The following is a 169588-nucleotide window of genomic DNA, read 5'->3' as shown; positions in this document are numbered from 1 at the left end:
CAAGTGATGGAAGAAGGTCAAAAACTTGCCGTGCGGCTGGTCGGTCGGAATGGGAGACGCCGTTTCGATCAAAGTTCGAAAGACCGCCTTATTGCTGCCTGCCTTGAACCTGGCGCATCGGTATCGAAACTCGCGCGCGAACACGGGGTCAACGCGAACCTCGTTTGGAAGTGGATACGGAAACATACCCAGCCCCTTGCGTCGCCGCCGTCTTCGACATCGTCTTTTATTCCGGTGCAAATCAGCGCGGCCAGCGACGAGTTTGAGTTTGGTGAAGAGCGGCCTCGAAAAGCAGAGAGGAACCGGCCGCTGCCTTCTCCAGCGAAGGTGAGCGCGTCACTGCCGAACGGCGTGAAGCTGACGCTGGAATGCGGTGACGTAGATGCATTGACGACAATCATCGGAGCGCTGGGTCATGTTCAGACTTGGCGCTGATCTCAAGGTTTACCTGCATCGCGAGCCGATCGACTTTCGGGCCGGCATCAACAGCCTTGCTGTCCTGGTCCAGGAGACGATGGCGCTGGATCCCTTTGCTCCTGCGGTTTTTGCCTTTTGCAATCGCCGTCGTGACCGGGTGAAGCTTTTGTTCTTCGACCGATCCGGCTTTGTGCTGATCCTGAAGCGGTTGACCGAGGACAAGTTCAGATGGCCCCGCCGCGAGGTGCCGGTCGTTGTGCTGACGACAGAACAGCTCCACTGGATTCTCGACGGCATCGATATCGATGCGATGATCCGCCATCCGGTGCGGCAGTATCAGATCGCCGGCTGAGGATGGCGAATAGCGATTGACGCGCAGGGGCGGTTCAGATTCAAGAATCTGATGACTCGCACCGGCGAACCGAGCATTGCAGAACTGATGGCGCAATTGGCAGCCAATGCTGCCGAAATCGCTGCGCTCAAAGCCGAAAAGGAAGCGCTCTCGCAGCGGGTCGTCAAGCTTGAGGAGGAGCTGGCGCTTGCAAAGCTGCATCGCTTTGCACCCCGCAGCGAAAAGCACGTTGATCGCCTCTTCAACGAAGCCGAAGAGGCTGCCGACGAAGATGACAGCGGCGACGGTGATGACGTTGTCGATCTCCCGGACACGGGCCTGCCGGCGGTCGAGAGCGCCGTGGGAAAAAAGCGCGGCCGCAGACCTCTGCCGGAAGACCTGCCGCGTGAGCGTGTCGGATATGACCTTCCTGACGATCAGAAGGCTTGTCCATGCTGCGATAGTCAAATGCATCGCATGGGCGAGGCCGTTACCGAGCAGCTCCATATCGAGGTCAAGGCAAAGGTCCTGCAGAACGTCCGGTTCAAGTACGCTTGCCGCCATTGCGACCGCACCGGGATCAACACACCAGTCGTGATCGCACCGATGCCGACGCAGCCCCTGCCGGGCAGCATCGCTACCGCTTCGACGCTAGCCTTCGCGCTCGTCCACAAATACGTTGATGGCACACCGCTCTACCGCGTGGCGCAGACATTTGAGCGGGCCGGCGTGCCGATCAGCCGCGGCGCTCTCGCTCACTGGGTCATCGGTTCAAGCGAGAAGCATCTGCATCGCATCTATGACGCTCTGAAACTGCGGCTGCGATCGCAGCCTCTCATTCATGGCGATGAGACGACAGTCCAGGTCCTGAAGGAAAAGGACAAGGAGGCCACCAGCACCTCGTATATGTGGGCCTATCGCAGCAGCGAGGACAGTGACCAGCCGATCGTGCTGCTCGACTATCAGCCGGGGCGCGGCCAGGTCCACCCGCAGACCTTCCTTGGTGATTACCGCGGCATATTGGTGAGCGATGGCTACACCGCGTGGCGCACATTGCATGGCGCAACCCATGTCGGATGCATGGCTCATTCACGACGGCGCTTCGTGGAGGCTCTCAAAACCCGGAAGAATGGAGGCGGACCGCCGGAACAGGCACTCCGGTTCTTCGAGCAGCTCTACCGGATCGAAAAGCAGGCAAGAGACAAAACCCCAGATGCCGGTGAGACGACGGCTGATTGCATTCGCCGTTTCCGCCAACAGCACAGCTTGCCTGTCCTGAACGCCCTAAAGGCGTGGCTCGACGCCATCGCGCCGAAGGTCGTGCCGGATACCAAGCTCGGCGACGCCGTCTCCTACACCCTGAACCAATGGGATTACCTGACACGCTACACCAGCGACGGCAGGATCCCGATCGATAACAACATTCTGGAACGCGAAATCAGAGTTTTTGCCACCGGAAGAAAATCGTGGCTGTTCAGCGACACCGCCGACGGAGCCAAGGCCAGCGCAGTGGTCTACAGTTTGATGCTGACTTGCCGCGCCTGTGGCGTCGACCCACTCGCCTGGCTGCGCTACGTGCTCACTGAGTTGCCGCAGCGGGACGAAAGGGCCGACATCGTCGACCTGCTGCCGTTCAACTTCGCCAGAACCGAAGCCGCCTGACACAATACGGTTCCAAACGTTGATCCGATGCCAATCAACGGGTTGGCGTCAACGTGCAGCGAAAATCGCGCTTACGTCTTGATCATCTTAGCCTTTGCGCCCTCAGCAGTGAGACGCAATCCCGCAAAACCTCGTATTCCGAACGGGCTGGGTGCAGATATTACTTCGTCGCCATTGCACGCGATCCTGACCTATTGGGTGCGCTACCTCTAGCTCTCTGCTTTTAGGGCATGCTTGACGCGGAGAATGGTAATCACAACAGATCCAACAACCACCGGAACAGCGACAAGCATGATCATCGGATCGAAATGGAAGCCTGCGTGGTCTGCTGTTTCATATATAAATTTCAGCAAGCTCAGCAAGTAATAGCTAATTGCGATCATCGAAAAGCCTTCGACCGCGCGCTGGATCTTAACCTGCGTCGCAGCGCGATCAGCCATCGCCTGAATCTGTGTGGCGTTTTGGAACTCAATCTCGACCTGGATTCGCGTTTGGAGCAGGTCGAGCAAGTGCATCGCAGCTCTTGACAGGTGCTCAAGCCTCAACGCGGTTGCTTCGCAGGTACGCACCGCAGGCTTGAACCGTCTCTCTACGAAGGTACCGAAACGTTGAAAGCCGGGGACATGGGTTTCTCGTAAAAGAACAATCCTCTCTTCAACGATTTTGGCGTAGGCAGCGGTTGCTCCAAACCTGCTTCTGGTCTCCGCGGTGGCTGAAATGATATGCGAGGAGAGAACAGTAATCTCCTCGAGCAATTGTTTGTGCTGATGTGCAGGCGTACTCAAGTTTCGATTGGTCAGCCGAACGAGTTCCGCGTCATATCCGCCCAGAAGCGGGGCAAGACGACGCGCTTGCGGCAATCCGAGCAGCGCCATTGACCTATAGGTTTCGATCTCAAAGATCCGCCGTACCATGCGCCCCAGGCGATGTGCATTCAGGTCCTTGTTGAACAGGATGATTCTGCTGGAATTGTCCCCCCGAACGCGAAAATCGGAGCAAACCTGTGCCGCCCCGCCGCCGATTGATGACGCGGCGGTATCGCCGAAGTCGAGGGTTCTGAGAACCGTTCCCAGCTGGTCAGGAGGGCTCCCGAGGACAAGGATACTCACGTGGCAAACGAGCAGAGGAGAGCTCAACCCTGCTAGCCGCGCAAAATCACCTTCACAAAGGTCGGTTTCCGGCCAACCCTCGGGCTCGCTGTCTAATTTTCGGACCCGCGTCACCGTCACGAACTCAGTGTGCCGTTCAACTCTGACTGAAATTCCACCGTCGGCTTCGAGACTATCGTGGAACTCCTTGATCACGCCATCCAATGGCATGAAAGCAACGTGCTCGACGATTGCCGGACCGGTAAAATAGATCGACGGTCGAGCGTGAAGCTCCGAGTTGAAGTCTGCGGCCCTCTGTTCAAAAGCAGCTGGACTAGAGACCTGTGGTGCGGAAGCAGACACCGTTTCCTCTGCGCCCTTTGAAATCATGTTTCTTTCCCATTCCCGAAAGCACACCGGCCGGCGAACCTATATGAAGCGAATGCAATCGATTTGAAAAGCCCGCCTGAGTGGCGAACTTTCCGACCTCGCCGAGGCCGAGCGATTACGGTCGATTTGTACGGCAAGTCAGGGTGTTGCTTCCCTGTTGCCCGAACTATCGACACTCGGTTGGCAACCGTCAACGCGGAGCGGGCCGCCAATGCACACCTCTCACCAGGAGAAAGGACATACGGGAGGTAAAGCCGATATCACCTAGGTCGGCTGCGACGATGCGCGTTCTTTGACGGCTCCACGCTTGGCCGCAGGCCCTACCGTTTTTTTCAAGAAGCTCGCGGAGTGCGACCGCATCCAGCATCTGCTCGGTCTCGTCCTTTAAGCGTCCTCAGCCGCTTCGCCTCGGAGACTTCCATGCCGCCGTATTTGGCCTTCCAGTTATTTGCTTCTGAAATCCCGTGCTTGCGGCAGAGGTCGGTCGCTTTCCCGCCAGCCTCCTGCTCCTTGAGCACACTATGCTCTTCCGTAAATCTCTGCTTCTTCATTCGTCCGTCTCTTAACAGACCGGACTCAAATCCATTCTGGAGGAAATTCTCAGTGGGAGGTCAAATGAGACACACTGAGTTCGTTGCACATCGCCAAGCAGCAGTCCATCGAAGGACGCGACCGGACCATAACGTCAACAACGTCGACCTTTACTGCTGAATGAAGGGATTCACCGGCGCACTCGCCGCGGTAGAGAGAATGATGCCCTTCGTTTCGAGAAATTGATTGATCGCCTCCATGCCGCTTTCCCGGCCAAGCCCGGATCGTTTCATACCACCGGAAGGCAGCATATAACTGTAGGCACGATAGGTGTTTACCCATACGGTGCCGGCCTTGATCGCCTTAGAAACCCGGACCGCCCGGCCGATGTTCGCAGTCCAGACACCCGCGGCTAGTCCATAAATCACGTCGTTTCCTATTTCGATCGCTTGCTGCTCTGTATCGAACCCCAAAATCGAAAGAATGGGTCCAAAAACTTCCTCTTGTGCAATCCGCATGTCGTTCGTGACGTCTGTGAAAATGGTTGGCTGGATGAATTGACCACCGATTAATCCTGGCCCCGTCGCCGGTCCCCCGCCCAAGATACAACGGGCCCCATCGCTGTTCGCGGTCGCCAAGTAATCGAGCACTTTCTGATATTGAGGCGGTGTGGCGATGGGTCCGACATTGGTCTCAGGCGCCATCGGATCGCCGAGGCGAATCTGCTGAGCAAGCGAGATTAGCTTTTTGGTAAAAGCGTCCTTTATCGTATTTTGAACCAGCAGTCTGGAGCCGGCTGTGCACATTTGTCCCGCAGCGCCGAAAATGCCTGAAATGACACCGATGGCTGCAGCGTCCAGGTCGGCGTCATCGAAAACAATGTTGGGCGACTTTCCGCCAAGCTCCATCGTCACGCGTTTCATGCTGCGCGCGGCGATCTCGTAGATCCGCGCGCCGGTGACGTCGGAGCCAGTAAAGGAGATTTTGGAGACGTCTGGATGTTCGATGAGTGCTGCACCGGCTTCAGTTCCAAGGCCCGTTACCACGTTAAGAACACCATCCGGGAGCCCTGCTTTTTTGGTGAGCGCTGCGAATTCAAGCGTGCTTACTGACGCAAATTCAGACGGTTTGAGAACAACGGCACAGCCCGCCGCAAGCGCTGGGGCACACTTCATTGCACAAAACATGAGAGGAGAATTCCAGGCCGTGAGCGCCGCGACGACCCCAACCGGTTCGCGAAGGGTCAAGGCCAAGCTGTCCGCCTTTTCGATGGGAACCACGGTACCCTCGATTTTGTCCGCCAGACCAGCGTAATAGTACCAGTACTCGGAAATCATAGCCAGCTGTCCCCGCATCTCGGTTAGCAACTTGCCGTTGTCACGCACTTCGATCTCCGCCAGACGGTCCGCATTTTCAACGACGGCATCGCCAATATTGCGAAGGATTTTACCTCGTTGCGTCGCCGACATCTCCGCCCAAGTACCGGTCATGGCAAGCTTGGCGGCGGCGACTGCCCGAGACGCATCGTCCTTGTTTCCTCGTGCAATCCGCGCCCAGGGTGTACCCTTATAAGGGTCGATCGTCTCGAGCCATTCACCACTTGATGGATCAACGTTTTGACCACCGATATATAACTTATACTGTTGCACTTCGTTCTCCTCTTTGCAGCTAAGGCCCAACAAATGTCAGGCGTCTTCCAAAAGAAAGGACGCCGCCCGTTCACCGATCATAATCGCGGTTGCATTTGTTGGCCCGGAAACAATGGACGGCATGATCGAGGCGTCGGCAACGACCAGACCTTCTAGCCCCCTCAGTCGAAGCCTCGAGTCGACGACTGCATCGAGGCCGGATCCCATCTTACAGGTCCCACATGCGTGATAGACCGAGCTGGCGCTGGATCGAATGTAACTCAACAGCTCGTCGTCGCTGGTTATGTCGATGCCCGGCCGTTCCTCACGCTCGATTTCACGTCGGAGCGGATCTGTCGCGGCAATGGCGCGAGCAATGCGTAAGCCCGTCAACACGGCCTGCTGATCGCTCTCAGCAACCAAATAATTCGGTTGGATTACAGGCGGTCCCATTCTGTTGTCGGAGCGCAGCCGGACCGAACCCCGACTTTGAGGACGGAGTTGGAAAGCGGAAATAGAAAATCCGGAAAATCCGTCGAGCCCTTTGCGATAGTCGGTGCTACTGAACGGCATGAACATCACCAGGATATCGGGCCTTTCAAGATCAGGTCGGGTCCGAAGGAACCCGCCAACCTGCGCTCCGGATGATGTCAGGGGACCTCGCCGGAAGAGTAAGTATTCGACCCCCATTCGCATTTTCGCGAGTGGACTCTTCACCTTGTCGTTAAGGGTTTGATAGCGGCGGCTCTTGAGCACAAGGCGTGCCTGGACATGATCATGCAGATTGGCGCCAACCCCCCTCAGCTCATGCTGAACCTGCACGCCTGCATCCTGCAACCACTGTCCCCGCCCAATACCGGATCGTTGAAGGATCACGGGTGAATTAATGGCACCCGCCGACAGGATCACAGCCTGGCGGGCCGCCACTGTCTGTGCATGACCGTCGGTCGTGTAGCTTACGCCTATCACTCTCCCATTCTCCAGCAGCAGTTTCTCAACCTCGACATCGATCTTCAGCGTGAAGTTTCGTCGGCGCTTCGCGCTTGCCAGGAATGCCCCGGCGCTGCTCGCGCGCTTGCCTGCGCGGGCTGTCATCTGGAAATCCCCGACGCCTTCCTGTGAGGAGCCGTTGAAATCATCGTTCGATGGGAAGCCTGCATTCAAAGTACTTTGCGTGAAAGCTCTACTGAGTGGATTCCGGTCAATCAGATTTGAGACGGAAAGCGGGCCACCGCTGCCGTGAAAATCGTCTGGCCCATTCTCTTGGTCCTCCGACTTTCGGAAGAAGGGCAGAACCTCATCGTAGCTCCAGCCAAGATTGCCATCCTGCTGCCAACTGTCAAAATCCTCCCGCTGCCCCCTGGTGTAAACGAGTCCATTTATCGAACTTGATCCGCCAAGGACCTTGCCAGATGGCGTGAAGATCGTCCGTCCGCCGAGACCGGGCGAAGGTGCCGTCGAGTAGTTCCAAGTCAACTTCTTGTTTACTATTGTTTTGCCGAAGCCCATCGGGATATGGATCCAGGGGTTCCGATCGGGTCCCCCAGCCTCGAGCAAGAGTACGCTACTGCGGCCGGACTCGCTTAGCCGGTTTGCGACAGCGCAGCCTGCCGAGCCAGCTCCAACAACGATGTAATCAAAAGTACTCATTTCCATTCGTAACAATGCTCCAGTAGTGCGCAATTGTTTTGGTTAGACCAGAGAACACGCCGGAACGGGCGCCGCTACGAGAATGAAACTTCCGGCTGGGATCCAGCCTTTGGGGACTTTGCCGACGAACGGAGGCGAGCGATCGCTTCCCCCACCACGCCACGCCGAAACAGCAGCACACAGCTAACGAAAACGACGCCTTGTGCGACAAGGACCCACTCGCCGAGGGACGCAAAGTAATAGGTCAACCCGAACACGATGACAGCGCCGACGATGGGACCATAAAGTGTTCCCATTCCACCGATCAGCACCATCAACAAGGCCTGACCGGACATGGACCAGTGCATGTCTGACAGGTTGGCGCTTTGTGAAACGACTGACTTCAGGCCTCCAGCCAATCCGGCCAGGGCCCCTGAAATCACAAAGGCGATCAGCTTGTAACGATCAGCGCGATATCCAAGCGATATAGCTCTTGCTTCGTTGTCGCGAACTGCTTTCAGGACTTCGCCAAACGGTGAATTGACGATCCGCCCCAGACCTAAAATGATCCCGATAAACAAAATGGAGACAACGATGTAGAGGATGGTCGGATCAGACAGGGGCAATAGACCAAAAAGCGCTGTCTGAGGGACATTCTGAATTCCATCCTCACCATGTGTGAATTCGGCTTTAAGCGCGATAAAATACATCATCTGCCCGATACCCAGCGTAATCATGGCGAAGTAGATGCCCTGGCGCCGGAGAGCCACCAGACCGACCACAAACGCGAGCGCTGCGGAGGCTAGAACCCCGATCAGGACCGACAATTCGCTGGGGACGCCCCACACCGCCCCAAGCTGCGCCACAGCATAGGATCCAGCACCGAAGAACATAGCGTGTCCGAACGACAGCAATCCCACGTAGGAAATGAGAAATCCAACGGAAAGTGCATAGATTGCGAAGCATACGGCCTGAATGACCGTGTATTTGTACACGAAAAAGAATGCGACGATCAGAGCAAGAACTACCAGAATGGCGGTGATCTTAACGCCCTTTGCGGAAACATCGAAGATCTCGTCATTCTCGGCCGCGTTCTTTGGTGCATTGACGGTCCATCCAAACAAGCCCGCCGGCCTAACAATCAATATGACAACCATGAGAATGAATATCGCCAAGGAAGATGCTTGCGGATATACATACCCGACGAGGCCCTCGATCAATCCCGCGAGGAAACCGGTGACGATACTCCCTCCGATCGAGCCCATGCCTCCGATTACGACGATCGCAAAAACGACGATCATCAAATCATGCCCCATGAAAGCCTGCGGCTGGTAGATTGGTGCCGCCAACACGCCAGCCAGGCCCGCTAGGCCAACGCTGACGGAGTAAGTCACTGTCACGAGCAGCGGAACATTCACGCCAAACGTTTGGACAATTTGCGGGTTCTCCGTGGACGCACGGAGATAAGCACCGAGCCGGGTCTTTTGAATACAGAACCAGGTCACGCCACAGATGACGATGGAAAAGACAGGCACCCATAGACGGTAATAGGGCACCAAAAGGAAGGGCAGTTTGACGGCGCCGGTCAATTCCCGTGGCGGGGAATACGGCAGGGGTGTGAGACCATATATGGCTTGGACAAGCCCTTGGATGACGAGCGCAAGGCCAAAGCAAAGCAGCATGCCATAAAGGGCATTGAGGTGGGCAATGCGGGCAAGGAAAAGTTTCTCGGTCAATAACCCCGTAAAGCCGACGCACAGGGGAACGATTGCCAGGGCCCACCAATAGCCTAGGCCGAAGGTCTGCAACAACAGTGCCGTGCCCAACGCGCCTAGCATGTACTGCACGCCATGCATGAAATTCACAACATGAAGCATGCCAAAAATGACGGCAAGCCCCAAGGCCAGCAAGGCGTAGAAGGCGCCATTGATGAGGCCGAGGAAAAGATATCCAAAGAGCAAGTCCCAAGAAACGGTAGCCAAAAGCGTTGCCCTCCCTGGCACGATTGGTTATTTCAGATGCGATCGCTAGCCCGTATATAGTCAGGTCGCGATGTCAGACAGAAAGCCATGCTTCCAATTCTCCTCGCTTGGATACAACCTCATCCCGGTCCATCATCCGAACCGTGCGACCTTGTTCCACGAGGTAGACTCGGTCCATAACTTTAGTTGCAAAAGACAGATTCTGTTCAACCAGCAGGATTGTGAATCCTTTGCGCTTGAGCAGCGCGATTGTGTTGGCGATCTGGTCTACAATTACCGGGGCGAGGCCTTCCGTGGGCTCGTCAAGCAGGAGCAGCCGCGATCCGGTTCGTAGAATCCGCGCTATCGCTAACATCTGTTGCTCACCGCCCGAGAGCTTCGTTCCCTGGGTCGAAAGCCTTTCACGAAGATTGGGGAAAAGCTGGAAAATTTCATCCAATGTCATACCATTGGGAGCGATTGTCGGCGGCAGTAAAAGATTTTCCTCCACCGTCAGGCTTGAGAAAATCGCCCGCTCCTCGGGGCAATAGGCCAGTCCCATTCTGGCAATTGCGTCGGGGGTCTTGCCCAGGACTTGGTTGGAGAACAAAGTTATGGAGCCGGTTGCCCGAGGAGCAATTCCCATGATGCTACGTAGAGTCGTTGTCTTTCCCGCTCCGTTCTTCCCGATCAGGACGACCAATTCGCCTTCGTTGAGGACGAGATCGACTCCATGCAAGATATGGCTCTCGCCGTACCATGCATTTAGATTCTTGACTTCGAGAAGCGCCTTGGCATTTGGTTGGCTCTGAAAGACCACGGAAGCCGTTTTAGTCATGGGATGATCCAAGGTAAGCTGCTTTGACATTGGGATCGCTCGAAACAGTTTTGTAGTCTCCCTCGGCGACGACGCGCCCGCGCACCATTACGCTGATTGTGTCGGCAAGGGACGACACGACCTTGAGATTGTGCTCAACGATAATGATGGTCCTCGCACCTGAGAGCGATCTAATGAGCGTGGTGATGGTTTCGATGTCCTCCTGGCCCATCCCTGCCATAGGCTCGTCCAAAAGCAGTACTTTCGGCTCCAGCGCGAGAGTCGTGGCAAGTTCGAGGGCGCGTTTGCGGCCATAGGGCATTGACGCTGCCTGAGTGTGAGCCCAGGTTTCGAGGCCAACTGCCGATAAAAGTCCGAGGGCACGTTCATTGTACCGATCCATATCTCGATGCGTGGCCCAGAAACGAAAGGTTCCACCTCCAGGTCTCATCAACGCAATGCGCACATTTTGAAGGGCCGTGAGCCTGCCGAACGTGGATGAAATCTGGAACGATCTCACCATGCCATGGGAGGCAACGTCCGCGGGACCCGAATGAGTGATATCAGCTCCGTCCAAGATAATTTGCCCGGCACTGGGGGGCAGAAACTTGGTCAGCAGGTTAAACATGGTAGTCTTACCGGCCCCGTTGGGGCCGATAATGGCGTGGATCTGCCCGGCTTTGACATCGAGGTTGACATCGTCAACCGCACGGAAACCTCCAAAATCTCGGCATATGCCTCGGGCCTGAAGAATGATTTGGTCCATTGACAAATTTCTCCGAGTTCAGATGAGCAGCGTTAGCTTTTTATCAACGCGCACTCGCTTTCGCTCGGAGAACGAACCGTACTTGGACCGGCAACGGTCGACACATAATCGTACATATCGAAATCGTATTTGGACGCCTCCGGCGCCTTCACCTTAAAAAGGTGAAAGTCACGGACGCACATTCCGTCTTCGCGCACGGTAAGATTATTACTCATCATATCGTTGACGGGAATGCTCCTCATCGCTTTGGCAACCTGTGTGGCGTCAACGACACCCGCCTGAGCAACGGCCTTTAAATAATGCATGACGGCGCTATAGCCACAGGCCCGCTCACCATTGGGTGGACTGCCCATCTTCTTCATGTAGCGCTTCGACCAATCCCGCGTCTTGTCGTTCTGATCCCAGTAGAAAACCTCGTTGGCGTACAGGCCATGCATGCTCTCTAGACCGAGTACCTGCACATCCACAATGCTCATGCTCGTCGTGGCCAAAGTGACAACCGAGTCAAGGCCAAATTGGCGTGCGGTTTTGATGAAATTCAGCAAGTCGGTTCCGAACAGGCCAACTTGCACGACATCGGCACCAGAATTTGCAGCGGCCAGAACGGCTGTACTAAAATCCGGTGACCCAAGAGGGACTCGAAGCGAGCCGGTAACGGTCGCGCCTCGCCCTTCAAGCGATTTCTTGAAGTCGTTTTCCAGTGAGATCCCGAACGCGTAGTCGGGATTAAGGAGGAACCACCGTTTCTTACCCATTTTCACGAATACTTCGGGCTGAACGGTCGACAGCCCATATGTATCGTAGGTCCAATGGAAAGATGTCGGATTACAGGATTTTCCCGTAATTTGAGAGGAGTGTGCGTTCGAGACAACGGCAATTTTGTTTTTATTTGCAGCGAGCGCCATCACCGCCAGGGCGCATGATGAGATCTGAAGATCGAAAAACGCCTCGACGCCTTTCGTGTCCATCCATTCACGCGCGATACCTGTTGCGATCTCCGCCTTACCCTGATGGTCGGCTGAAACGATTTCGATTTGACGACCGAGGGCTTGGCCGCCAAAATCTTCGACAGCAAGTTCTACCGCAGCTACCGAGCCCTTTCCGCCGGACGTGGACGCAACGGAAGAAAAGTCGCAGAGGACTCCTATCCGCAGCGGGCCTTCCGATTGCGCGAAGACACGCGTACCGGCGGATGCAATTCCCCCCGCAGCTACAATTTTCAGCAAGTCACGCCGCTTCAAGTTCATCATATCCTCCTTATGATGCGTCTCCCAAATGCCCAACGGCTCTCCGAATTCCCTTGCCGTCCGCACTTTAATAAATACCCATAATTCGAGATTTCATAATCGTCAATATTTTTTAAATATCCGATTATCTGGTGGATGAGCAGTTTTGCTCCAATGGATCATTGCCTCACCGAGTTTCAGCGTTGCCATCCAAGCCAACCGGTCTCTGCATTTCCTGAGCCGCTTTGCAGTCTGTTGGTGATTGATCCTTGCGAAAGCAAGCAGAGAAATGCGGGCGGCGGATCACCTTTCATACAATCCCATCTAATAGGACTGATGATCGCCAACATTGGTTCGTGTTCACATTCGGCGAGGCGGTGGTATTCAATTGATCAACCGTTCGTCTACGGAGAGATAGAAGTCGCAACACACATAACCAACCGGATGTATTTAGCGGTGGCGCGACTTTTTGCTTCTCTTACAAGCGCGCTGATTTTTGATGTCTGCGAGGGATTGGCACGACAGAATGTCTGTCCCGCCTGGAAACTCTTGGTCAAGGTGCCTTAGTCATTCATGAGCCCGACTAATAACTGCAATAATTCATGGATAGCTAATCAACGTCGGATTTCTCCGCTAATTGAAGAATGGAGCAGTCGAAGCTGACGTTACGCCTCGTAACCTGGTGAAGGTACTCAGGAGCCGCGTGCATCTGATATTCAGCGCATTTCGCAAGCAAATTCGCTTCAGCAAAGACGAAAGGAATTCGCTTCGGATGTAGACGCAGGAAAGGTTGGGAGGCCCCATGGGTAGCGAAATTGATGTCGTCATTGTCGGCGCCGGTGCCGCGGGGATTGCAGCGTCGCGACAGCTGGCGAAAGGTAGATGTTCTGCCGTTATCGTTGAGGCGCTGCCGCGTCCAGGGGGGAGGGCATGGACGACAGTTGCTGGAGGATACCGTCTCGATCTTGGTTGTGGCTGGCTGCATTCGGCCGACCGCAATCCCTGGTCACGCATAGCTGAAGAAAACGGCTTTGCTGTCGATCGCAGAGAAGCAGCTTGGGGTAAGCAATTCGGTGATCTCGGTTTTCCACCAGAAGAGCAGCGGGCGGCAAGGCAAGCGCTACAGGACTGGGAAAAGCGCCTACCGGCTGTTGTCGAAGACAGCGATTGTGCCGGGGATGCACTCACACCGGAGAACAAATGGAATCCTTATGTGCAGGCGATCTGTGGGTTTTCGAATGGTGTTGCTCCCGATTTGATGTCGGCGAGCGACTACCTGGCTTACGACGCGGCATGCACCTATCGAAATTGGCGTGTGCCAGACGGATACGGCACGATGATTACGGCGAGTATACCATCGCAAATTCCGGTTTGGCTTGATACGCCCATACATAGCCTCATCGATAACGGCCGCCGGCTGAAGATTGAAACATCAAGAGGGAGCATCTCTGCGCGCGCCGCCATCATGACGGTCTCGACAAATGTCCTTGCGGGCGACGCCATCAAGTTGCCAGGGGTTTTGGACCCTTGGCGGCATGCTGCGGGGCGTTTGCCTTTGGGTAACGATGAAAAGCTGTTCCTCAATATCCATGATCCGGATGCCTTTTTGCCGGAAACGCATTTGATCGGAAATCCCTATGATAGCGCGACGTGCGATTTCTATATTCGCCCTTTCGGGCGGCCAATCGTCGAGTGTTATCTTGGTGGGGACAGCGCGCTTATCGTTGCACGGCATGGTCTTGAGGCCGGCTATCGATTGGCGATCGATCAACTTGCGCATCTGCTCGGATCGGATATCCGGTCCAAACTATCGCCGCTGGTCGGATCCAGCTGGTGCTCCACCGACCGGATCGGAGGCGCCTATAGCTGTGCACTTCCGGGCCAAGCAACAGCGCGTCGCAGTTTGGCCAGATCTTGGGATCAACGCATCTTTTTCGCGGGGGAGGCCACACACAGCTACGATTTCTCCACCGCACACGGTGCTTATGAAAGTGGCTTGCGCGCCGCCGATGAAGCCCTTGCCGCGCTCAACCTGTCAAGGGTTGTGTTCCAACCCCTAATGACGCCGACAGCAAAAATTCATGAAGCCGTTTCATGACGGCGAGCAAACAACGGCGCTGATACGATTGGCGTAAAAGGCGTTGCTGAGGTATTTCCCAAGTAGCCTCGTTCATGAAGATAAACTGGTCTTTCCCTCAATTTTTCATGTGAATCGGCGCCAACGCTAAAATGCTGCCGCCTTTTATAGTCCAGAGCGCATAAACCCATTCAGCGGCTTCGCGGGTGACGGCCCGCAACATAACTGCGCTAAGATGCGGTCGTCGAGCGAGCAACCGAGCGACCTGTTGGTCATAACTCGCAATATGCGGGATTTACGTGTTGCCAGAGTTGACCCTGATGTCACTTTGGCATAAAGCGGCCGGTTGGCGAGAATTGCGGCTTTTTGTGGTTAGAATGCGCGGGTTGGCCAGGAATCTGTGCACTAAAGCGTCATCGGCCGAAGGTGATAGCATCAGCAAATCTCATACTTTGGGATCTTCATTGACACGGCGACGCGGGTGAAGATACCGTCATCAGCGGCGGCCAAGCAAAGTACCTTTTCTGGCGACTGCAGGTTCGAAGGCTTGCACGCACATATAACTGACACGTCGGATCTATCGACAGAACGCGTAAATGACGCGCAGGGAACCTCCCTGATCGCCTGGATTTGTCCGACGTGAAGAAAGACTCGCTAAGACGGACCCTTTGAGAGGAATTCGCAACCGGGGAGGGGCGAAAACCCGAGGGAAAACGATGGGCCCGTCATTCGTTCATGAGCTCGATGACGACCGTCATCGCAATCGTCGCGTACAACTTCAAGGGAGGAGAAGTCATGAAAGTCGCATTACACGAACATTTTTTGCATATTAACCGACGCGCACTGCTTAAGAGTGCCGCAGCGGCGACTTTGCTGGGGGCGACAGCAAAGTATACACCTGCGCTCGCGCAGAACAATCTTCGCGCGGAGATCCTAAAAATCCCTGGCGTTGGCAGCGGACAGCCTGGCGATGCGGAATGGCAGAAGGTTGGCGAGTTGTGTCTGGGGGCAACTAAACAGAGCGTTAAGCAGGGTGAGTTTAAAGGAGTGGAGCTGACGTTTCTTGGTACAAATGCCAGCAACGTTCACAACGTGCTGTCGCGAGGGCTCCTAAAACCTTGGGAGGCTTACACGGGCGCCAAAATTACCTGGATCGACCTTAGTGTCCCAGACTTCAACGCGCGTTTGCAACAGTCAATCGCTTTGAATGCTATCGACTTTGACATCATTGAGATGGGCGCCGCCTTCGAGGGCGACACGTGTAGCAGGGGTCTCATGTCGGAGGTTCCTGATTGGGTCAAAAAGCAAGTCGACATGGATGATTATGTCAACTATTTGAAAGCCCCGGTTGGAACCTGGGACGGCAAGACTTATCGCGTTTCCGTTGACGGCGATTGCCATAACTTCAACTATCGAACCGACGTGTTTTCCGATGCAGACCTTGCCCAGAGCTGGGACAAAGAGGTCAGCGAAAAAGCAGGGCTAGTCCACTGGGGGCTTCCGCAGACTTGGCAACAAGTCCAAGCTGCAACTAAGTTCCTTAAGGGCAAGCAGGTTGGAGGGATGGACGCCTTTGGCTACCTGGATGCTTGCAAGCCATGGGGGGGTTTCGGCTTCTACTATCTTGCATCGCGCGCGTCTGCCTACGCCAAGCATCCAAGCGACAAGGCGTGGATATTCGACGTCGATACGATGAAGCCTAGAATCAATAACGCTGCATGGGTTCGCGCAATACAGGACGTCGTGGATGCGCTGCCGTTCGAGCCCGCCGATCAGCTTGGTATGGATCCGCTCGGCACCGGCTTCACTCAGTTTTTGGGCGGCACGGGGTCCATGCTCGCCTGGTGGGGTGACATTGGCTCCAATGTTAAAACCAACGACAATTCAGTGATTGGAGATTTGACAGGATTTTCAATTTTACCGGGTTCATCTGACGTTTACAACTCAACGACAGGTCTCTGGGAGACGCTTTCCTCCGGCCCCAACCGTGCCCCGAATATGGCATTCATTGGCTACGGATTGTATGTCATGGCGAGAGTTGACGGTGACTCTTTGAAGCATAGAGCGGCCTGGTCGGCTGTGGCCCACCTTGGTGGAAAGGATCTGTCCCTCTGGACCGCGGCCTATCCGTCGGGTCTGCAACCTTATCGTAACAGTCAATTCAACGTCTCGGAATGGGTTGGGGCAGGTTACGACGAGACTTTCGTTACTTCATATCTTCGATCGCAGGCGGATTCTTATAATCACCCGAACGCAGCGATTGAGCCACGTCTTCCGGGTATTTATCAATATTACAGCATCGCGGAAGACGAGCTGTCGAAGATTTATTCCGGCCAAGTCAAACCGCAAGAGGGGGCAGACGCGATTGCTTCCGCCTGGGAAAAGATCACGGATCAATTGGGCCGGGATAAGCAAATAGCGCTCTACAAGGCATCACTAGGGGTACAATAAATTTGATCGGCGCCGGCCACCGTGGCCGACGCCCCAACGGCGGATTTGAGCGTGATAGCCATAGAAAATACTGGTCAGAAGACTTCCTTTACCCCCGAAAGCAAGCAAGACATCCGCCTTTTGGGGCATTTTATAGTCGCTGCGGCGTCAGGACTGTTGGTGGCAGTGCTCACAGTGCAGGTTCTTTACAAGACCGGCACGATCTCAATTGGTTTTGAGACATGGCGACCGGCCCTCTACGCATATGTTTTATGGGCAATTGCCTTAGGAATCGTGCAGGTTTTGGTTCGAGGGGAAGCGGGTCAACGTGCGTTGTTTATACTGCCAGCGGTTCTTTTTACCGTTGCTGTTGTGGTCTTCCCGACCGTGTTCGGGCTCTTTGTCGCGTTTACAGACTGGAATCTCTCGGGAGCAGCCGGGCCGCGGTTCAACGGTCTTGCGAACTTCAAGGAGATGCTCGGTGATGCGTATTTTTGGAATGCTCTTTGCAACATGGTGTTCTACGTTGCCGCCGTTCTCGTACAATATTGCTTGGCCTTTGGACTCGCGCTTCTTTTAAATCTCGAGATCCGAGCCCGAAAATTTTTTCGCGTAGCCTTTCTACTTCCCTTTATGTTGAGTCCAGTTGCGGTAAGTTGGATGATTGGAAAGTCAATCATGGACTTCCGATCGGGCCCATTGACGCACCTCGCGCGAGCGATCGGATGGGACAATCCAAGCTTCTTTACCTCGCCAATGATTGCTAGGATCAGCATCGCGGTGCTAGACGCCTGGGTTTGGATCCCGTTCACGGTAATCCTGCTGTTAGCGGGACTGCAAGCGATTTCAAAGGAGGTGCAGGAGGCCGCAAGGGTCGACGGCGCCACGCCGTGGGCAGCGTTCTGGCACATCACGTTTCCCCTGATGCTACCTGTTTCGATAACAGCAATCATCGTTCGGGTCATCTTTCAGCTGAAGCTCGCCGATATGGTCATTAACACGACATATGGTGGGCCAGGTGGTGCAACCGACACCGTCTCAAGCTTTATTTTCCGAGAGTATCGGGATCGTTCGAACGTTGGCTATGGCACGATGCTAGCGATGGTGTACCTCGTGCTGATCATCGGTTTTCTCCTCATATTTTTATCCGTGCTGAAACGTTTTACGCGCTGGAACGAGGGAACAAATGAATAGTCGTGCGAGCCATCTGATAAGCAAAACACTCACCTACAGCGCATTGTGCCTTTGGGCTTTCGTCTGCCTCTTTCCAATTTATTGGACGTTTACAACGGCTTTCAAGAGAGCTCCGGATATTCTGCAAGGCCATCTCGTCCCGTGGATTGACTTTATTCCGGATTGGATCGGCTGGAGGTCAATTGGCCTATCGCCGGACAGAATCGGAGTAACGTCCACGGTGCGAGACGAGTTTCTGCTTCGGTTCGAAAATAGCGTCATCATATCGCTCAGCGCGGCGTCTTTGGCCATTGTGCTTGGTGCACCCGCCGCCTACGGCCTTTCTCGCTTTCGCTACAAGTTCGGGGTGATGGGGAACAGCGACATATCGTTTTTCTTTCTGTCCCAGATGATCCTACCGCCTGTCGTCCTGGCTTTGCCCGTCCTCGTGCTCTATCAGGGACTTGACATGCTTGATACCCGATTTGGGCTGATTGTCATTTATACACTTTCGGTGCTTCCCATTGTTATATGGATTATGCAAGACCAGTTCGGGTCAATACCGAACGAACTAGAACAAGCGGCGTTGGTCGATGGCTGTACGGTTTGGGGCGCCTTTTTCCGCATTGTCGTGCCCCTCGCGCTGCCTGGCATGGTCGCCGCCTTCATTTTGTCGATCGTTCTGTGCTGGAACGAGTATTTCTTCGCAGCACTGCTGACGAGCACCAACGCAACCACACTGCCGGTCATGGTCGCAAGCCAAACAAGTTCTCAGGGCGTCTCCTGGTGGACAATGGCAGCTTTGGCGTTCGCAGCGATTTTGCCTCTTATTCTGGTCGGCATTTTCCTCGAAAAATATATCGTCAAGGGGCTGACGGCTGGCGCCGTAAAGTAAAGCACGTGGTCATCGTAGGTCGAGAAACGGGAGGCGAGATGTCTTTATCAAATAGAATGAATCTTGCGGGAAAAGTCGCCCTGATCACAGGGGGCGCAGGCGGTATCGGTGCGGCTATAGCTAACGGGTTAATCGAAGCTGGCGCCAAAGTCGTACTGGGTGATAATGTCGAATCCCTGGGGGATATCGCCAGCCAAATGTCCCGAAATAGTAGCGTGGACTGGGTGAGCATGGACGTCACCAAAAGCGGGTCCGTGGATGAGGCTGTGGCGCATGTGGTCAACGGGCACGGTAAGTTGGATATTCTTGTTGCAGCTGCCGGGGTTACCTATGAAGAACCAACCCTCGATCACACTGATGAAAACTGGCGGCGCGTTATGGCAGTAAACCTCGACGGCGCGTTTTATTGCATGAGAGCAGCGGGACGGCAAATGGCCAAGTCCGGCGGTGGCTCCATCATAGCAATTTCTTCTATCTGCAGCCGTGTTCGCGTACGGCCGGAACTTCACGTTGGATATGACGCTACAAAGGCCGCTGTCGCTCTGCTATGCCGCAACATCGCGGTTGAATGGGCCGATCACGATATCCGCGTGAATGCCGTTGCGCCTGGCTATTGCGACACAACCTTGCTTGGCGCGGTCGGCCGAGCCCGCCCAGACGTGTTAAAGCAATGGCTCGAGGACATCCCCCAGCACCGGCTGATCGCTCCACGCGAGATCGCAGATGCGGTTTCATTTCTTGCGTCAGATGCGGCAAGCGGCATCACAGGCCAAGAGCTGGTGGTTGATGGCGGTTATTCGGTGGCATAAAGGCGAAATGATGTGCGATCAAAGCAAGACAGGTTCTGCGGGGCAGAACGCGGTGTTGGGGCCCTCCGTACAACCCTCTTGCCTGCCCCCATCTAAAGGTCGCAGCGGGGTAGCGTTGGTCTCGTTGTTGGAGGTTGTTCTTCGTATTAATCGCGGCGACCATCGACTTTCAATCGACCCGCGAGCCACTTTGTTGGACGTACTGCGTGAAAAGCTGAATTTGACCGGATCCAAGAAGGGCTGCGGCCTTGGTCAGTGTGGGGCCTGCACGATCTTGATGGATGGAAATCGATTCAAATCATGCTTGTTGCTTGCTGCCCTTGTTGAACGCCGCGACATCATTACCATCGAAGGACTGGCTGACGGAGATCGACTTCATCCGCTTCAGTCAGCGTTCATCGAGCGAGACGCATTTCAGTGTGGTTACTGCACCTCTGGGCAGATCATGTCCGGTATCGCTTGCATCGCCGAAGGACACGCCGGTTCCGCAGAAGAAATTCGCGTGTGGATGAGCGGAAACCTCTGCCGATGCGGTGCGTATGACAATATCGTTGCCGCTATTCAGGATGCGGCCGGCAAGAAAGAAGCGGGTGACGATGGGGCCTTTTGATCTACATCGTCCGACTGACCTCAATGAAGCCATATCGTTGAATGCGCATTCGGGCCGAACAGACGTGCTCAGCGCGTTTATCGCTGGGGGCACCGACATGGTGCAGCTTCTACAGGAGAATGTTCTCCAACCCCGAAGACTAGTCAGCCTGTGTGGACTACTTGATGAGGGTATCCACATGGAAGCGCATGAGTTGCGATTGGGCGCTGCAGCGACAATGGCAAAGGTCGCTGCCCATCCCGACGTCCTTTTGCATTATTCCCTGATTGCCGAGGCGATCTTGAACTCCGCGAGCCCACAGGTGCGCAATCAAGCAACGATCGCAGGCAATCTCTTGCAGCGGACCCGTTGTCCCTATTTTCGCGACGTGGGGTACGAAGCGTGCAACAAGCGTAATCCCGGCTCCGGATGCGCTGCAATCGGAGGCGAAAATCGGTGGCATGCCATTTTAGGTGCCAGCGAAAGCTGTATGGCAGTCCATGCTTCGGACCTAGCGGTAGCCCTTGTCGCACTCGATGCATCCGTCTCACTTTTGGGGCCAAAAGGGCAGCGGCATGTAAACCTAGGTGAGATGTATCAGCTTCCCGGAGATACGCCGCATATCGAGGCAGACCTCAAGCCAGGCGAAATCATCACTGCAATTACCGTCCCGCGGTACGCAGCAGGAGTTCAATGTTCCTACATCAAGGTCCGCGACAGGGCTTCGTTTGAGTTCGCCGTCGTGTCGGCAGCGGTTGCGCTGGACATAAAGGGACGCCAGATACGTGATGCCCGCATTGCAGTTGGCGGGGTCGCTACACGTCCTTGGCGCCTTCCCCAGGTAGAAGCCAAACTCAAAGCTGCGCACCTTGACATCAACGCGTTAGATGCTGCTGCAGAAGCGGCGACGCAGGGCGCGCGCGGCCAGGGTCACAACGAATACAAGATTGAACTGATGAAAAGAGCCGTGCGACGTGCGCTTGAGACGGCAGGAGGTTTTCGATGATCAATTTCATCGGCAAGCCCGTAAGCAGGGTTGACGGTCGTCTCAAGGTTACTGGGGGTGCCGCTTTTTCCGCTGAATTCAATTGTCCGGGCCTTGCCCATGCGGTGGTGGTGCGAAGCACAATAGCCAGCGGTCGGATTACGGCAATTGCCGTAGACGAGGCAGATCGTGCGCCTGGAGTGATCGCGGTCCTGACGCATCAGAACTGCCCGAGGCTGCCCTATCACCCGCACAAGAGCCTACCCGACGCCGTCGTGGGCGAACGCCTGCATGTCCTTCAAGACGACCACATCAGTCATCAGGGTCAGCCAGTCGCGCTGATTATCGCTGAGACCCTTGAGGAAGCGGCCCATGCGGTAAGCCTCGTGCGTGTTAGCTACGCGCCCGATGCAGGTACCACGGATTATCTCAGCGTAATGCCCGTTGATCCGACTGATGAAAAAGCCGCTGTCACCGGGCTCAGACGGGAAGAGTCGCAACGCGGTAATCCGGCTGAGGTTTTCGCCACAGCAGAGGTTAGTTTTGACGGCAACTATTCAATTCCGAGAGAATATCATAATCCGATCGAAACGCATGCGACTATCGCGTCCTGGGATGGCGACCAGCTGACCTTGTGGGATAAAACGCAGTGGGTTCACAACGTAGCTGACGAAATTGCAGCCATTTTCGGAATGCCCGCGCGACACATCCACGTCATATCACCTTTTGTGGGTGGGGCTTTCGGCTCAGCGGCAAGGGTCTGGGCGCATGTAACCCTTGCCGCGCTGGGGGCCAGAATTGTTGGGCGGCCGGTTAAGCTCGTTCTGACCCGGCGCGATATGTACTATGGAACTGGCTACCGTCCAAGATCGACGCAGCGAGTGGCGATCGGCGCATCGCTTGAAGGGCGGCTGCAGTCCATAAGCCACGAGGTAAGCCATGAAACTTCGACCTATGAGGAGTACATGGAATCCCTTTTATTCGCGACACGGTTTCTGCACTCTTGTCCAAACGTCTATACTCGCTATCACCTTGCTCCGATGAACATTCACACGCCCACATATATGCGAGGTCCGGGTGAAGCGAGCGGATTGTTTGCGCTGGAATCCGCCCTTGACGAGTTGGCTGCAAACCTCAAGATCGATCCTGTTGAACTCCGTTTGCGAAACGAGCCGGCCATTGACGAATCCACGAACCTGCCGTTCTCGAGCCGCTCGACGCGAGAATGTTATCTGCTGGCGACGGAGCGCTTTGGTTGGAGTAAGCGTAATCCGGAACCACGGTCAATGCGCGACGGCCGATTGTTGGTCGGCTGGGGTATGGCTACCGGCGTATATCCGGTCTACGTCGCGACGGCTTCAGCGAGGGTACGCATCTTTCCGAATGGCACGGCGGAAGTCGTGAGCGCAGCCAGTGACATGGGTCCGGGCACATATACGTCAATGACTCAAGTTGCAGCAGAAACACTCGGACTCTCTCTCGATCAGATTACTTTCAAACTTGGTGATACAAACCTGCCGAGGGCGGCGATCCATGCCGGATCGATGACGATGAGCAGCGTCGGGAGTGCCATTCAGGCGGCATGCGATATGGCGCGCGCAGAGGCGCTATTGCAGACAGGTGCGTCCAACCTCAAAGAGGCTTTGCGACATTTGAAGGGGCCTATAGAGAAGTTGGCAGATTTTTCTCCTGAAGGCGGAGAACAAAAATTCTCCATGAACGCGTTCTCAGCAGTGTTCGCCGAGGTTACCGTCGATCCGGAGCTCGGCGAAACGCGTGTGCGCCGGATGGTAGGGGCTTATGGAGCTGGACGCATCGTCAATCCGAAGATTGCCCGCAGCCAATGTGTTGGAGGTATGATCGGCGGTATTGGAATGGCACTAATGGAGCACGCGATCGTCGATCCGAGGTCTGGGCGGGTGGTAAACGCGAATTTGGCGGAATATGCAGTTCCGGTTCACGCCGATGCGCCCCCGTTGATAGACGTGATTTTCGTGGATGAAAAAGACCCCTATGTGCCTATGGGTGTTAAGGGTATTGGCGAATTGGCAATGGCCGGCATTGCTCCCGCCATTTCAAATGCTGTCTTCCATGCAACAGGGAGACGAGTACGCAGTCTGCCAATCACGCCGGACAAGTTGCTTTAACGGAGACGCCCTGGCAGACTTCACATCGCTTTATGAAGTTTGCGCAATGATCTACTTGATAACCGCGGCTGATATTGCCCTCGCCAACTTATCCCCTTGCGAGGTGATCGCCCCGATCGTGTGCCCCCCATCCACCACCAGGGCGTGACCGATGGTAAATCCGGCTGTGCTTGAACACAGCCAGAGAACAGCCGACGCAATCTCTTCCGGCCGACCCAAGCGGCCGATCGGTTCCTCCGCTGCCATCCGCGCCAGGCCCTCTGCAGTGCCACCGGAGACTTCAACGGCCATGCTTGTGTGTACGATCCCGGGACAAACGGCGTTGATTCGGACGCCAGTCTCGGCATAGTCTAGCGCCGCAGAACGGGTCAAACCAATCACTGCATGTTTCGCTGCAGAATAGGCCGCGGCACCTTTGATGCCCATAATTCCTGCACCTGAAGATGTGTTTACAATCGCACCTCCGCCTCGCTTTTGCATGAGTGGAATCTGACTACGCATGCAAAGAAATGTGCCTGTGACATTGATATCAATAATCCGACGCCATTCCTGATCGCTGATATCGGCAGCCGCTGCAACGTTTTGATATTTCCCTGCGTTGTTGAAGGCGAAATCGAGACCACCAAAGGTGTTCACCGTCTGAGCTAGGGCATTCTCGACCTCGCTTTCAACTGTGAGATCACAGCGCAAGGGCAGCGCTCTTCCACCCGCATCCTGAACGGCTTTCGCGGACTTTTCACAGCCAGCTTGATCGATGTCGACCAAAGCGACATACGCGCCGGCCTGCGCAAATGCGATAGCCGTCGCGCGTCCGATACCACCAGCCGCCCCCGTGACAAACGCAACTTTCCCAATGAAATCGTGGTTCGTACTCATCCGTTCCTCCTTGGATGCAACCTCGAAGGTGGGTTAGATCATGGCATACTACAGACATGTCAATATAAGGGATTTCTTCTGCCACGGTAGTGCGAAGCTCATGTTGTCACCCCACCTGAGTAAATTCGAATCATCAGCCCACAGCAAATCGCGCATGATATAGGTGCTTTGGATTTCGCCATGCACGACCTATGGCAATCCCGTGATTCGAGATTTAATATGGAGGCTGAAATGGGAACTGGCAAAGTGCCGAATGCGTTGAAAACCGACCACCGGAATGCCTCAGCCCGCAGGGTTGTCACGGGGGTGGACAGCGAAGGACGCTCCACCATTGTAAGCGACGGCGACGTTCCTACCAGATTTGTTGGTGAGGCCTATACGGTTAACCAGGTCTGGCAAGCCGGCACCCTGCCAACCCCGGCATTGGCAGAAAATACGCTGCGCGAAGGCGCAGGGTTCGTATCGCCCGCAGCCGGTTACACTTATGTGATCACAACCTTCCCACCTGATAGCTCGTGGGACTACGAGGGACAATATACGAAATCATTGATGGACTGGGGAGCAGGTGACGCGCTTCAACCGGGCGATGCTCCCGGGATGCACACCACTGATTCCGTCGACATCGTCACGGTGATTTCCGGTGAAATATGGGCAGTGCTGGAGACTGGCGAAACGTTGTTGAAGCCCGGCGACACACTGATTCAGCGCGGCACGAAGCACGCTTGGAAAAACCGGAGCGATGCCGATTGCACGATCTCCGCGGTTCATGTGACCGCTATTCGGCCTTCCATCGCCTGAAGTGATCGATGGCGTAGTGTGAACGTGGCGCGGAGTGATCGGCGGAGCAAGAATCGGTATGCCCCGCGCGCGGAAGCGCAAGCACAGATCAAATGAGGAAACACTGGATGGCTTCTGTTGAAATTGTCGATTTGCGTAAGGCTTACGGATCACTGGAGATTATGCACGGTGTTTCGATCAACATTGAGAACGGCGAGTTTGTGGCGCTCGTGGGTCCCTCTGGATGTGGAAAGTCGACATTGCTGCGGATGATCGCGGGTCTGGAGACGACAACATCAGGTCAGATAAAAATCGGCGATCGCGTTGTGAACGATTTGCCGCCGCGCGACCGCGACATCGCCATGGTTTTTCAAAGCTATGCGCTTTATCCCCACAAGACCGTTGCTCAGAACATGGGGTTTGCGCTTAAATTGCGCAGGACTCGCGCGGACGAGGTTGCAACGAGGGTACGCCGCGCCGCAGACATTCTGGATCTTGTTCCGTATCTTGAGCGATTTCCACGACAGCTGTCGGGAGGACAGCGACAGCGGGTGGCAATGGGACGAGCGATCGTCCGCGATCCGGCTGTGTTCCTGTTTGATGAACCGCTTTCAAACCTCGACGCCAAGCTGCGCGTTCAGATGCGCGCGGAGATAAAAGAGCTGCATCAAAGGCTGAAGACTACGACAGTCTATGTGACACACGACCAGGTGGAAGCCATGACGATGGCGGATCGCGTCGTGGTTCTTCGGGATGGGAGGGTCGAGCAAATAGGGACTCCGCTTGAACTTTATGATCGACCGACAAACCTGTTCGTTGCCGGCTTCATTGGCTCTCCTTCAATGAATCTACTTCGCGGAACTTTGGTGAAAAAAGATGACGCAGTATCGTTCAGAACAGTGTCAGGAGTGACCTTGCCCATTAACCATGCTCCCGAGCAGGCCTTGGGTCGAGATCTCTATTACGGGATCAGGCCTGAACACTTTACGCTTGACGGTAAAGGTGTAGAAGTCCAGATTTCTGTTATCGAGCCTACCGGTGCTGAATCGCAAGTATTCGCAAAACTCGGAAACGACAAGATTATGGCGGTCTTCCGTGAAAGAATGACGCTGAAATCTGGAGCAAAACTGCGGATCAATCCAGTACGTCCATCAGTTCATCTCTTCGAGGCAGAGACAGGCGCGCGCATTAACTGACATGATTACGCTGACCAGCATGGCGGCGGATGATCCTCGATCGTCCGCCTGTCTTTTGTTGCGCGAAGTATCAAACACCAGACACATTCGGATCGCGAGACGACGTTTGGGAGGGTAGATAGTGAGCCTTCTCGGGCCGGGCTGTCAGCGAAGTGTGCTTCACTGCTATGTTTAAAAACTGTGCGCAGGGGGAGCGCTGCTTGATCTTCGAGAGAAAAGTGTATGCCCTTGCTTTAGCAGCCGCGACGGAATGCAAGTGGCGGATCATACGACTGGCGAGCAACGGGCTTATCGAGCCGCATGAGTATCAGATGGAGGCCAGTCTCAATCGCCACGGGATCCAGGCCGGCACGGGGAGATCAATCCCAATTCGGCCGTCACAATGCTTGCATGTGGTTGCATACCCTCATCGTTCACGCAGCTTCTCAGGTTGTCAGTTCGCCATCGAACCTACTTCCACTTGCTGCAGCACACCACGGATGAAAACTAGTTAGCTACCGAACGCTGTCGGGCGCAATGGCGAGGCGCGTTGGGCGATAAGCTGGGGGTATCGCCGCCTTGGACGCAAGCTTGCGCGATGCCGTTACCTCTGTCATCGAGCAAAATTGACGGCGCAAACTCGCTTGCGCCACGTGCCCGAGAGGAGAACCAATGCAAGGCATTGTCTTTACCGGTGATTGTGGAATCCGCCTGGCAACATTTCCTGACCCGACCCCAGGGCCTGGGGAAGTAGTCCTTGAGATCAAGGCGTCGGGAATGTGCGGGAGCGATCTGCATATGTACCGCTCCGCTCCAGCAGCGATCTCTTCAGAATTGATAAGAGGTCACGAACCCTGCGGCGTGGTCGTTGCAGTCGGGCCGGGAACCATTGCACCCCATGCGCGGGTCGGCGCGCGTGTTATGGTTCACCATTACACCGGCTGCGCCGGCTGCGCGCAGTGCGATTCCGGTTGGCCTCAGATGTGTGAAGAAGTTCCCGTCACAGTGTATGGCATCGATGGCCACGGCGCCCATGCGCCTTACATGAAGGTGCGTGCAGACACGCTGGTGCCTCTGGACGAGCGTCTAAGCTTCATTGCTGGTGCCGCCATCTCCTGTGGGACTGGAACCGCTTGGGGGGCGTTCGAGCGAATGGGCTTGACCGGCCGTGATACAGTCGCGGTATTTGGGCAGGGGCCTGTTGGACTGTCTGCTACGCTTATTGCAACCGCGCAAGGCGCCAAGGTCATCGCCATTGATGTCGATGACAAACGGCTTGGCATCGCTAAGGCTTTCGGCGCGGAATTCACGGTCAACCCCGCCCGCGACGACGTGGCGGAGGTAATACGGGAGTATACCCGCGGCAAGGGGGCAAGCAAGGTTCTAGAAACGTCTGGCGCAGCTTCTGCGGCGCTCGATTCAGTAAGGGTTGCACGGGCCTGGGGTACCATCGGCTTGGTCGGTCTTGGCGCCGAATTCAGACTGACGCTGTCTCAGGTGCTGCGCCGGCAGCTCAATATCGTGACGTCTTGGACAATGTCACTTCAGGGCCAACGCGCATGCGCCGATTTCGTCATCGAGAACAATCTCGAGCTCGACCGGCTCTTCACAAAACACTGGCGCCTTGATCAGGCCGAGGAGGCCTACCGGCTGTTCAACGAGCAAAGCAGCGGAAAAGCCGTCTTTATCCCCTGAACAATAACCTAAAGCCTTATCTACGTGCTGGCGATCAATTCGGAATGACATCAATGACCCCAACAGCGTCTCGCATCCCACTTTCCGCAGCAACAGAAAGCTTACTAGCTCGGGACCAGTTCCTTCACCTGATCGACGGCAAAGATGTACCGTCGATATCCGGAAAGACGTTCGATACCTTCGATCCGTCGTCCGGCAATGTTCTTGCAAGGCTTTCTGAAGGAGATGCCGCTGACATCGACGCTGCCGTCAAAGCGGCACGCGGGGCTTTTGAAGGTCCCTGGCGGCTGTGGACGCCTTATGAACGCCAAAGGTTACTCCATCGGGTTCACGATATCATCGAAACGAATTTCGAAGAGCTTGCGCAAGTCGAAACCATGGACATGGGCGCACCGATTTCGCGAACGATGGGATTCAAAACCTTCGTTCTCAAGGTTATCGCGTTCTTTGCATCGCAATGCGGCTCCGTCTCCGGCGAAACGCTCCTGAACAGTTTGCCAGGAAGTGTCCACACGATGAGTTTGAAGGCTCCGGTTGGGGTCATCGGCGGCATTATTCCCTGGAACGGACCCCTGGGCAGCCAATGGTGGATTCTCGGAGCTGTATTGGCAAGTGGATGCACAGCAGTCCTGAAGCCCGCAGAAGATGCGTCGCTGTCGGTATTGCGGACCGTGGCTTTGCTGCATGAGGCAGGGATGCCGGCGGGTGTCATCAATGTCGTGACCGGTCAGGGCAGTGTTGCTGGTGCAGCGCTTGCAAGCCATCCAGGGGTCGATCGGATAGCTTTCACTGGCTCAACAGCAACTGGGCGCAAAATTATCGAAGCGTCTGCGATCAACATCAAAAAACTACAACTTGAGTTAGGAGGAAAATCGCCTGACATTGTGTTCGCCGACGCGGAACTCGAAAAGGCTGTTCCTAGCGCTGCGATGGCGGTTTTCGCAAACACCGGCCAGGTTTGCTACGCAGGTAGCCGCGTTTTTGTGCAGCGCCCTATCTTGAGAGAGTTTTGCGATCGCCTTGCGGAGTTTACAAAGACGATCCGCATTGGACACGGACTGGACCCCGATGCCCAGCTTGGACCGCTTATTTCGAAAAAGCAGCTTGATAGCGTCATGTCGTACATCAAGCTGGGTTCGAATGAAGGCGCAGAATTGATCTACGGCGGCCTGAGATTGAAGGGTCCCCTGGGCGACGGTTTTTTTGTAAGCCCAACGATCTTTGCAAATGTCGAAAATAACATGAGGATTGCGCAAGAAGAAATCTTTGGGCCGGTCCTCTCCGTGATACCATTCGATACGGAAGCAGAGGCGATTGCTCTTGGAAACGCTTCGGAATACGGACTGGGCGGAGCGGTCTGGAGCCGCAATATCTCGACAGCCCTGAATGTCGTGCGGCAGATTCACACTGGAGTCATGTGGGTAAACTGCTATGGACTGATCGACCCGCTCGTCGGCTTTGGCGGTACCAAGTTGAGCGGCTATGGCGCAAAAGGCGGTCGCGCCCATCTTGATACCTATCTTTATACAAAAACGGTCTACATCGACACGTGAGCTGGGCCCGAATGGCCGAGAAGCAAAAGGAGCCGATCACGCCCCAGATGAGAGCCCGCTGTCAGTACCGGAGCAATAGTCCCCAATAGTGCCGTTTGAATCTTCCCCAGGTGCTGCGGCCGCTGGTCATCGGCGATACTCCTTCCGATGATCGGAAGGGGATGTTGGTGATCAAGCTGAGGGAGACGATCATGATCCTGGATCTGCATCAGCAGGGCCTGACAGTGTCAGCTATTTCCAGAGAAACAGGCATCGGCCGCAAGAGGGTGCGCAAATGTATTGAACGGGGCCTTGATGTTCCAGCCTATGGTCCCAGGAAGCCGCGGGCGACGGTCCTTGATCCGTTTTGCTTCTTATCCTTCGGGATCGGGTGAAGACCTATCCCGGCCTGACCGGCAGCCGATTGCTCCGAGAACTCAGGGAGCGAGGTTATACGGGCGCTACACGGCACTGACGGATTTTCTTCGCGACGTGCGTCCTCCGGCAAACCCGGGTTTCGAGGTTCGTTTGGAGACGCCGCCTGGAGAGCAGGCCCAGGTGGATTTCGCCCAGTTGCACGTCGTCTTCACCGACGAGACCGATGACGCCGAGGATTGTCTGGCTATTCTCGATGGTGCAGCCACCTCATCTGGGCTCGCTTCGTTATGCATCAGAACCTGCCGAGCGTCCTGCGTTGCCGCATAGCAGCTTTCGAGGCCATTGGTGGTGCCCCGCGAGAGGTGCTTTACGACTGGATGAAGACCGCCGTGATCGGCGAAGGTCAGACCGAGGGCATCGTCTATAACCGTGCCTCCTTGACCTGGCTCGTCACATGGATTCCATCCCAAAGCATGCAAGCCTTATCGGGCCAAGACAAAAGGCAAGGTCGAGCGGCTGTTCCGTTATATTCGGACTTCTTCCTGGCCCGATCATTCCGCAATCTCGATGATCTGAACGCCCAGCTTCGGCACTGGTTGGATATCGTCGCCAATGCGAGGAAGCATGACACGAGTCGGCATCAACGAACAATCATCTTCTCTTAAAAAGGCGAGCATGCCGCCCACTAGTGCCTCACCGCTCTCGCTGCCCTATCAAGTCGAGCACCGGCTTCTGCGACACAATCAATGAAGCTGCGACGAGGCGCATCGAGTAACGACCTCTCACGGAAGAACACGGCTATATCTCGACTTAAAATTCGCGATGTGATCGGAAGAGCGACAAGCCTTCCTTCAAGGAGTTCCGTCGCGACAGCATGTTCAGGAAGCATGCCGAGATTGTCGGAATTTTCAATCATCGTTATCATAAAGCTCACGGAATTGCATTCGCTAAGCTGATTTGGAACGCTCACACCTTCATCAAAGGTAACCTGTTCCACCGGCGAGCTGTTACGACCGACGAGGTGGGTCACCCACGGATACTTGATCAACTCGGGCCAAGCAATAAGCCCTTTTAGGGCAGGATGGCTCGGTCTGCAGAGGACAACGAGGCGATCCCTGAACAAGACGCGTTGCTTGATGCCTTCGACGTTTTCGAAACAGCCCGTTTGTGCGATGATAAAATCAAGTTCCGTACGCTGCAGTCCGACCAACAGCTCGGGATGCGCGTTTTCGAAAATTCTGAGTGGAACTGAAGGATACTGGGCGCGCCACTTGCAGACGGCGCGGGGAACGACGTTGGCGACAAGGCTGACGATTGCACCAACAGTGAGACGTCGTGGGATCCCACATCGATCTTCGAGGATCTGCTTTTCTGCCACATCCATCTCGTCTTGGATAAACCAGGCTCGCGAATAAAGCAGCTCACCGGCGGACGTCGGAATCACACCCATCGGACCTCGTTCGAGGAGCTTAACACCAAGCGAAGCTTCCAACCTGTCCATTGAAGAACAGAGTGCCGGTTGGGATAATTGCAGCTCCTTGGCTGCTTTTCTGAAACTGCCGTGCTCAACAACGGACTTCATATATAGAAGCTTTTTGGGATCCATTGTGTTTCTCCTCCATACACAATGAGCTCTGTCAAACTGCACTTCCTTATTTTGTTTGTTATCCCACAATATGGGACTAATCATATTCCTCGTACGGGCTCCTCGCAGTGGGTCACAACATCAGTGTTGGTGACGCTCCATTTGAATGGAGCGTCACGTCTGTCATTCCCCAAGATGCGGACGGATCAGAGACAGGTCTGCTTCGCTGAGACGGTCACGCGCATTTAGCTGGTGCCAGTAAGGATAGATCAGTGGTTGCTGACTGATGAGATCCAGTCTGGCGCGTTCTTCAACGGAAAGTTTAAAGTCAGCCGCCGCGAGGTTGTCGGCAAACTGGGCTTCAGTTCGCCCGCCCGCGATCACCGAGGTGACGCCAGGTCGTCCAAGCGTCCAAGCGAGGGCCACCTGAGCGGCCGAGACGCCTCGACTTTCACCAATGTTGACCAGTTCATCGACGATATTCCAGAGGCGATTTTCGTCGCGGATCGGCGGTTCTGTCCAGCCGGCAAATTGCCGCGTGCCCGCCGGCGTTTCCTGATCTCGCCGATGCTTACCTGAAAGCAAGCCTCCGGCAATCGGCGCCCACACAAGGACACCTAGACCTTGATCGATACTAATCGGGAGAAGCTCATATTCCGCATCGCGGGACTCAAGAGTGTAGTGGATTTGCTGGCTGGCAAATCGGGCTCGCCTATCGCGCTCACTGATACCAAGAGCCTTCATGATATGCCAGCCGGAGAAGTTGGAGCAGCCGATATAGCGCACCTTGCCCTGGCGAACGAGTGTATCCAGAGCCTCCATCGTTTCTTCCAGAGGCGTCAATCCGTCCCGTTCGTGCAACTGGTAGAGATCGATAACATCCGTTTTCAGGCGCTTCAGACTGGCTTCGCACGCGTTAATAAGGTGATATCGAGAAGCCCCAGCGTCGTTCGGACTTGCTCCCATTTGGAAGCGCGCCTTTGTTGCAATCAACACGCCGTTCTTGCGGGGGCCGCCAATAATTTCACCCAGGATCTCTTCGCACGTCCCATCGGAGTAGATATCGGCGGTGTCAATTAAGTTCACACCCGCATCCAAGCACATATCGACCAGACGGCGCGCCTCGTTGACACCAAGATCGCCCGTCATTTTGGCCCAGTTCTTCCCGCCGATAGTCATCGTGCCCATTGTAATGGTCGAGACCTTGAGACCTGTTTGTCCAAGTAATCGGTATTCCATAAGAACCTCCCCTTCTTCCCACCTATTTATAACGCGTTACTGCGCAGTTACACTCTCATTAGATCAACACCCTTTATTGGATGTATGCCAAGAGCACTGATGGCACTTGTCACACAGCCTTTACCGAGATGGATCCTCCCAAATTCACTTTGAGCTTCCGACGGTTCCTTCGGCGCGCGGCCGCTCTTCGCTTGTCTGGAAAGCATGAACGCTAAAAGTCGCCCGTACGGGTCCTGCAGTTAATCTCTTATTATGGGATATAATGTTAAGTCAAGTCGCGGTTGAGACAAACGAGCATTTTCATCACGCCTAGTGCAAGCCACACTCGGCTATTAGCGGATGAGGCTGTTACTGCACATGTTCTATGAAAAATCTAATGGCGGGCCGATTATGAGGGATGAGATGAAGGTACCGGGCTACAAGTCGATCAGAACAAAGATCGTAATTGCGATGAGTCTTTTGCTTGCCGTGACCCTGGTTCCGGCTGGCAGTTTTGTATGGCTCAGCTCCAAATCTAACTTGGAAAGCATGTCCGGCGAAATAATGAGGCAGGAGGCTGCGCAAGCGTCCAATCAGGTCAAAGCGCTTATCGCTGAATATAAAGGCCTTACCGCCGCTACGGTTGCGTTGCTCGGCATGCAATACGAACAAGGAATTCTTGATCCAGTTTCAATAAGAAACGCCATGCAAGCACAGATGGAAACCTTCCCCGAGCGATACAATGCCTGGTTCCTGTCCTTGCCGGGCTCGAAGTTTGCTCAAAGCCCGGGCAATACTACGGAGCATGCGCCCATTAACAAAGAAGGCCTGGTTTCTATCGCTATAAGCCGTGAAGAAAGCGGCTCTTTAACTTATACTGTATTCGAGCGCGTAGAGAGCGCGGACTGGTATCGGATCCCAGTTGAGACGCCGCAGAAATGGATTCTGACCGAGCCGTGGATTTCTCCAATTGCAAGCCATCCGGTCATCATCACGTCGGGGCGGGTGATTGTCGCTAACGATCGCAAAGTAGCACTGCAGGGCTACGATTTAAATTTGGCGCAACTGTCCAGCAACATCGCACAAATGGCCCCAATGGGAACCGGCAGAATTTCCCTCCTGTCGCAAACAGGCAATTGGGTGGTTAATTCTGATAATGGTCTCCTAGCGAAACCGTACGAAGAGGCGCAGGGACGCGCTCAACTGGACGCCGCTTTGGCCACGGGCTCTCCACAATTTGTGGAGGATTACATGTGGAAAGACGGGACGGCAGTACGGCGCATGTTCTTCCCATTTAAAATACCAGATTTCAACACCAGTTGGGTTGCTGTCGTGGATGTACCGGTAGCGACGATCAATGCACCACTCCATCGGCAGCTTGTTGCCATAGGCATAGCCTTCCTAGCAGTCCTCGTTCTTGTTCTTCTTCTCGGATGGCTCATTAACAGGATAGTGGTGAAGCCCATTCAGAGACTTTCATCCACAATGGGAAGTTTGGCAAATGGAGTTTTGAATGAAGATTTCGATGCGAATACGAGAAGAGACGAGATTGGAGATATGGTGAAAGCCGTCCAAGTCTTTCGCTCCAATGCGATCGAACGCCAAACGTTGCAGGAGGGAGCGGATGCCAGCCGTAAGCTGGCCGATAAACAGCGGGTAGATCGTGAGGAGCAAAAGGCGAAAGAAGCATCCGAACTGCAATTCGCCGTTGAGAACCTCGCCGTTGGACTTTTGCAATTGTCGGAAGGCAATCTAGCATATCGGATAAGCGACTCCTTCGTAGAGAGCCTAGTCTCGGCCCGTGACAACTTCAATATCACCGCCGAAAAACTGGAGGCAGCTCTCTCACAGGTCGTGCAAAGCACCATGAACATTGATGGGGAGGCGAAGGATATTCGATCCGCAGCTGATAATCTTGCTAGGCGCACGGAACAGCAAGCCGCCGCTGTTGAACAAACCGCAGCCGCGCTCGAAGAAGTCACGGCGACCGTAAAGACATCAGCGGCAAGCGCACAGGGCGCCGGTCGCCTTGTTTTACGCACGAAGAATAACGCTGAGAATTCTGGAGAAATCGTGCGCCACGCTGTCACCGCGATGGAGCGAATTGAGAAATCCTCTTCAGAGATTTCAAATATCATTGGCGTGATCGATGAGATTGCGTTTCAAACGAACCTTTTGGCGTTGAATGCTGGGGTCGAAGCTGCGCGCGCCGGAGATGCGGGTAAAGGGTTTGCCGTCGTTGCACAGGAGGTGCGGGAGCTGGCACAGAGATCGGCCAATGCAGCCAAAGAAATCAAGATCTTGATCAATACATCAAATGAGCAAGTCGGGCAGGGGGTGCACCTTGTGCGCGAAACGGGGCATGCACTCGAGAATATCGTGTCTGAGGTACAGGAAATTAGTTTTCATGTTGCCGCGATCGTAGAAACTGCTCAGGAGCAGTCCTCTGGCCTTCAGCAAATAAACATCGCTGTGAACCAGATGGATCAAGATACTCAGCAAAACGCCGCAATGGTTGAAGAGACTACGGCGGCCACCCATGGCCTGGCTCAGGAAGTGGCTGCTTTGCACGAACTGGTGTCCCAGTTCCGGTTGTCCCACCGCCGCACCGAGGGGCCTACGATCTCGCAAAGCCTCGGTAGAGAGGGAGCCAAGCGTCGGTACGGATGACGTCACGCTCGCGCCAATCGAGAAGCTGTTGGTGGGCCTTCTTGCTCATCAACTATAATGGCTTATCCCGTTCGCACAGGTGGCCACAATTAGTTGTGCCGGTGTGCCTGTCGAAGAAATCGACAGCGAAAATGAATTTGCTGTCTTTGATCCGAACTCTTGAAGCACTAACGAGCCGATTCTCTCCAAAGAGTCTCTGTTGGCGTTCCGCAGAATATTTGCATTCACAGGTGGTTCGGTAGTCCTCCCCGTTTTAGCGGGGTTCAGCGGTAGAATTCACGCGGCCATTTTCAGTTTCTGAGCGGGTGTGATGCCGCCAATGCCCATGTTGGGCCGTTCGTGGTTATACGTCCAAAGCCACTCCGTGGCGATCTCCTGCACCTCCGTAAGCGATGTCCGCATCACACAGCCCAGAACGTTCATCCATTGCAAAGATCGAACCAACCCTCCATAGTTGCGCTCAATGTAGGGTTGGGTTGTGATGCTTAGACAAACTTACGATCCAAAGGTGACGCGAGAACTCGCGGTGATGAAGGTTATATTCCCTTTGATTGGATTGGTGATCTGCGTCGCCATTCTTGGCCTTTATCTATGGCGACTTCATCATTTTGAGCGTTCCGTTGCGACAATAGAGGCCGTTTGGGAAGAGGAAGTCAGTCGTCGTGGCGTGACGGTCATAACGATGGCGGACCTATCTTTTTCAAGGACTACCCCCACCGGGGAGTCCTTGCCGTGTAGATACCAGTTTGAGATCGGGACGCCTCGTGATGGCTTCAAGGTCGGGGACAAGCTCGACATCGTGCCAGCGACCGGTACTTGCCAACGGGCTGATATCATTGGGCGAAGCGAGCAAAACCCCTAGTGTTTCGGAGTTTCCACGGCAGCAGCTCATCGAGCTTGCTCTGCTTGTGGCCGTTGACGATGGCGGTCAGCGTGGCGCTCAGATAGGCCAGCGGCTCGACGGCATTGAGCTTGCAGGTTTCGATGAGCGAGGCGAGGGTCGCCCAGTTTTCTGCTCCGGCATCGTGTCCGGCGAAGAGAGCATTTTTGCGGTTGAGGGCTATCGGCCGGATAGTTCTCTCGACGCTGTTGTTGTCGATCTCGATGCGACCGTCGATCAGGAAGCAGCAAAGGCCATCCCAATATTTGGCCATGTAGGCGAGCGCTTCGCCGAGAGGCGACTTGCCCGCGACACGGGCACGATGAAGCGTGAGCCAGGTCCACATGTCTGCGATCAAAGGCGCGGACCGTGCTTGCCTTCCGGCCAATCGACCTTCTGCGGAAAGACCACGCAGCTCTGCCTCGATCAGATAGAGTTCGCCAATGCGCTTAACACCTTCCTCGGCAATCGGCGCAGGCCCAGTGCGGGTGATCTCGACCAGCTTGCGACGAGCATGCGCCCAACAATAGGCAAGTTGGATGTTCGGCCCTACGCGATCCGGCGCGATCAGCCGATTATATCCGGCGTAGCCATCCACCTGAAGGATGCCCGTGAATCCTTGCAATATCCGCTCGGCATGGAGCCCGCCGCGACCGGGTGCATAGGTGAAGGCTACCCCCGGCGGCGCACCTCCGTCCCACGGTCGGTCATCACGGGCCAGCGCCCAGAAGTATCCGGTCTTGGTTCTGCGGGAGCCGGGATCGAGGACCGGTGCACGGGTCTCGTCCATGAACAGCTTCGTTGACCGTTTCAGGTCGGCAATCAAGGCGTCGAAGACCGGACGCAGTTCGAAAGCAGCCCGACCAACCCAGTCGGCGAGTGTTGAGCGGTCGAGATCAATCCCCTGACGGCTCATGATCTGGGCCTGCCGGTATAGAGGTAAATGATCGGCATATTTGGACACCAGCACATGCGCGATGGTCGCCTCGGTCGGCAATCCTGCATGGATCAGTCGTGCAGGTGCTGCAGCCTGCGATACGCCGTCGGTGCAGGCACGGCAGGCGTATTTGGGACGACGGGTGACGATGACGCGGAACTGAGCCGGGACGACATCCAGCCGCTCGGACACGTCCTCCCCGATGCAATGCAGGCCGCCGCCACACGGGCAGATCAAGCTCTCCGGCTCGATAACCTCTTCGACACGAGGAAGGTGTGCGGGAAGAGAGCCACGATTGGCGGCGCGAGATTTGGGGCTCGGTTTGCCCGAGGGGCTATCGGCTTCATCTTCGGCATGGATGGCCGCTATGGCTGTCTCCAGGTCCTCCAATGCGAGATCGAATTGCTCGGGATCGGCCTTCTCTGACTTGCGGCCGAAGGCAGCCTGCTTGAAAGCGGCGACCAGCTTCTCCAGCCGTTCGATCCGATCATCCTTGCGGACTTCACGCGCTTGCGCCGCGATCAGCATCGCCTTCAAGGCAACAATATCGTCCGGCAAATCGGCGGCGTCCAACATGCCGGAAGTTTATCAAATTGTGCCTCGTCTCGCCGCTCGGATTTGTGGCCCGAGTCATCGTGTCGCACCTATTCGATTGCGGTCGGGGCTCTTGCCTCAACAGAACGGACCCGACGCCAGTCGAGCCCCGCAAACAGCGCCTCGAACTGGGCATGCCCCAGGGTCATCAGACCGTCCCGGATATCTGGCCAAGTGAACGTGTGCTCCTCCAGCCGCTTGTAGGCCATCACCAGACCGCTGCCATCCCAATAGATCAGCTTCAACCGGTCGGCCTTGCGTGACCGGAATATGAAGACTGTCCCCGTGAACGGGTCCTTATGCAGCTCGTTCTTTACCAGCGCCGCCAATCCATCGTGGCCTTTGCGGAAGTCGACGGGCTTGGTTGCCACCATGATCCGCACGCGGTTCGATGGAAAGATCATGCCGGAACCGCGCAAGCACGCGCGACAGCGGCGATCCTGGCGTCCTCGGGTGCAGGCAGTACAAGCTTGCCCTGCCGCGCCATCGTTCGCCAAGTCGAGAGATGGTTCGGCTTTAATCCATACCGCTCTGCGACCTCGTTCACTATCGCGCCGGGCCGAAGACTCTCCGAAACGATCTGCGCCTTCACCTCGTCCGGCCAGTGCCGGTGAACCTCACGCCCAGACTTCCTGGTCGTGAGAACCTCCAATGTACTCTCCATGGAGAAACTCCCGTTGCTCGTCCATGGAATAGGCGATCACAGATCAGGGCGGCGAGGACAACGTGGGAGCGGAACACCGGTTACGCACCTCCGTTATGCTGTCAAAAATATACAGATCGAGCCATTCATGCCGAACAGTTCGGTTATAGCGCTCGACATAGGCGTTCTGCTGAGGCTTGCCGGGCTGGATGTAGTTCAATGCGATGCCTTGGGTCTCTGCCCATTCGACCAGTTTCGAACTGACATATTCAGGGCCATTATCAACCCTGATTGCCAGCGGCTTGCCCCGCCATTCGATGATCTGGTTGAGGCTGCGCACGACCCGCTCGGCAGGAAGTGAGAAGTCAACCTCGATCCCCAGTCCCTCTCGGTTGAAGTCGTCCAACACGTTCAGAAGCCTGAACTGGCGACCCTCCGCCAAGCGATCCGCCATGAAGTCCATCGACCAGATCATGTTCGGCGCTTCGGGCACCGCCAGTTCCTCTGGCTTCTCGCGCTTCAGCCGCCGCCGGGGCTTGATCCTGAGGTTCAGCTCAAGCTCCCGGTAGATGCGGTAGACGCGTTTGTGGTTCCAGCGATGGCCCTGGACATTGCGCATATACAGGAAGCAGAGACCGAATCCCCAGGTCTTCTTCACCTTCACAAGCCCAAGCAGCAGATCGGCTGATCGTTGTCGAAATTACGTTGGGGACCATACCGATAACACGTCTCGCTGACGCCAAATGTCCTGCATGCCAGCGCGATACTTACACCGCGTTGCGCCACTACTTTCTCGGCCAGCTCTCGGCGCTGAGATGGCCGCGTCATTTTTTTCCGAGAGCCTCCTTCAGCAGATCGGCTTGCATGCTCAAGTCGGCATACATCCGCTTCAATCGACGGTTCTCGTCCTCAAGAGCCTTCATCTGGCTCATCATCGAGGCGTCCATGCCCCCATACTTTGCCCGCCACTTGTAAAAACTGGCACTGCTGATGCCATGCTCCCGGCAAAGCTCAGGTACGGGGACACCGCCTTCCGCCTGGCGCAACACAGCCATGATTTGGGCTTCGGTAAATCGGCTCTTCTTCATCAAAATCTCCTCGAGCATCTTGCCGAGAAAATTCTACTTTTGAAGCCCCTTATTCGCGGGGAGGACTACCGTTCAGCTTGATGTGGCGCTTAACGTGCCGTTGCCGATTCAGCGCATGCAGTGGTTGAAATTTTACATGCACTACGAAGACACCCCTGCAGGAGGAGTGTTAGATGCATCAGGTTGCGGACTATCGGCACCATCAAAATTTCGGTCCAATTATAGCTGTTCGGATATGGAATGCGTGGTGGAAAGACGCGGGTCTTCATCTTTCCGACATTACACATCATCTGACCGAAATGGTCGGTGATCGCTCTTCCGACGGCGCTCGTTGCTCATGACGAAAGCGGCTATCTCGGATCAGCCTTCCTCATCGATTGCGATTTGGAGGAGCGGCAACAATACAAGCCATGGATAGCGGCCGTTTGGGTGGAGGAGAATTAACGCAAACGTGGGGGAGGAAAATCACTCGTCGATGCAGCGGCAAAAGCTGCTGCCGATCTCGGATATCGGGTCTCGTACATATGCTGCCATCAAGAGTTGGAAACCTTTTACACCGCTTTTGGCTGGAGCGTTTTGGAACGTGATGTCGGCCCGCATAAGTTAAGCGTATTGTCCTCTGAGGCCTAAAGCATAGTGTCGGCCGTGTGCGGTGAGGCGGTCCGACCACCCGTGATCTTCGAGCCAACGGGAATATGGCGGAGATAGCCTTTCGCGATCTCCGTTGGTGCTAGGCGTGGTGGGTGGACGTACCGCCTCGTGTTCCTCTCCTCGCCCATCCGCCTCGGCGGGAACGCGGAGCGCTTCGGTTTCCTTCGTCCGTACCGCCAACGCTTCTCCTGCCGTCTGACCTCGTCGAGGGCGTCTAAATACCGCAACCGTGTTCCACGGCGTAGTCCTTGGCGCGGTCGAGCCTCTCGGGCCGGACCATGTCGAGAATCTGGTCCTCGTGTGCGGTCTTCCATTCCCGCGTGTCGCCGACGATATCGCGCCAGGTTGATCGGCCGATTCGCTGTCCGAGACCAAGGCTGGTATCGACGTTGGTCTGGAAATGCCGTCGGCGATTCCGACGTAAGACGAACTCGTTGGCGTAGATGTCGAAGTGCTTATCGCGGACGCCATGGTAGGTTCCGTAGCTCCATCTCTTGAAGTTGGAGAAGAGCCGATGCACCCAGGGTAGGACTTTATGCGCATGTGGTGCATCCACTGCGCTCAGGTTGATCGCTTGATGACCCCGATCTTCCGTACACGGTGGGGAGCGCGGACAATGGCACACTGATCATCAATCCGGTCGTCTACCCTAAAATCCAATACGACCCTGACCGAGATTTCCGCCCGGTCGGAATGTACGCCGGCATCAATCTCTTGCTTTGCGTTCCAAACAACTCGCCGATTAAAACAGCCGCCGAATATCTGGATAAAGCTAGGGGTGCGCCAGAACCGATCCTTCACGCAAGCCCCGGGATCGGCACGCCACTCCACCTCGCGATGGAGCGTCTCGCCCGCGACGCAAACGCGCATCTCAAGCACGTGGCATACAAGGGCATGGCTCCCGCGTTGAATGACGTCCTGGCCGGTATTGTTGACAGTATCGTGATCGACTACACGACGGCCAATTCGCAAATCAAGGATGGCAAAATTCGAGCGATCGCGGTCTTCTCGGAAAAGCGCCTGACGGTGCTTCCTGACGTTCCGACGATGGCGGAGCAGGGCGTGCCCGGCTTCAGGCTGGGGCTTGGCACTCGCTGATTGTGCCCAAGGCTACGCCGGACGACGTGGTCGCAACCCTGTCTCAGGCACTCGGCAAGGCTTTGCAGGACCCGTTGGTGAAGACCCGCTATGCCGAGCTTGGTCTCGACATGCCTCCAGAAACCATGGCTCAGCGATGGGCAAGCGATAAAGCCACCTGGCAGCCTCTGATCCGTTCGCTGAACATCAAGCTCGACGGCTGAATTCAAATGGTGTGTCCGGGCATCTGGCCCGGGCACACGCTCACGCCACACGAACTCAGAACGGGCGTTAATCGATCTCGTGCGTTGCCGATCAGCCAACTCAGGAACACCATGAACGCTGAATCGCGCCGGCAGGCAGGATGGCTAAAGCCTCCGAAATTGCGAGCGTCGCGCTCGGCCCCGCAGGTTGTGAGGCGAGCTTCGTCCATTGGTTGGTCTATACCGCTGACGGGGGCGCTCATCCGATGAGCATGCCGGGCACGTGGTCAGCGAATCTATGCCGTCGCCGGTTGCTCGTTATCGCGTCCGATTGATGAGCGTGTTCGATAACCGTTAGCAAGATATCGTACCTAATCATCTTTTTCAGCTGCCCTACGTTGGGAGACGGCGTTTCTCGGAATGCGCCAGGCCATCAGCAACGAATGGAGCTGGAGATGAGAGATCACTCACATTTGGAACTTTCACGTCGAGACTTGCTTGTCTCTTCGGCGGCGGCACTCGCCGTTACTGGAGTTGCTGCAAAAGGGGCAGCGGCACAATCCTCGGGGAAAGAAGTGAACTTCAACACAAGCGTTTCCTTCAAGGTGAACGGCGAGGTGCGCGATCTCGAGGTCGACAATCGTACGACCTTGCTCGATGCCTTACGCGAGCACCTTCATCTGACAGGCACGAAGAAGGGCTGCGATCACGGCCAGTGCGGCGCATGCACCGTGATGGTGGACGGACGTCGGATCAATTCCTGCCTGACGTTGGCTGTCATGCACGAGGGTGACGAGGTCACAACCATCGAAGGCCTCGGACAACCCGGCGACCTTCACCCGATGCAAGCCGCATTCGTCAAACACGACGGCTTCCAGTGTGGTTACTGCACCCCCGGACAGATCTGTTCCTCCGTGGCGGTGTTGGAAGAAATCAAATCGAATATCCCTAGCCACGTGACTCAAGACATCTCGGCAAAGGTTGAACTTACCGCTGGGGAAGTCAGGGAGCGAATGAGCGGAAACATCTGTCGATGCGGCGCATATTCCAACATTCTCGACGCAATCTTTGAAGTTGGGGGGATCAAAGCATGAGACCCTTCACCTATGAGCGAGCCACGACGGTACAGGCCGCAGCGAAAGCGGCAGCAGCCAATCCGGAAGCGAAATTCATCGCTGGCGGGACCAATCTTCTGGACTTGATGAAGCTCGAAATCGAGCAGCCCCCGCACCTCATTGACGTAAACGGCATTGGCCTCGATAAAATTGAACCGACGTCCGAAGGGGGCCTGCGCATCGGCGCTTTGGTCCGCAACACCGATCTGGCAAGTGACCCAACCGTCCGCCGGGATTACGGTTTGCTTACGCGCGCTCTGGTCGCCGGCGCGTCCGGCCAGCTGCGAAACAAAGCAACCACGGCCGGCAATCTCCTACAACGCACACGCTGTCCGTATTTCTACGACACCAATCAACCCTGCAACAAAAGGCAGCCGGGCAGTGGATGTTCTGCAATCGGTGGGTTCTCCCGCCAGCATGCAGTCGTTGGAAGCAGCCAATCTTGTATTGCCACCCATCCCAGCGACATGGCGGTCGCAATGCGGGCGCTCGACGCGACGGTCGAAACAGTCAAAGGAGACGGCGGTAGCCGATCGATCCCAATCGCAGACTTCCACAGGCTTCCGGGCGATACGCCCCACATCGAGACAGTGCTTGAGCCCGGCGAGTTCATAACTGCAGTAACGCTTCCCAAGCCGATTGGCGGCAAGCATATCTATCGCAAGGTGCGCGATCGCGCCTCTTATGCGTTTGCGCTCGTGTCCGTCGCCGCAGTGATCGAACCGGATGGAACCGGCCGCGTTGCTGTCGGCGGCATCGCTCACAAGCCATGGCGGACAGAGTCAGGGGACCAGCAGCTGAAGAGCGGGGCAAAAGCCGCGAGCGCGGCACTGCTCGCCGACGCACGCCCAACGGAGCAAAATCGCTTCAAGGTGACGCTCGTGGAACGAACGATCGGCTCGGTGATCGCAGAGGCAAGGGGATAACGACCATGAAATTCGACACACCAGCAGTCAACAATCCCATCGATCAAATGAAGGTCGTCGGACAGCCCATCCCCCGCATTGACGGGCAACTGAAGACGACCGGCCGAGCGATGTATGCCTATGAGTGGCATGATCCGAAGGTCCCCTATGCCTACGGTTATCCAGTCGGTTCCTCGATCGCTAAGGGCCGTATCCGGTCAATGAACACCGATGCCGCAAAGCGGTCCCCCGGCGTTCTGGCGGTTGTGACCACTTTGGACGTGGGAAAGCGCGAAAAGGGCAAGTTCAACACGGCCAATCTCTTCGGAGGCGATGAAGTCCAGCACTATCACCAGGCGGTGGCGGTGGTGGTCGCCGAAACCTTTGAGCAAGCGCGCTTTGCCGCTTCGCTCATCAAGATCGATTACGAAACCGCGATGGGGAGTTTCGACCTGGCGAAGGCCAAGGACAGCGCCGTCAAGCCCGACGAGAAGCAGCAGCCCGACACAGCCGTCGGCGATTTCGAGGGGGTCTTCAAGAACGCCTCCGTGACCTTGGACCAGTCCTACACGACCCCCGACCAGTCCCACTCGATGATGGAGCCGCACGCTTCGATCGCCGCTTGGGACGGCGAGAAGGTGACCGTGTGGACTTCCAGCCAGATGATTGATTGGTGGCGATCCGATCTGGCGACCACTCTTGGCATAGACAAGGACAATATTCATCTGATGTCGCCGTTCATCGGCGGCGGGTTCGGGGGCAAGCTGTTTCTGCGAGCCGATGCCGTGCTGGCCGCCTTCGGAGCAAAGGCCGCAGGCAGACCGGTCAAGGTCGCGCTGCCGCGTCCTTTCATGCCGAACAACACGACCCATCGGCCAGCGACCATCCAGCGTATCCGCATCGGCACGTCCCGGGCTGGAAAGATCACCGCGATTGCCCATGAAAGCTGGTCTGGCGACCAGAAGGGAGGCCAGCTGGAAACGGCAGTCAATCAAACCCGGCTGCTTTACGCCGGCGAGAATCGCATGACGGCGATGAGGTTGGCCACACTTGACCTGCCGGAAGGCAATGCGATGCGAGCGCCGGGCGAAGCACCCGGATTGATGGCGCTCGAGATCGCAATCGACGAGATCGCCGAAAAAGTGGGCGTCGATCCTGTCGAATTCCGCATTCTCAACGATACTCAGGTCGATCCTGAGAAGCCCGAACGACCATTCACACAGCGGAACCTGGTCGGATGTCTCAAGCTCGGCGCGGAACGCTTCGGTTGGAGCCAACGCGGGAAGCCAGGTTCGCGTCGGGAAGGAAATTGGCTCATCGGCTTGGGTGTCGCAGCGGCTTTCCGGAACAATCTTCTACTCCCGTCTGCGGCCCGGGTTCGGCTCGGCGCGGACGGGATAGCAACGGTCGAAACCGATATGACGGATATAGGTACAGGCAGTTACACCATCATCGCGCAGACGGCGGCTGAGATGCTGGGTCTCCCGGTGGATCGGGTGGCCGTTCAGCTCGGCGACTCGCGGTTTCCGGTTTCAGCGGGTTCCGGCGGGCAGTTCGGGGCGAACTGTTCCACGTCGGGCGTCTATGCCGCGTGCGTGAAGCTCCGTGAGGCGGTAGCACAGAAACTCGGCTTCAACACGGATGACGCGGTGTTCGAGAATGGACAGGTACGATCGGGCGACCGTTCGGTCGCACTCGCCGAAGCAGCCGGTCCCGACGGGCTGATTGGCGAAGACAATATGGAATGGGGTGATCTGGCTGACACGCATCAACAGTCGACCTTTGGTGCCCACTTCGTGGAAGTCGGCGTCGACGTCGCCACGGGTGAAACGCGCATTCGGCGTATGCTGGCAGTCTGCGCCGCCGGCCGAATCCTCAACCCCATAACTGCTCGCAGCCAGGTCATCGGTGCCATGACGATGGGGGTAGGGGGAGCCCTGTCCGAGGAACTAGCGGTCGATACCAAGCAGGGTTTCTTCGTCAACCACGATCTTGCGGGCTATGAAGTTCCTGTCCATGCCGACATTCCCCACCAGGAAGTGGTGTTCATGGATGAGGCAGATCCGATGTCGTCGCCGATGAAGGCCAAGGGCGTTGGCGAACTCGGACTTTGTGGTGTTTCGGCCGCCGTCGCGAACGCGATATATAACGCTACCGGGGTGAGAGTGCGTCACTATCCTATGACCCTCGACAAAATCATAGGCGGGTTGCCGGATGTTGCATGAGGATATCACCGCACTCCCGGATATCCATCCGCACGAGGTCAGCGAAGCTGTAGTAAGGCCGACGCCGGTCCGATCGTTGCTCACTGATGATGTGGAAGAGATATTTCGCTTTGCGATCAGGGAGCTTGCTCGGGGCAGGGTGGCGCTTGCCACCCTGGTCGAAATCCGGGGAGGAGCCGCGCGCGCACTCGGATCCCACGTCGTCATTGCGGCTGATGGCCGTTTCTGTGGCTATGTGTCCGGTGGCTGCATAGAAGCGGCGGTTGCTGCCGAGGCGCTCGACGCGCTCAGTGAAAACAAAGACCGGGAGGTTAAGTACGGAGAAGGCTCTCCCTTTTTCGATATTGTCCTGCCGTGTGGTGGCGGGATCACGGTGTCGATTCACGTGCTGCACGGCACTAAGGTGCTGAGCCAGGTCCTTGCAGAGCTTGACCAACGCCGGAGTGCGGGCCTGCGCTACACGAGATCACGAGAACAGCTTGAGATTATTGAACCGCCGGAAAGGGCCGGCTGTGTCGATGACGGCTTCGAAACAATTTATCGGCCCCGCACGCGTGTTTTGATCTCCGGTCAGAGCGTCGAGGCCGAGCGGGTCGCTTCTATCGCCAATTCATCCGGGCATGAGGTCGTCGCATACACGACAAGGGAAAGTGGCCTGCCCGATATCGATCAGTACACCGCCGTAGTTCTTCTCCACCACGACCTCGATGCGGAGCAGAGGGTTCTCCACGCAGCACTGCGCTCGAACGCGTTTTACATCGGTGCATTGGGAAGCACCCGCACCCACCGCAAAAGGGTCGATAGGCTCGACAGTTCCGGGTTCCCGAAGGCGCAAATTCATCGGATAAAAGCGCCGATCGGTATGTTCGGACCAACTCGTGACGCCAACTCACTTGCCCTGTCCATTTTGGCCGATGTTGCAGCTACCCGTTTGTCCATCTACGCGTGAGGCACCATGGCACCGCTCCAGAATGCGCTGATTTCGGTTGCGGTCGTTGTCCTAGCGGCAGGGAGATCGAGCAGAATGGAGCGCTCCGGACACAAGCTCCTGGCGCGATTTCGTGGCGTGACCCTAGTTCGCTTGGCTGCTTTGGCCGCGACCGGTTGCGAGAGTGGCTCGGTCGTGATGGTGACCGGATATCGAGGTACTGACATCGAGGCCGAAATTGCGGGGCTCGAATTGAGCGTTGTAAGAAATTTCCACTACGCTGATGGCATGGCAAGTTCGATCGTGCTCGGCGTCAGGCGCGCCGCCGATTTCGATCCCGATGGCATCATGATCATGCTTGCAGACATGCCGCTACTCAAAACAAAGGACCTCGTCACGCTCATTGGTGCTTTTCGGACGAGCAGTGCCAAGGCCATCGTCCGAGCGGCATGCGACGGGGTCCCGGGCAATCCTGTTATTTTCCCACGCTCGGCCTTTGCGGCACTCCAAGGTCTTCGTGGTGACAACGGCGCTCGTGCGATAATTTCGCAGTCTGCTCTCGACGTAATCGACGTTGAGATCGGCGTGAGCGCAAAGATGGACATCGACACCACAGAGCAACTATTTGCTTTTGGCGCGCAGCCGGAAGCCGACTGATGGACTAGATTTCTTCTCGTCCGAGCGCTTCTGCGTATTCTCTGCCGATTGATGAAATACCCTCATAACGTCAAACGGTTGTGGGCTCTAATCCCAGCCTGTTGTCTTTGCTATTTGTTGTCTGGCCGCCTCCTGATCGCAGATCTTCCAAGCGCCTGTAAGCAGTGTTTCCATCCGTAACGAGCAGGCTGCCGACAACGGTGTTGTCCCGGATGAAGGCGTGTAGGCTCTCGCGATTGATGTTGACGATTCGCTGCAGACGGCATCGTGCTGGATATTTTCCAGCCTCAACCTCAACCGCACCAATCATGAAAATCTTGCCGATGGACTGCGTCCCTGACCACCGCCTTCTGGCTCATCCTTACGGCGGAACGGAACATTCGTCTCGTCGATCTCGATCATGCCGCGAAGTGGACGCCTGTCCGGATCGATCATCGCCCTGCGGAGCTTGTTCTACGTCCATGGAAAAGAGCGAGAAGCGAACTGCCATCTTCGATGGTCGCGCGCGGCGGAGTTATCGATGGCAAGCCGGCTGGAACCTGGGAGGCGATGATCAGGGAGCATCACGAAGGTTACATCACCTGGGACGACTGCGAGCGCAACCCAACAGCAACTCGCGCTCAATAATTATGGCCCGCGCCGGCGGGGTCAAATCGGGCCGCGGCGGCAAAGCGCTGCTATCGGGATGCCGCGACTCGGGACTGTTCTGGAAATAAGATACGGCACCATGCATATCGATCGCAGAAGCGACTAGCTCTGCGATCGATTTTACAGGTGGCCAAGAGCGCCGACGTAGCGTAGTGCGGTAGACGCAAGTGGCCTGCTTACGCCACCCCTATCCCGCCGTAGCTATGCCGCGCCTCAGCTTCCTTACTTGGCAAGTCGTTGGCTGAAACGCCGATCGAATATGAACTCTGCCATTCGATTCTTCATCATCTCAACCGAACCGCCCGCGATCATCCACCCCTTTGTGCGCAGCATGCAGTATTCGGCGAGAGTCTCTCGGCTATACCCCATCCCACCCATGATCTGGACTGCCTCACAGGCGACCTCGAAGCCGACCTGATTGCACGCCAATTTTGCAAGCGTCGTGTCATATGCCGACGGTAATCCCGTATCTGCCCCGACCGCTGCCTTATATAAGAGTAACTGTGCGGACTCGAGCTTCATAGCCATATCGGCGAATTTCCATTGCATACCCTGGAATTCGCACAGTGGGCGGCCAAATTGCTTTCGTTCGATGGCATAATCCCGCGCAAGATTGTAGGCATGGCGGCCAATCGCGAGCGAGCGCGCGGTGTTGCCAATCCGCTCTACATTGAATGCCGCAATCTGCTGTTTGAAGCCGCCGGGCCCAAGAAGAAGGTTCTTCTTTGGCACCCTAGCATTCTCGAAATAGAGTGGGCACCATTCTTCCCCGCTCATGAACTGCGACGGCTCACCGACAGTGAACCCGGGCGCGTCGCGCTCTACGATAATTGAGCCGATACCATCAAGCCCGGGCGCAAAACGGCAGTAGACGAGAAACAAGGACGCATCTCGGCTGTGCGTGCCAAAAACCTTCTGACCATTGATGAGATAATCGTCGCCATCTTCTTTCACTGATGTCCGAAGGTCAGTGGCGGCCGAACCGGCCTCGGGCTCACTCATGCCGAGTGAAATGACCATTTCCCCCGACAACAGCTTCCCCAGCCATTTCTTCTTTTGATCATTATTCGCATATTCGGCGAAGGTACGGATTGCCCCGAAGTTGCCGGCCTGAATGATGTCGGCGCTTTTCGGGCATATGAGCGCCATCTGCTCAATAGCAATAACAGCATCCATCAGCGTTCCGCCCATTCCGCCGTCTTCGGGCTTAATGGTAATGCCGAGAAGTCCCTGGTTGGCGATCATTTTCGCCTCCTCCCAAGGATATTCGTTTGAATGAGCGCGCTTAAGAGCGCCCTCTTTGAATTTGTCGGTCGCAAACCGTCTTACACTATCTGCAAAAAGCTGCTGCTCATCCGTCAGGGCGAAATCCATCGTTCCTCCAATTCGCTACATCCTGATGTTGCATCAGGATTTAAGGAAAAATTAAACAGGGTCCGCATTAATCTAATACAAACTTATCCCAGATGATAGGACATGTTTACAAAACTCCGAACATTTTTATTGTAAAGGATTGAAACCAGTCCCTGTCCTACCTCCCCACGCATCGTGGCAAAGTTCCGCAGAGCCCCATAACTCCCTCAAAACACGCTTCGAAACGCAATCAACGGCGCCGATCATCCTACGACCGCCGCCGAATATCAGACTTTTCAATTTGACAAAAATCCAGAATGGTGGGAACTCTTTACTGCATATGGGATTCGTCGGCGTGCTGGTTGATGTTGTCGCAAAGAAAAGTCATTTGAAGCCTGACATGTCGTGGCCACCGAGGCAAAGCTTGAAGCGAATGGACAGGATACAAAGGCTACCACCGCAAAACATCAGACGCGGTGTCGGAGAAGATGGACGCCAATAGAATAAGCGTCGGTTATGATTGGGAGTGTCAGATGGATCTGGGAATAGCAGGCAAGCGAGCGGTCGTGATAGGCGGGAGTTCAGGGCTGGGCTACGCGGTTTGCGAGAGATTGGCCGCGGAAGGAGTCGAGCTAGTCATATTCGCACGTAATGCGGAAAAGCTGCACAAGGCTCGTGAAGAGCTGCTCCAGATCCCGGGCGCGAAAGTAGAAACGGTTGAAGGCGACATTACAAACTCCGACGACGTCGAACGGCTTAGGAATGAACTCGTAAAAGGTGGTGGGATGCAAATCCTGGTGCTCAATACGCCGCCTCCGCCGCGACCGATGTTTGATTTCCTGGCAGAGCAAGACGACCAGCGTTGGGAGGATGCCTATCAGGGACAGCTAAAAGGTGCCCTGCTGATACTGCGTAAACTCGCTCCATTGCTTATTGGTCCGGGGTGGGGGCGAATTGTGGCCATCACATCAGCATCTATCAAACAACCTCTACCAAATCACGCTCTTTCAACTGTCTATCGTGCCGGAGTGCTGGCCGCTCTGAAACATCTGTCCATGGAAATGGCCGAACATGGCGTAACCGTCAATTCGGTTGCGCCGGCTGTGGTAGTGACATCTACCTACCACACTGTCCATAATATCGAAGAAAGAGTTAGCCGAATTCCTCTAAAAAGGGCCGGCAAACCCGAGGAGCTAGCCGCCACCGTTGCGTTTTTTGCGTCCGATCTCGCTGGTTTTATTACAGGCGAGAATGTGCAGGTGGACGGTGGCTTCACTAGGTCACTTTACTAACCAGGGATCCGAAGCCTGGGCAGGTCTAATTGATTTTTCGATGGGACCTGACCAACGAGATTCTAAAAGCCGCGGCGACGTCGCGTGCGCACTAGCAAGTCCAATACGAACGCATCCTTGTAGGATCCTTGGATAATTTATGCCGCGCGCCCAATCCCCATTCGCGCTACTCAGGAGACGCCCGTTTCTTGTCTATTGGCTCGCGGGGTTGTCAGCGAATTTCGGATGGCAAATCCAATTGGTTGCGGCTTCCTGGCTTATGACTACCCTCGATGGCTCGCCCGAGCTTGTCGCTTCGGTTCAAGCATCCGTTGCCCTTCCCGTCATGTTGCTATCGCTCCCGGGAGGAGCCATTTCTGACATGATTGGCGAGCGCAAGCTGGTTCTTTGGTCGCAATCTTTCCTGATGTCGGTATGTATTGTTCTTGCGACATGCGCTTACCTGGAAATGCTCACACCGCTGCTCCTCTTAACCTGTACTTTTCTTATCGGCAGCGGGAGGGCGCTGTATTACCCAGGGTGGCAAGCGATGATCTTTGAGTTCGTCTCGAAGACTGACGCTGTTCCGGCAATCGCCTTGAATTCGAGCAGCCTTAATATTGCGCGTAGTCTTGGGCCGGCCATAGGCGGTGCTCTAGTTACGATAGCTGGTGCCTTTGTGGCTTTCGTCATCAGTGCCCTGAGCAATCTGAGCGTGGTAGACGTCGCCAGGCGATGGCCCGCCCATAGAAAATCAGGCACGCTGCCGCCCGAGCCGTTCGCCAGCGCCATGTTGGCGGGGATACGATATGTCGCGCTTTCGCCGATGCTAGTGGTGATCATGCTGCGCTCGGCGGTCTTCAACGTAGCCGCGATAGCAGTCCTCGCCCTGTTGCCGCTCGTCGCAAAGGATTTGTTGCACGGAGGGCCTGAGTCATTCGGCATTCTATTGGGTGCCTTCGGGGCCGGTGCGGTAGCAGGTGCAGTCGTGATCGACGACTTGAGGCAAAAGGTATCGATTGAGCCATTCATAGCAATCGGTTTCTTGGGTTTTGCCGTCTCGGCTGCAACTTTGGCCTGGAGCCACTTCCTTCCTTTGTCGATGGCCGGCGCCGCGATTGGGGGCCTATCCTGGGTCCTCGTGCAGGTAACGCTATACTCCACGGCTCAGGTTTCCTCACCGCGGTGGGTACTCAGCCGTAGCATAGCTATATATCAGATGTTCGTTTTCGGCGGAAATGCCCTCGGCAGCGTAATTTGGGGACTTGTCGCAGGGCAGTCCGGAACCAGTGTTGCCTTGCTGGCTTCGGCGGTCGTGATGGCAATTGGCTCCAGTTTCGGCCTAGCTTTCCGAATTCGAGAACCTGACAGCGATAAACTCGATCAAGATTCGGAGTGGTCAGCACCACAACCGAAGCTCGATATGGTACTAACGAGCGGGCCGATCATGACGACCGTTACATACCGGATTAGGGAGGAGGATGCTTCTCAGTTCGTCGACGCGATGCGAGAAAAGCGACGAAACCGGATCCGGGATGGTGCCTTTCGATGGACTCTATCAAGAGATATACAAGATCCTACCGTCTGGTTTGAGCGGTTTAAGGTCGCAACTTGGGCAGAGGCGCAGCGTCTTCACGCCCGCCGCACTGTCGCCGGTGCACAAGTTATCGCGTACCTGCGCAACTTGCATCAGGGTCCCGGACTGCCCGAGGTGCATTATGAACTCATCCGTGATCCAAGCGCCGGCACCTGGCGAAGTTCTTTTCCTCCGCGAATGGATCATTAGAGAACATGTCCAAAGCCGCTTCGTTGCGCTGAGCAGCGCCGGTTAGGCGATTTTGCTAGTGCGACATAAAAGTGCTGGGATACTAGCCTACTGCACGCGCCGGCCGGTCGGTTCCAACCGCGATGACACCAACGCGATCAGTGACTTGCCGACCAGCGTCCTTTACGATCGCGACAACGCGTTCGACATCGTCCCGGTTAAACTTCGATTCGGCTCCAGCAACGCCGATACTACCCAAAATTTGCCCCGCTTTATTGAAAATTGGCGCTGCAATACCAATCACATCAGGATTAAACTCGCCAACCGACTTGGCAAAGCCGGCTCGTCTAATCTCCGCCAGGTTCTCTCGAAAAGAGTCCCAATCTGCTCCAAGTCCCGAGGTGGCGATTGTTGCTTTGTGCTTGGCGTAGATGCTGCGCAGTTGATGAGGACCCAAATGCGCCAGAATGATTTTCGACGCGGCGCCTCGAAAGAGCGGCCGCCGCTGGCCCCTTGAAAACAGGTGCGCAGGGCTATCTGGAGCAAGTTCCTCCCTCACGCAGAGCACCGAGCCACTGAACAAGGCACACAAAATCGCCGAAAGTGCTGATTCACTCGCAATTTTCTTAAGCACCGGACCAGCGGCCTTATAGAGAGGATCACAATGTCGGATCTGAAGATCCAGCTCAATAATTCGAGGTCCTAGCGTGTAGTAACCATTTGCTACAGGCGCCAGCATTCCGATATCAGCCAACGCCTTAATGTAGCGATAGCCCGTGGATCGCGATGTTCCCAACGCAAGGATTAGAGCATCGCTGGACCAAGCTGGTGCAGCAGCCGTGAAAAGATCTAGAAGGCTGAGCATTCGCACGAGACTGTTCGATCCCATGTCGTCGGTGGCAGCCTTGGCGCTCTGTTTCGATGGAACTGCTGAAGGGCGGTTCGCGAGGGGATTAGATGGAGTTTTCGCCATTGCACTCGGATCTTAGGGAAACGGTTCTCGCGGCTTCTGCCGAAAGCTTTCTGCTTGTATAAAGAGTGTCACATTATTAGAAAATCCACGGGCCTGTCCAGAACCCCAGACGCGCGAACTGGCAAATCTCTGTACTTTTCCATTGTCTTTCCGCACCTTGAGGCCGCGCACAACTAGGCGTGCGCCAGGAAAAGATATTCCATATCATCCACCGACAATCTCCGACCAGCTTCCAAAACGCTAGGACAATTCCGGGGTAAATCGTAGCAAACGCGTTAAAGACGAGATCGGTGTTTCTGGGTCAAGGAGATCGATAAGATCAAAAAGCTCAGACGCACGCCCTGCGCCCATGACGTCTTGAGTCAGTTCGTCTAGCTTCGCGCGATGTTCTTTTTCGGTAAAGGGATTATTTGGCATCCCCTTCGCGCCCTCCATGAAGATACTCTGCTTGGAGCCATCCTTGTAGGTCACAGTGACTTCTCCGACGAAATTAAAAGGATAGCGCTCATCGAGTTCTGGCGAGTGAATGACGCGAACGCGTCGCGCGAAAGCCACGACGTCTGTATCGCCGCGGAGTTCGAATGCACCATCAAGAAAGGCCCGGTGCGTTGCGTAACCGTTGCCTTTTCCCAACGCGGCAAGTGCCATCTGCAGGGCAAGACTGAACTGCAGTTCTTCAATGTTGGTCGTACCATTCTCTTGCGCTTGCGGATTGTCACCAAGGGTGCGGGTCATTGCCTGGACAATAGCGTCAACAGATTCGATCTCACTAGCGCGGTGACGAAGACTGGTCATCGCGTCAATATAGGCATGGTGAGCGCCACAGCAGCAATAGGCCTTGAGCCAGATGTCCTTTAGTCGTTGATTCCTCACGGACTGGAATGCTTCAACCGCAGCGGATTCGACTACCGGCCGACGAATGAAGTTTAGAAAAAAACCTTTCGGTCCCGTCAGATACCGTCGTGGTCCAGTTATACCCACACGCGCAAGATTGACGGCTTCGATGCCGTTGCGTACCGCGATGCCAGCATGCACACGTTTGATAGACCCACCACTTTTCGTGTACTCGGTGGTTCCAGACGCATGGCTGAGCGCAATGGCCATCGCGTGCCGGACCTCCTCCGCTTTGAGTCGATGCAGTTTTGCTGCAACTGCCGCGGCTCCGAAATTCGCCAGCACTGAATGTGCGTGCCAACCCGCATTGACGAGGTCCGGAGCAGCGAGGCGGCCCAGCCGCGCGTACACCTCATAGCCCGTCACGATGGCCTCGACGACCTCGCCGAGCGTCGCTCCCACCTCCTCACCCACCGCAATCGCGGTGGGAATAACGCAACATCCTGGATGACCATTGCTCGCTACGTCGTCGTATTCGAAGCCATGGCCATATGTAGCATTGATATAGGCAGCATCTGCTGCATCGATTGTCTGTTCTTCAGAAACAACCGTCGAGGTTCCCGAGCGAGGTTTGCTCAAAAAGCGTCTGGCATCGCGAGACCACGGCAAGTCTACCGCCCCGACCTGTAGCGCGAGCTGGTCCTTCAGGAGTGCCTTTACAGCGGACTGGGACGATGGCTCGATATCCGACCATTTAAAGTCGACTACGAACTTCGCAACTGCCATTTCGAGGTCACTGCTGGTCTCGGGTTGTTGATGGGGCATTTCGTTCCTCTAGATTGGGCTGCTGGCACGCCTCTTCGCCGGGCGCGTGAAAGGCTTAACCGCAGTCGTAAACGGACAGTCACAGCTGCGGCGCGCGGTTTTGTGACAAAATATCCTGTCATACGGGATTGCGCAATACCTGCAGAACGGAATGCTGATAGCATTTCTGCGGTGTCACGTTTTGTCCACACAGGTCACTTTCTTTAACTTGAGCGGAAACTCATTTGCCGACTCCAGCGTTTGGGGAGTGAGACGTGCTCGCCCACATTGACAATTATCTCACAATGTCGGACTAGTTTACGTGGTCATGTTGGGTGGCCCCTCGGTAACACGACTGACCGCTCGCATAATTGCTCATCCGATTTGCCATGACGGTGCGCGCGCCACATAACGCAAAGGAAAACTCCATGACTGAGATTGGAAACGACGTTGTGCTTATTAAAGAAACGGCGAGCGGTGTGTTTCTCGTCACAATTAATCGGCCAGACCGTCGAAACGCATTGAATTTCGAAATCAAAACTAGGCTCGCGGAAATATTGGAGACCCTGGATCACGATCCCGCGGTGCGCGTCATTGTACTGACCGGTGCAAATAAATGTTTCGTGGCAGGGACAGATCTGGGCGAAATGGCCTCGATGACACCTACGGACCATACAATTCTTGTCACTGATCGCGTTTTCACGGTGATGCGCCGTTGCTCAAAGCCGCTAATCGCTGCTGTTGAAGGTTTTGCGCTTGGAGGCGGCTGCGAGCTTGCACTGGCGTGCGATATGATCGTGGCAGGAGAGGGGGCCAAGTTTGCCTTGCCGGAAGTTCGTGTGGGTGTCATGCCTGGAGCTGGTGGCACACAGCGTCTACTGAGAACTATTGGTAAGTACCTCACCATGCGCATGGTTCTGACAGGAGAGCATATTGGTGCACGCGAAGCCTTTTCCATGGGCTTTCTGTCACTCGTTACAAGTGACGGTAGCGCGCTGCGGGGCGCGCTCGACCTCGCCGACAAAATTGTCGCCATGCCGCCGCTTGCGATAAAGGCGATCAAGGAGGTTATGCAAATCGGGGGCGATGCGTCGCTGGAGACCGCGTTGCTTCTCGAGCGCAAGGCATTTCAGGTTCTCTTTGATTCGCAGGACCAATCCGAAGGTATGCGCGCGTTTATGGAAAAGCGGACTCCGGAGTTTTCAGGCCACTGAATTGTCAAACTTGTTCATGCTCGGAATGTTGAGACCTAGCAACCGGTAGGGCTACGCGTCCAAGCACCTGAATCTGGGCAGATCCGTGTCAGTTTTTAAAGCTCCCTTCGCCACATACGGTGCTCGAAGTCAACTTGCGCGCGTCGGTATGAAACCCCTCCCAAATTTCGACCAGTTGCACCCTTGCGACGCTCAACTTTGTCACGCTTGGCACACGATTGGGTTTCTTTTACCGCGAAAGCGCTTGACAAACATCGCCCGATACCAATTAATGTCAATATATGGGATTAACTTACGCCGTCGAAACGATGGATGAGTTAGTTTGCCGAGCCTTCCAACGGAAGTCCAGAATCCACGGAGAATGGCGCGTTCGCGCTGGCATAGGGCAAGCCGTTTCCGGCTTGTATTTGACTGAGGACAACACGGGGCCGGGCTTGGATCGTCGTGTGAAAGAGAGAATCCGAGATGGTAGAACTTACTGCAGACGTGGGCCGCTTCCTCGCAAATATCAGGTTTGAGCACCTGCCCCCCGATACGATACAAGTCGTAAGGGACGCGTTTGCAGATACGGTCGGCGTTGTTATGGCCGGCGTTGATCAGCGGCTATCTGTCATCCTGCGCAAGACGTTGGTAGAACCCTCAGGCCGGCAAGAATCCCGCGCCTGTCTTTCGACAAGGCTGGTGGCCGGCCCCGACGCGGCACTTTTGGCTGGAGCTATCGCGCACGCACTGGACTATGGGTGCCAGACGATGTCGGGCCATCCCGGAGGCGTGATCATCCCGGCAATTCTTGCCGAGGCTGAAGTCCTCGGATCCACGGGCGAGGAGATGGTCACAGCGTTCGTTGCCGGCTACGAAGTGTGGTGCGAAGTTTGGCGGCGCAACAAATCCTATCACCAAGCCGGTTGGCATCCGACCGCTCTGCTCGGTCCCCTAGCCACGGCTTCAGCCTGTGCGGTTTTGCGAAAACTATCGGCCGAAAAGGCGCAGATGGCTGTCGCTATAGCCGCCAGCCACTCTGGCGGCCTATTTTCGAACTTTGGCTCCATGACCAAGGGCTATCATTCAGGCATGGCATCGAGGAGCGGCGTCATCGCAGCGCGCCTTGCAGAAGCCGGCATGACGGGTGGAGCAGATGCGCTCGAAAATGAGCAAGGCTTTCTAACCGCCTTTTCGTCGGGCGGAACGCCTGATCGGGACTCTCCCTCGCAGCTGGGAAAAGAATGGTACCTGCCGCGCTACAAGCTGCAGTTCAAGATGCATCCAAGCTGTTTTTTTATGCATCGCTCGTTCGAAGGCACTCTAAAGATGCTCGGAGACCGAAAAATTGATCCCGATGAGGTTGAATCGGTCGAAGTCGAAATGGGACGCGGTCAAGTGACCGTACTTGTTCATAATCAACCAAAGAATCAGTACCAAGCTCAGTTCAGCGGGCAGTTTGGTATCGCTGCGGCCGTCATCCTCGGCAAATTTGGTGTTCCGGAAATCGCCGACGAGGTTGTGCAGCGACCGGATATGCAAGCCTTCTACCCGAAAGTGAGGCTGAAAGCGGTCGAAGCATTCGATCCGCGGGATCCGGTTTTTTCACCAACGGAATCGGTGGTCATGAAGCTGAAGAGCGGAGAGATCATCGAGAGTGGCCCGATCGCCACGATCCCGGGCTATGCCGCCGAGCCACTCACGCACGATGAGCTGTGGGGCAAGTTTCGCGAATGCACGCAACAGACACACACTAATGCGCAAGCGTTCGAGCTGTTCGATCTTCTTCAACAGATAGAGAAGCTACCTTCGGCACACGCACTCCCGACCTGCACCACCATATTCCAAGATTAAATACCCAGTTACCGCGCCGCGCGGGACAAAACGAACACATGAGGAGGACATATCCATGGAAAAGAAGATGATCACCGTCTCACAGGCGATCGCGAAATTGCTCGAACAAATGGGCACGGAATTCGTCTACGGGTTGAATGGCCATGGAAACTGGGGGCTGCTCGATGCCCTGGTCTATGACACCAAGATTAACTGCATCGGCGCCCGCATGGAAGATCAGGCAGTGGAGTTGGCAGACGGCTATTGGCGCTACAAGCGCGGCGGCCCACTGCCAATTGTGACCACCAGTGTCGGTCCCGGCAATGCCAACATCATGCCGGCTGTCGCCACCGCCTACTACGAATCTATCGCTATGCTGGTCCTGGTCGGTGTAGGTGCAACACATTGGTTCGACCGCGGCGGAATCGAGGAGGCTTATCGACAAGGCCCTGAGGATTTTTCCGGCGCCATCAGGCCGATGTGCAAAAGATCAGTCATGGCGACGCGACCCGACACCTGCATCGATATGTTCCTGCGCGCCTATAAAACTGCACTCACGGGGCGTCCGGGTCCAGTTGTCATGGCCATTCCTTTCGATATCCAGCATGCATTGATTCCAGAAGATAGCCTTCCTGACCCCCGCCCTTACATGCGTGTACGCCGCCCAGGCCCAGATCCAGAGGGTGTGACCGTTGCAGTCGAGCTTCTGAAGTCCGCCGAGCGACCACTCGTCGTTTTCGGTAGCGGTATCGCTAACAGCGGCGCGCATCAGGCGCTCCTGGATTTCGCCGAGGCGACTGGCACCCCGGTCGTCGCGACTTCGGCCGGGAAGGCTGCCTTCCCTGAGACACATAGATTATCGGCTGGTACAGTCGGACGAGCTGGGACATTGCATGGGAATCACCTTGCAAGGCGTTCTGACCTTATCATTGGGGTCGGCACACACTTTACGGACATTGACTCGGGCGGCTGGACCTTATTCGACATTCCCGGAAACGCAAAGCTGATCCACATCGATATCGATGAAAATGAGCTAGGGCGCGCTTATCCGACCGAGGTCGCTCTTAACTCGGACGCACGACTAGCTCTGGAGGCGTTGACCAAGGAAGCGAAAGCCTCAGGGGTCGCGGAGAAGGCCGCCTGGACGGCCGAACTCGGTCGCGAACGTATCGCGTTCAATGAAGCGGTAAAGCCCCTTCGCACGTCGAACATCTCTCCTCTCCATTATGCACGGGTGTGCGAGGATGTCAGCCAAGTCGTCGAAGAGAGGTGCCCTGACGCTATCCTCACTTTCGATACGGGCCACATGCTCAGCTTTGGTCCTGGGTTCTTGCGGGCTTCTTCGCGCAACATCTACCACAGCAGTTTCATGCACCGCATGGGGTGGAGCGCGTCAGCCGCCATCGGCGCCAGCATGGCAAGTGGGGGCAAGCCAGCGATTGCACTATTGGGCGATGGCGCTTTCATTATGCGCGCCACTGTCATGCTCACGGCAGTTGAGCAAAAATTGCCCGTTATTGCCATCGTCTTCGACAACAAATCCTTGCAGATTGAACGCGAGGCGATGTTGAAAATCTACGGCCGTGAATCCCTTTGCGACTATCGAAAGAAGGATGAGGAAGAGCTGTGGGGACCGGATTTCGTCAAAATGGCTGAAGGAATGGGCTGCGTCGGCGTGCGAGTCGATAAAGCTGAGGACTTCAAGCAGGCATTCGAGGCCGCCTTGGCGAGTAGACAGCCCACGGTAATCAGTGTTGCGACTGAAATCGAAACCCCACAATACCGTTCTGCCTGGTATCCATACCCGAAGAATTGGAACGAAACTTGGACCCCAGGTCCGGTTACTGGCCCAGAAGCAGCCAAAGGCTTTGTCATGCCGACATTCGAAAAGAACGAAAGCTAGTGAGGTTTTGACTATGGACGGCTTAAATCTCAAAGATCCACAGTTGCTCCGCTCCCAAGCGTTTGTGAATGGAGAATGGATCGACGCAGACAGCGGTGACACCATTACCGTGACTAATCCTGCGACAGGACAACCTGTCGGAACCGTACCGATGATGGGTGCCGCCGAGGCGCGTAGGGCGATCGAAGGTGCAGACATAGCGCTGTCCACCTGGCGAAAGACGCTTGCAAAGGAACGCGGGCGTTTGCTTCGCAAGTGGTTCGACTTGATTATCGACAACGCCGATGATCTGGCCCTAATTTTGACCTCCGAGCAGGGAAAAACTCTTGCGGAGGCGAAAAGCGAAGTCGTTGGGGGTGCCGCATTTATTGAATGGTTTGCCGAAGAAGCGCGGCGAACCTATGGTGAAACGATCCCAACGCCGGCCCAGGACCGGCGAGTCGTCGTAATCAAACAGCCTATCGGTGTTTGCGTCGCGATCACTCCATGGAACTTTCCAAATACGATTATCACTCGCAAGGCCGGCGCGGCTCTTGCTGCGGGCTGCACCATCGTCGTAAGGCCCGCAAGCACGACACCATTTACTGCCCTTGCCCTGGCCCATTTGGCAGCGCGCGCTGGAATTCCGCCGGGTGTATTCAGCGTCGTGACAGGAGGATCACGAGACATAGGAGCGGAATTTACATCCAACCCGATTGTGCGAAAGATCTCCTTCACCGGCTCGACGCAAGTCGGCCGTGCCTTGATGGCCCAGTCCGCAGGAACGATCAAGAAGCTCGCCCTCGAACTTGGGGGTAATGCTCCGTTCATTGTGTTCGAAGATGCGGACATCGACGCAGCTGTAACAGGCGCGATGGGTTCCAAATTCCGCAACTCGGGCCAAGCCTGCGTCGGCACAAACAGGTTCTATATTCACGATAGCGTTTACGACGCCTTCGTGTCGAAGTTTCTCGCCGAAGTCGCAAAGTTGAAGGTTGGAAACGGCGTCGAGCCGGATGTCACGTTCGGGCCGGTCCATGACATTGGCGGAGTACGCAAAACAGAGGACCATATCGCCGACGCGCTAGCGAAGGGTGCTCAACTTCTTGCAGGGGGGAAGCGACACGCCCTTGGAGGAACATTCTTCGAGCCGACAGTGATTGGCGAAGCCAATGCTTCTATGAAAGTAGCAAGCGAAGAGACTTTTGGTCCCCTCGCATCCATCTTCCGCTTTCACGACGAAGACGAGTTGATCAAAGCCGCAAACGACACGGAACTTGGGCTTGCATCATACTTTTACAGCCGGGACATTGGACGGATCTGGCGTGTTGCGGAGGCACTGGAAACTGGAATGGTCGGCGTGAATATAGGGCTGATGGCCAACGAGGCGGTCCCCTTTGGCGGTATCAAGGAATCGGGAGTCGGACGGGAAGGGTCCCACTATGGCATCGAAGACTATATGGAAGTGAAATACATCTGTATGGCCGGTATCTGATCGAAGCGATGAGCCGCCATGCGCCCCTAACCGGGCGCATTGGCTGATCTATGCCTTTGGGACGCCTCAAGTCTCCATGACCTGTGTCGGCCGCGCGACGACAGTCGGGATCTAATAGAATCCCACAGTTTGACATATTTTTACCACTTGAGAGATGCTTGCGCGTGTTGTTTTCACGCTCGCCGGGCAACGAGGACATAGAGGAGGAGCCACTGTGAACCCCCACGACAAGCGGCAGTTCGAAGCACTGTTCGCACCAACCACCATTGCGCTAATCGGTGCCTCCGGGGACCAATCCAAACATACGTCGCGTCCGCAAAGGACATTGCGCAAGCACGGCTACCAGGGCACGATCATCCCTATCAACCCAAATCGTGATGAAGTCGGTGGGGACAAGGCATACCCGTCCGTATTGGACGTGCCAGGTAAAGTTGACCATGCGTTCATAATGGTGCCACGCAACGCGGTCGCAGACGCTATTGCACAGTGTGCCGAAAAAGGGGTTGCGGTCGCGACCATTTTTACAGACGGATTCGCCGAAACCGGCGATGAAGGGCGTCGGCTCCAAGAGCAAATTGTGACCACAGCGCGAAGAGGTGGTGTGCGGTTACTCGGACCAAACTGTAGCGGTATTTACAGTAGTAAGCCGTCCGTTGCTTTGTCTATCAACGCCGCTGTTGAGAAACTCGATATCGTCCCTGGTCCCTTGGCAATAATTTCGCAATCGGGAAGTATGACCGGCGGGCTAATGTCCCGTGGCCTTGGCCGCGGCGTCGGTTTCTCGAGAATTGTATCGATAGGCAATGAGTGCGATCTCTCGGTCGGGGAAATTTCAGAATGGCTTGTCGATGACCCTGAGACAGGCGCAATTCTTCTATTTCTAGAAACATTTCGCATGGCCCCGCGCTTGGCACAGGCTGCCCGACGCGCCGTCGAGGCCGGTAAGCCCATTATCGCCTACAAACTCGGGCGTTCCGATGTAGGAAGAGACCTGGCTGCCTCGCATACCGGCGCCATGGCAGGCGGTGACGAAGTCGCAAACGCATTCTTCCGCGACAACGGCATTCTCCGTGTCGACTGCCTCGAAACGTTGTTCGAGCTACCAATCATGCTGCGTGGCCAACGCCCCTCCAAACAACACCGAGTGGCCGTGATGACCACCACGGGGGGAGGCGCCGCGACTGTCGTCGATCGCCTAGGAACACTCGGCGTCGACGTTGTCCCCCCAAGCGAGACGGTAGTGGAAAAGCTCGCTCTAAAAGGAATAAACATCCCCACAGGTCGCCTGACCGATCTGACTCTGGCTGGAACCAAGACCGAAGTTTACAGCGCGGTTGCAGGCGCGCTGCTGGGCTCGGATCATTGCGATTTGCTTGTCGCGATTGCTGGGAGCTCGGCGCAGTTTCAACCGGAGATCACCGTCGGACCACTAGTCGAAGCCGACAAAAACGGTAAGCCACTTGCAGTCTTTATAGCACCGCATGCAAGGGTTGGGCTCGATCAGCTGGCCGAAGCCGGTATTGCCGGATTTCGCACGCCTGAAACCTGCGCCGACGCCGTTAATGCCTGGTCTAAATGGTCTACACCCATCGTTCGGCCGGTCCCTGATCAAAAGATAGTCGCGGCCGTGCAACGTACGATCGATGCCTTGGAAGGCCGCAGTCCAAATGAGCTTGACGCGGGAAAGGTATTCAAGGAGATCGGCGTCGCGACCGCCCCCACGCAGGTAATTCACTCGGTAGACGACACGGTCGGGCTGAAATTTCCCGTTGTCGCCAAGATCCTGTCCGCAGACGTCCCTCATAAGACCGATGCGGGTGGAGTGGTACTCGGCATCAAAGACGCGGCCGCACTTCCAGAAGCCGCCAAGGCAATCCTGAAAGGTGTTGGTTCAAAGCACCCGAAGGCTAAGATCGACGGGATCTTGGTCCAACAGATGGAACGTGGGGGTTTGGCCGAAGTCATTCTGGGTTTCCGGCGCGACCCGGAGGTCGGGCCAATTGTTGTTTTAGGCATCGGCGGCATTCTTGCGGAGGTTTATAAGGACGCCGCGATCAGGATGGCCCCAACAACGCTCGAGGAGGCCCGATCGATGATCGACGAGGTCAAGGGCCTTGCTGTTATCCGCGGTTATAGGGGGCTGCCCCGTGGGGACTGTGATGCGCTTGCTCAAGCAGTTGTGTCGATGTCCCATCTCGCGTCGATCGCAAGCATCGCTGACGCAGAAATCAACCCTCTTTTCGTAAAGCCTGAGGGTGAAGGTGTCGTCGCCGTCGATGGCTTGATTGTACTAACCAACACAGAAACGAACGGTGGGCCGCGTTCGCCGCACGCACACTAGAGGAGATTGAAATGGAAACTGGTTTGGCCAGAAAGACAGCAATCGTCACAGGGGCCGGCAGCGGAATTGGCGCGGCCATTGCTTCCCGGCTGATTGCTGAAGGCGCAAACGTTGTTGTTGCGGATATTAATTTTGAAGCCGCCGAAGCTCAGGTCGAGGCGCTTCGAAGCGAGGGCGGCAACGCTCTGGCGGTTCGGGCCAACGTGGTTGACGAGGCGGAAGTTGTGGCGATGGTGGAGCAGACCGTCTCTACATTCGGGGCGGTGCACATTCTCGTCAACAATGCTGGACTGACGCGCGACATGCGCATTACGAAGATGACGGATGCCGACTGGGACATCGTTGTCGACGTGATCTTGAAAGGGTCATTTCACTGCACCAAAGCGGTCCTGCCGTACATGAACGAGCAAAAATGGGGGCGTATCATCAATATATCGTCGCGGGCCCATTTGGGAAATCCGGGCCAGGCGAACTACTCAGCCGCAAAAGCCGGCATCATCGGCTTCACGAGGGCAATGTCGCTAGAGGCGGGTCGCAATTTCGTTACGGTGAATGCTGTAGCACCGGGCATCATCAATACGGAAATGATCCGCTCACTACCTCACTGGGACAAAATTCGAGAAAACGCCGAGAAAACCACACCCATCCCACGTGTCGGCGAAGCCGAGGACGTTGCAGACGCAGTCGCTTTCCTGGCATCCGAACGGGCGAGCTACATCAGCGGCGACGTACTTCACGTTACCGGCGGGCGCTACTAACAGGATAGAGAAAATGACAGAAGCTTATATTGTCGGTATTGGTATGACGCCGCTTGGCAAGCACTGGGATCAAAGCGTCAAGCAGCTTTCCGCGCGAGCTATCGACACGGCGCTTGCCGATGCTGGAGTTGAACTTGGAGCCATTGAGGGTGCGTGGTTTTGCAACACGCGGCTCGGCGTCTTGCAGGGCCAGCACAACATTCGCGGGCAGACTGTACTGCGCTCCTACGGTTTCGAGAATATTCCGATCTTCAACACCGACAATGCGTGTGCCAGCTCGAGCTCCGGCCTTGCTCAAGCATGGGCGGCCGTTCGGGCTGGAATTCACGATGTCGTTCTCGTGGTGGGCGCGGAGAAAATGAATTTCCGCGACAAGGAACAGCAGATGTTCGAAGCCTTCAAAGGCAGTTCGGACATCGAACTCTTTGATAGCCAGATGGAGGCGCTTCTGGCGCTGGGCGAGGAACTGCCTCTACCAGAAAAAGCTCTAGCGCAGGCCGGCCAGCGTTCTGTTTTTATGGATATCTATTCAGCGATGGCGCGCTATCACATGCACCGATTTGGTACCACAGAAGATCAGATAGCCGAGGTCGCGGCAAAGAACCATTGGCATTCCCAATGGAACGAGCTTGCGCAGTATCGGACGCCGATGACCCGAGGAGAGGTATTAGCGGATAAGTTGATTTCCTATCCGATGACGCGAGCAATGTGTGCACCGATGAGTGATGGTGCAGCCGCTTTGGTCATCGCGTCGGATCGAGTATTGGACCGTTTCGATCGCAGGCGCGCCGTGGGAATTCGGGCTGTCGCCGTTAGCAGTGGCAGCAACCGAAAGCCAGAAGAGATAGACAAACACTTGACCCGTACCGCCGCAAATCGCGCTTACCAAATTGCTGGGCTGGGACCTGAGGACGTTTCTGTTGCCGAACTGCATGATGCGACGGCGTTCGCCGAAATTATGCAAAGTGAACATTGCGGCTTTGCCGCCTACGGCGAAGGTGGGCCACTCGCTGAGAGTGGCGCCACTCGCCTTGGAGGGCGTTTGCCTATAAATGTGTCGGGGGGACTGCTTTCAAAAGGTCACCCCATCGGGGCCACGGGTGCGATCCAAGTCAACGAAATCGTTACCCAACTTCGAGGCGAGGCAGGTAAGCGTCAAGTGGAAGGTGCCCGTATCGGCCTTTGCGAAAACGGAGGCGGCTTCTACGGGTTCGAAGAAGCGGCGTGCGTGGTGTCGCTCTTTGAGGCCCCGGCGGGGGGCTGATCATGAGCATCGATGCAAAGCAACTTCTCGCCTACACTGTCGAGGATATTCATCAGACCTATACTCCAAAGGATTGCGCGTTCTACGCGCTTTCCGTCGGCTTGGGATTGGATCCCCTCGACGAGCGTCGCCTGGCATTCGTAGACCCGAATAGGGGCGCCGGGCAGCTCGTACTGCCGTCAATGGCGCTCGTACTTGGTTACCCGGGGTTTTGGCTTGTGCGTCCGGATACTACCATTGACCCAACCCGCATCCTTCATGGCACTCAATCGGTGGTGTGGCATCGGCCGCTGCCGACAAAGGGCGACGTTACCGGAAAGACGCGTATTACCCAGCTTATAGACCGGGGCGAGGGCAAGCATGGTATGATCGTGTCCGAGCGCGACATCATTGATACAGCCACGGGCGAGCTCTACGCGACCCTCAAGCAGATCCATGTCTTGCGAGGACAAGGGGGCTTCGGCGGTGATACCGACCCACTTCCACCGCCCCATCAATTGCCGAGCATTGAGCCGGCGTGGTTCATTGATGTTCCAACAGGTCCAGACCAAGCACTGCTATACCGGCTCAACGGCGATCTCTTTGCGCTGCATGCCGATCCTGAAATGGCGCGCAAGTCCGGCTTCCAACGACCTATTCTTCATGGCATGTGCGTTGCTGGTATAGCCACCCAGGTGTTAATGCGCCTTCTTGCAAAGGATGATCCGTCACGTCTCAAATCCATCGAGATGAGGTTTTCGGCGCCCATTTATCCGGGCGAGACAGTTCGGATCGAGGCCTGGGCCGATGGTTCATTTCGCGCTCGCTGTGTCGAGCGCGACGAGATCATTCTCGACAACGGTCTGATGCGATGCAACTGACGAGTGGGCGAGCGAGGCGGGTACTCGCTCACCCATGCCATGTTTGCGCAAAGAATTTCCCCACATCAAACTTGCCAACATATGCGAGGGTCGCTGGCTAAAAGAATATGTGGGGCATCGGCCGCTCGCGTGAGGGAGGAATCGAAATGAGATCTAAACTTGTCGTGGTAAGTATGGCATTGCTTTCCGCAATGGTCGCGCGGGCTCCCGTCTGGGCAGAGGATTATCCATCGCGGTCCGTGCAGGTGATCGTTCCTCAATCACCCGGCGGTCTCGGAGATATCGCAGTTCGAGTGTTGGCGCCAGAATTGAGTGCTTCGCTAGGCGTGCCGGTTGTTATCGAGAACAAACCAGGCGCTGGTGGAACCGTTGGAATGGCAGAGGCTAGGAGAGCAGCCGCAGACGGCTCCACGCTAGCGCTCGCCGCTGCAGGATCGTTTTCCATCAACCCGCACCTGCAAAAGAATCTTCCATACGATCCTTTGACAAATTTCGAGCCAGTCTGTCGAATTGGAGGAGCACCCAGCGTCTTGGTAGTGAACCCATCGCTGAATGCTAATTCACTGCCTGAACTACTCGCCAAAGCTAAGACAGATCCGGTTTCTTTTGCCTCAGGTGGCAATGGCACACCGTCACACTTAGCACAGGAGCTCCTGAAAGCCCGCGTGAAAGTACAGTTTCTACACGTTCCTTATCGCGGCACGTCCCAGGCTGTTACTGATACGATCGGAGGCCACTCACAAGCGCTGTTCGAAACGGCAGGTCCCCTACTCGGCGCCATCCGCACCGGACAACTTATCGCATTAGGCGTCACAAGCCCCAATCGACTCCCCGCGTTGCCAGATGTACCCACATTTAAAGAATTGGGCATTCCTGACCTGGATTTGCTTGGTTGGAACGGACTGGTTGTGCCGGCCGGCACGCCTGAAACGATCATTGCGCGGTTATCCAAGGCATGCGAGCACGCGGTGTCGGCACCGGAATTTCTAACTTTCGCTAAGGCTAACGGTTATGTCATATCCTATGCGCCAGCTGCAGAGTTCCGTGATCACATCATCAGCCAGCTGAAAAAATGGGGAGAGCTCGTTCGTATGTCTGGCGTCAAACCACAGTAGATCCAACCTTCAACAATCAAAAACTTGGCTGGTCGTTGCCGTTGGCAACGGCCAGATGGCTGCGAAATGCGACATCCGAGCATTCACACTGGATGCGGATGAATTCAGATATATGCAAATCACCAAAGCGCAAGTCGGACTTGAGAATGCGCAGGTCCATATCCGCCAGTCTGAGCTGAGCCGCTATGGGGCTGCGGATTCCGAGGCGAAGCCGGCCGGCAGTCCGATCAGAGACTGACCGGTTTTCGGCTCTGAAGATTACCTCCTGGGTCAGCAACTTGGCATCGAACCCGTGATGAACGAGGAGGTTTTGATTCGCAAAGAGAAGGCTGATCGTGAGACAGTTGAGACAAGTTCTTCGGCTTGCCGGAAGCGGGAAGAGTATTGGGAATGGCGTGCAGACTGTCGGAACTCGGCCTTTATAGTGTCGCCGCAGCCTTCCAGGAGCTCAACGAACAATCCAGAGCGGGCGGCCTCGAGCATGGAGACGGCCCTATCGTGCTGCTTCGAACGAAAAACTACAATGCGCCGCCAGAAGCGCTTAGAGGCCCGCGCGAGGGCTGCCGAGCTGCTTCATGAAGCACAGATCGAGAATCCCGACTTTCGTGCAGCACGCGGTCTCGGCTACATTCTGTTCATTTCGTTTGCCGGTCGCGACCTTCTTGTCACCGGGCCAGCCGGGGTTGAGCTTTTTGAAGTCGCTTGCGATGGCGCGTTACCGATTCCACGAAGTGCACGGAAGAACTTTTGCCTGTACCAGCACTGAGATTAGTGCCCACAGCAGACTTATTTTTAGGGCGAGAATGCAGAAAAAAGCGTCCGCCGAGGATTGGCGATCCTCGGCGGACATCACCAGCTAGTTCATTCAGGCTTTAATCCCGAACGTTGAACCAACTCGCCCCACTTATTCAGTTCGCTCGCGATATGCTTGCGGAATTCCTCGCGCGGCGCGTAGGCCACCAAAAGGCCTTGCTCGTCGGCGAGCTTTTGAAAGTCGGGCGAGGAAACAGCATCGTGGCAGGCTTTTTCGAGCTTATCGATGACTTCTGTGGGCGTGCCGGCGGGAACGACCAGTCCAATCCAACCAATGAGCTCCATGCCCTCGAAACCGAGCTCTTCAAAGGTTGGAACATCGGGCAAAGCGGGCAAGCGCTTCGGGCTCAAAATACCTAGACCAATGAGCTCTTTAGTGCGAACAGCGCCCGAAATGGCCCCTGGCGATTCAAACAGCAACTGAACATGACCGCCGATGGCATCTGTTACGGATTGCGAAGTACCGCGGTAAGGTACATGCAGGAATTGAACGTTCGTGCGGGCCTTCAACAACTCCTGAGCCAAATGGCTCGGCGTGCCTGGCCCCGACGATGCGAATGACAAATTGCCCTCTTTTGCCTTCTCAATGAGTTCCTGGACACTTTTCACCCCCAGGGAAGGATGAGCTACTAAGACACTGGGGGAGCCTCCGATACGGCACACTGGCTCGAAGCTTTTGACCGGATCATAAGGTAGATTCTTGCGAAGATGCGGGTTTATTGAGAAAGACGACGCTGCGGCAAGGGCCACCGTGTACCCGTCTGGTGTGGCTTTTGCAGCAGCACCCGTACCGAGTGTCGCGCCGGCACCGGGTTGATTTTCGATTACAACAGGCGCTCCCAAGGTTTTGCTCATGGAGGGTGCGAGCTTGCGCACCGCTATGTCGCTTACCCCCCCGGCCGACAACGGCACAATAATTTCGATTGCTCTATTAGGAAACTCCTGAGCGGAAACCGGGGCCTGTGCGGCGGCTATTAGGCCCAACATCGCCAGAGATGATGCAATGATTCTTGTTCTTGGTGGAATTCTCATTTGTGCGTCCTCCGATTTGGCTCGGCTCCTCCCTGGAACACGACGGCCAATGTTGCAAATTTATCCCGTATTATGAGATCGGTCAATGACTGCGATCAACCGGCTCAGGCTCTCAGCCAGATATGTCTCTCTTAAACCTCAAGCCCCTGCCAGCCGACAGGCCCATCACAGAGTGGCCTTCGCGATTATTCCTCCTCGAAAGCCACATCACGGGTTTTCCGCATTGCCGGGACGGCGATCAAGAGTACCGAGCCAAGTGCCAGGGCCAGTAAGGTCGCACTAATCGGTCGTTCGACAAATACCATCGGATCACCGTGGGCCAGCAACATTGCGCGGCGCAAATTCTCTTCCATCATGGGTCCGAGCATGAACCCTAAAATCAGCGGCGCGGGTTCGCAATCAAGCTTTGCGAACAGGTAACCGACCAACCCAAAGAGCGCCAATGTGCCAATATCGAAGCTCGAATTTCCAAGACTGTAGACGCCGATTCCGCAAAACACCAAGACGGCCGGAAAGAGCAAGTGGTAGGGCACGGTAAGCAGCCGCACCCAAATTCCAATGAGCGGAAGGTTAAGCACCACGAGAAACATATTACCGATCCACATCGACACGATGACGCCCCAAAACAACTCGGGTTGCTCAACCATCACAGCGGGACCCGGCTGAATTCCTTGAATGATAAGCGCACCCATCATGAGTGCCATGAGAGGGTTAGACGGAATGCCCAAAGTCAACATAGGAATAAACGAGGTCTGCGCGCCGGCATTATTGGCACTTTCAGGGCCTGCAACGCCCTCAATTGCGCCATGGCCAAATTCTTCCGGATGTTTTGACATTTTCTTTTCAAGCGCATAGGAGGCGAAAGACGACAACATAGCCCCGCCGCCCGGCAGCACACCCAACAATGAACCCAAGGCAGTTCCCCGAATCACGGGCATGATGATGCGCTTCAAGTCTTTGCGGCCTAGTCTTAACCCCTCCACCTTCGTTACCAACGTTTCGCGTGTCGCTTCGTGCTCAAGGTTCCGGATAATTTCACTCAAGCCGAACATCCCCATCGCAACGATGACAAGATCGATACCATCTTCCAGATCGGGAAGTCCCAAGGTATAGCGAAGCGCGCCCGACGAAACGTCGGTCCCTACCAGGCCAAGGAGCAAACCAACCACGATCATCGCGATTGCCTTGACCAGCGACCCGCGAGCCAGAACGCAAGATGCAATAAGGCCGAGAACCATCATCGAAAAATATTCGGTCGGGCCGAATTTCAAAGCCATATGCGCTAGAGGCGTTGCAACGAGTACGAGGATGAAAGTCGCGACAGTGCCTGCAAAGAAGGATCCGAGTGCTGCTGTCGCGAGCGCGGTTCCAGCTCGCCCCTTTCGTGCCATTTGGTATCCGTCCAACGCCGTGACAACAGACGAAGACTCTCCGGGAAGGTTGATCAATATCGCGGTGGTCGAGCCACCATACTGCGCGCCGTAATATATTCCGGAAAGCATGATCAGCGCGGTGACAGGCGAGAGTGCAAAGGTGACCGGCAACAGCATTGCAATTGTTGGCATCGGGCCCAAGCCTGGGAGTACGCCGATCAGAGTGCCGAGAAAAACACCCAAAAAACAGTAGAGCAAGTTCGCGGGCGTAAGAACCGCTTCGAACCCGATGGAAAGGTTGGTTAAAAGTTCCAAGGTCTCTTCCTCCTACTGCAGCCAATAGCCGAGGACCGGAAAGGGCATTCCCAGCCCCCAGTTGAAGATCACCAGGCAAAACACTGTAAGACCGACTGCCAGAAGTACCGCATTTCTGGCGCGAAATTGCATACTTGCGAATGCACCTAGCGCCGTCAAAACGAATACCGCGATCAACATTCCAGCCGGTCGGATCAAAATGCCGAAAAGTGCGGTCGCACCTATTACGAAAACGATGCCACGAAGGTTGAGACTTTCTAAGCTCTCTCGAACGCCAGTGAGCGATTTTAGAGCGACGACTGCGCCAAGGGCGATCAGTAAGATCGCAAGCGACACGGGAAAGAAGCCTGGCCCCATCTCGCTAACTGTCCCGACTCGATAATCAAGGCCACCCCACAAGAACCCTAGCCCGATCGTGACGAACACCAAACCGGCTACTAGGTCCTTCGATAAGACGCGCGAGAATTCCACTGTTCAGTCCTCCCATTTGTCTGTCGCCAACAGCTCTTCGGCGCCAGACGACTCTGTAGATCTAGAAGTCGGCAGCCCAGAGGAGCTCGAACACCAGATATCGATGGCGACTACCCCCCTCTGTTACGTCGACCTCTCGTGGGCGCTATTCGACGACGATCATCTTTGCTCATCGAATCTTCGCCGCCCGCCGCGTGAGCCGTCGTGTAATTTATCCCACAGTGTGACACTTTCGCAGGAGCAACGCAAGTAACCTGCGGATCATTGGTCAACTTCGAGCATCTCCCGGCCCGCTCTATAGCTCGGGAGCAAGTCGATACTCACGGCTTGCACGGACCAATCTGTGTTTGCCAGCGTCGACGGTTAGGAAGCGAGTAGCAAGCACCCGACATTCCTAGCGCCGAGACATGGACGTCGGGCTTTGTGCCAACTGAGTGATATCAAGACGTACCGGCGGAATTGCCGCTGCCCCCATTGAGCCCCAATGGCCGCGGTAGCCCTGCACTATCAAGGGCGACAAACGTGAACGTCGCGTGCGTGACCTGTTCGCGTTCATCGGCGTATCGATCACGACGCCAAGCCTCCACAAAAATTCGCATCGAGGTCCGACCTGTCGAAAGAAGGCGGGCGTACAAGGATACCTCGTCTCCGACCCTCACAGGCCTAATGAATGACATCGCCTCCACCGCGACAGTTGCAGTGCGACCGCGCGCCACACGAGCAGCCATATTGCCAGCTGCCAGATCCATCTGAGCCATCAACCATCCGCCAAAGATGTCACCCGCTGGATTGGTATCAGCAGGCATTGCAATGGCGCGGATCACCGCTTCGCTACTCTTGTTCTCGTCGGTCATGAAGAACCCTTACTTTATGGCGTCTAACTGCGGCCTGTTTCGGCACCCCCTAAGGCACCTTGCAGTCATCCGAGGCCAAGTAGTCTTCGCGTGTTTTGTATCGCCGCACCGGGCGGCTACCATCCCAAGCCGTCGCGAGGTGCTTGATCCCTTCGAAATACCGATTACGCGCATATGAGTTTGGAGCGAGTTCGATGGCGACGCCGAAATGGGACGGTCCACTGAAATACTGGGAGCTAATCAAACCTGCCGTAGTCTCAATGGTACATTCCTGGCTGAACCCCATTTCCTCAAGGCAAACGCACGATTTCTCGTAATCGTCTGGCCAAAATCCCAGGTGGTGCAAACCTTCGCGGCCACTATGGAGAAAATCCGTCCACGGCGACGCATCTAAGCAAGTTGCCGCTATCAGTTCGATCTGGACGGCTCCAACATATGTAAAGGCAATCGACATTTTTACGGATGTCTTGTGGCCGCGATAGTTGATTATCCTATCGTCCGCCGCGTTTTCGATTACGACGAACGGCCCCGCACCTAGCTGTTCCGTCCAAAAGCGGAGACTTGCGTCTAAATCGGCAACCACATAGGAGATCTGCATATTTCTGCCAAGTACCTGACTAAGCAATGAAATCTCGGAGGTTGGGATCATGGGTCTCTCCTGTTCGGCGGATGCAAATTGCCAAGCCGTTGTCAGAAATGCTGTTCCGACCATACCGCTTGCTCTAGCCCGGTCAGGGCGCCTCGAAAGGGCCTGACAAACTGACAGGTCTGGGAGGAGCCCTGCCAACTTGCCAGGCTCTACGAGTAATGAATGCTCAATCCACCATCCACTACGACCGTCTCGCCCGTGATGTAACTTGCAAGATTTGATAGCAAGAACACCGCGACATTGGCGATTTCTTCGGGCTCGCCAACTCGCTTGATAGCGGCTCGCGCAGCCAAAGCCTCAACAAAGCCCGGCTCGGTCGAGGCGGCCTGAGCCTGTTGGATCGACGTTTTGACGAGACCAGGCGCAACACAGTTGACACGAATGTTGAGTTGGGCGAAGTCGAGCGCGAAAGCGCGCGTCATCTGAACAATCGCTGCTTTGGATGTCGTGTAGGCGGCGCGCTCTGGTTTAGAAAGAATGCCGCCGATCGAGGCCATCGTTACGATCGCTCCGCCACCATTATCCGTCATTTGACGAGCGGCGGCGCGGCAAATATGCAGGACACCGTTCACGTTGACATCCAAAACACGCTTCCACTTGTCCTCCGGCATATCGAGAACGTTCCCGCGCCAGACAATTCCAGCGTTGGCAACGGCATGCGTTACTATGCCGTGGTCGCGGCGAATTTTCTCGAATGCCGCATCAACCGCAAGGGAATCGCTGACATCGACGAGATAGCCGAACTTTGCGCAATTCTCGTCGGGATAGAGCGTCGTGAGGGCTTTTTCGAGTTGACCCGCGTCAAAGTCGAGCGGCAAGGGGCGTGCGCCCTCTGATCGCAGCTGCCTGCAAATCGCCAACCCGATTCCGGATGCGCCACCGGACACCGGGACGATAGCCGATTTCAAATCGGTCATGATCATAAAGCGTTCCTAATTTCAGTTCGAGAACTTGACATGGCAACCGGCGACACTTCTGCGAGCGGTATCAAACGTTATAAGTGGTTTGCACTCACCAACGCCTCAACCGATACCAGCGCTCTGGCCACCATCGATGTTCAAAGCCGCACCGGTAATGAACGCGCCGTCGTCTGAGCACAGCCACATTGTCGCCCGTGCCATCTCTTCCGGACGGGCAAAGCGTCCTACTGGTTCCTGCCCGATGAGCCGTGTGCGACCTTCCTCTGTTCCGCCCGATACTCGCTCAATCATCGGCGTGTCAGTGATGCCCGGGCACAGTGCGTTAATGCGAATCTTTGCGGCGGCGACCTCAAGCGCGGTCGATTTGGTAAGAGCAACCACTGCATATTTTGTCGCGCAGTATGAGCCCTGGTTGCGGATCGAAAGGACACCGGCCGTTGAAGCGGTGTTGATGATCACCCCACCGCCCGATTTATCCATGACCGGAATTTGGTGTTTCATGCAGAGATATACACCCTTGACATTGATCGCAAACAGCCTGTCAAAGAGTTCCTCACTTACTTCAGTTAGCGGGACGACACCCTGTTCGATCCCGGCATTGTTGAAGGCGAAATTCAGTGCTCCAAACGCTTGTACGCAACGATCAACGGCAGCCTTCACCTGATCGCTGTTCGTTACATCGCATGCGATAGCGGTCGCTTTTCCACCAGACTCTTCTATCCGCTTCACTGTCTCCGCTGCTGCAGTGGGGTTGATGTCGACCACAGCCACATTTGCACCAGCATCCGCAAAGGCGAAGGCGGTTGCGCGACCGATGCCGCTCCCGGCTCCCGTTATAAAAGCTGTTTTACCAGCAAATTTATAGTTCTGTGCGTTACTCACCCTAGATCCTCCTCGATCTTATAGACGGTCGCTCTGAGTTAATCGTTGTCTCTGGACCGCCAAGTCATCAAGCCGACATGCAACAGGCTTGGCTGATGCCAAGCCCTACTCCGAGGGAGCAGGGACATCGACCACAACGGTATGAATTAGTCCCAGGCGCTTGTGTTGCATTTGATCCGGGTATGTCCCGCTGTAAGTGGTACAAAACAGCGTGTGGCCATCCGGTCCGCCCAGTTCGCAGGCGATGGCGCTCCCTTCGAATTCGATTCTATCGGTGATTTCGCCGCCGTCCAGAACACGCAAGACTTCACCGGTGTTGAACGAAGACACCCAAATCGCTCCCTCCGCATCAGCGCAGATACCGTCAGGATGACGTCCAGACAAATCCGCAAACTGCCTGCGATTGGATAGGGCTCCAGTTACCAAGTCACGATCAAATGACGAAATCCTCCCGCACCAAGTTTCCGACACAATCAACGTTCTGCCGCTATTGATGAGGACCGTCCCATTTGGAAATTCCATGTCAGTGGCCGCAACGCTTACACGTCCGTCCGGTTCTACCGTATGAATCGAAGTCAGCTTGATTGGTTCGCCAGCAAATATGTCGTAGCCGAAGTTTCCGACGTACAGCCGACCACTGTCGTCAATCCCGAAGTCATTTAGATCGCCAGTCGCGAAATTCGACAGATCAACATAAAGCTCAAGCTTCCCGTCAACAATTTTGTTAATGTGCCGAGCAACCGATGATACAATGATCGGCGTCCCGTCCGGTAAAAAATTAAAACTATTGGGGCGCGGCGGAAGATCGCGGAGAACGACCTCCTTTTTCCCCTGCATGTCGACCCGATAAAGGATGCTGTCAAAGACGTCGGGCGCCCAAACGGCGCCGTCCTTCCAGCGCGGGGCTTCCAGAAAGATAAAGTCGGACGCCAGTAGTTTGGCCTCACGTATTCGCATTGTCACTTCCTCCCAATGATCGCTTTGCGCATGATTTTAGTGCGAAATGCCTAGATCTGAGGCGCCGTTTCGCTAATGTGCCTGCAAACGTCTGTATGGCTCCGCTACGCGAGGCACCTGACGGTCCTCCTCCTCGACCGCCGACCAGCCTTGGTAAAAGTATCAGTCAGATAATAACATGTCAATTGGCGGGATTTTTTATCTGTCGGCAACGCAGTCTTCCGATTAAGTATGAGGGTCCAGCCTCAGCGACCGCTACCGGAGACGACCTTTGCACAATTTTTCCATCGAAAATAAATTGGTTGCATAATGTGGGATTGTTTGACAGCTTCTGCATACCGCGCTACTTAGCTGTTGGGATAAAGGCTGGCGGCGTTTAACCCTACGAGCCTACAGTTTGCGGTGAGCCGCATCGGGCGGCTGCACTCCAGCCGTACTGCCAGCTCGCCTTCGTTAGCAGGAAGGCCACGAAGGCCACGAAGGCCAGCGGTAATGTCGACGCGGCTCACAGTCGAGCGGGATTGGCAACTGCCGCTCGTCTAAAGGTTGGACCATGGAAGTTTACGACTATATCATTGTTGGCGCGGGATCGAGCGGAAACCCCGTCGCGCGTGCGTTGTCCGAAGATTCGTCGGTCAAGGTACTTCTTCTCGAGGCAGGTCCACATGCGGACCGCTTCTGGGTCAATACGCCGGCTGGCATGGCAAAACTTTATTTTGATAAGCTGCTGAACTGGAACTACCATACGGAGCCCATGGCAAAGCTTGAGGGCCGGCGCATGTATTGGCCACGGGGAAAGGCACTGGGCGGGTCAAGCTCCATCAATGGCATGGTTTTTATCCGGGGACACCGTAACGATTTCGACAGTTGGCGCGACCTCGGTAACCCAGGATGGGGATATGAAGACGTGCTACCGTACTTTCGAGACATGGAGCATTTCGAGCGTCGCAGCGACAAGTGGCGCGGGCAAGGCGGCCCCCTTTGGGTCAGCGACCCGGTCGTCAAGTTGAAATCCAGTTTTGATTTTATTGAGGCCGCAACGCGTCTGGAAATTCCCGAAAGAGAAGATATGAACGGCGCCGAGCACGACGGCGTTGGTTTCATGCAGCACACTATCAAGAATGGCCGCCGCTTTTCAGCTTATTCGGCCTTCACCAGACCAGTCACCGGCCGACCAAACTTGACTATCCGCACCGCGGTCGAGGTCCAGCGGGTGCTATTTGAGGGACATACCGCAACAGGGGTCGAGGTTCTGGAAAATGGCAGTCTTCGAAAGATCGAGGCCGCAAGAGAGATTATACTGTCTTGCGGGGCGATAAACACTCCGAAGCTTCTCATGCTATCTGGTGTCGGACCCGCGAGCGAAATCATCCCGCACAGAATTCCACTCGTCCTCGAGCGCCCGGGAGTCGGACGAAATCTTCAAGATCATTTCTACATTCACACCGGATGGCGCTCTACCGCCGACAGCTCTTATAACGCCAGCCTTGTCGGCCTTTGGAAATATTGGGAGGGCTTCAAGTACCTGATGACGCACAAGGGCTACCTGGCCCTCGGATCGTCACAAGTGGCGGCATTCGTCAAAAGCCGCCCGGAAGAGCCTTACGCTGACCTGCAAATCAGTTTTCGCCCAATGACATTTCAGTTCCTACCAAGCGGAGAGGCCCGGGTGGAAAAAGAGCCTGGTTTGGGCGTATCGGTTTACCAACTTCGTCCGCGCACCACGGGCACCGTTACGCTTCGATCTGCGCATGCATCCGACAAGGCGGTTTGTACGCCAAATTTCTTAAACCACGGCGACGACGTTGAGGCGATGATTAGCGGCATCAGGAAAATCAGGGAAATTATGAACACGGAACCCATCCGTTCTCGTGTTCTTGGCGAGGATGTTCCTGGCTCAAACGTCAAAACAGACGAGGACATCTATCGGTTCATGGAAAAGACCGGCAATTCCGCGCATCATCAAGTCGGCACTTGCAAGATGGGCAGCGACGCGATGTCCGTGGTTGATGAGCGTCTACGTTTCCGAGGTTTGGAGCGATTACGCGTCGTAGACGCTTCGGTCATGCCGCACCTCACGTCCGGAAACACCAACGCTCCCTCGATCATGATCGGCGTAAAAGGCGCCCACATGATCAAGGCTGATGCCGTTTGTCGTCGAACGAGTCACGGCTGAACGCCTCAGGCGAGATTACCGCAGCCGCCTTAAGTTCTGGCTGACGTTTAGATCAACGAGCATGGGCAAAACTGCGATGCGTATCGCATTATTTATGCAAATCAGACCGAAAGGACCCGGCACATGAGAGAAATAAACTCGCGCCCATCTGAGGGTTTTGAGTCAACCCTTTACCCTAGAATTGGCCTTTATATCGACGGCAAGTGGATTTACGATCGCGACCGTTGGATCGATGTCCGCAATCCAAGTACCGGTAACGCTCTGGGGCCCGTGCCGAACGCGACGCCCGCCGACTTGCACAACGCGCTGGAGGCGGCAGAAGCCGGATTTCGAATTTGGCGCGATACCCAACCTCTCGAACGCTCACGGATTATCATGAAAGCAGTTGCGCTGATCCGGGAGCGTGCGCGCGATATCGCGAAAGTACTTACCCTGGAGCACGGCAAAACGCTTGCCGCGGCCGAAGGAGAAATCATACGCAGCTGCCGTTTCTACGACTGGGAGGCAGGGCAAGCGCTTCGCAGCTATGGCTGGGTCTTGCCAGCCGCCGATCAAATGCAGAAGCGCATTTTGCGCCTGCCCATTGGACCAGTTGTCGCATTCACGCCCTGGAACGTACCAATGAGTGCGTTTGCGCGCAAAACGTCGGCCGCCCTTGCTGCAGGATGCTCGATTATCGTGAAAGCCGCGAACGAAACACCCGGCACAGCCGTGGAATTGGTCAAATGTTTTGAAGAGGCGGGCCTACCGCCAGGCGTTCTCAATCTCGTCCTCGGGGATCCGGCAGTCATATCATCTACATTGATCGGTTCACCGATCTCAAGGCTAGTGACCTTCACGGGCTCTACCGGTGTGGGCAAGCATCTGACGGAGCTAGCAGCCCGCGCCATGAAGCCCGCTCTGATGGAACTTGGGGGTCATGCTCCCGTTATCGTCGGCCGCGATGTGGACGCCAAGGCAATCGGCCTTTTGGCTGCTGAAGCCAAGACACGCGCCTCGGGCCAAATCTGCGCATCGGCTTCGCGGTTTATCGTTGATGAAAGCGTCTACAAACCTTTCGTCGATTCATTTGCCGGCGCCCTCAACGACCTCCGCATCGGCGACGGTTTCGATCCGCAAGCTCAAATGGGTCCGCTGGCCAACGACCGCCGTCTTGGTGCAGCGGAGACAATGGTTCAAAATGCTATCGCGAGGGGGGCTCGCGTGGCGGCCGGTGGAAACCGCATTGGCAACAGAGGTTTCTATTTCGAGCCCACTCTTTTGGTCGACGTACCTCTGGACGCCGATTCGATGACCGTTGAGCCATTTAACCCGATCGGCTCGTGTGTTTCGGTCCCTAACCTGGATGCAGCCCTCAAGATCGCCAACAGCCTTCATGTAGGATTGGCTGGATATGCATTTACCAACAATCTGACAGATGCGGAGCGAATTCAGCGCGAGTTGGAGGTTGGTGCATTGTCGATCAACCACTTCGACACCCCAGACTCAGATACGCCCTTCGGCGGGGTGAAAGACAGCGGTATAGGTCGGGAGGGTGGCCCTACGTCACTGGACGCTTACATGGTGCAGAAGACAGTGTTACAGTTTTCCGGTACAATCTAGGCGGGAAAGAGGCCGAGCCCAATTGGTAGGTCTCTCTTCAGTCGGATGCAACAACGCGCGATGGAACGCTGCGTATAGCTCTTCGACAGTGGCTCAATGGTAAGATTTTGCGATTCTAATTGCGCCGAAGATATTACCAGCCGCCATCGCAACTGATGTTCTGTCCGGATATGAGGTCAGCCTGAGGCGAAGACAAAAAAACTGCAAGATTAGCGACGTCGACAGCCTCGATCCGGCGTTTGAGGCATTGATGGTCAAGTATCCACTGATGGTAGGCTTCACGCCTGTCACCAAACAGCTTCCATTCCGCATCGGATAGCACCGCGCCCGGTGAGATACCGTTTACATTAACGCCGTGCCTTCCCAATTCGCGTGCCAATGACTTGACCAAGCCATACATGGCCCCCTTTGACGCTACGTATGGTACGAATCCGTCCCACTGACCGTTCAGTGTTAGCGACGTCAGGCAAATGATTTTGCCAGATTTGACTTCCTTCATATGAGCGCTGCAAACTCGCGATACAACGAAAGCAGCCGAGGAGTTGATGCGGATCTCCTTTTCATATTCGGCGATGGTGTAGTCTTCGTGCGGTCGGTTCGTGATAAAGGCTGCGTTATTTATCAGGATGTCGATGCCACCTACGTCCTGTGCGAGCTTGCCGACCGTCTGCTCCGTTTCGACAAGGTCACCTAAATCGCAACCACAATAACGTACATTGCCTGATGCATCAGAAAGGACCGCCTCGCCATCCAAACCGGGAAGATCAAGTGCAATGACGCTTGCTCCCTCCTGTTGAAAGCGGGCGACCAAGGCTCGGCCAATCGTGCCGAGTGCACCGGTGATCAAAGCGGTTTTACCGGAAAGGGACGCCATCGTTACTCCACAATCCAAGGCTTCGCGCAACTTGGCGCAAGTCAATGGCGCGCGCCAGCGTTGCGTCGCTGGCGCGCGCCTTTTCTATAGGAATCTCACCATTGTGGCTTGCAGCTATCGGCATTCTCAGCCGTATAGATCGGCGGCGGAATGCTAACCAGCGCGCCCTTCGGGGTTTTCGCATCCGTTGCAGCCTTGTAAAGCGTGTCGGCTCCGGCAGCTCCATATTCTCGCCAGAGCTCACAAACCGACGCGGTGATCTGTCCGGATTTGACATACGGCATACCAGCGGCCAGGCCACCAGCCGCTGTCACGACTTTCGCTTTTGAACCGGCGTCGCTGATAGCATCGGCGCAGCCGACAGCCATCGTTTCCGCGTGTGCATAAAACACGTCGATATCCGGGTTAGCGACAAGAGCATTCTGGCAGACTTCTTGACCCTTTGCTTGTGTCCAATCGGTGGGCTGCGACGAAACGATTTCATACTTTGCGCCAGCCTTTTCCAGCCCGGCCTTGAAACCATTCGTCAGGTTGACGACAGTTGAATACCCAGCCATGCCTTCTACGATGCCGATTTTGGCAGTTCGATCCGTAGGCAACTGTTTTGCAGCAAAGCCGGCGAGGTCCTCGCCCGTCTGGAAATCGTCACGCCCGACGAGCGAGGCAAGTCCAGGATATACATCTGTCCACTTGGCAGTCGGTTCGCCAACTTGGACCAGCACGGCTGTGAACGGTATTCCAGCCGCGTTTGCCTTGTCCACCCATGTCTTTGCCACTGCACTGTCGAGAACGATCGCGGCGATACCGTCGACCTTTTGAGCAATTGCGTCGTCGATCGCATTTGATTGCTTTTCAACGCTGCCCTTTGAGTCCATCAGGACGACTTTAGCACCCAGCTTTTCACCTTCTGCCTTAAAGCCATCCGCCTGGCTGACTTCGGCAACATTCTGAAAATTTGTAACGACAAAAGCGAGAGTGACGTCCTTCGCGTACGCGCCGGGCCCCACGCTCGTCAGCGCGGTCGAAAGCCCCAGTACTGTTAGGAAACCAGTTCTATTTCGCATTCTGCACTCCTCCCATAAACATTTGGCAGCGTCATAGCGACTGCGGCCGGCTTCTACTTTTCCAATTCCTCCCTGCGCAATCGCCCAGGCATACGTGAACGGCTTCCCGCAAAACGCAACGGTTGGCGGGACGGCCAACAGATATGCGGAGCGACTGACGTGATCAAACACCGCTACTCGTAGCGAGTGGAGCTCTGATCGACGTTCGTAAATAATCTTATATTACGAGACATTGTCAAGCGAATGCTTTGGGAGACTATCAATTGCGTCGAGGGCCGGCCCTCCATATGGGTAAAAATAGGCGCATCAATGAGGCGATGAAATCATAAGTAGCTCTATAAACGGCCAGTAAGATCCGGCGAGTTGGTCGAGCGCGCAAAGCGGGATTGACATAATCCCATATGCGGGGATATTTATATTCTTGGGAGTAGGATGCGTATTGTGCAGGATCGCCGGCGGCGGTCCGCGTGGAGGAAAAAGTGTTGCAGCATCGCCACCATTTTCGAAACCGAACAGCTCGGCAAATTGCGTTGGAGCAGGAAGCGCGTGACCCCACGCAATTCGAAGCGATGAAGTTGAGTATGCACCGTTCTGTCGGAGATTCCAACCGATGACCGATCGCTCACTGCTAATGCGTTTGGAGAACGTGACGAAGAAGTTTGGTGGGCTGATTGCGCTGAGGGGCGTTGATCTTCAGATCACAAGCGGCCGCGTCCACGGACTTCTAGGGGCCAATGGCGCCGGCAAGTCGACGTTGATCAAGATTATTTCCGGCGCCTATGCGGCAACATCTGGGCAAATTTACTGGAGGGGCGGAGCAGTCTCTTGGTCGAGTCCGAGAGACGCCAATGACAGCGGGGTGGCAACGATTCATCAGCATATTCCGTTGGTCTCGACGCTCTCCGTCCTCGAAAATGTCTTTCTCGCAGCGCCCGGCTTTTGGCGCCAGAGCCTCGAAATGCGTGAGCGCTTCGATGTTATTTGTGAGCGCGTCGGGTATTCCTTGAATCCGGACGCGCTTGTGGGCGACTTGCGGATCGGTGCGCGTCAGATGGTAGCAATCTTCCAGGCGCTCGGCTCAGGAGCCGATCTGATCGTCATGGATGAGCCTACCGCTTCCTTGGCGATTGAGGAGCGGGAACTTGTCTATCGCGCTGTTCGACGCCTCACTCAAGGCGAAAACAAAGCCATTCTCTTTGTATCGCATTTCCTCGATGAAATCATAGCGTTGACCGACGAGGTGACGGTGCTACGTGATGGCCAGGCCGTGCTGCGAGCGGAAACAAAAGACCTCGATGAATCCAAGATTGCTGAGGCGATCGTTGGGCGCAGGCTGGCTGCGATGGAAACAACATCGCAAGGGCGCAGCCTAGAGCAGTTAAAGGTCCTACCAGAGCTGCTAGAGCTTCGGGAATTGGGGTCCCCGGGCAAGCTTCAGCCTATTTCGCTAAAATTGCGTGCCGGTGAGGTACTGGGCATCGCCGGGTTGCTTGGTTCAGGTCGCAGTGAGCTGCTTCATGCAATCTTCGGAGCAGATGCCGATGCGACCGGCGATGTGGTCTTGCGGGGAAAAACGCTTCGCCGCAGCACCTCTGCAGCCGTAAAGGCCGGCATCGCCTTGGTACCAGAGGACAGAATGCGTCAAGGCTTGGTCCCCGGGTTTGAAATATGGCGAAATACGACGCTGCCCGCCCTGAAAGGGGTTTCAGCGGGAGGTGTGATCCCCATCGAGCTCAAGGAGCGCGAACGGGCCCTCGACGCTATCCAGCGGCTTTCTATCAAGGCGCAGTCGCCGGACGTGCCGGTGACGGAACTCAGCGGTGGAAACGCGCAAAAAGTGACTATCGCCAAGTGGTTGTACAGCAACGTCGACGTTTTTCTTCTCGATGAACCAACCGCGGGGATCGACGTCGGTGCAAAAGCGGACATCCTTATGCTGGTGCGTAAGCTCGCATCTGAAGGCAAAGCCGTTATCGTCGTTTCGTCGGAATTTGAGGAATTGATTGCCGCGTGTGATCGCATACTTGTGATGCGGGACGGACGTTGCATCGCCGAAAGATCGGTCGCAAGCACCTCAGAACATGAACTCATCCTGTTGGCCAGCGGCCATACTGTTGCGCAGACAGCCGCCTGAACAAGCTCGAAACTTGAATATGAATAGTGAGAACACAATGGCTTTGACACTGAAGCAAACCGATGAACAGACGAAGAGCCGTGCTGCGGCGCCGTCGCTCGCTTCAAATCCGTCAATCGACAAAAAGGCGGACTGGAGTCAAGCCTTCGGCCTTCGTGAGATGGGCGTCTTTTACGCCTTGCTGTTGCTCGTGATCGTCCTTTCATTCACCACAGCCTACCTTGGAAAATCCAATTATGTCAGCGTTCTCAATGTGACGAATGTCGTTTACCAGGCATCACTGATTTCATTCATGGCTATTGCCATGACAGTTGTCCTGATTACCGGAAATTTCGATCTTTCTGTCGCGTCTGTCGCAGCGCTTTCGGCGGCGATCTTCGTTGGAAGCTGCAACTCCATGGGGCTCGTGCCGGCGATTGGCCTTTCCATGGCCACAGCAGTGACAATTGGACTGATCAATGGGAGCATCGTGCAATTCCTGGGGATCAACGCGTTTATTGTGACGCTGGGAACATTAACGGCAGTGCGCGGGCTGGTTTTGATTTATACCGACGGTGCGTCCTTAACGATCCAGTCGCCCCAGATCGTCGAAGTACTGAAAGCATTTGAATCAAACCGGATCGACATTGCCTATGTACTGATCGGTCTCTCCGCGCTCTTTCTTATCTCTGGAGCCTACAGCGCGATTCGTATCAAAAGAATGTCTCCGCGCTCTGCTGGCCTCGTCCTTGCGGGCGTCTCGATACTGGCGTTCACGTGGGTTGCCGGTTTTGTCGTCTCGGTGAAAATGCCCGTGATATATTTGGCAGTGTTCACGGCGATGGTCTGGTTTGTTCTGCGCTTTACAACGGTCGGTCGAAAGATCTATGCGGTCGGCGGCAACCCGGAGGCAGCACGTTTATCAGGCATCAATGTCACACTTTACCGTCTTGCCGCGTTTGTCTTTTGCAGCGGCATAGCGGGGTTTGCCGGAATATTATTTGCAGCACGGCTCCGCTCGATGAATCCTACGGGCCTGCAGGGAGCTGAACTTACGGTCATTGCGGCAGCAATCCTCGGGGGCACGTCCCTGTTCGGGGGCGCGGGGAGCGTAGTCAAAACGCTAGGTGGAGCGCTTCTACTATATTCCCTAACCAACGGGTTTAATATTCTTAACCTGGGTGCGAACTACCAGGGTCTTATAGAAGGTATCGTGGTCGTCTCGGCTGCGGCGATTTATACCGTCGGTGGCAATAAGCGAAGAACGAAGACAGGCTAATCCACAGCTCCGAGATCATTCAGTTAAAGCGTGCAAGCGAAAGCGACGAGATCGCGACGAGTGCATCCATTTTTCTCGCCGACCCAAAAGAGTGAAGACAATGGTGACGATGCCTGCTGACGATTTTTCCCGCGACTTGGCCAAGTTCGTTTCGAACTGCCGCTACGAGGATTTGCCGGCTGAAGCGGTGGAAGCGGCCAAAAAGAGTATTCTTGACCTGCTGGGAGTAAGCTTGGCAGCGAGTGGTACCGTGCCCGCCGTACGCGGAGTTATGGAATTTGTTCGCGATCACGGCGGCAAACCGCAATGTAGTGTCTTAGGTTTCGGCGACCGTGCTCCGCCTATCATGGCCGCCTTTGCGAATGGCGCGATGGCACACTGCTTAGATTTTGATGATATGGCACCTGATGGTAATCACGCAAGCAGCACACTTATCCCCGCGGTGTTTGCCGCAGCCGAGTATCAAGGCGGACTGTCCGGCCAGGATCTCATCACGGCTGTTGCAATCGGGCAGGATATCTTTCTCAGGATGCGGCGAAGCCTGAAGCAGCGACTGGACTGGCTTGTGACAACCGTGCTGGGTGTATTCTCGGCTACTGCAGGTGTTTCATACGTATTGCGTCTCAGAGAGGACCAAGTGGCCAACGCATTTGGTATAGCAAGCCTGGGCTCCTGTGGGACACTGGAGATGCGGTTTGGAACGGGAAGCGATCTGGGAGAGCTGTATGCTGGTTTCGTCGCCAAAAGCGCCGTGATGTCCGGAATGCTTGCGAAGAACGGCGTCACGGGCACGCAGCGCGTTTTCGAAGGCCAGGCAGGAATTATGAAAGTCTATTTCGGCGGCGAATATGATCGTACCAAGATCCTTGACGGACTTGGTACTCGCTTTAAAGGGGCCTCGATGCAGTACAAGCCATGGCCCGTCTGCGGAATTGCCAACACCTACATCCATGCGATCCTGAAGTTGGTACGCGAACACGACCTCAAAGCAGATGACATTCAGGAAATTCGGCCGTTCGTCGGTGATTTCCAGCAGCGTATGTCCTATCCGCTCGAGGAAAGACGGCGACCGACAGGCTCCATGGACGCGCGGTTCAGTCTTCCTTTCTGTGTCGCGGTCGCGGCGACCTACGGCCGCGTCGGAGTTGAGCATTTTACCGAGCAAGGACTTCAAGATCAGGCGGTACTCGCTATGGCCCAGAAGGTGGTTCCTGTTGACGACAGCAAATTTGATTGGACAGCTGAAATGCCCGACGCGCGCGTTGAAATCGACACAAGGCGAGGGTTGACCATAATCGGAACAGGGAAGGGGACACCAGGAAGTAATGACTTTCCCCTGGAATGGACTGACCTGGTTCGCAAATTCACGTCCTGTGCAGCTCTGGCCGCTCAGCCAAAATCCTCAGCTGCGATCTCCGACGCTGCCGGGATGGTACGGTCTCTCGAGCAAGTGACGGATGCCACTAAGATTATTCGGCTGCTTTCATGACGACGAATAAGACGGAAGGTGGTTTAGATGGCCGCCAATGCGGGATGTCTATCGAAACCACGTTTTCATCCGATTTCTTTAATTTCTGATTCAAGCCAAGCGGTTGGCATGAGGAGAACCCAATGAAAATCCTAGTCGCCGTAAAGCGGGTTGTCGACTACAACGTGAAAATCCGGGTGAAGCCGGATGGCACGGGTGTCGAGCTTGCCAATGTGAAGATGTCGATGAACCCGTTCGACGAGATCTCGGTGGAAGAGGCGCTGCGGCTGAAGGAAGCCGGCAGGTGCGAGGAAGTGGTGGTCGTCTCGATCGGTCCTGCCAAGGCCGAGGAGACGCTGCGGACCGCACTTGCCATGGGCGCCGACCGGGCGATCCTGGTCGAGACCGATGATCAAATCGAGCCGCTCACTGTCGCCAAGATCCTCAAGGCTGTGGCCGATGCCGAACAGCCGGGCCTCATCATCGTCGGCAAGCAGGCGATCGATGACGACAGCAACCAGACCGGCCAGATGCTGGCGGCATTGCTTGGAACCGCCCAAGCGACCTTCGCCTCGAAGATCGAGATCGGTGATGGCAAGGCTCAGGTGACCCGCGAAGTCGATGGCGGCCTGCAGACGATCGAGATCAAGCTGCCGGCGGTCGTCACGACCGATCTGCGCTTGAACGAACCGCGTTATGCCTCGCTGCCGAACATCATGAAGGCGAAGAAGAAGCCGCTCGACAAGAAGAGCCCTGATGATTTCGGCGTCTCGACCATACCGCGCCTCAAGGTCTTGAAGACCGAGGAGCCGTCGGGCCGCAAGGCCGGCGTCAAGGTCAAGTCGGTCGCCGAACTCATCGACAAGCTCAAAAACGAAGCCGGCGTGCTGTAATCAGCTTGGAACAGGAACCATCATCATGACCATTCTTCTTCTGGCTGACCACGACAATGCAAGCCTGTCCGACCAGACCGCCAAGACGCTGACGGCTGCATCCAAGATTGGCGGCGACGTGCATGTGCTGGTTGCCGGCAAGGCTGCCAAGCCAGCTGCCGATGCCGCCGCCAAGCTTGCCGGTGTCTCCAAGGTGCTGCTCGCCGAAAGCGACGAACTCGCCAACAATCTGGCCGAACCGCTGGCCGACCTGATCGTCTCGCTGGCGGGAAGCTACGACACGATCATCTCGGCCGCCACCTCGGTCGGCAAGAACGTGCTGCCGCGGGTGGCAGCCCTGCTCGACGTTGCCCAGGTCTCGGAGATCATCGAGGTGATCTCTGCTGACACCTTCAAGCGGCCGATCTATGCCGGCAATGCCATCCAGACGGTGCAGTCGGGCGAGGCCAAGAAGGTCATCACCGTACGCACGACATCCTTTCCCCCGGCCTCCCAAGGCCAGCTTGCTGCCGTTGAGGAAATCTCAACGGCAGCTTTTTCTTCAAGCCTTTCCTCATTCGTCTCCAGCCGAGTATCCTCATCCGACCGTCCGGAACTGACCTCGGCCAAGATCATCATTTCCGGCGGCCGCGCGCTCGGTTCCGCGGAAAAGTTCGACGAGGTCATTGTGCCCGTTGCCGACAAGCTCGGCGCGGCCGTCGGTGCATCGCGTGCTGCCGTCGATGCCGGATATGCTCCGAATGATTGGCAGGTCGGCCAGACCGGTAAGGTGGTGGCACCGCAGCTCTACATCGCCTGTGGCATCTCCGGTGCCATCCAGCATCTCGCTGGCATGAAGGACTCGAAGGTTATCGTTGCAATCAACAAGGATGAGGAAGCGCCGATCTTCCAGGTCGCCGACTACGGCCTCGTCGCGGATATCTTCGTCGCTTTACCGGAACTCGCGAACTTGCTTTGAGTCGCTATGGTCGCCTCCAATCGCAGCTTGCTACCGCAATTTGCGACGAGGCAATGAACCTGCAATGCGGACTAAATATTTTATAGAACATCCTGCGGCTCCGGTAATTTGAATCCAAAGAATAACTAATACCCCTTATTTCATGCACCCACGCATGGGTGCCCAACTAACGGAGACAAGACATGAAAATTGACAGGAACGGTTCGCAAAACTCCGCCAAGGGGCCAGTCGAATGGTTCACCGGAAACGTACGCCTCGATCCACTCTTCGCAGCTAACGCCTCTCGGCGTGCGACGGCTGGCGCGGCCACTTTCGAGCCTGGCGCGCGAACAGCATGGCACACTCATCCGCTCGGACAAACCCTTATTGTGACGGGAGGGGTGGGCCTGGTGCAACGAGCTGGCGGGCCGATCGAGGAGGTTAGGCCAGGCGATGTGATCTGGTTCGAGCCAGGCGAAAAGCATTGGCACGGCGCAGCGCCCTCTACGGCCATGACCCATATAGCAATCCAAGAGAATGTTGATGGAAAGGTCGTTGATTGGCTGGCCCCTGTGACCGACGAAGAATATCTCGGTGCTGTGAAACGAGCATTCGAATGACTCTCTGCGTGTCGTGAGCAATTTGTATCAACGACTAGCGAACGGCGCGGCATCAGTTCGGGCTTAAAAAGATAGCGGGCAAAGTTTCTCCACTTGCAACGTGATCGGGGACCGGTGTTAGCGGAGGCGATCGTTTCCTGAGGATTTTTGCCGGCCAACGGCTCGCGCCGCTTTTCGAATGGGCATTGATCGTTTGAATCAGGCGATGCTAGCGAGCTAGAGGCGCAATGTATGCGAACCTCACATCGAATTGGAAAGACTCAGTTCAATACATGTCATCGATATTTTCCCTATTCCCAAATCACCAGCAGGTTTTACCAGGCTTCGCAGACTGACTATTCGCAGCCGTAACCCTGAGCTTCGTTCCTGAAATCCTGAATCGATCCGATACGAACGACAGTCTCCGCTCAAACATTGATGAGCGCATCTCATAACGACAAGCGACATGAGGCGACTAATACAAGTATCGAGCAGCTGCTAAGAATCCTTAATTCGATCGAAACGAGGGGAGTTTGCAAAAAATGGCAGCAAACAACTGACGTCACGACCAAGGCGGCACCTTGGACACCGGTCGCCGTGGAAGTACTCAACTTAAGGAAGCTGGCGTGCTGCGCGGTGACCAAGCTCACTCCAAGGAGTTTAGTGAGGATACGTATTCCCGCGCGTCTAAACCAAAGCGGTAAAGGGTCCCGGCCACGTTGATCTCTACGATAGAGTAGACATGATTCCGTTCGATAAATTCACGTCTCTCTTCGAGACCCATCTTGCCACGGCCTAATGGGGGCGTAGGTACATTGTAAACGGGGATATGTGGTCTTTAGCACAAGATACTATGCGGTAAGGTCTTCCGCCTTCACCCTTTCATTCTCGTCTTACGCTCGGAACCGGAAGAGCCGGCTCCGGTGTGTCCAAGACAGCGAGCATCATCGCGGTTTTCCAGCCAGAAAAGGCACGAATTAAAATCGTGCTGCAGCGGTTTCAATATCTGAGAGGCTAGTTTCCGGAGGAAGCTGGGCCTTCCTTTCCCAATGCGACTCCAACCGCGAAAAGATTGAGCAACTAAGTATGACTTCGCAGAAACGGCTAAGTTCGTTGAATTTCCTATTTCAAAACCGCTCTCTTGAGGCCGCGCAACGGACAGGATTCATTTTGGCTGTGTTGGGACGCACGGTTGCCGTAACTCTGTTAGCATTCGTGTTTCTTTGGGGCTATCACTACCCCGTCAACATCGTGATATTCGCCTTCACGCTTTTCTTGGCGTCTCTTGGTTTGGTGGCACTTATATCGACAAGAACGCGGTTCGAAATCTACGCGCGCTATGCTTTTTTTTGCACTGATGCGGTGCTCGTCTCCCTTGTTTTAACGTTTGTTCCCTTGAGCAGCGGCGACTCGATACCGCAAAATCTTGTGTTCCTGACCAGCCGGGTACAATACTTTTACGTCGTTATAGCTGCTTCCATCTTGACGCTATCGCCTTGGTTGGTGGTCTGGACAGGGGCGAGTTGCGTTCTAGGATTGACGTTTTCCACGGCTTGGATCGTCCACAGCATGCCGGAGATGTTATCGTTTTCGGATCTAGCCCCGTCCCCTTCACGGGAAGTTTTCTACAATGTCGTTCTCAACCCCAATTTCATTGGAATAGAGTCGCGCATCGAAGAAGGACTGATAATGACGACGTTGACGGGAATTGCCGCAGTCGCTGTTCATCGTGCCAGGTCTGTTGCCTCCGCAAGGCTTGAAGCAGAGGAGAGACGGCGCCAAATCCAGCGCCTCTTTGGTAAATACGTTCCGTCGTCGGTTATTGGCGATCTCGCAAGCGATGGTCAATTGGCGCCTCAGATAAGAGACGCCACACTGCTTTTCGCCGACGTGGAAGGCTTTACCGCCTTGTCGGAAAATCTGGATCCCTCAGCAGTAATCAGCCTCTTAAATGGGCTTTTTTCATCCGTCTCAACGGTAGTAAGCAGTCACGGAGGCCTGGTCGTTAATTATTTCGGCGACGCCGTCATTGCAGCATTCAATTTGCCACTTGCTTGTGACGATCACGAGCTGCGGGCGGTCAGGGCCGCACAGGAGATATTGCAGGTGCTTGCGGATACCAAGTTTGATGGCCATCGAATCAAACTGAGGATCGGGATTGCCTCGGGCCCTGTTGCAGCCGGTACAGTTGGGAGCGAAGACAAGCTTTCGTTCACTTTATACGGCGATACCGTAAACCTGTCTCAACGTCTGGAGGCGCTCAACAAGAAACTTGGCACCAACTGTTTGCTTTGTGGAAGAACGTTTGAGCGCCTGGGCGGTCATATCGTCGGCTTGCGCAGCCTCGGAGAAATGGCGGTTCGCAATCGGGACAAACCAGTGGCGATTTATGCCTTGGCCAATGCCGTTCCCGCGCACCGAGGCTGAGATCGTCAGACCCTCGATGCTAAAGCATGGATCCTGGCATCTTTCGGCGCTTTACCCGTTTTCAAGTGGCAGGAGCGTCGAACGGAAGCGCTCATGGTCGCGCCCAGCCCTGGGCGGAAACGGCACATAGCTTTCGGGAATCTGGCTGTGCTCTTAGCGAAGCCCGTCGGTCAGGGACTTTACGACTTTTCTTCCAATGTACATATCGACCTTTCTTCAAGGCTCTCCGCGAGGCAGGTTTCACATTACAACGCTACTTTCGGCGATCGCGTCCCACGAAGCTGACGAAGTTTTTTGTGACAACGCACTGTGGAAGCGGACCGGACGCCGGATAAATTCGAGGCCGGCCAGGTTCCTCTGAATACGCTCCATTATGCTTGGCATCCTGATTTGGCTTATAGCCCCCGCCGTCAGAGTTTGTACGGGAGCATTCCCCTGAGATGGTGATCGACCAATATCTTTTGGCGGAGCGGGGGAATCGACCTGCTAGCACAGTCGCGTCGTTCGCAAAGGCGACACGATACTCCGATCGGATCGAAACCGCGTTGGTTCGATACATCGAGATCGTCCGCGTAGACGAAAGCATCTGCGTAGGAGATCTCGCATCCGAGAGCCAGCGTGTAGGTCGGCCGGTTGTTGCTGTATCCGGCCACGGCTTTCGATGTCTGCGTAGCAAGACAGAGATAGCGACTACCATCCGGCGTTTCCGCAAGCTGGCGCATGATCTGTCCCGGTGTCACTGGCGCCTGATGCGCGATCCACAGCGGGCAAGCTGCGCCATATCTCGCGAACTGAAGTTTCGTCGCGCTGTGTCGCTTGGTGATATTTCCGGACCGATCGATCCGTGCAAAGAAGAGAGGAACGCCTTTGCCGCCGGGGCGCTGCAGCGTCGAAAGACGGTGGCACACCTGCTCAAGCGAAGCGCCAAACCGAGCAGAGAGGAGGTCGAGATCATGCCGAAGTTCAGCGGCGGTTTCTTTAAATACTCCATATGGTAAAAGCAGCGCACCGGCAAAGTAGTTGTGCAATCCGATACGACAGATCTCGTATGCTTCCTGGGTCTTAAAATTCGCCGCTGACGCGACGGCGTCGATTGTCTCAGCTCCGTGCAATTGCGCGATTTGCAATGCAACCTGAAAGTCTCTCGTTGGCGCCGGGAGATACTGGTTCAGCGTCAATTCTCGTAAAATTGGATCGAAGCGGCGCATAGCCGCGTGAACCTCGGTGTCCTTGCGCAGCCGAATCCCATACCGTGTGTCAATAAATTGACTGAGGGTCGTAAAAGTATCTTGCTCGGCAAGACCGAGTTCCTGTGCTAGGGATTCCGCTTGTTGATCAACTTCATGAATGTAGTTATCAACAAAATGAAAAAAATCGCGCACTTCCTCATAGGGCGTGTTTTCCACTAGGATTTGATCGTCCAACCGATCATCATGGCTTGCAAGCTGTTCGCTGCGCTGCCGGTATGCCTCGTGGCAGTTGAGCAAAGCATGGGCAAACCCGGGCGCATTCTGCGCGATCAGCTTCAATTCCTGAATGCTGGGAATGTAGTTTGCAAATAGGGGATCCGACAGCGTTTCCGCCAGTGCAGAGACGAGACGATCTCCGCTGCCGGCTGACAGCTCGCTGATATCCATCTTGAATTTGTCGGCCAGCGCCAGGAGAACAGTCGCGGAGACAGGCCGCTGATTATTCTCGATCTGGTTCAAATAACTGGTCGAAATTCCAAGCCGCTCAGCGAAAACCGCCTGAGTGAACCTGTTGGCGTCGCGCAGATCGCGAACTTTTCGTCCGATATAAAGCTTCCCAGCCACCATGTTCTTTTTCGCAAAATGGATATTTGCATTTTTGCAGAAAATACTTTTGCACACGATGGCGCCTTTTGCCAATACGAGATTTTCGTTATCCGACATGGAAACTGAAATAGAAGGTCATCATGGCGGCTAATATTGAGAACCTTGAGCAGCGACGGGAACAGGCGCGTCTCGGCGGCGGGCAAAAACGCATTGATGCACAGCATGCCAAGGGCAAGCTGACGGCGCGCGAGCGCATCGAGGTGCTACTCGACGAAGGCTCCTTCGAAGAATACGACATGTACGTCACCCATCGCGCCGTCGATTTCGGCATGGCAGAGCAGAAAGTGGCGGGCGATGGCGTCGTCACCGGCTGGGGCACTATCAATGGCCGCCAGGTCTACGTCTTTTCCCAAGACTTCACCGTGCTCGGCGGCTCGCTGTCCGAAACCCATGCGCAGAAGATCTGCAAGATCATGGACATGGCGGTGCGCAACGGCGTGCCCGTCATCGGCCTCAACGATTCCGGCGGTGCCCGCATCCAGGAGGGCGTCGCCTCGCTTGCCGGTTATGCCGAAGTCTTCCGGCGCAATGCCGAGGCGTCGGGCGTCATTCCGCAGATCTCCGTCATCATGGGTCCCTGCGCCGGTGGTGCGGTCTATTCGCCCGCCATGACCGACTTCATCTTCATGGTGCGCGATTCGTCCTACATGTTCGTCACCGGACCCGACGTGGTGAAGACCGTCACCAACGAGATCGTCACGGCCGAAGAACTGGGCGGCGCCGGCACCCATACGAAGAAATCCTCGGTCGCCGACGCAGCCTATGAAAACGATATTGAGACGCTGGAGCAGGTGCGGCTGCTGTTCGATTTCCTCCCACTCAACAACCGCGAAAAACCGCCGGTGCGTCCCTTCCACGACGATCCGGCCCGCATCGAGAACCGTCTGGACACGCTGATCCCGGACAGTTCGGCAAAACCCTACGACATGAAGGAGCTCATCCACGCGATCGCGGACGAAGGCGATTTCTTCGAGCTTCAGGAAGCCTTTGCCCGCAACATCATCACCGGCTTCATCCGGCTTGAGGGCCAGACCGTCGGCGTCGTCGCCAACCAGCCGATGGTGCTGGCCGGCTGCCTCGATATCGATAGTTCACGCAAGGCGGCCCGCTTCGTCCGCTTCTGCGATGCCTTCTCGATCCCGCTCCTGACCCTGGTCGACGTGCCCGGCTTCCTGCCAGGCGTCGCGCAGGAATATGGCGGCGTCATCAAGCATGGCGCCAAGCTATTGTTTGCCTACAGCCAGGCCACCGTGCCGATGGTGACGCTGATCACCCGCAAAGCCTATGGCGGCGCCTATGACGTCATGGCCTCCAAGCATATCGGCGCCGACGTCAACTATGCCTGGCCGACCGCCGAAATCGCCGTGATGGGCGCCAAGGGCGCCACCGAAATCCTATACCGCTCCCAACTCGACGACGCGCAGAAGATCGCAACCCGGACTGCAGAGTACGAGGTCAACTTCGCCAACCCCTTCAAGGCGGCCGAACGCGGCTTTATCGACGAAGTTATCATGCCCCACTCCTCCCGCCGGCGCATTGCTCGCGCCTTTGCCTCGCTGCGCGGCAAGCGGCAGGAACAGCTTTGGCGCAAGCACGATACGATCCCATTGTGATCCGTCGTCCCGTCATTCTCCGGATGCCAGAGCAAGTTTGAACCGATCGAGAGTAAAATGATCAAGAAAATCCTCATTGCTAATCGCGGCGAGATCGCCTGCCGGGTGATCAAGACGGCGCGCAAGATGGGCGTCGCCACCGTGGCCGTCTATTCCGATGCGGATGCCGATGCCCTGCATGTGAAGATGGCTGACGAGGCCGTGCATATCGGCCCGGCACCGTCAAACCAGTCCTATATCGTCATCGACAAGATCCTTGACGCCATACGCAAGAGTGGCGCCGATGCGGTGCATCCAGGCTATGGCTTCCTGTCGGAAAACGCCGCGTTTGCTGAGACGCTGGAAAAGGCAGGCATTGCCTTCATCGGCCCGCCTGTCGGCGCTATCCAGGCCATGGGTGACAAGATCACTTCGAAGAAGCTGGCGGCCGAAGCCGGTGTTTCCACCGTGCCCGGCCATATGGGCCTGATTGCCGATGCCGACGAGGCGGTAAAAATTTCCGCGTCCATCGGCTATCCGGTGATGATCAAGGCCTCGGCCGGCGGTGGCGGCAAGGGCATGCGCATCGCCTGGAACGACGCGGAAGCCCGCGAAGGTTTCCAATCCTCGAAGAACGAGGCGAAGAATTCGTTCGGCGACGACCGTATCTTCATCGAGAAATTCGTCACCCAACCGCGCCATATCGAAATCCAGGTGCTTGGCGACAAGCATGGCACGGTGCTCTATCTCGGCGAACGCGAATGCTCGATCCAGCGGCGAAACCAGAAGGTCATCGAGGAGGCTCCATCACCGTTCCTTGACGAGAAAACCCGCCGCGCTATGGGCGAGCAGGCTGTCGCCTTGTCGAAGGCCGTTGGCTATCATTCGGCCGGCACCGTCGAGTTTATCGTCGATGGCGACCGGAATTTCTATTTTCTCGAAATGAACACCCGCCTGCAGGTCGAGCACCCGGTGACCGAGTTGATCACCGGCATCGATCTGGTCGAGCAGATGATCCGGGTCGCAGCCGGCGAAAAGCTGTCTTTCGGGCAGGATGACGTCAAGCTCAACGGCTGGGCGATCGAAAGCCGGCTTTATGCCGAAGATCCGTATCGCAATTTTTTGCCCTCGATCGGCCGCCTGTCGCGCTACCGGCCACCGGTCGAAGGCAAGACGTCCGATGGCATCATCGTGCGCAACGATACCGGCGTCTTCGAGGGCGGCGAAATCTCGATGTATTACGACCCGATGGTCGCGAAACTCTGCACATGGGCCCCTGATCGTTTGACTGCCATCGATGCCATGTCGGCGGCTCTCGACAATTTCGAGGTCGAAGGCATTGGCCATAACCTGCCCTTCCTGTCGGCCGTCATGCAGCACGACCGCTTCCGCTCCGGCAACATCACCACGGCCTTCATTGGCGAAGAATTCCCCGAGGGCTTCCATGGTGTCGAGCCCGATACCGTCTCCGCACGAAAACTCGCAGCCGTCGCCACGTTGGTGCATAAGGCACTGCAGGACCGCGCCGTGCAGATTTCCGGCACCATCGGCAATCACCGCCGGGTGATCGGCAAGGATTGGGTCGTCACCTTTTCCGGTCAGGAACATGCGGTAACACTCAACACCTCCGTCGATGGCGCCTGTATCCAACTGTCGGACGGCACCGTCTTTGCAGTTGCCGGCGACTGGACGCCCGGCCGCAGCCACTCCACGTTCGTTGTCGATGGAACTGCCATGGGCGTGAAGATCGATATTGGGGGCACCGGCATCCGCCTGCGCTGGCGCGGTATCGATGTCACTGTCCATGTCCGCAGTCCGCGCGTCGCCGGGCTTGCTCGGCTGATGCCAACGAAGCTGCCACCGGACACTTCGAGAATGCTGCTCTGCCCGATGCCCGGCGTCATAACCTCACTCGCCGCTATTGAAGGACAAATCATTGAGGCGGGACAGCCACTAGCTACAATCGAAGCCATGAAGATGGAAAACGTTTTGAAAGCGGAGCGTAAATGCATCGTCAAACGGGTCGCCGCTTCCGTCGGTCAGAATATGGCCGTCGACGAACTCATTATGGAATTTATCTAACAATGAGCGGCATCTCTGCTCGGCGGCAACCACTAGGACGCTAAAACAATGATTGATGGTATCGTCAAGCTAGAGGCGCATTAAGATGGCAAACGAGGATCTCTATCACCACTGGAAGACGATAGCGGAGAAAGAACTGAAGACCTCGCCCGACGGCCTCACTTGGCAAACGCCGGAGGGCATCGCCGTCAAGCCACTCTATACCGAGGCCGATCTCGAAACCGTCGATCACCTCGGCTCGCTGCCGGGTCTTGCGCCGTTCACCCGTGGTCCGCGCGCCACCATGTATGCCGGACGGCCCTGGACCATCCGGCAATATGCCGGCTTCTCCACCGCCGAAGCGTCGAATGCCTTCTACCGCAAGGCGCTCGCCAGCGGCCAGCAGGGCGTCTCCGTCGCCTTCGATCTTGCCACCCATCGCGGCTATGATTCGGACCATCCGCGCGTCGTCGGCGATGTCGGCAAGGCAGGTGTGGCAATCGACAGCGTCGAGGACATGAAGATCCTGTTCGACGGCATTCCGCTGGAAAAGATCTCGGTGTCGATGACCATGAACGGTGCCGTCATCCCGATCCTTGCCTCCTTCATCGTGGCCGGCGAGGAGCAGGGCGTTCCACGGGCCGAGCTCTCGGGGACCATTCAGAATGACATCCTCAAGGAGTTCATGGTCCGCAACACCTATATCTATCCGCCCGAACCCTCGATGCGGATCGTTGCCGACATCATCGACTATACCGCCCGCGAGATGCCGAAGTTCAACTCCATATCGATCTCCGGCTACCACATGCAGGAAGCCGGCGCGACGCTGGTGCAGGAACTGGCCTTCACGCTGGCCGACGGTCGCGAATATGTCAGGGCGGCGATTGCCAAGGGCCTGAATGTCGATGATTTCGCCGGCAGGCTCTCCTTCTTCTTCGCGATCGGCATGAATTTCTTCATGGAGGCTGCCAAGCTTCGCGCCGCCCGGCTGCTCTGGACCCGTATCATGGAGGAGTTTGAGCCGAAGAAGGCCTCTTCGCTGATGCTGCGCACCCATTGCCAGACCTCCGGCGTCTCGTTGCAGGAACAGGATCCCTATAACAACATCATCCGCACCGCTTTCGAGGCGATGTCGGCCGTGCTCGGCGGCACGCAGTCGCTGCATACCAACTCCTTCGACGAGGCAATCGCGCTGCCGACGGAATTCTCCGCCCGCATCGCCCGCAACACGCAGCTCATCCTCCAGCACGAGACCGGCGTAACGAAAGTCGTCGATCCCTTGGCCGGCTCCTATTATGTCGAAAGCCTGACGGCCGAGCTTGCCGACAAGGCCTGGGCCTTGATGGAGGAGGTCGAGGCACTGGGCGGCATGACCAAGGCCGTGGCCGATGGCCTGCCGAAACGGCTGATCGAAGAGGCCGCCACCCGCCGCCAGGCTGCCGTCGACAAAGGCGAAGAGGTCATTGTCGGGGTCAACAAATATCGGCTGGAAACCGAGGATGATCTCGACATTCTCGACATCGACAATGCCGCCGTCCGCACCGCCCAGATCAGGCGGATCGAGGAGACCCGCAAACGGCGCGACACCGTCGAGGTAACTGCAGCGCTGGAGGCGCTGACGCAGTTCGCCCGCACCGGCGACGGCAATATTCTCGAAGCCGCAGTCCGGGCTGCCCGCGCCCGCGCCACCGTCGGCGAGATCTCCGATGCGTTGCGCGCTGTGTTCGGCGATCACACCGCCGTGCCGGAAGTCGTCAGCGACATCTACGGCGACGCCTACAAGGACGAGCCGGAACTGGTGACATTATCTGCCCGGCTGTCCGACTTTTCGCGCACTATCGGCCGCAAGCCGAAGATCATGGTGACCAAGCTCGGGCAGGATGGCCATGACCGTGGCGCCAAGATCATCGCTTCGGCCTTCGGCGATATCGGCTTCGATGTGCTCGCCGGCCCGCTGTTCCAGACGCCGGACGAAGCGGCCGACATGGCGCTGGCCGCGAACGTCCACGTCGTCGGCGTGTCGTCGCTCGCCGCCGGCCACAAAACGCTGCTGCCGCAACTAGTCGAAACGCTGAAATCCAAGGGCGGCGGCGATGTCATCGTCGTCTGCGGCGGCGTCGTGCCGCGTCAGGATTACCAGTTCCTGCTCGATCATGGTGTCGCTGCTGTCTTCGGCCCCGGCACAAACGTCATGGAGGCCGGGCGCGCCGTTCTCGACCTTCTGGAAGGCCGCCTAAGGAACAATTGAGGGAAATATGATAAATTGGCTCAACCATATCGCAATTGTCGTGCCTGATCTCGCGGCGGCTGCAGCTCAATATAAGCTACTTGGAGCGACAACTTCGGCCCCGAAAGACCTCCCCGAACACGGTGTCACCGTCGTCTTTGTCGGCATTCCTAACACCAAAATCGAACTCATGCATCCACTTGGCGAAGGATCCCCGATTGCGGGCTTTCTCGAAAAGAATCCCGCAGGGGGCATCCATCACATATGCTTTGAAGTAGCCGAAATCGACGAAACGTCTGCGAAACTTCGTGAAATTGGCGTGAGGATACTCGGCGACGGGAAGCCGAAATTTGGTGCACACGATAGGCCCGTTCTCTTCGCTCATCCGAAAGACTTTCAGGGTGCGTTGATCGAATTCCAACAGACCTAGGCCAATGGTATTGTTCAGCAAAGAATGTGATAAAGAATGAGAGTGATATCTCTCCCAGAACGCGAGAGCATGGAATTCGACGTTGTGATCGTCGGCGCCGGTCCGGCTGGTCTTGCGGCGGCGATCCGTCTGAAACAAGTCAATCCGGAACTCTCCGTCGTCGTGCTGGAGAAGGGCGCGGAAGTCGGCGCGCATATCCTCTCTGGCGCCGTGGTCGACCCGATCGGTATCGACCGGCTGTTGCCCGGCTGGCGTGACGAGGTCGATCATCCGTTCAAGACCAAGGTCAGCGCCGATCACTTCCTGCTGCTTGGTCCGGCCGGCTCTGTTCGCCTGCCGAATGTGCTGATGCCGCCCCTGATGAACAATCACGGCAACTATATCGTCTCGCTTGGGCTCGTCTGTCGCTGGCTGGCGACCAAGGCCGAAGAACTCGGCGTCGAGATCTATCCGGGTTTTGCCGCAACCGAAGTGCTCTACAATGACGAGGGCGCCGTTATCGGGGTCGCGACGGGTGATATGGGCATCGAGAAGAACGGCGAGCCTGGCCCGAACTATACCCGCGGCATGGAACTTCTCGGCAAATATGTGCTGATCGGCGAGGGCGTGCGTGGCTCGCTCGCCAAGCAACTGATCGCCAAGTTCGATCTGCAGAAAGACCGCGAACCGCAAAAGTTCGGCATCGGCATCAAGGAGCTCTGGCAGGTCAAGCCGGAAAACCACAGGCCGGGCCTGGTGCAGCACTCCTTCGGCTGGCCGCTCGGCATGAAGACCGGCGGCGGCTCCTTCCTCTATCACCTGGAAGACAATCTGGTGGCCGTCGGCTTCGTCGTCCACCTCAATTACAAGAACCCCTATCTCTATCCCTTCGAGGAATTCCAGCGCTTCAAGACCCATCCGGCGATCCGCACCACCTTCGAGGGCGGCAAGCGACTGTCCTATGGGGCGCGTGCCATCACCGAGGGCGGCTACCAGTCGGTGCCGAAGCTTTCCTTCCCCGGCGGGGCGCTGATCGGCTGTTCGGCCGGTCTCGTCAACGTGCCGCGCATCAAGGGCAGCCACAATGCGGTGCTGTCGGGCATGCTGGCGGCCGAGAAGATCGCCGCGGCGATTGTATCAGGCCGCAGCCATGACGACGTGATCGAGATCGAGAATGAATGGCGCAAGGGCGATATCGGCCGCGACCTCAAGCGGGTGCGCAACGTCAAGCCGCTGTGGTCGAAGTTCGGCACGGCACTCGGCGTGGCGCTCGGCGGCTTCGACATGTGGACCAACACTCTGTTCGGCTTTTCCGTCTTCGGCACGCTGAAGCATGGCAAGACCGATGCCGAGAGCCTGGAGCCGGCGACGCAGCACAAGCCGATCGCCTATCCGAAACCCGATGGCGTCTTGACCTTCGATCGCCTCTCTTCGGTGTTCCTGTCGAACACCAATCACGAGGAGGACCAGCCGGTGCATCTGCAGGTCAAGGACATGAACCTGCAGAAGTCGTCCGAGCATGACATCTATGCTGGCCCGTCGACGCGTTACTGTCCGGCCGGCGTCTATGAATGGGTGGAGAAGGACGGCAAGGACTTCTTCGTCATCAACGCCCAGAACTGCGTGCACTGCAAGACCTGCGACATCAAGGACCCCAACCAGAACATCAACTGGGTGCCGCCGCAGGGCGGCGAGGGGCCGGTCTATCCGAATATGTGAGCGCAAAGCGGTTCTTGAAGCGCCAGGACTCGTTGCCGGTCTCGACAATCTCGCAATGATGGGTCAGACGGTCCAGAAGAGCTGTCGTCATTTTGGGTCCCCGAGATAGTCGGCCGTCCGCCCTTGCTTGCCGCTGCGCGTTTCCGTTTCCAACCGATTGACCAGATCGACGACGTTGAAGAAGCGCCCGCGTGTTCCGTTGCGGATCAGTGCACGGGCAATCGCGATGGCGAGATGGCTTTTTCCAGTTCCCGTGCCGCCGACGAGGACGACGTTACGCTGATCGGCGACGAAGGTGCCGGTAGCCAGCACCCGCACCTGGGATTCATTAACAGGCGTATCGGTGAAGTCGAAATCGTCGATGTCCTTGGCGTGGGCTAGGCGCGAGCGACAACTCCCATGCCGTCGATACCCAACCTTTGTTCCATTTTTTCGTGATGCCACCAGTCCGCGTAGATCCGCTTTCGCGAGCGAGGGATCTTCGCAGGAAGCATATTGACTTCTAGCATCCGATCGGTCCGGAAATACCGATACGCCTCCCGAAGCTCGCACCACGCGGCCAGCACCCGGACGCGATCGAAGAATGCGATAACGATTGGCCAAATAACGCGCCGCCCAGGCTCACGGTCCGCGGCTTGGTACAGTATTTCTACCTTGCGATTAGCCTTCATCGCGCCTCGCAATTGGAGCAGCACGGGGCCGTCCTCCGGTAAGACCTCCGGCCCAGGCGCAAGTAAGGGTGCGTTCCAAAATTCAGAACGCTTTGCATCCGGCAAAATGGCAGCGATCTTGGCGACAACGTCACGCGCTGTGGTATTGATTTCTATGTCTCCCCGCGCTCCGATCATGCGTAATCCCAGCATGACGATCTCCAACTCGTCCGTCGAGAACATCAATGGTGGCAGATCGTAGCCATCCTGCAACACGTACCCTACGCTCGGCTCGCCCAAAACCGGCACGCCGGATGCTTCCAGCGCTGCGATATCGCGGTAAATCGTTCGCAAGGACACCTCAAGTTCGCAAGCGATGGTGCGGCCGCTGATCGGTCTGCGTTCGCGGCGTAGGATCTGTATGATCTGAAGTAGTCTGTCTGCTCTGCGCATAACGTTCCTTTTGCTTTCCACTGAGATGTGCCGACCTCGCCTCGTGCAGCCGCGCAACCAATCGATCGCTTATGGCATGTCCTATGCTGACACCATGGTGACAGCATGTCTGTTGTAAAGGTGCAGAAAATCGAACACTAGGGAGTACCATTCCATGGAAATCACTCGGAGGGATGCGTTCAAGATGGCTTCGTCTGCTGCAATTCTTGGATCGGTCGGCCCTAGCGTGGCGGCAGCTGCCGCTAAAGCCGTCCCGCAGGGTGCCGATCTGGAGTTCAACCTCGGAATTCCTACGCCAGGTACGGTCGAGAAGCTTTACGATATGATGGATTTCCAACGCGCAGTGCAGGGCTATCTCTGGGCGGTTCCGATCGTCGGAATGGAAGGTGCGCGCCGGATGCTTGTCGACAACGCCGAAGCGAGGAGCGGCGATCTCGTGCTTGTTGCCGGGTATCGGGACGTCAGTGTCATGCTCGGGTCGAATGTGACGACGCCCTATGTATTCGCGTGGTTTGATCTTACAGAAGGACCGATTGTCATCGAATATCCCGAAGGCGCCACTGCGGGCTCACTGATCGACTGGTGGGATCGTCCACTCATTGATGTCGGCGTTTCGGGCCCGGATGGCGGCAAGGGAGCAAAATTCGTAGTGGTTGGTCCGGCGCATGAAGCGCCGGAAAATTCCCCGGCTGGCGCAAAACTGCTGCGTTCCCGAGCCACCAAAATCCTGATGTTCTGCCGGGGACTCGATGGTGACCTCAAGAAGGTCGAGGCTGTTTTCTCTAAGACTCAGGTCTATCCGCTTGGCGCCACAGGGAGTGGAGTGACCGCGCTTCTTAGATTCAAGACGGAGGGCGAGTTGACTAGCATGGCTCATCCTAAAGGCCTCGCATACTGGCAGTCGTTGATTCAGGCGCTGGACGGTGAGCAGATCGAGGATCGAGACCGCTTCTTTGCCGCTATGTTGAAGCCGCTCGGCGTTACCTATGGCGGAACGTTCTCGCCAAACGACCGGCAGACAGAGTTACTTGACAACGCCGCGAACCTCGGCGAAGCGATGGCGAAGGCCAGTGCTTTCAGCAAGCGCATCCCAGGGATGCGCTATAGGGACGATACGCATTGGGAATATTTGATCCCTCAGGACTTTGTCAACGAACAGGACGGGCCGGATGGTACTCTGCTTGATGAACGTATGGCGTTCTTCTACGAGGTCACAGGCACTTCCGCCGCCGTTCTCACCAAGACACCCGGAACTGGCTCGGCATACCTCACCGCCTACAGTGATCCCGACGGACACGCTTTCGACGGCGCAAAGTCTTACCGGTTGCGCGTTCCAGCCAATGTCCCCGCCAAGACCTTTTGGTCGATCACGCTCTACGACACCGAGACGCGCGGTCTCATTCAGAACAAGCAACAGATCGTGGATCGTTCTTCACGGCAAAAACTTAAGGTCCAGGACGACGGCTCGATTGAGATTGTTATGGGACCGCAGACTCCGGAAGGCCTGGAGCAGAACTGGATACCGACAACGCCAGGTAAGGCTTGGTTTGTGTATTTCCGCTTGTTCGGTCCGCTAGAGCCATATTTCGACAGGTCGTGGCGCTTGCCTGACATTGAGAAGGCCATTTAAGGTATCTCGGGAACCGGCCGCTTCTCCTTAAGAGCGGCCGGTTCTGTTAGAGGCCGGTGAGAAGGGTAGGCTGTCGCAAGGTTCGCTTGTTGCGAGGGCGCGGCAGGCTGCTTTCCCAGCCTGACCGTCTACGAAACTCTGGTAATTGCCGCCCTCTCCGGTCGCTGGACGCTCGAGCGAGTGTTCGAGTATTCCCGCGGCTGGAACAACGCCGCACCCAGTTGGCCCGCTCGCTATCCGGCGGGAGCAGCAGATGCTTGCTGTCGGGGGCGCTCATGACCAACCCACGCCTTCTCATTCTGGTTGAAGCGATGAGGGGCTGGCGCCAATCATCCGCAAGGATATCTGGCGGGCAATCCGCGCGCTGAAGATCCGAGCGGACTGGCTATTCTCGTGGTCGACGAGACGCTCGCCGAACTCCTGCCGGTGTCCAGCCGCTGCATCCTTGAAAACAGACAAACCAGCTGGACCGGTACGCCATCCTACCTAAATCCTGAGCTCCAGGACCGTTACCTGGGCGTCTGAAGTACGGACCTGACGGCAAACACCGTACCTGTGGTTCGGAAAGCGCACCATGCTAGTCCACTGGAGCTTAGACAGCGCATATTAGTTTCTGACGCCATGACCGCTTTGAAGGCACCAGATGGCGTGATGTAAGCAACCGACGGAAATGCGAAGTTTTCATCTTGCGCAGCGTTGGAGAGGATTACAGCGATGGCGCCGGCGAAATCCGCCGGGGCCTTGTATCCGAGTGATGAGAGCGGCCGGATATGGTGGTAAACCCACGGCCGATATCGAGCGAATCTATCATCATCAGCCGTTGGGTTTCAGCTTCGATCAGATCGGCAAGTTTGATTAGACAGGAAGCGCGCTCTTCGGGAGTTTTTGCCTTCCACATCGGAAAGGCGCGTTTCGCAGCTGCAACGGCAGCATTGATTTCAGCGGCACCACAGCGTGCGATGGTCTACGGCGCCTTTATTAGCAACGAATTTCGTGCCGTGACAGGGCGCCGACCCTTGCTGCCAACGCAGCCGCCACGGGAGAACATCTCGCTGACAACCATACTACGCCAGCGTGGCGTGTCCCGCCTCAGATAGATTTTTCTATGGGCTGTAGTGACGACTTGCAGACCCAATGAAAGTAGTTGGCCGAGCGTCCGTCATGAGGCGCCAAGACCGAGATGACCACGTTCAGCGCGGCCCGGGATTGGTCCGCACCGAGACAGAAATCGGTGAACACGACCTGATCGATCGGATCGAGCATGTCTTTCCACGTCCTCTCGACAGTGTTTCAACACCCAATATTCGGTGCCGATTAACGATGCGAGAAATTCCAGCGGATGAGCTGCAAGCATTTTGCGGAGCGCTACGAAGTTCCATAAATATGCTTATGCGATATGTTATAACATAACAACTGTATAGCCATGACCCATCGATCCGGCTGTCGGCAAAACACCGCGGCGCCCTCCACCATTACCCGCTACCGCCGTTGCGCCTACCCCTCTTCTCCGCCATCTGCATCGCAGCAACCGTCATGTTCTGGGTTTGATCAACGAGCCCTAGCGGAACGATAGAAACCGTTTCAGGCTCAAACCCGCCAACAAAATGTAAGGTGGCATGCCGAGCGAATAGTGACCACAGTTTAACTCCAAAATATTTGGCCTAGCTCCGGCGGCCTTCAGCCTCTGCATGAACCGCTGCGATATCTCTGGCAGAACAACCTTGTCCCTCTTAGCCAACACAACGTGAAGTTCGAGATCGGCCCGTGCCAAATTATGCGCGTAATTCTCTAGGTTAAGCGGACCCCACGCACTTCTGAGATCGGTCAGCTTAATAGCGGGCTCAAGGCTTTCACGTATCGCTCGTGTCGCGCGCCCCGTCCAAACCATATCCGCGAGACTTCCCGCTGTGAGAAACAACGAGGCTTTCGACACAGCCGAGTCGTGCGCAGCGATTAACCCTGCGACCCAGGAACCTAAGCTCATACCGAGGACGGAAATCTCTCGATAGCCTTCGCTTTTCAACCAACGAATGAGTTTTCGCCCGTCCCATACTGCCTGCCTTACAGACTGGATGGTTCGACCGAGATTAGCGCTCAGCATATAGTCGGCGTGCACCGCGCCTGGACGGCTGCGCTCGAAGTGATAGGGCATGGCAATCTCAACAACCGTGATGCCGCGTCTCGAGAAAAATTTGGCAATCTGGTGATTTCGGGTGCTTGCATTCCAGTGGTGAAAAATCACCATCGCCCTATTGAAGGAGCCGCTTTCTGTGATTTTCGCCCATACGACGTTGTTCTCTTCAACGTCCGTAGACATGCCCGATGGAAATTTGAGCCACTCATCTTGCCTTTGAAAGCGCTGATCGTCCCCGCCCGGCTCATCGAAAAAGGACGGATCAGCAACGGCCTGGTCCGCAAGGACGCAAAACTCGTCGATACTTCCTATGTTCCCCGCGCCTGGAAAGGCGCGGTCGGCGTCAAGGACGAAATCGGTTGCAGTCTTCGATTCCTCACCGCGCCGTGCTCGCCGCTCATCCCAACGATCAAGCCAACTATGATACACTTTGATTGTTTCCTAAGTCGCACGCTCTCCATCGCCCAAACCCCGGGTCAATAAGGCCGTACATCGCGAACAGCACACCAATGCCGAGAAGGATCGAAAAGCCTGTAAATGCGTCGATCAGCAGGTAGCTAGTGAAAAGTAACCCTACGACCGCTGACATCTTCCACAAGGGCAAATGAAACCGGTATCCAGCACCTAAACGGATGGAACCGTATAGAAAAACAATACCGGTCGAAATAGCGACAAGAAGGCTACTGTAATGGGTAGGCATCCTATAGCTGGATCCGCTGCCCATATCTTTGCCCCCATACAAGGCTGAAGACATATCGCCGAGCAACCAGGCGACAATATTCTTCCCGTTCGATGCCAGGTAAGAGCTTTGGGCCTTCATGCATATGGCGATCAGGATCCCCAAAATAGTACACCGAAAAATTCCGCGCATCACCAGCAAGGCGATCCCATTTAGCTCGTATTCATAATCTCCTCCCGCCCGATTCTTCGATGCTTCTCCAATTTTCCAAAGGTCATGAACCAACGTATGAAGCAAAATGAGGCCTGCGAAGAAGAGGTAGAAGCACAGGCACATGTAGAGGTAAGCGAGCCCTGTGAATATAACTTCCATCGGCACCGATATGACTTCAGGCCGCACAAGCGCTAACTTGCCCCAATCCATCGCGTAGTTGCCACCGCCTTTTACCAGCGGGATCAAGCACACTCCGATCCATTGAAAAAGACCGGCGAACAACACACAGATCAAAAAGACCGCCCAATTTGTATATGATGAAGCTTCTACGTTGCGCGCCCAAGCGTCGTCGCTTTCCGTCCGGCTGCCCAGCACAAGCTTTAAGCGTCCTTCATTTTTCCAAAACAACAGCAACTCTATCACGAACGCAAAAAACAGCGGCAAGAACACCATGAAGAGGAATGTCCAATTCGGCGCCCAGAGGAAACCTACCTGTTTGACGAGGCCATCTGTCCGGTTGTAGCTCGCGTCATGGATCCCCATGATATATGACAGAAACCCAAGGGCGGTGGCACCCGCAAACACCGACGCGGGCAAATTCAAGGGAGATCCGCGGCTAAATAGCGCCTCCGACCTTCCCGCCAAATTAAAACGTCGGCTCGGCTGATTGGCCTCAGTGTCTCTTTCCAGCTTTGCCGGAGACTCCATCTCATCATCGACGGCAGTCGGTGCCAGATCCGGAACCTCCGGCACTACGGTGCTGTCCGCTTTCTTCAAATCTCGCCTCTTGGCAGTCAACCGAGATTGCGCCGCACTAAGCTCCATCTGCCATTCGCTTGTTGCTACCGGATCATCGCACCCAAAAATCCTTGCCAACCAACGAATGTTGGCAGTGCTGATACCCTTCTCGTTGTCCTGAAACCAAAGCTGGACCGTTCGCAGATCGACCCCAATCAGGTTGGAATCGATCTGTGAAATCGCCTCAGCGAGAAGTTCAGGCGTCCACGGACCTGCGGGAAAGCCATCACTTCCCAACGGCCGGCCCGCTCCCGCTGCGGCCAATTGTTTGAAGAGTTCTTTGAAATCACTTCCGTCTTTCGGCGGCGGGAGAAATAACTTTCCATTCTTTGGCAATAGCTTACCGGCTCTGGTTTCGTTTCGTTTCGATAAATTTCGTATCCTATCGTGCGTTTGTGCCCGATCAACGGGTATCGCAGCTACACGCAACTTTCTAGCGATTCTCCTATCAGGAGTAAAATTTGGGGGTCTGGGATGTTGATTTCAGAACAGATTAGCACCGAGCGAGAGGAGGAAGCTGGGCGTCATTTCGAAGTCGTGTGATGGCGAAGCTGGCTTCAAGGTTTGGAATTCAGCCAATGAACAATCATTCAAAATATGCAGACAGCATCTTTAGGAGGATCGGTTCGACCGGCCTCGTCATATTCGAGAGAGATGGCACCCTCCTGAGAAAGACTCCCTCCGGGGATTACATGCTCGGAGATATCAACGAAGAATTCGTTGAAATGTTAAGACATCTGCGACACCTCGATGCTCGTTTCGGCTTTATTTCAGACGAACGAGGGATGGACGCGGGTGCCTATGGGAAATCAGAATTCGCAACCCTGGCCGAGCTGCTTGACGCATTACTGAGGGTCAGATGTGCCATGCCGGATTTCTGGGTGGCATGGAGTGACGTCCCACGTGCGCGCGGAACCGACCTTCAGCGCCCGGCGGATCGGCAACAGGAGCCTGGCGCCGGAGCGATCTTTCGAGTGATGGAGCGGTACGGGATCGGCAAGAAGGAAACTGTATTCATCGGCAGCTCGACCGCCGGTAGCCTCGCTGGAAACGACGCGGGTGTCTCGGTGATCGAATACTTCAACGACCGAAGCGAGGGAACCGCTCAGAATGGGGCCGGAAAGCGTGCCCCCAGTTTGTCTTCGTCTGAAGCCACGGATGTCGAGCGACTCCACGCCAAGATCCAGGCGACGTTGGGCCGGTCCATCGCCGGAGAGCTTAATCAGGGCTTACAGTACTGTTCGCAGGGTTAGCGGGTGCGGTCCCTGTCCTTCTCCTGAGGGGGGCGAAGCTTGATCGATTTCGGTATCTCCCGATCGCGCGGTTGGGATTTTTGACGCTCGCGAACCGGTCGGTCTGTTTCCGACCCGGCGTGCTCGGCGTTGGACCGAGCAATGCGCGATGCGTCCACGGAGCGGTTGCTCGAGCTCTTATTGACGATCCCCTGCTCCGCGATATGATCGCGGCCGGCGGCCGATTTCGTTTCCAGACCGTCGGACGTGCGTGCTTGCTTGCCGGCGTCGGCGCGATTCCGGTTCTTCGCAACGCGTGAGTCGAGCTGCAGCCCAACGACCTTGCCGATGATCTTGGTTGCCTGCTCGAAGATCAGCCGATCAGACGGATTGGCAATCTTGGCGGCAACACTAAGTGCGGTGTTTGCCATCGTTTCCTTGGCCGCTTTTGCCTGCGCGGCACTGATGGGTGTGGATCGCAGCATGTGGTCTTCGCCTTTCTCTCGTGTGGGATCACGGCCTTCGCGGACCGCTGTTTCAAGCCGCCCGTATTCGCGCCGAAGCCCGATGGACAGATCGTGGCTGAGTTCTCGCGCGGTGCTCGGTGCACCGCGGTCTTTCGCAATTCCTTCCAGCATCCGAATGATGTGCCCGACGGAATGTCGGCTCTGTTCGAGCCGAGTCTTGGCCTCTTCACGCTTTGGTGCCGTCGGAGTGTCGCGGAGCTTGGACATTACCTTTTCGACGACATTCGATGGTGCCGTTGCGCCCATCCGGCGAAACATCTCCCATTCCCATCGTTTGACCGGCGGTGGCCCCGCCCGTTCGATGCGCTTCTGCCGATCAATCGGAATGCCGCGCTCACGTGCCTTGTCAGCGAAACGAATCCGCCATTCGCTGAAGTCGCGGATATTTGGGTTGAGCATCTTTCCGCTCGCGTTGCGCAGCGCAACGAGGACATGCAGGTGCGGATGCTTTCCATGGTCGTTGCGATTATGGACGGCATAGGCATAGCGGTGGCCTGCAAACTGTTCCCTCAGAAAATCGCGTCCTGCGAGAATGAACCGGTCGCGATCGACATTGGCCGGTCCCGATAACAACAGGTGCATAAAATCCCGCGGCTGGCGCGTCTGCATCAGAGCGCCGACGACGTTGCCCTCGGCCGTCAGTTCCTTATGGTCCTTGGTGGTGATTTCGCGCCGTTCCCCACCAAGCTCGTAACGGCCGCTCTTTCCAGGCCGGTCTCTAAGGTGAGTTTTCGTCGACAACGTTACCTCCGCGCCGGCCCGTTGCATGGCATGCAGGGTGGCTGTCAGGCCTTTTGGTCCAGAGGAGAATTCGGCCGGGTAGCGCGAAACTGGAGTGATCCCGGCGCCGCGCAAAGCCCTGTCCAGCCGCTCGTCGATCGCATGGACATCATCGATTTCCGCGAGGATACGGTTGGCGCTGCTTCGATCCGACCTGTCCTTCTTCTCATGGGCAACCACCAATGCAAAATGGAGACGGGTTCCACCCTTCACACCCTCGCTGACGCTGAAGGCATAGGTTCGATTGGTGTCGCCCGGCCGACGAAACCCATCGTCCGCCAGCGAACCGACAGCGCGCGCGATGTCTTTGCGGTCGGCCTTTTCAAGCTCGTAAGTAAGACGGAGAACGTCCTGGCTACCTTTCCGGTTGCTAAACTCCCTCTCCCAGGACCGGACGGCGGCACTGAGATCGGTGACCTCGCGACCGTCCTGGTCGCGCGCTTTCTCTTCCTTGCTTTGATAGGCGAGGACGTTGCGGGCCGAACTCGCGCCGGCACCATAAGACAAGACCTTGACGACGACCGCATTGTTGCCGGCCGCGCGGCTTAACGCCGAGGCAGCGCCCGGATGTTTGATTGAGGGCAAGCCAGATTTCGTAAAGGTCGGCCGCTTCGCTGATCCGCCGCCGCCCCCGCGCCGCCGCAACTCGTCTTCGATAAGATCGAAGTAGCTCGGCAGCCGACGACCTTCCGGTCTAGACGCGGAGCGACTTCTGGACAGGTCGTTCATCGTGGTTCCTGATCAGGTCGGCGATAAAGGTGGAAGGCCGGATAAAGGCAGCGTCGCGGATGGCATCAAGAGCGCGCATGACTTCTTCGAGCTGTTGCGCGATCGCTTTGGTACTTTCGGCATGCACACTCTCCTCAGAGAGGAACTCCTCGTTCCGAAAAGCAAGTTCGCGCAGAAACTGGTGCATGTTCGCCAGCTGCCGGTCGTGCTCATCGAGCATCGCCGGAATGTGCATGATCTCCCTGGTGACAATGAGCTTGGCGACGATGTTGACGGAGACATCGAGCCTGTGGGCAAGGGCGTCGAGATTGCTTAAGACCTGAGCAGGCAGCCGGAACATGATGGCCGGGTCGCGCATCGACTACAGCCCCCTCGCCTTCAGAGCCTCGACAATCAGCCGGTGCGTCGCCGATGAAAGCTGCTCGTGGCGCTCCAACGAAACCCGGAAAATCTTCGTCAGCACGTCGTCATCGAGATACAGCGAGATGCGCTTCCGTTTCGTGGTGTCCCCTGCCGCTGTGGTTCCCTTGGCGGCCAATCGCCCACGTCGTCGATTGTTGTCCGGAGTGCGGACGTCCGGTGACCTGACGCCGGGCGTGACGCTCTCACTCTGCTCTTCAAGAGCCTCATCGGGCATCAGCGTTTCAAGGTCGATATTGGTCGGCATATAGGAGGTGGCAGTCTCTTCCACGTCCTTCGCCTGATCCCCTCTCGAGCGGGCAAGGGCTAGAATGTTGCCGGCTGGTGTTCTTTCGCCTGCCATCGCGTTCAAGCTGCCTCCGCCTGCAGAAGGCTGATAAACTCGTTGTTGATCTTCTTCACGAGATCGATCGCATCGAGCACACTCTCCGAGGCCCGGCGCTTGGCTGATGAAGTCAGCGACGGGTTGTTCTCGATGCTGGCAAGTTTGGAATAGAGCGAACCGAAGCCGGCTCCGACATCGCTGAAATGGTTGCTCTTGCGGATAACCGTCTCCACCAGGGGAATCCTGCCGCTCGTAAGGATCGCATGGACTTCCGGAAGCGACCGATTGTGTTTGAGAGCGATCATGTCGACGTAATTCCAGATCGCCGCGTAAGGGATCGGTCCTTGGGGCCGTTTTTTGGATATCTCCTTCAAAATGGTCGCGACCTTGATCGCTGACGTGGCGGCGGTCGGTTCCGGAATAATCGGGATGAGGACGGCGTCGCACTCGTAATAGACCTCGATTGCGCGTTGATGGACGTAGCCGCCAACGTCATAGATGCGAATATCCGCCTCGGGCGCGTCGGCCATGCGGTCCCGAAACCGATCCCCGGTAGCCACTCGCAGATGCAGCAACGTGCCGTCGGTCGGAAGCAGGCCGCGCTTCATGGAGACATTGAACCAGCGCGTCGACGACTCCTGCTCGTCGCAATCGATGAGCAGCGTTCTGTGTCCCTGTTGCGCAAACTCCGCTGCGAGATTGACATTCAAGGTCGATTTGCCCGCACCTCCTTTGAACGTCGAGATAGCAAGCGAAAGTGGTTTGACTGCCATGGATCCTCTCACCCCTTTGGCTCAAAAGTTACTGTCGCGGCGGGCAGCTCAAGCATTGGACAGAAGGACGGCAAGTGCGTTCCAAGATCCCCAAACCTAGCCGCATGCCCTTCAGGCCCGAAGTCTGGACCGTAGCGCGTCCTGCCGTCGCGCGGCGACCAGGTCATCATTCAACCTGGTGATCTCGCGCTCACGAGCCGCATCCGCCACCGGTTCCCTCGCGGGCCAAAATCGCAGGATTGCCGAGAAAAGAAGCGTGAAGAAAGCAATCGTGGCAGCTTTGAACAAGGAAGACCGAGTATAAAGATCGGCCGCCCATTGCCATAACGCCTTCGTCCATTCGGGCGGCAGAAAGGCATACAAAAATACCAGCGCAATACCGTATGCAACGAAGAACGCGACGAGAAAGCAGCCGGCCGATGCGACCAAAAAGTTCGCGATCAATATCAGGAACCATGCCATCCGGAACGGGAAGACAACCACCCTGAACGCCTTTCTTTCCGCCGACATTACCCTTCTCCATCTGCACGTTTCCGGTGTTCAACAACACATACTGCAATCCTCGCGCATTTTCCAGACTTGCACTGCAGTATAATTTCATGCATGCTCGAGATAGTCAACTTGCGACGGATGCGAGCATGAACAATGGCGCATGGCGGTTCGACCGCCTCCTCTTTTGCAGCCTTTTAAATGCCCTGATCGCCCTGCCCTTTGCCGCGCGGGCCGACACGGCTGCGGACTTTGTCAGCTATTATCAAAACGCCTACGCACAGGGCCGGGACCTGATCCCCGGACCACAAATACCGCTGGACACGGCATCGATCGCGTCCCGACTTGATCTGCAAAGCGTTAGCCCAAAGGCCGCGCTGAGCGGCAGCGCGTTTCTCAGCGCCGACGGTGCCGTCATCAAACTGGCTGGCGTCCAGGGCTGCCTTTCAACCGAGCCAATGGAATTTGCCGGAATGCCGACGACCTGTGCCATGATTTCGCTTGCGGGCATGACCGCGACGCTCGATGAGGTAAAGGCAGGTGCCGGCGATGCATTCCCTTGCCACGTTTTCGCGCAAAATCCCGGGAGACCGACCGTGCGTTTTGCCGAATGTTTTTTCGTCGAAAATGGCGTAGTTCATTCCCTCTCCGAGACGCTCATCCGCAAAGGCTTCGTGTTCGCTGCCCGTGACCGTGCCGGCCGACCCGTCTTCCCGGAATATCTGCAAGCCGAGGAAGTCGCACGCGGTGAACAAACCGGCATCTGGGCAAGCGATCAGTTCGTGCATTCCAATGGGGAACGCACCCCGGTCAAACCGACGACCAATTGATGCGGATCGGGCTTCTCATGTTCATTTCCACGATCACAGCTTCCGGCGTCTATGTCGCCACGACGATCATGCCGATGCTCGCCCACGGCGATGTCCTGCGCGAACCGTATCTCTCGGCCCCGGTCGTCCCTGTTCAGGCATCGCAAACCGACCTTCCCCCGGCCGCTGACGCCGTTGGCGCCCAATCCGAATTCGCTCCGTTTCCGACGGAGGCGCAGTTCGAAACCGGCGACACCTGGATCTCCGACGGTCGACGCTATCGGCTCTATGGCCTGCAGGCCTGTCTGCGAGGGACCAATGTCACCGTCTCTGTCGGTGTTATCAGGGACTGCGGGGAGTTCGATCTGATCATGGCGCAAGCGCTGATCCGAGACACGAGGCCCGTCTGCGCGACCATCAAAAATCTTGACCAGAACAATGCGGCCGTCGCATGCCAGACGACGACGGGCCAGCATCGCTACGATTTGGCAACCTATATGATTGCCCAAGGCTGGGGATTTGCTGCCGTCGACAGCGCGGGGCAACCGATCGTTCCAGGATACAGGGTCGCGGAGGAAGGTGCGCGTTCGGCGCGCGCCGGTCTTTGGGCCTATTCGGACATGCCGCATCCGGTTTCCGTTCTCCAACAACAGGCGGGAGGACAGTGATGAGAATTGCAGCTGCCTCGATGGTATGGCTCGCAATGGCCCCGACAGCGTTGCTTGCGCAAAACCGCCCATCCGATGTGCCGCGTCAGATCTACGGCAAGGTTCAGGTCGTCGATGCGACCACGTTCGAATACGTCAAGAGCCGACAGATCGTCCGCCTGGCTGGGTATGAAGCCCCTCGCCTTGAGCAGACGGCGATCAGCGATGGCGTGGAGTGGCCCGCGGGTCAGGTCGCGCGCGCGTGGATGATCCTCCGGACACTTGGCCAAAACGTCAACTGCGCGCCGGTTGACCGCGACACCAATAAGGTTCTGATCGCCCACTGCTTTGTCGGCGAGACAAATCTCGCAGCGACGGCAATTGCGGAGGGTATCGGCTATGCCTTCAATTACCGCAACGAGCCACAAGTCCCTGCCTATTTCGACATTGAGCGGAAAGCCAGGGGGCTAGGATATGGCGTCTGGTCGTCACCGGCCCTGCTTCCTCCTTGGCTTTATACCGCATCGAAGGCGACCGCAGAGAAGCAGGACGGCCAGTCACCAGAAGCCGACACAGACCTGCCTCTGCCGTTGCCTGTTACCCAAACGGCGCGCTGAACTCAAAGACGTGCAAGGAGATTGAATGAATCGTATCTTTTGTTCCCTCGGTGTTGCAGCAGTCCTGTTCGTCCTCGCTCCAATCACAAGCGGCGCGCAAGATGGCGCCACGCCTAATTCGACCGAACAGCGCGATCCGAACTTTTGCGGCGCGGGCGGCGCCGGCTGCGATCCGTCGGACGTGCAGCAATGGAAAGCGATCGGCAACAGGCTTGCCGATCTGTCATCGGCAGACCTTAGCCAATATGCCTACGCCTGCGCCAAACACGCGGACTGGAAACAAGATTGCGAGACCGATCCGATTGCTGTCCTCAAGCGGCTGGGCATCGAGGGGTATTGAGGTTCCCGATGACTAAGCGTCCCGATACCGCGGTAATTGCTGCCGCCATCGCCCTCCTTGCTGGAACAGCGGGAGGATACGCGATCAATGAGCTGGTGCGAAGTGGCCATATCGCAACGCTAGAACAAGAGATCGCCGGGCTGAAGGACGCGGCGCAACAACCATTGCCCGCCGACGCTCCCAACAACGAAGAGGCAAGCACTGCGATCGCGAAGTCGGGCCGGTCGATCAGGATTTCGGAGTGCAAGCCTCGCGCGGCGATCCCCGGCGTCACCTGCACGGGCATCATCACAACAATATCAGGCTCCTTTGCCGGCTCGGCGCAACCGGGCGTGCTTTCCTTTGCGAGGATCGACGGCACCTGGGCGCAAATTCAATAATCGATAACGGAGGCGAATTATGAAACCGTTCCTGATTATGGTCGCCGCATTGACAGGTACAGCCCTTGGTGTCCCTTCGAGCGGCGCAAAAGCCGACGACGCCTCCTGGGGATGTCAGGTTCTGTTGTGTGCGGCATCGCAAGATCCGTCCTGGCACGGCGTTCCCTACTGTGTTCCACCTATGACAAAGCTCATTGCCGCGATGAAGGAACCGGGATTTTCCTGGCCGATTTGCCATGAGGCCAATGCCGGCAAGCCAGGGCGAGAAAGCTACGAGGATTGCCCGGCCGGAACGACGGTGGGTTATAGCTCGCAGGGCGACAATGGCTGGCGGGGCGAGCCCGACCAGTGCATTAAAACAGTCAATGTCTGCCGGTCACCGATCGAGCGCGATGCCAGTACGAGGCAGTCGGGTATGACGATAGGGCGCGGTTTCGGTAATGGCCATGATGGTTGCATCCAGGAAGTTGCCACCCCGCGACCGCGGCGATCCGATCCCTATTTCTTCGATATTCCGAATGACCAAGGCGTGAAGGAAAGGTTCTGGTTTAACCTCAATCACTAGCCAACGCCGATCGTGCGATGTGACGGGAAAATCAGGACGTGGTCTCGGGAACGTTTTTCTTCCCGCGGCGCGCTTTCAGCGCAATCACCCAAGGAAGGTCTTTTTCGGTGACCTTGAGCAAATCTTCGATCACGACATTCCACTCCCGCTGCATTTTGTCGAGGGTCGAGAGCTTGACGTCTCGCATGGCGCGGGTCACTTGCGACATATAGGCCTCCGACACACCGAGTTGCTCAGCCAAATCCTTATTCGTCAATCGGCGTTCGGCCTTCAATCGCGCCAGACCAATAGCGAGCCTTTCCTGAAAGGATAGGGCCTTCAATACCGAGACGTCCGCCGTGGTGCCGGATGAGTCGTCTTTCAAGCGAGGCATGGAACGCCTTCCTTGGCGGAAGATGTGCTCGATACGGCACGAACAAAAGTATCATACCGGCGACAGAGGATACTGCCACAGCCGGAAGCGCGGGATTTGTTCGAAATTCTACTGCTCATCCGATGCCTGCGCCAGCTAGAGACTATGATGACCAAGCGTAAACCTTCTGTTGCCTATCTCTTGCATTCAAGCGTTCACGACTTCGTTATGCCTCTTACACTGCGACGGTCACGCGCTGCAAGAGGATGGCCGAACCTCCTCGGATCGTCGAGGCCGCTAGTGGGCGCCGTCTTCGACCGGCACGAAACCTCAAGGCCAAGTCCCTCCATAAATTCCTCCCTTGCCCCAACGCGCTTCTCACTTATACTACAGTTACATTTCTTGAGATTTGAATTTGAGGAGGCTCTCGATGACATCGCTGAAAAAGCGTGGCTATCGATTTGACTTGCGGCGGCTATCTTTGGCGACCCTGGTTCTCGGATGTGTTTTCCTCCTCGCCCGCATCGCAATCCGAGACAGCCTCACGCTGGGCTACGCGATGATGATCCCGGTCTATGCCTTCCTCTCGGCTGTGCTCGAAAGTTCGCGCCTCGACAAAGGCTGCCGTTGGAACATGCAAGCTTGGAAAGAGACGCTCGTCGCAATCGCCGCGGCGATGGCAGTGGGATATCTCGGATATCGGCTCTGGCTCCTCGGCTATTGAAGAGTCTGGCATGCGGATCGTCGTTCGCAATAGTCCGGTCCATCCGCTCGCCGACCTGTCCGACCGAGAGGCAACCGCGTTGCGTGCATGGTATGGCAACGCTGCATCCAACGAGGATGAGGCAATTGCGCTTTCGGTTATCAAACGCGCTAAAGTGATGGACGGCTGGATTGAATGCGATTGCCTCGCGGCCGGCTTGCAGCCATTGCTCGCACCGATCCAGCAGGAGCGTACATTTACGCTGCGACGACTGACCTCGAAGGAGGCGGACCCCGACCGGCATGAAGAGCGGCCAAACCATGCGCAGACGTGCCCGTTCCATGTAGACAAGGACGCTGCTCCCCCTCTGTTCGATCGTCGCTATCAGATCTGCCCGCTGCCAAAATCGGGGCGCAGCTACGTCGACGCCCTTCCGGCCATTCCCAACCGTCTTGCTAATATCTCGGGCGATGCTCCAACCCGATCGAGGGAGCGAAACGACCGTCCTTCCAGACTTGGCGGCATCCTGTGGCGGATGATGGATAAGGCGGGTACAAACGTCATACCCCCGGTGCAGGACGAGCCCGATCTTACGCTGGGAGGTCAGCTCTCGGGGATACGTTCCACCGCCAGGGAGCTCAGGGTGCTGCGGACCTGGACACTGAACGCACTAATGTCGACATGGGCCGCGGATTATTGGGACCCGGCCAGCCGGTGGCAGCGTTTGCTCGTAACCTCCCGCCCGGACTGGCCGGAAAGTCTTCGGCGAACCGGCTTTATGTTGCTGTTTGCGAAAAGCGTATCGGCGCAGGCGATCATGCCTGCATCGTCCTCGCGAAGGATCGAGGTGCTCGGCAAGGTCCGCCAGCCATTGCGGGGCGATCCCGCGCTGAGGGGTCCGTTCCTGACTTTGCTGAACGTCGATTTTCAGGAGGATGACGAAGGACCGGTGCGAGCGGTCCAGGCCTACGCCCAGCCGGTCTATAACGGCGCGCTCTTCCCGGTGGAATCGGGATTCGAAAGAGACGTTTCGCATCTGCTGTTCTGGCTACAGCAAGCTCTCTTCGACGCCGCGCCGGATCTTCGCATCAAGATCACCAAGCCGCTGTTCGCATTGGACACTCCCATTGGTCGGTGCAGGCCGGACTTCATATTGGAGGCGTCATATCGAGGATCCCGGCCGGTGAACCTCATTATCGAAGCCTTTGGGATGGAGACCGAGGAATATCGGCAAGCGAAGGAAAAGACACTGCCTCGCATGAAGTATATCGGGCCGATCTTTGGCATTTTTCCCAAGGACCTCGCGGAGGCGCAGGCTGCAAACACCGCCAGGCGGCTACAGGACTGGGTGATCGATCAAGTTCGTCGGGCCGGAAACAATACATCGCCATCATCCGATGACGACATCCTGACCTGAAGATAAGTTATGAACACCATTTTCCACAGCGTTTGATCGGATTTCACCGGACAGCGCTCAGCTCGATTCTCGCGGCATCGAGGAGCGCCTGTTGGATGATCACCAGTACCTCGGGTGGGCAAGTTCCGAACATGCGCGACACGAGGTCGTCAGCCAGTTCTGTGATCGTCGGCGTCAGCCTCGCCGGCGCCGACTTGTCGATCGCATCCTCACCATCGCCCTCGCGGTCAACTTCGGCTCCAATCGCTTGCCTCTCCATCTCGCGCTCCTTCACCATCAGCCAAAAGCCGGCGTCAGCTCGGGCCGCAGCGACAATTCGTTCGAGATGGCGACCCTTTGAAAATTCTGTGCTTGAGAGATGTCTGATCTCACCCATGTATTGCTCTCCTGGCAGACGGTGCGCGATCTCGCTTCCTCTCGCGCCGTAATGAATGGTCGGTGATCGACAGACGCTTGTGCTAATCAGCGTGCGCCTCGGTCTCAGATTGATCCTCGCCCAGCGGATCTCGGGCCAGGTTGGCGAACTGGTGCAGGTAGGCTCGTGAACTGTCCTCGGTGAGCCGATCAGAAAGGCTCTCAATTAAGAGCTCGACATCCGCGTTGAGCTCTACTGGCTCAAGCGCGTTCTCTTCGGCCTGCTGGAAGATCACGTCGTTCAGCGCGTTAAGATCCGCTCCATATGCGTCTCTTACCTCCTGCCGCTGAAGAACAGACGCCACCGGCCGAGAGTCGATTTGATCCGATGGACCATTGGCCTGTTTGGGTCGAACGCTCCGATGTGCCGGTGAGCCCGAATAGACATTGCGGCTGAGCTTCTGCTCGTCGATATCGAGATCGAAGTCACCCTCACGAGCAGCACTAGTAGCGTTCGGCACGCCGCGCTTTCGTTGCCCGCTCGCCGGATCACCCTTTCGCTTGCCTCCCGGCTGCTTCTGCTTTTCCTCCCGCACCTCCTCCTCTGTCACACCGGCGTCGCGTGTCTCGTCGAGATCCAGGCGATGACGCAGCTCGTCGAGCGAGGAGATGTAGACGTGGCGGATACCATCCTTGACGACGAAGCGCTCAAAATGGATATCAGCGCCCGTCGCGGGCGAGGCCGCCGCAGCTGACCTGCTGTCGGCGATTGTCCATTCAACCGGCTCCATGCAAGGTCTTTTCACCGGCTTGAACTTTCGCACTTTCGAGAACATCCGCTCTCCGCCGGAATCAAGCTTCATAATGCGCATCAGCGGCATGCCCGTGACCTGCAGGATCGCCTCTTCCGGCTTCATCATTATCAGCGTATTGACGGGAAGGAGATCGACAGAGACAGGCACCTTCGATATCGACCGCTGCCTTCGGCCGTGACGATGCGAATAGGACGATTGCTCGACCCACTCCGTCGTCTTGCCGGCAGCCATCGAGACTGCCGTCGCATCTTCCTGGTTCTGAAAATTCATGAAGAGCTTGATCGTCGAAGCGCCCATCAGGATCTTTTGGCCGGAGCGCTGGTACAGCCTTTCAAGCTGCGCGCCATCCTGAAGGATGAAGACGAAACGCACGCCATTCTTGCGGATCAGCGGGGCGAGCGTCAGAACGGTATCGATCCGGCCGCCATTGCCGAACTCGTCGAGCATCATCAGGACTTCGTGCTCACCGTTGCGCAATGGCCCCATCTGCACAAGCTTATCAGCCATCTGCTGGATGAACATCGAGATCAGCCGCTCATAGATCTGCATGGCGTTCCAATCAGCCTGGACGAAAATCACCAATTTCCGCTTCCTGATTGTGTCGATCGGGATGGTGGTGATGGAGGTCAGCGCCTCGACCAGAGGGTTCTGCAGAAAATTGAGCTTGGCGACGATCTCTGCGGCAATCCCCTCCCCGAGCTTTTCATGCCGGCCGGCGAATTTGGTCAGCTGCATGCGAGTCTGGTCTGAGAGAACCGGCTCATAATTTTCCAATAACTGGATGATCGCCTTGCGCTCGTCCGACATCGAATTGAGAATGCGGTAGAGCTCGCTGAGCGACTTGCGGGTGTCAGGGCATTCGAGCACAAAACCCAGCATCGCGGTCAGCAGGATCCTGGCGCTTTCCTCCCAGAAATCGGAGGAATCCGATCGCAGCCGCTCCGGCAGCAGCATCTGCGTAAGCTTCTGAAGATCAGTGATCCGCTGGTTCGGTTCCTCACTGATCAGGTCGAGCGGATTGTAGCCGTCGGTATATTTCGAGCCGGGCGCCAGCAGGAAGACCTCGTATCCCCTGTGTTTCAAGTAACCGGAGGTCTCTTCGAACAACTCGCCGCTCATGTCGAGAACGACCTGCGATCCCTGAAAGCTCATCATCGTCGGGATCACAAAGCCCCGCGATTTGCCCTGCCCCGGCGAACCGATCACCATGACGTGCTGGTCGCCATCGTTGCGCAAGAGCAGGCCTTGCTTCAGCCCAAGGACGATGCCGTGCTTGTCGCGCAGCCGGAAATCAGCGGCGTCTTTCAAGGTGGCCAACCGCGCTTTACCCATGATCATCCGCTGACGTTTCTGGATTGCCGCGCCGATCGGAAATCCGACGATGGCACCCGCGGCAGCGAGGCCCGCGAGGGCTGCGAGCACCGTCTGTCGAGACGGCTTCTGATAGGCACCGGCTGCATCCGTCGCCCCGAACGGCGCTTGATACATGGCGGCCAGATGATTGCCATAATAGCTGGCGATTTCGGCATGTTCGCCGGCCTTGGTGGCAACGAGATAAAAGGCCACGCCGTAGACGATGACGCCGGCATAAGCGGCGGCGAAGATGAGAGCCGTGTGCGCAAGCAGGCTGAACATCGACCGGACATGCAGGAGATAGAGGATCTTGCGCGACAGCGCCCTTCCGCATTTCAGCATCCAGAGGCAAGCCAAGAAAAACAGGAATGGCAAGGCAAGGGCGAAGGCCAGAAGCGAAAGTCCGACCGTGTTGCGGACATGGATGATCGACCAGGTATAGCGGACGGCGTCGATTAAGCGCGCCTGCCCGACATAGTCGAGGTAGGACGAAGAGCCGAACGAGGTGAAGTAGGCGTCGTAGATTAGCGTGAAGAATGCGAGCCAGAGGACAGCGACTCCGAGTAGTGCGACGGGCAAGGTGAACAACGATGCCCGCTGCAGGCCCGTCCACTTCGGACGGTCAATCTCTGTGTGCGTGGATACGCTTGCCATTTTCGTCCACCTCGTCGGCAAAGTAGATCTCGCTGACGCCGCGGCCGCCGGCGGCATCGCTCTTCTTCAACTGGACCACGATCGGGATGATCGAGCGGATGTATCGGATGATATCGTCGCGCTCCATGCGCACGTTGCTGTTGAGCACCAGCGTCGACAGCCGGTCGAACGCGTGGTGCGGTGAGTTTGCGTGGATGGTCGACATCGAACCTGGATGCCCTGTATTGATGGCGTTCAAAAAGTCGAAGGCCTCGTCGCCGCGCAACTCGCCCATGAAGATCCGGTCCGGTCTGAGACGGAGCGCCGTGGCCAGCAGATCGCCCATCGTCACCCTCGCCTCGCCCTGGCCACCCTTCGAGACCAGCAGCGACACGACATTCTCTTGGCGCGGCTCCAGCTCGGCAGTGTCCTGCATGAGGATGAAGCGCTCGTGGTTCGGAATAGCCGTGAGCATCGTATTTAGAAACGTGGTCTTGCCGGTGGAGGTGCCGCCCGAAATCAGCATGCTCCGGTGATTGATCGCTGCGAGTTCCAGGAAGGCGCGAACCTCGCCGGCCCGCAGCAGGCGCGACAGCTCGACATCGATGTCGTCGATGTAATCGTCGCCGGTCACCTTAGCGAAGCGGAACGCGCCAGCCTTCTCATAGTCGGTCAAATCGAAACGGCGGATGAACTGCTTGCGGATGGAGAACGCATGGCCGGTTGCCGAGGTCGGGTTCAGCACGAACTGCACGCGCTCGCCATCGACGAGCGTCGCCGACAGCAGCGGATGTTGGGCGTTGACGGTTTGCCTGGTGAACGAGGCGGCGCGCGAGGCCATATGTCGGATCGCGTCCTGATCGAGCCCCTCCACGTCCTGCCTCACCATGCTGAGCTGGCCGATACGCTCGAGCCAGATCTCATTGCTGCGCTGGCAGGAGATTTCTACAACACTGGGATCGTCGAGGAACGGCCGGATCGGCTCGATCGCCTCCGACAGAAAATGCTGTTCGGCAGAAATCGACGGGCGCGCGTTCATTTGCCGAGCCTCTTTCTGCGCAAGCGCTCGAATTCTTCGCGCACCGGGTCCGCATAAAGCCCGGCGAAGTCGAGGTCGCGCGTCACGAACACATTGATGTCGGACCCCTGAGGGATATGGATCGTCGGCCGGATATTGCGGCTGTCCTGGAAGGCTTCCGTCCCCAGCTGCTGGATGCCGGAAGCGATGGTCTCGGCGGCGATTTCGCGGGCACGATCCTGAGTCTCGCCATTGTCTTGTGGGATGCGGGTGACGCTGCCGTTGTCGTTAACGATGGTAATATCGCGATCCTGCTTCTGGCCAAGCTGGGCGATGTATTGGGTGGCGCCACCGATCAGCGTCATCATCGCCGGCGGCCCGAACCGTTCCCAGTACTTGCGGTCGACGACACCCGTTATGCCCGAGCGCCCAAGCCGATCGGTGCCATAGGAGCCGAGCTGAACCGTAACGCCGTCTCCTCGGATCATCCGTGTCCAGACGATCAGGATCCGCTCCTGTCCCCGCTCGACGCCGGATTTATAATCGCCGATCAGGGACGATCCGGCCGGTATAAGGATGCGACGGCCATCGAACGAATAGACATCGTCGCGCACAATCCCCTTTACCATGCCGGCGAGGTCTGAATTGATGGCCGTCTCCAGCGTTCCGCGGATCATCGTGCCCTGTGGGATCCAGGCGTCCGTGCGGAGGTTCTCGGTTGCGACTGAAACTTCGACACCCTGCCCGCCCATCGCCTTCAGGAACGCACGATCGTTGTCAACGGCACTGCCGCCATTTAAGGCTGCTGCCGTTTGGGGCCCGGATGGATCGCCGGCGCCGAAGGGCCCTACACCTGTAGCATCGGCCCGCGCCGCGCCGGTCCTCTGATCCGATTGATCGAAGACCATGGCGGAGGAGCGAACCCGCTCCTCCAGCTTGGCTTGCCGTGCAAGCTCAATGCAGCGAGGACTGTCCGGGTTCTTGCCTCTGGTGCAGTCAACCTCGGCCGGTGGCAAAATGGGAGCAGCCGCCGGAACGACGGGAGCTGGCGGCGGCGGCGGCGGTGGTGGTGGCGCCTCCGGAACCACGACCGTCGGCAGCGGCGGCGGGGCCGGGGTTCTGAAACCCTCATTCCTCGGCGTCTGGACCGGACGGAACTCTTCACGCGGTGTCGTGTCGATCGCCGGCTGCCGCTCGCCACCGGCAAGGAGAAAGTAAAGGACGACGCCTATGCCGGCAATGGCCGCGATAACCGCGATCGGCCGCATGAGACCGATGCCGCTCCGCCGGACCGGGCCGCCGATTTCGTTGTCGGTGTCGAGCGAATGATAGTTTGGATCCGACATGGCGCGCGTTCCTAATGTTGAGCTTGTTGCGGGGAACCGCCGGCACCAATCCGCTTTGGCGCAACCGCACCTTCGATCGGCGCCGGAATATCGGCGGGAACCGTTCGAAGATTGAACAGGCAGGTCTCGTCTTCGGTGCCATAGCGCAGCGACCACTGCCGCGAGACGGTGTCGATGACGATATAATCGGCCTCGCGGCGGTAGTTCACGAGGCTCTCGCGCCGCTTCCGGTCGACGATGAAGATCGCCGGAATGTCGCCGGTGAACTTCATGAAGGTCTTCAATCCGTCGTCGAACACCCAGAGCGGCTTTGCCGTATCGCTTCCCTTGAAGCCATAGTCGTAGTTGACCTTGTCGCGCCGGATGTTCTTGAGGTTCGGGTTGCGCTCAGCGTCCTGAGCCTGCTTCCAGAGTTCTGCCGTTCCTTTCAACCCAGCATCTTCCGGGTAAGTGAACTGCAGCTTGAAGGTTTGGTTCTGGATCACCTTGCTGTCGTTGACGCGCAGATCGAAAGAATAGGTCCGTTTGGTCGTTACGACCGAGAGATTGGTAGCCGCGTCCTTTTCCATCGGCTTCAAGGTCAGGGAACGTCGGTTAGCTGAGGTCAGGATCTGCCAGGAGACGGTGTCGCCGGCAACGACCTGGGTGATCTCCTCGTCAGCGCCGAAGAGGATCGTCGTCACCATCCCGTATGTACCGGTCACCAGGAAGACCTGCTCGGCCGAATAGGGAAGCGAGCGAACCCGAGGATCGAGCCTTCCCGGACGTGCGACCAGTTCGGCATGGCCGACCGTGGTCCCCAGCAGCAGTAGGAATGAAAGCGCCGCCATCCGTTTTATCATTGGGCGGGCCCCGACGGCATGGTTTCCGGAACCCTTGCATATTCGGTGACGACAAAGCCAAGCGGATTGTACAGACGAACCCGGTTGCTGGCGGGAAGATTGATCTGCCGGTAGCGCACCGTGGCAGACCAGCGATTGATGACATCGCCACCGCGCTGGCGCTCCCGCGTCTCAAATCGGACGGCCATGGTCGACGAATTGAGAGGATTGACCGACAAGATTTCCGGCCGAATGTCGCCGGTGGCACCCAGCGTCTTTACCGGCCCTCGCGGGTTGCTCGGGTTCATCCACGCCTCATACTCCTTGAAGGCGTCCGAGTTCGGTTCCGACCAGAGCGCGATCATATCAAAGTTGTCCGAGAGATAGCGAGGGTCGTAGGTCTCGCGGCGGATGACGTAGTTGCCGACGAACGACGCGCGAACGGCCTGGATCTCCGCGACGCTCGACCGATCCTTGTCGAGCGTGGTCACCGTTTCCATGTAGCCGGTGTTCTTGTCGACAATCAGGGGCACCACCTCGGTACGGACAAGCGGAAAGAGTTGCGCCACCGAAAAAGAGAGTATCCCGGCGATAGCCCAGCCGGCTACGGCGAAGGCAAGCAGGATGAGACCGATCAAGGTCCGAAGCGAGCGGTTCTTCTCCCCCCAGGACCGGTGCAGATCATAGATTTCCTGTGGCCCGGGGACATGGTCGGTCGGCGCAGGTGTTATCCGTCTTCTGAACAATGCCAAGTGTTACCCTCAAATTTCGGTGTCTCGTTCACTCGCTGTTGCGGCGGCGATTGGTCAGCATCCGGCCGAGCGTCCCGACGCCGGCCACACTGCCGCGGCCGGCAAGCGCTGCCGCCGTCAGGGCGCCTCTCGGACCACTCAGCATGCCAAGGGCGACGGCCGCCGCCTGCCCCGTCCTCGAATTGCTTGATGCAAGTGTTCTGCGCGCGGCGCTGTAACCGGTATCGACACCGCCGCCACCCGGCACGCCGGAGATCGCCGTGCCGTAGGAAAAGGTTCTGGCGAAGTCGGGAACCTGGAAAATGAAATAGGAGATCAGCGCCAGGTAAAGCACCATGGCAAGCACGATCGCGAGTGCGTTTTCCTTGGTCGCCATGTCGCCGTTGATGGTGTCCATCATGCCGATAAGAAAGCCGAAGGAAAGACCGGCCATGATATAGGTGAAGAGCAGCATGAACATGCCGTAGGCAATGCCCCTCACCCACGCATCGAAGACAAACCGCGTGATGCCGAAAAAGTAGCAGAGGATGGCAATCGGCCCGATCGCCAGCATGACGGCGGTGATCATCTTGGCAAACAGCGTCACGCCGGTAAGGATCAGCAGCATTGGCAGCAGCCCGAACACAAGAACGATGAACACGACCACAGCGCCGGTGACATTCGGAAGCCAGCCGGATTCATAGGAATTGAAGAGTTGCATGGCGAAGTCGTAGACCTTGCGCGCCATGCTGGCGACCTGCTGGGCAAGATCGGACCCGGCCGACTGCCCGCCCATTGCCGAGGAAATAGCCGAGCCAAGATCCTGTGGCGAGGACAATACGAACTGGCCGATATTGTCGTAGAAAGTGGCCCAGGACATGATCAGCGCATAGGCGAGCGCGATCTTGAAGGCCGTAACCGCCATGTCCTGCAGGGATACGCTCGACAGTCCGAGGGCACCCCAAATGAAATAGAGGATCAGGAAGATCGCCAGGATGCCGGAGACAAGATTGCTGTGCTGAGCAAACATGCCCCACGCGCGTTCAAGCGAGGCTTCGTTGATCTTGTCGAAATATCTGAGCGCGTCGCCATAGAAATTGATCGCGTAGCTGACTGGATCCATGTCGCATCCTAATTGACAGGCCGCATTGGGCCGCAATCATCCGTGACGGCTCTCGCCAGCGCCTGTTCCGGCGGCGCTGGTTGCGGGGCTCTGTCATAGCCGAGCGCCGGCACGGGGTTTTCGTCGGCCGAGCATTTCGCCAGCTGTTCGTATTTGCCGCCGCAGCCACTGAAGGCCGCGCAACAAAACGCGAGGATGAGGGTCAGCCTCACTGCTCCTGCTCCTCGAACGCCTTCAACTGACCGCGAACCGAGGCCCCCAGTTGCTGAGCGCCCCCATCGCGCATCACGCTGTCGGGAAGCGGTGCGAAGGTCTTGAGGTTCTGCGACGAAGTGGCGAGCGCCGCCTTATATTGCTGGTTCAGCAACATGACCTGATTATTGAGCGAGCCGACCGCTTCGTTGGCGGTCTGGTTGCCCTGCAGCACCATCTGGGTGTTTTGTTCGAGCGCACCCTTCAGATCCTGAGCCGTACCGATCTTCTCGGTTGCCTGCATGAACGAGTTCTGCCGATCCTTCGTTGCGCTGTTCATCGCATCCGTCAGCGCCGTCATCGTCGTCAAGGCATTGACCCCCTGCGAATAGGCCTGGTTGGCGCCGGATAGCTCACCACCCTTGACGGTATCGACCACCATCTTCACCAGGTTGAGGCCGTTGATCAGTTTGGCGGCCGTGTTCTGAAACTGACCACTGATGCCGCCGAACACGGCCTGATTTCCCGACAGGATCGATCCGAAATCCGGCGCCTGCCCCATGCTGAAGCCATTGCCGGTCGCAAGTTTGGCAAACTGGCTGGCATCCTGACTGCGATCGCCTGTGATCGCCTGCAGGGTCTTCGTCGTGTTGTCCTTGACGACCGAGGTGTCCTGCTGGATCTGAGACGACAGTCGCTTGATGTCCTCACTAAGCGAAATGTTCTCCGAATCCTTGACCGGGACCTGCGCGTCAGCGTGCGAGACGGCGACGATGCCAAGGGCTGCCGCGATGACGAATCTCTTCATGTGCCTAACCTCTCTCGTCCGTTCAGTTTGCTGTTGGTCTGGCATCGACGACCGTCACCAGGCCCAATACGGGATCTTGCATCGCCGAGAAGGTCGCGGTGTCGCCACTGGCGCGTGCCTGTTCCTGAAGGTCGTCAAGCCAGCGCTGGATCTGCTCGGTCGTGGCACTCGACGGCACGGCAAAGCAGCGGGTGCCGCCGGTGTCGACGATTGTCGATGGGCATTGGACTTGCGCCATCACGAGCGAGCCATCGAAATCCTTCGAATTGCCGCCGCCGGAGCCACGCAGGTTCGCCGACGACGATTGCAACCCGGCCTGAAGGCGCTGCAGATATTGCTGGTTTGCCTCGGTCGATTTCTGCACGAACGCGTTCCACACCGATCCGCGCTCGACCTGCGCCTGCGTGTTGCGGTCGACAGCCTTCTTCAGCTGCTCGCCGCATCCCTGGCTGTCGCTGACGGTTTCGGGCGCGGCATTATTGCCAGCCGGTGGGGTCCGGTCGCCATTTTGCGCCTTGTTGCGGCTGTAATAGGCGGAGACCTTTTTGACATAATCCTGGGTCTCGGGAATATTGGGGATCTGTCCGTTCTGCAGCGACTGGCGATAGGGCCCGGAATTGTAGCCGGCGGCGATCAGGTCGTAGCGGTTACCGAACATTCCCTGGAGCTGTTTGATATATTTGACGCCGCCTCGAATGTTATCCTGCGTGTCATAGGGATTGACGCCCAGCTGTCCGGCGGTTCCCGGCATCAACTGCATGACACCGGTGGCGCCGACGGCCGAGCGCGCCGATTGCCGGAAACGCGATTCCTGTTCGGCGATGGCGAGCGCAAAATTGGGATCGACGCCCTGGCGGATCGCCTCGTCCTCAACCATGCGGGCGACTTCCTGCTGGCTCGGCGTCCGCTGCGATGATTCAGCCGGCGCGGCCTCACCCGCCATGCCCTCTGCCGAGCAATCGGCGGGCGCGCCGGAGCCTTGGCCAGGTGCTACACTGTCCGTCGTACCGCCCGAGGCGCCTTTCAGTTTCCTGGTATCGGCCTGATAGCCCTGGTACCAGTTCAAGGTCGCCTGCTGGATCTTCTGGCGGGCGTTGTCGATGACCGGAACCTGAGCGCGGGTCAGCGCGGGGGTCATGACTGTCGCCAGCGCCAGCACGCCGGCCGTCGCCAACTCAGGAAGCCTTGCGTTGTTCATCGGCCGCTCCCACCTCCCAATCGCAGAATTTCGACAGCCAGTTTTTCGGATCGTCTCCGTATTCGTCGAGCAGCATCTCGACCTCGCGAACGGTCTCCTCCCGCCCGGACAAGACCTTGATGAACTCCGGCATGTGGGACATGTCGACACGCGCGATCACGCTGCTCTTCGCCTGCTTGATCAGCATGAAACGCGAGCTCGGGTCGCCGTTCTTGACCCATTCGAACTCCGCCCTGGAGAGCCCGAAGTGCTCGATGTAGGAGTGCTCGTCAGCCTTCGGGTTGGCAAAGAAGATATTGGTCGACGTCTGTTCGATGATCGTGCGGCTGACGCTGGACTGCACGACGTCGTCGGCCGACTGCGTGCCGAAGATCACCAGACCGTTCCTTTTCCGGATGGTCTTGAAATAGTCCTTCATGGTGCGCTTGAACTCGTCGTCGTCGAGCAGCTTCCAGGCTTCGTCCATCAGGTTGATGATCGGCGCCTTGCCGTCATAGATCTCGTCCAGCCGATGGAACATGTAGAGAAGGGCTGCGGTGCGCACCGTCGGATCGTCGAGGATCGAGGTCATGTCGAACCCGATCATCGGCCTGGAAATATCAAGACTGTCGTCGGCATTGTCGAAGAGCCAGGCGTAGGGGCCGCGATCGACCCACTTGTCGAGCCTTGCAATCAGGCTCCCCTCTGTCCTCTCGCTTCCGGCCAAGAGGGCACGCAAGGATGAGAGCCGCCGGTACGATCTGTCTTTTGTCTTGAGCACGGACTTGATCGCGTTGCGAATGATCGCTTCTTCCTGCGGCGTCAGGCTCTCGCCGTCCTTTGACGGCCTCAGCATGAAGCTCAAAAGCCCGTACAGGAAAACGCGGTTTTCCTCGGTATCGTCGAGCAGCAGCGGGTTCCACCCAGACGGTTTGCCGGGCTCCAGTGTCATGTATCGGCCGCCCGCCGCCCGCACCATGATGTCGAGGCCGCGGTCCTTGTCGAAGACGATCGTCTTCAGTCGCGGGCTGACGCGGTAGGCCTGCAGGATCAGGAACGCCATGATGACTGTCTTGCCCGAACCCGTTGGTCCGAAGACCGTCGTGTGCCCGACGTCGCCCTGGTGAAAGTTGAAAAAGAAGGGCGTGCCGGACGTCGTCTCGAAAATGGTGATCGCCGGTCCCCAGTGGTTTCCGTCCGGCTTGCCATAGGGATAGGCGTGAAAACTGCTCAAGCCCGCGCAATTGAGCGTCGAGATGAGAGCGCGCCGCGCAATATAGGCCTGGTTGCCAGGCAGTTGCGCCCAATAGGCGGGTTCGGCGTTCAGGTCCTCTCGGACATACGAGGCGCCAAGCGCCCCCAGCTCGTTTCCGATCAGCGCAACCGCATCATCAAGCTGGGTCGTTGTTTTTGCCACTGGCATGACGGTGAGGTGATGCTCGGTGAAGGCTACGCGTTTGCGTGCAAGCTCGTCGCGGGCGATGTCGAGATTGGCCTGCACGCTGGAGCCGCCTTCATCGGCCTTCGACATCTGCCGATCGAGCCTTTCGATGCGGCTGCGGGCAGCCATGTCGTCGATGAACGACATCGACTGGGTCAGCACCATCTCGAAGGGCAGCTTGAGGATATAGTCAAGCATGCCGGCGCCGGTCTCGGGCGGATATTCCTTCAGCGACACCATCGCGGCATAGCGATCATCGCCGGATGTTTCGCCTTGGAGATGGATGATCCGGTTGCCGATCGACGTCCGCCGCGCCGGCAGCATCTCGTCGATCGGTATATTGCCGAGACGGATCGGCCGAACCCGGCCGCCGTTCAGCAGTGTGTAGAAGAACTCACATTGCTCCGAGAACCAGATTGTTCGCGTGCCTTCCTCAAGAATCGCGTCGTCGGAGATGGTCCGGTAGATCGTCCTTCCGTCGCCAAGATCGACCTCGGCCCGCCGCACCTCGCGCAAGACTTTCGGACCGTAGGCGGCAAGCGATTTTTCCAGGGCCCTTGTTGCTTCGACAAGCTTGTCGCGCATCGCACGAAACTGCTCCCTGCGCACGACATTGCCGCCGATGCCCATGACACGGGACAACGCCGGGCCTTGTCTGAACAGCGGCCGAACGACCAGGGAGACATAGGTGTCGTTGACGAACATCTCGTTCCTGGAGATGCTCGACTGATAGACGTCGTCGAGACGTCGCATGAAGGGATCGGCGAAAGCCGATGGCAGCGACGGCGCGACCTTGCGGCGGACGACGTGGGTGTACAGCGCAAAATTGCCGATCGACGAGATCGCGCGGAACGCGGCGTTGCGCTGCCGCTGCAGCATGTTGATCGTCTCGATATCGGCGGTCTCAAACGAAAAGCCGGTCAATTGCACAGTGGAGACCAGGCAGTCGTTCTTCAGTCGGATAATGCCGTTTTCGATCGGCACATAGAACGGGACATGTGTCGATATGCTGCGGTCGGCGAATATCTCCCAACCTTTCGACAAGCTCCCTTTCAACGATCTCGCCATGGTGCCCATCGATCACGCCCCATAGGTCCTGATGCCACCGCCGAGCCTTCGACCCAGAGGATTGACGCCGCACATACTGAGCCGGCCGACGATCTCGAAAAACCACAGGTCGAGCTTCACCGTCAGCACATAGAGAATGATGTGAAGGATCACGAAGGAGCCCGGGAACCAGAGGATCGAGCCCAAGATCATGAACACCATCAGCGAGATGAAGCATTCCGCCAGAAAGTATGTGTAAGGGATTCCCATGACCGTCGGCGGCCGTGTCAGAGCGAGGATGACCGGATGGCATTCGATGTAGTCGTCTCCGCCGTCGGTATTGCCGCTGAATGTCGCCATGATCACGACCCACTGCCAGCGAGGAAGTCGACCAGTTCGGCGGCAGCAAACATGCCGGCAAGGCTTCCCCCGACCCGAAGCAGGGCGCCCCAGGACCAGTATCCGAAGGCTGCGGCGAGAAACATGCCGATGAAGGCGATCGCTCCGACCGAGCGGCCGAAGGGGCCGGTGAAGAACTGCACCAGCCGGTCCGCGGCGTTTTGCAAGGCATCGAGGTTCTGCGCCGCCGCTGGCTCGAACTGGCTGACAAGCAGGATAAGGCTGGCCGCAAACACCAGCGCGGCATTGCCGACCCACTTGCGCTTTGCCCTCGAACGCCAGGCGACGCTGCCATAAAGGACTGCCACTGCGATTATATTCATCAATGCACCTCTTCCTTGACGATTTTAACCGGACTGCCAACGTGGGTCGGTCCGTCTTCCTTGGGGGAGTGGTTCGCCGCTGTGAGCGGATCTGCAACAGAAAAAACAAGCATCGGCGACTTTGCGCGGTCGGCAGTTCCTGCCCGGCGCTTCAAGCCGGACTCCGAGGCGGATGACAGGCTAGGCGTGCCCGTAGAGGTCGCCGCCGGTCCAACGTAGAACCCGACGACACGCGTGACATAGTCGGCGGTCTCTTGGATCAGCGGCAAGGAGTGGCGAAGATCGACACGAGGCTCACCGGCATTATAGGCAGAGGCGACAAGCACAGGATTGCGATACTTGTCGATGAGAGCACGAAGGAATCGCGTGCCGGCGCGGATATTCTGTTCGGGATCGGTGAGATCGTTCGCACCAAAGGCTGCACCGATCCGCGGCATCACCTGCATCAAGCCGACGGCACCGGCGGAGCTGACGAGGCGTGGATCGAAGCCGGCATTTTCGGCCCGCATGATCGACAGCACCCAGTTCGGATCAACGTCTTCTGCAGCGGCGATCGCCAGTGCGAGTTTTGCATATTCTTTGGGAATGCCGGAAAGCAAATCGGGTCGGGGCTGTATCGACGACAGGTCGCCATCGGCTTTCGACGCGGTCTGCGGATCGACGATGTGAGGGGACGGCGTCTGCTCAAAGGAGAAGACGTCGATTGGCGAATGCACCGTGCGTTCGCGGCGCGTATTCGCGCTACTAGCCGCTTCTCCTGGTAATTTCGCGCGACTGTCTTCAAGCTCTTCCACCGTGTCCAATGAAAGAACGCCGGGTCCAATCGGATGTCCATCTTTCGGCGCGTCAAAGCGCTGACTGAAGCTGACCCAATCGATTGTCGGCTGTGGCGGCTGCTTGGCTGCAACGGCCAGACTTGACGCGGCGATTGGGTTCAACCGGGCTGCCACTCTCCCCACCCTCTCAGTCGTGATACCGCCAGGCCTACCGGCCTGAGCAGGCGTTTCCGAATAGGAGGGCAGATCGTTGTCGCGAGGGTCGGAAGCGAAACCGGTGAGCAGGAAGCCCGACATTCCAGCAACCCACAGTACGCTTCGCGACCATGCCTTTTGCGGTCTCTTCACGGGCGAAAATGGGATGCGATCCATGGCCGAACCAGTCCAAAATTATACTGCGGTATAATATTTTGAACTGCATTCCGTTACGGAAATCAACCTTAAAGTTTCACTCGGGTATAATTAATGGCAGCAGTAGCGATGGCCGGGGTGCTCGTTTCCTGAGCAAATTCAGTCGTGTAGCCGCGACCATTTATCTGGCATCCAGCGATATTGGATCTGTTCGCGATCGCCCAGAACACGCGCCAGGCGCACCGCAGTGCCTCCTTTGATCAACACCGGACTGACATCCGTTCCTGATCGAGGCTCATAGATTCGGCAGACGAAATTGGGCAATTCCTTCTGGATCCTCGAGACCGGATAGCAGGACGCGACCTGATAGCGGCTGTCACCGCCACTGATATTAAGACCCATCTGCTGGACAGGACCGAGGCGTTGGCGTCCGAACTGGGTACCATACTCAAGCTGGCACTCGACGATATTGCTGGCATAGGCTCTGCAAGCGGTGAGGCTGAGGTAAGCAAATGGGACTGGGGGCAGCGGTCGCGGTGGGTGTATCAGGCCGCCACATCCGGACAACAGGATCACTATCGCCAAAGATCCCGATCGCGTTTTGGAAATCCGCATCGTGTTGCTTTCTAATTTTCCTGCCGATATCCGGCATGGGCAAGGGTTTCGAGAAAGAGATCACGGGCAAGCCGGCAGTAGGGTGATGATGGCTGTGCCAGGTGGAGCTGCGTCAGGACCAGTCCGAGATTGGAAATAGTGGCCACTACGACCGCGAGGTCATCATGGAGGGTGTCACGGAAGATCTCCCGACCCTCATGACCTTTCACGGTGATGGCGTAGTCATTACGCGCGATGCTGTGCCACAGTTCGACGGTACCGGTTTCGCCGCCTGCGCTTTCCGCATCGCAAATCAGCATGAGCGCGTAATCTGGATGCGGCAGGCCGCTTTCCTCGATTGACGTGCCGCCATGGAATTCCGTCAACACAACGCGCGATGCGAAGAGCAGCATCCGTTCGTTGACCAGCAGACGTCTCTGCCCAAGGCGGACGAAGCCGTTCATGGCGCCAGAGCGGGTAGTGGCAGGTGAAAGACTCTCTCCGCAATGCTCACAGATCGACAGCAAGCGATCGTTCTTGAACTCGAACGCGCTGTGAAAGCGGTTGACGATGAACTGCTCGATGTTCTCCGTCCGACCGCCCAGCCACTCGACGAATGCAAAGGCCCCAAGCAGTGACCACGGCTGCTTCAGAACATCCTTCTCCGAGGCGAGGTCGGCAATGACGAGGCTCGATGGCCCGACGACAATGCTGGCGGACCGGGTCTGTGCGCCGCAGCCCGGGCAATCAGTCGATATCGGAACTTTGTACCATTCCTTCGTCAGTAGAGATCGATTGTGTGTCAGACGAGAACCGGGCTCCTGATAGGCGGTTCGATTACCGCAAGCGGGACGCCGGACCTGGGTACGAGTTCCCTACCCAGAGGTCAGCGTTCAAAAGGTGAACTTATACTTCAGTATAATTTATCATCCAGATGCGGAGAACTCAAGGCTCCTTCGCCGGGCTCGCCCGTTCCGCATTGATGCTGGTTTCTTGGATGCCAACCCTTCATTCGAGGTTTCGAATTTCGCTGTCCATCCAGCCGCAGAATTGCCGAACAGCTCTCGATTCCGAGCGGCGCGCTACTAACGATGTGTACCGCTCTCGACCACCTCATGGCGCCGATTGAGTGGCGTGTGGCGCAGTTTGCATTGCCGGCGGGCTGCGGTCTATATACCGAATCTTCTATTTCAGTGTTGAAGAGCCCGGCCGGGAGTATCCCAATGACACGCAATCAAACCTTTTCTATGGATATCGGGTGGCAAGCATTGCTTAAGGACTTCGGTGTCCAGCCCGGCCATGTGCTGCGTAGGGCTGGCCTTCCTGAAGACCTGTTTTCGCGTGAGGGACATGGCCTAACTACGGAGGAGTATTTCCGTTTTTGGCGGTCCTTGGAGGCGGAGGCCGGTGATGTCATGTTTCCGTTGCGGATCGTTGAGACCGTCTCAGTGGAATCTTTCGATGCGCCTCTGTTCGCAGCGCTATGCAGCGCCAACCTGATGCAAGCGGTGCAGCGCTTGGCGAAATACAAGCAGCTTTTGGCGCCCATGAGTCTCGAAGTCGAGGTGAGCAATGGCGGGGAATTGACGGTTTTGCCTCGCTGGCTGACCGTACAGATGCAGGTGCCGTTTTCATTGCAAGTGGCCGAAATCGCATTCTTTGTGCGGCTCGCTCGGCTCGCTACCCGCGAGCCGGTCAAGGCGTTGCGCGTAGCGCTTCCAGTACTCCCTCCGAGCCCTTATTCTCGGCGCTACGAGAACTTCTTCGGCGTTCCCGTGCAACAGGGGACTGCGCCAAGCATCACCTTTTCGGCAGCAGATGTGTTGCGCCCGTTCCTCACCGTCAACGCAGGCATGTGGCGCGTTTTCGAGCCCGACTTGCGCCGCAGGCTTAGCGAACTGGATGCGACCGCCACGACAGCCGAACGCGTGCGTGCAGTTCTGCTGGAGCTGCTGCCGAGTAATGCGGCCACCATCGAGAAGGCCGCTAAACGCCTTGGCATGAGCAAGCGTACGCTGCAGCGCCGCCTGGAGAATGAGGGAGAGAACTTCCGCGCCATAGTCAATGCCACCCGAGAAAACCTGGCACGCCACTACTTGACTAACACCAAGATGTCCGGTGGCGAGATCGCCTTCCTGTTGGGCTTCGAGGATCCCAATTCCTTTTATCGCGCATTCCAAGGCTGGACTGGGCAGACGCCCGACAGTGCCCGCAACGCCATCCATTTGAACTGAGGAAATCATCCAAGGTGCCCGCTGACGTTAGCAACTGAAGTTTGGCGTAGTTTGCTTGGAGACTGGCGCGAATCGCTAGGGAGCTGATGCCTCCCGCTGCGTACAGTAGGCAGCACAGAAGGCGAACCAAACCCCAAGCCGCCATGCACATCAAATTCTCGAACCGTGGATTTTAGAGATGAATACGAAAGTTGCACTCGTCACAGGCGCATCGTCCGGCATCGGCGAAGCCACCGCCCTCAAGTTGAAGGCCCTCGGCTACACGGTTTACGCCGCAGCGCGCCGCGTGGACCGGATGCGTGCCCTAGCGGGCGCTGGCATCAACATCTTGGCTATGGACGTGACGGATGACGCCTCGATGCAGGCGGGCGTCCAGGAAATCATCGACAAGTCGGGCGGTATCGACGTCCTGATCAACAACGCCGGTTATGGCTCCTACGGTGCCGTAGAGGACGTACCCCTCGACGAGGCCCGCGCGCAGTTCGAGGTCAACGTGTTCGGTGCCGTGCGCCTTATTCAGTTGGCCCTGCCGCACATGCGCAAGCGGCGCTCGGGAACCATCGTCAACATCACCTCGATGGGCGGCAAGATCCACACGCCGCTGGGCGCCTGGTACCACGGCACGAAGTTTGCGCTCGAGGCGATCAGCGACTGCCTGCGCCTGGAGGTGCAGCCTCTCGGCATCCACGTGGTGGTCATTGAACCAGGCGGCATCAATACCGAGTGGGCTGGAATTGCTGCGGAGAAGCTGCGCGAGACCTCTAGCGAGGGCGCTTATGCCGGACAGGCCGATGCCGTGGTCAGGGCGATGGTGAGCGAAGCCAACCGCAAGCGCATGTCACCGCCTGATTTGATCGCGGATACGATCGGCAAGGCACTCAGCGCCCGCCGTCCAAAGACGCGCTATGCCGTCGGTTTCGGTGCCAAACCCATGATCTTTCTGCGCCGCCTGCTCTCCGACCGGGCCTTCGACAGTTTCATTCGCATGGCTATGGGGATTCCGCGTAAAGGCGTTTAAGACGGTGATGAGCAATTCCCGGGTGTTGGGAACCGGCTGCCCACCGGCATTTCGGGCGCCTCGATGTCGTGCTGAACAGCGCAGGCTACGCACTGGTCGGCGCCATCGAAGAAGCGAAGCTGGAAGACGTGAAGGCGGAGTTCGCGACCACCTTCTTCGGGCGACATCGTGCTGGAGCCGTCGGCAATCATAAGGCCCTCCCGAATCGATTGATGAATCTGCCTCATATCTACAAGCGCACTGGCACCACTAATTCCGCTTCGCCCTATTTGCTAGTTGTTAAGCGAGAATGAGTATCCGGCGAAAGCTCGCCAGAAGCAGAGGCTGAACTGACGTTGCTCAAGCGTTTGATCGGATGACGCAGCATGTCCAGTCTACCGTGCACCGCAGATCGCTAATTGCATCTGCGACCGTCCAACTGAAGCCGGAGATCTGGAAACGAATCGTTCGGTACATCTCCGGGTGTGCCGCGCATCTCTGGTACGCAACAGGATTCATGCGGCAATGAAAATAAAGATTGGATTCTTTGGGGTCGCATTACTGGGCGGGCTACTGGTTTTTGCCGTCGGCTATCTCATGCTACCTGAGGGGATCGGAGCGACACCTGCTCATGCTGAGACGCGTGCAGCGACTTTCCCCGAACTGGAGAAGCTCGTACACTATACTACCGTGCGCCGCGGGATAACACGCGAGCACATGCTTACCAACCAGACCGCACTCGACGCTATCCAGGCAGGGAAGCCGGTTCCGACCGGAACCCATGTCGTTCTGGTCGATCACCAGAGTGACGTCCTGGCCCGGTATCTCGTCGCCGAAAAAACAGGAAACGACCCCGACGACTGGGCGTATCAAGCATTTAATCCAGACCGGTCAATCAAGACGGATGATGAGAGTCCGGCACGCTGTTATTCCTGTCATCAATCCCGTCAGGACCGGCAATACATGTTCACCTTCAACGATGCGCGCAGTTTCGAGAACTAGCGCCTTAGCTTCCCATTCAAAGAGTACCTCATCGTGAAGTCGTCCCCTCTTATCAATCGTCTCTTGCTGCCCGGCGCAATGGCGATTCTGCTTTTGCTTTCGCTGGCCTATTGGTGGCTCGAAAACGTGCCTCACGAGATTTTCGGCACCGCGATGTTCGCCTTGCTCGCCTACCACATCGTGGTGAACCGGTTCTGGTTCAAAAATCTATTCACGGGCCGATATGATCGACGCCGCGCCTTCGTTGTCGCCCTCCATCTGGCTTTGATCGTCAACATGATCATCATGCTGGTTACCAGCGTCGTGATCTCGAAATCGCTGTTCAGCGCGCTCCCCATTCCCGACAGCATCTACCTGCGGGAAGTCCACTGGTTCTCGGCCTATTGGATGATGATCATTGTCGGCATCCATCTTGGCCTCCACTGGGCGCGCGTGATGGCGTTAAGCCGTTCGATCCTGGGGCTTTCCCCTATTTGCGCCGTTCGGACGCTCTTGCTACGGATTGCTACCGTTCTTCTCGCCGGGCTCGGCGTGTGGAGCTTTTCGGTGCTCGGTGTCTGGACCAAGCTGACCTTCACTTACAGCCTCGATGTCTGGAACTTCAAAACCTCGGTAACGCCATTCTTCGGACACTGGGCGGCCGTGGTGGCGCTTCCGGCGATCGTCATGCACTATGCAATGGCGAGCTGGAGAAACCGGCAGCGTACACGGCCGGCAACTGGCAGGCTACGAAAGGCGTCACGGGGAGAAGTCGCGCAAATGCCTTGAGAGATCGGCGGGCTTCCTCTTGAAAGCGAGCTATGGCTTGGACAGCGCTGCACGACCGCATCGCCATCATGACTCCGCAATCGCACCAGATCGGTCCGCTACGTCGCTCCCTCTACGCACAACGGCGCTTGGCAGCCGTCCTTCCATCCTAGCACTACGTGCGATGGCGCAACGCTTCGACGATGGCGACGAAAGCCGGCGAGGACTGACGACGGCTCGGATAATATATGTAGTAACCATCCCATTTTGGGCTGAAGTCCTGGAGCACACGCACCAACCGTTTCTTCCCAATATGCGGCAAGGCGACATCCTCAGGCACATAGGCCAGACCGAATCCCGCAACCGCCGCCTCGACAGCCTGGTACGAGTTGTTGAAGACGAGCTGTCCCGTAACGCGGATTTTGATCTCCCGCCCCTGATCCTCAAACTCCCACGCCCAGAAGCCCCCACTGGTGGGAAGGCGCTCGTTAATGCAAGTGTGCCGGATGAGGTCTTGGGGGTGCTGCGGTTCCGAATTGTTCTTGAAGTAGGATGTCGCCCCTACCACCGCGAAGCGGAAGTCGGGACTGATACGCGCCGAGATCATGTCCTTCGCGAGTTGCTCGCCCATGCGAACGCCGGCATCGTATCGCTCTGTCACGATATCGGTGAGGCCGTTTTCGCGCAGAAGCTCGACCTTGATATCGGGGTAGTTGGGCAGGAATTTTTGAAGTTTCGGCCAGAGAACGGAATTGATCGCGTGGTCGGGGGCCGTAATGCGGATATTACCCGCGGGCTTGTCGCGTAAATCGCTCAGCGCGTCTATCTCCGCGTCTATCTCGTCGAAATGAGGGCCGATTCCATTCAATAGCCGCTCTCCGGCCTCGGTCAGCGAGACGGCTCGTGTCGTGCGCGTGAGGAGCCGAACGCCAAGCCTCGTTTCAAGCCCCCGGATGGTATGGCTCAAGGCCGATTGGGAAATCCCGAACTTTGCGCCGGCTTTGGTGAAACTTCTTTCCCGGGCGACCGCCAGGAAGGCAAGCAGATCATTGACATTCTCGCGCGACACTCATGAGTCCTCTTCATGTTATGATCTGATTTATAACGCCTAATCAGGCTGCGGAACAATCATTGGGTTAAAGCTCGTGCGCAAGAGAACTTCACGAACAAACCCCATTCGATGCATTTGCAGGTACGTCTTTGCTTGACGGCACTAGCGATGCCCACCCGACTGGGGCGAGACCCTGAACGACCACCGAAGTCGATCTCGCCATCCTGGGTGGCGGAGCCGCGGGTATTGCGGTGGCCCTGCGCCTCCCGCCAGTGGTTTCTCGACCTGGTTGCTGGACGGGTCGAGCTGCCTTGGCGGCGGCGTCTGGCCCCAGGCTTGCAGCTTCCCCTCGGTTGCGGATGGATCCACTCGGCCGATCGTAATCTCTGGACAGCCATTGCCGAAAAGGCAGGCTTTGCGATCGATCGGAGCGATGCTGGATTAGGCAGGCAACATGCAGATCTCGGCTTTCTCCGGAACAGCAGGTCGCTGGTGCAAGGCAGCAGTCATGTCTGGGAACAGCAACTGCCGCGCCTTGTCTCGATGAGCGACAGCGCCGAGGATCCCTTGCTACCGGGGGCCGAATGGAACCCGTATGTCCATGCGGTCCGCGGCTTCTCCAACGGTGTCGCACCGGATCCTATGTCGGCGGCTGACTATCTCGCCTATGAGCAGCGCGCAGCTATCGCAATTGGCGAGCGCCGGTGGCCTATAGGACCTTGATCTCCGCAAGGCTGCCATCGACTACGGCCGTCCGCCTCGCAACACCGGACGAGGGCGAGCACCGCTACTGCCTGACGATCACCATTACCAGCTAGGACAATGCACGCCTGCCACCGCAATCCCCCACGTATCCACGAACGTGCTCGTTGCCCGTCAACCGGCCTGCCTTCAGCCATCGATCCATCGCGCCCTCCCACAAGCGTCATTCCGCTCGCAAGCGATGAGAAACTGTTCCTCCAGATCGACGGCCAGGCCCTTTTTCCGCACGAGCCCATCGCATCGAGGATCCTAGGACACCCGGACCTGCGACTACTATATCCGCCCGTACGGCTGGCCTGTTATCGAATGTTGACTGGGTGACAGCGCCAGGGTCGTTTCTGTGGAAGGGGTCGTCGCCGCGTTCGACCTGGTCCTCGAATAATTGATCAAGCTCGTGGGCTTCGGCGTCCGCTTGAAGCTGGAAGGTTTGGCGGCATCCGACTGGAGCCGCTCGAGACGGTTCGGCGGCGCCTATAGCTGCGCCTTGCCCCGTCATTCGCAGGGGCGACAAATTCCTTTCCCGTTCCTGGGAAGGCAGAATCTTCATTGCCGACAAAGCGACCCGGGGGCATGGTTTTTCTACCGCACATGGTGCCTACGACAGCGGCTTACGTGCGGCCGACGAAGTGCTCGCGGCGCTTCAGCCGTGCGAACTGCTTTCGCTGCGAGGCTGAAACCTCGCACGCTATCGCCGCCAGCGGTTGCGCGGTGCGGTCCATCGACAAAAAGAAACCCGAGTGGAACATCCCCTCGGGCTTTATCGCGTCACGATGCATCAGCCCCGCCCAGGACTCAGTTTTGGGCAGGGCCTTTCGATCCGCTCACCAGGGCAGGACCTGCTTATCCTGATAGAAGCCGCCGGTGCCGCTGTCGGCGGGCAGATCGATGACATGCAGGATGCTGGCTGCGCCCTCGGCGACGGGCCGTCCGCCTTCGCCGCCCAGTTCGGTTGCGGTCCAGCCAGGGCTTGCGGCATGGACGGTGATACCCTCGTCAGCCAGTTCAGCGGCAAAGACCCGCGTCAGGGCGTTGAGAGCAGTCTTGGATGTCGCGTATGCCGGAACGGCCGCGCCCATCCGATCGAGCGACGCAGCCTCGCTGGACACATTAACGATGCGCGCCGCCTTTCCCTTGCGCAGCAGCGGCAGCACTGCCTGCGTCACGCGCCAGGCGCTGAAGAAATTGGTTTCCAGTGCCTGCTGGGCAACCGCGAGATCGGCTGTGGACGCCTTCTGGCCGTAGTCGTAGATCCCGCCCGCGTTGTTGACCAGCACGTCAAGGCGGCCATAGCCCGCTTCAATTTTCTCGGCCGCAGCGCTGATACTGGCAAGGTCCGAGGTGTCGAGCTGAATCGGGTGAACGTCGCCGCCAATCTCTGACGCCGCCTTTTTTGCGGCGCCCGCGTCGCGGGCGCTAAGCAGTACGGTGTCACCGGCTGTGGCAAGCTGCGCGGCAAGTTCGCGGCCGATGCCGCGGTTCGCGCCAGTGATGAGGATGATGCGGGTCATATCTGTATCTCTCCTTGAAATAGTGGTTGAGGCGGCCGCGACGAGCAGTGACTTCGGTCGCCTGTCGGCTTGCGTACAGCCATCATTTAGGCAGAAGCTCCCACATTGTCAAACTATTACCCATTGAAAGCTGTTTAGTTCAATAATGTGGAATTTCGCTTGAAGCACTTCGGGCCTTATGATCGTCTGCATTTGGCTGGAATATGCGGCAGGGGGATGATAATGTTCAGCATTATGGAATCCTCGCCCTCTTCCGACCGCGTCATTCAGTCCGTGCGACGCGCCTTCGATCTCCTTGAGCGTATTGCCGCGCAACCCGGAGGCGCGCGGTTGAGCGAGCTTGCAGATGGCTTGGGCCTCAACCGCAGCACCGCCCACAACCTCCTCGCGTCTCTCGAAGAGCTCGGCTACATCGCGCAGGAGAAGAAGGGCGCCGCATACCGGCTGACCGGCAAACTCAGTCGTCTCGTGCGGCCGGATGCCGAAGCCGAACACGCCTTGCGCGCCCGCATCCGGCCCGTGCTTCAAGCCATGAGCGCGGCATCCGGCGAGTCAGCCTTCCTGGGCCTGGCCGCCGGCGCCGACTATCTCTGTGTCGATGCCGTGCAATCGGAACAGCCGCTGCACCTCGCCGTCAGGCCTGGAGAACGCAAACCGCTGATCGCTGACGCACTTGGCCATACCCTCCTGGCGGCCGATGCCGAGTTGGCGCGAACCGTTCGGGCCGGCGATCCGCTTTCATGGGATAGCCATGCCGAGGAAATCGCCGAGGCGCAGCGCAACGGCTTCGCTCTCGACCTTGACAGCCAACGGGCTGGAATTTCCTGTGTCGCGATCGCCCTCACCCCTGGCGCCGCCGTCGCCATCGCCGGACCGACGAGCCGCCTGCCCAAGTCACGCCTGATATCGATCGCCGAGCAGATGCGCCAGGAACTGGATAAGGTCAGGCCCGCCGGCCAAGGCTGGCTGTAATCGCAGCTTCCGGACGACGCGTCGTCGCTGCAGGCTGCCGACAGCCCTGGCTCACCTCGCGTGCACCTTTTCTGCGGGCACACTGGATGACGTTCCGACTACCGGTTGAGCGCTTCGGTCGGCACGATGTCGTGCGGGCCAAGCCGGTCGGAGGCCGACTTCGCATGATGCCAGAAGGGATAAATCAGCGCGGGCGCGGACACCCGTTCCAGCCGGACGCGCTCGTCATCCGTCAGGTGGAGGTCGGCTGCGGCAAGATTGTCGATGAGTTGCTGTTCGGTTCGCGCGCCGACAATCAGCGAGGACACGCCCGGCCGGGCGAGCAGCCAAGCCAGCGACACCTGCGCCGCCGACACGCCGCGCGCGTCGCCGATGGCGACGAGTTCATCCACGATATTGTATAGAGCATCCTCGTCGCGCACTGGCGGTTCACCCCAGCCGTTGAGCTGTCGTGAGCCTTCCGGCGCCCGCTGCCCGCGCTGATACTTTCCTGTCAGAAGACCGGCGGCAAGCGGGCTCCAAACCAGCACGCCGACGCCGGCATCCTCGGCAATCGGCAGCAGTTCATACTCGGCCTCGCGTGCCTGCAACGTGTAGTGGATCTGCTGGGAGATGAACCGCTGATAGCCAAGCTTCTCGGCGATACCAAGTGCCTTCGATAGCTGCCATCCCGCATAGTTCGAACTGCCCACGTAGCGGACCTTGCCGGCCCGGACGAGCGTGTCCAGCGCCTCGAGCGTCTCTTCCAGCGGCGTTTGGCCATCCCACTCATGGACCTGGTAGAGGTCGATATGGTCGGTGTCGAGCCGACGCAGGCTCGCTTCGCACTGCTCGATGATGTGCTTGCGCGACAGGCCCGCATCGTTCGGCCCATCGCCCATTCCCATGCGCACCTTCGTGGCGATCAGGGCGCGATCACGACGGCCCTTGAGCGCCTGTCCCAGGATTTCTTCGGAAAGCCCATGCGAATAGACGTTCGCGGTGTCGAAGAGATTGACCCCGTGGTCAAAGGCGACATCGAGCAGGCGCCGGGCTTCGTCGACGTCGGTGTTCCCGGCCTTGGCGAAGAAGCCCGTGCCGCCGAAGGTCATCGTTCCGAATGTGACGGTCGAGACTTTGAGGCCCGACCGACCGAGATAGCGGTATTCCATCTGCATTTCCTTTCGCATCCTGTTGCGGCCGATGGGACGCACCACAGAAGTTCACGTTCGGTGCGCCGATAGGAGCTGGCCCGCCAAGCAAAGCTGCTACATCGGTGCCAGCCCAGGATTCCGTCGATGCGTTCGAGCCAACTTCAATTGCTCATGGCGAAGAAATCCGGAATGAACGGTTTGTTCACCCAGCTTTCCGTCCAGGGTGTCACGACATCGATCTTCCCGTTGATACTCTGGAAGTACCAGGAGCCGTCGATCTTCGTGAACGTGTCGTTGAAGGTGCCTGCAAACATGTAGGCTTCATCTTCGCCGTCGTCGTTCTTCAGAGTCTGGAAATCCAGAATGTAGAAGCTGGCCTTGGCGGTGACGCCGTCTTCGCCGATCTCGATCACCGACGGGATGAAGTAGTGGATCGACCAGGAAATCTGCTTTGCCACGGTCACGCAGAGCTGCTTGATTTCCTCTCGTCCGGTCTGGGCAGCCTGATCCTCGCCGACCTGCGTGGCCAAACAGCGCGGAAACCTGATCGCCGTTGAACCGGTTGTCGAGCGCCTCGGCGTATCGCGCCTTCAACGTCCTGATCTGCTCGATATCTTCCAGCCGCTGGAGCCGCTGGGCGTCGCTCAGAGCATTGGTCGTCATGTATCACCTGTTATAGTATTGGGATCATTGAGATCGTTTTAGCGCCGGTCGACGTGGACGCGCCGCTCCGTGAACCGCCACTGGCCGTTGCGCAGGGCAAAGCTGTCCGCATACCGTCCGCGCGCGGCTACATGGATGCCCGGCCCGTCCACCAGCTGGGATACGATGAAATAGGAAAGGCTGGTGGCCGTCCGCCCGTCGTCGGCAACGTCGACGAGGACATTGCCGATCAGATGCTGCGGGCCGAGATTGGCGTCATGCGCGGGGGTATTCTCGCGCAGCCAAGCAAGTTTCTCTGCCTTGCCGTGCGTCGCCCGCTCCGGGGAAATGTGCCAGGCCGCGTTCTCGAAGAAGGCGGCGACGGCCTCGAGGTCGCGTTCGTCGAGCCGGTAGAAGTAGCTATGAATCAGGCGCGCTATCTGGCTTTCGGCCTCGCGGCGGTCGTCACGCGAAATCATCGCGCTGTCTCCCTTCAAACATCGGTTTCGGACCCAAGCGATCCCACGGCGCTGGAGCATGATCGTGCTGGCGCGACGCGCGCCGATCGTCGTCCCGTGGCGCTTGCCCGTTGGTCGGGGACTGACAGCCCCGCGATCAGAACCCTTCCAGCACGATCTTGCCGCGTGCCCTGCCGCTCTCAAGCAGCCGGTGCGCCCGCTTGAGATTGGCGGCGTTGATGGTGCCGAAAGTTTCGGCCAGCGTGGTCTTGATCTTGCCGGCCTCGATCAGTTCCGCCACTTGCCGCAGGATGTCGCCCTGAACGCCCATATCGACGGTCTGCATGAGCGAGCGCATGAAGACGGCCTCAAGGTGAATGGAGATGCACTTCCATTTGAAGGGGTTCGCATCGAACACCGCCGGGCTGTCGATGTAACCATAGCGCCCCTGCGGCGAAATCAGCTGGACGATGTCATCGCGATATTCGATTGAGCCGGCCGTCGCGAAAACGAAGCCCGGCGCGCCGATGCCCAGAGCCTCGATCTGCGGGGCCAGCGGCTGGCTGTGGTCGACGACATGATGCGCGCCGAGGTTGGAGCACCATTCCCTGGTTTCCGGGCGTGACGCGGTCGCGATCACCGTGAGGTCGGTTCGGGCACGCAGCAACTGAATCGCCATCGACCCGACACCGCCGGCACCGCCGATAATGAGCACCGCCGCGGCCGCGCCGGGAACAGGCCGCGTCACGTCGAGGCGCTCAAAAAGCATTTCCCAGGCCGTCAGGGAAGTCAGAGGCAGAGCAGACGACTCGGCGTCGGAGAGGGATGCCGGGGCTCTCGCCGCGATCCGGGCGTCGACGAGGTTGAACTCCGCATTCGTCCCTTGCCGCCGAAGGGCGCCGCAGTAGTAGACCCGATCCCCAATCTCGAAGCCTTCGACCAGCCCACCCTTCTCAACGACAATGCCAACGGCATCCCACCCCAGGACGCGGAACTCACCGTCTGCCGGTGCGGCATTTCGGCGGATCTCGTAGTCAATCGGATTGACGGCCGTGGCCGAGATTTCGACGAGCAGATCATGATCGGTCGGAACGGGCTTCGGTAGCGTGATGTCCATCAGGGCATCGTCGCGGTCGATGGGTCCGTTTTTGCTGTAACCCACTGCTTTCATGGCATTGTCCTTAGCTGCTGAGGCGATTGATTTGCTGACGCGACATGATCGCGACGCGAGCCAGCACGTCTCACCAACCTAATGATTAATTCCCTAATGTCAAACGAATGGCATTATGATTATCGCTTAGTTCATCATTACCAAACTAACGGTGAGCCTTATCCGTCGTTTGCCGCCGCCTGCAGCAACGCGGGGCCCTGCCGGCGAGATCGCGCGAGCAAGACCGCAGACTAGCTGCGACCGTCACCTTGCCGATCAAGCAAGTTGGGCTGAGGAGACGTGCGACCCGCCGCGTTTCCTCAGCGATTGCGCTGGATTTATCGCGTCGACACCGGCACAAGTTCTGCAGAAGCTAGGCTGTTCGAGCGGACCATATAGCCGACCTGAGCAGCGCTCATCTCCGTGTTGATTTCCAGCTTCTCGACCGACAGCGCCCAGATCTTGAAGTGGTAATGGTGCGTCTTGTCGCCAGCTGGCGGGCACGCTCCGCCATATCCGGGCATGGCAAAATCGGTACGGCCTTGCACGGCGCCGGCAGGCAGTTTGCTGCCATCGCGCTGGCCTGCATTCCGATCCAGATGGTTCACGGAGGTCGGGATGTTCAGCACGCTCCAATGCCACCATCCACTTCCGGTCGGCGCATCCGGATCGTACATGGTTACAGCGAAGCTTTTCGTGCCGTCAGGCGCACCAGACCAGGACAGTGCCGGCGATTGATCCCCGCCTCTGCACCCGGACCCGTTCTGCACGTACAGGTCGGCCAATTGCTTGTTGTGCTCCACATCGGAACTCGACAAACGCATATCGGCGGCATTCGCCGTCGTCGTTAAGAGCGACAAGGCAGCCGCCAGAACTATCTTTTTCATTTTATCACCATCATTTTGGTTGCGCCGCCGAGCGGACTGTTATGTCGATTATTCGAGCTGGGCACTGTCACCCTATCACCGGCCGTGGGTTTCGGGCGGCGTGGCTGAGAGCGGCGCCTTTCAGCGCTGTTCCCAGGCGTCACTCACGCAACGAGGTGCTGTTGAAAGAAGGCCGTGAGCCGGTCGAACGGGATCAGGTTGACCCGGTCATAAAGATCAACGTGGCCTGCACCCTTGACCCAGACCAGTTCCTTTGGTTCAGCGGCGCGGGCATAGGCATCCTCGCTGAATTCCTTGGAATGCGCCTGGTCGCCGGTGATGAACAGCAGCGGCCGCGGCGAGATCGTCTCGATGTCGTTGAACGGATAGAAGTTCATCTGCTTGATTTCCGCCGTGATCGGGCGGTTCGTCGTGAGATATAGCGACGAGCCTTCCGGCACGAACTGGCCGCGCGGCGTGCGATAGAAGTCGAAGAACTCGCGCTCGATCGGATGGGCGTTGGGCCGCAGCGTCTCAAGCATGCCGTCGCCATACTTCTTTGCGCCACCCTGGAACTCGACGTAGCGCTGTTCCGCAGCGGCGGCGATCGCCTGCTTGCGCTGTTCCAGCGACTGCGACTTGTTGAGGCCATTGCGAGTGACCGAGCCCATGTCATACATGCTGACTGTTGCGATCGCCTTCAAACGCGGGTCAAGCTTGGCCGCGCTGATCGCGTAACCGCCGCTACCGCAAATACCAACGATGCCGATCCGGTCTCGATCGACGAATGGCCGGGTGCCGAGAAAGTCTACCGACGCCATGTACACTTCGGTGTAGAAATCGGAGGCGACGGCGTTACGTGGGCCCTCGCTCTCGCCCCAGAAGGTCAGGTCGGGCGCAAGCGTGACGAAGCCCTGCTCGGCAAGCTTCTGAGCGTAAAGGCTGGAGCTCTGTTCCTTGACCGCGCCGTTCGGATGGCCGGCGATGATGGCCGGATATTTGGTCGCGGGATCCGCGTTCTTGGGCGTGTACAGGTTGGCGACGATGTCCATCCCGTACTGGTTCTTGAACGTGACCTTCTGGTAGTTCAGCTTATCGCTCTTATAGAAATTGTCGGCGCCATTCGACATGTCTTGGGCCCTCGCTGTTGCGGGAATGTTGAGGATGGACATTGCTCCAAGCGCGGCCACGCCGGCGCCCGTGAGCTTCAGGAGTTCACGACGGCCGACGTCAAGATCGGATACCGGCTCGGGCTTGTTCAGGATTTCATTCTGCTGGGTCATGGCGAACCTCCTTCGATGTTCGGTTGCACGGGTCGTATGTAATTGACTGAGGCTCTACGGATTAGATCGGCCGGCTCGCTTGTGGTGATGAATCGGACTCATGAATGAGAAAAGGCTCGATCAGCTAAAAGCGCGACTTGTTCAATGAAGTGACGCCTGCAAGGTCCACATCAATCCGATGGTGAGTACGCGGAGTCGTGGCCTCTCCTGCCCACGAGGAACGGGGCTCCGTCCCGCTGCTCGTGACCGCCGTGTGAGACGCAGGCTGAAAACAATTTTCCCCACGTCTTATGGCTCAGGGCAGAGTGCGATACCCTGAAGCGGACGGCGGCACGGGTGAAACTTCGCTCTTCTGCAACTGCTTTTGAAAAGATGTCAGGTGAGAGACAGATAGTCGAACGACATTAGTGAGCCATTGTCATAAGCCCTAGCGATTTGCGCCCACTAATCAGTGAAATCGATACTTTGTATGGTTGCGTTAACGTCAGCCCAGTTAAGGAGATACCGGCATGAACACGCACATTACCAAGGCGATTCGAGCGGGCAGTTTTACCGGCCGGCGCGCAATTCTGACGCTGGTTATTGCAGCGATCGCGGCTTTCGGCGCGGCTGCCACCTTCGCGCCCCTCGCCGTTGCGCAGGACGCAGCCGCTGCGAAGGCCAGCGTTTTCGCGGTCATTTACGAGCGCGGTCCCGCCTATGAAGATAACAAGAACATCACTGAGCAGGCCAACATCAAGGACCACGTTGCCTACGGCCAAACTCTCGGGGACAAGTTCCTGGCCGGCGGACTACTCGGCACACTCACCGACGACAAGGTGCTAGGCATGGTCGTATTCGAAGCTGAGAATATCGAAGCGGCGAAACAATGGGTGAGCCAGGACCCTGGAATACAAAATAACGTGCTAAGCGCGACTGTGCGCCATTGGCAGGTCACCAATATCAAAGCCTTTCAGGGCAAATAGCTGCACGGGCTTGCTCCCCCACTCGCCGGATCATCGGATCTTGGGACCGTTGAGACGAGCCCTCTGTTTTCGTCTCGCTCCTAGCGGACGCGGCTGGGCAACGTGTGGCCGAAGCCAACGGAGGGGAAGTGCGATATACGTAGGCGCTCCGCTTGAACGAATTGGCCACCCGACCGGCGACGAGGTTTTTGACTTCTACCGGCGTCCAGAGTGGAGTTCACGTCCGCCGGCGCGTCGGCGCAGAGCACCATGACCACGCTGGCGTAACGTGAAATTTGTGAACTTCTATCCTCTCCAAGACCGTGGGACGGGGTCGCCCGGGCCGCTTCTTTTTATCTCCGGGGACTAAGCTCACTTGAGAGATTTCACCGAATCGGCCGACTCCAAAGCCTCCGAGCCGAAGGAGCTGCTTTGGGTGGAAGGCCGGTCACGTCGATCTCTATGACCGCGTCGAGCTCATCCCGTCGCCAAGGTTTTCCATGGGAAGCGGCCGACCGTTGAAGCGGCACAACCGACTGAAGGATATACACATGTCTGACAATATTGCCGGCAAGGTGATTGTGATTACCGGCGCAAGCAGCGGCCTGGGCGAAGCTACCGCCCGGCACTTGGCCGAGCGCGGCGCGACTGTGGTGATGGGCGCGCGTCGTGCCGATCGGATCGAGGCGCTGGCGCAGGAGCTGAACGCAGCAGGCCACAAGGCTTTGGCCATCGCGACAGATGTCACTGTCGCTGACCAGGTCAAAAGTCTAGTCGATACAGCCGTGCGCGAGTTCAGTCGCTTGGACGTCATGCTGAACAACGCCGGTCTCATGCCGCTCGCACCGTTGGAACGTCTCCGCATCGATGAGTGGGACCGCATGATCGATGTGAATATCAAGGGCGTGCTTTATGGCATCGCTGCAGCTCTGCCGCATATGAAGACGCAGAAATCGGGCCATATCATCAACGTCTCCTCCGTCTACGGCCACGTCGTGGATCAGGGCGCGGCCGTCTACTGTGCCACCAAATTCGCGGTGCGGGCGCTGTCGGAGGGTCTGCGCAAAGAGGTGAAGCCTTACAACATCCGGACAACCATCATTTCGCCCGGCGCCCTCAAGACGGAGCTTCACGACCATATCAGCGAGAAGGACATCCATGACGAGACCAAGGCCTTCGTCGCGGAAATCGCTGTGCCGGCAGCCACATTCGCCAGAACGGTTGCTTTTGCAGTCAACGAGCCGGACGACGTCGATATTAACGAAATCCTGTTCCGGCCCACAGCGCAGCCGGTCTGAAAAAACATCAGGACGAGCAGGTGACACGTCTCTAGAATGAGACTGCTTGTTGTACCAAGTTCAGCAAGGCTGCCGTCCGTGATGAGTGCATAAATGATCAGCCGTGGTGGTCACGATCGGGCACGATGAACATATCCCAATGCCCAGCACCACCGCCTGTAATCCGCATATTAATCCTGCAAACGCAGCACCTTATGGAGCGCATTAGGCTACTGCACAATCACCCGGTTGCTTGAACACCGATTCGCACATTCGCCGATATCGCGCTTCAGACGTTCGCCGATGCACTCCGTCGCAGATATGACCATTTGCCCAATCGCATATGTTGCGGTCCGCGCAGTATCGCATTCGCCATCTATCTCGATTCCGCAATCACCGATCCGCGTATTTGTCTGGGCACTGATTGGCCGAGTGACGGATACGCCGTCTAGAACAGTCGCCGAATTGCTATCTCGCTGATTAGCGCATTTGCCTATTCGCTGAGCGGTTGGTCTGGGGCCTAGAACGCACTACCGGTCATGGCGGTCTTCCCTTCCGGTAGAGCGATCCGCGCCAGAAAAGCCGGGCTATCCGCCAGTCCGTCTTCCGTCCGATCAGCCGGCAAACATCGCCAGGGCTGGGCATCGCATGCGCCGCCGCGACAATGGCCCTGCGGGCGACACGGCTAACGGTATACCGTTAGCCTATCCTGCCATCCACCACCAATGCCGTCTGCCCACCGTGCCCGACGTGCCCATGCTGTTGCGAGTCGTCAGACGAAGCAACAGCGATCACAGTCGCAAGACTGTGATCCGCGCGGGAGGAACAGCACGGTGGGCAGACGGCATTGGTGGTGGATGCTGAAGCGAGCCGAGTGGTAAGCGGCCGGGATGTCCGTGACCGAAGGGAACGGGCATCGATGGCGCGCGAACGACGATGGCGAGCGCACCGCAGGAGAGGAGGACCGCCCAAAGCGGAGGCCCGAAGCATGAGGGCGCAGCGCAGGGCGGTCCTCCTCTCCGTCTTGTTTGGAGAAGTCGCGGCAGCGTCCGCTTGACCGGCCCGAAAGGCCGGGCGGGTGCCAGACCCGCGCCGCAGGGAGAGGGGTGTTTGAGGGGAGAGGCGGCAAGTCTCTCCCCTCAAGACCGCACGCAGGCTCGATGCCGGCAAGCGGTCAAGCAACGGAAGGGGACGAGAGGCGGCCGCGCCGCCTCTCGTCCGACGCTCATTCGGTTCGCGAAGTTCCGGCCGCTTTGAGTTCCAGGATCACGGCATCGACCGGCCACTGGCCAAAATGTGTCCGACGCAGGGCGACGAGAATGTCGACGGCGGTCTCATTCGCCTCGATGGCGCGGATGGCGCCGTCCATCGCATCCCATGGACCGAGGTTCTCGACAGGGATGACATCGCCATCCTCGTCATAGCCGCCGGAGATGTACATTGGTGCACGCTTTACCCGGAGCAGCGCGCGTTCCGCCTCGCGGATAAGGCGAAAACCTTCTGTCCGCTGCCGCCAGTATTCCGGGCTGCCACCATCGATATACTTGATCTTTCGCTGTGTCATGAGATGTCTCCTTTCGTCCTCTGACGGAAGGAGGCCGCACCGTAGCCGCGAGGGGTCAGGGATCGCGGAACGCGACCGCCGGCGGCGGCAAGCGGAGGAGCCGATTTCCCGGGGACGTCCGAATGGGCGGCGCCTGGAAATTGGAGGGGCCGCGCAGTCCTTGACGCCGCAGTGGCGGGTGCACAATGGGAGGTCAGAGAAGAAGAGCCCACGGTGCCGCCAGGCGCCGTGACCGCTTGCCGAGCGCAGCCGGCCCTGCAGCCTTTCCACTGCTCTGATGCCGAAGAATTGCGCCGACGAGCGACAACCGCGAGAGGGGCGTCACCCGAATGGGACGAAACCCGCCAGGGGTTCGGTGAGCGCGAGCGAATAGCACCGTCCGCCGCAGGCGGCTCGCCCGGATCATGCCGCCCATTCCAACCCATCACCGTCATGAATCGATTGGGACCGACCGATTCAAATGTCTCGTTGGACGGGGGATCAAGTCATGGCCATCCTACAATCATGGCTCTCTATAGTTTTCGGCTTTACTGCCAGCGGATCGACCACACTCGAAACATGGCGCGCTATTACGCGCTCTCCATCCAACCGACCTTATTCGGCGAAGCCGCCGTCGTGCGCTGTTGGGGACGGATTGGAAAGCGTGGCGGCGAGAAGTCGGAGGTCTTCGCGTCTGAAATGGACGCAGCGGTGCATTTCCTTGAACTGGCCCGTCGAAAGCGCGCAAAAGGCTACAAACCGGTTGGAAACTGTGGAAATCCGCCCAGATCGCCGACCTTTTCCGCCTTGCGTCCACGACAGCGGGTGGAGCGACTGGCAGAGATTCCGGATCAACCATGATGCGGAGACCAACATGACCACCACCAACGAAATCGCCGACAAGATCGCCGGAGAACATGGGTTGACCAAGGCACAGGGAAAAGCGGTCGTCGAGGCGGTCATCGCCTCGATCACGCAAGCGGCCGTTGCCGGCAACGAAACCTCCCTGCCCGGCTTCGGCAAGTTCAAGGTGAAAGAAACACCGGAGCGTGAAGCGCGCAATCCGGCGACCGGCGCGACCATCAAGGTCGCCGCTGCCAAGAAGCTGGCGTTCACGCCCGCAAAGGCGCTGAAGGATGCGCTAAACAAGTAAGCAGCCCAGCTTGGCCGGCCAGTGCTGGGCGGCCGCGCGACGCCGGACGGCGCAATCCGGGATGTCGATGCTATCGACAGGTAATGCCGGCGCTGCTGGCGAGCGTGCCCAATGCGTGGCAAATCGTCGAGGGTGAGGCGATCATTCGAGCCTGAGGCGCCGGTCGATCCGGCGCGTCAGGCTTGGCGACATGGCAAAAGCCACCCTCAGAAGGGTGGCTCGGCGCTGACGCGGCCGTCCTGCTCGGCATGGATCACCTCGCGTTCGGCCAGCGCTAGTTCGAGTTCCGCTTCGATCTGGCGACGCTCGTCCGGGTGTGCGTTCCGCAGCTCGGCCTGCAGTTCCACGATGGTCCGGTCCAGTTCGTTCGTCATGTCGTCGTCTCCTTGACGTTTGTGAAAGACGACGGTCGCGGTCATGGGGACGTGGCGGGGTCAAGGATCGCGCCAGCGACCGGCGGAGCCGGCGGGTGGGGGAGCCGATTTTGTTGGAGCGCAGGGAACCGGAGCGGAGGCAAAATTGGGGGCACCGCGCGTCCTTGAGGCCGGCATGGCGCCATGACATCCTCGGACGGACTGAGCAGATATTTCCTCTCCGTAGGGCACCCGAAAGCGGCAGGCCGTGCCTGCCGCTCACACGTCAAGCGACGGTGCTGACCGCCGCCACGCGACCGACCACGAGCAGCCACTCCGAACTCGCCGGCACGAAGCGGCCGGCATAGGCATGGATGCGATGACCGGCGGGGCCGTCGATCAGCAGGGCGATGTCCGTCGGCTGCGTCGGCGGTGCATGGCTCCAGCCGTGGCCGACGGCGTCGCCGGCGCGGCTGCGGACGAGGTAGTTCGGCGCAAAACGATCGCGGCGCTCGATATCCGTCAGCCGGAGCGGCAGCAGGCTCTCGACAAAGCTCCGCTCGCTGTCGGACGCGTTGCCATCAAGGACAGCATGGATGCGGTCAATAACGATCATGGCAGTTCCTCGGCTCGAATGGTTGTGCCGGCCCCGTTTGCGGGGCCGGCGGTCCGGTTCAGGCCGGGCTGTTCCAGAGGATGACCTTCTTGCCGGGCTCGCCACCGGGGGCCGGCGCGACGTTGCCGAAGATCACGCCGATCTCGGGTGCTTCGAGCTTCGTGGAGATGTATTCCTCGCCGGTCTGGCGGGAGATGCGGTTCCAGCCTGCGCCGATCTCGAAGCCGGTCTTGCGGTGGATGATGCGGTAGTCCGGGGCTTCTTCGCTCGCCTTGTTGGCGTTCGGGACGAGGGCGATCGGGGCGTTGACGCGGATGGTGGCGAAGATGCCTTCGAGTGTGCCGTCGGTCTTTTCCGTGAGGGTTGCGATCGTGGTAGCCATGGTGGTGTCTCCTTCGTTGCATCGGGATCATTCCCGATGGCGCCCGAAGAAGGGGCCGCGCCGCAGGCGTCACCGGAGCGAAGCGCAGGGGAACCCCTTGCGGGTTGACGCTGGTCGCGGCCGGTCCCTTAGAAAGGCGACATGAAGAACGGGAATGGTCTCTGATTGGGACGTCGGCGGGAGTCCCGTCGTGGCTACCGGTTGCGGCCCGCCGGGCGTGCCGCGCTCGTGTCGGGCATTGCCGGCGTTCAGGTCAATGCACTCTCGCTGTCAATGGGCTGAACTAGATGCGTCCGATCAGCCCCGACCCTAGCCTATCGCCGTCTGCACAGACCGCTTCGGTCAGCGCGACACGCGACATTCGAATTGCCGCCCAACCTGGCGGGATTGGAGTTGCACTGAAGCTCTTGTGCGTGACCGGGCATGACTTCCGGGCGCTGCTCCGGCGTCTGGTGGTGGAGAGGAGTCAAGATCGGTCGAGAACGGCCGGCAGCCGGCCAGCCGACGCTGCCAGGGTCGGCATTGAGAATCGACGGCGCCAGCGATCCCCAACGGCGGAAGACACGCCCGGGATGCCGGCACGCCTCAATCGAGGCGGTTGACTCGGCCGGATCGGCTCCGCGCGTCAGCGAACATGCCGGCGATCTTCACCATGAAGGACTTGCTGAAGCGGCCGAGGATTTGCTGATCGGGCTCGATGTACCAGGAGCGCTCGACGATATCGTAGTTGTACTCGTCGACCATGATCCAGCTCTGCTTCAAGTCGCCAAGGCCGGCGCGCTTGCGCTCGATATCAGGGATTTCGAGAGCGCTCCGGCCTGCCTGCGGCGGCTGGGTGGTGATGGCCAGAAGCGCCAGATGCGTGTTTCCGTCGCTAGTGCCACGGATCGCGATGACGACGCAGACCGGGCGCTGCTTGCGCCCCTCGGTCTCGCCGCGCTGCTGCTGCCATGCCCAGAGATAGGGATAGGAGATGACCTCACCGGGGCGGAATTCACGGCTCATCGTCGTAGCCTTCGCCGCGCGCCAGCCGATCGAGCGCCTCGTCGAACAGTGCGACATGCTCGTCGGGCATTTCAGAGATATGATAGGCACGGCGCGGATCGCCGCCGGTGCGCATGCGCTCATAATGCTCATAGCTCATCAGCACAAAACGCGGCTTGTTGTGGCGGGTGAGGACGACGGGTTCCCGGCTTGCGGCGTCGGTGACGTCGCCGACTTGTTTGTTGAGATCGCCTGTCGTGAACTGCTTCATCGCGATGGTCTCCGCTTCGGTTTCCATATAATCCATGTTTCCCATCTTTTCAAGAAAATGGCGCTCACGCGCCATCTCCTGTCTTCTGCCAGACCGGGATACCGAGGCGACGTGCCTTGTCGGCGAGGTTGCCTGATATACCCGAGCCGGGAAAGACGATGACGCCAGCCGGCATGACGGAGAGCATGTCGTCGTTGCGCCGGAAGGGTGCTGCCTTGGCGTGCTTCGTCCAGTTCGGCTTGAAGGTGATCTGCGTCACCTTGCGGGCCTCGGCCCAGCAGGCGGCGATGCGCTCGGCGCCCTTCGGAGAGCCGCCGTGCAGCAACACCATGTCGGGATGCTTGGCATGGGCCTGATCGAGCTTCGCCCAGATCAGCTCGTGGTCATTATAGTCCATGCCGCCAGAAAACACGATCTTGGTGCCGGCCGGGATCAGCACCTCGGTCTCGGCGTGGCGACGGGCGGAGAGGAAGTCCCGGCTGTCGATCATCGCCGCCGTCATATTGGCGTGGTTGACCTTGGAGCCGGTGCGCGGCCGCCAGGACGAACCACTCTGCGCTTCGAACAGGTCGGCCGCATAGTCGCGCATGAACTCGAAGGCATTGCGCCGCTCCAGCAACGTAACCCCTTCGGCGATCAGGCGTTCGAGCTCGACGCTCTTCACCTCCGAGCCATCCTGCTCGCGCTGCCCCGTGCGCTGCGCCTCCTCGTTGCGGTCGAGTTCGCGCTGGATGCGCTCGCCGGCGCGATGGAAGAGGTTGGGGATTGACCAGAACAGGTCTTCGAGATCGGGCTCCAGCCGGGTGTCGCCGAGCATTTCGGCGAAGGCGTCGAAGATCGCGGTGATGGCCGACTGGACTTGCGGCTCCTCCGGCAATGGCCGTGGATCGGGCTCGTCCTGGAAGGGGCGATAGCCGTAGACCTGCATCTCGTAGATGAAGCGGTCGGTCGGGGAGGAAGCATGGTGGGGCTCGAAGGTATCGTCGGGGGGAAGGATCAGGTTCATGATGGTCTCCGTTCGCTGGGCCGCGCCTCTCGCGGCCTGACGGCGAACCCGGTCACGCGGGCCGAGGCCGGAACCGCAAGCAAAGCGCAGCGGCCCAGCGCAGCGCCGGGCGGCGGAGGAAGGGCTTCTTGATCCGCGAGGAATGACGGGCCATCGCGTCGGCCCGAAAAGTGGGAACCGGTTTTCGGAAGAGCCGACGCGCTAAAATGGCCCGGCAGGGGAAGAAACCCGACTGACCCGCTGAAGGCCCGGAGGCCCACGTGGTAAGGGTCGCCTCTCGGCAGGCCCGCGGGCGCGCCCACCCGGAAGGCGTCCTCGGACCGCCCTCCACCAAAGCCGCCGCCGGCCCCGCCCGCCTGCCGCTTCCGGCCGGCCTCATGCGGGCAGATAAGCCATCACGTCTTCCGGGACCAGTTGAGCCCGCAGGCTGGCCGTCAGCCGGTCGGGACCCAGCCAGCGCAGATCCTCGTTGAAGTCGCCAAGCTCGGGCGACAGCACCAGTGGCAGGACCCCGCACTCCTGAGCCCGTCTGCTCAATCCCTCGATCCCATGTCGGCCGGCCGCATCCGCGTCGGCGGCGATGTAGATGCGCTGGCATCCGGGCGGAAAGCGGAAAGCCGCGAGATGATTGGCCGTGAGCGCCGCCGCCATTGGCATGCCGGGCATCACATGCGATAGCGACAGCATGGTTTCGAGGCCCTCGCCCGCCGCCAGGACCGGCACAGGCGCATCCACCGGAAAGCGGAAGCGAACGCCATTGCCGAGCAGTCCGCCAAGCGCACGGCGGGGATCGTCCAGGTTGGCCTTGCCGACCCCATCCGGATCGAGTCCCGAGGACAAATAGGTGCGGTGGACGCCGGTGATCGCTCCGGCGGCGTCCGTCACGGCTGCGACCAATGCCGGATAGCTGGTCGTCCGGCCAGTCACGAGATTGCGATAGTAGCAGGACGGATGGAAACGGAGCGCCGCATGGGCGGATGCCCTCAGGATGCCGCGCTCGCGCAGATAGATGTCGGCGAGCGTACCCGCCAAGGGCTGCGTCATTCGAAACAGCCGTCGTGCCCGTTCAGCCGCCGGCCGCTCGACCGGAGAGGCATCACCGACGTCGCCCCTGAGGGCCGACACCGGTTCGGGGTGGGGCAGACTGAGAAAATGGCGCGCCTCCTCAGCAACATCCCGGAAATCGACGAGACCGCGGGTCTCGCGGACGAGATCGAGCAGATCGCCGAACTGGCCGGTCGCCGCGTCCGTCCAACGGCCGGCGCGCGGAATCATCGGCGACAGCGTCGCTTTGACTGATGCCATCCACGACCGTCAAGCGAAGCGGTTCAGGCAACCAGCCACTCCCTGTCATCAGCCGTTCGGCCTCGCGGGCCATGTCGGCCTTTTTGAGATGGCCGATCAGTTCCGCCGCTTGGTCACCCTTGGCTTCTCGAACTGCCTGCAGGATGTGCGCTTTGGTGACACGGCCGAGATAGTTGTCGGCCGTCGGCGTCCACCCGGCTTCCACCATATCGAAACCGATCGAGCGGGCCAGCTGCTCGGCATGTGTGATCGCCCGGGTCCGCTTGTTCCAGGGTTCGATCACCGCATTGACCGACGACGCAGCGCAATGGGCAAACAGCGCCTGCCGGCTGACCTCGTCGAGCTTGATCAGGAAATCCCAGAGATCGTTCGGGTCCTTCGGAAGATCCTGGCCCCAGCCTTCGTGTCGCTGATCGATCTCCTTCGCCCAGACCGTATCGCCGAGGCCGGGCGTCTGGCTGAAGCGAGCGCTCTGCAGCGTCACCTCCAGGCACGAATCCGATCCGTAGACGTAGAAGGTCTTCAGGACGAAGGCGTGCAGAACGGCGACAAAGGCGATGACAGGATCGTTCGCCAAGGCATTGCGCAACGCGATCGTCCGAACTGCCGTGAGATCGAGAACGAGGCGGTCGGGAAGCGGCTTGATCGTTTCGTCCTCGTCGTCCGGTTGGGTGCTCTCACCGCCGGCAGCGGCTGCTGGAAGATCACCGCCATGAGCGGCACCATCGTCAGCGACATCAGCCGAGGGATCGGTCTCATCCTTCGGTTCATCCTCGGGCCGCACGAAGCCGCGCTCGATCTTGAGTTCACCGCTGGCTCCAAGCGACACGAAGACACCCCCGCGGGCGACCTCGTGCGGATCGAACACGTAGGGACGGTCGTTGAGCCGGTCGAGCTCGCTGCCGATTTCCTCGAGCTTCTGCTCAGTCGCTTCCGAGTATTCGTTTGCCTCCGCATATTCTGCGTCGAGCTTGTCGTATTCGGCACGGGTAGCGTCATAGCGGGCCAGTTCGTCTTCGGTCATTTCGGCCTGCTCGCCGTAGAAGCGGCGCAGACCGGACGTGTGGCCGTAGGGAAAATCGAAGGTGGCTTCGACCCATTTCCAGCCTTCGCTCATCTTGATCGCCTCGGCGTCGGCCTTGAGCTTTTCCATCACGAGCTGCTCCAGCAGCGCCGGATCCTGCAGCCATCCGCCCTGATCCTGCTCGAACAGGTCGCGCATGGTCACACCGCCCGCAGCCTCATAGGCTTCGATGCCGACATAGACGGTGCGGCGGTCGCTGGCACGGATCGCGGTTTCGGTCAGCAGCCGGCGGATGTAGTACGGCTCCCGGCTATGCGAACGCGAGATTGCGTCCCAGACCTGCTCCTGGCGAACATGGTCGTTGGTAATCGAGAAGGCTATGATCTGCTCCAGCGTCATCTCGTCCTCGGCATAAAGATCGAGAAGCCGCGTCGAGACGGAAGCCAGCCGCAGGCGCTGCTTGACGGTGGCAACCGAGACGAAGAAGCGCGACGCAATCTCCTCCTCGCCGAGCCCCTGCTCGCGCAGGGTCTGAAAGGCGCGGAACTGATCGAGCGGATGCAGGCTGACGCGTTGGACATTTTCGGCGAGCGAATCCTCGACCTCGAGCGTCTCGCCCTTGCTGACGATGCAGGGGACACCCGCAGTCTTTGCCAGACGCTTCTGCGCGACAAGGCGTTCAAGGGCACGATAGCGACGACCGCCGGCCGGGATGCGATAGATGCCCGTCTCGTTGCCATTGCCGTCGAGTTCTGGACGGATGTTGAGGCTAGTGAGCAGCCCGCGATGGGCGATATCTTCCGCCAGGTCCTCGATCGAGACGCCCGCCTTGATCTTGCGGACGTTCTGCTGGCTGAGCACCAGCTTGTTGAAGGGAATATCCCGGGCTGCACTGAGGGTGATTTTCTGAATGGCCTGGGCCATGTCGGTTTCTCCATGACGGATCGGGCGGAGCCTCTCTCCAACCCTCTCAATCCGTCACAGCTTTCCCGTCCCTCCTCTTCCTCTACCGCCTTCTCACCATGTCCCACCGTCCCTTCCACCGGCGAAGCTTCCCTTTCGGCCAAGATCCGGCAATGCTGCGTCAGGGATGGAAGCCTTTCGGGTGAAGGCTGCCGCGGGCGGCAACCACAGAAGTGCCAAACACCATCTCAATCACCAACCACTCGGTCTCAATGTCCTGCTGGGAAATCGATCGTATTCCGGCCTACCGGACGCCGGAACGCGACGCGTCGAAAAACCCGTCCCTCTGTTATTTTTTAACCGCGTCTGCGGCCAGCCCTTGGACGACTAGAGGTAGGCTCTTGCAAAGAAAATGACGGTGGTCAGGAGGGCAACCACGACGGTGATAGCCCGAACAATCGGCGCCGGCAGCCTGCGCCCGAGATGGGCTCCGCTCCAGCCACCTGCAAAGGCACCCGCAATCATCGGCAGGCATTGTTGCCAGGCGATCGCCCCGGCCAGCACAAAGACGATCACAGCCACCGCATTTGCGGCGGTCACCATGACCATGCGGGTCGGATTGAGACTTTTGATATCCCCGCCGCTGAGCAGGCTCCACGCGGCGAGCATCATCAGTCCCACCGCTCCGCCGAAATAGCCGCCATAGATGCCAAGCAGTAATTGGATCGGCAAGACAACCGCGGTCTGCGAGCGTTTAACCCGTTGCAGCCGAATGCCGAGCTTGGGTCCGAGAATGAGCATGGACGTGGCGATGAGCAAGAGCCATGGCAGCATGACGTCGAATGTCGTCGTGGGCGTCAAAAGCAAAAGGATACTGCCGATGACACCGCCTGTGAGGGTGGCGACTGCAATCGGCTTGACCCCGAGACCGCATACGTCTCTTACGCCCTCACGATAGACCCAGGAGCTTGCCACGCCTCCTGGAAAGAGAGCGAAGGTACTGGTCGCGTTTGCGATCACGGACGGGACGCCAACGGAGATCAGGGCGGGCAGCGACACGAACGAACCGCCACCGGCCAGCGCGTTCATACTGCCGGCGAGGAAGCCAGCCACGAAAAGCAGCAAAAGATCGAACATGGTCGGAAAAAACCCCGGGCGATGCGACCATCCGCCTTCGTCTTCGAGGCAAAGGCGACGATCCTATGGATCACCTTCTAACCAGATCGCTGCCGCGCCCGCAAGAACAGCCGATGCACGGATGAATGCGATGCTTCGTGACAGGAGACGTCGAGGAGTTTGCCTGAGACGCGCCGACGAACCTCACTCAAATGGCGAAGAAACCGCTTTCGTCCAGCGCCTTCTTCATTCGGTATCGAACCGGCGCAACATCGTCTGAAGTGCCCGGTTTTCGTCACGCAGCTTGGCGATCAGGAGACGCTTCAGGCGGCGGTTTTCTGCGTCGAGTGCGCTGAGGTCATCCATGTGGTTGTCTGATGGTAGGCTCGCCCGGCGATCATTGACGGGGGTCATCGCCGGGATCGATGCAGGCTCAGTCTGCACGGAGGCAACGGCGGTCAGCCTCGACGCAGCGGGAGTGTGCCGACGCCGAGGAGTCGGCGCGACAGACTTCTCGGTTGCCGCAGCCTCCGATGAAAGCTCCTGCTTCGCCGCGCCAATTCCGTCGTGCAGGATGCCAGTAGCAGGTCCCTGGGGACTATGTTCCGGTGCGGCAAGGAGATCCGGCGACGGGACGGATGTTTCAGCCGGTTTTGGGTCGTCGACTGTCGGCCTCGCAACCGAATGTCCGGTATCAGGCAAAATCCCGTCGGCCTCGACCTGTCGGGCCACGGCCTGCAGATCAAGGCTGCCCCAAATGGAAGAAGGTCGCGTCTGGGTTTGCCGCCTGTTCGCCTTGTATTCGACCACGAAGGGGCGTTGTGGTATTTTCATAATTCGTCAATTTCATCGATAGCGGCGGCCAGTAAATCCTGTCCCGCGCAGCGTCATCGTCAAAACCAGGTTGATCAGGTGATCCCGAGCCGCTTGCGCAGTTCGGCGTTTTCGGCGCGGAGTTTTTCGCCAAGCAGCTTGCGCAGCCGGCGATTTTCTTCCTCGAGCTGAATGAATTCGGAAAACTCGTCGTCAACAGCAACTGGGCTGGACGACGTTCCAGCCGCCGGTGCAGCGACGGCTTTCTTCCATGTGTAATAGGTTTGATCGGAGATCGAGGCCGTAGCCACGGCATCTTTCAGGGTTGCCCCATCGGCGACAGCTGCCTCAATCTGCCTGATCTTCTCGAGCTTGTCCGCGTCACTCAAGCCGCGTGCCTTGGGCTTGTCGCTCTTCTGAACGCTGCTGGCAACCTTGCCGGCCGCGGCCTTCTTGGGGCTCGACCGTTTGCCGCGCGCGGTCACCTTCGTCTTCTCGACTTCAGCTTTGGTCTCGGTGCTATCCGGTTGTGTCGGGACGTCGTCTTCGATCATCATTGATCCTCGTATCGTTGCACGCGTTTTCGGCCAGGCGAGTGCAAGAGTCAACGATTGTCGTTTTGCATTTAATCGTAAGATTCCACTCCTAACAATTTCAACAAGATAGCCGGGCACTTAATTTGAGACTTGGCATTTAATTCGAGATTCTGGCTTAAATTTTGGCACTTAATGTGAGATTCGCCGCCGTGGAAAAGATGGCTGACTACGGCCAAGCTTCATCTAAAAATGCCAAATATCACAAAAGGTTATGGCCAGATCGGAGGGCCTCAAGCGCCGAAAATCGCACCGAAAAATCTCAAATTAGGTGCCATCACCTGCCGGAACAGGCGCATTCTTACGATTAAATGCCAAACGACAATTGCAGCTTGGAGTTTAGCACCTAATTTGAGACCAGAGGCGATGAGCACGATGTCTATCTTCAGCAAATCACCATGACCAGATCGCAATCATTACAATAGGTTATAGTAACGATAACAGCTGAGGAGCGTCGAAAAGCGCGTTTAAAATTCTCAGATTAACTGCCAAGACCCGCCACAATGAGCGCACTCTCACATTTAACTGCCAAACGACATGAACTATAACGGGCTGGTTTTCGTCACCATACGATCAGCCGTGAAAGTCCGTTAGAAACGGACATTTCTCCTTCTTTCTAAAGTCTCCTTGCCCGCGACTTTAAAAAGTGCCATTTTTGTCCGTCATGAGCGATCAAAAACGCGATAAGTTAAAGTCGATGCTGGACGAGGTTCCGGCAGGCTTCATCGTGGATTCCGCATGGATGCGGAAGATGGAAATCCGCCGGAGCTCGACACATGATTATCTCCGCCGTGGCTGGCTAGAGCCCATCATGCATGGCGTCTATCGGCGTCCCTCGGGGCGGGACGGTTCAGCAATGGAACGCATCGACTGGCGCATTGCGGTCATGTCCGCACAGACGATCATGGATTACCCGTTCCATGTCGGCGGCCGCACGGCGCTCGCACTTCGCGGGCATGTGCATTACCTGGCGCTGGGGGCCGCTGAAAAGATCTTCCTCTATGGCAATGCGCCTCGATGGCTTGCGAACCTCCCCACCAATGGCCTCCCCGTCCTGCACAGCACGCGACTTTTCAAGACGGCGGATCTCGGCGTCGAACCCCTGGCGGCAGAACCGGACGGCAACCACATCCTGTTTCTACAGAATTGGACGATGCGGGCCTCAACGCCGGAGCGGGCTATTCTCGAAGCGCTGGACGAACTGCCGGAAAACGAAACCTTTCACAACATCGATACGATCTTCGAGGGTCTGACCACCCTGCGTCCGCGCCGCATCACCGAGCTTCTGGCCGATTGCACCAAAGTCCAAGTGAAAAGGCTTTTCTTCGTCTTCGCCGACCGCCACGATCACGCCTGGCTCAAGCATGTCGACCGATCGATCATCGATCTTGGAAGCGGCGACCGCTCATTCATCAAGGGTGGCAGGCTGCATCCCACATACCGCATCACCATTCCCGAAGAGTATCTTCCCAGGAAGCCGGAGGCCAACGATGGCCCGTGACCAGTATATTTCCCAGCTCGAGCTCCTCGTCCAGGCCTTGCCGATGATTGCCGACGAACCGGCTTTCGCATTGAAGGGTGGAACCGCCATCAATCTCTTTTATAGAGACCTCCCGCGCCTCTCGGTCGATATCGACCTGACCTACCTTCCGCTCAAACCGAGGGACGAGAGCCTGGCCGAAATCGACGAGGCCCTCGACCGGATCACCGCGGAGGTTGAAAAGATCAGGGGCGTCCGGGCAAAGCGAATAGCCGGCGGTGGCGGCGGCGATACGCGCGTCGAGGTGAGACGGGGCCAGACCGCAATCAAAATCGAAACCTCTCCGGTCGCCCGCGGCACGGTACATCCCGTCGAACGACGCAGGGTCAGCGAGCGGGTCGAAGACCAGTTTGGTTTTGCAGAAATGCAGGTTGTCGCCTTCGAAGACCTCTTCGGCGGCAAGATGCATGCAGCAGTCGATCGCCAACATCCGCGCGATCTCTTCGACATCAAGCTCCTCTATGAAAACGAGGGACTGACGGACCCGCTGTTTCGCACGTTCCTCGTCTACGTGGCGAGCTCCGGACGCCCGCCTCACGAACTGCTGGGGCCCAACCGAGCCGACATCGCGCATGTCTTCAATCAGGAATTCGACGGGATGACGATCGAGAAGGTCTCCCTCGACGAATTGCTGGATGTCCGCGAACGGTTCCTGAAGGACATCCAGGCGCGCCTTGATGATAAGGCGCGTACTTTCCTGCTGTCTCTTCACGATGGTGACCCCGACTTCGAAGTCATCGACTTGCCGCACGCACTTGAATTGCCGGCCGTCCGCTGGAAAATCCTCAACTTGCAAAAGCTGAAGGACGACAATCCGGCCAAGCATGCTGAGCAGCGTCGTGAGATCGAGCGTCTTTTCACACGATGATGCGCCTTTGGCCGATCCGCAGGATCGATAATCCGACGGCGCCTCGCCTCTCGCGCCGCCAGGCGCCGCTGCATATCGGAGATCGCTCGCCCTATCTTCCTCGACGATCGTTCTTCCGGCTGGTGATTTCGCTCCCAAATACCGAAATTCAAAAATCAAACGACAAGGGTTTAGCAGCGTTCGTCGCGACCAACTTTCCTACAGACCCTTTGAGTGGCAAACGTCCTCGCACTTCTCCTCGAAATGGCTCGGCCGCCCCTACCCCGCTTTCGTTTGCGCCAGACCATTCGCCTTCAACAAGGCCATGATCATCGGCCCCAGCGAAAATTCGCCTCGCTCAGACCGTCGCGTGAGATTCCGCAAATATCCGCCCGGAGAATTGATCATGTTTGCCCGCTCCAAGATGCCGGCAACCGCGACCGCCGCATTTTCCGGCCCCATAATCTCACACGCCTCCTGATATGCCGACGGGCTGATCCCCAGCATCGACCGGACGACGACGGCCGCGGACATCAACTCGCGCCAGGTCCCGATCGCGCCGCCGGCCCCATAATCGATGATCTGCGGGCAGGCCTTCAACACCAGGCCGAGCGGGAATGCCTTCAGCGGCTCTCGCTGAATTCCATTTGCTCCACTCGATTTCGCTCCCTGCTCTTTTTCCGAGCTAGGTTCAAGTTCATTGATGGATTCGGGTTTTGAATTCTGTATGTGACGCTCGATATGGGCAGCATTGCCGCCTGGATTTTCTGCTTTTTCCTGATTTTCCAGCTGGTTGAGCACTTCCTCTTTCAGCATCTGCATTTCTTCGAGGATTGCGCTCACATCAGCGGGCGATGGCATGCGCGGCAGTCGGGCAATCAGATTGACATAATTGGCTTCGATCGCCTGCCAATCGCCATCTGCCCCTTCCTCCATGGCAGCCGAAATCAGCTTGCGCACGTCGCGCCGGCAGATCGTCAGGTTCTCCTTCATCCTTTTGAAGGCTGCGCGCTCCGCCACGATCTGCTGTGCCAGCATGGCGAGCTCTTCAGCGCGAGACAGCAAAGGCGAAAGATCGAAACCGAAGGCGTTCTCGATATCGCCAGAGTGATCTCTGCGAACGTAGCGCTTGCCGTTGGCGCTATCCTTTCTAACGATCAGCCCGGCCTCAACAAGCGCCGCAAGATGCCGTCGGAGCGTGGAACCCGCCATACCATGGGCACGCAACGACAGCTGCGCGTTCGACGGAAAAACGATGAGCGTTGCCTCCTGTCGCAATTCATTTTCCGGATAGAAGCTCAACAGAGCGTCAAGCACCGCCAGGCTGTTCGACTGAATGCCAAGCAGCGCCATTGCCGCAGAAACGTCGCGAAAGACTTTCCACTTCTCTACCGACTTCCCCGCCTTGATCTCGGCAACAGCCTGCTGCCGTCTGATCAGGGCAAGCGAAACCGGCCGCCGCCCAAAGGGCGTCGTGACTTGTCCACTCTCCATCTTCTCTCACCTTTCGTCAGGCAAAAGAAATCTGCTCACCAAAACGGCGCCAAAGACTCTTGACGGGGATTCGTGAAAATGCGATTCTCGTTCTTGCTTAGGGAATTGAGAGAGGCTTCCACGACGGAAACGTTCTGGTGGCCTTTTTCTTTTTGCGCTGCTGCTCCTTCTGCTGGTTTAATTGTGTTCTGGCCAGGCCCTAGTTCGATGGGGCGGTCTGGTGTTCATATTCGCGCATCAACTCCGGCATGCGTCCAGCCAGCCAACGTGCGAAAGCGTCTTCCGCTTTGGGAATGGTGACGGTCGTCCCCGAAGTCGAACTTTTCATGCGACCGAAAAGCCGTCCCGCGAGGGAAAAATCGACGGTTTCGCTTGGCTTCACACTCGGGAGCGCTGGCGCTCCCGAGGCGGCACTGACGGCGAGCGCGATACGGCCGACGCCGTCTGCCTTGCGAAACTCGCTCGTTTGAAGCACTTCGCGGACCGCACCGATTTTGCTCTCATCCTTCAGAAGATCTGCGAATGCCGTCCACTTCGGCCGCCCGACCGCTTTTGCGCGACCGATTGCGAAGATGATGTCGCTCGGCACGACCGACGTCACCCGAAAAAGATGCGAGACGGCAGCTTCGGACAGGCCGAGAATTGGGCAGATGGCCCGATGGGAGAACCCTGCGTCTTTCAGCTGGACTGCCCACATCGCTTGCTCGATCCAGGTGAGATTTTCCCGGATGCCATTTTCAACTGACTGTTCTTCGATGAGCTGCCGGTCCGTCAGATCGCGCACATAGGCTTTGATCTTGACCGTCTCAGGCCGCTCAGCCTCTGCCATCATCGACTTGATCGCATTGAGACGGCGATGCCCATAGACAAGCTGATAGTGATCGCGCATCGTGGGATGAGGCCGCACGAGAACGGGGATCTTCTGGCCCTCAGACGCGATTGAGGCTTTCAGCGCCTCAAGCTCTGCTTCGGCCTCTTCGTCATTGTCGAAACGGTCCCGGTAGGGCGACCGCTCGACCTTGGCGGGATCGAGCGAAACGATCGTGTCCTCGCCTAGATGCACGAGTGCTTTCCCGACATTCGAAATGACCGGCGAAGAATGACGCCGTGAAACGGGTTTGTCCGCGTCTTCCGCCTCGGACACATCCGCCCTGTTTTCGGCCTCCTCGGCCATCCGACGAAGGATGCTTTTCTTCATGCGCTGCGCCCCCAGACCTTATGGGCCAATCCCAGGATCTCGAAGTTAACGCGGTCTGCACTTTCGACCGCGCGCTTCAAAGCTTCCCTCCCGACCTCCCCTGCTTCGAGCTCGTAGAGGCTCTTTTTTGCAACGGCTGCGCCAGCTATAGCCGTCGATTCGAGAGCTTCGGCGACGAGGACGTCATCACCGAAGAGCCTGCGCATGACGCCTGCCATATACTTCTGCGGCCCGTCGTTCGGGTTCACCCTGGTCAAAAGGAAACGGAAAAAGTCATGCTCGAACTTCGCACCAAATTGCGCGAGCACGTCAGAGAGATCTGAGATCATGATAAGAAACTGATTACACGAAGCGACATCGAGCATTGCCGGATGAACGGTGACAATGAGCGACGTTGCGGCATAGAGCGCAGCAAGCGTCAAGTAGCCGAGCGAGGGAGGTGTATCAAGGATGACGAAGTCATAACGATCATCGACACTCGCAATCGCAGTACTTAACCGCTCGAAGAACAGACCCAGGTCGTCTCGAGTCTTCGACGTCAGATAGGTGGGAGTATCAAACTCGAAATCCATGAGCTCCAGGTTTCCCGGAACCAAGTCGACGCCGGGAAAATAGGTCGGCCGGATTACATCCGCGAACGGGCGCCGCTCATTGTCATATCGGATCGCTGCATAGGCGGTCTCGTTATCACCAAGGTCGAATTCCGGCTGAAGACCAAAGAGTGCGGTCATCGACGCTTGGGGGTCGAGATCCATACACAAAACCCGGTAGCCCTGCAGTCCCAGAAAATGCGAAAGGTGGATCGATGTCGTCGTCTTCGAGCTTCCACCCTTGAAGTTGACGGTCGCGATCACTTGTAGCTTCTCGCCTTTGCGGCGGAAAGGTAGGAGGTCGCCGGCTTCGTCCGGGCGCATGGACGCCAGGAACGTTCTCAATTCCTTGACCTGCTCCACCGTATAGGTACGCCGGTTATTCTCGGCCCTCTCTGGTACCGGTCCTTTACCTTCGATCGTCAACTGGCGGAGCGTACTTTCCGGAACCGCCAAGAGGCGGGCCAGATCCATTGTTGAAAATGTTTTGGCAAATGTCTTGCGGGCTTCCGGCGGATAGACAGCTTCGCGCATGTCGCGCAGCTCGGCAGAAAGC

General features: G+C 57.4%; 153 protein-coding genes and 7 pseudogenes (1 of these 160 running past the window's edge). 75 read left to right on the top strand and 85 right to left on the bottom strand.

What is annotated here, in order from left to right; genetic code table 11:
- Positions 1–3: 3 nt before the first annotated feature.
- Genes tnpA through tnpC (FHX10_RS32925) form a run of 3 tightly spaced genes read left to right on the top strand, consistent with a single transcriptional unit; the run spans position 4 to position 2410 of the window.
- Complete coding sequence (tnpA, locus tag FHX10_RS32935) at positions 4–435, top strand: IS66-like element accessory protein TnpA (protein WP_184390714.1); 432 nt, start codon at positions 4–6, stop codon at positions 433–435.
- Positions 416–769 carry an IS66 family insertion sequence element accessory protein TnpB gene (gene tnpB / locus FHX10_RS32930; RefSeq protein ID WP_003584440.1) on the top strand — a complete coding sequence of 118 codons (354 nt, stop codon included), beginning with the start codon at positions 416–418 and terminating at the stop codon, positions 767–769. Before tnpA ends, tnpB (FHX10_RS32930) begins: the two co-directional genes overlap by 20 nt.
- Before the next feature lie 51 nt (positions 770–820).
- Entirely contained in the window at positions 821–2410 is a 1590-nt protein-coding gene (gene tnpC, locus FHX10_RS32925) for an IS66 family transposase (protein WP_184390711.1), read from the top strand.
- A 209-nt stretch (positions 2411–2619) separates the two neighbouring features.
- Here the strand turns inward: tnpC (FHX10_RS32925) and FHX10_RS32920 are convergent, their stop codons facing one another.
- From FHX10_RS32920 to FHX10_RS32885, 8 genes and pseudogenes are all read right to left on the bottom strand, one after another.
- Positions 2620–3888 carry a DUF3422 domain-containing protein gene (locus tag FHX10_RS32920; RefSeq protein ID WP_132575094.1) on the bottom strand — a complete coding sequence of 423 codons (1269 nt, stop codon included), beginning with the start codon at positions 3886–3888 and terminating at the stop codon, positions 2620–2622.
- 294 nt (positions 3889–4182) lie between these two features.
- Positions 4183–4439 (bottom strand): annotated as a pseudogene (locus FHX10_RS32915) (transposase); the annotation flags it as partial.
- Positions 4440–4589: 150 nt separating this feature from the next.
- Positions 4590–6068, bottom strand: coding sequence for an aldehyde dehydrogenase (locus FHX10_RS32910; protein WP_132575096.1), 1479 nt, complete (start codon positions 6066–6068; stop codon positions 4590–4592).
- Between the two features lie 36 nt (positions 6069–6104).
- Positions 6105–7697, bottom strand: coding sequence for a GMC family oxidoreductase (locus tag FHX10_RS32905; protein WP_246781295.1), 1593 nt, complete (start codon positions 7695–7697; stop codon positions 6105–6107).
- Positions 7698–7771: 74 nt separating this feature from the next.
- On the bottom strand, positions 7772–9658 hold the full coding sequence (locus tag FHX10_RS35390) for an ABC transporter permease (protein WP_246781287.1): 1887 nt from the start codon (positions 9656–9658) through the stop codon (positions 7772–7774).
- Positions 9659–9731: 73 nt separating this feature from the next.
- On the bottom strand, positions 9732–10475 hold the full coding sequence (locus FHX10_RS32895) for an ABC transporter ATP-binding protein (protein ID WP_246781286.1): 744 nt from the start codon (positions 10473–10475) through the stop codon (positions 9732–9734).
- Positions 10468–11220 (bottom strand): ABC transporter ATP-binding protein, encoded by a 753-nt coding sequence (locus FHX10_RS32890; protein WP_130815795.1) that lies wholly within the window; start codon positions 11218–11220, stop codon positions 10468–10470. The genes FHX10_RS32895 and FHX10_RS32890 overlap by 8 nt, the downstream gene beginning before the upstream one ends.
- 32 nt (positions 11221–11252) lie before the next feature.
- On the bottom strand, positions 11253–12467 hold the full coding sequence (locus tag FHX10_RS32885; protein ID WP_165932258.1) for an ABC transporter substrate-binding protein: 1215 nt from the start codon (positions 12465–12467) through the stop codon (positions 11253–11255).
- 781 nt (positions 12468–13248) lie between these two features.
- Between FHX10_RS32885 and FHX10_RS32880 the strand changes: the two genes are divergently transcribed.
- The 8 genes from FHX10_RS32880 to FHX10_RS32845 all read left to right on the top strand — a co-directional run bounded on the left by FHX10_RS32880 (position 13249) and on the right by FHX10_RS32845 (position 23551).
- Complete coding sequence (locus FHX10_RS32880) at positions 13249–14544, top strand: flavin monoamine oxidase family protein (RefSeq protein ID WP_132575104.1); 1296 nt, start codon at positions 13249–13251, stop codon at positions 14542–14544.
- Positions 14545–15318: 774 nt separating this feature from the next.
- Positions 15319–16974 (top strand): sugar ABC transporter substrate-binding protein, encoded by a 1656-nt coding sequence (locus tag FHX10_RS32875; protein WP_132575394.1) that lies wholly within the window; start codon positions 15319–15321, stop codon positions 16972–16974.
- A 111-nt stretch (positions 16975–17085) separates the two neighbouring features.
- On the top strand, positions 17086–18147 hold the full coding sequence (locus tag FHX10_RS32870) for a sugar ABC transporter permease (protein ID WP_312862938.1): 1062 nt from the start codon (positions 17086–17088) through the stop codon (positions 18145–18147).
- The gene (locus tag FHX10_RS32865) at positions 18140–19021 is read left to right on the top strand and encodes a carbohydrate ABC transporter permease (protein WP_132575106.1); all 882 of its coding nucleotides are present in this window, start codon (positions 18140–18142) and stop codon (positions 19019–19021) included. The genes FHX10_RS32870 and FHX10_RS32865 overlap by 8 nt, the downstream gene beginning before the upstream one ends.
- A 38-nt stretch (positions 19022–19059) precedes the next feature.
- On the top strand, positions 19060–19830 hold the full coding sequence (locus FHX10_RS32860; protein ID WP_132575108.1) for an SDR family oxidoreductase: 771 nt from the start codon (positions 19060–19062) through the stop codon (positions 19828–19830).
- Positions 19831–19840: 10 nt separating this feature from the next.
- The gene (locus tag FHX10_RS32855) at positions 19841–20440 is read left to right on the top strand and encodes a (2Fe-2S)-binding protein (protein ID WP_207910839.1); all 600 of its coding nucleotides are present in this window, start codon (positions 19841–19843) and stop codon (positions 20438–20440) included.
- Positions 20370–21425: a xanthine dehydrogenase family protein subunit M gene (locus tag FHX10_RS32850; protein WP_312862937.1), complete on the top strand. Its 1056-nt coding sequence runs from the start codon at positions 20370–20372 to the stop codon at positions 21423–21425. Before FHX10_RS32855 ends, FHX10_RS32850 begins: the two co-directional genes overlap by 71 nt.
- Complete coding sequence (locus FHX10_RS32845) at positions 21422–23551, top strand: xanthine dehydrogenase family protein molybdopterin-binding subunit (RefSeq protein WP_132575111.1); 2130 nt, start codon at positions 21422–21424, stop codon at positions 23549–23551. The genes FHX10_RS32850 and FHX10_RS32845 overlap by 4 nt, the downstream gene beginning before the upstream one ends.
- A 51-nt stretch (positions 23552–23602) precedes the next feature.
- Here the strand turns inward: FHX10_RS32845 and FHX10_RS32840 are convergent, their stop codons facing one another.
- On the bottom strand, positions 23603–24427 hold the full coding sequence (locus FHX10_RS32840) for an SDR family oxidoreductase (protein ID WP_132575113.1): 825 nt from the start codon (positions 24425–24427) through the stop codon (positions 23603–23605).
- Between the two features lie 231 nt (positions 24428–24658).
- On the opposite strand from FHX10_RS32840, the gene FHX10_RS32835 reads away from it, so the two are divergent.
- From FHX10_RS32835 to istA, 5 genes and pseudogenes are all read left to right on the top strand, one after another.
- Positions 24659–25225: a cupin domain-containing protein gene (locus FHX10_RS32835; RefSeq protein WP_205934392.1), complete on the top strand. Its 567-nt coding sequence runs from the start codon at positions 24659–24661 to the stop codon at positions 25223–25225.
- A 107-nt stretch (positions 25226–25332) separates the two neighbouring features.
- Positions 25333–26400: an ABC transporter ATP-binding protein gene (locus tag FHX10_RS32830; RefSeq protein ID WP_132575115.1), complete on the top strand. Its 1068-nt coding sequence runs from the start codon at positions 25333–25335 to the stop codon at positions 26398–26400.
- A 651-nt stretch (positions 26401–27051) separates the two neighbouring features.
- Positions 27052–28074 carry a zinc-binding dehydrogenase gene (locus tag FHX10_RS32825; RefSeq protein ID WP_132575117.1) on the top strand — a complete coding sequence of 341 codons (1023 nt, stop codon included), beginning with the start codon at positions 27052–27054 and terminating at the stop codon, positions 28072–28074.
- Positions 28075–28127: 53 nt separating this feature from the next.
- Positions 28128–29627, top strand: a complete 1500-nt coding sequence (locus FHX10_RS32820) for an aldehyde dehydrogenase family protein (protein ID WP_246781285.1) — start codon at positions 28128–28130, stop codon at positions 29625–29627.
- A 167-nt stretch (positions 29628–29794) separates the two neighbouring features.
- Positions 29795–30622, top strand: a pseudogene (istA, locus tag FHX10_RS32815) (IS21 family transposase); the annotation flags it as partial.
- Positions 30623–30669: 47 nt separating this feature from the next.
- On the opposite strand, the gene FHX10_RS32810 reads toward istA, so the two are convergent.
- On the bottom strand, positions 30670–31590 hold the full coding sequence (locus tag FHX10_RS32810) for a LysR family transcriptional regulator (protein WP_165422173.1): 921 nt from the start codon (positions 31588–31590) through the stop codon (positions 30670–30672).
- A gap of 162 nt (positions 31591–31752) precedes the next feature.
- On the bottom strand, positions 31753–32808 hold the full coding sequence (locus FHX10_RS32805) for an aldo/keto reductase (protein ID WP_132575123.1): 1056 nt from the start codon (positions 32806–32808) through the stop codon (positions 31753–31755).
- A 357-nt stretch (positions 32809–33165) separates the two neighbouring features.
- Here FHX10_RS32805 and FHX10_RS32800 point away from each other — a divergent pair, with 357 nt between their 5' ends.
- Complete coding sequence (locus FHX10_RS32800; RefSeq protein WP_246781284.1) at positions 33166–35457, top strand: methyl-accepting chemotaxis protein; 2292 nt, start codon at positions 33166–33168, stop codon at positions 35455–35457.
- Positions 35458–35733: 276 nt separating this feature from the next.
- On the opposite strand, the pseudogene FHX10_RS35385 reads toward FHX10_RS32800, so the two are convergent.
- The 5 genes and pseudogenes from FHX10_RS35385 to FHX10_RS32775 all read right to left on the bottom strand — a co-directional run.
- Positions 35734–35925 (bottom strand): annotated as a pseudogene (locus FHX10_RS35385) (integrase core domain-containing protein); the annotation flags it as partial.
- Between the two features lie 365 nt (positions 35926–36290).
- On the bottom strand, positions 36291–37850 hold the full coding sequence (tnpC, locus tag FHX10_RS32790) for an IS66 family transposase (protein ID WP_132575125.1): 1560 nt from the start codon (positions 37848–37850) through the stop codon (positions 36291–36293).
- 68 nt (positions 37851–37918) lie between these two features.
- Positions 37919–38272, bottom strand: a complete 354-nt coding sequence (gene tnpB, locus FHX10_RS32785; RefSeq protein ID WP_020051466.1) for an IS66 family insertion sequence element accessory protein TnpB — start codon at positions 38270–38272, stop codon at positions 37919–37921.
- Positions 38269–38532, bottom strand: a complete 264-nt coding sequence (locus FHX10_RS32780) for a transposase (RefSeq protein WP_132575127.1) — start codon at positions 38530–38532, stop codon at positions 38269–38271. The genes tnpB (FHX10_RS32785) and FHX10_RS32780 overlap by 4 nt, the downstream gene beginning before the upstream one ends.
- Before the next feature lie 82 nt (positions 38533–38614).
- A pseudogene (locus FHX10_RS32775) lies at positions 38615–39599 on the bottom strand (IS3 family transposase); the annotation flags it as partial.
- A gap of 173 nt (positions 39600–39772) precedes the next feature.
- Between FHX10_RS32775 and FHX10_RS35740 the strand changes: the two are divergent.
- Positions 39773–40229 (top strand): annotated as a pseudogene (locus tag FHX10_RS35740) (GNAT family N-acetyltransferase).
- Between the two features lie 235 nt (positions 40230–40464).
- On the opposite strand, the gene FHX10_RS35735 reads toward FHX10_RS35740, so the two are convergent.
- Positions 40465–40875, bottom strand: a complete 411-nt coding sequence (locus FHX10_RS35735) for a transposase (RefSeq protein WP_132575129.1) — start codon at positions 40873–40875, stop codon at positions 40465–40467.
- On the opposite strand from FHX10_RS35735, the gene FHX10_RS32765 reads away from it, so the two are divergent.
- The 7 genes from FHX10_RS32765 to FHX10_RS32740 all read left to right on the top strand — a co-directional run bounded on the left by FHX10_RS32765 (position 40851) and on the right by FHX10_RS32740 (position 47360).
- On the top strand, positions 40851–41348 hold the full coding sequence (locus tag FHX10_RS32765) for a tripartite tricarboxylate transporter substrate binding protein (RefSeq protein ID WP_312862936.1): 498 nt from the start codon (positions 40851–40853) through the stop codon (positions 41346–41348). The genes FHX10_RS35735 and FHX10_RS32765 overlap by 25 nt on opposite strands.
- Positions 41349–41350: 2 nt before the next feature.
- Positions 41351–41551: a hypothetical protein gene (locus FHX10_RS35370; protein ID WP_312862935.1), complete on the top strand. Its 201-nt coding sequence runs from the start codon at positions 41351–41353 to the stop codon at positions 41549–41551.
- 434 nt (positions 41552–41985) lie between these two features.
- On the top strand, positions 41986–42624 hold the full coding sequence (gene paoA, locus FHX10_RS32760) for an aldehyde dehydrogenase iron-sulfur subunit PaoA (protein WP_132575131.1): 639 nt from the start codon (positions 41986–41988) through the stop codon (positions 42622–42624).
- On the top strand, positions 42621–43571 hold the full coding sequence (locus FHX10_RS32755) for a xanthine dehydrogenase family protein subunit M (protein ID WP_132575133.1): 951 nt from the start codon (positions 42621–42623) through the stop codon (positions 43569–43571). Before paoA ends, FHX10_RS32755 begins: the two co-directional genes overlap by 4 nt.
- 5 nt (positions 43572–43576) lie before the next feature.
- On the top strand, positions 43577–45775 hold the full coding sequence (gene paoC / locus FHX10_RS32750) for an aldehyde oxidoreductase molybdenum-binding subunit PaoC (protein WP_132575135.1): 2199 nt from the start codon (positions 43577–43579) through the stop codon (positions 45773–45775).
- Positions 45765–46724 carry an XdhC family protein gene (locus FHX10_RS32745; RefSeq protein WP_132575137.1) on the top strand — a complete coding sequence of 320 codons (960 nt, stop codon included), beginning with the start codon at positions 45765–45767 and terminating at the stop codon, positions 46722–46724. The genes paoC and FHX10_RS32745 overlap by 11 nt, the downstream gene beginning before the upstream one ends.
- Before the next feature lie 6 nt (positions 46725–46730).
- Complete coding sequence (locus tag FHX10_RS32740) at positions 46731–47360, top strand: NTP transferase domain-containing protein (RefSeq protein WP_132575139.1); 630 nt, start codon at positions 46731–46733, stop codon at positions 47358–47360.
- Positions 47361–47430: 70 nt separating this feature from the next.
- Here FHX10_RS32740 and FHX10_RS35730 read toward each other — a convergent pair whose 3' ends face one another.
- A complete protein-coding gene (locus FHX10_RS35730; protein ID WP_409527301.1) occupies positions 47431–47685 on the bottom strand; it encodes a transposase in 255 nt (84 codons plus the stop codon).
- 142 nt (positions 47686–47827) lie between these two features.
- On the opposite strand from FHX10_RS35730, the pseudogene FHX10_RS35365 reads away from it, so the two are divergent.
- Positions 47828–48061, top strand: a pseudogene (locus tag FHX10_RS35365) (serine recombinase); the annotation flags it as partial.
- Between the two features lie 169 nt (positions 48062–48230).
- Here FHX10_RS35365 and FHX10_RS32730 read toward each other — a convergent pair.
- The gene (locus FHX10_RS32730; RefSeq protein ID WP_132575143.1) at positions 48231–49382 is read right to left on the bottom strand and encodes an acyl-CoA dehydrogenase family protein; all 1152 of its coding nucleotides are present in this window, start codon (positions 49380–49382) and stop codon (positions 48231–48233) included.
- A gap of 512 nt (positions 49383–49894) precedes the next feature.
- On the opposite strand from FHX10_RS32730, the gene FHX10_RS32725 reads away from it, so the two are divergent.
- Positions 49895–50653 (top strand): SDR family oxidoreductase, encoded by a 759-nt coding sequence (locus tag FHX10_RS32725; protein ID WP_165932261.1) that lies wholly within the window; start codon positions 49895–49897, stop codon positions 50651–50653.
- Positions 50654–50792: 139 nt separating this feature from the next.
- On the top strand, positions 50793–52418 hold the full coding sequence (locus FHX10_RS32720) for an MFS transporter (RefSeq protein WP_132575147.1): 1626 nt from the start codon (positions 50793–50795) through the stop codon (positions 52416–52418).
- A gap of 82 nt (positions 52419–52500) precedes the next feature.
- On the opposite strand, the gene FHX10_RS32715 is transcribed toward FHX10_RS32720, so the two are convergent.
- Both FHX10_RS32715 and FHX10_RS32710 read right to left on the bottom strand, forming a co-directional pair.
- Complete coding sequence (locus FHX10_RS32715; RefSeq protein ID WP_210294515.1) at positions 52501–53286, bottom strand: IclR family transcriptional regulator; 786 nt, start codon at positions 53284–53286, stop codon at positions 52501–52503.
- A gap of 324 nt (positions 53287–53610) precedes the next feature.
- On the bottom strand, positions 53611–55029 hold the full coding sequence (locus tag FHX10_RS32710) for an MmgE/PrpD family protein (RefSeq protein ID WP_132575151.1): 1419 nt from the start codon (positions 55027–55029) through the stop codon (positions 53611–53613).
- A gap of 407 nt (positions 55030–55436) precedes the next feature.
- On the opposite strand from FHX10_RS32710, the gene FHX10_RS32705 reads away from it, so the two are divergent.
- The 9 genes from FHX10_RS32705 to FHX10_RS32665 all read left to right on the top strand — a co-directional run bounded on the left by FHX10_RS32705 (position 55437) and on the right by FHX10_RS32665 (position 67749).
- Complete coding sequence (locus tag FHX10_RS32705; protein WP_132575152.1) at positions 55437–56222, top strand: enoyl-CoA hydratase-related protein; 786 nt, start codon at positions 55437–55439, stop codon at positions 56220–56222.
- Between the two features lie 465 nt (positions 56223–56687).
- Positions 56688–58055 carry an MmgE/PrpD family protein gene (locus FHX10_RS32700; protein ID WP_132575154.1) on the top strand — a complete coding sequence of 456 codons (1368 nt, stop codon included), beginning with the start codon at positions 56688–56690 and terminating at the stop codon, positions 58053–58055.
- Positions 58056–58110: 55 nt separating this feature from the next.
- Positions 58111–59937 carry a thiamine pyrophosphate-binding protein gene (locus FHX10_RS32695; RefSeq protein ID WP_132575156.1) on the top strand — a complete coding sequence of 609 codons (1827 nt, stop codon included), beginning with the start codon at positions 58111–58113 and terminating at the stop codon, positions 59935–59937.
- A 13-nt stretch (positions 59938–59950) separates the two neighbouring features.
- Positions 59951–61411 carry an NAD-dependent succinate-semialdehyde dehydrogenase gene (locus FHX10_RS32690; protein WP_132575158.1) on the top strand — a complete coding sequence of 487 codons (1461 nt, stop codon included), beginning with the start codon at positions 59951–59953 and terminating at the stop codon, positions 61409–61411.
- A gap of 214 nt (positions 61412–61625) precedes the next feature.
- Positions 61626–63752, top strand: coding sequence for an acetate--CoA ligase family protein (locus tag FHX10_RS32685; RefSeq protein WP_207910834.1), 2127 nt, complete (start codon positions 61626–61628; stop codon positions 63750–63752).
- Positions 63753–63763: 11 nt separating this feature from the next.
- Positions 63764–64510: an SDR family oxidoreductase gene (locus tag FHX10_RS32680; RefSeq protein ID WP_132575162.1), complete on the top strand. Its 747-nt coding sequence runs from the start codon at positions 63764–63766 to the stop codon at positions 64508–64510.
- Positions 64511–64523: 13 nt separating this feature from the next.
- Entirely contained in the window at positions 64524–65774 is a 1251-nt protein-coding gene (locus FHX10_RS32675; RefSeq protein ID WP_130815663.1) for a thiolase family protein, read from the top strand.
- Between the two features lie 2 nt (positions 65775–65776).
- Complete coding sequence (locus FHX10_RS32670) at positions 65777–66634, top strand: MaoC/PaaZ C-terminal domain-containing protein (RefSeq protein WP_132575164.1); 858 nt, start codon at positions 65777–65779, stop codon at positions 66632–66634.
- A gap of 146 nt (positions 66635–66780) precedes the next feature.
- Positions 66781–67749, top strand: coding sequence for a Bug family tripartite tricarboxylate transporter substrate binding protein (locus FHX10_RS32665; protein WP_165932263.1), 969 nt, complete (start codon positions 66781–66783; stop codon positions 67747–67749).
- 16 nt (positions 67750–67765) lie between these two features.
- Here the strand turns inward: FHX10_RS32665 and FHX10_RS32660 are convergent, their stop codons facing one another.
- Positions 67766–67909 (bottom strand): hypothetical protein, encoded by a 144-nt coding sequence (locus FHX10_RS32660; protein ID WP_165932264.1) that lies wholly within the window; start codon positions 67907–67909, stop codon positions 67766–67768.
- 363 nt (positions 67910–68272) lie between these two features.
- Here FHX10_RS32660 and FHX10_RS32655 point away from each other — a divergent pair, with 363 nt between their 5' ends.
- Positions 68273–68515, top strand: a complete 243-nt coding sequence (locus FHX10_RS32655) for a hypothetical protein (RefSeq protein WP_132575168.1) — start codon at positions 68273–68275, stop codon at positions 68513–68515.
- A gap of 95 nt (positions 68516–68610) precedes the next feature.
- Here the strand turns inward: FHX10_RS32655 and FHX10_RS32650 are convergent, their stop codons facing one another.
- The 8 genes from FHX10_RS32650 to FHX10_RS32615 form a co-directional block, all read right to left on the bottom strand.
- The gene (locus FHX10_RS32650; protein ID WP_132575170.1) at positions 68611–69594 is read right to left on the bottom strand and encodes a tripartite tricarboxylate transporter substrate binding protein; all 984 of its coding nucleotides are present in this window, start codon (positions 69592–69594) and stop codon (positions 68611–68613) included.
- A 185-nt stretch (positions 69595–69779) separates the two neighbouring features.
- Positions 69780–71282, bottom strand: coding sequence for a tripartite tricarboxylate transporter permease (locus tag FHX10_RS32645; protein WP_132575172.1), 1503 nt, complete (start codon positions 71280–71282; stop codon positions 69780–69782).
- A 12-nt stretch (positions 71283–71294) separates the two neighbouring features.
- Complete coding sequence (locus FHX10_RS32640) at positions 71295–71753, bottom strand: tripartite tricarboxylate transporter TctB family protein (RefSeq protein ID WP_132575174.1); 459 nt, start codon at positions 71751–71753, stop codon at positions 71295–71297.
- A gap of 440 nt (positions 71754–72193) precedes the next feature.
- On the bottom strand, positions 72194–72607 hold the full coding sequence (locus tag FHX10_RS32635) for an acyl-CoA thioesterase (RefSeq protein ID WP_130815668.1): 414 nt from the start codon (positions 72605–72607) through the stop codon (positions 72194–72196).
- A gap of 49 nt (positions 72608–72656) precedes the next feature.
- Positions 72657–73256 carry a VOC family protein gene (locus FHX10_RS32630; RefSeq protein ID WP_165932265.1) on the bottom strand — a complete coding sequence of 200 codons (600 nt, stop codon included), beginning with the start codon at positions 73254–73256 and terminating at the stop codon, positions 72657–72659.
- Positions 73257–73405: 149 nt separating this feature from the next.
- Positions 73406–74179, bottom strand: coding sequence for an SDR family NAD(P)-dependent oxidoreductase (locus FHX10_RS32625; RefSeq protein WP_132575178.1), 774 nt, complete (start codon positions 74177–74179; stop codon positions 73406–73408).
- A gap of 99 nt (positions 74180–74278) precedes the next feature.
- Entirely contained in the window at positions 74279–75058 is a 780-nt protein-coding gene (locus tag FHX10_RS32620) for an SDR family NAD(P)-dependent oxidoreductase (RefSeq protein WP_132575180.1), read from the bottom strand.
- Between the two features lie 105 nt (positions 75059–75163).
- Positions 75164–76015 carry an SMP-30/gluconolactonase/LRE family protein gene (locus FHX10_RS32615; RefSeq protein ID WP_132575182.1) on the bottom strand — a complete coding sequence of 284 codons (852 nt, stop codon included), beginning with the start codon at positions 76013–76015 and terminating at the stop codon, positions 75164–75166.
- A 553-nt stretch (positions 76016–76568) separates the two neighbouring features.
- On the opposite strand from FHX10_RS32615, the gene FHX10_RS32610 reads away from it, so the two are divergent.
- Together FHX10_RS32610 and FHX10_RS32605 are read left to right on the top strand one after the other, a co-directional pair.
- Complete coding sequence (locus FHX10_RS32610) at positions 76569–78191, top strand: GMC family oxidoreductase (RefSeq protein ID WP_132575184.1); 1623 nt, start codon at positions 76569–76571, stop codon at positions 78189–78191.
- 123 nt (positions 78192–78314) lie between these two features.
- Positions 78315–79793: an NAD-dependent succinate-semialdehyde dehydrogenase gene (locus tag FHX10_RS32605; RefSeq protein ID WP_132575186.1), complete on the top strand. Its 1479-nt coding sequence runs from the start codon at positions 78315–78317 to the stop codon at positions 79791–79793.
- Positions 79794–79926: 133 nt separating this feature from the next.
- Here FHX10_RS32605 and FHX10_RS32600 read toward each other — a convergent pair whose 3' ends face one another.
- Entirely contained in the window at positions 79927–80667 is a 741-nt protein-coding gene (locus tag FHX10_RS32600; protein WP_132575188.1) for an SDR family oxidoreductase, read from the bottom strand.
- Between the two features lie 95 nt (positions 80668–80762).
- Complete coding sequence (locus tag FHX10_RS32595) at positions 80763–81731, bottom strand: sugar ABC transporter substrate-binding protein (protein WP_132575190.1); 969 nt, start codon at positions 81729–81731, stop codon at positions 80763–80765.
- A gap of 610 nt (positions 81732–82341) precedes the next feature.
- Here FHX10_RS32595 and FHX10_RS32590 point away from each other — a divergent pair.
- The 7 genes from FHX10_RS32590 to FHX10_RS32560 all read left to right on the top strand — a co-directional run bounded on the left by FHX10_RS32590 (position 82342) and on the right by FHX10_RS32560 (position 91447).
- A complete protein-coding gene (locus FHX10_RS32590; protein WP_246781282.1) occupies positions 82342–83865 on the top strand; it encodes a sugar ABC transporter ATP-binding protein in 1524 nt (507 codons plus the stop codon).
- Between the two features lie 37 nt (positions 83866–83902).
- Positions 83903–85123 carry an ABC transporter permease gene (locus FHX10_RS32585; RefSeq protein WP_246781281.1) on the top strand — a complete coding sequence of 407 codons (1221 nt, stop codon included), beginning with the start codon at positions 83903–83905 and terminating at the stop codon, positions 85121–85123.
- Between the two features lie 100 nt (positions 85124–85223).
- Positions 85224–86612 carry an MmgE/PrpD family protein gene (locus tag FHX10_RS32580; RefSeq protein WP_207910835.1) on the top strand — a complete coding sequence of 463 codons (1389 nt, stop codon included), beginning with the start codon at positions 85224–85226 and terminating at the stop codon, positions 86610–86612.
- A gap of 122 nt (positions 86613–86734) precedes the next feature.
- Positions 86735–87484: an electron transfer flavoprotein subunit beta/FixA family protein gene (locus FHX10_RS32575; RefSeq protein WP_132575192.1), complete on the top strand. Its 750-nt coding sequence runs from the start codon at positions 86735–86737 to the stop codon at positions 87482–87484.
- A 25-nt stretch (positions 87485–87509) separates the two neighbouring features.
- Positions 87510–88442 (top strand): electron transfer flavoprotein subunit alpha/FixB family protein, encoded by a 933-nt coding sequence (locus FHX10_RS32570; protein WP_132575194.1) that lies wholly within the window; start codon positions 87510–87512, stop codon positions 88440–88442.
- A 182-nt stretch (positions 88443–88624) separates the two neighbouring features.
- Positions 88625–89041, top strand: a complete 417-nt coding sequence (locus tag FHX10_RS32565; protein WP_130815677.1) for a cupin domain-containing protein — start codon at positions 88625–88627, stop codon at positions 89039–89041.
- Positions 89042–90106: 1065 nt separating this feature from the next.
- Positions 90107–91447, top strand: coding sequence for an adenylate/guanylate cyclase domain-containing protein (locus tag FHX10_RS32560; RefSeq protein ID WP_130815678.1), 1341 nt, complete (start codon positions 90107–90109; stop codon positions 91445–91447).
- A 410-nt stretch (positions 91448–91857) separates the two neighbouring features.
- Here FHX10_RS32560 and FHX10_RS32555 read toward each other — a convergent pair whose 3' ends face one another.
- On the bottom strand, positions 91858–93264 hold the full coding sequence (locus tag FHX10_RS32555; protein WP_132575410.1) for a short-chain fatty acyl-CoA regulator family protein: 1407 nt from the start codon (positions 93262–93264) through the stop codon (positions 91858–91860).
- Positions 93265–93383: 119 nt separating this feature from the next.
- Between FHX10_RS32555 and FHX10_RS32550 the strand changes: the two genes are divergently transcribed.
- The 5 genes from FHX10_RS32550 to FHX10_RS32530 all read left to right on the top strand — a co-directional run bounded on the left by FHX10_RS32550 (position 93384) and on the right by FHX10_RS32530 (position 101311).
- Positions 93384–94916, top strand: coding sequence for an acyl-CoA carboxylase subunit beta (locus tag FHX10_RS32550; protein ID WP_132575196.1), 1533 nt, complete (start codon positions 93384–93386; stop codon positions 94914–94916).
- A 57-nt stretch (positions 94917–94973) separates the two neighbouring features.
- Positions 94974–96977 (top strand): acetyl/propionyl/methylcrotonyl-CoA carboxylase subunit alpha, encoded by a 2004-nt coding sequence (locus FHX10_RS32545; protein WP_132575198.1) that lies wholly within the window; start codon positions 94974–94976, stop codon positions 96975–96977.
- Between the two features lie 85 nt (positions 96978–97062).
- Positions 97063–99204, top strand: a complete 2142-nt coding sequence (scpA, locus tag FHX10_RS32540; RefSeq protein ID WP_132575200.1) for a methylmalonyl-CoA mutase — start codon at positions 97063–97065, stop codon at positions 99202–99204.
- A gap of 7 nt (positions 99205–99211) precedes the next feature.
- Positions 99212–99613, top strand: coding sequence for a methylmalonyl-CoA epimerase (gene mce, locus FHX10_RS32535; RefSeq protein WP_132575202.1), 402 nt, complete (start codon positions 99212–99214; stop codon positions 99611–99613).
- Between the two features lie 36 nt (positions 99614–99649).
- A complete protein-coding gene (locus FHX10_RS32530) occupies positions 99650–101311 on the top strand; it encodes an electron transfer flavoprotein-ubiquinone oxidoreductase (protein WP_132575204.1) in 1662 nt (553 codons plus the stop codon).
- On the opposite strand, the pseudogene FHX10_RS32525 reads toward FHX10_RS32530, so the two are convergent.
- Both FHX10_RS32525 and FHX10_RS32520 read right to left on the bottom strand, forming a co-directional pair.
- A pseudogene (locus FHX10_RS32525) lies at positions 101259–101698 on the bottom strand (ATP-binding protein); the annotation flags it as partial. The gene FHX10_RS32530 and the pseudogene FHX10_RS32525 sit on opposite strands and share 53 nt — an antisense overlap.
- Positions 101689–102414: a YafY family protein gene (locus FHX10_RS32520; protein ID WP_132575206.1), complete on the bottom strand. Its 726-nt coding sequence runs from the start codon at positions 102412–102414 to the stop codon at positions 101689–101691. The pseudogene FHX10_RS32525 and the gene FHX10_RS32520, both read right to left, overlap by 10 nt.
- A 184-nt stretch (positions 102415–102598) precedes the next feature.
- Between FHX10_RS32520 and FHX10_RS32515 the strand changes: the two genes are divergently transcribed.
- Positions 102599–104044 carry a DUF1254 domain-containing protein gene (locus tag FHX10_RS32515; RefSeq protein WP_165932274.1) on the top strand — a complete coding sequence of 482 codons (1446 nt, stop codon included), beginning with the start codon at positions 102599–102601 and terminating at the stop codon, positions 104042–104044.
- Positions 104045–104750: 706 nt separating this feature from the next.
- Here FHX10_RS32515 and FHX10_RS35725 read toward each other — a convergent pair.
- From FHX10_RS35725 to FHX10_RS32495, 4 genes are all read right to left on the bottom strand, one after another.
- Positions 104751–105005: an aldehyde dehydrogenase family protein gene (locus tag FHX10_RS35725; protein WP_132575412.1), complete on the bottom strand. Its 255-nt coding sequence runs from the start codon at positions 105003–105005 to the stop codon at positions 104751–104753.
- Positions 105006–105133: 128 nt separating this feature from the next.
- Positions 105134–105307: a hypothetical protein gene (locus FHX10_RS32505; protein WP_165932266.1), complete on the bottom strand. Its 174-nt coding sequence runs from the start codon at positions 105305–105307 to the stop codon at positions 105134–105136.
- A gap of 295 nt (positions 105308–105602) precedes the next feature.
- The gene (locus FHX10_RS32500) at positions 105603–106607 is read right to left on the bottom strand and encodes an RcgR family putative quorum lactone hydrolase (protein ID WP_132575210.1); all 1005 of its coding nucleotides are present in this window, start codon (positions 106605–106607) and stop codon (positions 105603–105605) included.
- Positions 106597–108204 (bottom strand): RcgA family putative transporter, encoded by a 1608-nt coding sequence (locus tag FHX10_RS32495; protein ID WP_132575212.1) that lies wholly within the window; start codon positions 108202–108204, stop codon positions 106597–106599. The genes FHX10_RS32500 and FHX10_RS32495 overlap by 11 nt, the downstream gene beginning before the upstream one ends.
- Positions 108205–108410: 206 nt before the next feature.
- On the opposite strand from FHX10_RS32495, the gene FHX10_RS32490 reads away from it, so the two are divergent.
- The gene (locus FHX10_RS32490) at positions 108411–109121 is read left to right on the top strand and encodes an HAD family hydrolase (RefSeq protein WP_245512476.1); all 711 of its coding nucleotides are present in this window, start codon (positions 108411–108413) and stop codon (positions 109119–109121) included.
- Here the strand turns inward: FHX10_RS32490 and FHX10_RS32485 are convergent.
- From FHX10_RS32485 to FHX10_RS32465, 5 genes are all read right to left on the bottom strand, one after another.
- Positions 109118–111136 (bottom strand): relaxase/mobilization nuclease domain-containing protein, encoded by a 2019-nt coding sequence (locus FHX10_RS32485; protein WP_246781280.1) that lies wholly within the window; start codon positions 111134–111136, stop codon positions 109118–109120. The genes FHX10_RS32490 and FHX10_RS32485 overlap by 4 nt on opposite strands.
- Complete coding sequence (locus tag FHX10_RS32480; RefSeq protein WP_132575214.1) at positions 111102–111494, bottom strand: hypothetical protein; 393 nt, start codon at positions 111492–111494, stop codon at positions 111102–111104. The genes FHX10_RS32485 and FHX10_RS32480 overlap by 35 nt, the downstream gene beginning before the upstream one ends.
- A 3-nt stretch (positions 111495–111497) precedes the next feature.
- Complete coding sequence (locus FHX10_RS32475) at positions 111498–111899, bottom strand: hypothetical protein (RefSeq protein WP_132575416.1); 402 nt, start codon at positions 111897–111899, stop codon at positions 111498–111500.
- Between the two features lie 5 nt (positions 111900–111904).
- A complete protein-coding gene (locus tag FHX10_RS32470; protein WP_132575216.1) occupies positions 111905–112654 on the bottom strand; it encodes a ParA family protein in 750 nt (249 codons plus the stop codon).
- A gap of 111 nt (positions 112655–112765) precedes the next feature.
- The gene (locus tag FHX10_RS32465) at positions 112766–113164 is read right to left on the bottom strand and encodes a hypothetical protein (protein WP_132575218.1); all 399 of its coding nucleotides are present in this window, start codon (positions 113162–113164) and stop codon (positions 112766–112768) included.
- Between the two features lie 128 nt (positions 113165–113292).
- On the opposite strand from FHX10_RS32465, the gene FHX10_RS32460 reads away from it, so the two are divergent.
- From FHX10_RS32460 to FHX10_RS32435, 6 genes are read left to right on the top strand one after another with little or no spacing between them, the layout of a single operon-like run.
- Complete coding sequence (locus FHX10_RS32460; protein WP_132575220.1) at positions 113293–113973, top strand: nuclease; 681 nt, start codon at positions 113293–113295, stop codon at positions 113971–113973.
- A 17-nt stretch (positions 113974–113990) separates the two neighbouring features.
- On the top strand, positions 113991–114620 hold the full coding sequence (locus tag FHX10_RS32455; RefSeq protein WP_132575222.1) for a thermonuclease family protein: 630 nt from the start codon (positions 113991–113993) through the stop codon (positions 114618–114620).
- On the top strand, positions 114620–115216 hold the full coding sequence (locus FHX10_RS32450; protein ID WP_132575224.1) for a thermonuclease family protein: 597 nt from the start codon (positions 114620–114622) through the stop codon (positions 115214–115216). Before FHX10_RS32455 ends, FHX10_RS32450 begins: the two co-directional genes overlap by 1 nt.
- Positions 115217–115241: 25 nt before the next feature.
- Positions 115242–115556, top strand: a complete 315-nt coding sequence (locus FHX10_RS32445) for a hypothetical protein (RefSeq protein ID WP_130815693.1) — start codon at positions 115242–115244, stop codon at positions 115554–115556.
- Positions 115557–115564: 8 nt separating this feature from the next.
- Entirely contained in the window at positions 115565–115936 is a 372-nt protein-coding gene (locus tag FHX10_RS32440) for a hypothetical protein (protein ID WP_132575225.1), read from the top strand.
- Between the two features lie 19 nt (positions 115937–115955).
- Complete coding sequence (locus FHX10_RS32435) at positions 115956–116501, top strand: hypothetical protein (RefSeq protein WP_130815695.1); 546 nt, start codon at positions 115956–115958, stop codon at positions 116499–116501.
- Between the two features lie 31 nt (positions 116502–116532).
- Here the strand turns inward: FHX10_RS32435 and FHX10_RS32430 are convergent, their stop codons facing one another.
- Complete coding sequence (locus tag FHX10_RS32430; RefSeq protein WP_132575227.1) at positions 116533–116874, bottom strand: helix-turn-helix domain-containing protein; 342 nt, start codon at positions 116872–116874, stop codon at positions 116533–116535.
- A gap of 409 nt (positions 116875–117283) precedes the next feature.
- Here FHX10_RS32430 and FHX10_RS32425 point away from each other — a divergent pair, with 409 nt between their 5' ends.
- Positions 117284–117577 carry a hypothetical protein gene (locus FHX10_RS32425; RefSeq protein WP_132575229.1) on the top strand — a complete coding sequence of 98 codons (294 nt, stop codon included), beginning with the start codon at positions 117284–117286 and terminating at the stop codon, positions 117575–117577.
- Between the two features lie 10 nt (positions 117578–117587).
- Positions 117588–118973 carry a hypothetical protein gene (locus tag FHX10_RS32420; protein WP_132575231.1) on the top strand — a complete coding sequence of 462 codons (1386 nt, stop codon included), beginning with the start codon at positions 117588–117590 and terminating at the stop codon, positions 118971–118973.
- 43 nt (positions 118974–119016) lie between these two features.
- On the opposite strand, the gene FHX10_RS32415 is transcribed toward FHX10_RS32420, so the two are convergent.
- The 16 genes from FHX10_RS32415 to FHX10_RS35355 form a co-directional block, all read right to left on the bottom strand.
- Entirely contained in the window at positions 119017–119349 is a 333-nt protein-coding gene (locus FHX10_RS32415) for a hypothetical protein (RefSeq protein ID WP_132575233.1), read from the bottom strand.
- Between the two features lie 82 nt (positions 119350–119431).
- Positions 119432–122149: a type IV secretory system conjugative DNA transfer family protein gene (locus FHX10_RS32410; RefSeq protein ID WP_132575235.1), complete on the bottom strand. Its 2718-nt coding sequence runs from the start codon at positions 122147–122149 to the stop codon at positions 119432–119434.
- Positions 122118–123167: a P-type DNA transfer ATPase VirB11 gene (gene virB11 / locus FHX10_RS32405; protein WP_132575237.1), complete on the bottom strand. Its 1050-nt coding sequence runs from the start codon at positions 123165–123167 to the stop codon at positions 122118–122120. The genes FHX10_RS32410 and virB11 overlap by 32 nt, the downstream gene beginning before the upstream one ends.
- Positions 123164–124492 carry a type IV secretion system protein VirB10 gene (gene virB10 / locus FHX10_RS32400; protein ID WP_132575239.1) on the bottom strand — a complete coding sequence of 443 codons (1329 nt, stop codon included), beginning with the start codon at positions 124490–124492 and terminating at the stop codon, positions 123164–123166. The genes virB11 and virB10 overlap by 4 nt, the downstream gene beginning before the upstream one ends.
- An 11-nt stretch (positions 124493–124503) precedes the next feature.
- Complete coding sequence (locus FHX10_RS32395; protein ID WP_246781279.1) at positions 124504–125322, bottom strand: TrbG/VirB9 family P-type conjugative transfer protein; 819 nt, start codon at positions 125320–125322, stop codon at positions 124504–124506.
- A gap of 8 nt (positions 125323–125330) precedes the next feature.
- A complete protein-coding gene (locus tag FHX10_RS32390; RefSeq protein ID WP_246781278.1) occupies positions 125331–125951 on the bottom strand; it encodes a virB8 family protein in 621 nt (206 codons plus the stop codon).
- A gap of 142 nt (positions 125952–126093) precedes the next feature.
- Positions 126094–127167, bottom strand: a complete 1074-nt coding sequence (locus FHX10_RS32385) for a type IV secretion system protein (RefSeq protein ID WP_130815705.1) — start codon at positions 127165–127167, stop codon at positions 126094–126096.
- An 8-nt stretch (positions 127168–127175) separates the two neighbouring features.
- Positions 127176–127379 carry a hypothetical protein gene (locus tag FHX10_RS32380; protein WP_130815706.1) on the bottom strand — a complete coding sequence of 68 codons (204 nt, stop codon included), beginning with the start codon at positions 127377–127379 and terminating at the stop codon, positions 127176–127178.
- Entirely contained in the window at positions 127376–128167 is a 792-nt protein-coding gene (locus FHX10_RS32375) for a conjugal transfer protein (RefSeq protein WP_132575245.1), read from the bottom strand. The genes FHX10_RS32380 and FHX10_RS32375 overlap by 4 nt, the downstream gene beginning before the upstream one ends.
- A gap of 22 nt (positions 128168–128189) precedes the next feature.
- Positions 128190–129365 (bottom strand): lytic transglycosylase domain-containing protein, encoded by a 1176-nt coding sequence (locus FHX10_RS32370; RefSeq protein WP_132575247.1) that lies wholly within the window; start codon positions 129363–129365, stop codon positions 128190–128192.
- Entirely contained in the window at positions 129343–131862 is a 2520-nt protein-coding gene (locus FHX10_RS32365) for a VirB4 family type IV secretion/conjugal transfer ATPase (RefSeq protein ID WP_132575249.1), read from the bottom strand. Before FHX10_RS32365 ends, FHX10_RS32370 begins: the two co-directional genes overlap by 23 nt.
- A gap of 3 nt (positions 131863–131865) precedes the next feature.
- Positions 131866–132192: a VirB3 family type IV secretion system protein gene (locus tag FHX10_RS32360; RefSeq protein WP_132575251.1), complete on the bottom strand. Its 327-nt coding sequence runs from the start codon at positions 132190–132192 to the stop codon at positions 131866–131868.
- Between the two features lie 2 nt (positions 132193–132194).
- Entirely contained in the window at positions 132195–132554 is a 360-nt protein-coding gene (locus tag FHX10_RS32355) for a TrbC/VirB2 family protein (RefSeq protein WP_130815711.1), read from the bottom strand.
- Positions 132554–133627, bottom strand: coding sequence for a lytic transglycosylase domain-containing protein (locus FHX10_RS32350; RefSeq protein ID WP_132575253.1), 1074 nt, complete (start codon positions 133625–133627; stop codon positions 132554–132556). The genes FHX10_RS32355 and FHX10_RS32350 overlap by 1 nt, the downstream gene beginning before the upstream one ends.
- A gap of 213 nt (positions 133628–133840) precedes the next feature.
- Positions 133841–134296, bottom strand: a complete 456-nt coding sequence (locus FHX10_RS32345; RefSeq protein WP_130815713.1) for a hypothetical protein — start codon at positions 134294–134296, stop codon at positions 133841–133843.
- An 11-nt stretch (positions 134297–134307) separates the two neighbouring features.
- The gene (locus FHX10_RS35355) at positions 134308–134739 is read right to left on the bottom strand and encodes a hypothetical protein (protein ID WP_245512479.1); all 432 of its coding nucleotides are present in this window, start codon (positions 134737–134739) and stop codon (positions 134308–134310) included.
- Between the two features lie 759 nt (positions 134740–135498).
- On the opposite strand from FHX10_RS35355, the gene FHX10_RS32335 reads away from it, so the two are divergent.
- From FHX10_RS32335 to FHX10_RS32315, 5 genes are all read left to right on the top strand, one after another.
- Positions 135499–136509, top strand: coding sequence for an AraC family transcriptional regulator (locus FHX10_RS32335; RefSeq protein ID WP_132575256.1), 1011 nt, complete (start codon positions 135499–135501; stop codon positions 136507–136509).
- Between the two features lie 178 nt (positions 136510–136687).
- Positions 136688–137527, top strand: a complete 840-nt coding sequence (locus tag FHX10_RS32330; RefSeq protein ID WP_130815716.1) for an oxidoreductase — start codon at positions 136688–136690, stop codon at positions 137525–137527.
- Positions 137528–137595: 68 nt separating this feature from the next.
- Positions 137596–137820, top strand: coding sequence for a hypothetical protein (locus tag FHX10_RS35350; protein WP_246781277.1), 225 nt, complete (start codon positions 137596–137598; stop codon positions 137818–137820).
- Between the two features lie 211 nt (positions 137821–138031).
- Entirely contained in the window at positions 138032–138508 is a 477-nt protein-coding gene (locus FHX10_RS32320; protein ID WP_132575258.1) for a cytochrome P460 family protein, read from the top strand.
- A gap of 33 nt (positions 138509–138541) precedes the next feature.
- Entirely contained in the window at positions 138542–139276 is a 735-nt protein-coding gene (locus FHX10_RS32315) for a DUF4405 domain-containing protein (protein WP_312862933.1), read from the top strand.
- A gap of 154 nt (positions 139277–139430) precedes the next feature.
- Here the strand turns inward: FHX10_RS32315 and FHX10_RS32310 are convergent, their stop codons facing one another.
- The gene (locus FHX10_RS32310; RefSeq protein ID WP_132575260.1) at positions 139431–140324 is read right to left on the bottom strand and encodes a LysR family transcriptional regulator; all 894 of its coding nucleotides are present in this window, start codon (positions 140322–140324) and stop codon (positions 139431–139433) included.
- Positions 140325–141541: 1217 nt separating this feature from the next.
- Between FHX10_RS32310 and FHX10_RS35720 the strand changes: the two genes are divergently transcribed.
- Positions 141542–141742: an FAD-dependent oxidoreductase gene (locus FHX10_RS35720; RefSeq protein WP_132575420.1), complete on the top strand. Its 201-nt coding sequence runs from the start codon at positions 141542–141544 to the stop codon at positions 141740–141742.
- On the opposite strand, the gene FHX10_RS32300 is transcribed toward FHX10_RS35720, so the two are convergent.
- Positions 141677–141844 carry a hypothetical protein gene (locus FHX10_RS32300; RefSeq protein WP_165932267.1) on the bottom strand — a complete coding sequence of 56 codons (168 nt, stop codon included), beginning with the start codon at positions 141842–141844 and terminating at the stop codon, positions 141677–141679. The genes FHX10_RS35720 and FHX10_RS32300 overlap by 66 nt on opposite strands.
- A 45-nt stretch (positions 141845–141889) precedes the next feature.
- Positions 141890–142576, bottom strand: a complete 687-nt coding sequence (locus FHX10_RS32295) for an SDR family NAD(P)-dependent oxidoreductase (RefSeq protein WP_132575264.1) — start codon at positions 142574–142576, stop codon at positions 141890–141892.
- Positions 142577–142798: 222 nt separating this feature from the next.
- Between FHX10_RS32295 and FHX10_RS32290 the strand changes: the two genes are divergently transcribed.
- Positions 142799–143548 carry an IclR family transcriptional regulator gene (locus FHX10_RS32290; protein WP_165932268.1) on the top strand — a complete coding sequence of 250 codons (750 nt, stop codon included), beginning with the start codon at positions 142799–142801 and terminating at the stop codon, positions 143546–143548.
- A gap of 98 nt (positions 143549–143646) precedes the next feature.
- Here FHX10_RS32290 and FHX10_RS32285 read toward each other — a convergent pair whose 3' ends face one another.
- From FHX10_RS32285 to FHX10_RS32260, 6 genes are all read right to left on the bottom strand, one after another.
- Positions 143647–144699, bottom strand: coding sequence for an aldo/keto reductase (locus tag FHX10_RS32285; RefSeq protein ID WP_132575268.1), 1053 nt, complete (start codon positions 144697–144699; stop codon positions 143647–143649).
- A gap of 143 nt (positions 144700–144842) precedes the next feature.
- A complete protein-coding gene (locus FHX10_RS32280; RefSeq protein ID WP_165932269.1) occupies positions 144843–145211 on the bottom strand; it encodes a nuclear transport factor 2 family protein in 369 nt (122 codons plus the stop codon).
- Positions 145212–145382: 171 nt separating this feature from the next.
- On the bottom strand, positions 145383–145802 hold the full coding sequence (locus FHX10_RS32275) for a nuclear transport factor 2 family protein (RefSeq protein ID WP_165932270.1): 420 nt from the start codon (positions 145800–145802) through the stop codon (positions 145383–145385).
- Between the two features lie 136 nt (positions 145803–145938).
- Positions 145939–146952 carry a zinc-binding alcohol dehydrogenase family protein gene (locus FHX10_RS32270; protein WP_132575274.1) on the bottom strand — a complete coding sequence of 338 codons (1014 nt, stop codon included), beginning with the start codon at positions 146950–146952 and terminating at the stop codon, positions 145939–145941.
- A 317-nt stretch (positions 146953–147269) separates the two neighbouring features.
- The gene (locus tag FHX10_RS32265; protein WP_132575276.1) at positions 147270–147818 is read right to left on the bottom strand and encodes a YbhB/YbcL family Raf kinase inhibitor-like protein; all 549 of its coding nucleotides are present in this window, start codon (positions 147816–147818) and stop codon (positions 147270–147272) included.
- A 143-nt stretch (positions 147819–147961) separates the two neighbouring features.
- On the bottom strand, positions 147962–149080 hold the full coding sequence (locus FHX10_RS32260; protein WP_132575278.1) for an alpha/beta hydrolase: 1119 nt from the start codon (positions 149078–149080) through the stop codon (positions 147962–147964).
- 509 nt (positions 149081–149589) lie between these two features.
- Here FHX10_RS32260 and FHX10_RS32255 point away from each other — a divergent pair.
- Together FHX10_RS32255 and FHX10_RS32250 are read left to right on the top strand one after the other, a co-directional pair.
- Positions 149590–150045, top strand: a complete 456-nt coding sequence (locus FHX10_RS32255) for a YciI family protein (protein WP_132575280.1) — start codon at positions 149590–149592, stop codon at positions 150043–150045.
- 530 nt (positions 150046–150575) lie between these two features.
- Positions 150576–151322: an SDR family oxidoreductase gene (locus FHX10_RS32250; RefSeq protein ID WP_132575282.1), complete on the top strand. Its 747-nt coding sequence runs from the start codon at positions 150576–150578 to the stop codon at positions 151320–151322.
- Positions 151323–152526: 1204 nt separating this feature from the next.
- Here FHX10_RS32250 and FHX10_RS32245 read toward each other — a convergent pair.
- Positions 152527–152865 (bottom strand): hypothetical protein, encoded by a 339-nt coding sequence (locus FHX10_RS32245; protein ID WP_132575284.1) that lies wholly within the window; start codon positions 152863–152865, stop codon positions 152527–152529.
- A 504-nt stretch (positions 152866–153369) separates the two neighbouring features.
- On the opposite strand from FHX10_RS32245, the gene FHX10_RS32240 reads away from it, so the two are divergent.
- Both FHX10_RS32240 and FHX10_RS32235 read left to right on the top strand, forming a co-directional pair.
- The gene (locus FHX10_RS32240; RefSeq protein ID WP_132575286.1) at positions 153370–153705 is read left to right on the top strand and encodes a WGR domain-containing protein; all 336 of its coding nucleotides are present in this window, start codon (positions 153370–153372) and stop codon (positions 153703–153705) included.
- Between the two features lie 13 nt (positions 153706–153718).
- Complete coding sequence (locus tag FHX10_RS32235; protein WP_037083948.1) at positions 153719–153997, top strand: HU family DNA-binding protein; 279 nt, start codon at positions 153719–153721, stop codon at positions 153995–153997.
- A gap of 206 nt (positions 153998–154203) precedes the next feature.
- On the opposite strand, the gene FHX10_RS32230 is transcribed toward FHX10_RS32235, so the two are convergent.
- The 11 genes from FHX10_RS32230 to FHX10_RS32180 all read right to left on the bottom strand — a co-directional run bounded on the left by FHX10_RS32230 (position 154204) and on the right by FHX10_RS32180 (position 163327).
- The gene (locus FHX10_RS32230) at positions 154204–154371 is read right to left on the bottom strand and encodes a hypothetical protein (protein ID WP_165932271.1); all 168 of its coding nucleotides are present in this window, start codon (positions 154369–154371) and stop codon (positions 154204–154206) included.
- 265 nt (positions 154372–154636) lie between these two features.
- Complete coding sequence (locus FHX10_RS32225; protein WP_132575288.1) at positions 154637–154966, bottom strand: hypothetical protein; 330 nt, start codon at positions 154964–154966, stop codon at positions 154637–154639.
- A 58-nt stretch (positions 154967–155024) separates the two neighbouring features.
- On the bottom strand, positions 155025–155348 hold the full coding sequence (locus tag FHX10_RS32220) for a DUF736 domain-containing protein (RefSeq protein ID WP_047636037.1): 324 nt from the start codon (positions 155346–155348) through the stop codon (positions 155025–155027).
- Between the two features lie 585 nt (positions 155349–155933).
- Positions 155934–156353, bottom strand: coding sequence for a hypothetical protein (locus tag FHX10_RS32215; protein ID WP_132575290.1), 420 nt, complete (start codon positions 156351–156353; stop codon positions 155934–155936).
- Positions 156343–156603, bottom strand: coding sequence for a type II toxin-antitoxin system Phd/YefM family antitoxin (locus FHX10_RS32210; protein ID WP_097544812.1), 261 nt, complete (start codon positions 156601–156603; stop codon positions 156343–156345). The genes FHX10_RS32215 and FHX10_RS32210 overlap by 11 nt, the downstream gene beginning before the upstream one ends.
- Positions 156604–156667: 64 nt before the next feature.
- Positions 156668–157609, bottom strand: coding sequence for a DUF2493 domain-containing protein (locus FHX10_RS32205; RefSeq protein WP_132575292.1), 942 nt, complete (start codon positions 157607–157609; stop codon positions 156668–156670).
- 375 nt (positions 157610–157984) lie between these two features.
- Entirely contained in the window at positions 157985–158884 is a 900-nt protein-coding gene (locus FHX10_RS32200; RefSeq protein WP_246781290.1) for a toprim domain-containing protein, read from the bottom strand.
- Complete coding sequence (locus FHX10_RS32195) at positions 158775–160862, bottom strand: ParB/RepB/Spo0J family partition protein (protein WP_246781276.1); 2088 nt, start codon at positions 160860–160862, stop codon at positions 158775–158777. Before FHX10_RS32195 ends, FHX10_RS32200 begins: the two co-directional genes overlap by 110 nt.
- 366 nt (positions 160863–161228) lie before the next feature.
- Positions 161229–161978 (bottom strand): sulfite exporter TauE/SafE family protein, encoded by a 750-nt coding sequence (locus FHX10_RS32190; protein ID WP_132575306.1) that lies wholly within the window; start codon positions 161976–161978, stop codon positions 161229–161231.
- A 225-nt stretch (positions 161979–162203) separates the two neighbouring features.
- On the bottom strand, positions 162204–162767 hold the full coding sequence (locus tag FHX10_RS32185; protein WP_184390704.1) for a hypothetical protein: 564 nt from the start codon (positions 162765–162767) through the stop codon (positions 162204–162206).
- 98 nt (positions 162768–162865) lie between these two features.
- Entirely contained in the window at positions 162866–163327 is a 462-nt protein-coding gene (locus FHX10_RS32180) for a transposase (RefSeq protein ID WP_165932272.1), read from the bottom strand.
- Between the two features lie 700 nt (positions 163328–164027).
- Here FHX10_RS32180 and FHX10_RS32175 point away from each other — a divergent pair.
- Positions 164028–164864, top strand: coding sequence for a type IV toxin-antitoxin system AbiEi family antitoxin (locus FHX10_RS32175; protein WP_132575310.1), 837 nt, complete (start codon positions 164028–164030; stop codon positions 164862–164864).
- Complete coding sequence (locus FHX10_RS32170; RefSeq protein WP_132575312.1) at positions 164854–165771, top strand: nucleotidyl transferase AbiEii/AbiGii toxin family protein; 918 nt, start codon at positions 164854–164856, stop codon at positions 165769–165771. Before FHX10_RS32175 ends, FHX10_RS32170 begins: the two co-directional genes overlap by 11 nt.
- A gap of 258 nt (positions 165772–166029) precedes the next feature.
- Here the strand turns inward: FHX10_RS32170 and repC are convergent, their stop codons facing one another.
- The 3 genes from repC to repA all read right to left on the bottom strand — a co-directional run.
- Positions 166030–167244, bottom strand: coding sequence for a plasmid replication protein RepC (gene repC, locus FHX10_RS32165; RefSeq protein ID WP_132575314.1), 1215 nt, complete (start codon positions 167242–167244; stop codon positions 166030–166032).
- A 199-nt stretch (positions 167245–167443) separates the two neighbouring features.
- On the bottom strand, positions 167444–168442 hold the full coding sequence (repB, locus tag FHX10_RS32160; protein WP_132575316.1) for a plasmid partitioning protein RepB: 999 nt from the start codon (positions 168440–168442) through the stop codon (positions 167444–167446).
- Positions 168439–169588, bottom strand: partial view of a plasmid partitioning protein RepA gene (gene repA, locus FHX10_RS32155; RefSeq protein ID WP_132575318.1) — the 3' portion only. 65 nt of this gene lie beyond the right edge of the window; the window shows 1150 of its 1215 coding nt (coding positions 66–1215); its start codon lies off the right edge, out of view — the gene reads right to left on this strand; the stop codon is at positions 168439–168441. Before repA ends, repB begins: the two co-directional genes overlap by 4 nt.

The organism is Rhizobium sp. BK591, assembly GCF_014195045.1.
Classification (GTDB): Bacteria; Pseudomonadota; Alphaproteobacteria; order Rhizobiales; family Rhizobiaceae; genus Rhizobium; species Rhizobium anhuiense.
This window is presented reverse-complemented; position numbering and strand designations above follow the sequence as displayed.

Excerpts from the sequence above, each read along its gene's own strand:
- tnpB (WP_003584440.1), top strand. The coding sequence starts at position 416 with ATGTTCAGACTTGGCGCTGATCTCAAGGTTTACCTGCATCGCGAGCCG.
- tnpC (WP_184390711.1), top strand. The coding sequence starts at position 821 with ATGACTCGCACCGGCGAACCGAGCATTGCAGAACTGATGGCGCAATTG.
- FHX10_RS32920 (WP_132575094.1), bottom strand. The coding sequence starts at position 3,888 with ATGATTTCAAAGGGCGCAGAGGAAACGGTGTCTGCTTCCGCACCACAG.
- FHX10_RS32905 (WP_246781295.1), bottom strand. The coding sequence starts at position 7,697 with ATGAGTACTTTTGATTACATCGTTGTTGGAGCTGGCTCGGCAGGCTGC.
- FHX10_RS32895 (WP_246781286.1), bottom strand. The coding sequence starts at position 10,475 with ATGACTAAAACGGCTTCCGTGGTCTTTCAGAGCCAACCAAATGCCAAG.
- FHX10_RS32890 (WP_130815795.1), bottom strand. The coding sequence starts at position 11,220 with ATGGACCAAATCATTCTTCAGGCCCGAGGCATATGCCGAGATTTTGGA.
- FHX10_RS32885 (WP_165932258.1), bottom strand. The coding sequence starts at position 12,467 with ATGAACTTGAAGCGGCGTGACTTGCTGAAAATTGTAGCTGCGGGGGGA.
- FHX10_RS32880 (WP_132575104.1), top strand. The coding sequence starts at position 13,249 with ATGGGTAGCGAAATTGATGTCGTCATTGTCGGCGCCGGTGCCGCGGGG.
- FHX10_RS32875 (WP_132575394.1), top strand. The coding sequence starts at position 15,319 with ATGAAAGTCGCATTACACGAACATTTTTTGCATATTAACCGACGCGCA.
- FHX10_RS32865 (WP_132575106.1), top strand. The coding sequence starts at position 18,140 with ATGAATAGTCGTGCGAGCCATCTGATAAGCAAAACACTCACCTACAGC.
- FHX10_RS32860 (WP_132575108.1), top strand. The coding sequence starts at position 19,060 with ATGTCTTTATCAAATAGAATGAATCTTGCGGGAAAAGTCGCCCTGATC.
- FHX10_RS32855 (WP_207910839.1), top strand. The coding sequence starts at position 19,841 with ATGTGCGATCAAAGCAAGACAGGTTCTGCGGGGCAGAACGCGGTGTTG.
- FHX10_RS32850 (WP_312862937.1), top strand. The coding sequence starts at position 20,370 with ATGACAATATCGTTGCCGCTATTCAGGATGCGGCCGGCAAGAAAGAAG.
- FHX10_RS32845 (WP_132575111.1), top strand. The coding sequence starts at position 21,422 with ATGATCAATTTCATCGGCAAGCCCGTAAGCAGGGTTGACGGTCGTCTC.
- FHX10_RS32840 (WP_132575113.1), bottom strand. The coding sequence starts at position 24,427 with ATGAGTACGAACCACGATTTCATTGGGAAAGTTGCGTTTGTCACGGGG.
- FHX10_RS32835 (WP_205934392.1), top strand. The coding sequence starts at position 24,659 with ATGGGAACTGGCAAAGTGCCGAATGCGTTGAAAACCGACCACCGGAAT.
- FHX10_RS32830 (WP_132575115.1), top strand. The coding sequence starts at position 25,333 with ATGGCTTCTGTTGAAATTGTCGATTTGCGTAAGGCTTACGGATCACTG.
- FHX10_RS32825 (WP_132575117.1), top strand. The coding sequence starts at position 27,052 with ATGCAAGGCATTGTCTTTACCGGTGATTGTGGAATCCGCCTGGCAACA.
- FHX10_RS32820 (WP_246781285.1), top strand. The coding sequence starts at position 28,128 with ATGACCCCAACAGCGTCTCGCATCCCACTTTCCGCAGCAACAGAAAGC.
- FHX10_RS32810 (WP_165422173.1), bottom strand. The coding sequence starts at position 31,590 with ATGGATCCCAAAAAGCTTCTATATATGAAGTCCGTTGTTGAGCACGGC.
- FHX10_RS32805 (WP_132575123.1), bottom strand. The coding sequence starts at position 32,808 with ATGGAATACCGATTACTTGGACAAACAGGTCTCAAGGTCTCGACCATT.
- FHX10_RS32800 (WP_246781284.1), top strand. The coding sequence starts at position 33,166 with ATGTTCTATGAAAAATCTAATGGCGGGCCGATTATGAGGGATGAGATG.
- tnpC (WP_132575125.1), bottom strand. The coding sequence starts at position 37,850 with ATGTTGGACGCCGCCGATTTGCCGGACGATATTGTTGCCTTGAAGGCG.
- tnpB (WP_020051466.1), bottom strand. The coding sequence starts at position 38,272 with ATGATCTTTCCATCGAACCGCGTGCGGATCATGGTGGCAACCAAGCCC.
- FHX10_RS32780 (WP_132575127.1), bottom strand. The coding sequence starts at position 38,532 with ATGGAGAGTACATTGGAGGTTCTCACGACCAGGAAGTCTGGGCGTGAG.
- paoA (WP_132575131.1), top strand. The coding sequence starts at position 41,986 with ATGAGAGATCACTCACATTTGGAACTTTCACGTCGAGACTTGCTTGTC.
- FHX10_RS32755 (WP_132575133.1), top strand. The coding sequence starts at position 42,621 with ATGAGACCCTTCACCTATGAGCGAGCCACGACGGTACAGGCCGCAGCG.
- paoC (WP_132575135.1), top strand. The coding sequence starts at position 43,577 with ATGAAATTCGACACACCAGCAGTCAACAATCCCATCGATCAAATGAAG.
- FHX10_RS32745 (WP_132575137.1), top strand. The coding sequence starts at position 45,765 with ATGTTGCATGAGGATATCACCGCACTCCCGGATATCCATCCGCACGAG.
- FHX10_RS32740 (WP_132575139.1), top strand. The coding sequence starts at position 46,731 with ATGGCACCGCTCCAGAATGCGCTGATTTCGGTTGCGGTCGTTGTCCTA.
- FHX10_RS32730 (WP_132575143.1), bottom strand. The coding sequence starts at position 49,382 with ATGGATTTCGCCCTGACGGATGAGCAGCAGCTTTTTGCAGATAGTGTA.
- FHX10_RS32725 (WP_165932261.1), top strand. The coding sequence starts at position 49,895 with ATGGATCTGGGAATAGCAGGCAAGCGAGCGGTCGTGATAGGCGGGAGT.
- FHX10_RS32720 (WP_132575147.1), top strand. The coding sequence starts at position 50,793 with ATGCCGCGCGCCCAATCCCCATTCGCGCTACTCAGGAGACGCCCGTTT.
- FHX10_RS32715 (WP_210294515.1), bottom strand. The coding sequence starts at position 53,286 with ATGGGATCGAACAGTCTCGTGCGAATGCTCAGCCTTCTAGATCTTTTC.
- FHX10_RS32710 (WP_132575151.1), bottom strand. The coding sequence starts at position 55,029 with ATGCCCCATCAACAACCCGAGACCAGCAGTGACCTCGAAATGGCAGTT.
- FHX10_RS32705 (WP_132575152.1), top strand. The coding sequence starts at position 55,437 with ATGACTGAGATTGGAAACGACGTTGTGCTTATTAAAGAAACGGCGAGC.
- FHX10_RS32700 (WP_132575154.1), top strand. The coding sequence starts at position 56,688 with ATGGTAGAACTTACTGCAGACGTGGGCCGCTTCCTCGCAAATATCAGG.
- FHX10_RS32695 (WP_132575156.1), top strand. The coding sequence starts at position 58,111 with ATGGAAAAGAAGATGATCACCGTCTCACAGGCGATCGCGAAATTGCTC.
- FHX10_RS32690 (WP_132575158.1), top strand. The coding sequence starts at position 59,951 with ATGGACGGCTTAAATCTCAAAGATCCACAGTTGCTCCGCTCCCAAGCG.
- FHX10_RS32680 (WP_132575162.1), top strand. The coding sequence starts at position 63,764 with ATGGAAACTGGTTTGGCCAGAAAGACAGCAATCGTCACAGGGGCCGGC.
- FHX10_RS32675 (WP_130815663.1), top strand. The coding sequence starts at position 64,524 with ATGACAGAAGCTTATATTGTCGGTATTGGTATGACGCCGCTTGGCAAG.
- FHX10_RS32670 (WP_132575164.1), top strand. The coding sequence starts at position 65,777 with ATGAGCATCGATGCAAAGCAACTTCTCGCCTACACTGTCGAGGATATT.
- FHX10_RS32665 (WP_165932263.1), top strand. The coding sequence starts at position 66,781 with ATGAGATCTAAACTTGTCGTGGTAAGTATGGCATTGCTTTCCGCAATG.
- FHX10_RS32660 (WP_165932264.1), bottom strand. The coding sequence starts at position 67,909 with ATGGACCTGCGCATTCTCAAGTCCGACTTGCGCTTTGGTGATTTGCAT.
- FHX10_RS32655 (WP_132575168.1), top strand. The coding sequence starts at position 68,273 with ATGCGCCGCCAGAAGCGCTTAGAGGCCCGCGCGAGGGCTGCCGAGCTG.
- FHX10_RS32650 (WP_132575170.1), bottom strand. The coding sequence starts at position 69,594 with ATGAGAATTCCACCAAGAACAAGAATCATTGCATCATCTCTGGCGATG.
- FHX10_RS32635 (WP_130815668.1), bottom strand. The coding sequence starts at position 72,607 with ATGACCGACGAGAACAAGAGTAGCGAAGCGGTGATCCGCGCCATTGCA.
- FHX10_RS32630 (WP_165932265.1), bottom strand. The coding sequence starts at position 73,256 with ATGATCCCAACCTCCGAGATTTCATTGCTTAGTCAGGTACTTGGCAGA.
- FHX10_RS32625 (WP_132575178.1), bottom strand. The coding sequence starts at position 74,179 with ATGATCATGACCGATTTGAAATCGGCTATCGTCCCGGTGTCCGGTGGC.
- FHX10_RS32615 (WP_132575182.1), bottom strand. The coding sequence starts at position 76,015 with ATGCGAATACGTGAGGCCAAACTACTGGCGTCCGACTTTATCTTTCTG.
- FHX10_RS32610 (WP_132575184.1), top strand. The coding sequence starts at position 76,569 with ATGGAAGTTTACGACTATATCATTGTTGGCGCGGGATCGAGCGGAAAC.
- FHX10_RS32605 (WP_132575186.1), top strand. The coding sequence starts at position 78,315 with ATGAGAGAAATAAACTCGCGCCCATCTGAGGGTTTTGAGTCAACCCTT.
- FHX10_RS32600 (WP_132575188.1), bottom strand. The coding sequence starts at position 80,667 with ATGGCGTCCCTTTCCGGTAAAACCGCTTTGATCACCGGTGCACTCGGC.
- FHX10_RS32595 (WP_132575190.1), bottom strand. The coding sequence starts at position 81,731 with ATGCGAAATAGAACTGGTTTCCTAACAGTACTGGGGCTTTCGACCGCG.
- FHX10_RS32590 (WP_246781282.1), top strand. The coding sequence starts at position 82,342 with ATGACCGATCGCTCACTGCTAATGCGTTTGGAGAACGTGACGAAGAAG.
- FHX10_RS32585 (WP_246781281.1), top strand. The coding sequence starts at position 83,903 with ATGGCTTTGACACTGAAGCAAACCGATGAACAGACGAAGAGCCGTGCT.
- FHX10_RS32580 (WP_207910835.1), top strand. The coding sequence starts at position 85,224 with ATGGTGACGATGCCTGCTGACGATTTTTCCCGCGACTTGGCCAAGTTC.
- FHX10_RS32575 (WP_132575192.1), top strand. The coding sequence starts at position 86,735 with ATGAAAATCCTAGTCGCCGTAAAGCGGGTTGTCGACTACAACGTGAAA.
- FHX10_RS32570 (WP_132575194.1), top strand. The coding sequence starts at position 87,510 with ATGACCATTCTTCTTCTGGCTGACCACGACAATGCAAGCCTGTCCGAC.
- FHX10_RS32565 (WP_130815677.1), top strand. The coding sequence starts at position 88,625 with ATGAAAATTGACAGGAACGGTTCGCAAAACTCCGCCAAGGGGCCAGTC.
- FHX10_RS32560 (WP_130815678.1), top strand. The coding sequence starts at position 90,107 with ATGACTTCGCAGAAACGGCTAAGTTCGTTGAATTTCCTATTTCAAAAC.
- FHX10_RS32555 (WP_132575410.1), bottom strand. The coding sequence starts at position 93,264 with ATGGTGGCTGGGAAGCTTTATATCGGACGAAAAGTTCGCGATCTGCGC.
- FHX10_RS32550 (WP_132575196.1), top strand. The coding sequence starts at position 93,384 with ATGGCGGCTAATATTGAGAACCTTGAGCAGCGACGGGAACAGGCGCGT.
- FHX10_RS32545 (WP_132575198.1), top strand. The coding sequence starts at position 94,974 with ATGATCAAGAAAATCCTCATTGCTAATCGCGGCGAGATCGCCTGCCGG.
- scpA (WP_132575200.1), top strand. The coding sequence starts at position 97,063 with ATGGCAAACGAGGATCTCTATCACCACTGGAAGACGATAGCGGAGAAA.
- mce (WP_132575202.1), top strand. The coding sequence starts at position 99,212 with ATGATAAATTGGCTCAACCATATCGCAATTGTCGTGCCTGATCTCGCG.
- FHX10_RS32530 (WP_132575204.1), top strand. The coding sequence starts at position 99,650 with ATGAGAGTGATATCTCTCCCAGAACGCGAGAGCATGGAATTCGACGTT.
- FHX10_RS32520 (WP_132575206.1), bottom strand. The coding sequence starts at position 102,414 with ATGCGCAGAGCAGACAGACTACTTCAGATCATACAGATCCTACGCCGC.
- FHX10_RS32515 (WP_165932274.1), top strand. The coding sequence starts at position 102,599 with ATGGCTTCGTCTGCTGCAATTCTTGGATCGGTCGGCCCTAGCGTGGCG.
- FHX10_RS32505 (WP_165932266.1), bottom strand. The coding sequence starts at position 105,307 with ATGCTCGATCCGATCGATCAGGTCGTGTTCACCGATTTCTGTCTCGGT.
- FHX10_RS32490 (WP_245512476.1), top strand. The coding sequence starts at position 108,411 with ATGGCGAAGCTGGCTTCAAGGTTTGGAATTCAGCCAATGAACAATCAT.
- FHX10_RS32485 (WP_246781280.1), bottom strand. The coding sequence starts at position 111,136 with ATGAACGACCTGTCCAGAAGTCGCTCCGCGTCTAGACCGGAAGGTCGT.
- FHX10_RS32480 (WP_132575214.1), bottom strand. The coding sequence starts at position 111,494 with ATGCGCGACCCGGCCATCATGTTCCGGCTGCCTGCTCAGGTCTTAAGC.
- FHX10_RS32475 (WP_132575416.1), bottom strand. The coding sequence starts at position 111,899 with ATGGCAGGCGAAAGAACACCAGCCGGCAACATTCTAGCCCTTGCCCGC.
- FHX10_RS32470 (WP_132575216.1), bottom strand. The coding sequence starts at position 112,654 with ATGGCAGTCAAACCACTTTCGCTTGCTATCTCGACGTTCAAAGGAGGT.
- FHX10_RS32465 (WP_132575218.1), bottom strand. The coding sequence starts at position 113,164 with ATGTCGGCGGAAAGAAAGGCGTTCAGGGTGGTTGTCTTCCCGTTCCGG.
- FHX10_RS32460 (WP_132575220.1), top strand. The coding sequence starts at position 113,293 with ATGAACAATGGCGCATGGCGGTTCGACCGCCTCCTCTTTTGCAGCCTT.
- FHX10_RS32455 (WP_132575222.1), top strand. The coding sequence starts at position 113,991 with ATGTTCATTTCCACGATCACAGCTTCCGGCGTCTATGTCGCCACGACG.
- FHX10_RS32450 (WP_132575224.1), top strand. The coding sequence starts at position 114,620 with ATGAGAATTGCAGCTGCCTCGATGGTATGGCTCGCAATGGCCCCGACA.
- FHX10_RS32445 (WP_130815693.1), top strand. The coding sequence starts at position 115,242 with ATGAATCGTATCTTTTGTTCCCTCGGTGTTGCAGCAGTCCTGTTCGTC.
- FHX10_RS32440 (WP_132575225.1), top strand. The coding sequence starts at position 115,565 with ATGACTAAGCGTCCCGATACCGCGGTAATTGCTGCCGCCATCGCCCTC.
- FHX10_RS32435 (WP_130815695.1), top strand. The coding sequence starts at position 115,956 with ATGAAACCGTTCCTGATTATGGTCGCCGCATTGACAGGTACAGCCCTT.
- FHX10_RS32430 (WP_132575227.1), bottom strand. The coding sequence starts at position 116,874 with ATGCCTCGCTTGAAAGACGACTCATCCGGCACCACGGCGGACGTCTCG.
- FHX10_RS32425 (WP_132575229.1), top strand. The coding sequence starts at position 117,284 with ATGACATCGCTGAAAAAGCGTGGCTATCGATTTGACTTGCGGCGGCTA.
- FHX10_RS32420 (WP_132575231.1), top strand. The coding sequence starts at position 117,588 with ATGCGGATCGTCGTTCGCAATAGTCCGGTCCATCCGCTCGCCGACCTG.
- FHX10_RS32415 (WP_132575233.1), bottom strand. The coding sequence starts at position 119,349 with ATGGGTGAGATCAGACATCTCTCAAGCACAGAATTTTCAAAGGGTCGC.
- FHX10_RS32410 (WP_132575235.1), bottom strand. The coding sequence starts at position 122,149 with ATGGCAAGCGTATCCACGCACACAGAGATTGACCGTCCGAAGTGGACG.
- virB11 (WP_132575237.1), bottom strand. The coding sequence starts at position 123,167 with ATGAACGCGCGCCCGTCGATTTCTGCCGAACAGCATTTTCTGTCGGAG.
- virB10 (WP_132575239.1), bottom strand. The coding sequence starts at position 124,492 with ATGTCGGATCCAAACTATCATTCGCTCGACACCGACAACGAAATCGGC.
- FHX10_RS32395 (WP_246781279.1), bottom strand. The coding sequence starts at position 125,322 with ATGGCGGCGCTTTCATTCCTACTGCTGCTGGGGACCACGGTCGGCCAT.
- FHX10_RS32385 (WP_130815705.1), bottom strand. The coding sequence starts at position 127,167 with ATGGATCCAGTCAGCTACGCGATCAATTTCTATGGCGACGCGCTCAGA.
- FHX10_RS32375 (WP_132575245.1), bottom strand. The coding sequence starts at position 128,167 with ATGAAGAGATTCGTCATCGCGGCAGCCCTTGGCATCGTCGCCGTCTCG.
- FHX10_RS32370 (WP_132575247.1), bottom strand. The coding sequence starts at position 129,365 with ATGAACAACGCAAGGCTTCCTGAGTTGGCGACGGCCGGCGTGCTGGCG.
- FHX10_RS32365 (WP_132575249.1), bottom strand. The coding sequence starts at position 131,862 with ATGGGCACCATGGCGAGATCGTTGAAAGGGAGCTTGTCGAAAGGTTGG.
- FHX10_RS32360 (WP_132575251.1), bottom strand. The coding sequence starts at position 132,192 with ATGGCGACATTCAGCGGCAATACCGACGGCGGAGACGACTACATCGAA.
- FHX10_RS32355 (WP_130815711.1), bottom strand. The coding sequence starts at position 132,554 with ATGAATATAATCGCAGTGGCAGTCCTTTATGGCAGCGTCGCCTGGCGT.
- FHX10_RS32350 (WP_132575253.1), bottom strand. The coding sequence starts at position 133,627 with ATGTCGGGCTTCCTGCTCACCGGTTTCGCTTCCGACCCTCGCGACAAC.
- FHX10_RS32345 (WP_130815713.1), bottom strand. The coding sequence starts at position 134,296 with ATGCGGATTTCCAAAACGCGATCGGGATCTTTGGCGATAGTGATCCTG.
- FHX10_RS35355 (WP_245512479.1), bottom strand. The coding sequence starts at position 134,739 with ATGAACGGCTTCGTCCGCCTTGGGCAGAGACGTCTGCTGGTCAACGAA.
- FHX10_RS32335 (WP_132575256.1), top strand. The coding sequence starts at position 135,499 with ATGACACGCAATCAAACCTTTTCTATGGATATCGGGTGGCAAGCATTG.
- FHX10_RS32330 (WP_130815716.1), top strand. The coding sequence starts at position 136,688 with ATGAATACGAAAGTTGCACTCGTCACAGGCGCATCGTCCGGCATCGGC.
- FHX10_RS32320 (WP_132575258.1), top strand. The coding sequence starts at position 138,032 with ATGAAAATAAAGATTGGATTCTTTGGGGTCGCATTACTGGGCGGGCTA.
- FHX10_RS32300 (WP_165932267.1), bottom strand. The coding sequence starts at position 141,844 with ATGCATCGTGACGCGATAAAGCCCGAGGGGATGTTCCACTCGGGTTTC.
- FHX10_RS32295 (WP_132575264.1), bottom strand. The coding sequence starts at position 142,576 with ATGACCCGCATCATCCTCATCACTGGCGCGAACCGCGGCATCGGCCGC.
- FHX10_RS32290 (WP_165932268.1), top strand. The coding sequence starts at position 142,799 with ATGTTCAGCATTATGGAATCCTCGCCCTCTTCCGACCGCGTCATTCAG.
- FHX10_RS32285 (WP_132575268.1), bottom strand. The coding sequence starts at position 144,699 with ATGGAATACCGCTATCTCGGTCGGTCGGGCCTCAAAGTCTCGACCGTC.
- FHX10_RS32275 (WP_165932270.1), bottom strand. The coding sequence starts at position 145,802 with ATGATTTCGCGTGACGACCGCCGCGAGGCCGAAAGCCAGATAGCGCGC.
- FHX10_RS32270 (WP_132575274.1), bottom strand. The coding sequence starts at position 146,952 with ATGAAAGCAGTGGGTTACAGCAAAAACGGACCCATCGACCGCGACGAT.
- FHX10_RS32265 (WP_132575276.1), bottom strand. The coding sequence starts at position 147,818 with ATGAAAAAGATAGTTCTGGCGGCTGCCTTGTCGCTCTTAACGACGACG.
- FHX10_RS32260 (WP_132575278.1), bottom strand. The coding sequence starts at position 149,080 with ATGACCCAGCAGAATGAAATCCTGAACAAGCCCGAGCCGGTATCCGAT.
- FHX10_RS32255 (WP_132575280.1), top strand. The coding sequence starts at position 149,590 with ATGAACACGCACATTACCAAGGCGATTCGAGCGGGCAGTTTTACCGGC.
- FHX10_RS32250 (WP_132575282.1), top strand. The coding sequence starts at position 150,576 with ATGTCTGACAATATTGCCGGCAAGGTGATTGTGATTACCGGCGCAAGC.
- FHX10_RS32245 (WP_132575284.1), bottom strand. The coding sequence starts at position 152,865 with ATGACACAGCGAAAGATCAAGTATATCGATGGTGGCAGCCCGGAATAC.
- FHX10_RS32240 (WP_132575286.1), top strand. The coding sequence starts at position 153,370 with ATGGCTCTCTATAGTTTTCGGCTTTACTGCCAGCGGATCGACCACACT.
- FHX10_RS32235 (WP_037083948.1), top strand. The coding sequence starts at position 153,719 with ATGACCACCACCAACGAAATCGCCGACAAGATCGCCGGAGAACATGGG.
- FHX10_RS32230 (WP_165932271.1), bottom strand. The coding sequence starts at position 154,371 with ATGACGAACGAACTGGACCGGACCATCGTGGAACTGCAGGCCGAGCTG.
- FHX10_RS32225 (WP_132575288.1), bottom strand. The coding sequence starts at position 154,966 with ATGATCGTTATTGACCGCATCCATGCTGTCCTTGATGGCAACGCGTCC.
- FHX10_RS32220 (WP_047636037.1), bottom strand. The coding sequence starts at position 155,348 with ATGGCTACCACGATCGCAACCCTCACGGAAAAGACCGACGGCACACTC.
- FHX10_RS32215 (WP_132575290.1), bottom strand. The coding sequence starts at position 156,353 with ATGAGCCGTGAATTCCGCCCCGGTGAGGTCATCTCCTATCCCTATCTC.
- FHX10_RS32210 (WP_097544812.1), bottom strand. The coding sequence starts at position 156,603 with ATGAAGCAGTTCACGACAGGCGATCTCAACAAACAAGTCGGCGACGTC.
- FHX10_RS32205 (WP_132575292.1), bottom strand. The coding sequence starts at position 157,609 with ATGAACCTGATCCTTCCCCCCGACGATACCTTCGAGCCCCACCATGCT.
- FHX10_RS32200 (WP_246781290.1), bottom strand. The coding sequence starts at position 158,884 with ATGATTCCGCGCGCCGGCCGTTGGACGGACGCGGCGACCGGCCAGTTC.
- FHX10_RS32195 (WP_246781276.1), bottom strand. The coding sequence starts at position 160,862 with ATGGCCCAGGCCATTCAGAAAATCACCCTCAGTGCAGCCCGGGATATT.
- FHX10_RS32190 (WP_132575306.1), bottom strand. The coding sequence starts at position 161,978 with ATGTTCGATCTTTTGCTGCTTTTCGTGGCTGGCTTCCTCGCCGGCAGT.
- FHX10_RS32180 (WP_165932272.1), bottom strand. The coding sequence starts at position 163,327 with ATGATGATCGAAGACGACGTCCCGACACAACCGGATAGCACCGAGACC.
- FHX10_RS32175 (WP_132575310.1), top strand. The coding sequence starts at position 164,028 with ATGAGCGATCAAAAACGCGATAAGTTAAAGTCGATGCTGGACGAGGTT.
- FHX10_RS32170 (WP_132575312.1), top strand. The coding sequence starts at position 164,854 with ATGGCCCGTGACCAGTATATTTCCCAGCTCGAGCTCCTCGTCCAGGCC.
- repC (WP_132575314.1), bottom strand. The coding sequence starts at position 167,244 with ATGGAGAGTGGACAAGTCACGACGCCCTTTGGGCGGCGGCCGGTTTCG.
- repB (WP_132575316.1), bottom strand. The coding sequence starts at position 168,442 with ATGAAGAAAAGCATCCTTCGTCGGATGGCCGAGGAGGCCGAAAACAGG.